Genomic DNA, 230,686 nt, shown 5'->3' on the forward strand with positions numbered 1-230,686 from the left:
GCCAGAATGGCTCGCTTCTCGCTCTTATCAAGAGCTGTGGCGAGCACGTCACGCGGGTGGTCGTAGCGCTGCTGCGTGTTGAGACGGCGCGCAGACACCGCCTCGCATGTTGATGCTTTTCGAGATCTGTTCCTTTCGATTGGCATGTTTTTGCCTCCTAAAAACCTTCAGCAAGGGAGTGAAAATCTCCAGGTGCAAATGAGATTGTTGCACCAATTTCGCCGTTCAAGGGGGGCAAGCCAGCCAGCAGAAAATTTTTCGGCTAGGGGTCTTGAATCAGAAAATCGGGCAAACCAGATCAATTTGCGTCGGCCGCCTGATGAGGGGTCGACAGGGCGGAGCCGACGGAATCGGCTCCTTCATTCCAACTCGCTTTACGGAGGTTTTGGTCATGAGAAACGAATTCGACTTCGCACCCTTGTTCCGGTCCAGCATCGGCTTTGATCGGGTCTTCAATCTTCTGGCAAACTCCCAGCGTTTGCAGTCCATCGAAACCTGGCCGCCTTACGATATCGTCAAGAGCGGTGAGGACAGCTATCGCATTCAGATGGCGGTCGCGGGCTTCGGAACGGAAGATCTCGATATCATGCAGGAGCGTAATGTCCTGGTCGTGAAAGCCCAGAAGGCGGAGGAAGCCGGTCAAGGCGAATATCTTCATCGCGGCATCGCAGGACGTTCCTTCGATCGTCGCTTCGAACTTGCCGATCATGTGCGCGTGGAAAGCGCTGGCCTCAAGAACGGCCTGCTTACCATCGAGCTGAAGCGGGAGGTTCCAGAAGCTATGAAGCCGCGAAAGATCGCGATCGGAGGCGGCGGAGACACGCAGGCGCCCCTCCAGATCGAGGGTGAAAAGAACGCAGCATGATGTTGAAGGGGCGCCAAGGCGCCCCTTCTTCCCGAGGCTCCTCAAATGTTTGTGTGCACTTCAGTGTAAGTCCCAGTGCGTTGCAATTGCCGTGCGAGTGCGTAAATCGAGCACGATTTCGGCCCTGGCGCGCGGGCCTAAAGCGAAATGTTGCGATGGATCGATCAACATCTTAAACCTTAGCTTGGCTGGACCATGCTCGTGGAGGATGTTGACACGGGGCAATGATCTCAACCTGGCGCTGCGCAACGCAAGTATTACTGGCGTGTTCTAGTGTTCCGAAAGCCATTAGGTTTATCAACGCAGCGAGCCGACCGATGATATTGTCGACCTGGGTTTGCGCAGCCATTCGTGAAAAAAAAGGCCTGCCGGGGTGGTGGCAGGCCAAGTTCTCTGATTGCGGGAACGGATCCCGCACGTGTTTGATCATGATTCTAGGCAGGCGCGGCGCTTGGTGCGCTATCGTACCGGCCTAGGCCGGCGCGGAATGGTCGTTTTCAAGAGCTTGGCGCACGCACCGCATCTGTCCACACCGAGCTTGCGCTGCGTGACAGATGGAACGTAATGACAATCTTGGAAATCCGCCGGTCCTTCCGGCGGGTTTCAGAAGAACAGCGGGTTAGTCAAGGAGCTGCTCTTCAGCAGAACGTTAAGGGCGTTTAGCAGTGGGAGATCTAAGGGACAGGCGGCGTTTTCCAGCAGCTCCGGAGGAAAATTCAGCCTAGGTAACGGCCAACAGTTCCAAATTCTCGCCCGCTCGATCGGCTAGCCCGGGCGTCAACCAGCACCAGCGACGGACAGTGGCCTGGCTCCGCTCGCGTCTATACGAAACTCGCGGACCGTTGGCGAGTGCGGAACCAGGACTGCTTGTCGAGCTTTCTGTTCCCAAGAAAGGAGAGGCACAATGGCTAATCCCTCGCAACCACTGGAATCCATGCGCGCGCATCCCGGTGCCCGTCGTCACAATAAGGAATTCCGGTACGACCTCGGCGAGAAGGGCTTTTGCGCCAATTCCACTGGCGAGCGCCGTCAGTCCCGTTCTCATCCAAGCTGCATATGTTCGCTCCGCAGCGTAGACCGTACGATCTGCCGCAAGCACGGTACGCCTGTCTGGACCTTGGGTGTCTTTTTCGCTCATGGCTCCGGCGGAGCCTCTATCCAAGGGCTACTTGCGACGCGGTTCGCGTTACGTCGCCCGGTCGGTGGCGGGCTGTTCGCGACGCGGCAGCCAGGAAATGATCGAGATCGACGCGATCGGCGCCGAAGCGGACGATATAACGGAGAGCCTGCTCCGGGCTTATCTGATACTTCTCAGCAAGCTCCTCGGTCGTGTATTCACCTTCATTCATAGCGCTTCTCCTTCGTTGAGAAAATTCCTCCCGGTTGAATGGGTTCCCTTAAACAGCCTTCCCAGCATGTGTCGTGAGCAAGCCTGTGGGCAGAGCCTCCCGTAGAGGGAACACAAAGGCGCCCTGTTTGTTTCGAAGCGACAGCCACCATCGGAATTCTCACGCATGACAATCAACGCAAAGCCCGCGCAGTTCCCGTCCCGGAAGCTGCCGGTAATCACGGCCTGGCTTCTCATTGGCTGCTCTCTTCCGGCCTGTGCAGCCGAAGGCCAGTCTTCAGGTCCCTCAGACGCTCTCTTTCTTGTCCAGATCGTCGTCCTGGTCGTCGTCGGTAGATTGTTCGGCGAGGCAATGGTGCGCATCGGTCAGCCTTCGATCATGGGACAGATCATCGGCGGCATCCTGCTCGGTCCTTCGGTATTCGGCTTTCTGCTCCCCAGCGCCCAGTCGGCAATCTTTCCTGACATCGACACGCTAAAGGCCATGACCGATGCGGTGGCACAGCTCGGCATTTTGTTTCTACTCCTGCTCGCCGGCATGGAGACCGACCTTTCGCTGGCGCTCCGGCTTCGCCGTGCTGCAGCCGGCGTTTCGCTGACCGGCATCGTCGTGCCGTTCACGCTTGGCTTCGGCCTCGGCGAATTCCTGCCCGCAAGTTTGTTGCCCGACCCGGACGCAAGACTTGTCACATCGCTTTTCCTGGGTACGGCGCTATCGATCTCCTCGGTCAAGATCGTCGCGACCGTCGTTCGAGAAATGGACTTCATGCGCCGCAATGTCGGTCAGCTGATTGTCGCCTCCGCCATCATTGACGACACAATCGGATGGGTGATTATCGCCGTGACCTTCAGCCTTGCGAAAGAAGGGGCCGTCGATTTCGCCACCTTGGCCAAGGGCGTCATCGGCACTATCCTTTTCATGGCCTTCTCCTTCACGATTGGTCGACGCCTGGTCTTCGAGATTATCCGCTGGACCAATGACAGGTTCAAAAGTGATCTTCCTGTCTTGAGCGCGATTATTGCAATCATGGGGGCAATGGCGATCGTCACCGACGCCATCGGGGTCCACACGGTGCTCGGCGCTTTCGTCGCGGGCATTCTGGTCGGCCAGTCGCCCATTCTGACCCGTCAGATCGAGGGGCAGCTCAGGGCGCTGACAACGGCTCTCTTCATGCCGGTCTTTTTTGGCCTCACTGGCCTCCACACCGATCTGAGTGTTCTTACCGATCCCTCGATAATGGTTCTGGCGGTCGGGCTGATTGTGATCGCCAGCCTAGGAAAATTTGGAGGCGCCTTTGCCGGGGCCAAATTCGGAGGCTTTTCCACTGCCGAGGCTGTCGCGCTGGGATGCGGCATGAATGCTCGCGGTTCCACCGAAGTCATCGTCGCGTCGATCGGACTTTCCGTCGGCGTGCTCGACGAGCGGCTTTTTTCCGTGATCGTCGCGATGGCAGTGGTAACGACGATGGCCATGCCGCCAACGCTGCGCTGGGCGCTCGCGCGCCTTCCGATGCGCGAGGAAGAAAAGGAGCGCCTCGAACTCGAAGCGTTCGAAGAGCGGAGCTTTGTATCGCAATTCGAGCGGATCCTGCTTGTAACCGACCACTCCGCAAGCAGCGATCTGGCGGCACGCATATCCGGGCATTTCGCGGCCCTGCGCAAAATGCCGGTGACGGTTCTCGACATCGGGGAGGAGGACGAGACTGCGGCCGATTTACAGGAACGGGAAAGAACAGACGCACCGCGTGCGCACCAGATCAGCGAGCGCGTGAAGGAAACCGCCGAGATGGCTGTCGAGACGCAGGAAAAGGGTGCAGAACTGGGTCAGGACAACCCAATCCATGTCTCTGTCCGCGACAGGGACGGCAAGCTGGCAGACGTTCTCGCCGAAAGTGCCGACAAGGGACATGACATCATGTTTGTCGGCATCCAGCCAACGAGCGGCGAAAGCGCCCACTATAGTGAAAAACTGTCGGCGATGATTGATGCCTTCAGCGGTACGACGGCGATCGTCACGTCCCGCGGCATGATCGCAAGAGAGGATCGAAACTTGCGCATACTCGTGCCGATCAGCGGCACCGAACGCTCCTTGAGGGCTGCGGAATTCGCGCTCGTCATCGCAAAGGCCACCGGCGCCGCGACGACTGCGGTTTATTTCCGCGACCCGAAGGAGGCCGTCTCGCCCTCCCGTGTCAGTGACACCGGCAATGCCCACAGAGCCGCTTTCGAACAACTGGACCGGATTGCATCCTTCTATGAGGTCGAGGTAGAGAAGGTTGCACCTCAGGCTTCCGTACCGGAACTCGCCATTCTCAGGCACGCCCGCAGCGGACGTTTCGATCTCATCATTCTCGGCGTGAGCCGTCGCGCAGGCAAGGAGCTTTCTTACGGAACTGTTGCTGATACACTGGCCGGAACCGCCGACCGCTCATTCGTCTTTGTCGAAACATAAGTCCTCGGGTTGGGCGAATCGGTTCACCCTTGGCTTGCCGGCAGGAGCATCAGCGAGCGCGCCAGGAAAGCAATCGGCCGCAACTCAGGCGTGTGCATCTTTCCCTCGGCCGCGAGATCAAAGGTGCCCGACACAGCGAGATTCAGAGGATCATCGCGGTCGCTAGGACTGGTGCTGACTCGCGCGGCAGGACCAGGTTCGAGCGACAACGATGAAACTGTCGGCGAGAAACCTGCCGAAATATCTTTTGGCTAGTCATTCGCGGCGATCTGTGCGGGGAGCCTGGCTTTGGGAGCCGGTCCAGTGGAGGTGCAAGCTCCAACTAACCGCGGCGAAGCAAGGGGCGTGTGGTGGAAAGTTTGGTGATCGCACTCCCCGTGCGGGGAACATAGTCTAAGACGTGCAGGCCCGGTGGCCCGACAACTCGGCGTTTTTTATGTGACGCATCGCGTCATCGCGATTGAGCGCGCCCAGGAACCTGCAGGCGTGTCGACGGGCGGCCAGCGACGACCAATATCACCGCAAGGGGCGGCGAGAAGAGCTCGGGCCGTCCGCCAATCGGGAGCCAAATCTGAGTTCATGTCTGCCGCCTTCCGTCACGACGAGAACAGGCGTGCCGGACAGGCTAATTTCCTTCACCATGGCGTCCGCTTCCAGCCGACCAATGAGCGAGGCCGAAAGACGCTTGTCGCCGACGATCCAGCCCTTACCGACGCGCCGCTGTCGGCGATATCTCGCAATCGCCCTAAGAGCGTCAAGTTTCGCTCTAGACAATGTCTTCGGTAGCTTATTGTGCATGGACCGTCCATTTCTGCTGACAGTCAGTTGTAAGTTGGTGATCGGGGATCGGTTCCACCAGAGGCAACACGTGAGCCATAAATTTGTCGCGCCCGGCAATAATGGTTGGTCTTGGCGACGCAGAGTATTCCGTCTGCCCCCTCTTTTCGGCCCGATCTTCCGGGATGCGCCCCCCAGGTCGACCGACCCAGGCTCGCGAGATGCAGTTTGCCTACATCACAGCAGGTGAGCCTCGGGGCCATAATTCTGCTCGTCGCGACCTCTGAACGGAGCGTCCAGGTGCGGACCGTTTAAGCAACAATGACTGCCCTGGATCATTGAAATCCCGTCGGCGCGGACCATTTTCCTCGTCAACGCGCGCCATCAGCTTAAAGCGCTGGTGACCCGCGCGAGCCTTGGCCGGATCCTCAAATGTTTTGGATTACAATATTATCAGCAGTCGCGGGCGCCTGGGCCTGCAGAAAGCACGTCACCCGGCTATTCACCAGTCCGCATGCCTGGGCAAAGGCGGACCTGAAGCGGCGGGCCAGGAAAGCTGGCGCCCGCACCGAGACCCTTCCCGAGGCGGCTTGGGACGAGCTGACCAGTCGGCTTATCGTGATCTCCCGAAGCGGGGCTTCGGAGCCGATGAGCCTTTTTGACTTTGGCTGGCGGGGCACGCTGCTAGAGCTATGCGCGGGCGCGGCGAGTGAGCTTGAGGAGGTTCTGCGGACGCAGGAAGGGCGGTCCAAGAGCGATCCCGTTTTCCAGATACTTCTGCGCCACAATGTGTTCAACCGGAAAAGTGTGGTTCTTGAACTCGAGCCTTATCGGACCGCGCTGCAGGGCAAGAGGCGGGCGAACCACCGATAGCGTGTAAGTGTTTGCTGCTGCCTGAAATTGATGTTCAGCCACGCGCAGGCCCTATTGCGCGTTCAACTGCCGTCCCTAGCAAACGCTGAAGTCGCGTACCCGAAAATGATCGGATCGGAAAAGGGAGCAGCCGACGAAATATCGGCCGCTCGCTCTTCCCCGGGCTTCGCGCCGCCGATGCGCGGGTGAAGACCACCTGAAGCTGGCAGCGCGGCCGAACCAAGGGCAGAAAAGAAGGCGCGGGAGCTGGGCTTCAAACGTTCTCGTTCGGCCGATTTGAGTTTATTTTCAACGGATTGAGCTGTGGACAAGCTGGGGACAACCTGTGCTCTAAGTTGCCCTTGACCAAGGCTCGTTCTTTTTCTGTTCTTAAGGCGACCACCGATCCACGTGCCAGACCCTGCTGTCAATCCCGCTTATGCTTGCTGGTGAAGGCCGCTATGGCCTCCCCTGGCGCAGATCGATGCCGGGTTCGCCTTCAATTCGACGGGCTCCGTTCCGCTCTTCGCGACACGACGGGACGCCTCCATCCAGCAAGGCTTGATCTTCCCCATAATGCTCGGTGCGTTGTCGAGGCCGCTTCGGCCGGACATCAGAAAATAAGCCTGGCTCATCCGGCGCAAACTTATCAAGATGCCCGGCGAAGATTTCGGGAGTTTGCTGCTTGGCGCATCGCGGCCAAAGATAGCGCGAGCCTCAAGACTTCGGTCTTTGCCAATCCCGGTCGATCGTGCCCTGCTCCGCCTTGTGAAAATATTGGGAGCAGACCAACCATCCTTTGAGCGGACGAAGCAAGAGCACGCAGGCCGCCAGGGTGATCGGCAAGGTCGTGAGGAGGTGGACCCAGACCGCCGGCTGGAATGTCGTCTGGAGCCAAAGGGCAAAGCCCAAAGCGGGAATAGCAACCGCGCTCATCGAAAAGAACGCCGGGCCGTCGGCGGGGTCGGCGAACGAATAGTCGAGCTCGCAAACCTCGCAACTCTTTGCCAGGGACAGATAGCCGCGAAACAGATGTCCGCGCTGACACCGCGGACACAATCCCCTGACGCCGGTCAGCATAGGGTTGTCGGTGGGGTTCCATTGCGTTCCTCGCCGATTGTGCTTGTTCATGTTAACGTTCCTTCCATCTCAGGCGCGCCTGCTGAGGCCCGTTCGACCTGCTGCGCGCCATCGCTTCGGCTCCAACCTTCAGCTTGCTTTTGCGCCGCCTTGATCCGCCGGCCCGAGGCATCGAGAAGGATAGAGCCGCTCATGGCGCCCGTCGAATCTGGCGGGCGGTCGTTGAACCCGCCTGTGGCGCGCCCTTGTCCTCGCTCCTTTCCGCGTACCGTGATCAACCTCGGGCCGAAGGAGGAGTTCCTGGCTTGGCGGGATTTTGCCTGGACGGCACTCAGGATACCCATTGCGACTTGTGCGATCCCTTGCTGCCCGTTTTGAGGTCCGTTGCGGAACAATTGCGGCGCGGCAAGATTTCGACAGGATAAAAGAAGGACCGAGAGATGGGCAACAACCAATTCGGCATGCAAAACCCGCTCCACCAGTATCCACAACCGGAGTTTCCCCAGCAGCCGCAGCCGGTTCCCGGTCTGGCAAGCAAGGTGCAGCCTGTTCCCGATCACGGCGAGACGTCCTATAAGGGCAGCGGTCGGCTCGCGGGGCGCAAGGCTCTGGTCACTGGGGGCGACTCCGGCATTGGTCGGGCTGCCGCCATCGCCTTTGCCCGCGAAGGCGCCGACGTCGTCATCAACTACCTACCGCAGGAGCAGAGCGACGCCGACGAGGTCATCAGTTTGATCGAAGCTGAGGGTCGCAGAGCGATCGGGATGTCCGGCGATCTCAAAAGTGAAGCCTTTTGCCAGGAGCTCGTCAAACAGGCCAGCACGGAGCTCGCCTGTCTTGATCTGTTGGCCAATGTCGCTGGCCGCCAGAAGGCGATCGCCGACATTTCGGAACTGACCACCGAGCAATTCGACGAGACGTTCAAGACGAATGTTTATGCGTTATTCTGGCTATGCAAAGCGGCTATTCCGTTCATGCCGGAGGGGTCGTCGATCATCAACACCGCGTCCATCCAGGCCTATCAGCCCTCTCCGACCCTGCTCGATTATGCCCCCACCAAATCGGCAATCGTTGCCTTCAGCAAGGCGCTGTCCAAGCAGGTGCTGCCGAAGGGCATCCGCGTCAATATCGTGGCGCCCGGCCCCTTCTGGACGCCGTTGCAGACATCGGGGGGGCAGACGCAGGACGTCATCGAGGATTTTGGCAGCGAGGTGCCGATGAAACGTCCCGGACAGCCGGCCGAATGTGCTCCGATCTACGTTTTCCTTGCATCCCAGGAATCCAGTTACATCACGGGCGAAAGCTTCGGGGTGACCGGTGGCAACACGCTGCCCTGATGCTGAGCTCCCTTACGCCCGAAAGAACGCAGGGTTTCCTGCCACTGGAACATTACGCTGCGCTGGGAGACGGCCGGTCCGTCGCACTTGTCGGTGCTGACGGCGCGATCGACTGGTGGTGCGCGCCGAACATGGATTCGCCGCCTCTGTTTAATCGACTTCATGACCGAAAAGGCGGCCATTTCACCGTCGCTCCAGTCGGCACGTTTCGCATCGAGCGCCAATATCGCAACGACAGCAATGTCCTTGAAACCCTGTTCATCACGAGCACTGGCTCTGCCAAGGTGACAGAGTCTCTCAACAGCGGCGTCGCCGGGCGCCTTCCGTGGTGCGAACTTGCCCGGCGCATCGAAGGTGTTTCGGGATCTGTCGATTTCGAAATCACGCTAGCGCCGATTTGTGCTCACGGCGGCTTGCGGCGTGTCAATCATCCGAATGCGGAGGTCCGCTACATCGGTGATTTGGCAACGACCTTCTGTCACGACGAGCAAATCAGCATTGTTGTCGATGATGATGAACGAACAACAGCGCGCTTTTTGGCTCGAGCCGGAACGAAAACCTGCCTTTTTTCTCGTGGCAGATCAGGCCCCTTTGCCCACGCCGAAGCTGAACGACATTGATCGTCGGATCGAGCTAAGCGATGAGGAATGGCGACGCTGGGCCAATGAACTGACCTATGACGGACCGTTCAAGGCCGACCTGGTGCGCTGCGCCTTGTCCTTGAAGTTTTTGGTTTATTCAAAGACCGGGACTATCGCCGCGGCCGCCACATCAGGTCTTCCCGAGCGGATCGGCGGCGACAAGAACTACGACTACCGTTACGCCTGGGTTCGTGACGCAGCCTACACGATCAAGGCACTGCTCCGGGCAGGCGCCCTCCAGGAGCCGGTGGGCGCATTTGGCTGGCTCGTGCGAACGATTGCCGGCGACGGCCCAGAACCCCAGGTCGTCTACACTTTGTCCGGTGGCGAGGTGCCGCAGGAGCGTATGGTGGACGTTCCCGGCTACAAGGGTTCGACCCCCGTGCGGATAGGCAACCGTGCCCGTGCGCAGACGCAGCTCAGCTGCTATGGAGACGTGCTCGAAACGGCGGCACTTTTCGCGCGGTCAGGTCACGTTCTCGATCCTCAGGCCGCGCGCCTCCTCGAAAATCTTGCCGAGCAGTGCGTCCGCCGCTGGCGTGAAAAGGATTGCGGCATCTGGGAACTGCAACACAAGCAGCACTACACCTTCTCTAAGATCGGCTGCTGGCTTGCGCTGACGAATGCGGCTGACCTTGCGAAGGAAGGCCATATCGGCGGCGATGCGAACCGTTGGCTCGCCGAAAGCCGCCGCATTCGCGACTGGATTGACAGCCATTGCTGGTCGCAGGAGAAGCAGGCCTACACATTCTATGCCGGCAGCGACAGGCTCGACGCGGCGCTGCTGCTGACGACCCGGTTCGGCTTTGAACATGATGGTCGGCTGAAACGGACCCGTGATGCCATCGAACGCGAGCTGGCGGTTGGCCCGCTCGTCTACCGCTACAGGGGGGTCGACAAGGAGGAAGGTGCATTTGTTGCCTGCTCCTGCTGGCTCGTCGAAGCTTATGCCTTCCTGGGCGAGGTCGATCGTGCCGAGGCGATGCTGAAGACCCTGCTGGAGCGGCTTGGCAACAATTTCGGTATTCTCAATGAGATGGTTGATCCCGCAACCGGCGCAGGTCTTGGCAATCTACCACAAGGCTTGAGCCACCTCGCCCTCCTGCATGCCATCTATTCGCTGCAGGAAAATCGGTCATGATCGATAGACTCCAATTACCGCCTCGCCATGGAAGTGCTTTGCCGACGGTGCCGTGAAATCGTCTGCGCAGCGTAGATTGATGGCCGGCGAAAGGACGCCCCGCGATCCGGACCTTCGAACCGAGCGGCGCGCGCTTTGGGCCACTCGTCGTCGTCGCCTTTTTTAGAAGCGCCTACTCCCTCTGGGTCGTAATCAGACTCAGTTGAGCGCGTTGAGACGGTCCTCGATCTCCATGCACTGAACGCCTTTTCGGCTTGTCCCCATTGTGTTGGCAGCTGATGGGCGAGCGGTTCGACAGGATCAAAAGGATCTGGCTGGCCGTCCCCGGCCCGCAGAAAAATTTGTTGTTACGGCGGGAACGATCAGGTGGCTTCAGAGTCCGGATGTCGGACCGCGCTCCTGGCTTATGTTGTCCCGTAACGCACCAGGCGCCCAAGGACGTGCGGTCCACCCTTTCCCGTTCCTAAACCGCCGTCGGCAGCTCTGAAAGCCCCGCGCTCTACGAGCGGGGCTTTCTTGATTATCCGCTGCTGGGGTCGATGTTTTGCGTTTCAATCAGGAGGACGGGAAGCCTCTACCCTGCCTCCTCGGGCGGCCGACCCGGTCGTTCTGCCGGGTCATTGTCTGCCTCAAGACGCGCTTGAGGAGCTTTCCTTATCGAAAGCCGAAGAAGCTCAGCACTGCCACGATGATGACGATAGCGCCTACAAGCCAGATGAGATTGTTCATCGCTTTTCCTTTCATTGGTCACTGCTGGGGCAGGATGACATTCTGCTCGGTCGTGCTCTTGACGGGCTTCTGGCCGGGCACGTGTGACATGGTCCGCGTCGTGCTCTGCAGCGATTGTCCGTCGGTGCTGGTCTTCGTCCTTGACTTGCTGAACGTTCCCTTGTCGACCGCTTGGGCGTTCGTCTGCGCCTTCAGCTTGTCGTCATTGTCGTTGAGTTGCGTCTTGCTCATCGCCTTGCCGTCGTCTGTTGCGGCACTGCCGCCAGATCCAATGGAGGAGGTCGTCCCATCGTCGGTCTGACACGCCCCGGCGGTTCCAACCGAGCTTGCCGAGGTGCCACCCGCCGACGCACTTCCTGCCGTCCCGATGGTTCCGGCAGCCTTACACTCCTGCGCCGGTGCGGCGGTGGTCAGAGAGAGGAGCGCGAGTGTCATCGCGCTGACCAATGTCGTGGTCTTCATGGTTTTCTCCTACTTCTTGGGCTTGGTCACCGAACAGGTGCCATCGGATCGCTTGGTGACGACAGTTCCGTCTGGCCGGGTCACGCTGGCCGTCGAGAAGCTATCGACGCTTCCCGATCCGTTCGCCGAGCCTGACGCGGATGACGAGGCCGAACTCGATGATCCGCTTCCCATCGTTGTTGATGAGGTCACCTTGCCGTTGCCGGCCGTTACCGTGGTGGACGTTCCCCCGGTATCGGGCTGTTTCTCAACCAGGGTACAGGTCGTTTGATCGTCGAGTTTGATGTCCTCGGCTCGTGCCTGAGTCGCGGCCAAAAGAGCGGCCCCGTAGATGAAAGCTTTCACTGTGTTTGACATTGTCTGGCCTCCGAAGCCAAAATGGCCGGCGTTGAAAAGCGCCGGCCATAACAAGCTAGCAGGATTGGGTGGAGCCGCTCTTCTTGGCTTGGCCGGGAGCGCAGCCCTTCTTTCCGTTGTTTTCGTGAGCGGAGCCTGCCTGGCTTGCGCCTGTACCGACGGAGCTAGCGCTGTTGCCGTCGCCTGCTGACGTTCCGCTTGCCCCGATCGAGGAAGCCGAACCGGCATCACCGGAGCCTGCAGCGGAGCCGCCGGTGCCGACGGAGCTGCCGGAGGTGCCGCCGCCAGCCGATGAACCGCCCGTTCCAAGCGTGGAAGACGAGCCCGAACCGGAGCCGGCCGAAGAACCGCCCGTGCCGACTGTGCTGCTGGAGGTACCGCCGCCAGCTGACGAGCCGCCGGTGCCCACTGTCGACGCGCTGCCCGACGGACAGTTGGTAGCACCCGCGGTGCAATCTCCGCCGGCAGAGCTTCCACCAGTTCCGACGGTGCTGCTGGAGGTTCCGCCGCCAGCCGATGAGCCGCCCGTGCCGAGCGTACTGGACGACTGGGCAAATGCGGTGCTGGCAAGAAGAGCTGCGGCGAAGGCGATGCCGGTTGCCTTGAACATGGGAACATTCCTCCATCGAATATTGAGCTATGGCCCGGTCGACACGACCTCAGGGCTGTCAGACGAACGACGGTTGATGCAGGCTGTTCCTGACCACGGACTTCAGTCGCAGCTATGCCGGACCTTGGTCCGATCCCGGCAGGTTCGAAAAGGAGTGATGCGGGTTTGGCTTCGATTTGTTGATTGGCCCATCGTCGTCGCCATCGTTTGCGGCCCCTATCGTTCCGGCTCCAACTGTCTTTCTGGTGCGAGCAAGAGAGGTCGAGAACACAGCGAACATCCTGCCTCGCTGCTTCCTAGGATTGCTTGTTTGCGTTGATCGAAATCAGAACGAGGCCACCATGCCGATCTATCTCCGGCAGGGCAGGGGGTCTTTATCAACATGATCTTTTTTGGCGGCGTTGCGGCCGCTCCCTTCACAACCGCCTATAGCGCCAGCAAGTTCGGGCTGCGCGGATTTTTGGAGGCATTGGCAGGCGGCTGAGCGCCCCGCTGCCCGCCCTTGATGCGCGCCGCGTTGCCGACGCCATCGTCCATGTGTGGCAAGATCGCCGCGACCAACCACTATGGTCGCATCCGTGACGACGGTGATGAGACTGGCCTATCTCCTTGCACCCAACTTGGCCGCGCGCCTGCTCAAGTCGGCTATGGCGACCAATCTGATGAGGGCGTCGCCGGCGAAGGCAAAAAGCGACGGCAATCTTCATACCCCTCGACAGATGCTGCTCATAGAGAAAGGGGTCAGGTCGCGCCATCAAGCATCGGTTCCGTTCGTTTTGGGACTTGCTGCAGTGTTCGCAATAGCGCTTGCTGCGAAGGCAAGATCATTGCCCGGCCGCGGCCCGGAGGTTGCCGACCAGATGCCGGCGTTCGATGTAATCGTCGGCTGGTGACCTCAGTCGTTGCGCACAGTCTTTCGCGCTGCACCTCGTGCGCCTTGCTTGAGCGTTCTCCAAGAGCTTTTCTTCGTGAACCGCCTGTCGAAAGCGCGGTGCCTGAGTTGCACCTCGCAAGAAAATCTGCCGTTCTCGAAAAGCGGGCTTTCCATTGAAAATAGCTGTGCTACCAGTTCCTGTCGGTTCCCGGAGACGTCGATTCGCATGGATCGGAAATCCTGTATTGATAAATGCTTTTTGCTTATCCTGGCTGTTGCAACGGGGAGCCTGGAAAGTTCTCCCGCACGAGCTCAAGATCAGCTCTTTGATGAGTTTCGTTTCGGCGTTTCGACATCGGTTCAAGGCGGCCGGTCGGGAGAAGACGGGGCTTTTCCGGAATTGACGGTGCTTTTTGATCCGTTCGGATACGAAGCTACCGGCAGCTGGAGGGAGCAGCTTCTGCATCCGCGAGTCCATCTTGGAACGTCGATCGGGTTGAGCGGCGAAGCAACGCAATTCTTCACAGGTTTTACCTGGACCGTTGATTTCAGCGACAAGCTCTTCGCCGAAGCGGGCTTTGGCGGTGTCATCCATACGGGCGATCTTGACGGAAACGACGGCGGCCCCAACCTCGGCTGCCGGGTTCTGTTCCACGAATATGTCGGAGGCGGCTATCGCCTCACAGAGCACTGGAACCTTTTAGCGCAGATCGCGCACTCTTCAAACGCCAACCTTTGCAGTCCGAACGACGGGATGACGCGGGCCGGCCTGCAGGTCGGTTACAAGTTCTAGATCTTTCTGCTCGATCTTATCGCCCGGCGCTCGCAAGGTGGCTACGTTTCGGTATTTTTCATGTGCCCGACGAAAGTCTCCAGGCGTTGCCGGAGGGGCAAACGATTCCGTCGAAACGTGTCTCGCCCTCGAGCGACTGCTGGCTGGTGACGAACTTCCGACAGCCGTTTGCAACTCCATTGGCAGGATCGATACGCTCAATCACACCGGCGCTGCCAGTGTCCGGGTTGGCCCATGCAAGAGCGTAAGTCCCGACCTCTCCGGTCCCCACGACAGCGGCGATCACCGCTTGGTCGCTAAAGGGTGCGGCTCGGGGCGCCGACGTCACGCTTCCTACTTCGAGCGGATCCGTATGGGAGCAACTGGTCAGCAAAGCGAGTGAGAGAACGGCCAAAACGCGGTTCATGATTTCACCTGTCTAGGTGCCGTCTTAGCGCTACGCGTTCAAGCTTGGTAGCGATTGTCTCCTGCGGCATGTTGATGATGTATTTTAGATGTTAGGAAAAGGTAAAGGAGCCGCCGCGCTTATGGCTTCTAGGAAGGCCTTCGGCATCGGCTTGTTCGCACGTCGTCGATCGGTCATTGCGCGTCATGGTCCGGCAAATCGCGAGGTGCCGACCCTTGTTCATTGGTGAGGCCCCAAGCATGCCCTCGCGTCAACGTGTGCTCTTTCCTTGGTCCTGGTTTCGCCGTGAACGAAGCCGCTTGGACCTCTCACGCGTGCCGCAACTCGCCTCCGAACACCATATCCGTCTGCCGCCTTTCGACCTGTCGAGAAACAGCCACCCGCAATTGTCGCCCTTGCATTCGCGTACGGGCCGACGCACGCTGGCATCTATAAGAAGTTCGACGACCTCCAGTGCAAACAGGTCGACAATATCGCGTCTCTCCTCAAGCGGCAGTTTCCACCGCAAGCCTTCAGGCGTCATTTTCAAAACCTCGCGAGCGCGTGCTTTGCGAGCAGCCTGCTCAAGAACCCGCAACTGCGATGTCAATGCGACACCTCCTCGGTCCTCAGCTTCGAAAACGCCATAGGCGGCTTCCCGCAAGTTGACCGCTTCGAGAAGGACGATCCCGGCATCCTGGGTATCTGCTGCCGCCACGCATTTCAGGTGTTCGCCTTCTAGAGGGTCCACAAGACCAAGTCTTTCGGCGAGGACGACAAGATCCCCGAGCGAGCCCAGCAGATCCGGGCCCCAGCGTCCCCGGCGGCTGTCGACCGTGTTGACAAAATCGAGGGCGGCATGGCCGCCACTCAGCGGCATATCAGAGGTCGTGCTGGCCATATTCCAAGGAACAAGTTCGTGTTTCGAAAGTTCGTCACGGTATAAGTACTCTTTACCCGTTGCATTCGCAAGGTTTTGATCATGACGGTATCACGACATCATCTCAAGTTCGTCGTCCTCTGTCTCGTCTGGGGGCTCACCTGGATTGCCGTAAAGACGGGGGTAGAGGCCGTGCCACCGAGCCTTTTTGCAGCAACGCGGTTCATCGCCGCGGGGTTGGTGATGCTCGCATGGGCCGGAAGAGGCAAAAGTCTCGAGTCTTTTTCTCCGGACAACCTCATACGGCTCCTAATCGTCAGCTTATTGATGATCGCCCTGTGCTATGGCCCGCTGTTCTGGGGTATGCAGTTCGTTTCCTCAGGCACGTCGGCAGTTGTCGAGATGTCGCTGACGCCCCTTGCGCTTCTGGCCTTCGGCGTTCTTGCGGGTGAAGAACGCTGGAATGCCGTCGGCGCTGGCGCCATGATGCTCGGGATTGCAGGTCTATGCATCCTCTTTATGCCGGCGCTGAGGCAGGCGGGGTCGGAAGGCCAATCTGTGCTCGGACTTCTGGCGATAGGCTGGGCGGCGATCTCCTCAGCATGGGGCTCAGTTATGGCGCGCCCGCTTGTTTCCCGTTACGGCAGCACGTTTCTATCGGGCTCGACGATGCTCATCGGCGGTTGCTTACTGCTTGCCTGGTCACTGGTATCCGAGCCAGACGCGTTATTGGCGATGACGCGGTTGGGGGCGTGGCATTCCGGCTCGCCAGTCATCGGCGCATGGCTTTTCCTCGTTATCTTCGGCTCTCTTCTCGGATACCGATATTATGTGCAGCTTTTGCGAGATATCGGGCCGGCCAAAGCGGGCAGCTTCGCCTTCGTGTCTCCCGCCATCGCGGTCGTGGTCGGAGCATTTCTGGCAGGAGAACCCGTTAGTCTCCGCAGCCTCCTCGGAATGTCCTTGATGCTAATCGCCGCGGCGACAAGTCTCTTTGCTGATACCATTGCTTCGGGCCTGAGAAAAACGTCGCGGACGCCGCCGACGTCATGACGTGCCTGCTACCGTCGGAACGACCGAAGATCTGAACCTTGAAAGTTGCAGCGCTGTCGACGTAGCAAAAGAAGAAATCTCGATATCTTCGGGTAGGCTTGAGGCGTTGGTCATACTGGACCCGAAAGGGTGCACACGAAAGGATGCGCCGCAACAGAAGGCTCCCGTCGATGCCGGGATCGAAGGTGCTTGTGGAGATCATGCTTAAGCCGAGCCGGTACGCTTGCGCACCAAGTCATTTGACGCAGGAACAACCGCCGTTCAACTTGGTTCGACCCCATCAAACCGCGATCAGGACCAGCTCAATGAGCAAGATTATCAATGTCGACTTCCATCTTATCTGGGAGCCGCCGGTGTTTGTCCGTACCGCCGACGGGCACCGCCAACGCATCGACGGATTGGAGGCAGCATTGCAGGTCCTCAACCGCACATGGTCTTCAGCGGTGCGGTCCCCTCTGCGATGCCGAAAGGCGCAGGTGCGTCGATGCAACCAGTCGGCTGGGCAACACCGACCTGGCGCGACGGACTTTCGCCGAGGCGGCCCATGCCGCGGAGGTTTATCCATGAACGCCGGCGTCGACGCGATGTCTCTTCCCGTGAATCCGACACTTTTAGAGCGAGAATATTTCCGGAGCCTACACGTGGCGCGAACATGTCTGAAAGAGGCGGGATGGGCGTCGATAGTCGCCTTCACGACCGTGGGATCATCACGGCCTTCTCCACGTCGTTGAGGGAGGGGCCATGCACGACGCGGTAACGCGCCTCGACGAGATTGTAGAGCCCGAATGCGGCTAGGCCTAGAGAAACCAAAATGTAGAGGAGCGCACCGAAGGGGAGCTGTCGCAACCATGTCAGCGCATCCGACATGCTGCCTGCCTGATCGGGGTCTACCGTAATACCCGCGTATGCGAAAAGCAGGCCTGTAAGGGCGAACACAATACCGCGAGCGACAAGGCCATAGATGCAAACGACACGCATGAACCCTTTCGCATCGGGCAAGCGGAGATATTTCTCGAATTTGCGCGTCAGCCCCTTCATCGACGTTATCACCCCGCCGATGATGAAGCCAAGCCCCACCACCATCGCTAAAGACGCACCGTAGGGTTGGGACATGATCCAACGTGCAAGACTTTGCTCGCCCGAGGACTGCCCGCCACCGCCCGCCGACAGGGCGTGACTGATGGCAAAACTCGCCAGCCCGATATAGGCCAAGGCGCTACCAAGGAGCGCGGCCCTGATGGCCAGTGCCTTGCTGCCTGATCCATGTCCATCGCTGTCTGCAAGCGACTGCGCAAGTCGCCAGGCCACGAAGCCGAGCAGACCGAGGCCAATGGTGCCAACCCAGACCCGTCCGAGGGGCTGATCAAGAAGTGTCGACAAAGCTGATTTTGTATCTGGCCTGCCGCCGGCCAAACCCGAGAAGAGGGCCATCGCAGCAACGAGCAGGAAGACGACGCCTCTCGCGGCATAGCCGGCTTTTGCCAAAGTTCGAACATTCAGTCTCGTCACCAGACACGCTCCATCGCCAATTTGTCACATCAACGCACAGGACGTGAAAAAGTTGTGCCTTATCCTCGTCTAGCCGGACGAGCACGCGGCCAAGATCGTCGGCCGGGCTTTCTTCAACGCTAGATCTTGGCTGGGTCGTTCCTCAAAAGAATAAACCTGCGGGAGCGGACAAAAGCCGACGTAAAAAAGAGGTGCCACGAAGGCGACATCAGGTCTGATGGACCGGAATGAACGCGCGAAGGAGCAATGATCAAGGTTTGATCAGATATCAGTTGGGGGCGTATCTCTTGTCAGCATTCGACGGGAACCCTTTCGGCAGCCAGAGCATCGGCAGTCGACAGTAACGAACGAGGCCCCTTGGCTGTGAGCTGTTACCAGTCAAACGCTTTGTCCTCCTGTCTTGGGGGTGAAGTTGTTCGATCAGGATCTTCAAGCTGGTGGGAACTTTCTGTCACGCCGCAGGTTTCAAAGGCGTCACTCGATTGCACGCCCCCAACCCACTATCGGGTGAACGTTTCAGAAAGACCGGAAAAGAGCCCCCGCTTATCACGGGGGCTTTTTGCTGCCGCCGAAGAACGTAATTTCGGGCCTCTGCGAGGTTGCGATGCCAATAAGGGGCAAGAGATGGCGTCGTGGCCCTGCTACGAGGACATTCTCCCACCGAGGTGGCAGGCGAGCGTTGTGTCGTCACCACCACCCCGAAGCGAGCAGGCAGGCCAAATCGCTGCTTCCTCTTGCCGGGGATCCGGAACAAGAATGAGGTCCTTTGCGTTTCCAATCCTCGTTGAACATCCGCGCTTCGATCGCTCCAACCCGACGCTTTGACCCGCTCATGCAGCCACATCAGCGCATCTTCTTCATCCAGTTCGCGGTCGCCTTCATGCTCGGAGCTTTGTTTTCACGCCTCCCCGACCTCCAGGCCCGATTTGCACTCTCCGAGGGCCAGCTCGGCATTCTGCTAGTGTCGATGTCCTCAGGGGTTCTATTCGGCCTGACCTTCTCCGTTCCGGTGATCGAAAGGTTCGGCGCCCGCACCATGGCTTTCCTGACAGTATTTGGCGCAAGCACCGGATTTGCCCTTGTTCCCTGGATGCCTTCGGCGGTCGCCGCCGCTCCGGTCCTGTTTGTGGCTGGTATCCTGACCGGCGCCTTCGAGATCAACGCGAACATCGAAACCGATCGCCACGAAGCCCGGCTTGGACGAAGGATTATGAGCCGCGCGCATGGCATGTGGAGCACCGGTTTCTTCATTACGGCTCTCGTCGGCGCGATCATGCGTCAAGCGACGATACCAGTCGAGATTCACATGGCGCTAGCGCTTGCGCTGATCCTGATCAGTGGAACGATCATCTTCACGCAGATCCAAACCGCGCCTCGCCGAGACAACACACCCAAAATCGGCAAGCACCTGATCGCGCTGCCGACCCTCGGCCTCCTACCTCTTTGCTTGATCGGCGCTGCACCCTTGCTCGCCGAAGGGGCAAGCGTGGATTGGTCGGCGATTTACATGCGCGACGTGTTCGCGGCATCTCCCTTCGTTGGGGGCCTTGGCGTCACGATATTCTCCCTCATGATTGCCATTGGCAGGCTCGTCATGGACAAGTTCGTTGACCGCTTTGATGCGCTCGCCGTCGCCAGGAGCCTGCTTCTCATCACCGCCGCGGGCCTGGTCATGGTGGCGACGGCCCCGCATGCGGTGGTTGCGCTCGCAGGCTTCGCACTGACCGGCATCGGATGTTCGGCTGTCTATCCACTGGCAATTTCCGCAGCGGCGGGGAGGGGTGATCGCGCACCGTCCGTCAATGTGGCAGCTCTGGGACAAACGACATTTCTGGTTTTTTTCGCGGGGCCGCCGCTGCTCGGCTTCGTCGCCGAGTATTTCGGCGTGCGCTGTTCTTACTGGACAGTCGTGCCGCTCGTAGCCGCCGCGCTGATATCGAGCAGGGCACTCGCGAAAACCCGGGTTCCGGTAGCCTGAGCGCTGAGGGAGAAAGCTTAGGATCTTGCCTGTTGCGCACGGTGAACTAAGTTGTCCGGTCGAATCTGCGTCGGACCGCAGGTGCGACGCAAGAGATGAGGGAAGATCTATGAGAACAGACGAACGTCAGCCTGAACAACATCCATTCGAAGCCGATGTCAGCCGCCTCCTGCACATGATGGTGCACTCGGTCTATTCGGACAAGGACGTTTTCTTACGCGAGTTGATCTCGAATGCTGCCGATGCCTGCGAGAAACTTCGCTACGAGTCGATTTCCCAGCCCAATCTCAGCGCAGACGGCGCGCAGCTGCAAATCCTCGTCAGCCTCGATGAAGACAAGCAGACACTGAGTGTGGAGGACAACGGCATTGGCATGAGCCGAGAGGAGATGATCGATGCGCTGGGCACGATCGCGCGGTCGGGCACCCGCGCCTTCATGGAACGGATCGAGGCCGCGAAAGGCGGGGAAAAGGCCGAGCTGATAGGCCAGTTCGGCGTCGGGTTCTACTCCTCCTTCATGGTTGCCGATCGCGTCGATGTCATTTCCAGGCGGGCCGGCGGTGAGGAGGCATGGAGGTGGTCGTCCGACGGCAAGGGCAGCTACGATATTGTCGGCGTCGATGGTAGTAGTGCTCCGACGAGAGGAACCCGCGTCGTGCTTCACCTGATGGGCGAGGCGAAGAAATACACTGCCCGGTGGACGGTAAAGAGCATCATCCGCGAGCAGTCCGGCCATGTCCCCGTGCCCATCCGCCTAGTCGAAAAGGAGGGAAGCGATCCGCAGCAGGTCACGGACGGCCTGGCGCTTTGGACAAAGCCCAAGACTGAAATTTCGAAACAGGAATATGACGATTTTTATCGAGGCGTGTCGGGCCAATACGACGAGCCCCTGCACACTGTGCACTTCCGCGCCGAAGGGCGCCAGGATTATACCGCGCTCGCCTTCATCCCGGGCTCGCAGCCTTTCGATCTTTTCGATCCAGACCGCCACGGTCGGATGAAGCTCTACGTCAAGCGGGTTTTCATCACGGACGAGGCCGAGTTGCTGCCGCGCTATCTGCGGTTTGTGCGGGGCATCGTCGACACGGCGGATATGCCGTTGAACATCTCACGTGAGATGATCCAGGAAAGCCCGATTCTCGCCGCGATCAGAAAGGGTGTGACCGGGCGTGTTCTCGCCGCACTGGAGAAGATGGCCGAGAATGACGCCCAGACCTTCAAGACGTTCTGGGACCTGTTCGGCGCGATCATCAAGGAGGGCATCTACGAGGATTTCGAACGGCGCGTCCAGCTGCTCAAGCTCGCGCGCTTTCGCACCACCTTTTCCGGTCAGGAGACACGCAGCCTGGCGGAGTACCTTGCCGACATGAAAGATCGACAGACCGCGATCTACTATATAAGTGGGTCCTCGATTGATCAGCTGAACGCGTCGCCCCAGCTGGAAGGTTTTCGAGCAAAAAATATTGAAGTGCTGCTTCTGACCGATTCAGTCGATAGCTTCTGGCCGACAAACGCCCCTGACTATGAAGGCAAAACCTTCAAATCGATAACTCAAGGTGCAGCCGATCTGGACGGCCTGGACGATGCGCTAAATAATCGCGACAACAGTTCCCAGTCGTCCGCGGACGTCGCCGCCTTTATCGATTTTGCGCGAGCCACTCTGGCCGAGGCTGTGGCCGATGTCCGTGTTTCCGCGCGCTTAACGCAAAGCGCGGTCTGCCTGGTTGCCCCTGAACATGGCCCCGATCGGCAGCTCGAAAAGATCCTTCAGGGTGCTGGCAGGCTGCAGACCGCTTCAAAGCCGATCCTGGAGATCAATGCTGGAAACGAACTGGTGCGAGAAATCGCGGCGATGAAGGATCAGGTATTCCGGCAGGATGCCGCATGGCTTTTGCTCGATGAGGCCCGCATCCTCGATGGCGACAGGCCAGTTGATCCCCGAGCCTTTGCCGACAGGCAGGCACGGCTGTTTTCGCTAGCGATGGGACGGCGCTCCTAACAAGGATTAGAGCTGGCCCTGGAGGTTCTGCCGCGCTGTTGATCTATACGCTAGCGCTACGTCCTGCGGCCAGTCTATCCTCTTGCTGGTTGTCGTCGTGGTCAATGCGAACCGGGACGCGCTTGCGAGGCGGATCAACGGAGAACTAGAATTTCCTTTCGGCGGCGGAGATCTCGACCTGGGTGCTGACACGTTCGTCGTTCATCAAGCTGCCTTTCAGCATGGCCTGCGTGATCTTTCCGTTCCGATAAGCCTCGATCACTTCCCGGTGGTCCTCTTCTAGCTCAGCGACCGACGCGGGCTCGACAATCCCGAGCTCCGTCATGAAGCTGCGCAACCAACCGGATTTTTCTGCTTCAATCTTCGACATCAATAGCGTCCTTTCATGATCCTGACACTAAAAGAGCTTTTTCTGCTCAAGTGTCATCAATGACATCCGTCGACGGACGATCTTCGCCGCTAACCTCCTGGGTCTGCCACGCGCCGGTTTCATCCTGAAAGGTGATTTCGGTTGATTCCCCGCTGAGGCGCTGCCGGCTCGCCGCTGCGCGCGCCGCCTGCAGAGCCTCTTCGTGAGACACGAAGGTCTCCGACCAGACGTCCTCCATCCGATAGGCAAATCCCTCATCGTGTTCTGCGACATGATAGATCACGGCCATTGCATTCTCCCTTTCTCCTAGCGACAACGATCAGAGAGAAAGGGAGTTCCCCTAAAGCCCGGACAGCCCGGCAGGAGCGAGCCAAAACACGGGATCGCGTCAAGGATGACCTTACGACCTGCCCAGCGGCGTGCGGCCACTAGCCCTACGCCCTATCTCGTCCATGACCCCCTGAAATCCGAGCAGGAGCACGCGGCATTGCCGGGCGGTAGAACCCAACCCTGCTGCCGGTAGACCTGGGCAAGCCTAGTGCCTTGTCAGGGTGACCTGTTGCGCTTCGACGTCAGTCATCGCGTTCTGATGCTCCAGCAAGAAGCGTTCGACATCTCCGCCACAAGCTTCCTTGATCTCTGCGACGCTGAAGCCTTCTTCCTTGCCCCTGTCGACCAGATGCTTCGCCTTATCCCGAAAATCCGACTTCTGGTGGTGGAAGCCCGGGGTGCCGATGATTTCCTGAACGCGATCATCCAGCCAGTCGTTTAGAATTGCCATTATCATCTCCCGTCCGATCAATTTGCCATTTAGGTCCCGTTGCGCAGGAGGCAAGAAGCCTGTGATAATCCTGTCGAAGCTCGCGCAGACCTGTTCCAGATTCGGGGAAAGTCATATCGACCTCGGGCCGCGGCCGGTCACCATCAGGTAAAACTTGCACCGCGCGCCCTTAGTCCGGTTCAGGACAAAGGCTGGTCTTGGGTCCGCTAGCGTACCGCATCCTCTGCGCCAAAAGCGCGTTCAGCCTTCTCAGGAGAAGGAGGCAACCATGCCAGACACTGAGATCGTGCGGAAGAGAAACACAATGAATGCAGAGCAGAGGATGGATGTCCTGGAGCGGACGAACCAAGCGGCACGGGAGGCACTTGAAGAAGAGCGTCGACAGCGCGACGCCAAGACCGCCAGACTTCGGCTCGCGCGCATGCAGGCTGCGGCGCAAGCCCGCCAGCTCTGAGAGCAAGCGAGCCCAGCGTTTTCGTGTTTTCGCAAGCACCCCGCAATCAGCCATTGACACGAACTCGCACCGCGCGCCACCCGCCTGTGTCGGTTCGATATTGCGCCTGGTTCAGTCGGCTGTGTCAGGAATCCTGGTGCTGGACTGTTTGGCTTGCCGTTGTCTTGCTTCCGCGCCCGGCCGTCCGTTCCGACTGTTGCTTCGCCTTGCGCGGGGTGCCGCTATCCAAAGGTGACGAGCTTAACCGCCTTTTCCGGAGCGAGTCGTGCTGCTTGTTGAGATTTACTCGCCATTGAGAAGGCGACCACCTGCCGGTACCGAAAAATTATAGTCCGAACAAGAGTGCCCACCTGGATCGCATCACCGTGGCGGGAGCGGGTTTTTAAGCCGCAGACTGGTAGGCACGGGGTGTAGTCATCAAGAAGGGCTGATCAATTCCGACCCTTGTACCGTTTTGGTTCGTGGGTACCTGGCTTCGTTGTCGATGAAGACGCGGTACCGTACCAGAACGAGAGGGGCACGCCGCGATCCGCCGTCTCACCGCGTCACGAAGAGGCTAAAACTTCGGGTGCCATTTCAAAAATTACACGTGGTCAGTCGAAGCAACCGCACCGCGGCGCGTCGTCCCTGAGGGAACCGAATCGATGGCTCCAAGTTACCGGCAGATGAACCACATCGTCACCGGCTTCGCTATCATCGGCGCGGAGGCAAAGCTTGCCTCTGGCCTCGTCTACGTCCCCGGTCTTGAAACGGGCATCACCCGGGAGAAGCGGGGGGACTTCTTCGACTATTACAGGCCGGACGGCAGGCGCATCACGGAACCGTCGGAGATCGAGCGGCTCAACGCCCTCGCGATTCCGCCCGCCTATGAGAATGTCATCATCTCGACCAACCCGTTTTCCCACCTGCAGGCTGTCGGAACCGATGCCCGCGGAAGGCGTCAGTATCGCTATCATCCCGAATGGCATGCGGAGCGGGGCAAGGCAAAGTTTGATCGCCTCGGCGAGTTTGCCCGCCGGCTTCCCGACCTGCGCGAGAGGGTTGATAGCGATCTTCGTTCACGCGGCTTTACCATGGACAAGGCATTGGCGACGGTCGTCTGGATGCTCGACAATCTTTACATTCGAATTGGCAACGCGGCCTACGCCAAGACGAACAAATCCTATGGACTGACCACGCTTCGAAGTCGTCACGTCGTCGTCGAGGGGGGTAGCGTCAGGTTCCGCTTCAAAGGCAAATCAGGCAAGGAGTGGAACCTTTCGCACAGCGACCGCCGGATCGCCAATGTGGTGCGCAAACTTCAGGAACTACCGGGGCAAAACCTGTTCCAGTATATGTGCGAGGACGGTGCATGCCGCCAGATCACGTCGCATGATGTGAACTGCTATATCAAGGACATTACGCGAGAAGATTTCAGTTCGAGACAATTCCGAACCTGGGGTGCCACATGCTTGGCGGTTGAGGCGCTTGCGTCGATCAAGGCGGCGTCCACCAAACGCGAGCTCTCCCGTCAGCTGAACCAAGCCATAGACGGGGTCGCCGCAACACTCGTCAACACGCGATCCGTCTGCCGCTCGTCCTACATTCATCCCGCGGTTTTCGAGGACTTCGAGGCCGGGTCGTTGAGCGATGTCCTCAAGCTGAGGACGCGGAGTACTCGGCTTCTGGATTGGATGGACTTGGACGAAATCAGAGTGCTGAAATGGCTAGGCAAGCGTTCAGCTGTTCCGTGCCAAACGAGCCTGCTTCCGGACATGTCCATGGTGACGGCGGAGGGTACGAACGATCCAGGATCAAGTTGACGACCACGGACTTGGGGGTTGAGCGGCATCACGGAGCGGACCGATCCGGTGGAAGAGCGCCGGCCAGGCGGATGACGTTGTTCGCAAGTGGTTCCGTGCTGCCTGTTCCCAGCGCAGGGGCGCGACCTCGAACGATGCGGAGATGCGAAGGCGCAAGCACGGCGAACGGATCGTTGAGAGTAATTCCCTCAGGTTCATTATAGCACATGATCTGGTCGGGTCCGCGAGCGACCTTAACTGGCGTCGACATGAGGGCGGCCATCGCTCCGAATCCAGGACGGGGTAGTTCCGTCCCGAACCACCCCGCCTCTTGGGCGTCGCCCCCCGGCGCTGCGCCCCTCCCTCACTGGAACACGAAGGTTGATCAATTCTCGCCTGAAATCAACAGGCAGAGGTAAGCTGGTACGCGAGCGTACCGAAACTGCCACCTCGCGGCCGGACTGGTGGCGCAGGCAACGAGCAAACGCCGCGGACTTGCAGCCGGTTTACCAGAAAACCTCAAAGGCCATATGCGACACCTGTTTGGAACAACCGGCGGCCATTTCGTCGAACACAAATCGTCCACGAGACGTGGAAGCTGACAATACGTAAGGAAGCGAGCACCTAGATTTGCCGCCCCTCCTCAGCAGCGACGCTGGTGCTCCTTCACCCCAGTTGCTGGGCGGGCCTGGTCCCCTCTGTCTTGATGCCGACGGGCTATGGCTGGAGGCCGTGATTGAATGGTAGACGGAGAAGACAAAGGCGACCACCCGCCCTGTAGCTAGGTATGGCGGGCTGAAGCCCGCCATTAACGTTACATCTGTTCGCTTTGGGCGCCGCTATTGGGGAGGGCTGGGCCGAGCGCCGGTTCAGGACCAAGCGGCTTCATCAGGGCGCTCACGAACTCGCCCTTGCCATCGACGGAAGGTCCCTGCGACCACCGGCCTGCAGCGGGTGCGCTGCCGTCTTGATGGAATCCGAGATAAGCGTAGCTGAATTCCTGGTTTTCCTGCTCCTGGGGGAAGCTGTTGGGGATTGGAAAGACGCCCGTGGATCCGCCGAGCTCCTCGAGGGCTGCCAGCCACTGGTTCTGGTGCATCGTGTCGCGGGCGATCAGGTAGGACAGCATCTCCTTCATGCCGCGGTCGTTAGTCAGGTTGTAAAGTCGCGTTGCCAGTACGCGGCCGGTCGACTCCGCAGCGACATTGGCGGTCATGTCTGCGGCGATGTTGCCGCTCGCGTAAATGTGGGACATGTTGAACGGAACACCGTCAGAGTCCACCGGCATTGCCGACAGACCGGCAGACAGCAGGTTCTTCAAATTGATGCCACCGAGGACCGCGCTTGCGACTGGATCGGCACCTACTTCGTCCTTGACCGAAACTGGAGCACCTTCAAGGTTGAGAGCAACCGCCGTCGCAAGCATCTCGATATGGCCCAGCTCTTCTGTGGCGGTGTTCATGAGAAGATCGCGAAACTTCGGATTGCCGCGCGCGCCACAGGCCTGGAAGAAATATTGCATGGCGACCCGGATTTCGCCCTCGACGCCGCCGATTGCCTGCTGCAACGCGCGGGCAAACTGCGGGTCAGGCGTTTCAACACGCACGGGAAATTGAAGCTTGTTGTCTGTATAGAACATTGACTTCTCCTTGGGTTGGCAAGGCCTGCTAACCATCCCATCACGCGATTGTTCCCGCCAGGATTGGAGCTTTCGCCGGCAATTCGGTGGCCCTTTCGCGATGGAGGCGATCTCAATAGCGAGGCACCGCCAGCGCTCCTGCCGCATGTGGAGATCTGCCCGAAGTGAAGGAACGCCGGCGAAGGACGCTTCCGGCGCAATTTGATCCGGCGTCGACCGCGTTTGCAGCGAGTATCTGCTTGGGCCGACGCTTTACCTGAAGAGCGGAGCGAAAAGCGGTCGGGACGGAGGGTCTGTCGCCCAGCGTACGCAGCAACACCGGGTGCTTGCGGCCAACGCGGTAGAGACACATTTACGGGCGTGCCCGAAAAGAAGCAGTTGGCATGGCCGCTGCAAAGTGGCGTTCTCACTCGGCTTCGTGTGTTGCGCCACGGCCGCCCCACCTTCCAATCGCAATATCTCAAGGATCCCATGACTTCGCGCGATAGTTTCGTCATTTTCTTCCATGGTATTGGTGCGTCAGGGGCTCAGATGATGCCGCTTGCCTCATCCTGGCGCTCGTCGCTTCCAAACGCGCGTTTCGTTGCTCTCGACGCGCCCTTTCCCCACCCGCGTGGCCATCAATGGTTCAACGTCGACGCTTATCAGCTCCAGCCCGAACGGATCGAGGCTGTGCGGGCCGCCTTTGATACAGTCGTTGGCGAGATCATCGACAGAGAAGGATTTCGCAACGCTCACTTTCGCGTCGCATTCGTTGGCGTGTCGCAAGGCGCGATCGTCGCCCTCGACGCGGTTGCCAGTGGCCGCTGGACCATTGGCGCGCTCGTTTCGTTCTCGGGTCTTCTGCCGCCCACGCCCGTCTCTTCCAAGAGCAACGAGACGCCGATTCTCCTGGTTCACGGAGAGGCCGACCAGACGATACCGGCTTTTGCCTCGACGATGGCTGCAGCCCGTCTCGGAGCCGCCGGATTTAAGGTCGAGCTCGAGGTAGAGGAGGGTGTCGGACATACGATTTCCACGCGGGGAGCTGCAAAAGCGTTAGGCTTTCTTCACAAGTTACTCCTCCCTGTGGGAGCTGAAAAGCGTTAGCCTCTTCCCGAGCTTTGTGAATGCCCACACGCGCAGCAATTTTTCGTCCGTGCCAAAGGCGTCTGTGGCATGGGCACCTTCTCGCTCTACCGTCGGCCCGCGCCTAATCAGCGGGCGAGATTACGCAGCCGACATGCTCTCAACGCGTAGTGCGCGGTATGACGCAGTTGGTGAGCAGCTCATGACGGGTCGCGAAGGCGCCAAACAGGCGGAGGAGGTCACGTGTTTGTTTGTCGTCGAGCTTGTGGTCGCTTGCAAAACGCTTGACGTCCAACACCTCGTTGGCCCGACCTGCGACAATGGTCCCGGGATGGAAATGGGTACTCATTTTGATATGCTCTCCGCATTGCGGCATTAGAACGCGGAAGACGACAAATCGTTCCGGCCGGAATGCCGCCAGTCTTCCTAGATCCGTGACGGCCGTCAAAGGTGAGGGTTCCTCCGGGGTCCGAGATGGGCGGACGTGACAGTGCGATTGCCCCGATTGCCATTGGCCAAACGGAGCAGCACTTGCCAGCCTGCGACGATGCGGCGAGCCTTGCCGTCGCCCGACCGCCGTGCGGTCGAATGAAAGGCAGGGATGTCCGCTGAAAGGCCGTACGATATTTGCCGGCGCCGAAGCCTCCGCTGCGCTTCCTTAGCCCATGACGCCGGTCGCACCGCCAGCCGCTTCCACTATCCTGCCGACATCATTGTCCATTGATAGCTTGCCACCGGTTTGGTCGCATTACCGCGAAGTCGATTGTAGCAAAAACCATGTGCCCGATCGACAGTCATTGCTTTTGCGCCGAAACGGCACGGCGGTAGATCGAACGGGTTTTCGGGCGGCTGCGCAAGCGGCAGACGGCCGGTAGTCGCGCTTCTTGCGCGCGCTGCCGAGCGCGCCGCCCGCCTTGCCTGTCCGTCCCGCGGATTGCGAGCTCCCGGAGACAGGCACTCTGAGGAGGTTGTCGCAAGCTCGGGCGTGATCGCAGCCGCGCGACGCCGACACGAACATTATTGGGCGTCTTGGTGGCCCGGTAACGCTCCGGGCTGTGCGGGCGCAGCAGGAAGTGCCTTGTCCGTGCCTTGACGATCAGGCGGTACGATGGGCGCGGTCGGCGCCCTGGAGACATAGAGCCCGCCAATCACGGCCAGAATCGCAATCAGGAAGGCCCCGATCATCGCGCCGACCGATCGTCGTGGATCCTGCCTGATCATGCCGAAGGCCAAGGCAAGCCCGAGCAAGGCTGCGCCTCCTGCCACGACGAAAAGCCAGATATAGTTCATGTCCACCCTCCAGTTGTTACCGGCTCAAAACCTGGTTGAGGCCGGCTTGTTCCAGAGCGTGCGTTAATCAGGATCAACGGCTGCGTCCCAACCGACCGAGAAGCGAAGTACTCGCGGCAGTAACACCCGATCGACACGGAACGAATTTGCTCGCCCGAAGTTGAACTGCGAGCCAATAACGGAGTGCCACGATGGTTGAACATCAGCTGCCGAGCCGCCAAGCGCCAGAACGGCCCGAAGGACCTCAGACGCAATATGCCGAAGGAGGCGATCCCGACTATCAAGCGGTCCCCGATGTCGCAATTGCGCAAGATCGCAGACAATCGTCACTGCCTGACTACACGCTTTTGATGAAACAAGCCCTCGAGGGGCGTGCTTAGGCGTACTGCAAACCGCCGGCCGTTCATGCTTATGCAATTCGGCCTTAACGATAGGCGCATGTACTGACGGGAGGCCCAGCATGAGAGAGGCCGTCACCTCGATCCGACGTCTGGCGAGGCAAAAAGGCATCGAGCTCGTTCGTCCCTCACCCGAGGGGCGTGTAGTGCGGGTCTCTGACGACAATCTGCGCACTATGCTTGTTGCGCTCGGCGAGACTGTCGACGGCATCCCTTCTGGGGAAGATAGCCGGTGTCATGCGCCTGCTGATCTTGTCGAACAACCGGCTTGGGGGCTCAGTCTGCAGCTTTACGAGCTGCGTTCCGGCCGCAATTGGGGCATTGGTGACTTCAAGGATCTTTGGACTGTCTGTGGCATGGCCGGCAGGCTCGGCGCGGATTTTGTTGGCCTTAATCCCCTGCATGCCGGTTTCCTTTACGATGCCGCGCGGTGCAGCCCTTATGAGCCCTCCAATCGCAGGTTTCTCAATCCCCTTTATATCGCCGTGGACGAGGTAGGCGGTTTCGTCAACGACCCTGCCATCGAGGCGCAGCTTTCAGAATTACGCGCGAGATCGCTCGTCGATTATGAAGCCGTGGCACGCCTGAAGCTCGGCGTCCTTCGCACGATTTTTGAAGCGGGTCGAAAAAGCCCTGACGTCGCATTCGAGGAGTTCGTCAGCAAGGGCAGTGAAAGCCTGCGCCTTCACGCCCTGTTCGAGACTTTGTCATCCGCTCAGTCCGCGAGAGGTTCAGGCGCCGGCTGGGGCTCTTGGCCATCGGAATATCGATCGCCCCACACCGGTGCCGTCGATGCTTTCGAAAAGGAGCATCATGCTGATATCGAGTTCCACCAATGGCTGCAGTGGCTCGCCCATGTGCAGCTATGCGAGGCCCAGGAATGCTGCCGCAAGGCCAATATGCGGATCGGCCTTTATCTTGATATCGCAGTTGGCGAAGCACTCGACGGATCGGCCACCTGGAGCGAGGAACCCTCCTATGTGGCCGGAGCAGCTGTTGGCAACCCGCCGGAGCCCTTCGCGACGCAGGGGCAGGACTGGAAACTGGCGGCTCTGCACCCCGATAGGATCACGGCCGGTGAACCCACCCCCTTTACCCGCCTGATGAGGGCTTCGATGCGGTATGCTGGCGCCATCAGGATCGATCATGCCGCCGCCTTCGCTAGACTGTATCTCGTTCCCACCAATGCCACCCCGGCAGACGGCGCCTATGTCCGTTATCCCGTCGATGACATGCTGGAACAACTGGCGAACATGTCGCGCCATTACAAATGCTTGGTCATCGGCGAAGACCTCGGCGAGATTGCAAATGGGCTTCGCGAGGACCTCGCCTTGGCCGGCGTCCTTTCCTATCGCATCCTGTCCTACGAGCAGACAGAGGAAGGCTTCGTTCTTCCGGAACACTACCCGCAGCTCGCGCTTGCCTGCGTCTCCACGCACGATCATCAGACTTTCGCCGGATGGTGGAAGGGCGCCGACATCGCTCTTCGACTGGAACATGAGCTTGTGTCGGAAGAAACAACCATTCAACATCAAGACAACCGCGTTAAAGAGCGCAAAAGGGTGCTGAAGGCTTTTTCAGCTTTGGGTCTCCTTGCCTCAGACGCTGGTCCACCGGCCAGCGAGCCGGAAGAGCTCGCCATGGCCGCGCATGAATTCATCGCCATGACGCCCTCGATGCTGGCCTCCGTTCGTCTGGCGGATCTGACGGATGAACCCGCACCGACCAATATTCCTGGCACCGACAGGACTTATCCGAACTGGAGGCCGAAGCTCTCGGTCGATCTCGAGATTCTCGAAAAACATCCGCGCGTTCGACGTGTCGCCGCAATCATGAACCGGTATCGTCCACGCCATGCCAGGAGATACAAGGGCGAGCCTACACCGATTTGATGGCCTCGTATCGTCTCGCGCTCGCCAGTCGAGGAGGGTGGATTGTTGGTGGGATTTGCGCACGCGATACCATCACCTGGCGTGATCGGCCAGCGAGATACCTGAAGGGAATATCGAAGCTTTGCTTCTGGTTGCCCTGCCGGCGCCGTAGCGACCGGACCTTGAAGGCCTCTGTTGTCGTAGGGGGCTCATCAAATGCACGCCACTGCCTTTTCTCCTGCCTCATGACCCTCGCGTTCGGTCCCGCGGGACCCAATTTCCTCGTGCGCTGGAGGCTGTCTCAGGGGGTCTGCGTCGCGATGTTGAGCCGTCCGCCGCCTCAGGCGTGGGATGTCCCGATCAAGGCGGCTCCTCCGCGACCGGCGCAATAATCGTCCGCATCCATTGGCGGGCGAACCTGTTGGTCTTGGCGGCGAGAGCCGTCGGCATTCTATTAAAGCCGTGCACCGCTTCAGGAACCAGGATACAGCGAACATCTCCTCCGGCGCGTCTCCAGCTTCGGAAGACCTCGATACTGTCATCGGCGATGGGATCGAGGCGGCCTGCGATCAGGAGGGCCTGGGGAAGTCCCTCGAAATTGCCCTCGGCCGGTCCGCCTCGCTTTTCCTCGGGCAGTGATGGCGTCAAGCGGCGCAGATTTTCAAGGGCTGAAGGTCCATCGATGAGCAGGCTTTCGGGGGTGCTTTGTCGAAGGCTGGGCGAACCCTTTAGATCGAACGCCCCGCATATAGCATAAAATCCCTTCACGACATGCCCGCAACCGACGGCACGGAGATGGAACAGGGCTTCCATTGCGAGATGAGCACCCGATGATTCACCCGAAAGCACGATATGTGGAACGCCGAAACGAGCAATGTCCGTCGCCAGCCACTGAGTGGCGGCCAGGGTGTCCTCAAGCGTTCTCGCAAGATTATCATCCGTCGCATTGCGGAAATCGATGACGGCAACGGCGGCACCACAGTCGGTGGCGATCTGGCTCGCCAACCGATCCTCCAGCCGCGCATCACCCATCACCCAGGCGCCACCATGGAAATGCACAACAAGCGCGCGCGCCCGACCAGAAGGATGGTAACACGGATGGACAGCGGGCGGTCCGGCATTGTGAGAACCGACACCTGCGAGCACAGGCGCCTGACATCAGGGGTCAGTGCATGCCAGGTTCTCGTCGCAATCTGAACGAGGCGCGCATTCCAGCGGCGGCCGGTTTTGAACCGGGGCATCCACGACAGAAGCCGGTTGAAGCGGCGCGCCTGTCGCAGATCCTCTTGCGATAGGTCGAAGGGGCAGTCCGCTCTACTCGTGGCCACATCATCAGCGACGGCCGAGCCTATGGCGTCATCACGACCTTTATGCATTTGTCCTTCTTGTCTCGGAACGTCTCATAGAGCGCCGGCCCCTCTTCAAGGGTCGCGCGATGAGTGATGATGAAACTCGGATCGATTTCGCCCTCTTCGATCCGGCGAAGCAGGTCAAGGGCGTAGCGATTGACGTGGGTCTGGCCCGTCCGGATCGTCAGTCCCTTGTTCATCGCGGCACCAAACGGGATCTTGTCAAGCAGGCCGCCGTATACGCCCGGCACCGAGACAATACCACCGGGCCGGCATGCCATGATGGCGGTTCGCAGCACATGAGGGCGGTCGGTCCCAAGTAAGGTGGCAGCCTTGACCTTGTCGATGACGGCATCGAACGACGCCGTGGCATGCGATTCTGCGCCCACTGCATCGATGCATTTGTCGGCGCCGTGGCCAGCTGTCATTTCCTTGAGAAGTTCGGGTATGGTATCGTCGATTTCGTCGAAATTGATCGTCTCGGCGCCCGCCTGCCGAGCAAGGGCGAGCCGCTCCGGCACATTGTCGATTGCGATGACCCTCGCGGCGCCCTGCATCAAAGCGCTTTTGATGCAGAACTGACCGACCGGGCCGCATCCCCAGATGGCCACGACATCGGTCGGCTCGATCTCGCAGTTGGCTGCGGCCATCCAGCCCGTGGGGAATATATCGCCAAGGAACAATGCCTGTTCATCGCTCATTCCATTGGGGATGACGATCGGAGAAACGTCAGCGTAGGGAACGCGCACGTATTCGGCTTGTCCACCCGCATAGGCGCCGGTTAGGTGCGAGTATCCGAACAGGCCTGCCGTCGGATAACCAAAGGCTTTCGTGGCATTTTCGGCATTGCGATTGGTCCGCTCACAGACCGACCAGTTGCCCTTCAGACACTGCTGGCATTCGCCGCAGCATATGGTGAAGGGCACGACGACGCGGTCGCCGACCTTCAGCTTCTTGTTGTCGGCGCCAACCGCCACGACCTCGCCCATGAATTCATGCCCGAGAACGTCACCTTTCTCCATGAAGGGAATATAGCCATCCATTAGATGAAGGTCGGATCCGCAGATGGCGCATGCTGTCATCTTGATGATCGCATCTCGTCCATCCTCTATCACCGGATCCGGCACCTCGTCGCAGCGGATGTCGCCCTTGCCGTGCCAGCACAATGCTTTCATGGTCTTGTTTCCCTATATTGAGAGTGAGTGCTCTACTCCCCCGCCGTGCCTTGAGCGCGGGTGCGGGTTGTTGCGCTCAAAAACAGCGCCAAGGCGCCGATGACATAGTAGGGCCACCGGGCCGGACCGGGCAGATCGGCGGCCACCGCCAGAAGTAACAGAATTGCCCCTGAAAGCGCGTCCAGAAACAAATGCAATCGGATGCGCAGAAAGCGGATCACGCCAAGCTCGTAGTCGGTTGCCAGACTGTAAAGAAGAACGACGAGGCCAAGAGACATCGTCAGCGCCCGAGCAGGGCCACCGATAGTGACCAGCAAGGGCAAACCAATCAAGAGTAGCCCGACGATGTAGTCGACGGTTGCATGAATGAGTGTCGGGATGAATCGCACGCGGTCTCCTGAAGCTTGGCGTCACGCTCTCGGAACCTGGAGGTCTTACGATTGTTCCTGATGCGCTGGCAAAAACCTCAGACGTGCGATTTGCCTGGACGTGCCGACCATGAGAGAGGAATCAAGAAAATCGCGAAGGCTGGCTCGACGGTTGGCGCGCAAAGGTCTGGGCCTGGCGCACGCCGTCGGCTCCGCACTGGCGTGATCGAAGTGCTGGTCGACATTATCATCGACGCTGATCGGGTGTCACAGATGACGGCAGGAGGCCATGATATCCCTCAAGCCTGGACGCTCTGGAACATCATTCGAAGGATCGCGATCACGCAGACAATGCATACCGACCAGGTAAAAAAGGAGTTGAGGAAGAGTAGCGCGAGCTTGCGCATGGGACCATGGATATAATCCTCGATGATTGCGCGCGTGCCGATATCCATATGGATCGCGCTGAGGACGATGAAGCCTGTGAGGACAGCGCGATCCAAAAACTGCCCATGGATGCGACCACGAACGCTCGGTCACGCCCGAATAGGTAAATCCCAACGCCGATCATATATGGCGTCAGAAGGCCGAGGGCGAGCCCGGACGCCTGTTTGAGTACATAGGATCGCGTCCCGCCTTTGGCAGAGCCCAGACCCCTAACCCGTCCGAGGGGTGTTGTCATCGCGTCCTCCCCTTGTGTCCCGCGCCATCTGGGACGCGGGCATGACAAACGCCTTCACCTGAGGCGTCAAGCCTTCTTTATGACCTCGCCCCTTTCGTACGGTGGCCGACAAAGCGAGAAATCTTTGGAGCATTCTCCCAGGCGGGCCGGCGGTTGAACGTCGCGCCTTCGGTCCGCGTCCAGCAATGCTCAGGAAGGCGACTGACGCCCTCTTGCAGGGATACAATATGTCCGGACGTTGCAGAGCCGGCAGCGAGTGCCTTGGCTTGAGCACATTGAACTGGCGGTCCGTCGTCTATTTGATTGCGATCTCCCTATCCTTCAGGCCTGACTTGAGCCTGTCGATCAGGTCATGGCGCGTCTCCGTCCATTCCCCGGTTGCCGCCCAATATTCAACCTTGAGCGTCGTCTTTTCGGCTGACAGGTCATCGGAATAGACGCGTGGCAACGGCTGGCGGCGAACACGAGTGTCGGAGGCGATGATGTCGAGCAGCGTTCGTTTCGCGAGATCGACATCGGCATCGTTGCTGACGGCGATAGACAGTTCCTGCCTCCTTTCCGGCTCCCGGCTGTGGTTGACGATCGGCGTGTTCCACAAGGTCGAATTGGGAGCGAGCAGATATAGACCATCGGCTGTCCGCAGCTCGGTGGCAAACAGCCCCACTTCGATGATCTTGCCCTTGATACTCGAAGTTTCGATATATTCCCCGACCCGAAAAGGACGCAGGACGAGAAGCATGATCCCGGCTGCGATGTTCTGCAGCGTGCCCTGAAGAGCAAGACCAATGGCAAGGCCGGCAGCGCCGAGAGCGGCGACGATAGAGGCGGTCTGAACGCCGAACTGTCCCAGGACCATCACGAAAACGAGGATCAGGAGGCCGTAATGCAGGACATTTTCAAAGAAGCGGGCCAAGGTCTCATCAATGCCGTGAATGCGTGAGAGGCCCTTATAGGCCCACCGGCTCACGAACCCCGAAAGTATCCATCCCCCCACGAGGAGCACCAGGGCACCCGCAAGTGATAGACCATAGTGAATGGCAAGCGTGCCCAACTGGGCGAGCGCCGTCGGCGTGGCGGCAATTGATTCCGCTGTTGTTTCCATAATCTGCCTTTCCATCGGCGCGACGCAGCCCTCGCGTGGCGGCCGGCGCCGCTAATCTGATTAGGGCCGCGCGCCCTGGTGATAAATTTCATGATAGGGCGCGGATGCCTCGCCAGAAACTTGAAGGCCCGCGGAAAAGTTCCGGCCCCGAAACCCGAGCGCCTGCGTATGCAGGTTGTCGAGCGCCAATGCCGCCGCCGCCCACCAGATGGGTTCGACGACTTCCAGATCCCCGTCGCAATGCCGGTGGCGCGTCCTAAGCAGGAGCTACTCTGCCCATAGAACCATAAAGGGATCATCCTCCCGCAGATCGACCGTAAGGGTCTTCGCGAGTTGAACCCTGGCGCTGCTCCACAGGTTGCGATAGGTGCGGTTCGCGAGGACCGGTGGCAGAGCAATCTCCGGCTGGGCCAGACGCAGCACCTGCGACGTTGCGGGTGCATGCAGGACGTTGAAGACAAGCCGGGGTGCGACGACGATCAGGGCATGATCTGAAACGGACCGCGCGAAGGCCACTATCCCTTGCGCGCCATCCCCAGTGGCAGCCAAGGGCAGGTAGTCACCTCTCCTAAAGAGACCGGGCGCCTGATGTCGAAGGCCAAGCAGGGCCGAGACGAGTTGCTGCTTGAAACCGGCTGTCTGCCAATCGGTGTTGCCGCCGTCTGATCCGAAAAATTGAGACGGGAGCTGCTCTTCTAACGCCGCGAATTCCGGCTCCCGGCGGTTATCTGGATCGACAAGGCTGAAATCGTGGCCCTCGCTTCCCTGGTAGATGTCGGCGACGCCCGGTGCCGCCAGTTTGATCAGCGTCTGGGTGAGGCTGTTTGCGAGCCCCGCGCGAATAAAGGGTTGCAGCGTTTCTACGAAATCGGTCTTGAACCCCCTGTTGTCAGGCGACAGGAGTGCGCGGGCGTAGTCGAGGACGGCTGCCTCGTAGGCGTCATTCACCTCACCCCAGTTCGTGCGCAGTTTGGCCTCCCGCAACGCCTTTTCGAGATAGGGCAGGAAGCGTTCTTGAAGAGCCTGAATGCCTTCGTCGTCATCCGCGACAAGGCCGACAGGCCAGGCCCCGGCGAGCGCCTGGTAGATCATCCATTCGACTGCCGGCTCCGGTGCCGGGCCCTCGGGTAGATGTTGGACGTTGGCCCGGCTCATGCCGCGCCAGCGGTCAACCGCCTCCACCCAGATGCCGGGAGCCTCGGTGAGGCTGTAAAGGCGCGCGCGGGCGTCTTCGCCCCGCTTGGTGTCGTGCGTCGACGTCGCGGACAGGCCATCGGGTTGGGTGGCGAGACGTTCCGACATCTCAGCATGGAAGCGTTCAACTGAGAAGCTGCGCGGCATCGGCTCCGCACCCACCTCGTTGAGCGCCAACACTGCATTGTGCCGGTAAAACAGTGTGTCTTCTAGCGATTTTGCCATCAACGGTCCGGTCAGCTGCTGGAACCGCGTGCGAAACTCCAGGGCTGCTGCCGATGCAAATCGGGCGTCATCTTCCTTCAGGATGCGTGCGATGAAGGCGACCGTCTCGAGATCGGCATCGCCGGGCTCGCGTCGAACCGCGCCCAGCACCTGGTCGAGCATGGAGCGACTTTCCGGCGGCAATCCACGGAAACTGCCATAAGTTCGATAAACGGGAAAAGCGACCAGCAGCTCGCGCAGCCCCCTCCGTAGCGCGCTGTCGGCAAGAGACGGATGGGGCGGCTCCTTCGAGCTGATTTCCAGCGCGAGAGCAAGGAGGGCGGAGAACTCGCCGGCGAAATTCTTGTCCACCATCAGCAGTTTTGCCTCGCGCAGCTCCTGCTTGACGTCAACCGACGCGCCCGTCGAACGGGCATAGGCGTCGCGCAGCTCGCTAAGGCCGGTGGCGTCGACCAGCGCCTGGCCGACGGACGAAATGAATTCATAACCGGTGGTGCCGGCGACCGGCCAGTCTCGCGGAAGGCGCTCGCCATGGCCGAGGATCTTTTCGACGGTAATATAGCAGGCCGGGCCCGTCTTCGATCGCAATCGGTGCAGATAGGGGGCTGGATCCGCCAGTCCGTCGATGTGATCGACGCGCAAGCCGTCCACCATCCCGTCACGAACCAGCTCCAGGACGAGACGATGGGCATCGTCAAAGACCATGTCGTCTTCAACCCGGAGCCCCACAAGCCCGGTGATCTCGAAAAAGCGGCGATAGGACAGGTCGCTGGCCGCATCCCGCCAGGACATCAGCCGATAGGGTTGCTGATCGTGGAGACGGGCAATGCCCGCCTTGTCCGATATCTGCAGGACGGCACTTTCGCGCCCGGCATAGCTGTCCGGCGTCATCGGATAGAAGTTGTCGAAATAGGCGAGCGCCGGCTTGCCGCTTCGAGGATCGGCTTTTACCGACACATCACCGGCCGCAAGGACCCTTTCGAAACTGTCGCCGAGAAATGGCAAGGTCAGGCGGCGCGACCAGTCAATGTCGAAGTAGCGGGCAAACCGGCTCTGTTCGCCAAACTCGATAACGTCGCGCCACCACGTATTCTCCAATGACGCTGCCATATGGTTCGGCACGATGTCGAGAATGAGCCCAAGCCCTTCTGCCCTAAGCGCCCCGATCATGCGGTCAAATCCGTCGCGGCCGCCGATCGCCGGGTCGATTTCATTGGCATCGGTCACGTCGTAACCATGCGTGGAGCCGGGCGCGGCCTTGAAGATCGGCGAGGCGTAAAGATGGCTGATGCCAAGCCGTCTGAGATAGGGCGCAAGCGCACCCGCGCGATCAAACGTCATGCCGTTGCGAAACTGAACTCGATAGGTAGCGGTCGGAATGGTCATGGAAAGCCTTCGGATGAGAATGAAGAAGGGTTGAAACCTGTCGCAGGAAACCCTCGGCGCGTGCTCTTGTTCCCGATCCAGGTGCTTCCAGGCGAAAGCCGAAACGTCGACGCGCAGCGGTGGGTCGCAGGTCGCCATCCGGCTAACGGCATGACGGGCGTTGCTTCAAGAAGAGGCTTCTGGCGTCGTCGTCGCACGGCCGAAGCTTCCTTGCGCTCGCCATAGCCTCGCCAGCCGAGTGACGCTGCGTACGCTAGCGAACGATAGCCAGCCTCCGGGAACCAGTCACGGGCACTCAGGTTCGGTGATCAGATGACAGGAGAACGACGATGCATGCGGCAGACTGGATGACGATCTTTTCATCTATCACGCTGGCGAGCTGGATGGCTGCCGGGGCGACGGCGATCTTCGGCGTTCACAAGGAGGTTAGGCATCCGGCCGCAACCCATGCGGCTGAATGGCTGATGGCGGGTTTCATGCTCATTGGCGCCACCTCCGTCACGATGATCATTCTGCTCTCGGCGCTGTCGTGACAAGTGTCAGCCCCCGTATCCCGCCGGTCTTTCCCTTCTCCGCAGGATTCTGTCTTGGTGTCGGTCTCGGCGGATATCTCGATGGCGTCGTGTTTCATCAACTCCTGCAATGGCACCATCTCTTCAGTTCCTGGTATCCGATCACGTCGGTCGAGAACCTGCAGTTCAACACATTCTGGGACGGCGTGTTCCACTCGATCGCCTACCTGTTCATCCTGGCCGGCCTTTTTCGCCTGTGGCGCGCGGCGCGTCTTGTTCACTTCAGGTGGTCGACCCGGTGTCTGACGGCCTCCATTTTGACCGGATTTGGCGCCTTCAATCTCATCGAAGGCCTTGTCGACCACCAGATGTTGGGTATCCACCACGTCAATGAGACCGTTCTGCGTACGAACTGGCTGTATTGGGATATCGCCTTCCTGGCCTGGGGCGGAGCCATGATGCTGATAGGCCTGTTGTCATGGAGGCACATCCATGCGTGAGATCGGAGCCGTCCTTTTGAAAGAGGCGCTGACAGCGTCGATCTGGTCATCCTTCGGCCTTGGGGTCCTTGCCGCCACGCGGCCGGTCTGGTCCCATTTTCTGTTCGCAGAAACCGTCTCGCTTGCCGACCAGCTTTCCCTTCGCTGTCTCGGCTTTTAAGTCGTGAATGCAGCCATTGCCCGCATCGCGAGCGTCAGCCCAGGCGCCCGGGCCATCCAACATGAGGCAGGCGGCGCCGCCGGCCGTTTGTTATCGCTCGATCGTGCCGTTTCTCCGTATCTTTCTTTGTAGAAGGAGGATGCCGTAAAGCAGTGCTTCGGCCGTGGGAGGACAGCCCGGCACGTAGATATCGACGGGCACGACGCGGTCGCAGCCGCGCACCACAGAATAGGAATAGTGGTAATAGCCGCCGCCATTGGCGCAGGATCCCATGGAGATGACGTAGCGCGGCTCAGGCATCTGGTCGTAGACCTTGCGCAGCGCCGGCGCCATCTTGTTGCAGAGCGTGCCGGCGACGATCATCAGATCCGACTGGCGCGGACTGCCGCGCGGGGCGATGCCGAACCGCTCGACATCGTAGCGCGGCATCGACATCTGCATCATCTCGATGGCGCAGCAGGCAAGACCGAATGTCATCCACATGAGCGAGCCGGTACGCGCCCAGGTGATGAGCTCGTCGGTACTGGTAACGAGAAAACCCTTATCGGCGAGCTCGGCGTTGATGATGCCCATCGTTGGATCGTCGCGCCGGCCTTCGCCCGGAAACTGGAATTTCGCGGGCGCCGGACCGGAACGATCGGGTTCATTTGACATGGTGGATCTCCTGCGTTGTCCACCAGACAAGCGTCGGTGTCGGAAGTTCCCGGATGAGGTGCCAAAGATCGGCTCGGCGCGGTGGGAACACGCGCGGGCGTTTTCAGTTGGAAGCCGTCAGATGCGACGTGCTCATGCGGTTTGTTCCTTCACTCGTGCACGGTGTTGCCGACTATGTTTCCGGCGCTGCGATATTAGCGGTACCTGTGATCGTTCAAGAGCCGGAGCCCGCGCGACACGTGATGATGATTATCGGCACCCTGATTCTTCTCAATGCTGTCCTGACCAATTACGAACTTGGCATCCTGCCCGTGATTTTGCTTCGCCTTCATCTGCGCATCGATGCTGTCTTCAGCGTCCTGATGATTGTCCTGCCGTTCATTGTCACGCTCAGCTTGTCGATGGCCGTCATGACGCGCGTGTTCGGCGTGATGTTTCTGGTGCTGGCGGCATCGACAGTGCTTTCAGGCAAATCTCTCGTCGGCCATGATCGTGCCGGGCCGCGGACGCGTCGATCAAGACAGGAATGAAGGACACGATCGTCGATCAATGCCGCTGGTCGTGACCCGACGCAGGCGAGGCGACCTCGCTCAGCGCCTTCGCGATCGCCAGGGCCAGGCTGGCGGCCGCTTGCGCGCGAGCCTCCGCGTTGGTCGAATTGGCAAGGCCATATCCGTGTCTGCGGACGATGGCGATGGCGCGCTCAAGCGCCCAGGATGGAGGAGCAGGGGCATGACCTAGCTCCGCGTCGCGTCCCGGATCACTTGCGCGCGTCATCATGGCTATGGTGGCGATCTCGTTCGCCGCCCCCGCCCGACACGCCGCTGCGTGTCCTGTTATCGGATTCGGCCGGAGGTTTTTTCACCTGAAGCGGCGCCTTGGCGTTTTCATGTGACGCGCCCGGCCCGCCTTGGCGAATGGTTGATGGGCTTCTCGATGATGTTGACATGGCTCCTCGCTCTACCGGTCCTGCTGATAGCCCTGATGGGTGGTGTTGACCTTGCTGTTACCCTGTTGTCCGATCTTGTCAGGGTTTTCCGCTGGCTTTTGCCCCGCTGATTTATTGTTCTCCCGGGGCGCCTGGCCGGAACCCTTGTCGGACCTGTTGGCAGCCGGGACGGGGGGAAGTTTGCTGTTCATGATATGCTCCTAGTCCGGATCTCGGTTGGCGGCATGATCCTGGTATTGTTCGCTCTGGACCGCCTTTCCATCGAGGCCGCGCTCGCGAGAGTGGCGCGCCTTGTCCCTGTTGGATAGGACCATGTTCTCGGGCAACACGTCCGGCTCCAGATCCGTCATTGCGCCCGATCCGTCTCTCTTGCCTTTGGCGCCGGCGCCGATGTGCTTGTGATCTGCGTTTGGCATAAAATCCTCCTATCGGGTGTTGGCTCACCTCCCAACAACCAACCCGGATTGAAGTTCCGCGACCAGTTGGCTGCAGCACGGTCAAATTGACAAAAGCCTGATGCGACGCCCAGGCAGAGCGAGGACGAGGAATATTGAAGATCCGATCTGCCGGCCTCGGTCGTGACCTCATCCCCTTGTTCTACGTTAGGAGCGAGCCCCCTGGAATGTTGGCAGGATCAAATGCTGCGGTTTGGAACATCACCTGTCGATAAATGTTATGACTTAGATGAAAGGAGATCGATCATGGGAATGAACAAGCCAAAGGATGGTGCCCCCGGCACGACGGATCAGTCGCCGCGCTGGGAAGGTCCGCAGGAAAACACCCCGAGAGGCTATCTCCCGGCCAAGGACAATCCGGACCTGGCTGAAGATGCCAATGGCGAAACCAATGCAGATCCCGAGGTGAAGAAGATCTCGGATGGATACAAGCAAAAGGGCGAATGATATGTCCGATGTCAGGAAAGATGCCCAGGGCCAGTTCGCACCGTCGCAGGCCGACCGCAAAGCAACAGGCGTTGCCAGTGCCAAGCCGACTGTGATCACCGGCTCCGAGGACGCGACCGCCCACAAGACCCCGCCGGGCGATAAGCCGGTGAAGGAGTGGGATGTCAATCACGATCCGTCGAGTTCGAATGAAGGCGACATGCGCTAGGTCGGACATCCGTTTCCGGCTCCGCGGGCCTGAGCCGCTCCGGGATCGATAGCCGTGCACCAAGGCTGGACCGATTTGCCACCAGCCCTAGGCTATCCCATTTTACTTTTGAAACCAGGCTCGGCAGGATTTTCAGGAGCATTTCATGTCAGACGGCAATCAGGGACCCGAATGGTGGTTCGCTTGGGTTGGAGCGACCAACACCAACCTTGGAATGGCACGGTTTTTGGCTCTTCCTCTTGTTTTCATCGCGATATTTGGAACGGTCATGTGGCTGGTTTTGCCCTCCACATGATCCACTGCTGCACGGAAGCGGTAGTGTAAGCGTCGATCCACCCATGGACCGCAGCTTTGTCACGGCGACCACACGTCGACGACGCCGATCGGCCGACCCCCTCAAAAGGGGAAGCGCTGTCAGGCACCGCAAATTCCATATGCGTGGGCGCGCCTGCTCACATCTGCCGCGGCGTGGTGCTGCACGCCCGATCGCAAAATGCTTTGCGACCGCACCATGGCAGGCGATCAAATCTTTGCGTTCTTTCCAGACATGCGCAAGGACAGAAATTTCTCTGTCAGCTGTGTGACATGGGCGTCGAGCCACTCGGCCATGGCTTTTTCCTCGCCAAGATTGGCTTTCAATCCAGCGACCGCGGACATGAATCCGCCCGCTTCCGCTACTGCCAGCAGAGATTTGTATGCGGCGATCTCGAAATTTTCAAAGGCGAAGTTGGCGAATGAGTCTTTCAGGATTTCATCACCCGCGACCGTATGGCCAAGTGCAGCCATCGATCCCGTGAAAGACAGAGCCATGTCCTTCAGTGTCGAATGGTCCTCATCAAGCCCCGCCAGGATTTCCTCGATGCGGCGGATCTGTCCTTGCGTCTCGGTGATGTGCTGGTCGAGCTTTCTGGCCACTTCCGGATAGTTCTCAATGCGGCCAAGCTGCGGCTTCATGATGCTGAGCGCCTGGTTTTCCATTGCATGGGCGTTGCGCAGGCCGACGATAAAAACGCTGCGGGTCTCGTTATCTGCCATTGAATGTCCCCATAAGTTTCAGCCGTCAAGGCGGGTTTCCAGCTCGAACTTGATCATGGCGCCCGTGTTCCCATGCCTGGAACAGACGACCGCGTGCGTCCGGTACCGTACCAATGGCGTCGCGGGCGCGGCGGTCTGGGGTCGAGCGGACCGGAGCGCGGGATGATGATCACGCCGAACCCCGCGCTGGAAGGCTTGGAGGAGGAGGACCAGGAACGCCTCATCGACATCGAGAAAGATGCACTCTCCACCTTGGTTTCGCGACCGCTGGAAAACCGTTCGCAGAACTTGCCGAGATGTCGGCCCGCCACACCGGTGACGGGCCAGAGGAGAACGAGATGCCACTGCCGCCGCGCAATCAGCAGGCGTTGGCGGCTCCAGATTGAGTGGAGCTGGTGGGAGCAGGGTTGCCGGTGCCGCTGTCTGTCGTGCGCTGGCAGTCGTTTGGATCGCCACCCGAAGCACCGGACGTGCTGGTATTGTCGGAGGGGTTGCCCGCATCCGCGCCGGAGCCCGTTGAGTTGGCGCCGGTGGAGTTGCCGTTCATGTTTGCGCCGCCCGTCGTGGCATTGCCCGAGCCGCCGCCGTTATTACTGGAGCCGCCGCTGTTGGTGCCGGATGCATTGCTACCCGAGGAGGAGTTGCTCCCGGACGTGGCGCCGCCGGCTCCTCCCGAGCTTCCAGAGGACTGGGCCATTGCCGAGGCGGCAAGACTGAGTGAGAGCGCGGATGTTGCAAGTATTTTCAAGATCATGAGTATCGCCTCTGGTTGTTCATCAATGCAGCGATTGATGGATGATCGTTGCATGGCACTAACCACAAGTCGGGGGCAGGGTTCCTTCGGTACAGGCGCCATCCGCCTGTATGTGCGCCAACGTACGAAACTCGGTCGGCTCGAGATCGCCGGACAGGTAGGACCCGTGACGCCCAAGCCACGAGCGCACGTGATGCGCCACATCTCTCCGGCCTTTTTCGTCGCTCTGACGATATGCGCACCACTCCAGGTCCCTAGTCGTTTCTGAAAACGTCGGGCAGGTAATGACGGTCGATGATGGCGAGGGTCCTGTCGGGGCGAATGACATAGGTCTCCTCGACCCGCCGTCCCCATTCGTCCGTAAAGTCGTGGGGAAAAGTGGACCCGACCGGCGAACGGGTCAATCTGCCGTTCGGCTGACCCCTGTAGGTGATGCTGCCGACAATAGGAGAGAGCCCCTCGCCGTTTAGGTTCGAGGTGCAGCCCGTCAGCCAACCAATGCACAGGATGGTGGTCGCGATGATTTTCATGATGACTTCCGGTGTGACTATGACTGGCTGGCGAGACGTAAGGGCACCCGTGCATCGCGGAAAGGGCAACCACCCGGTTTCGGTTCGCAGTTGGCGTTAGGACCGATGTTTTACCCCAGACACGGCGTCGTTTCGGGCCTCGACCTCTTTGGCGACAGGCGCCCCGGCCTGAGGGGAAACAAAGCCTCTAGGCCGCGGACCTTCAGATGCAGGAAGGGCCGCAGATTATCCTACCTGCGGCCTTTGTTGCTAGATCATCACTTCGCCACCCGTAACCGGGATGACGGCGCCCGTCATGTAGCTGCCGAGGTCGCTTGCCAGAAGCACGTAGGCACCCGCCAGTTCGGCGGGCTGGCCGGCGCGGCCGATCAGCGTTTGCTCACCGAACTTGGCCGCCTTTTCCGCCGGCATTGTCGAGGGGATGAGTGGCGTCCAGATTGGACCGGGCGCCACGGCATTAACCCGGATCCCCTTGTCGGCGACCATTTCAGCCAGGCCGGCGGTGAAATTCAGCACCGCGCCTTTCGTGGATGCATAGGCGAGGAGTTGCGGCGAGGGCTGGCGCGACTGGATCGAGGTCGTGTTGATGATGGCGCTTCCCGGCTGCATGTGCGGAACCGCTGCCTTCGACAGGAAGAAGGGGGCATAGATGTTGGTGCGGAAGGTTTCGTCCCATTCGGCGGCAGAAATATCGCCGATGTCCGCGTAGGTGCGCTGGAAAGCAGCGTTGTTGACAAGGATGTCGATCCTTCCCAATCCGGCGACCGCCTGTTCGATCAACGCCTTGCAATGGTCTTCCGACTTGATGTCTCCGGGCGCGAGAACCGGCCTGCGCCCCGCTTGCTCGACCCACCTGGCCGTGTCACGGGCGTCCTCCTCCTCGTCGAGGTAGGAGATGACAATATCTGCTCCCTCGCGCGCGAACGCGATCGCCACGGCTTTTCCGATACCGGAATCGGCGCCGGTGATCAGTGCGACCTTGCCCTCAAGCTTGCCGTTGCCTTTGTAGGACTGTTCACCGTGATCGGGCACAGGCTGCATCTTTGCCGTGCTGCCCGGCGGCTGTTGCTGTTGTTCCGGATAAGGGGGCTTCGATCGCCGGATTTCTTCTGACATGTCGATCTCCTCAAAGGTTGCACAGGTCAAACAGACGGGCTCTTCCAATGTTCCTTTCGCGCAAGAGCTCGCTCAACATTTACCGTCGGCTCTTGCCAGTAACGGTGTCCTTTTCGATGTGTCCCCCAACGTTCTGGGGGAGCGGCCCTATCGATCGTCTTGGGACCGACATCAAGTGCCGCGCAAACCGTGTTGGCGCCAGTCGTTTTGTTCCTTGGCTAAAACGGGACCTGCGTGATCAGCAGCAGGGCGTTAATGGCCAGCGCCGCGGCAAGCAGCATTGCAAAAAGGCGCGGATACTCTTCCATCCTGTCCGCCGATCTCTGTTGCGCGGCCGTGTCGTGATCAGGGAATGCAAATCTTTCGGGCCAGCCTTCTATGGTTGCATCTCTATCATCTTTTCCATCGGCATCATGTTCTGCGTCAGATGATCCATGATCCAGATCGAGCCGAGGACAATCAGAAAGACCACCATAACCCCGAAAACCAGGGCCAGGACATTATTGGTATTGTCCGGGCCCGTCGTGATGTGGAGGAAGAACACCAGATGGACGCCCATCTGGGCGATCGCCAGTACAATGAGAGCAACCGGCACGGCGGGCGGGTAGATGATGTCGGATCCTGCCAGGGCAAAGGCTGCCACCGTCAGCAGTACAGAAAACCCAAGCCCGAGGCTGGCGTTGCGGATCCAATGGCCGGCATCCTCGGCCGGTTCATCGCCCGGCGAATGATCATGCTCACCGTGTGACCACGAACCCTCCAGGGACTGATCGCGCTCCAGGTCGCTCATGCTACCGCTCCCATCAGATAGACGATCGTGAAGATGCCGATCCAGACAATGTCGAGTGCGTGCCAAAAAAGATTGAAGCAGATCAGCCGATGATTGATTTCGGGCCGGAAGCCCTTGACCTGGATCTGCGCCATCATGGTGGCAAGCCACAGCCCGCCCGCCGTCACATGCACTCCGTGCAGGCCGACAAGGCCGAAGAAGGACGTCAACATCGCGCTGCGTTGCGGGGTGATGCCGCGGCTGGCGAGATCGACGAACTCCTGCAGTTCGAGCAGCACGAAGACGAGCCCGAGCAGGCCGGTCAGGAGAAGCAGGATTTGGGTCCACAAAAGATTGCGAGCATTGCTGGCCGCAAAAGACAGCATGCAGGTGTAGCTCGACAGGAGGAGCACTGCTGTCTCCCATCCGACACGGGGAATATCGACGATATCGCCGACAGTTGGTCCCCCGGCCGTCGCATGGCGTTGCACCGCAAAGGCCGCGAAAAAACAGGAAAAGATCACGATATCGCTCAAAAGGTAGATCCAGAAGCCATAGCCGACCAGGATCCTCTTTGCAGCCGGGCCGGTGGCACCCTGACCCGTTCCGGGTCGCGGGTCTCTGGCACCATGAGCCCTGTGTCCAAGCCGATGCGGGTCCTGCTGGACCCGGTGTAGCGCCTCCACGCTGGCCGGCAATCCTGCATCGCTCATGACCCGACCTCCTGGCTGCTCAACCGCTCAAGAAGGGCTTCCCGGGATGCGCGCCGCGCCCTCTCGACGCGGGCCACCTCCTCGGCCGGAACCTCGAATTCGTGCACGTCACGCCAGGCAAAGACGACGAAGCCCGCAAAGGCGGCGACAAGCGCTGCAATCGCCAACCACCAGATGTACCAGATCATTGCAAAGCCGAAGACGGTCGAGAAGAACGCCGTATAGATGCCGACCGGACTGTTGATGGGCATCTCGATCGGGTGGTATTGCGGCTCGGGCGACAGCTGCTGTGTCTCGATAGCTTTCTGCTTGATGCCCCAGTAGGCCTCCTCTCCCTCGACATTGGGCATCACCGCGAAATTGAAGAAGGGCGGAGGTGAGGGCGTCGCCCATTCAAGGGACCGGCCATCCCATGGATCGCCCGTCGTGTCGCGGAGCCTGTCGCGGTTGCGGATACTGACCACCAGCTGCACGACCTGGCATATCACTCCGATGACGAGAATGACGATGCCAGCCACCGACACGTAGAGCCACGGTCGCCATTCCTCGAAATTGATGTGCTGCAAGCGGCGCGTCATGCCGTCGAGGCCAAGGACGTAAAGTGGTGTGAAGGTGACCCAGAAGCCAATGAACGCGCACCAGAAGGCAGCCTTGCCCCAGCCGGCATGAAGACGGAAGCCGAAGGCCTTTGGAAACCAGTATTCCATCCCGGCAAAGATGCCGAAGACGACGCCGCCGATGATCACATTGTGAAAATGGGCGACCAGGAACATGGAATTATGCGTCATGAAATCGGCGGGTGGCACTGCAAGCAGAACGCCCGTCAGCCCGCCGATGATGAAGGTGAAGATGAAGCCCATCGACCATAACATCGGCACTTCGAAGCGGATGCGTCCGCCATACATCGTGAAGATCCAGTTGTAGATCTTCACGCCGGTGCCGACCGCAATGATGCTCGACGAGATGCCGAAAAAAGTATTGACGGCGGCACCCGCGCCCATCGTGAAGAAGTGATGCAGCCAGACAAGCATCGAGACGACGCAGATGAACAGCGTCGCGGCGACCATCGAGCGGTAGCCGAACAGCGGCTTTCCCGAAAAGGTCGAGAAGATTTCGGAGAAGATTCCGAAGGCAGGGAGCACCAGGATGTAGACCTCCGGATGGCCCCATGCCCAGATCAGATTGACGAACATCATCGGATTGCCGCCGGCGGTGTTGGTGAAATAGTGCCAGCCGACATAGCGGTCGAGGGTGAGCATGGCGAGCGTCGCGGTCAGGATCGGGAAGGCGGCGACGATGAGCAGGCAGGAGGCAAGTGCGGTCCAGCAGAAGACCGGCATGCGCAGGTAATCCATCCCGCGGCAGCGCATTTTCAGAACGGTCGTGACGATGTTGATGCCGGTAATCAGCGTGCCGATGCCCGATATTTGAACGGCCCAGAGATAATAATCCACTCCAACGCCGGGACTATAGGTGGTCTGGCTGAGCGGCGGGTAGGGCAGCCAGCCGGTGCGGGCAAATTCGCCGATGAACAGAGACAGGTTGACGAGCAGGGCGCCGCTTGCTGTGAGCCAGAAGCCGACCTGGTTGAAGGTCGGGAATGCAACGTCGCGCACTCCGAGTTGCAGGGGCACGAGGAAATTCATGAAGCCGAGCACGAGCGGCATGGCGCCGAACAGGATCATGATCGTGCCATGCGCCGAAAAGATCTGATTATAGTGTTCGGGCGGCAGGTAGCCGGGCGCGTTGACGGCGATCGCCTGTTGCGTGCGCATCATGATCGCGTCCGCAAATCCGCGGATCAGCATCAAGACGCCAAGCAGACAGTACATGATGCCGATGCGCTTGTGATCGACGCTGGTGATCCATTCGCTCCAGAGATAAGGCCACCATCCCCTGACCGTCACCAGGGCAAGGATGCCGATCGCAATCAGAATGACGATCGCCGATGTGATCAGCGGGATAGGCTGGGACAGAGGAATTGCAGACAGGTCGAGCTTTCCGAACATGTCAATCCTTTCCGCCTGTCGAAACTTCGCGCCCGGCATGATCCGGCGCTTCGGGTTGCGGACCGGGGCCGGGCGGGATCATCTGACGGACAATGTCGTCAAACAGTCCTGGATCCTCAATCCGGTAGGTCGCTTGCTCGACACGCTGGCTCTGGTGCGTCAATGCGGTGTAGCTGTCGCGGTCGAGATTTTGTCCGCCCGACTTGATGCGATCGATCCAGGCGCCGAAATCGGCCGTTGCAAGACTGGAGACGTCGAACTGCATGTCGGAAAAGCCGTCTCCGGAAAATTGCGCGGATATGCCCCACATGGTTTCGGGCTGGTCGGCCTGCAGATGTAGCTGGGACACCATGCCTGGCATCGCATAGATCATCGATCCGAGCCGCGGGACGAAAAACGCGTTGAAGACGCTGGCAGAGGTGATGGAGAAGTGAACAGGCCGGCCCGACGGCACGACAAGCCGGTTGACGCTTGCAACGCCTTGCTCCGGGTAGATGAACAGCCACTTCCAGTCCAGGGAGACAACCTGGACTTCGAGCGGGGGGGCGTTCGAGGGAAGAGGCCGGAACGGGTCCAGCCGATGCGAACCGATCCAGATAAGCCCGCCGATGAACATGATTGTGAGGATCGGGATCGACCAGACGACCGCTTCGATACGACCTGAATAGGACCAGTAGGGCAGATACTCCGCGCTTGTGTTGGAGGCCCGATAGCGCCACGCCATCCAGAAAGCCAGGATAAGGGTCGGCACCACGATCGCCAGCATGACGACAGTCGCGTCGATGAGGATCGCCGCGTTGCCGCGACCGACCGGGCCTGCTGGATTTAGGATATTCAGTGAGCAGGAAGACAGCAATGATGAAATCACGCAAGGGGCGCAGCGTCGCGCCGCACCGCTGCCCCAAGGCCCGGGTAAAGTGAAACCGCTCATGCGCTCTCCCTCGGTTGAGGCCGGCCGAACCGGCCGAACGCGAAAAAGTTCCAGCAACCCGCGATTTTCGCTGCCGGTGCGCTTACGGCGCGCAAGAGCCGCTGGAGCCGGAGCGGCTGTCGCGAAGCGGCGCAAATGCGCAGTCGCTCAAGCCAGCAGCATCGACGCGGCTTTTTGTGTGGCTTGCACTTCTCCTGATGATGATCGCTCCTGTCCGCATTGGCGTTCTGTCGCGCCTGCGGTTTTTCAAAGGGATCGGTCCGGAACATTTTCCATCTGCGCCGGTTTGAGAAGCAGCAGGAGGAGGGCGCGCGGCTGTGGCCTATGTCGGATCGCAGGAAGGTAGCCGTCGAGACCGGCCAAGGCGCTTGGCAAGGCTGCGGTTCCGGCTTCTTTTGATCTGCACGCTTGTCGCAGTCGCCGCAGGCGCCGCAACCTGGCAGCTGACGGCGCCACGTCCGGCCTTTGAGCGTCCACCGCCAGATCTCGTCCCAGGCAATGTCGAGCGTGGCAGGACTGTTTTTTTTGCCGGCGGCTGCGCCTCCTGCCACGCTTCCCCCGGTCAACCGGACCGGTTGCGCCTGGGTGGCGGCTTCGCTTTGGCCTCGCCCTACGGCACCTTTCGGGTTCCCAATATCTCCCCTGACCGGCAAGCCGGGATCGGCGCCTGGTCGGTGACGGATCTCGCCAATGCGCTTCTGTCGGGCGTCTCGCCAGACAATGCCCATTATTATCCTGCATTCCCCTATTCAAGTTATACCGGCATGACGCTCGAGGACGTCAGGGATCTTTATGCCTTCCTGCAAAGTCTGGAGCCGGTGTCGGAGCGCTCGAAACCGCATGAGCTGGCGCTGCCTTTTCGCATCAGGCGCTTCGTCGGTTTCTGGAAACTGTTGTTTTTCAGGCCGCGCCATGTCGAAGACGCTCGCGCTGGCCAAACGGTCAGCGATCGTGGCAGATATCTGGTGGAGGTCCTTGGCCATTGCGCCGAATGCCATTCCACCCATAACGCCTTCGGAGCCGTCAAGCCGTCGACGCGCTTTGCCGGCGGAGCGAATGTCGACGGTGTCGGTTTCGTCCCCAACATCACGCCGCAGCGGCTGGCATCCTGGTCTGTCGAAGACATTGCCGAAATGCTCAAGAGCGGAAAGACGCCCGATCATGGCCAGATCGGATGGTCGATGGCGGACGTGGTCGAAAATACCGCCGAGTTGTCGCAGGACGATCGTCTCGCCATTGCGAGCTACCTGAAGTCGCTCCCGCCCAAGGATACGCCGAAGCCGTGAAAGGCAGCCTTCAGTGGGCGTAGAGATAGGCGGCAATATCACGGGCCTCGGCCGGCGTAATTCCCGTGACAGGCATGGCTGTTCTCGGGGAGTAAGCCGGCGGCGTGACAATCCAGCCAACGAGGTTGTCCGGTGTGTTGTTGAGAACGCCGGCTATATAGACCCGTTCGGATAGTCCGCCCAATGACCCGCCGACCTTGCCATCCGCGCCGGCAACGCCCGTAATAGTATGGCATCCGCTGCAGCCATATTGACGCAAGAGGGCCGGGGCCCGCCGCGGATCTCCACCTGTCATTGCGATCGCCGACGCCACCTGTTGCGAGCGTTTCTGGAAGCTGTTGACGCCGACCATGGCGCCAATGAAAACAAGGATGAGGGCGGCCGGCACGAATACGCCCAGCCGCAGGTCAATGGTGGGCTGCTTGGGTTCCATCGGGGCCTCCTTTGGCGGAATTGTGGATCCAGAGGGCCATCAGCGCCAGGGCTGCGCCAGCATAGACGATGCCAGCTGGCACCCACATGATCAGGCCGGCGATCTGCTGGTCCTCGAGCGGGGTCATGCCCCATGCCGACGCGTCGCGCGTTTCAAACTGATAGCGCACATCCGGCGCCAGCGTGATCAGCGCTCCAAGCAGGCTCATGTGCATCATGGTGACAAAAAGATGCCACACGGCCATCCCCCTGTTGGCGGTCCAGAGAACCGCCCACCAGAATATCAAGGCGCTCAGAAAGAAGCTCAGATGCTGCAGCCGGTGAAGACCAATGTTTGTGACCGCTGCGTCGAAAAGCGGCGGCGCGTGCCAGGCCCATATCGCCATGCCGTGCAGAAAGGTGGCGAGCGTACCGCTTGTCAGCCGTGACCAGGTTGAACGCAACGGCCTCGATCCGACAACCTTTGCGCATAATGCTCGGGCGGTTTGCGGCAGTCCCCAGAGCATGAGGGCGAGTGGACGCGAAAGCACCATCAAGGGGGCAGCGAGAGCCATGATGACCTCGTGTTCGATCATGTGCATGCTGAAAAGCTTCTCGCCAAGCTCGTGCAGCGGCGACACGAGGGCGAATGTGAGCACGCTCCAGCCGGACCAGAAGCTCAACGAGCTGCGAGCAAGCCTGCGCAGGCCGCGGCGGCTGCGGTGGCCGAGTTTGCGCTGCCCCTGACCATAGAGCAGTGCGATGATCACGAGCGGAGTGACGATCCACGGATCGAGCGTCAAGGACAGGGCCGGATGGGGATGACCGTCATGGGCAAACGCCGTCGCCGGGATCAGCATGTTGAATGGGACCGTCAAGGCCAAGATGACCGGACACCGTTTCATAGCCTTGGGATCCAGTAGATGCAGCCGTAGAGCGGCAGCCAGGTCGCAACCACGAAGTTCCAGTAGAGGGCGTTGTCCTCCACGTCCCCGTAGCGGCGCAGGTTGTCGCCGTGGCGCGAAAACATCAGGCAGGTCAAAACCAGCGTATCGGCGAGATCGGTCAGGATATGGGTCGTATGCAGGCCGAGCATCACCCACAGGATCGACCCGTAGGCATTGTCGTCCCAGCGTATGTTAAGGGCTGGGAACTCGAAGATGCGCGGCACGAGGGGCACGATGCCGAAGATCGACATGATCACGAGCCCGATCCTGACCTTGCGGAGGTCGCGCTGTCCGGCCCAGCGCGTGACAAGCAGGTTCGGAACAAGGCTTGCCAGAAGCAGAACCGTGAGAATGGTCCCAGGCAACAGGTCCGGCGGCGGCGCGTTCAACGGCCAGGACGGCGCGTTGGCCATGAGGTAGAGATAGACGGCGATCGCCAGGGCAAAACCGCTGCCCTCGATCAGCATGAAGGCGCTCGTACCCCAAAAGGTCAAGCTGGCCGTGCCGGTCGCATGCAGGGGAAGATGCGACAGATCGAGAACGACTTTCTCCTTCATGATTCATCCTCCGGCGTTCGCTTCGGCCAAAACCAGCAGGTCAGGGCGATTGCGATCGGAACAGCGCCCCAGACCACCGCCCAGGCGCTGAACATCGAACCGATCAGCATGACGGTCGTTGCGAGCGCCGCCACGAGCGGCCAGATCGAATCTGCCGGCGAGGATTCGCGCGCTTCAGGTTCGGCTGCAACGACGCTGCTGACGACGAGTTCGCGCCGGTCGACCCGCAGACCGGTGGCGACCGGCAGCTCCGATGATGCCTGCCAGAGGGGGTCGCGCGACTGCACGACCGGAATGCGTGCGAAGTTATAGGGCGGCGGCGGTGAGGCAGTTGCCCATTCGAGCGAAGCGCAATTCCAGGGATTGGGGCCGGCGACCTTTCCGCTGCGCAGACTGCGGATGGCATCGATGAAAAACAGGCCGAAACCAGCAGCCAGAACGAATGCGCTGACGCTGACAAAGAGGTTCATACCGGACCAGGGAAGTTCCGGCGGATAGGTATAGACCCTGCGTGGCATGCCCGCGAGGCCAAGAATATGCATCGGAAAGAAAGTCAGGTGAAAGCCCGCGAAAATCAGGCCAAAGACGATGCGCCCAAGCTTTTCGCTCATCATCCTGCCTGTCATCTTGGGAAACCAGTAATAAATGGCACCCACCAGCGGAAACACAGCGCCCCCAACGAGGACGTAATGAAAATGCGCTACGACGAAGTAGGTGTCGTGAACCTGCGTGTCGAGCGGCACGGATGCGACCATCACCCCGGTCATCCCGCCCATCACGAAGGTGATGAGAAAGCCGATGACGAACAGCATCGGCGTCTTGAAAAGCGGTCTGCCGCTCCACAAGGTCGCGAGGAAGCAGAAGATCTGGGTGCCGGCCGGGATGGCGATCGCCATGCTCGAAGCGGTAAAGAAGCTGCTTCCCGAGGGCGGCAGCCCGGCCACGAACATGTGATGCACCCAAAGGCCGAAAGACAGAAAACCTGTAGCGATCAGTGCCATGACAAGTGCCAGATATCCAAAGACAGGCCGCTGCGAAAACGGCGAGATCATCGCCGAGACCATGCCGACGGCCGGCAGGAAGATGATGTAGACTTCCGGGTGGCCGAAAAACCAGAAGAGGTGCTGCCACAAAAGCACGTCCCCCCCCTCGGCCGGATTGTAGAAATGCGTGCCGACCAGCCGGTCGAGGATAAGCGAGGAACTGGCGAACATGATCGCCGGCATCGCGATGATCACCAGGAAGGATGTTACCAGCATCGACCAGACAAAGACCGGAATGCGATCGAGGGACATGCCTGGCGCCCGCTGCTTGAACACGGTCACGACGATCTCGACGGCAACTGCAAGGGCCGACAGTTCGGTGAAGGTGATCATCTGAGCCCAGATGTCGGCGCGTTTTCCGGCACCATATTCAGGACCAGATAGTGGCACATAAGCGAACCAGCCGACATCGGGGGCCGCGTCGAGCGCCACGGCGATCCAGAGAACGAGACCGCCGGCGAGGAAGATCCAGTAGGAGAAGGCGTTGAGGCGTGGAAAGGCGATGTTGCGCGTGCCCACCATGAGTGGCACCAGATAGACACCCATCGCTTCCATGACCGGCACCGCAAACAGGAACATCATGTTCGAGCCGTGCGTCGTGAAGATCTGATTATAGCGGTCGGCGCTGAGAAAGCGTGCTTCCGGAAAGGCGAGCTGCACGCGCATGACCAGGGCCAGGACGCCGCCAAGCGCCAGAAAAACGAACGCGGTGACGATGTAACGCCGCGCGATGATCTTGTGATCGACGGTTGTCAGTGCGCCCCAGATGCCTTTTCCTGACTGCCATGTCCGGCGAAGGCGCGGTTCCAGATCTTCCCGCTCGACCTCGACATCCAGAACCTGCGCGGTGGATGAGCTGTTCATCGCAATGTCTCCAGGAAAGCCGTCACCTGTCGAAGTTCCTCGCTCGTCATGGGGACCAGCGGCATGTTGTTGCCGGGCTTGATCGTCTGCGGGTCGGCAATCCAGGCGGCAAGCGAGCCGGCGCTATTTTGCAATACGCCGGCCGCAAGCAGGCGCCTGGAGGCGACATGGGTCAGATCTGGACCCGATGTGCCCTTTGCCTCGGTGCCACGGATCGTATGGCAGGCGGCGCACGGCTTGCGCATGAAGACGTCGCGCCCGGCAATGACGGCGGCGTCCTGCGACACGACAGCGCTCCGGCGCTGGCTCTCCAGCCATTGACGATAAGCCTCCGGTTCCTGTGCGACAACTTCGAGTGCCATGTGGGCGTGCTGAAGGCCGCAGAATTCGGCGCATTGGCCCCGGTAGATGCCGGGCCTTTCAGCATGGAGCGTGATCGTATTGTCGCGGCCGGGCACAAGGTCCTGCTTGCCGGCAAGCGACGGAACCCAGAAGGAGTGGATGACGTCGGTGGCCTGCAAGCGCAGGCGCACATCCTGGCCGACGGGAATGTGCAGTTCGTTTGCCGTCTGAAATCCCGTCGACCTATCGTCGCCGTCATAGTCGAAACGCCACCACCATTGCTCGCCACGCACGAGGATGGCAGCGGAGGATGCCTCTTTATATTCCGGGAACCGGTCGGACGTGAAGCTTACGACGGTCAGCAGGACGATGATTGCCGCGGTCGAAACAACGGCCACCGTCACGACCACCGAGATCTGCCGCTCCTGCGCGCCCTCGCTGTCCTTCCGGCTTGGCTTGCGCAGAAGCGACCAGACCAGTGCCCCCATGACGAGGAGAAAGACGCTCGTGCAGACAAAGACGAAGAAGAGGATGATGCGGAGAAGGTCGGCGGCCGCCGGCCCCCTCGGATCGAGCGCCGACTGCACCCCCGTGCATCCTGCCGTAAAGACCGCAAGAAAGAGACACGATACGATCGATACCTGTTTCATTGTCGACGATCCAGTCGCCGCATGCCGACCGGCCCCTCCTGGAACAAACCCGCCGCAGGGGCCCTGTTTTCGGCCGGCCTGCTGTTCTTCTCGTCGTTGCGGGCCGGCGCGGTATATTTTGCCTGATAGGCTCCGACCGTTCTGAGATAACCGGCAAGCTGCCAGATCTCGTCGATGGTCATGCGATCTGCGAACGCCGGCATGCCATGCGGGCGGCCGTCGCGTATGGACGCCACCAATGTTTCCATCTCTGGTCCGTAGGACCACCATCCGTCGAGAAAGGACGGTCCGCTCAGTCCCCGGCCGTCGCCGTGGCAGGCCGGGCAGCCGAACCAGGTATAAAGCCGCTTGCCCTGGCTGAGATCATAGGCAGTGTTCTCATAGGGCATTCCGATTGCAAAATAGACCTCAGGGGGCGTGCCGCCAATACCATTTGCCATCAGCCGGACGTCATTCAAGGATGCAGAGACAGGGGGCGGCGCCCGATATTGACGTGATTGCCGCATCCAGCCGAGCATCGCCCCGGCACAAGCCGCGCCGAGAACGCAGGATGTCACCAGCAGCCAGCGCCGTGCGACCATTGGCATGGCTCATCTCGTTTGGCGTTGTCCCGCCGAAGCTGTCATCCGAACTGGCAACAGCTTATAGGACGGGGTCTTGGCCTTGGGATCGTGATGGTCCAGCGGAAACAGCGGATTGGCCTCCGGATAATAGGCAGCGCAGGAACCGGACGGGATCTGATAGGGAACCAGGGAAAAGCCCTCGACGCGGCGTAGCCGCTTTCCATCGACGGCAGTCGTCAGGTCGACGAGGTCGCCGGCGGCAAAGCCGAGACGCAGCATGTCGGCTTCGTTCACGAAGACCACACGCCGCGTGCCCTTGATGCCCCTGTAGCGGTCGGTAAAGCCGTAAATCGTCGTGTTGAACTGGTCGTTCGATCGCAATGTCAGTAGATTGAACGTCTCCTCGCTGCCTGGCGTCACTTCAAGCTCCGGAAAAAGCCGCTGCGGCGTGATGAAGTTTGCCTTGCCGTTCGGCGTCGTCCATTTACGTTCGCGCGCCGGAACCGATCGTGTGATGCCGCCCGGCTGGAACATCTTCAGATTGAAGTCCTTGAAGGTTTCCGGATAGGTCTGCTCGATGGCATCGCGAATGCGCGTGTAATCGCCGACCCAGCCATCCCAGTCGACGATGCCCCTGCGCAGGCTTGCCTTGGCGATGCCCGCAATGATTGCCGGCTCGGACAGGAGGTCGGGGCTTGCCGGCCTGGCACGACCGCGTGAACCGTGAAAGTGGGCCGTGGAGCTTTCCATCGACACGGCTTGCGGCCCGGACTCCTGTTCATCCACCTCGGTTCGCCCAAGACAGGGCAGGAGATAGGCGACCTCGCCGTGGATCACATGGCTGCGATTGAGCTTGGTGGCGATCTGGACGGTCAGGCGAAGCTTTCTCCAGCCCGCTTCGACGGCTTCGGTATCGGGGACGGCGCGCAGGAAGTTGCCGCCGAGGCCGATAAAGGCACGTGCCTTGCCCTCGATGATCGCCTTGCAGGTGTCGATCGTCGATCGCCCCTCCGAACGTGGCGGCTCGAACTGATAGAGCTGTGACAGCTTGTCGAGCGGCACGAGCCCTGGCTTTTCGGTGATCCCCACAGTACGTTGGCCCTGAACGTTCGAATGGCCGCGCACAGCACAGATATTGGCGCCGGGCTTGCCGATATTGCCGCGAAGAAGCGCAAGATTGGCGACCATCTGCACATTCTCGACCCCCATGACCTGCTGGGTCAGGCCCATGCCGTAGATGATGAGGACGGCCTTGGCATTGGCATAGATCTCTGCAGCCTGCCGCATCTGGGCCTGGCTGAGGCCGGACACATGTTCAAGCGCGCTCCAGTCGTGACGTCGACACGCTTGGGCGAATTCCTCAAACCCCGCCGTGTGATCGTCGATGAAAACGTGATCGAGAACATGTTTCTTGTCAGCGGCGGCCATCGAGGCGGCGAAAGCGACGTCGGCGGCATTGTCCGGATCCTTGGGAATAGCGTCTGTGCCGCTGATCCGGCTTGTCTTCGATTGCTTCAACGCGTCATCGGCCTCGACGAGAGCCTTGCAGACGCCGAAAAGCGCGGCGACGTCCCCGCCATTGCGCAGCTGATAGTAGTGAGAGGAAATCGGCGTCTTGTGCCCGGTCAACATCTGCGCCGGGTCCTGCGGGTTGATGAAATTTTCCAGCCCCGGTTCTGGCAGCGGGTTGAAGGTGACGATCTTCACGCCCCTTTCGACCGCCTCCTGCAGGTCATGCAGCATTCTCGGCGACGATGTGGCGACGTTCTGGGCAATATAGAAGATACAGTCGCAATTCTGGAAATCGGTGAGATCCGCGGTCCCGACGGTTGCTCCGATGCTCGTCGGCAGGCCGACGGACGTGCTTTCGTGGCACATGTTGGAGGAATCGGGCAGGTTGTTGGTGCCGTAAAGCCTTGCCAGCAGCTGGTACATGTAGGCCGTTTCCAGCGAGGCTCGCCCGGACGTATAGAAGTCCACTTCGTCAGCGGAAAGCGCCTGGAGCTCGGCACCGATTTCGGCGAAGGCCGCCTCCCAGGCAACCGGCTCATAGCGATCGGTCTCGGCGTTCCAGCGCATCGGCTGCGTCAGCCGGCCGCGCTCTTCCAGATCATAGTCGCTCCAGGCCTCGAGCTCCCGAAGAGTGGTCGAGGCGAAGAATTTTTGATCGGCGCGCCTGCTCGTCGCCTCCCAGGCGGTGGCCTTGGCGCCGCTTTCGCAAAATTCCAATGCGCGCGGCTTGGCGGGCTTTGCCCAGGCACAGCTTGCGCACATGTAGCCGTCAGGCTTGTTGTGGTGCGACAGCAGCGACATGCCGGAGGTTACGACATGTTCGCGCACAAGAATTTCAGTCAGCGCGCGTGCCGAGCCCCATCCTCCGGCCGTTCGGTCGTGCGGCCCCAAAAGCGGTTCATCGTCCTGGCGTACCGACATGACTTTCTCTCCCTCTGTTGCCGTTCCGGCGCATTCTGTCTCATGCCCGCAGGTGGCGTTTGCGCCACCGCGGGCTGCTTTCTCGTTCACGGGCAAACGGGGTTTGCCCGTGGCAGATCGCCGCCGTCATCGCCACCTTCCGCCCGTTTTCAAGGGGGCGGTCTCATGCCGCGTGACCGATGGCGCGATGCCGCACATCTCGCATCTCGACCTGTCCTAACCGGCCAGCCATCGAACTGTTCCGCGCAGTCAAAAAAATATCGGCGCACGATATAAAAGCGGCTCATGTTTTCGCTTCCGGCTGGTCGGGCCGCTCGTGCGGCGCCGCGCTGGCAAGCGCATCGATCTCCATTCGGATCAGAGATAGCGCTCGCTTACCAATGCCGGGTATCGCCAGGACCTCCCTGTCATCTAGTCTGGCGAGCGTGCTGAAGCGCCTGATCCCGCTTGTCCGCAACGCGCTGACGACCCAGCGGGGCAGGCTGCTTCTTGCGACGCGATCGCTTGGGGCGGCTCTTTTTGTTCCTTTCGAATGAAACTGTTCGGGCATGGGGACCTGGCGTTCTTCAATATTTAACGAAGGGCGGCGCAAGCAGGCCTGTTGGACGCTGCGCCGATCTCATCCTCAAGATCCCGCCCCATAGATGCGATCAATGGTTTCGGCGACGCTGACGATGGTCTCGCAATCCTCGTCGAAGCCCTTGTCCGCCGTCAGCTTTCTTGCCCAGGCAAGCGCTGCCCTGCCGCCCCAGTCGTCCGGCGGCGAAACGAGCGTGTGCATGTGCGTGCCGCAATAACGCTCCGCCGTCAGGTCGTAGAAGGACCCGTCGATGTTTCTAAGCCCGCACCCGCCGTTCGTTCCGAAGAATTTTGCTTCGATCACCGCGTCACGGCCGGCCTGCAGTCGCCATGAACAGGCAAGCCGCACCGTTGTGCCGTTATCAAGATCGAACGTCGCCGAGGCGAAATCCTCGACCTCCTCCGCCGCCGGCGTCAGCATCTTGCCGTCACGCAGCAGCCGGCTCGAAACATTGGAAACGGCCGGGTCAACAAGGCACCACATGACAAGATCGATCAAATGGACGCCGAGATCGATAAGGCATCCGCCTCCGGACAGGCGTCTGTCGTAGAACCAGGATTTGTCCGGCCCGTAGGCGTTGTGGAATGTCAGATCGACGAAGAAGATCTTCCCGAGTTCGCCGCTCTCGATGAGCGCACGGATGGCCTGCATGGCGCTTGTGTGGCGATAGGACAAGTCGACGCCGAGCAGCCGGTCGGCCGCTCTTGCGGCCGTCACGACGGCTTGCGCCTCGACGGCGGTGCGGCCAAGCGGTTTCTGGCAGAAGACCGCCTTCCCCGCTTTAAGGGCACGGATGGATTGGGCGGCGTGGTCGGCACTTGGCGTGGCGATGACAACGCCGTCCAGTTCGTCGGCAAGAAGATCGTCGAGCCCTTCGGCATGGCGTGCCTTGGGACTGAGCGCCATCGCCTCCTCGATCATGCGCGGCGATGGATCGACAATCGTGGTGGCCTCGGCAAGTCCGCTCTGGATCAGAGCCTGCATGCGATTGCGGCCGATCCAGCCCACTCCGACAAAACCGAGCCGCAGCGGCCTGACACGCGTGTCAGCTTGGTGCGAGAGCATCCTGTTCATCGGTAGATCACCAGCGCTTTGAGGAATTCACCTGGCCGGTCTCTCGTATCGTCGAGCGCCTTGTCGAGATTTGCGAGCTGATAAGAATGGGTATAGAGCGGGCGCGGATCGAGCTGGCCTGCCGCAATCGCCTCGATGGCTCGGCGCATGCCCTCCACATAGATTCGGGGATCGCGCTCATGAGCATTGATGACGTCGAGGCCGCGCCAGTTCCACATCTGCATGTTGACTTGGCGCGGGCCGTCCTGGTGATAGCCGGCAACGACGAGGCGCCCGCGCTCCATTGTCAGTTCCCCCGCAAGGTCGAGAGGCCATTGCTTGCCGACCGCTTCGATGACCCGGTCGCAGAAGCGCCCGCTTGTCAGCGAACGAACGTCCTCGATGATGCGCCAATGATCGTCCATGACAATCCCGTGGGTCGCCCCCATGCGCTCGGCGACGTCGAGCGATGCCTGACGTCGCGAAACGGCAATCACCCGCGCTCCGGCATTGACTGCAAGCTGGGTCAAGAGCGCACCCAGGAAGCCGATGCCGACGATGGCAACTGTCTGGCCGGCTCTGATGTCGGCGCGATTGAAAATATTCATCGCGCAGCCAAGCGGTTCTCCGGGAAACGGTTGGCCATCGAGCGAGGCAGGGAGCCGGACGACCATGTCTTCGTCGGCAAGGTCGTGGCTGGCATAGGCGTGGTAGCTGAGCGCAGCTACCCGGTCTCCGACACGGATGTCGCAGACCTCCGGCCCGATCGCGTCGACAAGGCCCCAGCCCTCGTGTCCGAGCCCGCCTGGCTCCGTCGGAAACTGCATCCAGTCGGGTCCAGACCAGGGCGTCAAGTTGGAAGCGCACACGCCGCAGCCCTCCAGCCGAATGCGGACCTGGCGCGCCGTCGGCCGCGGCAAGTCGCCTTCGACCAGCTCGATGCGGCCGGGGGCCGTCACGATCGCTGCCGTTAATACGGATGGTTTTGCTGCGCTCACGTCCATTCGTCTCTCCTGGTTTCAGTCCGGCCGTGCCGGCCGCACGAGCCGAGGTTATCGTCATGCCGAGGCAGCTCGCACTGGCGTAGACCTTTGAAGGGCTGCGGCGTGCTCGTCCCCGATGCTCACGCCCCGAACCGAGAAGTGGTCAAACTGTTCCGGAAGAAGTTGAAGTTCATGAAATAGAAGATGCTCGAGCCCAAGGGGCGGTCCGCGCACGAGTTTCTTATTGCCGCCACGCCTCATGGGCGGGCGAACTGTGCGGAGGCAAAAAATCGTCGATTTTGCTCAGCCGGGCCGGTGCCGCGGTGGTTCGCGGAGCGTTTCCGGCACGCAGGAAGGATTGATGAAGTTATAGATGACAAAGATGTCATTGATGAGGAACATTCGCAGCCAAGCGTTGTTGGGCGCCCTGTCACAGATGAGAAATGTGCAGAGGAAGCCATGACAAGAATACTCGTTACCGGCGGCTGCGGCTTTATCGGCCGGCATGTCACCGAAGAGCTTTTGAAGGCAAACTACGAGGTTCGTATCCTGGATGCCCTGATCGATCAGGTGCATGGGGATGTTGAAACTGACATGCCGCAGGCCGCCGAAATCCTGCGCGGCAATGTCTGCGACCGCGTCGCGGTCGTTGAAGCTCTTGACGATGTCGACGGCGTCATCCACCTGGCCGCGGAAGTCGGCGTTGGTCAGTCCATGTACGAGATCGCCCGATATGTGGGCGGAAACGACCTTGGCACGGCAGTTCTTCTTGAGGCCATGATCGGCAAGCCGATCAGACGGATCGTTGTCGCCTCCTCCATGAGCGTCTATGGCGAAGGCCGGTACCTGACGTCGACGGGCGAGCAGGTCGGCCTGGCCCGTCGCAGGAGCGAGCGTATCAAGGCCGGCTCGTGGAACCTGCGCGGTCCAGACGGCGAGGATCTCGTCCCCGTGGCGACCGACGAGGAAAAGCCCGTCGATCTTGCCTCGATCTATGCATTGACGAAATATGGCCAGGAGCGGCAGGTCCTGATTTTCGGGGAAGCCTATGGCGTCGACGCCGTGGCGCTGCGCCTCTTCAACGTTTTCGGAGCTGGCCAAGCGCTGTCCAATCCCTATACGGGAGTGCTGGCCAACTTTGCCTCCAGGCTCGCCAATCACCAGTCGCCGATGATTTTCGAAGATGGCGAGCAGCGACGCGATTTCGTCCATGTCCGTGACGTGGCTCGTGCCTTTCGGCTCGCCTTCGAGCAGAAGGCCGCTGCCGGCCATGTCATCAATATCGGCAGTGGCAACGCCTATACGATCACCGAGGTGGCGACGCTTCTCGCGGAGGCCATGGGTGTGCCCGAAATTGCCCCCGATATCATGAACAAGGCGCGCTCGGGGGACATCCGCAACTGTTTTGCCGACATCTCCAAGGCGCGCGATCTCCTCGGATTCGAGCCGGAGTTTCGCCTTGAACAGGCGCTCGGCCCATTCGTCGAATGGGTCAAGCTCACCGGCGCCATCGACCGTGGCGCGGAGATGAAGCGGCAGCTGGAAGCAAGGGGGCTCGTGTCATGACCGCGCAATCAACCCTTGCGGGGATCCAGCCGAGGCGGTTCGGCTTCGTAGAATGGTTCCGGCCCGGCGAATTTTCACGCACGGAGGAAATCCTGCCCGACATCCTGTCGAGTGGCGCAAGCTTCCTGCGCACGCATCTGTCCTGGGCCGAATACCTGGCGCCCGGGGGCCAGGACTGGTTTGACTGGCTGATCCCGAAGCTTGGCAGGAGCATCGATCTGCTGCCTTGCCTCCATTACACGCCGCCATCCCTGTCGCGCACCGGACGATCCTCCGGCGCACCGATCGACCTGAAGTCATACGCCGACTTCGTCGATCATGTTCTCGATCGGTATGGGCAGCACTTCACCCATGTGGAATTGTGGAACGAGCCCAACAACCTCCTCGACTGGGACTGGCGCGAAGACGGCGATTTCATGCTGTTTTGCCAGATGGTCGGTGGGGCAGCCTACTGGGCCAGAAAACGTGGCTTCAAGCCGGTGTTGGGCGGCCCCTGTCCCTTCGATCCCTACTGGCTGAACCTGATGGGCGAGCGTGGCGTGCTCAACGTCGTCGACGCGGTCGGCTTCCACGGCTTCCCAGGCACATGGGACAGCGAGGAGGGCGCCTGGGGCGGCTGGGACATGCATCTCGGCGAGATGCGAAAGATCCTCGGCCGCTTCAATCCGGCCGCCGAGATCTGGATCACCGAAACCGGCTATTCGACCTGGCGCAACGACGAGATGGAACAGGCGCGCCGCTTCATCAAGGCGTTGAGCGTACCCGCCGACCGGATGTACTGGTATTCCTGGCGTGACGTGCCGGCGGACGTGCCGGTTCAGGAAGGGTTATGGTTCGATCCTCGTCACTACCACCTCGGCGCCGTGACCGACGACAACCAGCCAAAGCTCCTGGCCCGCCTTCTGATGGAAGGGGGCGTGGCGCGCCTCGACGAAGTTAGCCGCCTTGCCAGCCCGAACCTTGCAACGGGCGCGGCGCCGATCGTCATTACCGGAGGCAGCGGCTTCATCGGATCGAACCTCGCCGATAGTTTCCTCAAGGACGGCAAGGATGTCGTCATCCTCGATAATCTTTCGAGGCCGGGCGTCGACCAGAACCTTGCCTGGCTGACGGCGCGGCATGGGCGGCGTGTCCATCCGCTGCTCGCCGACATCCGCGATCTGCGCAGCATCGAGGCGGGTTTTACCGATGCCGAAGCGGTCTTCCACTTCGCCGCCCAGACCGCCGTCACCACCAGCATCGAGCGACCGCTCGACGATTTCGAAACCAATGCGCGTGGCACGATCAACGTGCTGGAGGCGGTCCGCAAGGCCGGCCGCCAAGCGCCCGTCATCTTCGCCAGCACGAACAAGGTTTATGGAGCGCTCGATGATCTGAAAATGCTGGAGCGAGACCGTTGCTACGCCCCCGCCGTCGACGCGATAAGGCTGCGCGGCATTGGCGAGGATCGGCCTCTCGACTTCTGCACCCCGTACGGCTGCTCCAAAGGCGTCGCCGATCAATATATGCTCGATTATCTCAAATCCTTCTCCATCCCGACGGCCGTGCTGCGGATGAGCTGCATCTATGGACCGCGCCAGTTCGGCACGGAAGACCAGGGCTGGGTCGCCCATTTCCTCATCCGCGCGCTAAGCGGCGCGCCAATCTCGATCTATGGGGACGGCAGACAGGTCCGTGACATCCTCTTCGTCGACGACGCTGTCGCGGCCTATCGTGCCGTTCTCGACAATATCGACCGCGTCAGCGGGCAGGCCTTCAACCTGGGAGGGGGCCCCGGCAATGCCGTCAGTCTCCTGGACGTGCTGCAGGCAATTGAAACGCTGACCGGGCAGCGGCTCGAAACCTCCTTCGGCGATTGGCGTGCCGGTGACCAGCTTTATTTCGTTGCCGACACCAGGAAGCTCGAAACCAATGTCGGCTGGCGAGCCCGCATGGGCTGGAAAGACGGATTGCGAGCCCTCGGCAATTGGCTTGTCGACAACCGTTTCGAAGGTCAGGCTCTGATGGGTGAACGGCGCAAGGTGTCGGCATGAGGCAGGCCCTAGACATGGCTGCCCCGCCTCGCATCATGATGACCGTCGACGCGGTCGGAGGCGTCTGGCGCTACGCCATGGATCTCGCCGCGGGATTGCGCAGCGAAGGAATCGCCACCTGTTTCGTTGGACTTGGCCCGCCTCCGTCCCGACAGGAAAAAGCCGAGGCAATGGCAATCGGCGAAATAGACTGGCTCGACGAACCGCTCGACTGGATGGTTCAGGACGAGGGCGCCCTTAAGAAGGTACCACATGCGATCGCAGCGCTCGCCAAACGAAGGCAGGTTGACCTCCTGCATCTTAACCTGCCCTCGCAGGCGGCAGAGCTTGACATCGACATGCCGGTTGTCGCCGTCTCCCATTCCTGTGTCGTTACCTGGTTTGCGGCTGTGCGCCAAGCTGCGGTCCCCGACGGCTGGCGCTGGCAGCAGTCGCTGAACGCCCGCGGATTCGAACGGGCCGCGGCCGTGGTGGCGCCAAGCCATAGCCATGCCGCGATGCTGCGCGCGGCCTATGGCCCGATCCCGCATCTGACGGTGACCTACAATGCAAGTGGTGTCAGAGCCGCCGCCGACCCCCCCAAGGAAGACTTTGCTTTTGCGGCCGGACGCTGGTGGGACGAGGGCAAGAATGCTGCCGTCCTTGACGCCGCCGCCGCGCAGATGACCTGGCCGCTCCTGACCGTCGGAGCCGATCATGGACCGGACGGGCAGGGCATGACGATGTCAAAGACACGCCACCTCGGCATCCTTCCGCACGCCGAAGCGATGACGCTGATGCGTCGCGCGGCCATCTTCGTCTCGCCGTCGCTCTACGAGCCTTTCGGGCTTGCCGCCCTGGAGGCGGCGCGCTCCGGCGCTGGCCTCGTCCTCGCCGACATCGCGACCTATCGGGAACTCTGGGACGGCGCGGCGGTTTTTGCCAATCCGCATCGTCCAGTGGCCTTCGCCGACGCGGTCAATCATCTGGCAAGCGATGTCGTCTCGCGCCAGGCGCTTGCGGACAAGGCGCGGCTTCGCTCCAAACGCTTTTCGCTACAGGCGCAGGCAGCCTCCATGGCACGCGTCTATGCCAGCCTTCTCGAACATGGGCGCAAGATCAAGTTAGCGGAGTAGATCATGAAATTCGTCTTTTATACGCAGTCGCTCCTGTCCGATTGGAACCACGGCAACGCGCATTTCCTGCGTGGCCTCATGCGCGACCTCGTTCGCCGCGGCCACGACGCGCTGGCGCTCGAGCCGGAAGACTCATGGAGCCGGCGAAATCTCGTCGCCGACCAGGGGAAAGCTGCGATCGCGGGTTTTGCCGAAGCCTTTCCGGGCCTGCGCGCGCAGATCTACATGGATAGTTTCGACCATGAGGCAGCACTCGGAGATGCCGATGTGGTTATCGTCCACGAGTGGACGGATCCCGCGCTCGTAGCACGGCTCGGCAGGGCACGCGCCAATGGTGCCCGTTTCACGCTGCTCTTTCACGACACCCATCATCGCGCCGTATCGGCGCAAACCGATATTTCCGGCCTCTCGCTCGATGGCTATGACGGCGTCCTCGCCTTCGGCGAGACGCTGCGGCAGCGTTACCTCAAAGCCGGCTGGGCCAAGTCAGTGTTCACTTTCCACGAGGCGGCTGACGATGCCTTGTTCCGGCCGATGCCGAAGGTCGAAAAAACCGGCGATCTCATCTGGATCGGCAATTGGGGCGACGATGAGCGCTCCGAGGAAATCCTCGAGTATCTCGTGCGCCCTGCCAAAAGCCTTGGCCTTCGCACAAGCGTGCGTGGAGTTCGCTATCCCGCCGAGGCGCTGTCTGCGCTCAAAGATGCGGGCATCGCCTATGGCGGCTGGATCGCCAATGCTGACGCGCCGCTTGCTTTCGCCCGCAACCGGGTGACCGTTCATATTCCGCGCAGGCCCTATGTCAGCCACCTGCCGGGCATCCCGACCATCCGCGTCTTCGAGGCGCTTGCCTGCGGCATCCCCTTGATCTCGGCACCGTGGGATGATGCCGAAGGCTTGTTCAGGCCCGGCCGGGACTACCTCCTGGCCGAGGATGGATCGGCCATGCGCCGTCATCTGGGGGAGGTGCTTTCCAATCCCGAGCTTTCGGCCGAGCTCGCCGAGAGCGGGCTTCAGACGATCCAGGCGCGTCACACATGCCGTCACCGCATCGATGAACTCTTGGCCATCCTGGCCACCGTCGGCAGCCGCTCCGTCCTCGACCAGCTCGCGTCGAAGGAGGCAGCACAATGAAGATCGCTTTTTACGGGTCAAGCCTCCTATCGGCCTATTGGAATGGCGCGGCTACCTATTACCGCGGCCTGCTGCGGGCGCTTGCCGAGCGCGGCTACGATATCACCTTCTATGAGCCCGACGTCTACGAGCGCCAGAAGAACAGGGATATCGATCCCCCACGCTGGTGCAAGGTGGTCGTCTACGAGGCAACGGCCGATGACCTGCGGGCGGTCGCGGTCAAGGCGGGCGAAGCCGAGATCGTTGTCAAGGCAAGCGGCGTCGGTTTCGAGGACGATCGCCTGATGGAGGAGGTGCTTCGTCATGCGCGGCCCGAGGCCCTGAAAATCTTCTGGGATGTCGATGCACCGGCAACGCTGTCGGAGTTGCGCGACATCCCCGGCCATGCCGTGCGCCTTGCGCTCCAGAAGCTCGACCTTGTCCTGACCTATGGTGGTGGCGACCCTGTGGTTGAGGCCTATCGTGAGTTCGGCGCACGCGCGTGCATCCCCATCTATAACGCTCTCGATCCCGACACCCATCATCCGGTGGCGCCGGATGAGCGTTTCAGCGCCGATCTCGGCTTCCTCGGCAACCGGCTTCCCGACCGTGAGGCGCGCGTCGAGCATTTTTTCCTCGAGCCCGCCGCACGCCTTCCGCAGGCCCGCTTCCTCCTTGGTGGTTCCGGATGGCAGGACAAGCCCATGACCGGCAATGTCAGGCGGGTGGGACACGTTGCCACCCACGACCACAACGCCTTCAACGTCACGCCCAAGGCCGTTCTTAATATCTCTCGGGAAAGCATGGCCCGGAACGGCTTTTCACCGGCCACCCGCGTCTTTGAGGCGGCCGGCGCGGGGGCCTGTCTCGTCACCGACCACTGGGAAGGTATCGAACTCTTTCTCAAGCCGAACGAGGAGGTTCTTGTCGCGCGTGATGCACAGGACGTCATCGATCTCATGGCGGATCTGACGCCGCAACGGGCGGCAGCGATCGGTAAAAGAGCCATGGCGCGCGTCCTTGCCGACCACACCTACGCGCAGCGCGCCGAAATCGTCGATGCGCTCTTCCGTCAAAAGCTGCGGCGCCACGGGGAGGCAGCAGCATGAGGGTCCCTCTCAATCTCGTGGTCTTCGGCCTGTCACTGTCCTCGTCCTGGGGCAATGGCCACGCCACGACCTTCCGGGCACTTCTGCGGGGGCTGGCCGCATCGGGCCATAATGTCCTTTTTCTGGAAAGAGACGTGCCATGGTACGCGGGCCATCGCGATCTGCCCTCACCGGACTTCTGCACGCTTGCCTACTATGACACGATCGATGCCGTCCTTGCGACCCACGGCGCCCGCTTGAAGGAGGCCGATGCGGTAATCGTCGGTTCCTACGTCCCGGATGGGTGCGAGCTGATCGATCGGCTGGCGCATCTTGCACCCAGGCATCTGTGTTTCTACGACATCGACACGCCGGTGACGCTTGCCGCTCTCGAACGCGGCGAGGAACCCTATCTCGCCAGGCGGCAGATCCCGCTCTTCGACATTTATTTCTCGTTTTCGGGCGGTGCGGTTCTCGACATCTTGGAGCATCGCTTCCAAGCCAGGAAGGCGGCGGCGCTCTACTGCTCCGTCGATGCCGAGCGATACGTCAATACGCGCGAGCCCTTGCGGTGGGATCTTGGTTATCTTGGAACCTATAGTGCCGATCGCCAGCCGACGCTTGAAAGACTGTTGCTCGAACCGGCACGACGCCTGCCCGACCTGCGCTTCGTCGTCGCCGGGCCCCAATATCCCGGCGAAATCGAATGGCCCGAAAACGTCGAGCGGATCGACCATTTGCCGCCGCGCGAACACGCCAGCTTTTATAGCCGCCAGCGTTTCACGCTGAATGTGACGCGTGCCGACATGATCACGGCAGGCTGGTCGCCAAGCGTGCGCCTCTTCGAGGCAGCCGCCTGCTCGGCGCCGATCATCAGCGACGAGTGGCGCGGTCTTGACGAACTCCTGCCGGACGGGCAGGCGCTGGTCATTGCCCGCACCAGCGAGGATGTCGTTGCCGTGCTGACCCGCATGGACGACGCGACGCGCCGGATGATCGCAGAGGCGGCGCGAAGCGAAGTGCTCGCCAGCCACACCGGCCTCGCGCGCGCCCGACAAATGGCAGGGGCACTTGCCGCACTCGAGCAGACGCCATCCGCAACAATGACCCTTGATCCGCAGATTGACAGCGTAAGGAGATCGTAATGCTGCAGAAGAGCCGAAACGGCAAAGGAAGAAGCGTTCTTGTTGCCGGCGGTGCCGGCTTTGTCGGCTCGCATCTTTGCGATGCCTTGCTTTCGCGTGGGGACCGTGTGCTCTGCGTCGACAGTTTCATCACCGGATCCGTCACCAACGTTCAACCGCTCGCCAATCACCCCCAGTTCCGTCTCATCGAGGCGGATATCTGCGATCTACGCAGCATCGACGAGCCGCTCGACCAGATCTACAACCTGGCTTGCGCGGCCTCGCCTCCGCAATATCAAGCCGACCCGGTCCACACCATGATGACCTGCGTGGCCGGAACGGGAAACCTTCTGGCACTTGCCGAATATCATAATGCATCGTTTCTTCAGGCATCCACGAGCGAGGTCTATGGTGATCCCGCCGAACATCCGCAGCGCGAGGATTACCGTGGCAATGTCAGCTGCACCGGGCCACGCGCATGCTACGACGAAGGAAAGCGCGCCGCCGAGGCACTATGCTTCGATCTTGTCCGCGCCGGACGCGTCGATGCACGCGTCGCGCGCATCTTCAATACCTATGGACCGCGCATGCAGCCTCATGACGGCCGCATCATTTCCAATCTGCTGGTGCAGGCGATCACCGGCAAACCTCTGACGATCTACGGCAGTGGTCAGCAAACTCGCTCCTTTTGCTTCGTCAGCGATCTCGTGGCAGGTCTCATGGCCTTGATGAATGTCACTCCCAACCCGCAAGGGCCCGTCAATCTCGGCAATCCGGGAGAATTCACCATCAACCAGCTCGCCGAAATGGTTCATGCAATGGTCCCCACCGCGGCCAGGATCGTCTATCACCCCTTGCCGCAGGACGATCCGCAGCGCCGTCGGCCGGACATTTCCAAGGCGAAGGATCTCCTTGGCTGGGAGCCGCGGGTCCCTCTTGCCGAGGGCCTGCGCCAGACCGCCGCCTGGTTCATCGCAACGCTTGGCACGCAACCCGTCTCCGGCAAGAGGCGAGCGCCGCCGTCGGCACGAACAAGGCGCTCGAACGTCTCGATCGGGGTCTAGGACATGGAAGATCGCCGGCTGACTGATCAGACGGACTTGAAGGCGAAGATCGCTGAGTTGGGTCCTTGGTTCCACAATCTTGACATCAACGGCGTCAGGACCGCGCCCGACCATTTCCTCGGCGATTACCCGACCTTCAAGTGGCGGCGATTTTGCGATGTCATTCCTGAGGATCTTCAGGGTCGAAGCGTCCTCGATGTTGGCTGCAATGCCGGCTTTTACAGTCTCGAAATGAAACGGCGAAATGCCGGCCGGGTGCTCGGCATTGATGCGGATGCGCGCTATCTGAGACAGGCGCGCTTCGCCGCAGAGCAGGCAGGCCTGGACGTCCACTTCCGGCAGATGTCGGTCTATGAGGTCGGCAAGCTCGCCGAGCGCTTCGACCTCGTCATCTTCATGGGCGTGCTCTACCACCTGCGCCATCCGCTCCTGGCTCTTGACCTGCTCTACGAACACGCAGTCGGGGACAGCTTGCTCTTTCAATGCCTGCAGCGCGGCGATGAACGCCTGCCGATGCTACAGGAGGACTATCCGTTTGAGGAATGGGCAATCTTTGACCGTCCCGACTATCCCAAGCTCTTCTTCGTGGAGGAGCGCTATGCATCGGATCCGACCAACTGGTTCATTCCCAACAAGGCGGCGGTCGAGGCGATGTTGCGAAGCGCCGGTTTCGTCATCGAAGAAAACCCCGAACGAGAGGTCTACCTCTGTCGCCGAGGCGAACGTCATTACGCAGTCGAGCCTCCCGTCTGGGCTGAAGCGACATCCAGCGTCGCGGCCAGCAGAGGCAGCGACGAGACGATGAAAAGCAACGAAAGCGAAGCCGGTGCCTGGCGCTCGGATGACATCCGCCAATCCGCGGTTACACCCCCCAAGGAGGCTTAACCATGCCCGACCCCTCAGACAAGGATCCTGTGCAGGCACCGGCGACCTCCGCGTCGGGCAAGCGCCGTCGTCTCAATGCCGGGCGTGTCGGGCTGACGATTATCATCACCGTCGCCGTGATTGCCTTTTGCGTTTATGCCTTCATTGCAATCTATGGACTGACCAAGGCAGGATAGTGTTGTCTCGCGCGCCGGCGACTTCGCCGTCACGCCGCGCGCCCGACTGCACCCGCACGATCGAGTTGTCATGAGTTGTTCGAAACAACGAGGCACGTAAACCTTCGCGCTCGTTCCCAGGCTCGGGCAGCATGCGATCTTGAGACCACGCAGTGCCGTTTCTATGTTCACTTTGACGCCTGACCTGGTCGACGTTCCGAGCCATGGCAGATCGCCGTTCAGCATCGTTGCCCGACGCAGCCTTGAGGGCCCTCAGCATCAGCGATAGGTGTCATTGCCGCGTTTGCCCGGTTTCGCCGGGTCTAGTGCATAGGGTCGGCCCTCAGGGACTGCGATCTCTTTGAAATTATCCGCCAGCTGCTGCAGGCGCGCGCGCATGTTGGCACCGCGCACGGGCTGGCCGTGGCCCGTTATGACGAGCTCTGGTTTGAGCTCGGCGAGTTCAACGACGGAGCGCTGCGCCGCGTCCCAGTCGGGCGTCAGGTAGCGCGGTGGCCCGTGCATTTCGGGGCGCTGCGTCATCACCTCATAGACAGATTCCTGCCCGGTGGTGACGATTGCATCGCCGGCGATCAAGCACCTATCCGCCGCGCGCCATAAGGATACATGACCCGGCGCGTGACCGGGCGTATGCAGCCAGGTCCAACCCGGCATGAAGGGGACGCTCCGGTCCTGGGGCAGGGGCTGCAGCCGTTGCTCGACATTGACCGGCGAGCGCGGATAGAGCGGTGACAATAGCGCCATTGCGCCGCCTCCCACCAAGGGATCGGCGGGTGGATAGGATGCCTGGCCGTTCAGGTACGGGAATTCCAGCCAATGAGCGTAGACCGGCACATTCCAGTGTTGCGCAAGCGTTTCCAGCGAGCCGACGTGATCGAAATGGCCGTGGGTCAGGAGGATCGCCGATGGTGGCCTCATGACTCCGAACCTGTGTTCGGCGGCCTCGATGATAGCCTGTCGGGAGGTCGGAAGCCCGGTATCGATCAACACCCAGTCCGCGTCGGTTGCGGGGTCTCCATAAAATATGACGTTGACGATCGACATGCGACGAAAGGCAAGGTCTGGCAGGATTGCGGATATGCCCGATCCGGTCTCAGTGGTCGGGGCAAGATCGCTGTCTTCGAGCGGAAGCTGGACGGTCAAGATCAATTCCTCGTTGCTGTGGCGCCCGTGTCCCTTGTCGGTTCAAGCGCGTGTTGCTAGCGGTCGACTTCCCCGAATACGATGTCGAGCGAACCTAAAACCGCCGATATGTCTGCGAGCTGATGGCCTCTGCACAGGAAGTCCATCGCCTGGAGATGGGTGAAACCGGGCGCGCGGATCTTGCATCGATAGGGCGCGTTGGTTCCATCGGCGATCAGGTAGACGCCGAACTCCCCCTTCGGCGCCTCGACGGCCGCGTACACCTCGCCGGCAGGCACCCTGAAACCCTCTGTATAGAGCTTGAAATGATGAATGAGCGCCTCCATCGAGCGCTTCATTTCCCCGCGCTTTGGCGGCACGATCTTTCCGTCCCTTGACGAGACGGGACCGGTCGCCTGTTGCGACAACAATCGCTCCACGCATTGCGCCATGATGCGCACAGATTCCCGCATCTCCTGCATGCGGATCAGGTACCGGTCGTAACAGTCACCATTCTTGCCGATCGGAATATCGAACTCGAGGTCCGAATAACATTCGTAGGGCTGAGCGCGACGTAGGTCCCAGGCCGCGCCCGAGCCTCTTATCAGGACGCCCGTGAAGCCCCAGGCCCAAGCGTCCTGGAGACTGATGACGCCGATATCGACGTTGCGCTGCTTGAAGATGCGGTTGCCGGTCAGCAAATCGTCAATATCGTCAAGCGTAGCCGGGAAGGTCTCGCACCAGCGGCCGATATCTTCAATAAGGTCGACTGGCAGATCCTGATGAACGCCCCCTGGCCTGAAATAGGCCGCGTGCATGCGTGAGCCCGAGGCGCGCTCGTAAAAGACCATCAGCTTTTCACGTTCTTCAAATCCCCAGAGCGGCGGCGTGAGCGCTCCGACATCCATAGCCTGAGTGGTAACATTCAAGAGATGAGACAGAATTCGGCTGATCTCGGCATAAAGTACCCGGATCAGCTGCCCTCTGATCGGCACATCCAGTTCGAGGAGCCTCTCGACCGCCAGGCAATAGGCATGTTCCTGGATCATGGGCGCGACATAATCGAGCCGATCGAAATAGGGCAGGGCCTGAAGATATGTCTTCTTCTCGATCAATTTTTCCGTGCCGCGATGCAGTAGGCCGATATGCGGATCGACCCGCTCGACGATTTCGCCGTCAAGCTCGAGCACGAGCCGCAGCACGCCATGGGCGGCAGGATGTTGCGCCCGAAGTTGATGTTGAAGTTGCGAATGCTGTGTTCCCTCACCACGATCTCCGTCTGTTCGCCTTCATGCGCTGGTCTTTTCGTCGCCCGGCAACACGTAATCTGTTCCCTCCCAGGGCGAGAGGAAGTCGAAATCCCGGTATTCCTGCTTCAGCTCGACCGGTTCATAGATCACGCGTTTCGCTGCGTCGTCGTAACGGACCTCGACGAAACCGGTAAGCGGGAAATCCTTGCGAAGCGGGTGGCCTTCGAAACCGTAGTCGGTAAGGATCCGGCGCAGGTCGGGATGATCTTTAAACATGATGCCGTACAGGTCCCAGGCCTCGCGTTCGTACCAGTCCGCGCACGCAAAGACCGCGCAAGCCGATGGGACCGGCGTGTCCTCGTCGGTTGCAAGCTTGACGCGAAGCCTGAGATTGAGACTGGGTGATAGAAGATGGTAGACGACGTCGAAGCGGGCGGCCCTGGCCGGCCAGTCGACGCCGCAAATGTCGAGGAGGCAGATGAAGCGGCACTGCGGATCGTCCCGCAATGATCCAAGCAACTCGACGACATGATCGGCATCTGTGATCAGGGTCAACTCGTTCAACCGAAACTGTGTTGCGAGGACCGCTTCAGCCCGATTGGCAGAAAGGTGATCAAGCAGGGATGTAAACTGCACTTGCATTGTTTCTTGCATTGGAGCCTCCGGTTGCCGTCCAACAAGCGATGGCAGCACATGTTCCCGGCGGATCACGATTTCGATGTGGCGATGCGAACCACGCCGATGAGGCGGAGGCGACTTCCAACCAGGCAACACTGGCGGGCTGGGGTTGATCGGAATGAAGTTGACGTGTGCCGGTGAGGGTTGACGGCTTTGAGCGTCACTGTGGACGTTGAGGCATTCGCCAAAGCACGATACCCGCCCGCTCCCTCTCCTTGTCGTACGAGCACGGTAACGGCGATATGGCATTGCTGTTTTCGTGCTTGCAGCGACGAGGAGGCGGTCACCTCACTGGGCGATGTCGATGAGGCGGATGGGATCCAGCCATGCGGACTTGGCAGAGGCGAAAGATGCGCAGTGGAACAAAGAGGCCTTCGCGCGGTTCGAGCGGACAGACGAGGGCAACAATGTCCCGAAGCGGACAACGGGCCAACTGGCGGTCGCATGGCGAGCGACAGCAGGCTATGGCGCCGATCAGCTGAACTGGCTCGCCTCGCCGATATGCGAACGGCCCGACCTCCACCGGGCTGCCGAAATGACAAATGCGCAAGCACTCCCCGAACCGTAGGTGCTTGCGTTTGCACTCAGAGGCGGTAGGACGCTTGCTGTCTGTCCTCCAATGCAGAGACCAGAATGATCCTAACGCTGAAGGGCGTCACAAAGTCCTACCCGACCGCCGAGGGGCGGGTCGATATCCTCAAGGGGGTCGACCTTGACGTTGCAGCCGGAGAGGCGGTCGCGCTGACCGGCGAGTCTGGCAGCGGCAAGAGCACGCTTCTGCACCTTGCCGGCGGACTCGACCGGCCCGATGCCGGTCTTATCACCATGAACGGCGAAGATATCGGCGTCTTCGGCGATGCTGATAGGGCGAACTGCCGTCGAACCGGGGTCGGCCTTGTGTTTCAGCAGTTCAACCTCATTCCGTCGCTCAGCGTATCGGCCAATATCTCCTTTCACGCCAGACTTGCCGGCCGACATGATCGTGCCTGGGAGGAGCAACTCATTTCCGCACTTGGGCTCCAAGACTTCCTGGGGCGTTACCCCGAGCAACTGTCTGGAGGCCAGCAGCAGCGCGTCGCCATCGGCCGGACGCTTGCCGCTAGGCCGCCGCTGATCCTGGCCGACGAACCGACCGGCAATCTCGATGAAGAAACCGGCGATCGTGTTCTCGAGCTGATGCTGGCGCTGGCTCGATCCGCCGGCTCGGCGCTGCTCTTCGTCACGCACTCGACGAGGCTGGCCGATCGCCTTGACCGAAAGGTCGTTCTGCGCGGCGGAAGGATCGTATCATGATGCTCTGGGGCATCCTGGCGCTTCTGTCGCATTGGCGACGCAGACCGATCCAGTTTCTAACCCTCATCTTGGGAATCGCACTGGCGACCGCGCTCTGGTCGGGCGTTCAGGCAATCAACGCCGAGGCCCGCGCAAGCTATGCCCACGCTGCCGCGATGCTGGAGCAGGATGGGCTGTCGCAGCTCGTTTCGACGAGAGGCGAGGGGATTTCCATTGCCACATATGGCCGATTGCGACAGGCAGGGTGGAACGTCTCGCCGGTCATCGAAGGAATGGCGACGCTCGGCAAGGTGCGCCTGCGGCTTATCGGCATCGATCCCCTGACGATGCCGCAGACCGGCCTGGCGTCCTCGATCGTCGGCAAACCCGATCTGTCCGCATTTTTGTCAGGCGAGCGGCTGGTCGTCTCGCCAGCCACCGCCGAGAAGCTGCGGGGCGAGACCGAAATGATGGTCAGGATCGCAGATCAGGTTCCGGAGGGAGCGGCTTTTCTGGATATCTCGGCGGCCGACACATTGCTTGGTGCGCGAGGCGCCATCAGCTGCCTGGTGATCGCGCCCGATCAAAAACCCGATCTGGCGCCGCTTGGCGCACTCGCTCCCGATCTCAGCATTCGCCAGAGCGAACAGACAGATGTGGCGCGGCTGACCGACAGCTTTCATCTGAACCTGACGGCCTTCGGTTTCCTGTCCTTCACCGTCGGGCTATTTATCGTCTATTCGGCAACGGGCCTGGCTTTCGAACAGCGGCGGGGAACATTTCGCACGCTGGCTCGCTCGGCATTTCGCTCCGCGCGCTGACCGTCATGCTCGTGCTCGAGCTTGCAGCTTTCGCGTTGGTGTCTGGCCTGATCGGTGTCGTCTTCGGCTACTTCATCGCCTCTGCCTTGATGCCGGGCGTGGCCGCGACACTGCGAGGTCTTTACGGCGCCTCGGTCCCTGGCTCGCTTACGCTGCGCCCGGAATGGTGGCTTGCCGGCATGGTGATCGCGCTGGGAGGCACCGCCATCTCGTCGGCCCAGAGCCTGTGGCGTGTCTGGAGACTTCCCGTCCTGGCTGCCGCCCGGCCGCGAGCCTGGGCGCGCGCTTCCTCGACCGGACAGATGTACCAGGCTGGGGCCGCGGCTATTCTTCTGACTTCGGCGTTCTTTCTTGCATGGACGGGCTCGGGATTGCTAAGCGGATTTGCCGTTCTCGGCTGCCTGCTACTCGCTGCGGCTCTCATCTTTCCCCCGCTTCTGGCCCTTGCGCTCGCTTTCGCGCAGGCACAAGCGCGCGGTGCGCTCAGTGAGTGGTTTTGGGCAGATACGCGCCAGCAACTACCCGGATTGTCGCTTGCCTTGATGGCGCTGCTTCTGGCTCTCTCCGCCAATATCGGCGTCGGCACGATGGTCGCTAGCTTTCGGCTCACCTTCATCGGCTGGCTGGACCAAAGGCTTGCCGCCGAACTCTACGTGACAGCCGGCAACGAGGATGAAGCCAGGCGGCTGCGGGAGTGGCTGGCTTCCCGATCCACCGCCGTGTTGCCCATCTGGAACGTCGATGGAATGGTTGCGGGCGAGGAGATGCAGATTTTCGGCATCGCGGACGATCCAACTTACCGTGACCACTGGCCGCTCATCGCCGCGGCCAGTGACACTTGGGATAAGGTTGCAGGCGGACAAGGCGCGATCGTCAATGAACAGATGTGGCGCCGCGGCATGGCGGCGATCGGACAGACCCTTGCCTTGCCCGGCGGATGGCACGTCCCCGTCGTCGGGATCTATTCCGACTACGGCAATCCGAAAGGGCAGGTAATCGTCGGTCTGGATGCTCTGGTCGATCATTATCCGCAGGTGGCGAAACTTCGCTACGGGATCCGCGTTCCACCTGACGGGGCGATCAATCTGAAGCGCCAGCTCGTCGATGAATTCGGCCTGCCACCAGACGCGATCGTTGACCAGGCAAGCCTCAAGCAGCAGTCTAGAGCAATTTTCGAACAAACGTTCAAGGTGACCGGCGCGCTGAACGTCCTGACGCTTGCCGTGGCGGGCTTTGCGATGTTCTCAAGCCTATTGACGCTCTCCGCCATCCGGCTGCCACAGCTGGCGCCGGTATGGGCGCTCGGCTTGCGCCGGCGCGATCTCGCCCGATATGAAATTCTCAGAACGCTTGCGCTTTGGCTGGCGACCTTCGTCGCTGCCATTCCGGTCGGTCTCGCGCTGGCGTGGGTTTTGCTTGCACTCGTTAACGTCCAAGCCTTTGGCTGGCGGCTTCCCATGTCGGTCTTTCCGCTCGACTGGGCCTGGCTCGGCGCCACTGCGCTGCTTGCTGCGCTGGTCTCCGTCCTGGCGCCGGTGCGTCGGCTGGGCGTGACCGATCCGGCCGACCTGTTGAGGATATTTACCAATGAGCGCTAGAAGCTACGCCATCCTTCTTTTCGTATTGGGGGCGGGATGGCCGGCGCCGGCCGCGTGGCCGCAGGGATTTGCAGGTCTTGGATCCGACGCTCGCGGCTTTTCGGTCCCTCAGCGTGGTCATGAGCTAAGCTTTCCAGCCGACCATGGCCCGCATCCGGACTACCGCATAGAGTGGTGGTACGTGACAGCCAATCTGCAGGGCGAGGATGGGAAACAGTACGGCGCGCAATGGACCCTGTTTCGCTCGGCGCTCGCCCCCGTCGAGCGGGAAGGTTTTGCTGACCCGCAAGTCTGGATTGGCCATGCCGCGGTAACCTCGAACACGGGCCAATTCGTTGCCGAAAAAATTGCCCGTGGTGGTGTCGGACAGGCGGGTGTGACGCTCGCACCATTTCGAGCATGGATCGACGATTGGGAGATGAAAGGCACCAAGTCAGCGCTCGACGCCGATTTGCTGAGCACACTTTCGCTGAGCGCGGCCGGAAACGGCTTCAGCTTCAGCTTAGGCCTTAAGACGGATAAGGCGCCGATCCTCCAGGGCGACCACGGATATTCTGTCAAATCTGGCGAAGGTCAGGCAAGCTACTATTACTCACAGCCTTTCTTCGATGTCGATGGCGCCATTATGATTGCGGGCTCAAAGATCAACGTGACGGGCAAAGCCTGGCTGGACAGGGAATGGTCATCGCAGCCGCTTTCCGCCAGCCAGACAGGCTGGGACTGGTTTTCACTGCATCTCGACAGCGGCGAGAAGGTCATGGCCTTCCGTTTGCGCGACGGGAAAGCAGGCTTCATGTCCGCGACGTGGATTTCGCCCGACGGCCGACCTGAACCACTCCCGCCAAGCGCGATCAGATTGGATCCGATACGCCAGGCCTTTGTCCAAGGGCGGCAGGTACCGGTTGCCTGGCGCGTTCGTGTTGCCGACAAAGGCCTCGATGTCCTGACTGAGCCACTTAACGACCAGGCGTGGATGGCGACGTCCACTCCCTATTGGGAAGGTCCGATCACGGTGAAGGGCTCACGATCGGGCAGAGGGTACCTGGAAATGACAGGCTATTGAGACAAACGAGTAGAACATCCCCGGTCTTGGGTGCAGCCCGGGGATTGCCGATATGTAGTGTGGACGCGGCGACCGCTGGAGAGCGGTCAAACCCTTGCTGGAGAGCATGGCTGCCGCGCCAGCAAGAAAACACGTTGAAGGAAGGATTGTTCCGGACGGTGCAGGTTCAATGAGCGGGATCGGCTTGACGCGCAGCCATCGCAAGGCCCGCAAGGATGCTTTCGTCCGTGAAGGGCTTGGCAATGACCGCAACCGATCCGGCCAATCCGTTGCCGACTTCGGTTGGATTTGCGGTTACGAAAACGACCTTCATATGAAATCGATCGATCAAACGGCGACCAAGCGCGGCGCCGCTCGATCCGTCCGCAAGTCCAAGATCGACCAGCGCCACATCCGCTCTCGGCGCATGTGCAAGCGCCTGTTCAACCGTGGCGACCGGGCCGACCGGACGGTATCCGGCATCGGCCACGATGCGTTCGAGCTCCAGCGCAATGATGGACTCGTCTTCAACTATCAGAACCCGCATGCAACTCCTCCAAGTGAACCCGATGAGATAGAAGGCGCGAGCCGGATGTCGAGGCGCATCACGCTTGCTTGATCGCAACCGAGGTCTGGCAAAAGGGCAAACAATGGGCCGATGGTTCAACCATACCTGCTCCTGGCATGCCTGGGCTTCAGTCCAGCGCATCGGTTTATCGTGGCGCGATCGCTCAGGAACGATTTGCTGGATTGGCCGTTTCGATCGTGTTGCAGGTTATCAATGGAGATTTCGACATGGGCAGCACAGCTGACAAGGTAGGCGGCAAGGCAAACGAACTGGCCGGCAAGGTCCGCCAGGGCGTGGGCGACGCCATAAACGACAGGGATATGCAGGCCAAAGGCCTGGCGCAGGAAGCAAAAGGCGATGCCCAGCAGGCCAAGGGCAAAGCCAAGGACGCTGTCAAAAACGTCGTTGACCGGGCCTGATCTGGCCGAGCTCGTCGACCAAAAGAACCCGCCGTGCATCGGCGGGTTTATCGTTTTTGAAATCCACCGATCTCATGCCGACATGAGGATGTAATGGAAAATGAATCGAAAGCGCTTGCCGATCAGTATCGGCGTCTTGGCGGCCGCCGCATCGCGGTCATGGACGACAATCTCGCCTCGACACGAGACTGGGATGGCGACCCTTCACAAGCCGCGACTTTCTGGCGCGAGCGTATTGCGTCGCTGCCCGAACGTGACAGACGAGATGTGATCTCGTTCCTTCCTTCACTCAATGACGAAAGTGGCGAGCCGGGGCCGTCTTAGGGAAGAGTTGAAACGAGTGCTTGAAGGAGTGGTTGCGCCAAGCGGCCTGTGCCAAGCGACGCGAGGCTCGCGCCCCATCAACCTACACATAGTGGAAGGCGGGTTTCACGTTCTCTTGCAACGGAGGGATAGGATCTGGGGGAGGGCATATTCGATTGTCGACATTGCCATAACGGAGCCCATGGTCATCGGCATGGCGCGCAATTTGGCGCTGCCCCAGGCTGATGTCGTTGAAGGCGGCGAGAATCTTCCCCGGTTTTGTCAGCTACGGCCCCGCGCAAAAGGCCGCGCCCCTTATTCATCCCTCAGTCGAAACCGTCCGTCTTGCCAGTGCGGTAGATGATGACAGGATCTCCTTCCTGACCGAGGGCTGGAATACCGTCGCGGCGCGCGACGAGGACCCCGGCATAAGCGCGGGCAATTGACTTGGCCTCTTTGATGGCATCAATCTCCGAGCCGTCGCTGACTGTTTCCCAGGCCTGAACGGGTTGACCATGCTCATTCAAAACGAAGGCGAAGATACTGATTGATCTTAATGTTTCAGGCATGGCAGGCTTATGTCCGCAATCTGCTTTCACAGACGATTAATCAGGCGACTATCACGATCCCTAGTCCGATACGGCCGGCCGCGGCGGAGCGCGAAACCCGGGGCTGCTGCGGCTGGAACGATGAGCTTCGGCTTGGCCAACGCGCTTGCCGTCGGCGGGACGCGGTGAGATAGTATCGTCCGCTTGTAATTCTGCGGGCTCGGCAAAACGATCCTTGTCGTCCATGGCGTCACTTTCGGTTCGAGAACTGCGGCGCAGGCATGCGACCATTGGCGTTGGTGCGGCCCGTTTGCGGATCGGCTTGCGTGACGCCCCCATTGCTCTGCCGGCTGTTGCCCATGTTCACCGGCGGCGCGCGCTGATCATCGACATTGGTCTCGGGCAGCTCATCGTCTTGACTGTCCTCGTTCAGGGACTTGGGCGGCAACTTGGCTGAAGCGGGGATGGGGTTGTTCGACATCGCAGGTCTCCTTTGCAATTAACAACTCGGCTGGCCCGCCTCGGTTCCACTCTCGCCGATGAGAAGCAATCCGGTTTCTCGGATTAGACGGCGTCGCCCGATGCCGATGCCAACCTGCCCCGCCTACCGAAACCATTTTCGAGACGACACGTTTGCTGTTGGAGAAAATCTAGAGGTGAGCGTGTCCGATCCGCATTCGTCCCACATCAGCGGCGACCATTCCGCCGCCCCATCCCATACGGGCTTCACCGATAAGTTGGAGCTGTCGGCATTCGCCTTCCAGCGTACCCGCTTGCCGATGGTGGTGGCAGACGCCAGACAAGACGATTTACCGCTCGTTCTCGTCAATGATGCATTCCTGGAGCTTACGGGCTATGGTTCGGAGGAGGTTCTGGGACGAAATTGTCGGTTCCTCCAGGGGGAAGGAACTGCGCGCGCGGCAGTTGCCGAAATTCGCGATGCGATCATGACAGAGAGGGAAGCCATCGTCGAAATCCTCAACTACAAGAAGGATGGGACACCCTTCTGGAATGAGCTCCACCTGAGCCCGCTTCACGACGAGCAAGGGCAACTGACCTATGTCTTCGCCTCCCAGGTTGACGTCACAAATTATCGGCGCGTGCAGGCTTTTGAAGAAGCCGAACGCCGCCTCCTGCTGGAGATCGATCACCGCACGAAAAACGTTCTGGCCATTGTCGACAGCATCGTCCGGCTATCGAAGGCCGACGATGTAAAGGTCTATTCCACGGCCGTGCAGCGACGGATACAAGCGCTTTCGCGCATCCACATGCTTCTCGCCGACAATGGTTGGAAAAGGGTATCGCTCGCCGATATCGTGCACACACAGACCGAAGCCTTCGGCGCGGAAAAGATCGAAGTCCTTGGCCCCGATGTGATGGTGGCAGCAGCATCCGTCCAGCCGCTTGGGCTTGCCATTCACGAATTGGCGGTCAATGCAGCCGTTCATGGATCGCTGGCCCGCGAAAGGGGCGCGCTCCGGGTCAGTTGGAACTGCGTGGGCGAGGGCATTTCGCTGGAGTGGAGGGAAGAAGGACCACCCGTCCCGTCAAAGAGATCGGGTCGAGGCTTTGGCAATATTTTACTTGCCGCCGTCGTCGAAAACCAGCTCGGGGGCAAGATTCGACGGCAGTGGTGTCCAGACGGTCTGCGCCTGACGATTGAACTCCCGTCCTTGGAAAGGATCGCCGGCAGTCTCAGGCGTCTTCCCTGAGCAGCCAGATGACGCCCTGCCTTCGACCGCCACCTTCGTCCCGATCACTATCCGGCGGACCTGGCGGTGACAAAACAGCTAAACCCTCGGGACTTCGTGCTAATCCCAACGGTTCACTGCCACCCCGTGCATCCGCAACGTGAACCGGCAAATGGCCTATGCGATCGCAATATCAGGGTGATCGGCTTTTCGAACAAATTACGAGGTTTCCTCCCAAGCTGACGAGGAACCGTTATCTTGTTTCCTCAGTGACGATGTCTATCGCCATCGCCTCATCATCGCGAGCTGGCGCTACGAACCGTCGATCGCGGGAGGGCAACGGCGTTCTCTACAATCTGACTGTTGGCCTGGAGCTGCGAGATCCCGAGTTGCACGACCTTGATCATATCGGTCATACGTTGGCCGAAAGCGTCCTGATATTCGTCTAACGTTGGTGTCTCCTGTGCAACGTGAATGAGTGCAGAAATCCGGTTCTCTTTGATTGCTTTGGCGCCGACAGCCCAAACACGGTTGAATAAAGTTCTGTCATAATCATTAATTGACATATTGATCCATTGATTTGCGCCCTCTACGAGAAAAGCCCCGCGAGGCGGGGCAAGTCGAGTGCATATGGAAAAGCGAGAAACAGCGCATTGTTTCCCGCGTCGCTAACGCAACCCACCGGTAAAAGTTCCTTAAGACTTGCTCGATTGTCGGTCCCCCTCGACCTATCACTAGCTCTGTAGAACCGTCTAGTTTCAGCCGCCGGGGTAACTCCTTCTCGCGACCAAAGTAAGAAGCCCACCTCGTTGCGCTTCCGATAGAACAATTCCATCACTCTGTTCTTTTGAGAGCAAAGCACCGCTGCCATATCGTCCAACTGCGAACAGTGGGCGAAAAGGTGCCCGCCGAAGCGGGCTAGTTTTTTGGGGGAACAACAGGGAGCGGATCGCGCAACGCTGCTGGGACGCAGAGCCTGGGTGACTTGCCGCACGATCCAAGCCTTTAACCGGGGAGCAACAAAAATGTTCCAGACGTCTTTCAGGCAGTGGCTGCATCTCTCGCGAAATTCATCAACGAATTCCTCAAGCAAAAACATGATGTCATTTGCCGATGATCATTACGGGATCCCGCGCTATCGGTTAAGCAAATCGAGCAAGTTGAGCTGCATCTCAGGCAGCCTGTACGGGCCGGAGTTGCGAAGATCGGGGCGCCATATATTCGGAGGATCGCAAGTCCACCGACAGCCTGGCAGCTGGCGGCATAGCGAGAAAAGAAAACCCGCCGGGGTTTGCGGCGGGTTTTCAGAAGAGCAGCGTATCAGGGTCAGGCGAACGGCTGCTCTCCAGCTGATGGCTCTTCAGCAGAATGAGATTTATGGAACGAGCAGAGCTTTTCCAGCGCCCTCGGATGAAAAGTTTTGGCTAGGTTAACGCCATTCGCACCGCCTGATGATCGAGGCTCCGGCCTCGCGCACCAGCGACGGTTGGGTGTGGCGTCGACTGGTCCTAAGTTGGAGCCGGCTCCAGATTATCGTTAGCCCGAACCGCGTCGGACAAGTCGCCACCGGGCGTAACCTTTCTGCCCCAGGTACTGGAAAAGCAATGAATCACGAGGGATTTTTTGCCGGGCGCGAGGCGCGCCAGGTCGCAAGTTCCGAACGCTTCTTCTCTTGTGCGAGGTAACTGATGAATTCCTCGATGGAAAGCATGATGTCATCGCCTATGATCAACGCGGGGTTTTCTGAAATAAGCTCAGAAGCAACACGGGCAAGTTGAGCTGCATTCTCCTCGTCTTGGCAGTACACCTTTGCGATGCCGGCCAGATCTGCGGAAGCGGGAGGCGGAGAGAGATTCATGGATGAGTTATTCGAACAGGTAATTTACGAAAAAGGATCGCGCTGTCGGCACCGACCTTTTTCATCGACTTCTGCAAGTTGCGACGTTTGAGAAATGAGAAATACGCGAACTGCGGTGAAGGGATGGTGAAGCTGTCACTGTCTGGCAACAGACCATCGGCGCGTGCGCTAGCGCGTTGATGCGGCTGATACTCGAAGTCTCCATCCGCCCTATCATCAACGACGTGCGTGCGCCCTGTGACAGACGAAATCATTCACGTTGCTGAGCAATTCGTTGAACAAGAGCAAACAATACTTTCTCGAAATCCGGATCATCCAGAAGGGTCGGATCGCTTGCAACTGTTTGTAGCGCACGCTCTGCAAGACGAGCAGCATCAGCCTCTGTCTTCGCGTAGCGCCTCGCATGCCGATGCAATGTCTGGAATGCAGAGGGTAGATGTTCAGTAAGCACGAGACACCCTTCCTGTCCGGTCAGCGGGTGCACGTATGAACACTCAGTCATCAGCGCCAACGATAAGTCTGCTGGTGATAACCACATCTTATGACCGAGCGCGGCTTATGGAAAGGTCGCTGGAGGTTTGGTATGCTGGCGTACGGTTCACGGCCAGTAGTCAGCATCTTGATCAGCGCATTTTTCGGGACCTAACTCTTGTCCCATCTCGCGCCAATAAACAGGAGCAACCATCTCCCCGTACCTTTCGGGCTCCTTCCCGAACGGGTCGCGACCGCCTCGGCAATGCAGCTTCAAGCGCTCAATGAACCGCTCGCAAAATTCCTCTTCGCTCATGGTGGATAAGCTACTACACACACGAATTCCGTCAATAAATCGTGCGATATCGTACAGAATCCGGTCGTCAAGGAAGGGCACTGGCTGTGCTAACTTTGTTCTTGTTCCTCGTCCGAACTCTATTCCCGCAGATCCTTTCGGATCTTTTACACTTGCTGAAGTTGCTCGTTAGGTCTCAGCTCCTGAACTGACTGGCCTATGATTCTCAGCACCGAACTCTCTACGCGAATTACAGAAAAATTAACTTTATACGCGTGCAGTGCCGGAACATTTGATATTGCTAATAAGTTGAATTCTCGATTGGCTTTGGCAGTACCCACCTTAGGGTAATGAAAAAATGCCAGTCCTGGAGTGCGCGCCCTCCTCATTTTTGTCATCGAGGTTTTTCGGTCAAAGGTAGGAGAATTCCATGCAGAGTTACAGAAGGGCCATGGTTGCCATGGCGCTGGGTTGCGTAGGCGTAATTGCGTCAGCGCCGGCGATGGCTTTAGATATCGGCGGACGGAATGGCGTCAGTGTCGGACGCAATGGAAGTGGTGGTCTGGGCGTTTCGGTCGGCGGAAGTAGCGGCGTAAACGCTAGCGTGGGAGGCCGTTCCACAGGCGGACTCGGTGTCGACGCTTCGGTTGGCGGGGCAAGGGGAGTCAACAGCAACACAACGGTCGGCGGGGGTAGCGGGCTCGGCGTGGGGACCAGAGCCAGCGTCGGTGGCGCCAGCGGGGTCAATGCGAATGTCGGTGCCAGGGTCGGCGGTTCGAACCTTGCTACCGCAAACGCTAATGCCACGGTGGGCGGTGTTGATGGGGTTGCCGCTGACGTGGATGTCAAGGCAGGGGGATCCAGACTTGGAACTGCACGGGCCAGCATCGGCGCCGGCGGGACCACACTGGCCGACATCCTCTTAGGAAGCGCTTCGGACACTGACGCGGACAGTGCAGGCCGTGTCGGTCAAGCCCCGAATGCCGTCGGTCGATCCATCGGCTCGGTAAATCCGAGCGCGGCACGCGCCTTCAACGACATGTCACCGGGTGAACGAGCCAAGGCGAAACTTCGTTGCAAGGATGTCCTGCGTTCGGGCGGCTACGATGCAAGCTTGACTAAGCTCTGCAAGATGGTCGTTTCTATGTGATAGCCATACATTAACAGGAGAATGCTCAGGAGCATTCTCCTCTTTAACAACAATTCATCCGCTGGAAACTGTTTCATCCCTGTTTCTTGTCCGGGTTCTCTTCCCGCAGTTCCTTTCGGATCTTTTGCATTTCTTCGTCAGCATCTTTCTTGAGCTCCTCGCGGTTCGCATCGGCGACCTTTGGGTCACTTCGCTCGGAATCACTTGAAGCGTCTCTATTCTTGTCCGTCATAGACCTATTCGCTCAATAGAGGGATGGTGGGCCGCGGGGCGCGTCATGTTGTGCAAGATTGATCCGAAAGGAATCCGCGCCCCACGATCCGACATTCGAACCAAGCTAGGCAAAGATTGTTCCCATCCGTTCTTTGTGCACCTTCTGCAAGCGCTGGCCGGTCGAAACGGCATTGGAAGGGCTGGGCAAGGCAGAGGATGTCGGACGACATGAGCAACAAAATGACGCCCATAGGGTCTATCACCGCCCAGCTTGGTGAGCGGGTCACGAAACTTGGCCGCCGGCAAAACCGATCTCGAGACAGAGGGGCGATCCGGCTTCATGCGAACCAAACGCGAGCCTCGATCGCGGCCTATCGACGAACCTTGCCGAGCGCAACAAGCCGCAATGGCGGGCGCTGCAGTGGCATTGTGTTCACTCCTAGGCTCGGCGGCCTGGCGCAACTGCCGATCCGCGAGGAGACCGCCGAGCTGAGGCTTCCCTCAATATCCTGGTGACAAGATGGTTACCCAGCAGGAATTGGAGCGGCGAACCGCTCGATCGGCGGCGAATCGGGCCCGAGCCGGTCCAAATGTGAACGGCCTTCGCGATGCAGAGGCACCGCGGAAGGAGCGCGATCGCGTGTTTGACAGGTACGATCAACGGTACATAGATCAGCAGCGCCAGATGGACGAACTGGAACGCGCCCAAGGAAGCGTCTACAGCCCTCGGGATGTGGTTTGAACGATGGCGAGCGACTGGACCGGCTTGAGCGTCTGCGCTCAAACGATGGAGGCTGAACCCCGCCCGACTAGCGACTGCTCAACCTATCTTGGGCTAGTCTGTGAACGATTACGGCCAATGACTTTCTTAAGTCGCCGCCGTCGATGCACCAAGGATCTGAAGAAATCATTTCCAGGGCTTGTTCGGCTACCTGCTTCGCGTCGGCGTTGCTTTTGAAATAGCGTCGTCCGATTTTCATCAGTTCGTCGTTGATTGGGAACGGGCGTTCCTGAAGCATGGTCGCCCTCCTTTTTTAGCAAGCGAGAGCGCGTAGGAACCCTCAGCCGTCAGCGCCTGCAGATAGATGGCTGTCGGTTTTGTGACGCTATGCTCCATAGGTAGTTGTGTCTATATCAGGCCGCTAGCGAAGCCTGTTGCGTACGGTGGCGCACCAAAGGGCGAAAAGCAGAGAGCGCAGGGAACTACGCTGCTGTGGTGAGGGTGCGACACAGACCAGAGGAGCTTGCCGCCCAAGGTGGAGACCGGCGATCGCAGCCAAAGCAGCGATGATAAGCGGCGGGCCGATGTTCGATGACAGGATCTCGCTTATAAATCGAACCATGAGATGGCTCCAACTCAAGAAATCGCCAGAGGCAAGGACGGGTCGGAATGACCTGGGCGCTGCCGTGGGGCGGCGAAAGGAAACTTCGGTTTACTGCTCACCCGCCCCTTCCTATATGGCCATTCAGGCGGAGAGGGAAGTCACTTAACTGCCTGAAAAGACTGGTATTCCCGACTCGGCTGTGACCTTTGGAATCACCAACTTCTACCGCGTGGGAAATCCGCTTTGCAGACACCCTCATTATACCGGTCTGCATGTGGGCTCCAACGGCGCGGACTCGAAGCCCGATCATCCCGCGTCGTAGTCCCCCTCCGGCGATACGAAGGCTTCTCGATCCCTCGTCCGGGACGCGTTGACCTATTTCGAGGCAATAGCCTCAACGCGCGTCAGATGCATGTGAAGGTCTGGCAAGATTTTGTTCGCTGTTTTCTTGAGCTCGCCATCCGGACCGTCTTTTGAGAAGCGATCGAAGAGTTCAACCGCTTGCTGATGGGCCGTGACCTGTGTCGACAGATAGGCCTGATCCAGGTTCTCCGGATCGGCACTTTGCAGAGCTTCGATTTTCTGACGATGTTCGCTATCGAGTTCCGACGGTAGCGCAATGCCGTCCTTTCTAGCTGCCTCGGCTAACAATGGCCCGGCTTTGCCATGATCCACCAGCATGTCCTGAGCGAACTGCCTGGCGTCGGTGGCCTTGCCTTTGGCGATCTCGATCTTGGCAGCTTCGATCTCGAACTGGTTCGAAAGCGCAGCCTTCGTGGCGAAATCGGCGGCGTGCTTGGTCGCTGCGTCGTCGGCAGCCATTACCGGGATAGCCGAGATGATGATCAGTGTGGAAGCGAATAAGATCTTCATGGTGCTCTCAATCAATGGGACCTGTCGCTAACATGGGCGCGGGCCAGAAGTTCCCGACCTGTCGCATGAAGGTCGATGCGGTTGAATGGGGAACATGCAGGAGCGACGGGGGTTGGAGGAGGTCATCAAGCAAGGAGACCACGTGATGGATTTGGGCGAACGACAGAAGGACGCAGAGCAGATTACCGAAAGTGCAACGCAGGCAAGACAGGGTCATCGAGGTCGTCCGGTTCTCGTCGTGCTCGTGAGCGCGCTTGCCCTTGCGGCTGTAGCTTGGAGCGTCTCGGAGTTCTGGGGCGAAAGCATCGATAAGGATCCACAGGCGACCGCCTCGACAAAACCTGACCCTATCAATTCCCAGCCGAGTGGCCCCAACGCCTTTGACGACAACCCAGCAGCCGGCGCAGGCAGGCCACCGCAGGCCAGCGACCGCGATCCCACCCCCACGGGAAATGGCGGCGGCCCGACAATGGTGACAACACCGAGCGGGACCGAGAAGGTCCGTTGACGCGGGCTTCCTTGATAAACTAATCGCGGGACAGCAGGTTCTCCAAGGTGGCGAATTGGCAGCTTGCGCCCGCCGCCGCAGCTAACCGCTATTTCGAGTGGCCGCTGAGAACGAGGTTCCGCGCGGGCGTTTGCATGGTGGTCGGGTCATAAGGGATTAGCCACCTCCGGCCACGCGCTCGGAAGACGGCGTTCGGACTGCGTAGATCGCGAAAGCCGTTCTCCGCGTGCAGCGGAGCGGGAAACATTCAGCCTGGTCTAGACGCGAGAGCGGTTCTCTGCGGGATGGCTTTCGCCGTGTTGGTGGCGCGAAGTGCAGCGAATGGCCAAGGCGGTAGGTGAAGCAGAACGAGCCCCTGAGCATGGCTTTATCGTTGGCTAGACCTGCTCCTCTCGCAAAAGCTTGGACAGTTCGGCGGTATCGCGAACGCCGAATTCAAACCAGTTAAAGAGTGCCCTCGCTGCTGCCTGTCCACGATCACTCGACGTATCGCAATTATGTTCAGTACACCAATCTTCGAGGATGCGGTCCAGTTGCTGCAGTATCTCGTTTGTCAGCGGCTCTTTCGGCCAGTCAGTCTTACTCATAAGGTGTTCCTCATTGATCTGCTGCTTTGTGGCCGCTCCATCGCGGCCGAGGCGCCGGTGGAGGGTTGGCGCGGGCGCGCGCAAAAGGTTTCCACACAATGTGGTGTGGCGAACTGTGGCGGGGGCTGAATGCCTCTCGAGATCGGTTTGCAAAATTGCACAGCAGGCGGGTCCCCGCTGACAAGGGACCTTGCCACCCAGTCGAGATCTTTGAGGTTCTGGAGCCGCTAGACGGCCTCTTCAGCATTCCCTGAATCGGTCCGCACGGCGGCACAACATTCGTCACCGGTCCCGCGCAAACGGGAAAAGCCGGAACAATCCTGTCCGATCGAGGTTGGTAGACATCCAAACAGCAGACAAAAAGGGAGCAAGACCATGCCGGAAGATGTCAAATCTCCGCAGGATCATCCAACAACCCGTAGCACCACGGGAGACCCTGATGCGCCAGGCTCTACACAGCCGGCGCCGTCGCTCAACGATCTGAAACAGAGGGTATCTGAAGATCTGAACCAGGCAAGGGACGCCGTCTCGGAAAGCAAGGCGACCGTCATGGGCAAAGTCGAGGAGACGGTCGTCGATCAGAAAAACTTTGCAGCACGGCAGGTCGGGGGCATCGCAAGTGCGCTCGAGAAAGTTGGCGACGAGCTGGAGAGCGGCGATCAACGCGATGTCGGGCGCTTTGCCAAGCGTATCGGTCGCGACATTCAGGCAATCGCCACCGACATGGAAGGAAGGGATCTCGGTGAGATCGCCGGCATGGCGGAAGATTTCGGTCGAAGAGAACCGGTCGCCTTTCTAGGCGCTGCAGCCTTGGTCGGTCTCGTCGCAAGCCGGTTTCTAACCGCCTCGGCAAAACGGTCGAGGACGCCGACTGCATCCGATCAATCAGGAGGAAGCAACAATGGCTAAGGCAAATGAGAACACGCCGCTATCGGAATTGATTGGCGGTCTTCTCTCCGATGTCACGGGACTGCTGCGAAAGGAAATCGATCTGGCAAAGACCGAGGTTTCCGAAAAGGTCAAGAAGGCCCTGAGTGGCGTAGAGTTCCTGATGATCGGTCTCGTTCTGGCTATTGGTGCCGTCGGCGTGCTTCTCAGCGCGCTGGTAAGCGGGCTGGCAGTCGTGCTTTCGCGATACGGTATCAGTGAGGTGAGCGCCAACGCGCTTGCAGCCGTCATCGTCGGCTTGGTCATCGGTGCAATCGCCTGGCTTCTCATCGCCAGGGGCGTCACCGCCCTGCGAGGCACGGAGCTCACGCTCGACCGCACCACGGCATCTCTTCGTCGCGATGCCGAAATCGTTAAGGAGAAAGTGTAATGGCGCATTCTTCCGACAAATCTTCGGCCGACCTGCAACGCGAGATCGACACCGATCGCCAACGGATCGAAGCCCGTATCGACGCCATCCAGGAGCGCATGTCGCCCGGACAGCTCGTTGACGAGGTGATCGCCTATGCAAAGGGCAGTGGCGGCGCCGACTATATCACCAATCTTGGAAAAGCGGTTAAGGCCAATCCCTTGCCTGTCGCCTTGATGGGCGTCAGCCTGGCCTGGCTCGTCGCCAAGCAGGGAACGGCATCGCAACAGACCCCAGCAGCCGTCGACAGACAGAACCTGCCTCTCTATCCCGCCCGCGGAACGATCAGGCGGGTGGGGCCGCCGGAGGAGATTGGCGGGGTACGCTACAGCCATTTTACCGACGAGGCCGGAGAGCGGTTCAAGGCCTTGACGGATGAAACGGGCCGGCGCGCCGGCGATTTTCTCGATTCGACCGGAAAGGCTTATCGCGGCTTCTCAGATGCCGCTGGCGAACGCGTGTCGGCCATTCGCGATGAAGCCGGGTCGATACTCGATGCCTCTCTCGGCTGGGCGTCCGATACGTGGAGCACCGTCAAGGACGCCGTTGGCGGCGCCGCGCAGTCAATTGGCGACGCCGCGGGATCGATATCGAGTACCGCAACATCCACGGGAACGGCACTGCGAGAGCAATCGGGCCGATTGAACGATGCCATCCTCTCCCACTTCCGCGATCAGCCTCTCGTCGGTGGCGCTCTGGCATTTGCGGTCGGTGCCGCAATCGGAGCGGCGCTGCCACACTCACAGCAGGAGGACGAGGTTCTCGGCGAGGCGGCAGACGCAATCAAAGCGAAAGCTGCGACCCAGATTGATCAAGCCGTAGACCGAGGCAAAGAGGTTGCTTCGGATATGGTCGATAAAGCTGTATCGCTGACGGCCGACGTTCACGATGCCGCAAAGGACCGCCTTGGCGAGGAGATCAATGCTCTGAAAAACAAGGATGCCGCTCGATAGGCTGCGGCAGAGTGCTGAAGCGCGATGTTCCGGCTCGCGTGTCAGCACGCTCATCCTTGGCACGCTCTTTTTCCGCGCGGACCTGTGCAATTGCCGCACTGACACCGGGCAGTCCACGCAGCCAATTGACGAATCAGGTGCGACAGGGTCGCCAGCTGTGGGCGCCGACAAGCGTCTGCGGCCGGGTTCGCTTCAGCTTTCAACAAGCCTGCGCGACCGAGACATCGTCGCTGGTAAAGCGATGAATGGTTGCGGATAAATTCCCCAGTCAGTTTGTATGAACCCCACCCAATAACTTCGCCGAGATGGAAGGAATGGAAGACGTCTCCGCCGTCTCTTCATGAAGAGGCAGTGCCATCAGCCGCGAATATTCAACTTCCGGGATACCATAGGCTGGACCCGCAAGAACGGCGAGCTTATTGCGATCGCGGATGACGATCTGATTTCGAGTTGATCTTATCATGCCGTCACCCTCCAGGATGTGAAGGGCGTCCGTCACAGACGATCTTCTGACGCCGAGCATCGTTGCGAGGTACTCGTGGGTCAGGTTGAAACTGAAGCCGCGAACGCGATCGTGCACCATGAGCAGCCGGCGCGCCAGACGCTGGCGAAGATCAAACTTGCCATTCGCAAGTGCAGTATAGCTGACCTGGACAGCCAACGCTCGCGCGAAGCGTGAGGCCAGAAGGCGGAGGTCTGGCATCTGTGCCGCCGCCTGACGAGAATCCTCCGCCGCCATCACCACCGAATAGCCCTCAATCTGCATGAGCAATTCATAGGGCGTCTGCGGATCACCCACGGCAAGTCCGCAACCGGTCATGCCTTCATGACCGATAAGGCCGCTCTCGATCCGCGTTCCGTCCGGCGCAATAACAATAACCGAAGCGATGCAATCCAAAGGAAAATAGACACGTGAAACCGCCTGGTTCTGGAGCTCCATCAGTGATCCGCGCGGGACAAACACCTTTTGCATCAGCGGTGCCAGCGTGTTCAGTTGATCAGCGGACAAGGCGCTAAGAAGGCGATTTTCGCGCGCCTCCTTTTGACTGACCGATTCTCGATAAGTTGCATTCAGCAATGCGGATGCCAGGGCATCATCTTCAAGCGGTTTTCGAAGAAGAATCTTGTCTCCGTGCCTGGCCGGAACGACTTGAGGGTCGTAGCCGGTTGCGAAAATAAACGGCAGCGCGAGCCTCTCCAGCTCGTCCGCTACCGGAAAAACCATCTCTCCGCCAAGAGAGATATCGAGTATTGCCCCGGCAAGAAGCTTGGCATCCTGGATTTCCCTCAAGGCGCTCCTTACGTCGGCGACCGGCCCGATCACATCGATGCCCATCGTGCCAAGACGCGAAGCGAGATCGGACGCGATATAATAATCGTCCTCGACAATCAGAACACGTTTGCCGGAAAGGGTCTGTGGCTGTTCCATCTCGCACACGGTCCAAGTTAATGGTGGCGCCTGCAACGCTTGCCGACCGCCAGCCGGCGCAGCTGCTCCCGAAACAAACGGTCGCAAAGGCAAGGAAGTTCCGTAATTCTGCACGTTGATTGGGGCTCTTGGCGGCCCTTTCGTCACTGCGAGGCCCCGGTTGCCGGTTGCAAAACGATCCGCTCTCCTCCGAGTGGATCACACCGAAGCGCTTCCCGATACAATCATCGTCCACAAAGATCACAAAGCCACCGTGCTTCTCCAGTCGGCCAGGCCGGCCGCAGCCAGGACGCTTACCGAGGATTGTGGCAGCGATGTGCGGGGGGCGCCGAACTTAGGGGCACCCGTGACGGCCAGGGGAGGTGCTTTCGACCGATAGCCGGAACGGGTCTAGAGGCGCGTTGGCATTGCGCACTGCCAGACATCAAAGAGCGAGTGTTGATCGGAGATTCTTGTTTGCCGGGGGGCCTCGCTTCAAGCCTTGTTGGAAAAATCGATCGCTGTGAGGGGAACCTTGCGGGCATGGTGCTGTTTGGGGGCGGTCTATCCGGGGGGCATGGTTGCGTGTGTGAGCCCACTGGAGGTGATTAATGCGACGAGTTTTCATTGTAGGCATTCTGACCGGCCTTTCCTGTGCGACATATGCCCATCAAGCACCGTCCGGCTTTCAATACGCCCCCTACTGCTGCAATGGCGACGGCGAGAGCGGGGATTGCCAGCCGATCCCGTCGGAGGATGTCAAGATCAACGGTGCCAACTATGAGATCGCACTCAAACCAGGAGACCATCGAATGGCGACCCGCCTGCACTTATTTTCCGTTCCCCAAGCGAAGGCGATGATGTCTGTGGATGGCTTCTATCACCTCTGCCTCTTTCCCAATGAAGATGTCGTACGTTGCTTTTACGCGCCTCAAATGAACTTCTGAAACCCCCCGAGGCCCGCGGTCTGATGAAGACAAAGCGAAAGAGGATCTGCCGCTCATTCGTGTCGATGGCGTTGCGCCCGGCCCCATCTCGACCCTGCGGCAAGTCAGCGGAGGGGCAACGATGGAAAAGCTCGAGACTTTCGGCTCCGACACGCCGATGAGCCCAGCCGGCGGAGGCGGCGAGCCTTAGCCCGGCGGGCGCAGGCGCGTCGATAGAAACCATCACGTTAGCCGGATGACGTCCCGGAACCGGATCGTAGCGACGAGCCTACCGGCTTCGTCCGTGATCTCGAAGCGCATTCCGTCAATATGTTCTTCCTGCAGTATCATTTCGGCTACCATTTCTCTGGCCGAGCGACGCGCTTCCGATCGCGCGGCCTCGAGCGAGGGCAGGTCCATGCCATCTTGGTCAACATCCTCGACGTTTTTTGATCGAATATTGAAGAAAAACAGCATTTTCGGCTCCTTGCCTGCAAAACGGCAGACACCTCAACTGGTTCCCCTCCGCTCTGCAGGAACTCACCGCGTGTCGCAAACACCCTGCACCTTTTGTCTATTGGGCAGCCGAGCTGGCGCCAACGGTGAGGCGCTGATCACGATGCTGATCGGGGACTTTATTGGACGCGGGGCGAGGCGCGTCAACGCGCTACCTCCAACCCGAGTACACCAACGGGATCGACTGGCCTGGTTCGATTCCCCTGGTTCGAACATGAAGCATCAGGTGTCAGGCAACATGCCTTAGCGGTATTTGCGGGAAACGAACCGGCAAACGCCGTCATTGGCATGATCATATCATTGTGAATGTCTGTAGCTTGGGGGAACGCCCGTTCCATGGAACGGCTCACTCAATTTGGTCGATTGACCGGCAATCATGACGATAAGATTAGTCTTCCGCAGAACTCTCGGGTCCGTTCTGCGTTTTCAAGATCAAAGCGGGGTGTCAAGGATGCGCGTGCTGATCGTCGAGGATGAGCTGGAAATTGCCGTTGTGATCGAGGACGTTGCCCTTAAGCTCGGGTTCGACGTGATTGGACTTGCGAAAAATGCAGCCGAGGCCATTCAGATGGCGGGCGATGCGGATATCGCAGTCGTTGACGTCCGCCTCGCCGACGGCTTGTCAGGTCCACAAATTGCGCAGGAGCTAGTCAGCCGCTACGGTGTTGGTGTGGTCTTCCTGACTGGTAATCCGGAACTGGTTGCAACCGACCTTCGCATATCCGTCGTGACGAAATCGCCGGATCCAGGCGCTATCGCGAAAGCCTTGAGCGATGCCGCAGCGTCGCGGCGGTCGCGATCAAATCTTAGATCTTAAATAAAGATTTCTTGAGCATGTTGTCTGCTACCGTACAGAACATTCAAACGGCGAAATCCCGCAACACTTCATAATCTTTCGTCAATACTGCCATGGTCTATTTCCCCTAAATTCATGGGGAGCAACATGCCGGCAATCCTTCGTTTCTTGATCCTCGTTTTTTTTGTGCCTGTTGCAGCGATCGCGGCGGACGAGGATTGGCGTGTCTCCAGAACCTCGGGCCAAGTCAGGTACACGCTCGACCGCGCGACCTGGGTCGATCTGCATGCTGGCGACGCCGTTCCCAACGCGGCGTGGATATTGACGGGGCCTCGGGGCCGCGCGCAGCTCGTCCGTGGCGTTGAAAGCATAGCTTTCCAACCGGGCACGATGGCTTCGATCACCACGACCTCGGGCTTCTTCTCCAGGAAGACACAGGTCGTCCAGCAGGTTGGCGCGCTGGATCTGGAGATTGAAAAGCGCAGCCAGCCTCATACCACGGTGCAAACCCCCTTTCTTGCGGCCGTGGTGAAGGGCACAATATTCCATGTCAGCGTTGGCAAGACGAAGGCTTCGGTATCCGTGGATCGAGGGCTTGTGCAGGTCACGTCTTTTGCCAGCGGCCAGCGATCGAACGTCGGGCCTCGCCAGAGTGCCACAGTCGACGGAGCACGCGGTATGACGGTAGCAGGCAAGGCTTCCGCTCCATCGGTGACTTCGGTTGCACCGTCTGTCGCCCTGGTCCCGGCTGTCGGAGCTGCAAAGCTCTCCGGTAAGGCGGCAAAGGAGGCAAAAAGCGGCGTGTCCAGCTCGGATGCGACGTCCGAGGCACCCGCCGGCAATGGCAAAGGCAAAGGTGATAGTCGTGCCAGCGGAAATGACGGCCGCAGTTCCAGCAGCGGCAATGGAGGCGGCAACAGCAATAGCGGCGGCAATGGCAGCGGTCATGGCGGTGGCAGCGGCAATTCCGGCAATGGCAACGGACATAGCGGCGGCAGCGGCAGTTCCAGCAGCGGCAACGGAAATAACGGCGGCAGCGGCGGCAATTCCGGCAATGGCAATGGCGGCGGCCAAGCCAACGGCGGCAAGGGAGCGAGCGGCAACAACGGCAGCGGCAACAATGTACATGGCCAGGGCGGCGGCAACAGTGGAAAGGGAAACAACGGCAACGGAAATGGGCAGGGCAAGAACAAGTGAGAGCGATCGCGTGCTTGCGGTGGCTAAACGTCTTGCCTATCTCCGGTACGTCGGTCGTGCGGGCCGCCGTCGTGCTCATGATGCTGGCACTGCCACTGGCCGCTCCCAGCATCACGCCGCTTAAACAGATCAATGACAATCTCATTGCCGAGCGTTTTCGCTGGGCACCGCGTCACGCGAGCGGAAAGATCGTCTTCATTGCTATCGATAAGCGCAGCCTGGACGCAGTCGGCGTCTGGCCTTGGCCGCGAAGCACCTACGCAAAGCTGCTCGACAACTTGGCCGCTGCTCAGGCCAAGGACATCTTCTTGGACATCGACTTCTCGACCCCCTCGGTCGGGGAGGAGGATCAGGCCCTCGCATTGGCACTCTCCAATGCGGGCGGGGTCCTATTGCCGGTTTTCCGCCAGCAGCTCGCAGCGGGCTCAGCGCAGACGACATTCTCCAAGCCGATCCCCGATTTCCTTCAGGCCACGTGGCCCGTACTCGCCAACGTTTACCTTGATGCCGACGGCTCGGTCCGTAAGTTCGACCTTGGTGGGCAGCTGGACGGCAGTCCAACTTCATCAGGTGCTGTCGCTTTGGCGGGTCGTTCGGAAACGTCCGGAACCCTGCCGATCGATTATTCGATCGCACCTGACACCATTCCGAGCTACTCTCTTTCAGACGTGCTGAATGGCAGGGTCGCGGAAGCGCAGCTCAAAGGGCGAGCCGTCATCGTTGGCGCTTCTGCCGCCGAACTCAAGGATTTTTTCTCCGTACCGGTTTACGGGACGCTTCCCGGTCCGCTCATTCATGTTCTCGCTGCCGAAACGCTGCTGCAGAACCGGATCCTGGCCCATCCTGACGCAATGCCTTTGGAGCTTCTGCTCGCTGCGGTTTTGATCGCCGTTATCTTGGCGACGCGCTTTGTGTCCATGATCGTCATCACAGGCCTCGCCGGTATCGTGCTCATTTCAACAGAAGTCGTCGCATTCCGCCTCCAGGCCGATGCCGGCTTGCTCGTGGGGACGGCAGAGTGCTGGGTACTTGTCGGGCTGGCTTGGGTGCTGGCCCTCAACGAGCGGGTCGACCTCAGCCAGATGCTTGCCCTGCTGGCAAGCAGCGAAAGCAGGAATGCCCGATGGCTGATGCGGTCCATCATTGCCGGCAGTTCTGACGGCGTTATCGCCTTCGACAGCGCGCTTAGGGTTGTGGAAATCAACCAATCTGCGAAGTCAAGCCTCGGCATAGAAAAACACGCGTTTCTTCCCGACAGCCTCGATCCGGTCACGGCCGCCGCGCTTGGAGATTTGCTTCTGCGGCGCGACAAGGAGCCAGACAAGGTCCAATCCGCGGGCGTCGAATTTCGCCGACACACGGGCGATGGAGATGCGTTTTTCGAGGCTTCGATAACCGTTTCTCCCATCGACATGTCTCCTACGAAGCCGGCATCGTCCTTTGCCGGATGCGCAATCATTCGCGACATCACCGCCAGGAAGCGCTACGAAGATAATCTGAAGAGGCTCGCTGAGCGCGACGAGCTGACGGGTCTCCTGAACCGTCGCGAATTTCTGGCGCGCCTGACAGGTGCTGACGGAACTATTGCGGTCATCGACGTCGAACGCTTCTCGACGATCTGCGCAACCCTTGGGCGCAATGTCGGTGATTCCCTTCTGAACGCGGTTGCCTCCAGGCTTGCGTCAACTTTCCGAGAGGCTCCGCTGGCGCGGATCGATGGCGATCTCTTTGCCGTTTTTCTTGCAGGAACGGAGACACCGGCCGCGCAGGTCGAATGCGTTCTCGGAGTGTTCGAAGAAGCGATCGTACTTGACACCCTGTCCTTGACGGTTGCGGTCCGGCTCGGGCTGGCCCGATCGATCGCCGACGATCCGGTGGCGGCATTGCATGCAGCAGAATCCGCGCTGCACGCAACAAAGCAAGCAGCCGGTCGTTGGTCCGAATTTGACCCGGCAACCGCCTTGCGACAGCTGCGTTCACGTCGGTTGGAGATCGAGATGCGCGATGCGCTGAGGAAACGAGAATTTTTCCTGCTCTTCCAGTCGCAGGTCGACCTGGCAAGCGGAGACTTCGTCGGCGCAGAAGCGCTGCTTCGGTGGCAGCATCCAGAACTTGGAGCGATCTCGCCCGCGGAATTCATTCCCATTGCCGAGTCCTCTGGTTTGATCTGCGAGATCGGCCGCTGGGTTCTGATGGAAGCTTGTGCAGAGGCGGCGAGATGGCCGGCCGGAATTATTTCGGTCAACGCCTCATCGATCCAATTCGAGCGTTCAGATATGGCCGCGGAGATCGAGGCGGCACTGACGTCGAGCGGTCTACCGCCGTCGCGCCTCTGTGTGGAACTGACGGAGTCAGCCTTTATTGGCGATGGCGGGCGCTCCAGGACGAAGATGGCCGCCATCCGGCAGACCGGTGTGCGGATCGCGCTTGACGATTTCGGAACCGGCTATTCCTCCATGCGCTATCTCGCCGACCTGCCGCTCGACAAGCTGAAGATCGATCAGTCCTTTGTCCGAAGAATGACCGGGGAGGCTGGGGTCCTGGAGATCGTCAAGGCGATCATGTCGATGGCGCATGGCTTAGGTCTGGATGTCATCGCCGAAGGAATTGAAGGGAAGAACGAGCTGGATGTGCTGCGTCAGCTCGGATGTAGAACAGGGCAAGGCTATTTCTTCGCAAAACCGCAATTTCCAAATCAAATGCTGAGGCAATATGGTCTATCTCTTGCGTCACAGGTTTCAGCCTGAGCTTCTCAGGTGGTGCCAACCACGCTTCGAAAACCGCGAACTGATGAACGTGCACGTGAACTTTGGCTGGGCGTGACCAGGTGGCAGCACCGCCTGTCACAATCTCACGCCAGCCGTCACAAACGCTGATCATAAGGCCAATTTCGTCAACTGATCTAGCCGCCTAAGAGCACGCTTTTCGCGAAGTTTCGGCTGCGAGCTTGAAGGATCAGCTCAAGGCACGCGGCTACCGTTGAGCCGGTGGCAATGACAGAAGCCGAAGGCCTGGTGGATCGATCTTGCAGAAGCCAGGCTCGAAGAGCAGCAGCATATCTTCGCTCCGAGATCTATTGCTGGGGCGAGGCCGATCCGCTGTCGAGGAGGCTTACCGCGTTCGATCCTTTCAAGGCCGCTTTCGCAGTGGACCGGGACATTGTGGCCTGACATTCCTCTATGCGCGCAAGGATCGAAAATTCCTCGGGCATCTTGTGTTGGTCTGATCCGACCAATGCAAGCGTCCAATATTCGCGATCCTCGCCAAAGACGGTCGAAACCTGAACCACAACTGGTTGCGCCTCCGGTTGTCTGGCGACAGCCCAGTAATAGGCGCCGGGTTCCAACCCAATCATTTTATCGGTCCTCATTTATTGATCGGCCAAAAGCGATCCGTTGTGTGAGAGAGGCCATGATGGTTCGACCTCTGTCGAGAGGAGACCACGATTCGGGTCGCAAGCCGGCATTTGTCCGCTGGCGTACGGTGGGCGCTCCGATTGAAGAAAAAAAGCTCTTCTCGAATAGGAGCGTGCCAATTTTCATCGGTTCGTTAAATTCCTGTGACAAGCGAGCGAGGACCGAAATGACAGGGGAACCAATGACAAGGCGCTGGACCGAAAGCTGTAGCCCGATTGCCGCCACGCAGCGTGATGTCGATAAAGCGGGGGCGATCAACGCGCTTCTCGTTCGACCGATCAACGTCTTGCCGCAGAAGGCTGGTGATCCCATCCGACCCTTTGCGCGGGGTATCTTCGAGGACATCCGGCCTCTACTGAAGCCAGAGGTCGGCGTGACGAAGCTGAGACGGGCAACTGCAGTCTATGTCCGGCTGAAGCGCTACTATTTTGCGAGCGCCCAGCCCGACGCGATGCGACATGATCTGGAAGGCGCCGTCGTTGAAGCAGTGTCCGAGGCTGATCGCCTAGAAGCGCAACGCCGCTTCCTCGAAATGAAACAGGGCGGGCTTGCGGTCGAAAAAACGCCAGACTCTGAGCCCCCACAACCAACTAAGAACGAGCTCATCAGGGCCGCCCTTCTTAAGCGCCGTTCTTCGCTCTCGAAATAGACGGCTGCCAAGACGGATCGAACCTTGAGGAACAAGCGAAAGGATGCAAATCGATCCTTCACTTCGGTGGGATGACGAGCTGATCCATCGGCAATGGCGGTGCGCCTTGATCGGTCGCCAACGGCGGCTCCTCCATTAGTACGCTGGGCCACGGCGCTGCCATCTTGTCGGCAGCCGGACGAAGGTCATTCAAAACCGATGAAGCGCACCGTGCATTCTCCATAGGAATGAATGATGCGAAAGAGGCCGCTCGCCGCATTGGTATTGATGTGCTTTTGCGGCGTGTGCACGACGATGCGAAGATGTGCTTTCCTCGGCCGGTCCGTTACATAGGACATCTGCCCTTCTTCACTGACCAGCACGTCGAAGATTTCGGGCGCATCTGCCCCTTGCCTGAAAATCTCGATCAGCATAGCGCCTCGCCATTAAGGTCTCACGGAGGGGAGGTTAGCCGACTTTCGGTCAGGTTGAATCACCCTAATCCCTACCCTTTTGGGGGGGCGGGACCTACGCCCGCGGGCTGTCGGCCGTGTTATCAGCCGACGTGGCGGCATCGTCTGGGCAAATCTCAAGACGCCCGAAGGCAAAAGCCGCCCAGCAGAACGTATGTTTGAATAAGACCCACCATCAGTCACCGCCGGTTCTCGTTCGCCGAAGTCGACATTGGCAAGATAGCTCCTTTCGCCCCTCACGGCTCCTGTTCCGGTTGGCAGCGTCACCGTTCTGCGTAGGCAAGCGCAATCAAGGTCATGACAAGTGGCCTTCGCTCCTGCACCGAAAAAAGCGCTGCCTTGGCGCCGAACTCCCTCCAATGATGTTGCACTATGCGGCAACAGCATGCGGCAACATCGTCCAGCGCTTTTCAACAACTCAGAAGCGGAGGTCTTCCGTTATCGCATGGATGGAAGGCGTGCGTTTCTTCGCCGCCATCAAAAGGTCGAGTTCGATCGACGACGGGCCGAAACGCTCAAAAATGGCCTTGGCGCTCTCTCGATCGAGAGCATATTTTTGTTCGAATTCTTCGAGGGAATAGGGCTGGCCGCGCACAGGGCGCTTGCGCTCGGATGTCGTCGCCACGGTCATTCGAAACTCCACAGTTTATTGGGGGCGTAATGGAACAGCTTCTTGATTGTTCCGCCCCCGCGACGTGATCGGTCGCACGGAGAATCCCAGGTTTGCGCGGTCAGGGAGGAAGCTGCAAGAGAAGGCCACGATGATCGACGGCGCGTCTTCCAAGTCGGCAGAATAACGAGCCTTCGGTGTTCTTAAACCAACCCTAAGCCGGCCGGCCGCGCGGGAACGTACCCCGCGCGGTTTGATCGAAGTCTAGCCGTGCGCTCCGCTGACCAGAGAACGCTGGAACTTGCTTATCGGCATTCCTCCTTCAACGTGCCATCGGCCCTCTGTGCACGCCACTCTCGCGTTCCCTGCTGCGGGCATTCTGCCTTTGGGGGGCGCACGACAGTGACGCTACCTGTTTCGACGGGGTCGATCGGAATTGACATCCCACCCTGATCATAATCCTGCCGGTACCGGTCGGTGCCTGGCGGCATGCCACCGAAGCGGCCACTGGAGTCCATGTCGCCGAACGTCTGGGCGAGTGCGGGAACGGCCCCGGAGGCGGTGAGAATGATCGAGATAGCTGCGATGAACCTGCGCATAACGGTCTTCCTTTTTTGCTTGCTCGACTAGAGAAATCGCCGTCGGCCGTGCTTGTTCCAGGCGCGTGCTCTGCTGCTGCACATATTGGACCTGATAGACATACCTGGTGCCCGCGCGGGTCTTCGTCACTGTCGCCGCTTTGTCCCACGTCCGGCATTTCAAATCGCCTTCCGCAGCGGTCTTGAACGAAAGCCTATGGGTTGCTGGGGTTAGAAAAAGAGGCCGTAAGTTTGTTCAAGGTGATTGAGGGCGGACTTTATGGCGCGGCGGCACTTTATGCCGGGGCCGACCAAGTTTCAAAGCTTCGTGTGGAAGGGCAAAGGCGTTTGCAACAAGCCGATCTCGAAGGCTTCGAGGCTCGCGAACGTGTGACGGGCATTGCTATCCCCTCATCCGTGGGGTTCTTCAAACTTCAGATCGGTTTTGCAATCCATTTCTCTGTCGCAGTTGTCGCCACTACCGGCCCGATTATATGACCGACCATTATTGGCCGTCGTGCGTCAACAGGTCTGCCATCGCCTGAAAAGCCCTTGGTATCAGGCGCTTTTAGCGTTGCCGCTGACGTCGGCGGCCGTCTCGACGAGCGCGTGAGTTTCTTGTCTGTTGCTTCCTCTTCGTCAAGTTGGCTTTGCGCAGCGGAACGGCGCCCTTCAGACCGACCTGTTTGCCCAGGCATTCAGCGTGCCGTGACAGGCGATCTCGTCATGCTTGACCGAATGGGCGGAGCAGATCAGCCCTGTGGCGGAAATCAGGGCACTAAATCACCGCCGGCAGCCAAACGTGTCGGCGACCATGACAAAGTGCCCCTCTTTTTTGTGATCTGGTTTTCCTGGGCTGCGTAACATTCGCATGAACACATATCTGCGGATTGGATCCCGTCGAGCTGACTGCGCCAAGGCAATCGTGCGGCCAAAGCTGGGCAGGGAGCGAAAGGCCAGAGTTTTGGAGGATGAGAGGCTTGCTCTCGGCGCGGACCAGATGATTGGTTTGATGTCGGCGATAGCGAACTCGCGTGATGTTGGCGCATTCGAAATCCTATACGGGCATTTCTATCCGCGAGTGCGTTCTTACATGATGCGGATGACGAAGGGTGATCGCGTTCTGGCCGAGGAATTGGCTCAGGAGACTATGATGCGCGTTTGGCACAAGGCTGCGCTCTTCGATGCCGCCAAGGCGCAGGCGTCGACGTGGATCTACACGATTGCAAGAAACCAGATGATTGACTCTGTTCGTAGAGGCACGCGACCGGCGTTCGACGAGAACGATCCAGCTCTCGTGCCGGATGAGCTTGAAACGGCAGACGCGAAGATCGAGCGAGAGCAGGACGCGGCAGCATTGAACCGCGCAATGATTGCCCTGAGCGGTAAGCACATGGAGGTTTTGCGGATGTCGTTCTTCGACGGTCTCACGCATTCGATGATAGCTGACAGACTAAACCTCCCTATTGGAACAGTGAAATCGAGGATCCGACTTGCATGCGAGAAACTACGCCTAGCGCTTCAGGAACAAGCCAAATGATCGCACATCATCTGGATGGTGACATGCTGATGCAATACTGCGCGGGCACCCTTGCCGAGGGATGGAGTGTTGCCGTCGCTACCCATCTCGCCTTATGCCCCGCATGCCGATCAGAAATGCGGACGCTCGAAAGCGTGGGGGGGTACTTTCTTGAACGCGAAAATGCGGAAAGAGACGATGTCACTGAAAGCTGGCGTCGTATTAAGGACAGGATCGAGGCAGGGCACATGGAAAAAGCCGTTCGAATGAAAAAGCGTTCCTCGTCCGATCTTACCTACCCGGAACCGCTCAGAACCTATATCGACGCTGCAGGTGGCTTAAGGTGGCGCTCACTGGGCCGGGGTGCCGCGCAAATGATAATTCCGATCGGGGACAAAACGACGTCAGTTAGATTGCTTAAGATCCCCGCCGGTCAGCCGGTCCCGGAGCATTCGCACGGCGGGCTGGAACTCACGCTTGTCCTCGATGGGAGCTTTAGCGACGAAATCTCGACTTTTGGAAGAGGGGACATAGAGATCGCTGACGGCAATCTAACGCATCAGCCGAGAGCCAACCCTGGGAGAGACTGCATTTGTCTCGCCGTCACCGATGCCCCGCTCCGATTCAAGAGCAGATTGTTGCGGCTCATACAGCCATTGCTGGGGATCTGACTTCTGACCAGGAGAGACCCTCGTCGCTCCTGCTGATACAAAACCGCTAGGTTGAAATGTCTCGGCATAAATCGCGAATACCTGACCAAGTATAAATTACATCTGATCGAGACTTATAACCGGCCCTTCCTCAGTTGAGCCGTCGACCTCGCCGCCCAAAAAAATGGCGCCCACGCCCGCGATCTGGAAAGCGTCGACGGTCGCTCCTATCTCATGCTCCATAGGAACTAAGGGACGTCATCATGCCAGAACCCATCGATCGTCTGGAAGAAAGTCCTCTTGCCGAGATCCTGCCCCCGGCGAGACTCTCGAACCGCGGAACCGTCCTCTGCGATTGCTGCCGTCAAAGAAAGAGCACGTGCGACTTCGACGAGGATGGTTTCGGCATCTGTTCAGAATGTTTCTGCTCCGACGTAGCCCCGATGGATCTCATGGCTCGGTTCCGAGACGACTAGCTGATTCTTCCGAGCGCGTACCGACGCTGAGATAAGCCGTGTTCTTCATCGCAGCTGGTCATCGCTCCTGATTGAGCAATCAAGGGCTCGGTGCGCCAGCGTACTCAAATGCGTGCGACCTTCCTAAAGGCTGCGCTATCGCGTAGAAATGTCGTCATCATCAGCATACGGAGATCGTTGGCGCTGAAGGCTAAGTGTTCGTAGGTGCACCCCTCGACCCGAAAATGAACGGGTATATCGTGCTTCACTTCCGAAATCGTTCTATGTGACAGCAGACCAGGGGACGGAGCGGCTTGCCGAACGCGCGCTCCAGGTCCTCTCCGATAATCCTTCGCTCCTCGATGGGCGCGACGTTAACGGGGCAATGATTGCGCTCGTTCACGAGCTTGCTCAGGAACAGCTCCAAATAACTGGCATCCTGTCAAGATGCGCGAACGGGGACGCCACTTAAGAACCCTGAACGAACCCTCATCTACCGTGCGGGTGCAGCGGTCCAAGTTTGCGTTTGGCACGATATGAGCAAAAAAAGAGGGACGGCATGGTTGTTGCAACGACCAATTTCGAAGACACCATGTATGGCATCGAAGCGAATCTGTTGGTTCTGCGAGCTGCCTCGGCTTTAACGGCTGCAGGTATTCCGATAACGCGCCGAAGTATTGAAGAATATATGGGCCGATATTTTTCGAGGGATCTGGTAGACAAGCACCGGGTCGAGATCAATTTCATTATTGTTGACATCCTGGCGAGTGTTAAAGACCTCGACAAAGGATTCGCCTGGAATATGGATGGCTGACGCTATGAATGGTCGCTGCCCGCGTCATTCGGCGTCTCGCCTATCTGGTCAGCACATGTGACGATAGCCTATATGAGCTCGACAATCGAAGTGTCGCCGGTCTCCTCATGATAACGAGGCATCGGAGACGAGCAGCTTTGCGCGCGATCATTCCTAAGCGTGCCGCTGATCCTGGGGCTGCATGCTATTTTGCGGCCTGAGCTGACTTGTATCCGGTGCGGGTGTCCTGGATGCTTTCAGTCTTTCTCTCAGCAACAATAGCAATATCCCGGATGCAATGAAGCCCTGTAGGGACAAGTAGGCGCAGAAGATCCACCAGAACATGTTTCACCCATTTTTCAAACTCGGCGGATGTGACATCGGACAGCGGATATCGAGGAAAACAGGGACCAAAGTCTGATGCTGTCGCCCCAAACGGTCGCCGATCGCGGCGCGTGTTCAGGATGGTGAATAAAGCAGGATGGAGCGCCCTGTTAGCGCGCAGTGATGATAGGAAGCGAACAGCACGGCTTTGTTGCCTGCGGACAATGCCGACCGAAAAAGTGTAGAACGACAATGGCAATGGCTCCTGAAGCTCACCGCAAACGGTTCGGCGGGACGCTCCCGCGAGCGCCGATCCGGCCCCCACTGCGCATGACGGCGATCTCTTCGATCAGCGTTGGCTGGATCGACAGGGTATAGTGGCGCGCCGTGTTTTGCGCCTCGTCGAACGATGGGAGTAGAGCTGGTAGCAATGGGTTGTCATGCACGCAGGATCGCCAGCTTTACGCTGCGCATCCAACGACAAGTTCGAATCGATCCGGCTGCACCGATTCACGACGATGATGAATGGCGACCAAAGCCAGATCTTTTTGTCAGCTCGGGCCGGCGCGAGCTGATTGAAGGCCAGATCGGGGATCACGTCGTTTCGTTCACTATGAGCAGCAGCAAGCGGTAGTTGATGTAATGTGGCGGCCGTTCCTTCGCGTTTTCCGTTAGGCGTAACTGAAGGGAGGGGCGCTTGAGCTTGGTCGGATCCGCAGCCGAAGGGCCTGATGAGGGGAGCGATCGGATGTTCTTTGTTCAATTCACGGGTCAATTAGCTGAAGTAGCTTTTTCTCAAGACAGATTGTCGGGAGCCACTAGCTCAACATGACTTACGCCGAGTGCCTGAGCAAGCTCGTAAAGCGTGACGACGGTCGGGTTTCGCTGTCCGCGCTCTAGCCCGCTGAGGTATTGCTGGCTGTAGCCAGACCGCGCCTCGACATCTTCCTGCGTCAGGCCTTTCTCCCGACGCAGGCGAGCAAAATTGCGACCGACCAGCTTACGCATATCCATAGCCAAGAGATCGCAGTTTACACGCCTGGAGTTTATCAACTATAATATGTAAATGAGCTTGAACGACCTTCGTTGAGAGGAACAATGGAGAATGGACTTACGACAGCTAACCTACTTCGTGGCGGTGGCCCAGGAGCTGCACTTCGGTCGTGCGGCAGCGAGGGTTAACATTACCCAGTCAGGCCTGTCGGATGCGATCCTGGCCCTGGAGAAGGAACTCGGCGTGCAGTTGTTGCTGCGAACGACGCGTCGGGTGGAGCTGACGAGGGCAGGGGCCTCCTTCTACGAGCGCTCGGTCAGGATGATCAGCGAGCTGGAACTGTCGAAGGAGATCGTCCGCTCAATCGCCGGCAAGACGTCCCGCAAGATTGCGATCGGTACCGTCTATCCGGCAACGATCGGCGTGCTGCCGTCCTTCCTGGCGCGCATCGGCAGGAAGTATCCCGATATCCGCATGCATATCGAAAGCGGCACCACCGATGACATCATCCGTCATATCGAGGCGGGCCGCATCAATCTCGGCTTCATTCGGCCGGTGGAGAATATCGGCTCGCTTCGCTTCTTCTCGATTGCGCATGAGCGCTATCTCTTGGCCGTGGCTAAGGAAAGCGCGCTGTCTGCCAGAAGCGAGATCGATCTCGAGGATCTGCGCTCTGAAAAGATCATCTCCTTTTCACGCCAGAACCGCTCCTACAGCGAGCAGTATTTTGCCGAGAAGTTCGAGGAGCATGATCTGACCGACAATGTTGCCTATACCTGTGACGACACCTTCTCGCTGGTGTCACTGGTTTCGGCCGGTCTTGGCATCGGCTTCGTGCCGGAATGGACGCAGGATCTGCCGAACCGCGGCTTTGAGTTGAAGAAGGTGAGGGGGATCGATTTCAAGATCGGACTGGGTGTCGCCTGGAACCGGGAAGACCCAACCGCCGGCCGTGACGATATCATCGATATCGCACGGTCGCTGGTGCGGCCGGGCAGGTGATTCTGTAGTGGGATCGCGAGAGTTAGGATTTAAGGCCGCTAAGCGGAACTCGAGCGCGGGGCGGTCGGTGCCGTGTCGGATCATGCCGACGCCCTCCCGGCTCCTTTTTAAGCCTTCGATCGATGGCGCCCGACAGCCTCCCATGCCTTTGTATTGCCGGTGATCTGGCGCTACCAAAACCCCAAGGTTGCCTTAAGAAACGCGCGGGACAGATTCGTCTAAACACAGTCCGGTAGGGATGTCGCGAAAACCTTAAAGGGCCCGGATGCGTCCTTGTTACGTCGATACATCAACGTGGCCGGTCATTCGCCTCCTTATAAATTCGCTGATTTAATTATTAGGAATCATCCCTTTTTCGGGCTTCGGATCGATGAGACGCACTAGCGGTTCTCGATTCACTATTACCCCCTCGGCTATCCAGAATGCGATTCATCGATAGCTAGTCAAAGAAGCCTTTAAGGAGCTATAATGACGCTGGCACTGCCCACCATCCCAAAGCCAATAGGCTTTGGAGTCATTCTTAGAACGGAAATTCGAAAGCACGGCGACACGATACGTGGATTGTCCGCGGCCTTGAAAGAAGGTGGAGCATCAATTTCGACGGCGCAACTGAGTCAATGGTGCCGCGATCGAAACTTCCCCTCGAAAACGAGAAGCATACGGGCATTGTACATGATCGAGGCGCGCTACGGCTTGCCTCATGGCCACCTCGTACAGAAATTGTATTCGCTGACGGGCTATGTCTCCTGCTACGCCATCCGAGACATACCGCATCAGCGAAGGACCTTGTTCGCCTGGCACTTGCCGCACAACTTCCTCGAGCTTCCCGCTACGAAACAGGCCGAGATCAAGTCGTGGATCGCGCAAAACGTTTTTTATGGCTTGACGGAATTTCGAAAATACCAGTCTAAGGCAGTCAAACACTCCTTCAAAATGAAATTTCTAGTCCCTGATGGTCAGGGATTACGGCAGCCTCAGAAGCGACGTTCCTCTGTTTCCCCTGATCATTTGGGTCGGCCAACGCGTCAACTCGCAGAAGAGATTGATGCTCTGATTTCATTCAAAACCGCAACGCTGCCACCGGAAGGCAAAGACCGTCTAGGTCGATGGAACGCGGCGAGCGCAGAAACGGCGAGGAGAAACCTCGGATTGTTCTTTGGCGCGCTGGCTTCGTCTCCGGATGGCCGAGTTGGGGGCTTTGGGGTCCCCGTGAAAGACCTTACGATTGCTATCCTGGTCTTTCCGGCGGTGTGGGACTGGTACGTGATGTGGCGCGAAAAGCGGCGTGGTTTCTACACCGCCTATGAGCGCAGCATGATTTCCTTTGCAAAAAGCCTGGTTCGTAATGGAACGGGATGGCTTAGGCAAAACCGATGGCTTGCTTCTCGTTTGAAGCCGATTGCGGGTCTGATATCCGCTGCCGATATTCGCAAAGCGCAGTGTGCCTGGGATCAGGTATGCGATGCGATGCAATTGCACGCCTATCGTCGGGGCCGCGCACTGTTAGATGTCGAGCAGGTCCACCGTAGTTCCTTCGAAGCCATCGAAACCATCCTCGCTACCGACAACCCGATCAGAGAATACCGCAAAATCACGAAGGAAATCATCACGCATGTTGAGAAAGGGGGATTGAGCGCATATGAGGAGGCACAAGCAATCCGCGCTTTTCTCATGATGCAGTTTGGTCTCCATCTCGGATTGCGGCAGAAAAACCTTCGTGAACTCCTCGTCGGCACATCAGATCGTCCGACATCTGTCTTGTCACTTGTTCAAAAGCGTCGAGGTGAGTTGCGGTGGCGATCAGACACCGGAAAGTGGGAAGTTCTCGTGCCCGCAATCGCATTCAAGAACGGCCATTCACGGTTTTTCGATGGCGGAAAACCTTATCTTTGCGTGGTTCCCGATGTCGACAATCTCTATGCCTTGATCGCCGCTTATTTGGAAAAACATCGCCCATTGCTCGTCAGAGCACACAGCGACCCTGGCACTTTTTTTGTAAAGGGAAACATCAAGAGGAAGGGCCGTCTCGATTATGATCAGGCGTCATTCTACACTGATTGGCGCGAGGCGGTCGCAAAATATGGCATATACAACCCCTACACCGAGAGAGGTGCGATAAAAGGACTGCTGCCCCATGGGCCACATTGTATTCGAGATGTCCTGGCAACGTACGTGCTAAAGAGGACGGGATCCATCGAGCTCGCCGCGCTCGCGATCCACGACTCTGTTCCGATGATCCAAAAATACTATGGCCGCTTTCTCCCTTCAGAAAAGACAGCCCTCGTCATGAGGACGATAGGCGAGGCATGGTGCGATTAGGAAGCCGCGACGCCGTCCAGACAATTGGAACGGCAGGCTCGGTCATGGGTCTGGAAGGCCCCCGTCGGTCGGACGGGGCAGTTGAACTTGCCGAACCCGCAGCTTGCGCCGCCAGCAGTATCGCCTGCGTATCTGACCGCTTGGAATCAAGCACGAACAAGGGTAGGTCTGGTTTGACCGCCCCTTGATGATCTCAGGCGATTGCCGGAGCCGGACGGAGTACGACCTTTTCCAAGAACTTTCTGGCTCGAACTTCAAAGAGTGAGTAGCTCACCGAGGCACACGCTACCGAGAAGACCAAATAGATTAGCAGTGCTGAAAAATAGGCGGCCGGATAACCGATCTTTGTCGTAAGGAGCGGCACCAGCTTGACAAATACGGTGATCAGGAGCGAGTGGATAAGGTAGAGAGAATAGGAAACCTTTCCCAGAAAATGGGAAACAGGGTTTCCGAACAACATTTGAGAGGCCGAACTCGGAGTCGCTGTAAGGATCACAGCGGCTGCGATGAAAACGTAAAGCGCAATATCTGGCGCACCGATCGCCGCCGCCAGCCCCAGCCCGACCAATGCCACACAAAGATACGTGCCGGATTTGGTGTCGCTGACCAAACGGGAGTTGGCCCAAAGATAGAAGCCAGCAATGCCGATCGAAAAGCCGCACAGCGCCCTCAGGACCGGATAGAAAGTATTTCCAAAAACGACGTCCAACTCACCGCCCGCGCCCTCGCCGGACCGAGAAACCACAATGATCCCGATGAAGCCTATCAGCATCGTAAGGAGCGCGCTGGGGCGCGATCTTGCGATAATCATGATCAGGAGTGGGAACAAGAGGTAGCAGAATATTTCAACGCACACTGACCACGAGGGACCGATAATCGCCTTCGCGTCGATCGCCCACGTATTGAGCATGAGAAAATTCGAAAAATAGTCGGTTGTGGTGAACTTCGCTCCGGCTCCATCGCCACTTATGTTCACAGTTATTTTGGCGACATATATGAGCAATATGCAGAAATAAGCAGGATATATTCGGAAAAAGCGTTTGAGCAGGAAGCTGCGGTAGTTTTCGCCTGTAATGACCCCGGAAAATGATCTGGCATAGCTCAGAGCCAAAACAAAGCCGCTGAGTATAAAGAAGGCGTCAACGGCAAGGTAAGCGCCATCCAAAGAAATCAGATTATGGAGATTGCCAGTCTTAGTAGTTGAAAAGTGATAAGCGGCGATCAAAAGCGCTGCAATGCCTCTGATCCCCGTAAGCGGCTTTAATTCTTTGGTCACAACCGCCTCCAGCGCGAGAAACGTTCCGCACTTCATGAACGAAAACTATGAAGAGTCAATAACGGTTGGCTTCGCGAAGAAGTATTGCAAAGGGTGTGGCGAAGATATCGCGGCCTCCGCCTTGCCAAGCGGCGAGCTGCCTAAAAATCAAGCAAATCGGTTGATCTAACGCACGGGACGCATTGTCGCGTGAACATGGAAAAAACCTCGATTTTGGTGGCCTGATAGCCGAGCGATTGGGCTCAGATGAGGTTTGCATACGATGGCGTGGGACGTTGCGTTGCCGCCGGTACCCTTTCCAGATGTGACTGGCGTTCGTCTCGCATGCTGTCGTCACCAGCCGCAGCATGAAGCGAAGTTCACCGGGAATGTCCGGATAAGGAAAACTTCCAAGTGGTTTTGGAGCGCCTTCGTCCCGGCTCGATGATGAATGCGGTGGGCAGATCGGGTTGTCTTGAAGCCGAAACACCTGGCACCTTGGCGAACGATGGCGCGACAGATGGATGTCGAGATCGAAGCTTTGTGCAGAAGGACCCGCGCGGGCGTCACAGATGAGAGCTCTTCGTGCCGGTCGACGCATTCAGGATGCAGGCTCGCGCTTTTCCATCGCGCGAAACCTCCCGCGTGCGTGATTTCGTCGGCAGCAGGCTTAAGCGCTACGGCGACACGCTATCCAACCGCCCCGCGTTTTCCAGGCTGGAGCTCAGCTCCGCGTCGATCCTAGCTAGCCGCATCAGATGGCGCTCTGACCCCGCGTTCCGTTCTGGGGGGTCAACACGCGACGGGACAATCTCATCGTCGAATTTAGATCCATCCAATCTTGGCGGATCTGAACTTCCTGCAACTTTCGCTCTATAAGGACGGTAGGATCGTACTGCACGCAGTCCTTCCTGAATTGCAAGCCGAAGCATGAAGCGCGGATCGTTTCGGAGGATTTTGCAAACGGTCATGAGCGCGAGATATCGACTATCAGCCCATTTTAGCTCTCGAAGTGCGTATTTTAGAGTAGAGGCGGTCGCACTCCTGGCCGCGTATCGGGGAAGCTGCGGATTTGCGGCTAGCGATCGCCCGACCACTTCCAACGCGCCTTTGGCCATCTGGATGTGATTGGATGACATGTTGCCGGGGTAGTTCCTGTATCCAACCAAGCGCTCAGGGATGACTTCCATGCGATAGCGCGCGGCAAGCCTGAGTTCGAAATCGAGGTCCTCGCAGCCGCCAATTCCTGCCGCTGCATATGAACTATCAAACCCACCGATCTCAAGTGCCGCGTCCCGACGGACAAGAAGGGTGCTTCCGTTGCCTATATATTTGAACGTCAAATGCCGAGCGTAGATATATCCCCTCGCAACATTGGACCGGCCCGGGCAAATGATCTCATCGTCACTATCGATGACATGATGCAGTGCGTAAACTGCAGCCCATTGCAGAGGTAAGCGATCGAGGGCATTTACCTGCTTTTCGATCTTCGTCTGATGCCAGAGATCATCGGCGTCAAGGAATGCCACAAATCGGCCCGACGAAAGCTGGATGCCGGTATTTCTTGCCGAAGCAACACCGCGATTTGACGTCGTTAACAGGCGGATCCGGGGATCCGACAACGCCATCCGTTCGACCAGTCTTGCCGTGTCATCGGTGGACCCGTCATCGACAACAATGATCTCCAAAGCAGCATAGGTCTGGCGTGAAGCGGACCGAAGCGTGCGCTCAATATAGGGGGCGGCATTGAAGGCTGGAATGACCACTGAAACCAACGGCTTGGTCGAATTAACATCGTCGACTAAATCCTCACCTGAACATGAAAGCATCAGATCTCTCACGACGCCAAACGCATTGATGTCATCTTCAAAGAGGTGAGTTCGATTTTGCCGTGCTCTCACATGCAGCTGAAACGTTGGGTGACGTGGGTTCCATTCAATCAGTTGCCGTGACGCGAAGCTGTCTTTTAGCGTCCCCGCTGGTCATGCAAAACGGACTTTGGTCTGATGTGGCCTTCTTCTTACGACGTAGCTCGAAATCGAAGCCGACAATGTGCCAGTCGCAACAGACATGATTTCCGAATCGGTTCCCCGAGAAATCGAGCATTGACTCGACACCAGGCGCGGTCGCGTCGGCGCGGGTCGTCGGGCGTCCTCACCCATCGGCCGCGCAGCCAGTCCAGGTTTCATTTTGGCTTAGCGACAGAAGCTTGGCCGGTCATACGCTCAATGATTCGGGGCAATGACCGTGAGGCTTCCTCATCTGACCGATCGACGAACGTCACGAAATTGAAGGCGGCTGCGGTCCCTCTCGCAAGACCACGGACTTAGCCGACGCCCGCTCGTCAGGACCCGGCAAATCGACAAGACGTTTGCCTAAACTTCGATTCCATCCTGCGACCGCACTGAAGTTAGTTCCGGATCAAATCTGAACCAATCAGCGCCGCATAACATCGGATCGTCTCCAACGCAGCGTTTAGCAGTCGTATTGCGGACAATACAATATGGTTAACGCAATCATAACTTTGGCGGATTCTACTGTAAATCAGGCCCTACTTTTGAAGGGAATCACTATACCATCGAAGTAATGTTTTCTACTTCCAGGCGAGGAGGATGAAATGGCCCAAGCTACTAGAATTACTGACGTAATCGATTCATTCGGGATCGACACACATATCGACTACACCGACGGGAAATATTCCAATATCGCGGAAGTTGTTAAAGCCCTGGGCTACCTTGGTCTCGACACAGTTCGAGATCATGCCCCTACCCCTGTCTCTGACCCCTACGGTCAAGGCCATCTTGGGGATGCGGCCGATGCGGGTGTCAAATTCGTTTTTGTTTCCGGGCGAGATGACACTCCCGCCACCGTCGTCCAGCGGCTGCATGCCTTCGTCGAAGCGCATCCGGGTTCGATCGTCGGCATCGAAGGCCCGAACGAGGTCAACAACTGGCCGGTGGCTTATAAAGGTCTGTCGGGTGAGGCTGCGGCAGTTGCCTACCAGAAGGACCTGTTCAATGCAGTCAATGCCGATCCGCTGTTGAAGGATATTCCGGTTCTCGGCTTTACCGGTTACACGGTTGCCTCTTCCAACGATTACACGACGATCCACACCTATGCGAAGGAGGGCGACCAGCCCTTCTCCTGGCTCTCGCGTGAATCCGGCAACCAGATGCAGGCCGATCCCGGCAAGCCGCTTACCATCACCGAGATCGGCTATCACACGTCGCTGACCGCCGATACCAACGGCGGATGGGAAGGCGTCGACGAGACGACGCAGGCAAAACTGCTTCTCAACACTCTGATGGACGGCGCCTTTCTGGGATCCAAGGGAACCTTCATCTACCAGCTTCTCGATGCCTATTCGGATCCGCAGGGTTCCGATCAGGAAAAGCATTTCGGGCTGTTTCGCCTGGATTACACGCCGAAACCGGCAGCAACGGCGATCCACAATCTGACCGAAATTCTCGAAGACGACGGCGCGACCCAGACGAGCTTCAATCCGGGCACGCTCAATTACTCCATCAACGGACTGCCTTCCACGGCGCGCAGTTACCTGACGGAAAAATCCGACGGAAGCTATCAGATCATCATCTGGAACGAGCCGGATATATGGAACCAGACGACCGACAAGGCGATCCAGGCGGCTGCGACCAACGTCAGCGTCAACCTGGGCGGAGCTTTCGGGACCGTGCAGGTCTACGACCCGCTGGCGGGCGATACGCCGGTCAAAAGCTTCAGCAACATATCCTCGCTCAACCTGGACGTTGTCGACCATCCCATCATTATCAACATAGCCGCGGGGGGCGCCGCACGTCCGGACGCCAGCCACGCCCACGGCGGCACCGGAAATGACACGTATACGGTCACTTCCCCGACCGACATTGTCGATGAAAGCCGCGGCGGCGGAACCGATACCGTCATGTCATCGATCAGCTTCAGTCTGGCCGATGCAGCACATGCGATCGGTAAAATAGAGAACCTGACCCTGACCGGCAACGCCAATACCAACGCCACTGGCAATGCGCTTTCAAATGTTCTCACCGGAAACGCGGGCAACAATATCCTTGATGGCGGCACGGGCGCTGACAGTATGAAGGGCGGCGCCGGCAACGACACGTACAAAGTGGATTCGATGGGGGATACTGTCGACGAAACCAACGGGGGCGGTGTCGATACCGTGATTGCTTCCGTTTCGTTCAATCTGTCGAAAGCAGGCGGTACCGTCGAAAATGTCACACTCACGGGTTCTACGACCATTACAGCAACGGGCAACAACCAGGACAACGTCCTGACTGGCAATGACGGATATAACTGGCTCACTGGCGGGGCAGGAAATGACCGCCTGATCGGCGGAAACGGCAACGACGTCCTGAGAGGTGGCGCGGGCGCCGACCATTTTGTCTTCGACTTTAAACCCGGCGCGTATAACAATATCGACAAGATTGAGGACTTCTCGGAAAGCGCCGCTGACAAGATCGTACTCGATCAGGATATTTTCACTGCGATCGATCCGGCGAGTTTCTCTGCCGAAAACTTCGTGCTCGGCACAAAGGCTTTGGATTCGAACGACCGTTTGATCTACGATCAGACGACCGGAAAGCTTTTCTATGATGCAGACGGAAGCGGGCGTGGCACGCCCCTACAGATCGCAACGCTGACCAATCTGGCAGCGCTTCATCACGACGATTTCCTGTTCCTTTGAGTGGTGGCCGGTTCGACGAGATATTTGGATAGAGCGCTGGCAAGATATTTTCTGTTAGGAGATAGCGCCTTGCGCAGGCGATGATGCGCAGATGATTCCCGCGTATGAACGCTCGTCGTCTGGTTCGGATCCTGTCCCGCTTGCGGGACGAGATTGCTGGCCTATCGGTGGGCCTGTGGGATTCGAAAACGATCGCTAGGAGATAAAGAGCGATCATAAGTAGGGTCTCCGTTCCGCATCTGCCACCGGGCGACCCGCCCAGGCCCGTTAGCGGTTTTCCAGTCCTCCGCTTTGGGCGTGATCTCGCATAGTGCAGATGTCAGTGCTTCAAAGTCGGACAGTTGGAACACCAGATGTGTAGCTAGGAACTACTGATTGCTTAACCATACTGTGAATGCTCAACGCCTTCGCAAACTCTCGCCCTGATTTGCACATAAAGATTGATCTGCGCGCGTTTAACGGAGCTTCGATTTGAACGAACTTGGCAGCCCGCCGGCTCAGCAACGCGGGAACAACCTCGCAGCAGATGCGATTGCGCGCAGCCGTGGCGGCTTGATCGCCGCCGCTGTCGCAAGCGCACTGGTCAATCTTTTATATCTCACCAGCTCCTTTTTTATGCTGCAGGTCTACGACCGGATCATACCGAGCCGCAGCATCCCATCGTTGATCGCGCTCGCGCTGCTGGCCCTCCTGCTCTACGCTTTCCAGGGCGCCTTTGATCTGGTGCGCGGCCGCATTCTGGTTCGCATATCGGGAGTCTTCGACGAAGTTATGAGCCGCCGCATCTTCAAGGCGACTCTGAAAGCGCCCCTCAAGGGCCAGGTGGCCAGCGACGGGCTTTCCGTGCTGCGGGATTTCGATCAGGTTCGCGGCTTCCTGTCCAGCCCCGGTCCCTCGGCCTTCTTCGATTTGCCATGGGTTCCGCTTTATGTCGGCATCTGCTTCCTGTTCCACCCGGTGATCGGCATCATCACCGTCTGCGGCGCGTTGATTCTGACGATGCTGACCTATTTGACGAACCGCAGCTCACAGTCCTCAGCCAGGCAGGTCTACGAACTCGCGACTGAAAGGAACGCGCTGGCAAGCGCTGCCCAGCGCAATGCTGAGGTTGTCCAGGCCATGGGCATGGCTGACGAATTCGCCGATCGCTGGTTGGCGCGCAACGATGCATATCGCAATGTCCAGTGCAGCAATGCCGACACGGTCAACGGATATTCGATCGTCTCGAAAATCTTCCGCATGGCGTTGCAGTCGGGAGTGCTTGCCGCAGGCGCGGTTCTCGTGATCGAAAATATGGCTTCGGGCGGGATCATTATTGCCGCCTCGATCCTCACATCACGGGCATTGGCACCGGTGGAGCAGGCGATCGCAAACTGGAAGAACTTTGTTGCCGCTCAGCAATCCTGGAGCCGGCTGCGCCGGATATTGGTCCTGCTGCCCGAGAGCTTGTCTCCGCTTACGCTGCCGGCGCCTTCTCGTGAGCTTGCCGCAGAGGCGGTTTCGAGCGGCCCGCCCGGCAAGCAAGAGCTCATTGTAAAGGACATCAGTTTCACGCTGCGGGCGGGGAATGCACTCGGCATTATCGGACCGAGCGCGTCCGGCAAATCCTCGCTCGTGCGGGCAGTGGTGGGGCTTTGGCCGGTATATCGGGGATCGGTGCGCATCGACGGAGCTGCCCTCGATCAGTGGGGCGATGCCGCGCTTGGACCCCATATCGGCTATCTCCCGCAGGATGTCGAGTTGTTTGCCGGCACCGTTGCCGAGAATATCGCGCGCTTTCGCAAAGATGCGAAAGCAGACGAAATTATCTCGGCAGCCCGCAACGCGGGTGTCCATGAGTTGATCCTGCGACTATCGAAGGGGTACGACACAGAAATAGGGCCTGGCGGATCCATGCTATCGGCTGGTCAGCGTCAACGCATTGCGCTTGCCCGTGCACTCTACCGTGATCCTTTCCTCGTCGTTCTCGACGAGCCGAATTCGAATCTCGACATTGACGGGGAAACCGCGCTCGCCGGCGCGATATCAAGCGTTCGTCAGCGCAACGGCATCGTTATCGTTGTCGCCCATCGGCCGAGCACGCTTGCCAGCGTCGATCTGGTGCTCGCCATGCGCGACGGCCAGGCTATCGCCTTCGGGCCGAAGGACCTGGTACTTGCAAAGGTCATTCGCAACGACAATCCGATCGAGCAGCCGAAACAGGCGTCTTTGAAAGTTGTCGGAGACAGTTCGGAGCAGGGTCGATGATGATGCAATCGCAGCGCTCGCTGAATCGGCACATTCTCTCCGTCTGGGCGCTTTCTGTCGCGCTTATCGGCGGCATGGGCGGCTGGGCGGCTTCGACGGCGCTCTCAAATGCGGTGGTCGGGCAAGGTACGGTCATTATCGACCAGAACGTTAAGAAGGTCCAACATCTTACCGGCGGCATCGTCTCTGAGTTGATGGCGAGGGAAGGGGCTCATGTCCAGGCCGGCGATGTCCTCCTGCGTCTCGACAGTGCATCCGTAAAGGCCAATCTCGCCATCATCGACAGCAATCTCGCCCAGCTTTACGTGCGACGCGCCCGCTTGCAGGCCGAACGCAGCGGAGCCGCAGATTTCTCCGTGGATGGCGTTGCCGCAAATGGTGTCGACGTCAGTGTCAGCAAGAATCTGATAGAAGGTGAACTCCAACTCTTCAACGCACGCCGTTCGTCCTTGGTCGGTATGCGCAAACAGTTGGAAGAACGTAAGGCGCAGCTTGCCGAGGAGATACAGGGCGAAACGCTGCAGCTTGCATCGATTGATGAAGCCACCCGCCTGGTCGACCAGGAATATGACGCAGCCAGGAAACTCTACGACCAGCAGATCGTCACCATGCAGCGGGTCAACAGCCTGAAGCGACAGCGCGTCGAGCTAGACGGAAATCGCGGCGAGCGCCTGTCGTCCCGCGCGCAGGCCGAAGGCAAGATCGCCGAAATCAATTTGCAGATTCTCCAGCTCGATGAAGATCGGAGAACCGAGAATTCCAAGGACCTGACAGACATCGAGGCCAAGATTTCTGAGATGCAGGAGCGCCGCATCGCGGCCGTCGATCAGTTGAACCGCCTGGAGCTGCGCGCGCCGATGAGCGGGCGCATCTACCAGCTTGCCGTTCATACCGTCGGCGGCGTCGTAAATCCCGGTGAAGTGCTCATGCTGCTGGCGCCTGATCAGCGCGACCTCACAATCGAGGCAAAGATTGCAACACGCGATATCGACCAGCTCACGCTCGGTCAGAAGGTCGACATTCGGTTCAGTGCTTTTGACCAGAGAACGACACCGGAAGTGCAGGGTGACGTCGTGTCGATTTCACCTGATGTCGTAACCGAACAGCGAAGCGGCGCCGAATATTATCCTGTCCGCATCAAGCCAGAGCGGGCGAGCCTCGGCAATCTTACCAATATGACACTCTATCCCGGCATGCCCGCGGAAGTGTTCATCAAGGTCGCAGACCGTTCCGTTATTTCCTACATGACCAAACCGCTGATGGATCAGATCAGCCACACATTCCGCGAGCAGTGATTTCCTGCAAGCTGTCTTCAAAATGAGGCCTTCGAGACTGGCGGCAGATTTCCGCTCGTGCGGAATGATCGACGCGATACGGCCAACAGTCGCATCGCTGCGAAAGAACTTCTGGAAGCCTGCGAAAAATTTCTCGCGGCGGGGGACCATCCTAAACACTGAGGGTTGTTCAGTTATTTCAAATCGACCAGACGCTGCAGAAAAAAACATTAAATTTTAAGCTTTTTGTTTTCGGCCTCCTTAACGTTCCTTTGGGACCCTGTTGGCATTCCTCCAACAACAAAAGGCAGCGGGGAAATGGTTACCACCATTCAGCCGGAAGATTGGAACAGCTCCCTTACAGGCTATTATTCCATTGAAGTGGACGATCAACCCTTCGAATATCAAGGCGGAGGCAAGGATTATTCCTTGTCCGTGCCGCGGAACGGCGCCATCCGCTTCGAGCTGCACGACGGCGATCAAGCCCCATGGGATGCGGCCAACAACCACGCCTCCGAGCGCATAGAGATCGCTGACAGGGAACCGATCACCTACGGCACGCCGCTCCAAGTTTCCTATGATTTCATGCTCGAACCCGGCCAGCCCAATACGGCCTATTTCATGGTGCTCGGCCAGCTTCATCAGAATGTACACGAGGATGCGCTGGTCGTCCCGCCACCGTTCTCCGTCACGCTAACAGGCGAGAAGATGGGCATCAGCATCGGCTTCAGCGATGCTGACGGAAACCCGGTTCAACAGGTGATCTTCACTGACGCCTACGATATCCAGCGCGGACATAACTATGACATGGATATCAAAGCTACGTTCGATCCTGACGGAAACGGCCGACTTGTTGTAACGCGCGACGGGGTGACAATTGTCGACTATACCGGGCCGCTTGGTTACATTCAGGACCAGGGGGTCTACTGGGCCGAAGGCATTTATCGCCATTCCAACGCGACGGAATCCGTTGCGGCCGTCTACGGCGATCTGGATATCGAGACCGGCTCCACAGTTAACTTCCCCGATCCGGATGCGTATATCGGCGCCCCTTCTGTCCTGGTCGGCAATGCCGCGCACGATCCATCGGGATTCAACTCGGCAACGATCAGCGGTACCGCCAAGCTTGGTACGACCGTCGTGATCTACGAAAACGGCAAGGTGATCGCCACGGCCGAAACAGATGCCATGGGACGGTATACAACCGATATAGTCTTTACGACAACGGGCGAGCATAGCCTGAGTGCGGTCGCGGTCGACTCAACTGGTCGCTACGGTATTATAGCTGCGCCTGCGGGCATCGAGATCGGCACGGCTGCGGAGATCGTCGCACGCATGGACAGCATCATGAAGGATGTGAGTGTCCAGTCGATCATCCTCACCGACACGCATATGCTGACGGTTCCTTCTGATTATGTGATGCGCCTCTATATAAATTCGGGCGTCCTGAACAAGATCGCGGGCGACGATGTTACATTCAAGACCAGCACGCCGGTCTCCGGCGGCACCTACGACCGGCAGGTCTATATCTACAACGAGCAAGGCAAGGTGATAGAATCCGAGCGCTATCTCGGAAGCAAGCTCGTGTTTGATCAGAAAATCGGTGCCGACGGCGTTACCGTGACCCAAACATGGAAGACCGACGGTTCCTCGGATATCAATATCACCAAGAACGGCGTCCTGATCGAGTACGAGCAATATGATTCATTGAACCGACTGAAGTTCGAGCAGACCTTCAACGACGATGGTTCCCGCAAGACTGTCACCTATTTCGATCCAGCCTCCGGGGCAAAAACGATCGAAACAATCTATGACGCAGACAAGAGTTATACCCGCACCACCTACGGCATCACCGGCAAAGACTATGTCGAAGAAGCCTATAGGTACGACCCGGCGGGCAAACTGATCCTTCAGGAGCGTTTCGCGCCTGGGCACATAAAGATCATGTCCGCCAGCTGGGAACCGGATGGGACAATCGAGACACACCGTTATAACACCGCCGGTCAGGAAACGAGTTTTTCGATCGTGCACCCGGACAAGTCGCATGTCGAAGGCACGTTCGGTATCACCGGTCAGTCCTATTCAGGCCAGATCGTCACCTATAACGCCAGCAACGCGATGATCTCGAAGGATCTGCTTGACCAGAACGGCAGGCTTATCAGCACCGAGACATTCGGAACAAACCCGACGCTGAAGGTATTTGCCTATGCGAACAGCACCGGTCCGGCAACGGGCTATACGCTCTATGCCGCCGACCATTCCTATGACGTAGCCACCTATGTTGCCGGCACGACGACTGTGGCCAGGATCAGCCATTTCGATGCCACCGGCAAGCTCATCGGAACGGATATCCTTGTGCCAGATCCCTCCCTTGGCACCTACGACCCCGTAACCAACACCTATTACCAGGAGATTCGAAACAGCGACGGATCGACAGAAACCCATCGCTATGATGCCGACAGCGGCAAGGAACTCAGCTATTCGATCCGCAATGCCGACGGTAGTCGCGTGATGGCCAATTTGGCTATCATGGGCAAGGATTATGCCGAGCAGATCATCAGCTACGATTCCAAGGGTAAGGTCACCGATCTCGTACGCAAGTATGGCGACCCGGCTCATACGGTCGCCCATACTGAGCATTTCGACAGTACCGGCGCGGGAGAGATCCGCAATTTCGACATCGCAGGCCAGCTTACAACTGCGCTTTTCTACGCAGCAGGCCAGAAACTGATCAAAACGGAAACTTATGCGCCCGGCGAGCATCTCAAGGAGTTTTCAGCTTATAATGCCGATGGCTCGAAGGAGACACATTGGTATGATCCCGCCACGGGCCACGAGACCGGCTACAGCATCCGCTATGCAGACGGCGGGCGCGTCGAGGCAAGTCTTGCGATTTCCGGCAGGGACTACACACAACAAATTCAGACTTATGACGCTGCCGGCAAGCTCATCGATAGCGTCCGCAAGTACGGAGATGCTGCGCACACAATTTCTCAATCATACCATCTCAATGCGGATGGATCGCAGGAGAGCGGCAATTTCGACATCAAGGGGAGACAGACGGTCTCGGACACGACGCATACCGACCATTCCCGAGACTATATCCTGTTCACGTATGCCGGGGACGGAGCGTCACCAAGCACGGTCGAGCAGTCGCACTATGGTATCGACGGCAAGAAACAATGGACCGACAAGACGAATGTCGACGGCTCCCATACACAGACGGCCTTTGCACAAGGTGTGACCCTGACATCACATGAGGGCGTGAAAGACACGCTCGTCGGATCGAGCATTGCCAACGACACCTTCATGTTCCACGCTCAGGCTGGCCAGGATACGATCTCCGGCTTTCAGGCGCATGGCGGGACCGTTCATGACCGAATTGCCTTCGACAGTTCGCTGGTGGACGATTACGCGAGCCTGCGTGCATTGATGAGTTCTACCTCCGCAGGAACGCTCATCACCTTCGACGATCACAACAGTGTATTGGTCGCTAAGGTTGCGATGGCGAACCTGTCTTCCGAGGATTTCCTGTTCCTATAACAGATGCCGCAAGGGCGATGGCGCCCCGGAAACGCGCCCACGCAGATTGAGGTGGAGCGTGATCTGTCTGCTCGCTGAATGGGTCTCGTCCGACCCCGGGCGTACAACAACCTCACTCGTCACTTCTCGCAAGGGGAGAGGCAGACATCCGCATGCGATGACACTAGCAAGGCGACCCCCGTCAACAGTGGTCGCCTTATACTCCTGCTGTATCGTCTACACGGGCCAGGTTGGAGCCACCCATCCGGAATCCCGGTACGATCTATCACTCCTAGCGTTTTTCGGGCTTTCTGCCGATGGCAAAATAACCGAAGCCGTATTTGGCTGCTTCAGCCGCCGGATAAATGTTCCTCAGGTCGACAATGACCGGATCCTTCATGACGGTTTTGAGGCGCTTGAGGTCGAGGGCGCGGAATTCATCCCATTCGGTGACGATGACGATTGCGTCTGCATCGACGGCGATCTCATAAGGATCTTTGCCGTAGGCAATCGGACCGAGCACGTCTTTTGCTGCGTCCATGCCTTCCGGATCGTAGGCGTGGACCGTCGCACCGCCATCGAGCAGAGCCTGAACAATGGTGATCGAGGGTGCATCGCGCATGTCGTCGGTGTTCGGCTTGAACGTGAGACCGAGGACGGCAATCTTCTTGCCACGCACGTCGCCATTGCAGGCGGCGATGACCTTGCGCCCCATGGCGCGCTTGCGATTATCGTTGATCGCAACTGTCGTCTCGATGAGGCGTACCGGGCTGTCAAAGTCCTGTGCGGTCTTGACGAGGGCGAGTGTATCCTTGGGGAAACAAGAGCCGCCGTAGCCGGGTCCGGCATGCAGGAACTTGTCGCCGATGCGCTTGTCCATGCCGATCCCCTTGGCGACCTTCTGGACGTCGGCGCCGATCTTCTCGGAGAGGTCAGCAATTTCGTTGATGAAGGTGATCTTCATCGCGAGGAAGGCGTTGGCCGCGTATTTGATGAGTTCGGAAGTGCGACGTTCGCAGAAATAGAGCGGCGCTTCATTGAGGTAAAGCGGACGGTAGACTTCGCGCATGACCTCGATGGCGCGCGCATCCTCAGTGCCGATGACGATACGGTCGGGACGCTTGAAGTCGGTGATGGCCGCACCTTCCCGGAGGAATTCGGGATTGGAGACGACGGCTATATCTTTCTCCGGGAACTCCTCACGGAAGATGCGTTCGATCTCGTCGCCCGTTCCAACCGGGACGGTGGACTTTGTCACGACGACCGTGAAACCCTTGACAGCTGCAGCGATTTCGCGTGCGGCAGCATAGACATAGGTTAGGTCCGCGTGGCCGTCGCCACGTCGGGAGGGTGTGCCGACGGCGATGAAGACGACATCTGCCTCACCAACGGAAGGGGCGAGGTTTTTCGAGAAATCAAGGCGTCCGGCTTCGCGATTCTGTTCGATGATCGCGTCAAGCCCAGGTTCGAAAATCGGGACCTCGCCGGCTTCGAGCGCCGCAATTTTTGCTTCGGACTTGTCGACGCAAGTCACGTGATGACCAAAGTCGGCAAAGCAGGCACCTGAAACAAGACCGACATAGCCAGAACCAATCATAACGATACGCATGAAGCGATCTCCAAGTTAGAAAATAACTGCATCTGGGCTATATGCTGCAACGCAACAAATCAAGCCTAAATGGCTTTTGAAGAGCAATGTCAGGAGCGGCCTAACTCGTCGACAATACGAATGATGTCGTCCTCGCCAAGGTAGGAACCGGTTTGGACCTCGATGAGCTCCAGGAGGATCTTGCCGGGATTTGCGAGGCGATGGACCTCGCCGAGCGGGATATAGACCGACTCGTTTTCGCGCAGCATCTGAACATTATCGCCGATAGTTACTTCGGCTGTGCCCTTCACTACGATCCAGTGCTCGGAACGGTGATGGTGCTTCTGCAGCGACAGCTTCTTGCCAGGCGTGACAAAGATACGCTTCACCTGGAACCTATCTCCGTTGAAGATAGAGGTGTAACCACCCCACGGACGGTAGGATGTTGGATGCGTCTCGGTCAGCTTAGACGTCATCTTCTGACCCGCAAGCAGCTTGACCAGGGCGCCGACTTGCTGGCTTTCCTTGAGCGGGCCGACATAAACAGCGTCTTCGCTGGCGATGACGGCGACATCATCCATGCCTTGGACAGCGAGATGCACCCCGTGAGTCATGACGAGCGAGTTGCGGGTGTTGACAACAGTCGTGTTCGCTGCGGCAATGTTGCCATTTTCATCCTGGACGCCGGTTTTCCATATGGCGTCCCAACTACCGAGATCCGACCATTTGAAGACGGAGGGCACGACAACCGCTTTCGATGTCTTTTCCATGATTGCGTAGTCGATCGAGATGTCCGGACTTTTTGCGAAGTGTTCGGCATCGAGACGCGTGAAATCGAGATCACGCGTTGCCTTGGAGAGTGCCGTGTCCGCCGCCTTCAGCACATCTGGTGCATATTCCTGCATTTCGGAAAGCAGTTCGGCGACCGGGAACATGAAGATGCCGGAATTCCAATAAAAGGCACCGGCGGCCAGCATCTGCTCGGCCTTCTCGCGTGCCGGTTTTTCGACAAAGCGCTTGACCTCGTGCGCGCCGCCCGGAAGTTGCTTTCCGGCCTCGATATACCCATAGCCAGTCGCCGGCTCCGTTGGCGTAATGCCGAAAGTGACCAGCTTGCCTTTGAGGGCTGCATCGCGCGCCATGCGGATGGCCTCAAAATAAGCCTCGTCGGCAAGAATCTCATGATCGGAAGCCAACATCTGAATGATAGTGTCTTTGCCGAAGTGTTCGGAAGCCAGGCTCGCGGCAGCGGCCACTGCCGCTGCTGTGTTGCGAGCGACGGGCTCCAGCAAGACTGACGCGAGCCGAATATCGAGTTCGCGGGCCTGTTCCGCGACGAGGAAACGAAATTCCTCATTCGTTACGACGATGGGAGCTTCGTAAAGCGCCCGATCGGAAACGCGGACCAGGGTTTCCTGAAACAGCGTCTTGTCCCCAACGAACTGGATGAACTGTTTGGGGGCGGTTGCGCGCGAGAGTGGCCAAAGGCGCGTGCCCTTGCCGCCAGCCATGATCACGGGGACGATTTTCTGTGTCATCGGATGCTCTTCCTCGAAATGAATGGCCAAGTTTGTCGCATGCTTACAGGGCTTCTGCCCACCCCTTAATTCGGGTCAATCCCGCATTCAAGAGTTGTAAGGCGGCTGCCTCGCTTTCGGCTTCCACATAGCAACGCATTTCCGGCGCATTGCCGGACGGCCGAAAATGAATGATGCGGCCATCGCGCAACGTCACGCGCAAGCCGTCAATATCGCTTTTCAACCTGACCTCGCCAACAGGCTGCAGGAATTCTGCGAGGTTGGCGTCGGATTCACGCAGGTAAGCCATCAAGGCTACGCTGGTTTCGACCGGGAAGTTCTCGAGACGATCGGCCGCCGCAAAGGGCAGTTTGTATGAAGCCGCAACGATCGAAAGCGGCTCCTTGCGGATTGCGGCAAGCGAAAGCGTTGCCAGCATAGGCAGGAAGCAGTCGCGCGTGGGCAATGCTCGCACGCTGCGGCCGTTGATATCGAAGGTTGTTGCCGTCAGGAGCCCGCCGTTCGCTTCGAAGCCCATCACCAGATTCTTGCCTGCGGCAACGGCCTCTTCCATGCCGGCAATCACGAAGGGAGAGCCGACACGGGTACGAATGACTCTGAAGGATCCTGCGGCTTCAATTCCCGAATTGGAGGTGACCGGCGTGACGACGGTACCGGCACCGAGGAAATTGGCTGAAATCAATCCCAGAAGATCTCCGCGCAACGGCGTTCCGGTTTCATCGGCAACCAGCGGACGGTCGCCATCGCCATCCGTGGAAACAATCGCGTCAAGGCCATGTGTAGAGGCCCAGCTCCTCAGAAGGGCGATTGTCTCTTCGGAAACGGCTTCGGTGTCGACCGGGATAAACGTTTCGGACCGACCAAGAGCGACGACCTCGGCGCCATAATGGGCGAAAATATCGACCATCAAGTCGCGAGCGACCGTGCTGTGCTGATAGATGCCGATCTTCATGCCCAGAAGCGCACGTGCAGGCAAGAGACCCGCGTTGCGCTCAAAGAAGAGCTGCAGGCACGGTGCAGAGTGATCCTCGACAGCTACAGGTTCGCTAACGACCGATTCGCCGGAGGCTTCGATTTCGGCGGCAAATCGGGTAATCGCTGCTTCGTCCGCTTTGTCGATCTCGCCGTCTGGGCGGTAGAATTTGATGCCGTTGCGGTCCGCCGGGATATGCGAACCCGTTATCATCAGGCAAGCGGCCTTTCTTTCCAGGCCGTAAAGCGCGAGCGCCGGTGTCGGGACGGTGCCGCAGTCTAGAACTCTAAAGCCGAGGCTTGCGAGCGCGCCGGCGCAGTTGCCGGCAATCTCCGGGCTGGAATCCCGGAAATCACGGCCGATCAGAATGACATCGCCGCGGTCCGCTTTGTTGCTCTGCAGCAAATATCTACCGAAAGCCGTGGCATAAAGCGCCGATGCACGTCCTGTGAGATCCACCGAGAGACCACGAAGGCCGCTTGTCCCAAACTTCATGCGAAACACCCTCGCGCTGTGAACAAACCGATTTCTACTGTGCTGATTTGCTTGGGTAAACAGCAAAATCCGGACATAGTTAAGCTGGCGCACGGCATCGCCAAGTATTGCCATCATTTCCGCATCGTTGCCAGAGATTTCGCTAATATTGCTGGTTTTTCGATTTGTGACAGGTTTTCGCGTTTGCGAGGTAGACGATTTGCACGGATGCTGCGGCTCGTTGCGCGCGTAGATATTTTTGTTAGAACAGCTCCAATACCAAATGCATCGATCCGGGAGGTGCGTCGTGAACGACACGTCAGTCACTCTTGAAGAGAGTTGGAAAGCGGCGCTCGCGGGCGAGTTTGCAAGTCCCTACATGCAGCAGCTCAAGATCTTTCTCGTCGAGCAGAAGCAGCTTGGCAGACAGATTTTCCCCAAAGGCGGGGAGTATTTCCGCGCCCTGGATCTGACACCGCTTGCGAAAGTCAAAGTCGTCATCCTCGGGCAAGATCCTTATCACGGCATCGGCCAGGCTCATGGACTCTGCTTCAGCGTTCGCCCGGGCGTGCGTATTCCGCCATCACTCGTCAATATCTACAAGGAAATGGCGACCGATCTGGGGATCTCGCCGGCCCGGCACGGCTTCCTTGAACATTGGGCCCAACAGGGCGTGCTTCTCCTCAACAGTGTGCTGACCGTGGAGGAATCTCAGGCGGCCTCGCATCAGGGCAAAGGCTGGGAACGTTTCACCGATGCGGTCATCCGCAAGGTGAACGACGAATGTGAAGGCGTCGTTTTCATGCTCTGGGGCTCCTATGCCCAAAAGAAGGCGGCTTTTGTCGACGCAAGGCGGCATCTGGTGTTGAAGGCGCCGCATCCGTCGCCGCTTTCCGCCCATAACGGCTTTTTCGGATCGCGGCATTTCTCCAAGGCGAATGCGTTTCTTAAGTCGCATGGCCGTGAACCTATTGATTGGCAGCTTCCAGTCAATCCTTGAACGCTGCCGCATTGTCGTTCACAAAATGGAGACAATGCGTGTCAGCTTGCCGGACTATGAGAACCGGCTCGAAAAGCTCATCTATGACCCATCGAAAGCCCGCCTGTTGCGGGCAGAAAGAGGTCTCAAATGCTCGATCAAATCAAGGGTCTGCACCACGTTACATCGATGGCCGAGGACGCCCGGACCAACAACCAGTTCTTCACCAATGCGCTGGGCCTGCGCCGCGTCAAGAAGACCGTCAATTTCGACGCTCCCGATGTCTATCACCTGTACTACGGCGACGAAACCGGTTCGCCGGGCACGATCATGACCTATTTCCCGTTCCCGAAGATGGCGCAGGGGCGTCCGGGCACAGGTGAAGTCGGCACCACAGTCTACTCGGTTCCGCAAGGGTCGCTGGGCTTCTGGAGCGATCGCCTGACCAAGCTCAATGTCACCGGCCTGAAGACGGAAGAATCCTTTGGTGAGAAACGCCTGAGTTTTGCTGGTCCCGATGGCGACGGCTTCGCACTTGTCGAGGTCAAGGATGACGCCCGTGCTCCATGGACGCACGGTGGCGTCAGCGAGGATCATGCCATCAGAGGCTTCCACTCCGTTGCCATGCGGCTGAGAGATGATGGTGCCACGGCCGAACTTCTGAAGTTCATGGGTTATGAAGTTCAGGAAGAACGCGACGGCGTCAAGCGTCTTACCATTCCCGGCGGGAACGGTGCGCATCTCGTCGATCTCGAAACCATGCCCAATATTGCCCGTGCGCTTCCGGGCGCCGGTTCCGTCCACCATGTCGCTTTCGCCGTCGAAAACCGCGAGAAGCAACTCGAAGTGCGCAAGGCGCTGATGGACACGGGCTATCAGGTCACCCCGGTCATCGACCGCGATTACTTCTGGGCAATCTATTTCCGTACGCCCGGCGGCGTACTGTTCGAGATCGCCACCAACGAACCCGGCTTCGACCGCGACGAGGATACGGCTCACCTCGGCGAAGCATTGAAGCTGCCGCAGCAGCATGCGCATCTGCGTGCCCTTATCGAGCAGCATCTCCAGCCGCTCGAAGCCTAGGCGGAGACAGAACGATGACTGACAATGGTTATGTGCACCGGTTGCATGCCGGTGCACCTGGAAAGCCCATTCTTTTCGTGCTTCACGGGACGGGCGGTGACGAGAACCAGTTCTTCGATTTCGGCAGGCGATTGCTGCCGGAGGCGACGATCGTTTCGCCGCGCGGCGACGTATCCGAGTATGGGGCGGCACGCTTCTTTAAGCGAACCGGCGAGGGTGTCTACGACATGGCTGACCTCGCTCGGGCGACGGACAAGATTAGCGATTACGTCCAGGATCTGGCCTCGACGCATGGTGCATCCAGGATTCTCGGGCTAGGATTTTCGAATGGCGCCAACATTCTGGCGAACGTGCTTATCGAGAAGGGCCTGTTCGATGCGGCAGCTCTGCTTCATCCGCTTATCCCTTTTCGACCGCGCGCCAATCCCGATCTCGGCGGCCGCAGAATATTGATTACGGCAGGTCAGCGTGATCCGATTTCGCCTGTCGCGCTGACCGAAGCGCTTTCCGCCTATTTCGAGAGCCAGAATGCCCAGGTGCAGACGGAATGGCATTCGGGAGGCCATGACATCCGACCGAATGAGATCGAGACCATCGGGAAGTTCTTTGCGGAATCGGCGTGATACAAAAGACTATGCGGCGAAAATCGCCGCATAGTTCATTTCCGATCCTGTGGGAAAAGGACGCCTACGCTTCGTGATAATAGGCGGAGTAGCGGTTGTAATAATACTCGCCAGAACCATAGGAACGATAAAGCTTCAGCTTTTCGGTATCGACCTTGTTCAACACGACGCCGATGCACTTCTGCATGACCTCGGGTTGAACCGCGAACGTCGTGCGAACGACGCGTCGAGAGGTGCGACCCCACTCGATGACGGCCAGCGAAGCGTCGAGCATCGGGCTGATCGCACGGGCATCGACAACCGGTCCGAGCGGCGGCAAGTCGAGGACGATATAGTCGAAATGAGTCTTCAGCTCATCCAGCATGTTGACCATGATGGACGACGAGAGAAGGTCGGAAGAGTGCGGTACGCGGCGCTTGACGACGGCGGGCAGGAAAGCAAGCTTGGTCTTGTTGTCGAGTAGCAGCACATCCTTCAGAGGCCTACCTTCCAGCAGCACTTCCAGAATGCCCTGTTCCGCATGGCGGCCGATCGCGCGCGTCGCACCCGGGTTGCGAAGGTCGGCGTCGATCAACAGTGTGCGTGAACCTTGCATTGCCAGGAGCTGCGCCAGGTTGACGGCAATAGTCGACTTGCCCTCGCCAGGAAGGCAGGAGATGACGCCGATGACCTTGCAGCGTGAGCTGGCATTTTCCATGTCGACGGCGATCTTGGCGCTGCGCATCGTCTCGGCGAAGGCTGACAGCGGATGGTTGACCACGTAGTTGGTGATCCCGTTGCCGTTTTGCAGTCCGCGGACCGATTCTGGGTCCTTGTTGCCGCTGCCTGCTTCCTTCGCATCAATGGCCGGTACATGACCGATATATTCGAGCGACAAAACGTCTCGAACCTGTTCGCCCGTGCGGAAGAAGCGATCGCGGTATTCACGGAAGGCGCCGATGCCACCGCCGAAGGCTGCACCGAGAGCCATGGCCAGCGCAAGGATGAGCGGCTTCTTCGGGGCACTCGGAGCCGTTGGCACCTGGGCCCTGGTGATGATGCGCGCGTCCGTGATCGGGAAGGATTGTTGCTGTGTTGCTTCCTGGAAGCGGGCAAGGAAGGTCTGATAGAGGTTGCGATAGGTATCTGCCGTGCGTTCGAGTTCGCGCAGCTGCACCTGCGTCTCGCCGGCGGCAGCCGTAACGCTGCTCGCTTGCGTGACACTGTCCTGAAGGGACTTTTCGCGAGTCTGCGCGACCTGAAGTTCGCTTTGATAGCTTTCGGCGATTCGGTTCAATTCTTCGAACATCAGCCGCTGATATTCGGCCATCTCGCTGCGAAGGCGAACGGCCTGGACGTGATCCGGCCCGAGACGGGCAGATATTTCTGCTTCAAGCTTGGAAGCTTCAAGGTATTTCTTGCGCAGATCGTTAGAGATCGAATTATCGAGAACGTCGGTTACGATGGCGTCCGTGCGCTTATTGTCGATAATCGATTTGACGCGCTCGTATTTTGCCCGAGCTCTTGCGGTATCAGCCTGCGCGCCGATCAACTGGGTCGTCAGTTCGGAGAGCTGCTGGTCGCTAATGAGCTGATATTGACCGCCGGTGGAAAGAAGCCCGTGTGCAGTTCGGAACTTTTGGACCGAAAGGTCAGAATCGAGTGCCTTCTGCTTGAGTTCGTCGATACGCTCCTGAAGCCAATCGGATGCACGACGGGTAGCATCGTATTTCGAGTTCAGTTTATCGACAAGATAGGCCTCGGCGATAGAGGTCGCAATCTTCGATGCCAGCTCCGGAGATGTCGAGGTGTAGCTGATTGAAAGTGCGTAGGAGCGTCCGATACGATCGACGTCCATGTCGGCAACAACCTTGTCGGCTGCATTATGGCGCAAGGTGTCAATATCGTCGGCCGCGACGTCATCGCTGGCAAACCAGGTCCGAAAGTTCAAAAGTGAGCGAAGCATGCTGATTGGCGAACGCGCCGGCGAAGTAAATTCCGGAATGTCCAGGAGCTTCAGCTTGTCGACGACCGCTAGACCGATCGAGTCTGATTTGAAAAGCTCGACCTCGCTCAGCACCGACGCGTCGTCCTCAATTGGGAGAGCAGCGGCGACACTGGCCTGCATCTGGTTCGCAAGTTGACTGTTGCCGCGATCAATGAGAACGCTTGTCGATGCAGTGTATTTAGGTACCGCCGTCAGGATATAGACGAGGCCAAGGACTGCGAAGACACCCACGCAGAGCGCAACGACACGCCACTGACGGCGCACGACTGCGACGAGCCTTTCAACATCGATCGTATCGCCAGCTCCGGCGTTTTCCCAATCTTCGTCGGCATGCGCCGAGACCTTATCTGGCGACAGCAATCCGGGCCTCCGTTAGTTAACAAGCTCAACTGAATATGCGTGTGAACACATTAAAAGCGCCCAGCATGCAATGCAATTGTGTGAAGCATCAATACGCGCGATGGAATATGCCAACTTTTTACTAAGCACCAGTCTGGAGACTAACTTCTTCTTGCTTAAGGAATCGAGAATAAGCTGTAACGTATTTCTGGGCTTCGTGATCCCAATTGAAGTCGGCGTCCGCCAGGGCTTTTGCGCGGTGACCTGCTTCTGCTCGGGCCATGTCATCCCTAATGAGCGTCAAACAGGCTTTCGCGAGAGCTTCCGGGGTTGGGGCGTCAGCGTAACGCCCTGCCGATTTGAGCAGGCGTTTTGTTTCGCGCAAGTCATATGAAACGGACGGTATTCCAAGGGCGGAATATTCGAAAACCTTGTTCATGCTGATCTTGTCGTTGTATTCATTTACCGGATCCGGGATGATACCAATATCAAAGGTACTTAAAGCAGCAAGCAGCTGCTCCCCGCGCAAATATCCAGTAAACTTGACAAAGTCTTCTATCTGTAGTTCTGCAGCAAGACTTCTAACCGACTCCAGTGCCGGGCCATCCCCTACAACAACTGCCTTGATATCATGAACTGCGTGAACCTTCACGAGTTGATGCAGGCAACGGACCAGATGATCGACACCATCTTGATCTGCGATGATCCCTACATAGCCCAAAACGACGCGCGCACCGCCACGTAGCTCCAAATTCGGTGCTACACGGCGAATTCTCGATTTGTCCGGAATGCTGTAGACAGAGACGACATCGTCCGCCTTCTTTCCACCGCGCGACATAGCCAGCTCCCGATGTGTCTCGTTAGAGGAGATAACGAGGTCCGCCGTGAGGAAGGTCAACCGTTCGGCAAGTTTGAGCAGATGATAAAAGAAGCCGCGTCTCTCGTATTTTGCAACATAGAGTTCCGGGCTTACGTCGTGGTGATCAAAGACAAAGCTCTTGCCCAACAGCTTGAAAGGGAATGCCACAAGAAATATCAGATCCGGGGGATTGCAAGCCTGAATGACATCAAATCCTCTTCTCCGAAGCACTTTGAAAAGAAGAGTGAATTCGTAGAACAGTGCCACGCTGTACTCGGCAATGAAGGCAAGCTTTCCGCGTGCTTCGAGTGGAAGCGGATGACGGAAAATCTCAATATCATCAATGATCTCGAATTTCTCAGGATATTGTTCTGTTTTCGGGCATATCACAGATACCTGCCAGCCCGCATCCCGCAACGCGCATGCTTCTTGCCACACCCGTCGATCAAATGGGACAGGAAGATTTTCAACGACAATTACGCAGGAAGGCATATCTGGTCCTATCATTCGAGTTGAAGAGGGGCTGATTTGAAGCTGCAGTACTTGGCCTCCATGGCCACCCATCACATCAGGGAAAAGCCTCGGATTTTATTATCAGGAGACACGATGCAGCGTGTTCGTTTCACCAATTGACTTGCGTATCCATCTGTTCACAACGCCCAACGTCAACAATTAAACAAGTCCCACCACCGACCGGACGAACTCCGTTGCAAAAAAAGCCCTTCACACCCAACTGAGCCCGACGTTATCGTATTCTTCGCTGCAGTGCAAAAAAAATGCCATCGAAGTGAGGCTTTTTTTGGGGTGGGGGATTATGGTGCCACCGGGCCGCCTACAACAATCTCATCCCGTGGGGCCCGCTGACAGCTGTGAAAACTGGAAGGATCAAACGAGATTACTCGCAAAAAGGTGCGGAGATGACGCAGAAACGGCTCGGAATCGGCCTTTGTTTCGCGCTCGCGCTGGGTGTGATTTCTGGTCAGTCCGCCACATTCGCCAAAGCAGATGAGATGACCTATAAAATCGTGACTTTTGGAACGTCCCTGACAGAGCGAGGCGGGTGGCAGTTGCCCTTGCAGCAGGCGCTGAGTAAATGTCTTGGCCGTCCCGTCCTGGTGGATTCCGTTGCCCGCAGTGGCGCAACATCCGAATGGGCCGTGGAAAAGACTGAGGACGTCATAGCCGCCAAGCCTGATATCGTGCTCGTTGAATTCTATGCCAACGACGCAGCATTCAATCGCTTCATGACTGTCGGGCGCAGTCGCAAGAACATGGCCATAGTCCTCGCGCGGCTGAAGCGGGAGCTGCCGTCCACGCGCATCATCGTCATGGGAATGAACCCGATTTTTGGAATGCGAGGTTTCATTCGTCCGTTCATCAATAGCTATATCGATGCCCATCGCCAGCTTGCCAAGGAGATGGGTCTTGACTTCTACGACAACCAACCGGCCTGGGCTAAGCTTACCGCGGATGAACTTGCAGCAGCTATTCCTGATGGCTCGCATCCCCTGCCGCAGGCCGCATCCGCCGTCATCGTTCCTGGTTTGACCCAGGAGATCGCATCGGGCAAATGTCAAAATTAAACCAATCTGCCGTATCGAAGGGATAAGCTAATGAAGATTATGGTTTGGTGCGCCGCGCGCGGCGGCATGCGCAGCGTCGTCGAAGCCTATGAGCGTGACGGCTTCCTCGAAAAGGAAGATGTTCGTCTCGTCGCCTCTTATGTGGACGGCAATTTTCTTACAAAGCAGGCTGTGCTGTTGCGAGCACTCATCGTCTATCTATGGCTGCTGGCGACCAGACGTGTCGAACTTGTGCACGCTCATTCGGCAATGCGCGGCAGCTTTTGGCGCAAGGGGCTCTTCACGTCGATCGCCAGGGTGTTCGGCATACCGGTGGTGTTGCATCTCCATGGTTCGGAGATGAAGCCGTTTTACGAGAGCCAGCGCCCGTTTCTGCGCAGACTTATCCGGCATCACCTGGAGAAGGCAACACGGGTCATCGTGCTTTCGGAAAGTTGGCGCGAATTCGTTGGCGGGATCGCACCGGCGGCGCGTATCGTCGTCGTTCCGAACTATGTGATCGTGCCTCCTTCTGCAGATCCGCAGTTGAGGAGGCCGCATGATCTTCTCTTCCTCGGCCTGATTGGACCGCGCAAGGGAACGTTCGACCTCATACCGGCTTTCGCCAGCATAGCTCAAGACCATCCGGATGCCAGACTGGTGATCGGCGGCAATGGTCAGATCGAAGCGGCGGACAAGCTCCTGAGAGACCTCTCAATGGAAGACAGGGTTATATTGGCTGGTTGGGTCGACGGGCAAAAGAAAGAAGCGCTGCTGGAGACCAGCGGCATCTATATTCTTCCCTCCTACAACGAAGGGCTGCCGATGAGCGTGCTCGAGGCAATGGCCGCAGGTGTTGCCGTCATCACCACGCGTGTCGGGGGGATACCCGAGCTGATCACCGACGGTGTTGATGGCCTGCTGGTGGACGCCGGCGACAAGGAGGGGCTTGCCAGTGCGATCTTTGCTCTCCTCAGTGACGAAGGCCTTCGCATGCGTCTTGCCCAAGCTGGTAGAATGCGGGTTGAGAACCACTACAGCGATCGCGTCATACTGCCTCTGCTTCACCGCATCTATGAGGACGCCTCAGGCGTTAGAAAACGGAAGGGGGCCAGCCGTAGAACGCTGGAAAACCGTTCGTAGGTCGCCTTTCGAGCGAGCATTGCATCAGCCGGGCAGCGGCTGATTGACTGTCGTCTATTTTAGCCGCGGATCGGTGATCTTCCTGACGATGAAACGGGACAGCCTGACTGTGAAAGGTTCGCCGGCCTTGTCTGAAGTGATATCGAAATCGCATTTCAGGTTGTCGAAAGGCAGGTCGGGCATCAGAAAGGGGTTGGTCTTAATCCACCAGCCCTCCCTGGCCGCTCCGACCGGACGCGCGAATTCGCCGGATGAAGTCCAAAGCCCTCCAACGCTTTGAAGGATGGTTGAGCCCTGCTGCAATTTAAAGACAATCCGCGCCGTCCCCAACTGATCGCCGTCCACCTGTTCGATGAACATCGCGGCATATATCCAGTCGCCTGGCGCGAGTTTCCCTACAGTTTCGATCGGATCTGCGTTGAACTGCACATGCGTATAGGCTGCAGCATTATCGTCGGTCGGCGTCACCGCAAGGCGTGCGCCTCTGATAGCGCTCCCAAGTTCGTCAATGGTGCAGTCTACGGTCGCAGCGTTGCGCCCGATGCCGCACCTGAAACCGCTCGGAATTTGCCCGGTAATCCCCCAACCGGCTTTGGCGCCTGCAGCTCCGTCCAATCGTCCCATGCTCGCTCCCGCAAGGTTTTCAGCGGCTGGATCAAAATTGAAGGTGACTCCGGCACTGATAGCGCTCTGAAGGATTGGCAGCAGTTTCTCCTTGCCGATCTTCCGCGCCCCTTTCGGCGAAAGATGAATCTTGTCGGACTGATACAAAGTGAGATCCTGGACGCCACCGGGTGCAAGAATATCGTCGTAGCCATCGACAATACCGAGTACACCATCGCGTGCTTGCTGGCCCCTGATCCAGTTGTTTGAATCGATGATGGCCTTGTGACGGGGGTCGCCTTTGGGCCAATCGCCGCGCGGATAAATTGTCATGAGGATAACCCATGTACCGCCGGCCCGTGCTAGCTGCAGCGCCTTGTCGAGTTTTTCTACAATCTCCGATGACGCTGCGGGGCGGTTCCTTCCGGCAATATCGCCCGAGTTTATAGAATTTGTCCCTCCTTCCAGAATGATGACGGCAGGCCGTTTAGCAAGCAGGGCGGGAAGGCGGGTCAGAATGCCTGTGGGCGCATCGTTGCTCCATTCGAGATGGGCTCCGAATATGCCCTGATTTGCTCCTGATATATTGCGGCCGGTCGGATCGGCGGTGTCGTACCAGCTGTCATGGTCAAAGCGAGGATCAAGGGCGCGGGCCCATTCGATGAACCCATTTGCCATGCTGTAGCCTACAGCGAACGTGTTGCCTCGAGTTGGAACGAGAGGCGTTCCCGCATAAACACCGTAGCCTATATGGCTATCGCCAATGGCCGCCACCCGAGTTCCCGCTGGCAGGGGAAGAGCTGGCAATGGACGCTTGTCGCCGGTAGTAGCGGTGTCTGAGTGGCGGTCCACATTGGTGCCTGACAGTGGCAGGTTGGAAGATGCAGCGATCGCTGCCCCTGGACCCAGCGTCGCGCCGATCCCGATAATGGAGGCACCTGCTTGCAGGATTTCGCGGCGTGTCGCAGGTCGTCGGCTCATCTGAAAATTCCAGCCCTTGGTTTTTTGGAAGAGGCAGTTTATTCGCAGTGCAATCGTTGACGCGCAAGGAAATATCCTGTCGAATGCTGCTCGATGAAAACGACATTTATCTGTCGATTTTCCCCTATGCTGAACATGATGACTCAAATAGCGCTTTTGAGATAAGGCTTTGCATAAGCACGCAGACAATACGCCTGGCCAGTCGGCCGTCGCTCCAAAATGCGGGCACCTATTGTGCAGACCGACTTTCCGTTTTCGATCAGGAGGATATTCACATTGAAAGAGAACAAGGGTCGATGGACCATCGTCCTCTTAACCTGCCGTGATCCGGCCAAGGATTTCCGCCTGCCGCTTGCAGAAGAATTGCATCGGCTTGGACATAAGGTCTTCTACATCTTCTTAAAGCGGCGCCCGGTCGTCATCGACATGGACAAGAGCGAGGATAAGCAGGTTTTCTCGCTGCCCAAGTTCCTGCGCTTCATGAGGCATAACTTCCGCCGCCGCGAACCATTGCTTTTCGTCAATTCGACCAACCTTGTCTTTCCGGCAATAAGCCGAATGCTGCGGATGCTCTGTGGCGGCCTCTGGTGCCTGGACATGCATGACGACCTGCTTTACGGGCGCACCGGCTATTCGCGTGTAAAGGCGCAGATCGCGCAGTCTATCCTTCTTGGCGGCTCGGATCTCGTCGTTCATGCTGCTCCGACACTAAAGCAACTTTTCCCGAACTCGCGGCATCTCGGCAATGCATCGTCAGTTACGGCGATCGATCGGTCCATGCCGGATTGGAAGAAAATTCTAATCCTGGCTAGCGTGGACGAACGGCTTGATTTCGATTTTCTGGGAGCTGCTGCATCAGCAAATCCGGATCTGGTTTTCGAGATAAGGGGACACATAGCGAGCGACGACCCGAAGGTTAAGCGGAAGGTCGATCAACTGACCGCGGCCCATGCCAACATTCATTATCTTGGGCCTTATGTTAACAGCGAATTGCCCACGATCCTCGGCGCCTATGCCGTTACTCTTGCGCCTTACGTCGTAGGCTCCCCTCTGACTGACTACATCGACCCGCTCCGCTACTATCATTGCTTGAATTCCGGCATGGAAGTCATATCGACCGGGATCCCCAAGGCTCATGATTTCGGCAACGTGCTTCATTGCGTCAGAAACCCCGCTGAGGTGGGTCCGCTGGTTCGTGGGCTCTCCGGGGGTACGATCGCGCGCCGTAATAGCGGATCGACTGCCTCGGTGTATAACTGGAGAAATCGGGCGATTAAGCTGCTGGATATTGTGGGTGCAGAGAGCTCGGATGCCGAGGGGTTAGCAGCGTGATTTCAACCACCAGACCGTTCGCTGCCAGCGGACAGGTCTGTCGTTTTGATCGGCGTAAAACTCGAGGCACGTTGATCGGACATTCCCTGGCCATTTTGTTGCTTCAAGCTGAGCTACGTGTTATCTGAAAGAGAATGCTGCGTTGCACCATCGGGGCGAAGCCACCGTCCTGCGATGCTATGACTTGGCTGTTTCCTGATTTCGCCCGAACTCGCTCCTCTGCTAAAGACAAATTAACATCTGACGACACCGTTTCCGACAATATATTGGAAGGTAGAAAGAATTAGGAGAGCATCGAATTGCCTGGTTTGAACCGATTTTTGAAGCTTCGCCGGGTCGTGGTCGACGCACGGCGCTTTTATCTGAACCGTTTCTGGGGAATGCACATCCACCCGACGGCTGATTTCTCGCTCTCTGCACGCTTTGATAAGACACATCCGAAGGGCATTTATATCGGCGAGGAAAGCTATGTCGCGTTCGACGCAGCCATTCTCGCCCATGACACAACGCGGAGAATGTACCGCGACACACGCATCGGCAAGCGCTGCTTCATTGGTGCCAGAAGCATCATTTTGCCTGGCGTGACGATCGGCGATCATTGCATCGTCGGTTCCGGCAGCGTCGTAACAAAGGACATGCCACCCTATTCGATCATCGCCGGCAATCCCGCTCGTGTCATACGTTCCAACAGTGGTCTTGATCCCTACGGCCGTATTCCAAGGGTCTTGGAGCCAAGCTCCGATGAGGCTGAAGCCAACGAGCGTCAAAGCCGGCAGGCGTGAATTCGTGACGATTCGCAGGGATAGGCCAGTCGTTGGAGTCTGGCAGGATAACACCCTCAATGCTGTGAAAGCGAGAAGCATGACCGAGAACGGCGCAAAGCGGGCTTCCCTGGCCATCTATCTTCCCGATCTCTCCGGCGGTGGGGCGGAGCGTTTGCATGCGCGTCTTCTGCCGCAATTCTCTCACGCAGGCTTCAACGTCACTTTTCTCCTCGACCGCGAGGGAGGCGAATTGACCGGCCCGGTCAAGGAGCAGGGCGCGCGCATAATTGCCCTCGATGCCAAACGGCAGCTCAGCGCCTTGCCGAAACTCGTCCGATACCTCAAAGAAGAAAAGCCTGACGTTCTTATCGCGAATATGGAGCACATGAACGTCATGGCGGTGTTGGCCCGACGACTGGCCGGTGTTCACACACGCATTGTTGTTACTCAGCACAATACCTTTTCTGAGCAGGTAAAGCGCCGCTCCTGGCAATTTCGAGTGCTGCCTGCGCTATATCGTATGGCGATGCCGTTCGCAGACGTTATCGTCGCCGTGTCGGCAGGTGTTGCCGACGACCTTGCAGTTAGGGCGGGCATCAAACGTTCGAAGATCCGCGTCATCTACAATGGCGTCGTCTCAGAGGATTTCGACGAGCGTACATCGAGGGTGCCGGAACACCCATGGTTTGCTGATCCCCAGCCGGTTGTTTTGGCAATGGGACGGTTGGTGCCGCAAAAGGACTTCGCGACCCTCATCAAGGCCTTTTCTGGTGTAGCCAGGCAGAGTGGTGCAAGGCTTCTCATCCTAGGAGACGGCCCGATGCGCCGAGAGTTGGAGGCGCTCGTCAAAGATCTTGACCTCCAAGAGCGCATTTCCATGCCGGGCTTCAGCGAGAATGCGCTTGCCTATTTGAAACGCGCGAAGCTGTTTGTGCTCTCCTCTCGATTTGAAGGATTCGGTAACGTGGTTGCCGAGGCGCTCGCATGCGGCACACCGGTCGTCAGTACGGATTGTCCGCATGGTCCGTCCGAGATCCTGGATGGCGGCCGTTTTGGCTCTCTCGTTCCCGTCGGCGACGTTGCTGCCTTGGAGAAGGCGATCCTCGACAGTTTGGGGCGCCCAGTTGATGTTGCGGGACTGCAGGTGCGGGGGCAAACGTTCACCGTCGCCAGATGTGCTGAATCCTATTGTGAGGTGCTTGCATGAGCGGCGTTAGCAAGAATGCCAATCGCGACAAATTCGGCAGCATCGAAGTCGGGCGTGGTGTCGCCGCTCTGCTCGTCGTTCTTCACCACACCGGCAGCATCATGTCTGAACCGCGGTTTTTTGGTGCGGAGCCATTTAATAGCCATTTCAATAACTTCAACGTCGGCGTGGATTTCTTTTTCGTACTCAGCGGCTTCATCATCACTTGGATTCACTGGGACGACATAGGCCGTAAAGAGCAGATTCGCACTTTTGCTGCCAAGCGATTTGTCCGCATTTATCCTCCCTATTGGTTCATCCTAGCTCCGCTTGTCATCCTCTATCTGATCTTCACAGGGGCAGGGCAGCCCAGTCAACGCGACCCGATCAACATTATCCTATCTATTCTGCTCCTGCCTAACCCCGTTCAACCAGTCCTTGGTGTTGCCTGGACATTGACACATGAGATCTTCTTCTACGCCCTTTTCGCCGTGATCATATGGTGTGGCCGGAGGGCATTATGGATTTTGCCAGCGTGGGCCCTAGCGATCGTCGCAGCAAATCTGTTGGTGACGTTTCAGGCGATAGAGCCGCTGCCCTTTCCCCTCTCGTTCGTTTTCAGTCCGTTCAATATTGAATTTATCATGGGCGTGGGCGTGGCGATGATATTACGGCATGCGAAAATACCAGCTCCCTACGCATTCGCCTCGCTGGGTGTCCTCTCCTTCTTCATCTTGACATGGTTCTTTGTCACTATTCAGGACGACCCGCTGATTGGACGTCTGGCTTTCGGTACGGCGTCCATATTGTTCGTGCTTGGAGCAGTAGAAATTGAACGCCAACGTCCGTTGAACGTGCCGGGATTTCTCCTCGCCTTCGGTGCCTCTTCCTACGCCGTTTATCTCGTGCATCCTGTGGTGCTTTCTTTTTCGATAAACCTGTCGTCACGGCTCGGAATGTCGACATATTTCTCGTTGAATATTATCGCGCTGGTGATGGCGTTCATCGCCGCGGCGTTTGGAATTTCTTACCACTACCTTGTCGAACGCCGGCTGATACGAGTTGCGCGTCGTATCGTGGAGCCGCGGAGAAAAATCCAGGTTCCGGATCGCCACCCCGCGGAAAATGACCAAACAGCCGGTATTAGACCAGAGCAGAAGGCATCGAGGATCGAAGCATGAATGCTGCCCGGCAAACGCAGGCTTCTCCCTATCGTCTTTCGCCGCGAGAACTTGCACTCGTTTTCGTCATTACGTTTCCTCTGATTGGCACGCTCTTTCCGCTGGACTCGTATCTTGGCTGGAAATCGCCAGCGCTTGCAGCCATCGTAGTGAAAAGTCCGCTCAACACGACGATAATACTTACCGTCATCTTGAGCTATGTGATATGGCTCTTTAGTCGGAGCCCGCAAAAGTCCATTTCTGCGCTGAAGCGCAATTGGATATTATTTGCTTTTCTTCTATGGGCGTTTTGCACATCCCGTTGGATGCCCGAGCCGGGGCAGTCGTTCAATAGAACGGGGCGTATGCTGGTTTTCACACTCTATGCCGTTTATCTGATAGAATTTGTGCCTTATCGACGTGTGCTCCAGCTTCTGGCGATCAGCCTGGCGATTTCATGCACCATTTCACTGGTTATGATCGTCGCGGCGCCATCGCTATCATATAGCGCCGAGGATCTGCGCGGCGCTTGGCGTGGCGCGATGATTCACAAGAACGTTATGGGTGGTACGGCGTCGATGACATTCCTCGTCGCGGTTGTGTCGTGGCGCATGAAGCTGCTGAACCCGTACCATATTGTGGTTATTGCGTTCCTGGCTATCTTTTTGCTGCTCATCGCGAATTCGGCAACAGCGCTTCTGGCCGCATTCATTATCGCGAGCCTTCTCGCTTATCTAATCTATGTCGTTAATAGGGTCCCATATCCATTGGTCCTGTTGTTCTTCACGGGGCTTGTGGCTTCAGTCGCCGGCGTCATAATTATCTCAAGTGGCATCGTTTACACCCTTCTAGGGCGCGACGCCGGCCTGACCGGGCGTGCCGAAGTGTGGGAGTTTGCTTCCTTTATGATCGACCAGAACCCCTTTTGGGGATATGGCAACGGGATCTGGACAACAGATTACTTCAAACCAATCGTTTTGCAGGAGCTGCACTGGCCTGCACCTCACGCACATAATGCCTGGCTGGATTTCCGACTGCAGTTGGGATTGCCGGGCTTTTGCTTTGCTGTTGCGATTTGGGCGATCACCGGCATGAGGCTATTCTACGCTATTTCTATTCGGCGCATCCCAGAAATGGCACTTCCGACGGCCATATTTTTATTGCTGAGCATTCGTTCCTACTCTGAGACGATCATTGTCGATCCTTCATTGAACGATATGTTCTGGCTCGCCTTTTCCTACGCTGCGTTTGCATCTCTGCCGGTACGCGAGCGACTTCGGCGGCGCCAGCAGGCGCCCGCTCGCAGGCTTTGGAAAGAAGCAGCGCGGACAATGCCCAAGCAGGCGTTCACGCGTGAACGGACCGTGCCGCCGCTCAGTTGACGTCACGGGCTTCACAACGAAGTACCGGTTCCCAAAAAGCACCGCGATCGACACCATAGACTAATTGCGCTTGCGAACTTAGCGGGAGGGTGCGCGGTCGAACGCCTCAGCAATTGCGTACCACATTGGCTTCTTGGCGAAATTCTCATCCAACGGCAAGCACCTTTGCGTCAAGCGATCCTTTCTAGGCCATCCCTCGTGAAGCCAGCTAAAGCGATCCGTCATGCCCCAGGTGACAAGCCCTATGACGGCGGGTTCGTCAAAGAGTACATCGAGGTACAGTTTGGTGTGAGCCGCGACGATTGCATCTCTTAAGTCTATGTCAGGCCCGAGTCTGACGTCGCTTACGTCGAGCTCCGTAGCGCGTATCTTCAAGCCGAGATCGGCGACCTGTGAGAGAAAGCGTCGATAGACATTCTCATCAAACTCCGCGTTTGCGATCAGATGGCTCTGAATGCCGAACCCATCAATCGGCGCTCCCCTGGATTTGAGTTTTTCCAGAAAACTCAGGATCGCATCTCGCCGACGTCCTTGGCTCTGATAGTAGACGCTATAATCGTTGTAATAGAGGTTAGCCTTGGGGTCGGCCTCTCTGGCGGCGTGAAAACAATCCGCGATGAAGTCAATGCCTCCCTTATTGTAGGGTGGCCAGTTGCGGAGATTGTCTGGCATTCCATCTTCCGGTGCGATCGCCTCGTTCACCACATCCCATTCCATGACGCGCCCGCGAAAGTGTCCGATAAGTTCGCGTGCATGATCGAGTACGACCGTCTGCCCTTCATCGCTGGTGATAATGTCTTTCGTCCACACGGGTGGGTTTTGATGCCATACTGCGGTATGGCCGCGCAACAGGAGTGCATTGTCTTCGGCAAATCTCGCAATCCGATCGGCGTTGAAATAATTGGACTGGCGTTCCGTTGGCTGGGTCGGCCTCCATTTCATCTCGTTTTCGGGGACGATCATTGAGGCATCGCGCAGCACGGCGTCATGGTACGGTTTGAGGCTAAACAGTGGCCCAGAATTGACCTGAGTACCAAAAGAGAGTCCCTTCTTTTCGGCTCTCTGCGACAGAGATGTCTCGTTCGGCTCGTCGGCTCTGCTGACTTGAGCGGAAGCCAGTGCGGCGCTGGCAGCTAGCAGGAAAGTTCGCCGATAAATGCTCTTTGCAGGCCAATCGCCATAATTTTTTCGCATAAATGTCTCCGCGTAGAATTGCCTGTATAGTTCAGGTTCAATGTGTCAGGACAGGGCCGAGGCCAAAGGAATTTTGCTTTCATGGGCGCCCCTTTTGTGTAACTTCAATCCGCAGAATGGCCGTGAAATACAGGAGCGCGAGGATGTCAAAACCTGAATATCCGATTGAGGTCTCGGTGGTAATATGCACCAGGAATCGGCACGACCAACTCGAGGAGACGTTGGATTCCCTGACGAAACTGCAATCCAGTTTTCCATGGGAGGCCATCATCCTCGACAATGCCTCCACGGACCGAACGAAGGAAGTTATCAAGGCTTTCGAGGAGATTTGCCCGAATGCACACTATGCCTACGAAGCTCAACGCGGACTGGGTGCAGCGCGCGATACGGCATGGCGGTCAACTCGAGGCAAGATCGTTGCGTTTACCGACGACGATTGCATACTGCCAGCTGACTATATCGACCGCGTGGTGGAGGTTTTCCGCGAAGATCCGGAACTGGGGTTTATGGGGGGACGTATCGAGCTCTTCGATCCGGACGACGCGCCAGTTACCATCGACCTGCGGGACCATAGGGTCGAGATCCCTGCCAAGGCCTACGTCTCCGCAGGCATGCTTCAAGGTGCCAATATGGCAATCAGACGTGATGTTTTGGTCAAGATTGGTGGGTTTGATCGCCGGCTCGGTGCTGGCACACCATTCCCCTGCGAGGATATCGATGCCGTCGCTGCGGCAGTATGGGCCGGATATCGAGGTGCTTACGATCCACGCCCGGTAATTCTACATCATCATCGTCGAAAAGCGGCTGATGTACCCGATATCATGCTGAGCTACGACAAAGGTCGTGGCGCCTATTACATGAAGTATCTCTTAAAGACCGAGACGCGCGCGGCCTATATCCGAGGCTGGTGGGAGACGTCAGGCCCAGCGCACAGGCCGATCACGTGGCGACGCCTTGGGCGCGAGATTGCGAGCGCGAGGGCGTTTCTCGCGCAAACCACGAATCACTCAAAAAAGATCCTGTGGGCAGGTTTGCTCGGCCTGTCTGAGCATTTCGCGAAGTTTGCTGCCGAGCTTGTAAGGATTGTCCGTTTCCAGAAGCGCGTACTGCCGTGATCGATTCTAGAGTATAAGCTCCGGGTGATGCAAAAGTGCATGGTGAGGCTCACTACTATCCTCTCGAACGTGAGCCTCGGCATCACAATGTGGCCTAGGGAGGACAAGGGCCGGCTTCGTCCTTTCCTATTGCGACACAAAGCAATGCAGGAACATCAGCCGAGATCGCAACGCTGTCGATCCGCAACACATGATGTGCTCATTTTGACCGGACCCGGATGGCATGTCACGCCGAACTCATGGTGCCGGACAATGACACCTCGATGTTTCGGCCGCCGCCGACCCCGGAACTGGGCTCAGTTGAAGTTGCATGGCAGACGCGAGAGACAATGGGGTGTCCAGCCGTATCTTTAAGGGCTCCGACGACATCGTCGCTCAGTACCGTACCGCTTGGAACAAGCTTCTCGATCAGACCTGGAAGATCTTGTCCATCGGACCGTACGATCGAGTTCATTGGTCATGAACAGCTCACGGCGGTATAGCTTATCGTGCAGCTGAGATCGGGGCCTTTGCTCTGCGGATGATTCCCTGCATGAATTCGCTTTCACGGCACCAAAGCACGATATAACGCTCAGCAATAGAGTAAGCCCGAGCAACACACACACCACCGAACAGTGCAGCGATGACCGAAATCGCCGGTTCTTCGAAACCGATCAATTTCGTAACGACAGCCGCTACCTGGAAATGAGTGAGATAGATGAACAGCGATGCCGCAGCGATTTCGGCGACCGGGCGTCTCAAGAAAGCAGGAATCGGCAGCGACGGGACATACACAACAAGCGCGACACCGATACACATGCTGACCGTCCAACTCAGCAATGGCATGAGCGTATAGGTCGCCACACAGAAGAGGAGCACCACGATTGCCCGCGTGATTTGACTGTTTGCTTGCGAAATCATCACGCCGGACGCGACGAGCCACAGCATCATATGCGGCACGCGGTTATCTATGTCGGATGCATCCCAAACCAGGGGCAATAGCCACTGAAGCAGCATCGCTACTACAAAAAAGCCGAGACTGCTCGCAAACGGCGCCTTTCGCATAATGTTCCTGAGAGAAGGAATCGCGAGAAGTGCTGCAATGATCAGGAATAATTGGATATATACTTCCAGGAACCATTCATCGAAACCTGATTTCAAAGGCCAGTAGTTTCCTATTAGGAAGACGCCAGGCAGGAAAGGTTCACGGTGAAGCGTCTGATTCAAAACCACCCAGCCGGTCATCGGTATGACGACACGGACGATCGAGAGGAGAATGCCTTTTATCTGGTTGGTTCGCAGGACTTCCGGCATCTGAAAACGGCCAAGACTAATACCCGCGAGCACAAGTAACAGGTTCGACCCATTTGGCGTCCACCACCACAAATCCAAGTGATGCGTCACGACGCAAATGATCGCGTAGGCACGCAGGACGGTGCCGGTGTCCAGATATTTTATTATCGGCGACGGGGCTGGTTTTTCGCTTTGTGCTTGCTGGGCAAGCAAGGTCCGAAATTCCCCGACCGTCAACCGTTCCCATTCGGCCGGCAACTGCCCAAACATGGTTTCAAGTTCAATAGAAAACTGCACAAATTTCAGGGAGTCGCCTCCCAGACTTGCGAAGCTATCGCTTTCGGAAACCGATGCGCCGGGGAAGAATTCCTCAAACAACGCGGTCAAATTGGCTGGACCAGCCTTTTCCGAAACCTTTGAGGCATCCTCTTCCTCAAACCGGCGCTTTAGGGACTGGTAGTCGACTTTACCGGAGGCGCTGCGCGGAATCTTGGTAATCTGCCGCCCCAGGACACTGGAAGGCGGCAATTTCAGCCAGGCCGCCAACTCGCCAGCGAAATCGCCGACAAGCGCTGACTCACTAAAGACTGCGAGCTTGGTATCATTGCCGACAGCCGCAGCGACAATACTACGTCCAGCGAACCAGCGCTCCACCTCATCGAGGCTGATCCGCAACCCGAATGGCTTGATGAATCTGCTTCGCCTGCCGACAATCTTGAAAAGGCCGTCAGAATTCTGGATCGCGAGGTCTCCTGTTCGGAGTTCGTTCGGACCACCCCCAAGCGGCAACTCTTCATAGGTTTCGGCATAGCCCATCATCACGTTTGGCCCGGAATAAACGAGTTCGCCAGCGCCATCCGGCAAGGCATCGTCGCGGTCCAACCTGAATTCCCCGCCGGGAATGGCGACGCCGATAGCGTCAGGATATTTGAGCACCAGATCTGGCGGTACGTAGGACATGCGCGGAGATGCCTCCGTCTGGCCATACATCACATAAAAGCGCCAGCCGTCTCGCCGTGCCATCTGCCCAAAATAGCTTACCAGATCCGCAGAGAGGTGGCCGCCAGCCTGAGTGGCATATCGCAAATTGGGAAAGTCGTCTGAGCTAAAACCATTGCGCTCAAGCATCTGGTAAATATGGGGAACACCGGGAAAACTCGTGCATTCCAGCCTTTTGAAATCTTGCCAGAAGGCGCCATCCGTCACGGGGGCGTCAGCCAGCCAAATTGAAGCGCCAATGCTTAGATGAGAATTCAGTACGGAAAGCCCATATGAATAGTGCAGTGGCAGCGTAAGAGCGGCGCGCTCGTCGGGCGCAAGCTGCAAATATTCGGCGATGGAACGCGCGTTTGATACAACGTTGGTCTGCGAGAGCCGAACAGCTTTCGCAGCGCCTGTTGACCCGGAGGTCAAAAGCAGCAGCGCAAGTTCCGGATGGATATTTGTCGCCGCGTCCTCGCGTACTACAGGTGCTGCTCCTCCGGCATTCTGGACATACCTCGCCTTGAACGTTTTTGCGAGGTTCTCGATGACATCGTCACGAGCCCCATCAACGAGCATTACAGGGCAATTCGCACGTAACGCACCCAGGTAGGCGACTACGGTTGGGATGTCGTTGCGGCAGCCGAGGATCAGAAGGCCGCGCGCGTCGCGCAAGCCTGAGGCATAGGCGGAGACGAGGGCATCTACCTCACTATAGGAAAACGACTCACCGTCCGAACCGACCAGACAAGGTGAATCCCCATACAAAGACAGGTCAATCACATATATCTCCAAAGAAAATTAGCCAATTTAAGGTAAGCTTTCTCAAAAGCAGGATCCGATTTAGCAATCCAACGAACCCGTCATTGATTCAGAGTTTTTTGATTAAGCTCTCTCTGTCAGAGAGCCAATTGCGAAAATAAAAATTGTTGAGACAACCCATGCTCCCTCAATTGCTTCGACATCATTTGCATAGTCGAATTTAAATATAAACGAGATTACCGCCGTCAAAATAATAGACGCGATGATTCTCACAAACGCTAAAAATAACCCCATTCCTCTGTGCCTATTTCTCCAACCGTGGCAGTTTTGTTCTATAGAGAGATATTTCCGACATGAAAAGGCAATCTCTGTTAGTAGCGTTAATATCGTAAGTTTTGCGGCATTGATGCAATTCTGCAACATCTATCATGGATATGTACAGTTAATTTACGCACTGACTTGCGTATAGATCTACTCGGAATCGATTTAATTAGATGTGGAGCGTAATAGCTGGATCCAGGCCGTGGCCGTGGCCGTGGCCGTGGCCGAGACGACTGAAGGTTACTATCTTTAGACTGCCGTGCGGGCCATGCAATTGTGCATGTGGAACCGGCTGGACAAGTGAGCGTTTCGATGCCCTGTGAGAGGGATCGAGTCCCGGACCGTACACCGCAGGATCGGCTCTACCGGCAAGGTCCGGATGCAACAGGCAGGCCCGCCCGAGAGCGTGGTACGGGCGAGTGTTCGAGGCGATATGCTCGCCCATGAGCCGTTGCCTGCGACGATGGACGATGCGCTCGCACAAAGCGTAATCCGTCTGGCGGCCGGTGGATCGGACGAACGATCCATTGCTGCCGCTTGATGCGTCCGGCTTTCCGAAAATCGATTCGGATTTTCGGCTGACGCTGTCGGCTGGAGCAATGACTTCCGGCTGCTAGAATCCAGGCCTCGCTGAGCGCTCAAGCGGTATAACGTGCGGCTTTCACGGGAGGCCTCTCACCCGTCGGTCAAAACCGACATGACCCCATTGCGTGCAGGAGCAAGACGGGGCAAGCACCTTCACGCCAAGGCTCCCCTCGGCAGGTGAAACGCCCAAACCTCCATGGCCGGCCTGCGCTGCGATGCCATGGCCGCCTCCTTCGTCGTCGAGGGCGCCATGGACGGCTACGAGTGCGACAGTCACCTGCGCGCACAGCCCGCCCCCACCATCAAACCATGCGACATTTGTCATCTGGGACAAGGTCAACGCCGCAAAAGCCTAAGAGCGGCCGCCGCCATCGCTGTAAAGAAGGCGCGGATCTTGTTTCTGTAGCGATACTCGCCAGACCTCTTGCATTGAGTTGTCCTTACAAACTCAAGTCACTCCTGCGAAGGCAAAATGGCAAGAACCTGCGACCGGCAAAGCCGTGAGAAAATGTTCTCACGGCAGGAGTGCTGCAAAGACCTCAAGGGAGCCGGATGGGGCAAATCGATCGCCAGACCGCTTCAGATCGCCAGGTTTTGCCGTTCTTTGAGGACGGAAATTGCCTCATCGAGCGACTGAGCGAAGTAACGATTTTCACTAAACGTTCCCCACGCTTTGGCAAAGCCGCTGATTTTGCCATAGCTGTTGTCGATGACAACGTGCGGAATATCCAGAAGGGTGCAAAGAATATGCCCGTGAAGGCGGTCTGTGATAACAGTACGCCCCTTAGACAGCAGTTCAGTGCCAGTTTTCAAGCGGGTACGGGCGACCATCTCCAGCAGATTGCCTCTGCGATGATGCTTGTTACCGGGGAGCAGCAGCCACGGTTCATGCGCATTGGCCGAGAGATATGATCTGATCTTATTAAGTTTCGAATTGTCGGAAACCTCTTCCGGCCAGTCAACGACAAGAACACGATCCTTCGGATATTGATGCTTCGATGTGTCGACACCGCGCGTCTCTTTGTCCTGCCGCAAAAGCATCAATAGCTCATGCGTAGGCGCGAGCCGGTCTCGTTTCTCGATCATGAAAGCGCTGTCGGGGCACAGCCTGATATCCGCTTTGAAATTTTCTTTCGCAAAATCAAAGCTACGCTGATCGCGTACCAGCAATACGAAATTCTTATGCGCTTCGCACAACGCGGCCATGCTGGCAGCCTTCGCGGGGTCCTGGTAAAAGATGGTTTGAGGAAGCTGGATCACTCTTCTGTTCGGGTAGCGCCTCAGAATTTCTTCGTGAAAATCATTGAATTCCGGCCATAGGTCGCCAAAATTTCCTCCGCCGTGAATGAAAATGGGACCGTCACCAATGGCGTTTTCCATGTCCGTCCAATTGGTGTGATGGACTGACGAAATATAGGCAGGCCGCAACGAAAACCGCTTAAATAGATCGGACTCACCCACGTAAATAGCACTATCACCTACGTTATTGTGGTCCGGAAAGTCCACCAAAGCAAATTTCCCGTCCTTCGGGATAAGATCACTCATATTCGAGAGTATCGTTTTTTGCAAATGAGGCACGATGCTCATGTTATATTCTCCGTGGACAGGAATTATAATTCCGATTTTAGTTTGTCAGGGCGGTGGATTGCTTGCGTTTCAAGAGGATATTCTTTGTATTGCTTGCGGCGGCTCGTGCGATGTTTTCCAGTGACGGTTGCAGCGCAAAGGCTTCGGAGAGCTTGCCAAGCTTCAATAAGCGCAAAGCTGTTTTGCCTTTCAGTCGGCTTATTTCCCGCTTGTTCTGTGCGGACAAGGTTACTTGGCGGAGAGCTTCACCGATGAAGGTGCAATCCTGATGATCGGGAACATAAGGTCTATACTCCATCAATGAGAGGAGTTTTGCAGAACTGGCAGCCTTTAGGTAGCTGCGTTCATCCGCTGACAGAGATTGTCCAGCAATTTCCAGTATGTTGCTGAGTGTCTTCGCGCGCTCATAGTCCGCACGCAGCCCGGGCGAGAAATCGATATCCGGCAGCCCTTGGAGACGACGCTTATAGGAAATTGCCGCCATTTGCGAAGCAACTGCGGCCACGCGGCCGTTGACGATAGACGCGCTGGAAATGCTGCCACTATGGATGCGGTACTCCCCGTGAATATCACGCAAATTATGCAGGCGGCCGAAGTCCAACAGGCGCCAATAGAGATCCGTATCCTCCGCATGGACAACGTAGCGGTAACCTCCGGCCTTCCTTATCGCATCCAGGCGGACCATCAGAAAAGGGTGCATAAGGTAAGGCTCTTTTGACGGCAACCAATCGGGGTCCGGCCGAACATCACCGTAAAGCCTCGACTGTGTGCCGATTAAATTCCCGGATTGATCGATATGTCGAATGTTTGAACCTACCGCTACGTAGTCTTTCTCGCCCTGCAGAAACCTCAGTTGCGCTTCAAAACGATCGGGGTAGGCCAGATCGTCGGCATCATGCCGAGCAATGAACTCAGCGTTGCAAACCGCCAGTCCCGCATTCAGTGCCGATACGATACCTCCGTTGACGGTCGTCAAAACCTGAATGCGCTCATCGCTCTCCGCGATCTTGTTTAGAATTTCCCGCGTTCGGTCGGTCGAACCGTCGTTGACGATAATGATCCTGACATCGCGGATCGTCTGGGACTGGATGCTGGCAACAGCGGACTCGATTGTTGTCTCTGCGTTATACGCCGGAATGAGAACGTCTATCTGAGCCCTATGGAGCGATGTGCCATCCATCCTCGATCTCCTCTTGTTGCTTGAGCCGGTTGAACTACCGAATGCAGATTGCTGTTTACCTATCTGCGAACGGCGCTGCGAAGAAACAGTACGTTTTCGCGGCCAATATCAAAGGCGAGAAGTGCAACGGATGCCGCGTATGCGGCTGTGAAAATTGCACCAAACAGCAATAGGCTGAGTACAATATTCAATTCGCCCAGGCCCGCCCATGTGCGGGTGGCTTCGACGGCAAAAAAGGCCATCCCGCAGGCCAGCATAGGCACGCCTACAGGCCGGACCATGGCCTTCCAATTGAGCGAAAGCGCTCTGAGCGTCGCACCAAAGGAGAACGGTGTCAGACAAACAAGGCTAATGCAGTAGAGCATTGCCGTACCAGCCACGCTATCCATACGTATAAAATAAAGAGGAGGCAGCACCAATGCAGCTTTCAGAATGACTAGCCACAACAGAGCTTGAGGACGGCCGAGCGCGGTCAGGTAGGACGCATTGATAAACTGTACGCAATGAATCCCGCCCATCAGCAGCAAAGGAACCATGACGTGCTCCGCACCAGCCCACTTTTGGCCAAACATGATATGATTGACCTCTGGAGCAAGGGCAGCGAGAGCGCAGAACACGGGCGTACCGAAAAATGCTCCGATTGAAGAGCTACGAAGGTACAGACGCTGCAAGCGTGCTTTATCGTCGGAGACCTTGGACAGCATGGTCAATCCAACATTTGAAATACTGGATTGAAGAAGCTGCAACAGCAATTGGTATAGGCGCGAAGACACCGTGAAGAGCGCGAGCGACGTTGGACCGTAAACAAGCAAAATAACGAAATCGATGCTCCTCAACGTGAAGAAATCGATAAGGCGCTGTCCGACGACGTTGGCACCGAACTTGCTGAGCCCTGTCAACGTGCCCCAGCCCAGATCGCCGCTCGGCTTCCACACGGGCTTCGCCCAAAGCCAAACGACACTCGTCAGTGTCTGGGCGCCGAACTGACCGATCAATGCCCATGTTCCTAAGCCCATGAGGGCCATGGCGACACCGACAACACCACCGATGATGATCCCGGCAAGAGTGCGCATAGCCAGCGCGCGGAATTGGACATGACGCCGGTACATCGCATCCTGAAAGCTTGCGAGCGTGAGGAATGGGCAGATTGCAGCCGTCCCGATCAGATAAGGCGCCAATCCTTCAACCTTCATCAGACGCGCAATGTCCTCGGACATGAAGGCGGCAATGCCTGCAAGTGCCGTAGAAAGGATCATGGATGCATAGAACGGTATGTTTACGTCGCTGTCCTTCAGGCCCTGCTTTTGGATGAGCGCGTCGCCGTATCCAAATTCGGCAACAAGAGAGAGCATTGTCATCACGAGGAATGCAGAAGAGGCAATACCGAACTGCGCAGGTGCAAGCAGACGAGCGAGAAGGACAAATACGACCATACTGAGCGCGCGACCGCCCCAGTTCTGGAAGAGTGACCAGAAGAGAGCGCTAACCGCACGACGACGAAAGTTGCTCATATCATTCATGGCGGTCACTCTTGTCGGAACACTCCTGGTAAAGTTTTGGCGGAGAGATGCTTTTGAGGTACGATCGGACGACCAACTGGTTTTCCCGCATCAATCTTCGGCCTCTTTCCATCATAGCCCGATGTGAAAAAAGTTCGAGCGGAGGAACATCTTTCCGCGCCAACTATCGAACAACCTGTCAAACTTAGGGATCAGGCACAAACTCTTTTGCAGAGCAGCATATTTTCCGCAAAGCAATATATGGCCGTTCTCACGAGGTCAATCCGCCAGCATTCATCAATTCCACCGTGGGAAGGAGGAGTTCTCGACTATGCTACTCCTTAATCCGGCCGCCACCAAATTGTCGCCATTGGCGTTCGCGATCACCTGCTAGGTTCGGATTAATCTGCGTAAGAAGCCGTCTCACCCTCTCACCAATTACGGGTGAAATGATGCAAACGAGGCGATAAAGGGTCCAGCGGCTCAGGAAGGCTTCTTTGTAGTGCCTTGAAAAGATTATCCGGATCGCACTGCGTCGGCGACCCGCGCGCGCGGCGTCAAGCACGGCGGCCACGGCAATGCGTTCCAGAAACCCGGTCCTGGCTCTCTCGTCGTCGCGGGGAATTTTCAGACCCTCGATATACTCATACAGCGCATCCTCCCGGCGATTAAGCGTCAACGATTGGGAAATCGAGTCGGGATTGAGCCTGTATTCCGAAACAAAACGATCAACGTAAACGAAAGAGTGTTTGTTGGCGGCGAGCGCGATACGAATACCGAAGTCCGCATCGACTGCATGGCCAATCTCCTTTTCGGATCGATAGCGTGTCGTCCGGGCAAGCTCGCTTGTCACGAGGAAACCGTTGTTGGGAATCTGCTGCGAGAGAGCGGCCGAGAGGTTCGATGTCTGCCGGCCAGTAAACTCACGCGTACGAAAGTAGCGATGGTTCCAGCTGTCTGTACGATCTGGTAATATATTGCCGATATAATCGGTCAGATATTGCTTTCCGTAGAAGCATTGCGCACCAGGGTACTTTAACCACGCTTCGTAAAGGGTTTTGGTAGCGTCTGCGCAAAGCCGGTCGTCATCATGCAGGAATATCAGGTATTGCGAGTTTGCGTTGTCGATCAGCCAGTTCAGATTGGCCGCCTGGCCAATCGTTTCGGAATGTTTCCAATATTTTATCTCGACATGAGGTTGCCGTGAAAACCGGTTCACAATCGCCGCGCTTTTTTGATCCTGCGAATCATCGCCAACCAAAATCTCTGCGGGAAGCAACGGTTGTCTAAGACAGCTAGCCAGCGCCGCCTCGAGCATTTTCGGGCGATTGCAAGTTGGAATGCATACGGAAACGATGAAATCGGCCACGTGGCAATCCCAATTCTGTTGGCGGTAGTGTCCGTCCTTTTGATATTCGAACGATCGAAGATTCAACTTGGTGGTTTTGGGTGTCGTATCCAAATAACTGTGTATCCGTCAGGATTAATCCTTACGGATTTAGTAAATAACATTGAAAATACATGGCCAGGAAGATTCAATACAAGGATGGCGAAATAAAGATGAAATTATTCGTTGAATTTTCCCTCGAGCAGCAACCGTTATGATTGTAGCATCGCGTCAGACCACAACCCTTGGAGCATGGTCAGCGCGATTTGATCGCGACCATCGCCTGCAGATCTACCCAGGCCAATAAACCTTAATAAGCTAGTGACCATGAACAAAGCATCGAAAGCCGAAAGAAAGCGGACGCATAGCATTCCAAGAACCGGCGCCTATGGCTTGCTGCAAAAGCTGATGGGAAAGGAGGCCTCGCCGGCAGACAGCGTGGTCCAGCCTATGCGTTCGAGACCAAACGTTGAACCGGGCGAATTCCCTGTGATTTATGCAATCGGTGACGTGCATGGGTGCTATGACCAACTGCTCGACGCAGAACGACGCATCCGGGAAGATAGTGCGATCCATGCTGAGAAGACGCTCGTTGTGTTGCTGGGCGACTATTTGGACCGCGGACGCCGCTCGCGAGATGTGATTGAGCATTTGTGCCGCCCACCAGCCGCTGGAGATAAGCGGATTACGCTCTGCGGCAATCACGAAGAAGCATTTCGGCGGTTCCTTCAAAAGCCGGACGCTTTCCCAGAGTGGTCGCGCTTTGCAGGTCCGGAAACCTTGTCCTCCTATGGTGTCGATGGCACTTATCTGATGCGGCACGGCGGAACGCCCGCACTGGATCGCGCGTTGCGGGATGCTGTTCCGGCCCATCATCGCAACTTCATCGAGGAACTACCCTCCATGTTGACAGTTGGCGATATTGTCTTCGTCCATGCCGGCCTGAGGCCAGGAGTACCTTTGTCTCAGCAGCGAGATTCGGACTTGCTCTGGATGCGCGAGCCGTTTCTTAGTCGAGGACCGGAACTACCGATGCTGGTTGTCCATGGGCACACACCGGTTCACCGGCCGTTCTTTGGAAACGGTCGCATCGGCATAGATACTGGCGCTTTCGCGACGGGTAGGCTTACTGTGCTGAGGATTATGAACCGCCAGGCCGTCATCATTAACTAGACCCAGCATCGTAGATCGGCAAATAGCCCATATTCCTGGGCCGCCGCGAGGCTCATATCGGTCAGTGCGGTTTGTTGACCGCGCCGGACCACCGTATGAAGTCGAAGGCGCCGCATGCCCCCACAGGCGTAGCTTGATCCTCAATGTGCCCAAAAAAGGCAGATCAAACCAGTCCCTAGAAAAATTACAATCAGCGCTAGGTAGGGGGACGTCATCGACTTTCGTTCCAAAGGCCTATCGCCCCGAAACCCGAACTCGCGACGTTCTTCCACGAATCCTGCAAAGACTTCATCATATTCGATGTACACAGCCCAAATCCTCCCGACCAATACAGAGAGCAGAAGCGTTGCGGGACACTTCGCCACGCGGTCGTCAAAATCCTAAGCTGTTGACTGGCGATAGCAATTAGCTCAATGGTCGTAACCCCACTACCCTGCGATCCCGTCTCGGTCGGGTGGCTTGCGGAACTCGAAAGCGCTCGCGGCAAATCCGCTGTCGCAAGACAGAAATCGACGCAGCCTGGCAACGCTTCGAGCCAAACGAAAATAATTCGGTATTTGTTGACCCTGCTCCTGCCTCGTTGATTCATGACAGAAGCCTAACGAGCCCGACCGATGCATCCCAAAGCTGCCAGTGGGACGAACGTCACCTACGTGAGCGGCCTGTCAATCATGACCAACTCGAACGTCGGTGATCTTGTCCATCCAAACGACCTGGGCGGGGGCGAGATTGCGGCGAGTCTGGCCGCTATCGTGGCCTCACGACTTGGCTGGACTTCGGCAGCCAAACCGATGCATCGGCAATACGTGCCATCGCGTCCAGCGGATGTGCAGAAGGCATTCGGTGAAACGGGCAGGGGTCATAGCGGGCTCCAGTTCACATTGCTCGATACAACACACGCCTCGCGTACGCGTCAATCAGACAGACGCTAGCTTTGTCGCATATCACCTGTTCGCCAACTGGCCAGGGCTCAAGTCAATCTCTACCGCTCCCTCATTGCCTCGGACTGCACCTCGGCGATAGGCGAGAACAGATATTCCAGTATCCGCAGGCTTCCCGTCTTGACCTCGACCGACACGGCCATGCCGGGAGACAGCGGTTCGGAGATGCCATCGACATTGATCGCGCCAACATCAGGAACGACTGTGATCGGAAACACCACGTTCTGAACCCTCTGTGCGTTGCCGATCGGCATTGAGCTCTGCAGCTGCTTGTCCGGCTGCCCCTCTAGCTGCTGCGCATCGGGTTCCGGAATAGCATCCGTCGCGACCCGTGTGACCTTTCCTTCGATCACTCCGTAACGCGTGAACGGGAAGGCCTGAACCTTGATCACGGCCAGCTGACCGGGCGCGACGAAGCCGATGTCCTGGTTGGGTAAGTAGGCCTCGATCTCCAGCGCTGCATTTTCCGGAACGACCCGCATCAGTTCCGATCCGGCCATGACCCCCTGGCCGACGGTCGTAATGGCGGATGTCTGCACCGTCCCGTTAATCGGGCTTTTGATCGTCATGGCGTCCAGCTTCTTCTCAGCCCGGATAAGCTGCTGCTCCTGCTCGTCGATCTGCCGCTGCGCCTCAGTCTGCTTTTCGACATTCTCCGCAATGAACGCCTTAATCGCTTTCTCGCCCTCTGTAGCGGCAACCGCTAGGGCGGCTGGTGCTTCATCGGCCTAAGAATTTTATGATACGTTGCTACTTTAGGACTGGCTACTTTGCTGAGCGCCAATGCGAATACGGTGGATGATACTAGCTACCCTAACAAGCCTGTTGATGTGGGCCGGTCTAATCGAGGTCGCCTCCGTGCTCCTCCCAAGCCAAGGTGCGTCAGAACCTGGAAAATGCACCAACGGAGTGCAGGTTTTACGAAACTTCACCTAACGCCGGATCATCAACTGCCCGCACAACGGCAACATTCGCCATTGCGCTGGCCGAAACATAACATTAGGGGATTGATCGCTCTCTACCCCGAGGGCAAAAAGGGGAGTGCGGTCATCTGCGCACACTTTTGACGGCGCTCCCCACCTCCAGCTTCCGGGCCGTCGCTATTTCCGAGTTACGCCGGCCCGAGGCCGAAGCCTACGCGTGGTAACGACCCATTCTCGACGCATCGACAAAGTGCGGTGACTGGTTTTAAAAGATGGCCACGATTTGACGTGGCTTCGTCAGCCTCAACCTGCGTCATACCTCTTGCGGAAGCATGGGTTTCGAACTTGCTCACTTGCAGAGATCCGAATTTTCTGAGCATCCTTGCAGAATGAGTATTTCTGCCATCAATGCCGATGCCTTCGTCAAAGAAGTGCTGAGAGGCGCACAGGTTTGGGGCATCAGAGACAGTGACGGGTTCCCGACCTCCACCAACGCGTCCGGCGAAACCGCAATGCCGTTTTGGTCTTCTGAAAAGAGGGCATTATCGATCATCAAAAACGTTCCAGCGTACAGCGACTTCAAGCCGGAGCCTATTCCCTTGTCTGTATTCATCGACCGGTGGCTGGCGGGCTTGCAAACGGATGGCCTCTACTGCGGTCTTAACTGGTCAGGTGAGAGAGCAACGGGATACGATCTAGCTCCCATGAATTTGATGGCTCGATTGGCGGCTGCCGATCATCCGAAAAAAATCGTATCGTGAAGACTCGACGCGTTCACTTGGAGGCGGTGATGATCGCGTTTGGCATCCAGACTGGTGGACCTGAACGGAACGGGTGATCAAATACGATCTGCTGCAACAATCGCCCACCGCCCCGTCATCAAACGACGGCTTCAATTCGCGGTCGATGGCGGCTGCGGCTTCTGAGCCTCTTCGCTGCAGCTCGATAGCTGAAGCCTTTTGCAACTCTCCTGCGGGTCTTCAACCCGCGGGCCTATCGCATGACCAAGGGATATCAATAACGCCAGAACGCATTTGAATAGAATCACGGATGCTCCCTCGGCAACCGGTGAATTGTCGAGGCGTATCGAGGCTGTTGCAAGGCAGCTATTTGCAGGCGCCGACCCCTAGTTATTCCGAGTGACCATTGGGTGTGGTGTCGCCCAGTCCAAGGAGCCGGCGCCAGAATATGGTCCAGACGAGCTTTTTGGAGCAAGTCGCCAATACGGCTTAACCCACCGCCCCATCATCTTATGCCTCACGCCTTGGCAGAAAAATGCGGGCGTATTACGGTCGGCGTAATGCAGTCGGGACGCGAGCGCATCGACACAGGGGCGAGATGACACTAGAAGAAAAAGCCTTGGTAATATTCGGCCTTGGTCTTTCAGGCTACTTCATGATCTACGGATGGTATTGGTACCTCCGGTCGCTCAAGTTCTACTACCAGCGTGACTGGGATCTGACCGAGGATTTCGGTCCGACGATATACAAAGCCGACCCCGGTGATGAAGATAACGAGGCTGGCCCGAAGCTCAAATTCCTAGTGTTCCTACCGATGATTGCTGTGTTAGGCACAATATTGTTCGTAGGCCTAACCTTAGGCGTCCTCGGCGTGATCCCTCGCTATCAATAGTTCGCAGGATGATTTGTAGGCGGCAAGAAAACGCCAGCGCCTAAGTCGTAGGCACCGGCCATGCGTATCTACAAGGTGCCTCGCCTGGTATTCGCGATTTGACGCGGTTTTCGTAATCGGAACCCACCGCCCATCATCAAAAGCGTGCCGCTCGTCGATCCCACGATCAGGCCACACGCGGAGTTGTCAACCACACCTTGACGTGCAACCTTGTCGAACAATTCTTTCCGATATGGGGCAGTTCGAGATGCCAGTAAATACTGTCCCATCTCCGCCTTGGTGGAGAATAGTGATTGCGTTAATCGTGGCCCCCCTGATCGCTTCTGTCGCATTTGCGGTTTACAGGCCGGCGTACGAGGGCCTTGCGGATATGTCGGAGCGCATTATCCGAACGTATGCTTGATGCACACGAGCGTGACGCTTTTCGAGCGTAAGTATCGCTGCGTCGCAGAGCTTCACGACTTTTTCGCGGAATCCCTCGTCGCCCATCAACCGATCGGCTCTACGCACGAAATCGACGATAGAAGTAGCGAGGGACGAGGTGGGGCCGCGCGATTTATGATCCGCCAAGGACGATATGAAATACTCGTGCCCCTCTTGCGCAAACTCGAACATCGAGCCAGGGAAATACGCGTCCAGCGCTTCGATGAACGCAAGCAATGATCCTTGAAGACCGGCATTCGATAATCTTGGGTGTTCCGTAAATACTCAACCGCGGACTGTACCTGCGGATATAACTCGCTGCGAGCTTGAGCGAGTTTCCGTCGATACTCTAAAAATTCGTGAAACCTTGCTTTCGCTTCAGTGCCATTCTTCGCCAGAGCAAAGCCTGCACGGAGTTCGGCGATCCCATCGGCGTATGTCCTGAAAACCGGTTGCAGGGCTACGAACATCGGCTCGATATATGCAGTGAAGATCCTCTTTCGTTTCGTTTCTTGATTGGGAAATGCGGCTCGCCACTTACTAAGGATATCTAAAGTCTTGGTTAGACCATCTATCGCCGCTCCTATGGATGCCATTGTCAGCAGGACCATGTCTTCGCCTCCACGATCAGGCCGAAATAATGAACGAATAGTCCCTCGACCACAATGTCTGAAGCGTTCGCTGCGCTGGCGATGATCTTAGGGGCAAAAAGAAGCCCGCCGAAGCGGGCGAGTTAGGGGTCACAACAGGAAAGTGGACCGCACGGCGAGGGCCGCGGATGGGCACTGTTGGAGACAGTTTCACCACGCGATCCAGCGCTTCAACTGAGATCTATCGCAAATGTTCCCGGCCGTTCGATTAGGCCGGCTTTTCGTTATCCGCATGCCGGCACTTGCCCGGTCGAAATGGCATTGAAAGGGCAGAGCAGGGACAAGGATGGCAGATGACATGAGCAACAACAACGATGCCCACCGCGTATATACCGACGCCATCACCGCCCAGCTCGGCGAGCGGGTCACCAATCTCGGGCGCCGGCAGACAGATCTCGAAACTGAGGTTCGGTCAGGCTTCAAGAACATCGACACCGCCGTAACATCGCTTGCGAACGAAACGCGTGCCTCGATCGCCGCGCTGTCGACGAACCTTGCGGAGCGCAACAAGCCGCAATGGCAGGCCTTGGGCGTAGCTCTGACCTTCGCTGCCATGCTGGGCGGCCTGGCATACCTTCCGATCCGAGAGGCGACCAGCGACCTTAAGGCCTCGGTTAACATCCTGGCTGACAAGATGGTTACGCAGCAGGAATTGGAGTGGCGTACCGCTCGATCGGCAGAGGATCGCGCTAGGACTGACGCTGCGGTGAAGGATCTGCGCAATGCCCAAGTCCGCGGGAAGAGCTCGGTCGGGTGTTCGGCAGCTACGACCAGCGCATCACCGATCAGCAAAGACAGATCGACGAGGTGAAGACTGCACAGGGAGCGATTTACGGCGCCCGGGATGTGCTGATTGAATTGCGGGAGAACCAGCAGCGGTTGGAGCGAGAATGTCCTCGCTAAGAGCTATCTCCGGGGCTTCTTCGTCCCGTTGACAATCGAACTTACGGAGTGGTGCGTAGGATGTCCTGCATGCTCTTGTGAAACATGTAGAAACTCATGAACAGCGCGTAAAGCAGAGCCAAAAAGATTGTTGTCTCTGTCCCTGCCATAGACGAAGTCAATGATGCTTGCTGAACCGGGGCCGCCTGTGCGGCATTTGCGACGGGAAACGATGCCTCGTACGATGCGTAGAGGATATTGAAGATAATGCATGCCAACGGCACCACCGACATACCATTGGCAAACATGCCGAGAAACATGTTAATCGGCATGCTCCATTTCTTGCAGGTAAACTTGAACCACGCCCAAAAAACCACGCCAATAAATGGCCCGGCGGTAATAGTTGCGAACGTGATCTGCTGAGCTGAAAGCATGTCTATACGAGATGCGAAACCTTCGCACCGAACACGCCCAACGCACCAATGATTGCGCTAACCGTCAACTGTTCAATTGGCGTCGAAAAGAAGTTACTAGCCCACAGCTCGATTACGCCCGAGGAGAACAGGGCGAAGAGGAAAAATATCCTGATTATCGTAATGGCTCTGGTCACCTGGTTAACCTGTCGTTTCCGAGAAGGTCCCCCTAAGAATGCTTCTCTGCTCATGATGTTCCCCCCCCCGAGCGTGGAAATATGGTTAAGGAAATGGCGAAAGTTAGGGTGCCAAGCCAAATTTTCGTCAGTGGTGCGGTTGTGGACGTATATTGTAGTATCAACCTTTTGCCAAGGTTGCGTCGCGGTAAAATTCAACTGTATCAACAATAGCGACGAGTGGGGTAGCGTAAAAGCTGTCTGTTGGTATGTATCAGCAGCAACCAATGGGCATAATCCGGAGTAGTCTTCAGAATTGGAATTGACTGCTTCCCTCCGTTTTTGCGCACCGTCGTTTTTGCTTATCGGTCGTGCGCTGCCTTCGTCTGCTCGTAATGCTCCTCGGCCATCCGTGGAGCCTCGCGCAAAGTTCTACACCGTCGCTGCAGGCCTTGATTTCTTGGCTCACCACTGCCAACTCATTTACAGGGAGGGCGACGGAGACTCCAGTGCTGCAAGCGTACACTGTGACGATCGACCCATTTCATAAGAATTGGCGAGGACAGGGCGAGCCGCCTGTCTGGCACACTTGGGTAACCGCGTCATCTGTCGAAGACGCCGTCCGTATCGGTAGGCGGACGCGAGACGCGTTCGGGACTCCGTTGCCAAGAGATGCGAAGGTCACGGCGGAACTTCGGTTTATGTAGCTGGCGGATCTAGCTAGCTTCGACCGCTCCCAAGCTTTCGAAAGAACTTATCTGCTCACCCGTCGCGTTGAGTGGAGCGCGAACTCTCGCAATCTTTCCGGCGTCGCAGATTGCCTTTACCGCATCGAACGCTTCCCCATAACTATCGTAGGTCTTCGCGGTATCCGCCGCTGTTCCATCGACGGCATAGCTTTCGACGTACCAGTTCCTAGACATCTCACTCTCTCCTCAGAATCATGTCCACGCCCACGGTATGTCTGAGGGACTCCCGCGGCCTCATGGCACTGAGCAAGCGTTTCCAGCCAGGCAGCCAAGCCGGACGGCACTTCAGCATTCCCTGCTTCCAGCGCTTCCACCCACGACAGATCGCATTGCAGCGCACTGGCCAGATTAATTGGCGTCCAGCGTATGTGCAGAAGGCATTCGGTGAAACGAGCGGGGGTCATGGTGGCTCCTGTTTGCATTGCTCGATACAATACACGCCTCGCATGCGCGTCAATCCAGACTGACACTGGTTTTGTCGCAGATCACCTGTTCGTCAAATGGACAAGGCTCACACCGTCTCTACCGCTCCTTCATCGCCTCTGAAGAAACCTCGGCAATGGGTGAGAACAGGTATTCAAGAATGCGCCGGCTACCCGTCTTAACCTCGACCGACACCGCCATGCCGGGAGAGAGCGCCACGGAGGTGCCATCGACATTGATCACGCCGACATCAGGAACGACTGTGATAGGAAACACTAGGTTCTGAACTCTCTGTGCGTTACCGATGGGCATTGAGCTCTGCAGCTGCTTGTCCGGCTGCCCCTCTAGCTGCTGCGCATCGGGCTCTGGAATGGCATCCGTCGCAACTCGCGTCACTTTCCCTTCGATCACCCCGTAGCGCGTGAACGGGAAGGCCTGAACCTTGATCACCGCTTGCTGCCCCGGCGCGACGAAGCCGATGTCCTGGTTAGGCAAGTATGCTTCGATTTCCAGCGCTGCATTTTCCGGCACGATCCGCATCAGTTCCGATCCGGCCATGACCACCTGGCCGACGGTCGTAATGGCAGATGTCTGCACGGTCCCGCTGATCGGACTTTTGATCGTCATGGCGTCCAGCTTTTTCTGGGCGCGGATAAGCTGCTGCTCCTGCTCGTCGATCTGCCGCTCCGCCTCAGTCTGCTTTTCGACATTCTCCGCAATGAACGCCTTGATCGCCTTCTCGCCCTCTGTCGTGGCAACTGCTAGCGCGGCTGCTGCTTCATCGGCCTGACCGATCTGCTCGGCGAGGTCCGCCTCGACCCGCTGCTTGGCTTCCATCGCATCAATTACCCCTGCACGTGGACCAGCACTGGACTCCATGAGCTGCGATCGCATCGTCACGCGATCATCCATCGTCGCAATCAGGTTTTTCTGAGCCGCGACCATCCGGTTGAACCGGCCAAGCGTTGCAAGCTGCTGCTCTCTTTGCGAGGAGAGATTGGCAAGCGACGAAGCCAGTTGTTCCAGCGATGACTGGAACTGCGCTTCCTCACGGGTTCTGATGGACGGAGGGATATCCTCACCGAAAACAAGAGGCATCGAGATCGACGGCGTATTTGTCCAGAGACCGGCACGCTGCCAAGCCTCGACCTGCGCTCTCGCAGTCGTTCGTCGAGTGACTTCGGCCCGCAGCGACCGGAGGCTCGCGAGCAGTGCGTTGACTTCTGCCCTGATCTCCGTCGGATCGAGTTCGACGACGATATCGCCTGCCTTGACCTTCGAGCCGTTGGCGACAGGGATCGCGGCCGTCTTGCCGGTCTCCAGCGACTGAATGACCTTCACTCGCCCCGTCGGCTGTAGCTTACCTTGAGCGGTCGCAACGATGTCGAACCGGCCAAAATAGCTCCAGACGATTGCCAGGATCACGAATACCGAGATGAACCAGATGAGGGCCGCCCTGATCGGCGAAGCGGGTGTTTCGAGGATCTCAAGTGCCGCCGGCAGGAATGCGGTATGGTCGCGCGGCTTACGCGGCGGCTTCTTCGGCACCTTGGGCGGACGGACGGTCTGGTTCATGGTTGGACCGGTGCCGTCTGCAATTGCCACAGATGCGCATAAAGGCCGTTCTCGCGGGTAAGAAGCGTCTCATGCGTGCCTTCCTCGACGATGCGGCCATCCTTCATGCCAATAATGCGGTCGCAGTGGCGCACCGTCGCAAGCCGGTGAGCAATGATGATGACGGTGCGGCCGCGCACGATCTCGCGCATGTTGGCGAGGATAATTCGCTCGCTCTCGTAGTCGAGCGCGCTGGTCGCCTCGTCGAGAATGAGGATAGGCGGGTTGGTGGCCAGCGCTCTGGCGATCGCTAGCCGCTGCCGTTGGCCGCCGGAGAGATTGGCGCCGCGTTCCTCGATGATGGTGTCATAGCCGCGCGGCAGCTTCGAAATGAACTCGTCGGCACCGGACAGCCTTGCCATCTGCATGGCGGCGGCCCGCGACATTGCCGGATTGACCAGACAGATATTGTCGTGGATCGTCCTGTTGAACAGCATGTTCTCCTGCAGCACCACGCCGATGTTTGAACGCAGCCAGGCAGGATCGACCTGGGCGATATCCTGGCCGTCGACGAAAACCTGGCCGCTGTTCGGAATGTAGAAACGCTGCACGAGCTTGGTGAGCGTCGACTTGCCGGAGCCGGATGGCCCAACGATGCCGATCACTTCGCCGGGTCGGACGGCGAAATTGATGTTCTTCAGCACATCCTGTGCTTCGGGCGTATAGCGGAAGTTCACGCCCTTGAAGGCGATCGCGCCTCTCGGCTTTGGCAGACTGATGGCAACGGCAGGACGCGGTTCAGCTGGCGCATTGAGAATGTCCGACAGCCGGTCGATCGAGACCTGAACCTGCTGCACATCCTGCCAGAGCTGCGACAATCTGAGGATCGGCTGGGAAACCTGGCCGGCGATCATATTGAAGGCGACGAGCGCGCCAACCGTCAGCTCCCCGTCGATGACGGCTTGCGCCCCGAGGAAGAGAAGCGCGGCGGAGGTGATCTTGTTGACATATTGAATGGCGTTCTGGCCCTTTGCGGCAAGCATGGTTGCGGCAAACGAGGATTGAACATAGGCGGCAAGCCGCTCCTCCCATTGGGCCGCCACGACTGGCTCGACGGCGGCAGCCTTCATCGTCTGGATGCCGACCACCGTTTCGACCAGCATCTGCTGGCTAAAGGCGCCTCGCTCGAACTTCTCGTCGATGCGGTCTTTCAGAAGCGGACGTATCAGAACGCCGATGGTGATATAGACCGGGATCGATGCCACCACGATCCAGGCGAGTTTCGACGAATAGGAAAACAGAACCGCGATAAAGACGATGGTGAAGATAAGGTCGAGCCCTGAGAACAGGCCCTGGCCGGTCAAGAAGGCTCGGATCGTCTCAAGCTCGCGCACGCGTGCGATCGTCTGTCCCGTGGCTCTCGTCTCGAAATAGCTGAGCGGCAGATTGAGCAGGTGACGGAACAGGCGTCGCCCGAGTTCCACGTCGATCCTGTTTGTGGTGTGCGACAGTGCATAGGTCCTGAGGTATTGCAGCACAACGTCGAAGAGGCCGACGGCCGCCAATCCCACGACCAGCACAATCAGCGTCGAATAGCTGCGATGGGCGAGAACCTTGTCGACAACGACCTGGAAGAACAGCGGCGTGATCAGCGCAAATATCTGCACGATCAGCGAAGCGATCAGGACATGGCCGAAGGCATGGCGGTAGCGCCAGATCGCCGGCAGGAACCATCGCAGACCGAAGCTCTTGGGTGAGGCGCCCGGTCCAGAGAACCGGCGCTGGACGAGGATGAACCGACCGCCGGTTTCAGCAAGCAGTTCCTCAGCCGAAACACTGCGAGCGGAAAAGGCAACTGGATCGACGAGACGGAACGTTCCGTCGCCTATCGGGCCACCAAAGACGGCGAACGATCCGTCTGCGAGCATGGCAATGGACGGGGCGGGAAGTGTGGCGAGTTTGGCGGCATCACGAACCGGCACGACGCGCGCCTTGAACCCGAGACCCTTCGCGGCCCGTAGCAGATCGTTTGAGCCGGTAGAACCAGTGACCGCCAGATCGCGTGCAAGCGTGGCTGGCTGAGCTGCAATCCGGAAATAACCGGCAATCGCGCACAGTGCCGCAAGTCCGCTGTCGATGATCTCGGCGGCGGGTTCATGCTCTACGGTTTTGGCTGTTTCTGCGACGGCCGGATCAGCGGTGACGATCACGGACGCTGCCCTGCGCATCGATCGGAGAAACGACGCACATCAATCGAATGTGCGTCGCCATGGTGCGAGCGGTCATTGCTAAGCTCACGCAGCCACACCGTTGGTGTTCTTCTGCCAAGCAAGCGTCGCGTCTGCCACGAGGTGGGTCTGACCGTTTGTCGTCTCGTAGCTGCTCGTGCCGGTGATCGCCGAACCGTCGTCGAATGCCTGCGCACCGGCCGGGTTCGGGATCAGGTTGACGAGCTTGATGCCGGCCTCTGACATGGTCAGCAATTCGCCGGCATCGCTGACGCCGTTCTGGTTGCCATCGCGCCAGATCCGGAATTCGCTCCAGCGGGCATCATTGGCATCGAGAACATTGTCATGGTTCGAATCAAAGGCAACTCGGAGGCCGTCGAGGTCGGACAAACCTAAGCTACCATCCGGATCAGCCCAGAGGGCAAATGACAGTTCTCGCGTTTGATCGATTGAGCCATCAGGTCCTGATGCGCCATCAGCACCAAGATCGATTGTCAGGAAACCATCGCCAGGACCTGCCCAAGCGGTGTGATCGGCTATTCCGTCACGGTCCCAATCGAACATGGCGGTACCAGCAGTCAGGTCCAACGGACGCAAATCGATATGCCCGTCGCCGTCGAGATCCAGCAGAACGGGATTCTTCGGCCAATAGTCCTTTACGCCACCCTTATCGTTGTAAAGTGTCCATCCAGTCACGTTTCCGTTGCCGTCGTACCTTACGTCACGCTTGTAGTTGTTATCGTAGTAGATCATTTGGGATTGCGGTACGTTCCATTTGTATTTCGTATATATACTGCTGTAATCAAACTGCCCGAGATAATCGTATTCAGTGCTATCATACTTTGTCGCATTATCGTCGTTATATGCAATGTTGTATTTTAGGATATGTTTGTCAGTTGCTGCGTTGTAATAGTATGAATATAAAGTGTACCCGCCATTGACGTAGTCGTGCGGGTCATAGTTATAGTCATCGTATCCCCCGTTGTCTAAGTAATTCACCTGACGAGTCGTGAGCTTCGATGCATCTTGAACGACGAGGTAGTAAGACCACGCGGCCGAATTAGCAGCATCGTAGGTATAGTAGTATGTATACCCGTTATCGTAATGAACGTTGCGGGTTGTCTGCCTGCCGCCAGTGTCATACGACTCCTCGATATATGACCAATCGCTCGCGTTTGCCCGGTCATATTGCGCGGTGATCCGCGAGTTATCGTCGTTCGTCTGTTCGACCTTCGTCACTAGTCCTGCCGAGTTGATATTCTGCAGATAACGTGACCAGGTCTTAATGTTGCCCGGGTCCAGGCTGTCGCTAACCTTGGTGCCATCGTCCTGATAGGTTGTAGTGTTGGTCAAGCGATTGCTCGTGTCGTAATATTCCTCGACGCGGCTCCAGGTCTGGCTGTTGTTGGCATCGTACTTTACGGCGACGCGGGAGCCATCGTCGTTAGCCTGATCGACAGCTAGTTGCTTCCCGTTACCATCGAAGACTTGCTTGTAGGTTGACCAGCTCTGCGTATTGCCGTTGTCGATAGTGATGCGCGACGTCAGCACACCGAGTGCATTCACCTGATCGACGACCGTTTGCGTCGTCGCTCCGACAGTATTGAGATCAAGCTTTGTCAGCGTGATCGAGCCGTCGATGTGTTTGACCGAAGTCTCGATATGATCCGCAGTACCGTTGTTGTCGGCATCCTTGCTGAGCTTGGTGATCAAGCCGTCGGCACTTGTCGACAGCGTGCCCTTGCCGACGGGGGCGCCGGCCGCAGTGGTTTCGGTCACCACCGTCTCGACGGAACCGTCGATTTGCTGGGTCGACTGCATGACGACCTCGAAGACGCCATCGCCATCATAGTCATAGCGGGTCGTTTTAGTCCTGCCGTCGGCAGAGGTCGCAGTTTCCAGACGGGCTGCAATCGCTGGTTTCCAGTACACGCCGCCAGGCGACAGATAGGAGACGTCGCGCGCGGTAGCGTTGTTGGTCGTTACGCTCGTGATGTTGCCGAACAGGTCCTTCGTGACCGTCTCCGTCTGATCGACCGTATTGTCGCCGTTGACGTCTCTCGTCGTGGTGGTTTTCTGCCCATCCGCAGACCATTCGATTGTTGCGGTCGACGCCACCTTGTTGGTCGCGAGATCGGTATCGGTGCTGACCTGGGTGCGGCCGCCGTCGGCGCGGATCGCATCGTTCACGATCCGCTGGCGATCATTGGTGCCGTTGCCATCAAAATCCCAGAGGATTGTCGTCTGGCGCCCGTCGGCCGAGACCGTTGTGGTGGTCTTGTCGGCAAGAGTGCCCTCTGCCTTGAGATCGGTGATGACGGAGGTCTGGACGCCGGTATTGGCCGTCGTTACCTGCTGACGCTGATCGACGATACCGTCGCCGTTGATGTCGCGCTCGATCGTGACGCGAGCCTTGTCGGCGCTGGTCAGCGTCACGGTCCTGTCGGTTAGGACGTTGTTGGCATCCGTCCCGGTGATGGTCACGCTGGTTGCGCCATCGGCAAGCACCGTCGTTTCGCTCTTCGTCCCCTTGTCGCCGAAGCCCGGCCTGGTCTCGGCGGTGCGAACGACATTGCCGGACTTGTCGACGGTCGTTACCGACTTGGAAATGACCGAGCCATCGGCGCGAAGGTTCGTCACCGTGCGCACCTTGGTGCCGTCGGCATTGAGCGCCGTAACATCGGTGGAGATCTGCGAATAGGTACCCGAGCCGGCCGCATCCCACTCTCGGCGGACGGAAAGGCCGTTGGCACTGGTCGTCGTTAGATAGCGGCTGGTGAGTGTGGTGCCATTGAAGCTCTTCACCTCCTGGGTGCGCGAACCGTCGGCATTCAACGTCGTCGTATCGGTGCTCGATTGATCGACCCCATCGCCGCCCTTGTCGAAGTCTCGCTGGATCACGAGCCCCTTACCGTCCACCGTCGTCGTCAAACTATTGGCAAGCGCCAATCCGCTTGAGCCGGCTACGGATTCCTGGACGACGGTCGTGCGTACGCCCTTGGTGCTGATCGAGGTCGCCGATGCAATCCGCTTGTCAACCGTGCCATCGCCATTGCTGTCATAGTCGACGGTCGTGCTGAGGGCGTTGCCCGACGTTGTCACCGTAGTCGAGCTCTTGACCGCGCCGGTCGAGGTAAGATCCTCGAACTTCTGTGTCTTGAAACCGTTGTTGGCGACGGTCTCGGTGATCCGCTGGTCGATGACGCCGTTGCCGTCGATGTCTTTGGTAGTCGTTCTCAAGACGCCATGCGCATCGGTCGTCATGATCGTCCGGCTTTCCAGCGATCCGTCGGCCTTCAGATAGGACAGTGTCTCAGTTGTCGTGCCGTTCTGGGCGAGGACGATTGTATCGGTCATCGAACGCTTCGTCGTGCCGGACGCATCTGCCCAGCTCGTCGACTTTGTCTTTCCATCCGCTGAGGTGACTGTCGTCGTCTTCTCGACGAGTGCACTATTGACATCGAAGCGGGAGAATACTTCGGTGATCGCGCCATTGGCGCCGACCGAGCGCGTGCTTGAGGTCGATTCCTCGAAGGTCCCATTGCCGTCGAGGTCGGACTTGCTGGTTTTTGTGAGGCCGTTGGCCGACACGGTCGAGACCGCGCGGCTCGCGAGTGTCCCGTCCGGCTTGTAGGTCTCGACGGTATCGGTCGACAGACCGTTCGCTGCGACCGATATAGTCTCCTTGAGATCAATGACACCATCGCCGCCAATGTCATAGGTGGCCTGGCTAGTCTTGCCGTCGACGCTGACCGTCGTGATCGACTTCGCGATCAGGCTGGCGTCGCCTGCGGTGACGGTATTGGTCTGTGTGATCGAACCATCGCTATTGAGGGTCTTGGCAGACAGCATGCTACGCTCGAACGTGCCGTCACCATTTGCATCAACATCGGCCCGCACCTGGAGGCCGTTGGCACTTGTTACCGTTCTCGTCTGGCTGGAGAGCGTGGTGTCGGCGCTCTTCCTTGTCACCGTCTGGGTGCGAGAGCCGTCCGTTCCGAGAACGGTCGTATCCTGTACGACAATATCGAAAGTATTGTCGCCGTTGAGATCCTGACGGGTAAGGACGGAAAGACCGTTGCCGCTGGTCTGGACGACCTGCCGGCTCAGCAGACTGCCATCGCCGGATTGGATATAATGAGTGTCCGTTCTGCCGCCGTCGGTACCGAATGACGTCGTATTCTGGATTGCACTATCTCTGACGCCATCGCCATTCAGATCGGTGTCGATTTGCGTGGTCAGACCGGTTGCGCTGACCGAAGTCGTAACCTTGCTGATCAGGCTGCCGTCGGCGGCCAGATTGCTCGTGGTTATCCCGACGCGGCCGTCTACGTTCTTTGTGGTGCTCTCGATCTTGTCATAGACGCCGTCGCCATTGGCGTCGGTGTTGACCGTCGTGTTCTGTCGGTTGGCGTAGGTGACCGTATAGGTTTGGCTGAGCAGCGTTCCGTCGTTGCTCGTCGTCTTTACCGTCTCCGTTCGCTTGCCGTCTGCAAGCTTGGCGAGCGTATCGGTGATCTTGAGGTCGATGACGCCATCGCCATTGCCGTCGATCGTAGCCGTCTGCGTGAGGCTATCGGCAGAGGTCGTCGTCCGCGTCGAGTTCAACAGCGTTCCGTCAGCGCTTCTCGACTGGACCAGTTCGGTCTTGCTGCCATCGGCATTGGCGGTGGTCACATCGGTGGTGACAAGCTCGAAGGTACCGTCACCATCTGCATCGATGCTCGTCGTCTTCGACAGACCGTCGGCGGCGGTGAGCACTGTGACCTTGGAAACGAGCGATCCATCCGCGTTCCGAATGGCAACCGCGTTATTCCGGTAGCCGTTGCTGAGGGTGCTGATTGCAGTAATGTGGTCGGCGGCGCCGTCGCCGTCCGTATCGGCCGATTCATTGATAGTCTTACCGTCGGCGCTGCGTGTCGTCACGACCTTCGACAGCAGGCTGCCGTTGGCGGAGGTCCGCTGAACCGTCTGTGTGATCGAGCCGTCAGCAGCGACCACGCTGATATCACTCTCGACAAGGTCATAGACCCCGTCGCCCGTCACGTCAGTGGACGTCGTCTTCGATCGTCCGCTAGTCGACGAGGTCGTCAGAGACTTACCGCGCAGTGTGCCGTCACCGTTATAGACCGAGGTCGCGACCGAGATGTCGCCTCCGCTGCCAACCGTCGTCTGCGCTACCGTCTTGGTGTCCACATCGCCATCGCCGTCTTCGTCGGATGACAGCGTGCTGGTCTTGTTGTCGGCGCTGGTCACCGTGACGTCCCGGCTGAGCAGCTTTCCGCTCGAGCTCTTGTCGTCGACGGTCTTCGTGCGGGTGCCATCGCTGCCGATGACGGTCTTTTCCGTAACAATGTCTTCGACCGTGCCGTTGGCATCCACGTCAATTGATGTCGTCTTCGTCAGGCCGTCGGCGCTGGTCTGCACCGTCGTCCTGGTCAGCACCGTGCCATTGATACTTTGCTGTACCGTCGTAGTTGTGTTCGATCCGTCCGCATTGCGGACATACGTCTGTTTTTGATCGGTAGCCGTATCGCCGTCCTGGTCCACCGACGTCGTCACCGTGGCGCGATCGGCGCTCGTCACCGTCGCCGTTTTATCGGAGAGCGTTCCGTCGGCGTTAAAGTTCGAAACGGTCTTTGTGATCACGCCGCCGGCGACCGTCGTAACATTGGTCTGTGAGCGGTCGAAGGTGCCATTGCCGTCATCGTCGAACTGGGTCGAGATGCTTGTGCCATCAGCGCTGGCAGTGATCTGATTGTGGAATGCCAGGCTGCCATCGACGTTGGAGCCGTAAATATCCTTGGTCACCGAGCCATCGGCGTTCGTGACCGTTTCGGTGCGAATCTTGTACTGAGCGTCGTCTGTAGCCAGCACCGCATCGCCGACGGCGCCGGTCGTGCCATCGGCACGGGTAAAGGTTGTGGTGCCGGTAATGGCTGATCCGTCGGAGAACGTTTGGCCGCTGCCGGTCGGCGTCAGGTCGATCGACGTGATACCGAGGCTTGAAAGCGTCACCAACTGGCCGTTGACTTCGACGCGGAATTCCGACCACCGTGCGTCGCCGGCGTCCAGCTTGCCGTTGCCATTCGTGTCGAAGACGTGCCTCAGCGCCTCAAGGTCAGTAGTGGCTGACGAATCCCATTCTGTGAATGCAAACTCGCTCGAACGGCTAATCTTGCCGTCACCGTCCGCGTCCAACACCAAGACGCCGTTGCCCTGACCAGCCCAGGCAGTCTGTTGTTGGTAACCATTGCCGTCAAGATCGAGGTATTTGGAGGATTCGTTTAAAGAACTAATCGACAATCCGCTGCCCGCAATATCAAGGATGACCGGATTCGATCGTTGGCCCCAACCTCCAGACGAATTCGTCCAAACTCGGGTCACTCCTCCCTCGATTGAGATGGTCGTAACACCGGTATCAGGGTATGAATTTTTTGCAGGCCCCCAATTTCCGACACGAACGTCAATCCAGCCCCCCCGGGAGTAGGAATCCTCTTTGCTCGCGGAGCTATAGCCATTAGACCATTGGACTCCATCTCGAGAAGAGGCGTCGTTCGAATACCGTGAAAAGTCTGGCAATGAGGAAAAATCAGTCGGCTTCACCTGCGCAAGTGGCGAGACTGGTGCTATCGGCTGCGGAGCAGACAAAGTGCTCAAGGATATTGTGGGCGGCGCTACGGGAGTGATCGGTGAGGGCGCTGGAGTCCCGTACGGCAATAAACTTCCCGGAAGTCCAAGTTGCATGCCCGCGTTGATAAGGCCTAGGTTGTTCAGATGTTGTTGCCCACCATCTCCACGCGGGTTAAAATCGAATCGGGCACCGGCTTGGTTCGCATCGGCAATACGTCGATCAATCGTTTGCGAAAGGATGTCAGGCCCAATCTTGTAAAACATGACACGGGCGGCGTCTTGTTCATCTGATGTCAATCGACTCCAGGCTGCCGGGTCTTTAGAGCGGAAGAAATTGTCAGCCTTGGCAATGACAAGTCCCGCGATCGCGAAGGTTGCATCGGTGGTGACAAAGTCCTCCATATCCATTGCAAGCTTGTAGTAGTTTCTGTCATATTGCCTGAGGTTGAGCGGATCCTCGCTGAGGCCTTGGTGCGCGGCAAGATAGTCATTGAGGACATCGATAGCGGTGGCAATTTTGATATTGCCAGGCCCTACGTCCATCATGGCAGGGTTGCCAAACTTGCCGAAGGCATTAGTCACGCCTATTTTCAAATTGTTGTAATTGTCAATTATATCTTGATTATTAAAGAACCCTGCCAAAAACGCATCTGCGGACGCCTGTATGGTACCACCTCGCATGTCAAAAATGAGATCCTGGTTGAACCTCGTGTCATGCTCGTTGGCAATCGCCCCCATTAGGGCGTTGGCTGAGATCCCGAGTTTCTTGGATACGTCATCGGCCCTAAATGCATTGCGCACAATAAAGTCTGTCGTTGCGCCTGTGAACAGGGATACGGGCTCTGCCATAGTATATCCTCCTTGACGAGTTAGCTGTTAGCAATTGCGAAGATGAAAAAAGCGGTCCACGCTGAGCCAATGGTAAATATTATTATCCATGCCCAAATTAGTTTTTTCAAAGAACTTCCTGACTTCTTGAAAAAAATTATGAGGGAAATTAAAAGCAAAGCATAAGCATGGGGAGACGCGAAGACCATCATAAGCAACGGCCCCCTAAAGCTTAGAGAATCTGAGAGCTCTTCTGCTATTCCGTGATAGGATTTGGGTGTCCTGAAAATATTATAGCATAGGAGAAGATTTGAAGTCGAAAGCAACGGAAATATTATATTCACGACGCTATTTTTATTCATGGCAATGTCTCTCTGATTATAAGTTTCATTATTTATAAATCGCCATTTCCATTGTCTGTTAAGTATATGCGGTGGTGCGCAATGTTCCATTCTCGTATTGCTGCAAAATGGAAAGCCTAAAAAAGCATAAAAGCTCCAAAGGTGGCATGGCCTGCCGGGATCTTTCATTCAGTACTTACAACCTCACCTAGTGATTTATGAATGCTTAGCTTGCGAAGAGATGTCAATGCCCGCGACGGCTGTATGCGAAATAATTCGAGACTCATCTCGATCTTAAGTTTTCTCCCTTCTGACGTGTGGCTAGCAGAGACAAATATTCCGCGAACTTTGGCAAGCTCTCTGCCTCCGGCACCTTTTGTTTAGGTTGTTTGGAAAGGCGGGAAAGAGCTTGAGCTGAGCAAACTGATGCGCCTCCTCACCATCAGAACGGGTCCGTTTGTAGGTTACCTTGTGGGAGGCAATCCTGATAATTTGGCTGATGGCTGCTCCCACTATTCGCACGGCACGGAATTATAGTTCCGTTTGCCAGGCAGCGAGCAGCCGATCGCCGTGGGGGAATCTGCCGTAGCCTTTGGTGCCGGCGCGTATTGAGCCGTGTCTCGCGCTGCTGAAGTCGAAGCCGCCAAAAGGCCGGCAATGGGCCTTTGAGGTGAAGTGGGACGGATACCGGATTGCGGTTCATATCGAGCCGAAGGGAGTTCGCATCCTGACACGCACCGCTTTCCCGCCATCGCCGCCGAGGCGGCGCAGCTTGGAGCGCAACTGCGATACTCGACGGTGAGGCCGTGGTTCTCGATGAGCGGGGGCGCTCGGATTTCGGTATGCTGCAGCAGTCGCTGGGCGGCCGCGGCGGGAAACTAAACTCCGGTGCATCCGTGCTGATGTCTTTCGAACTCTTATATTACGACGGCCATGATCTGACGCAGACCGAGCTTTCCACCCGCCGGCATTTGCTCGAGGGTTTGATCGGGCCTGGCCGGGAAAGTGCGATCCGGCTTTCGGAGGAGGTCGAGGCAGACGGAGAGCAGTTGATCCGCATCGCTTGCGAGCATGGCCTCGAAGGGATCATCGCCAAGGATCGTAACAGCACATATCGCGCCGGCAGACTCGGCGACTGGCTGAAGATAAAATGCATCCAGAGTGACAGCTTCGCGATCGTCGGCTGGGAGCAGTCCATGGTGGCGCGAGGCCACATCGGCTCATTGCTGCTTGGCGCTTACGGCGGGGATGGGCTCGTCTATGTTGGCTCAGTCGGCACCGGCATCAAAGAGCGGGATTGACTGCAACTGCGCGAGATGATGGACAAGCTGAAGGCGACGAGGGCGCCCGTCGAGTACAAGGGAAGCCGGAAGAATGTCGTGTGGGTACAGCCTACTCTAATCGCCGAAATCGAATATTGCGCGTAGACGCATGACGGCAAGCTGCGGCATCCGTCTTACAAAAGGCCTGCGGGAAAAGCAGGACAATGCGGCGGTTTATCGGGTTGCGGAAAATAACCGCGCCTACGAGACGCGAACAACCTCGTTGGACACCAACAGCAGAAAAGTTCCGTCATCGAGACGCTCAGCTACGTCGCCATCTTCGGTAACGTAATCGGTCCGCGGGTTTTTCGAGAAGCGAGAACTCCGCATCTGTTCGATTACAGTATAATTTCTGCCTGCAGCGTTGGAACAGTGGAAGCGCTGTGTTTCAACGTATTTCGTCATGTCCAAGGAGCCTCAGCGAGTGTGGTAGCATCTAATACTTTGGCACTCACGCTGATGAGTCAATAACTGCGGCCGACGTTTCTCAAAGCTCGCAATGTATTCCGGACATGCCCTGTTCCAAAGCAAGGCCTGGCCGGGGATCGATCCCGCGCCGGAAGGGCCTAACCAACCCCACCGACGCATGATAATCATGGCGTTGCGCTATCCGTAAAAAGACGGGTGTCTTGGCTTTTTGTTTGGTCGCAATTTGTGGGATCATTCGCTGCTTCCAACTTTTCAATGGCCCGCCTCGCCAACTCTTCTTTACCGCCGAGATAGTGGGCATCGAGGATCTCCGCGACATCCCGCATCGAATGCCCCGTGATCGCTCCGATTTCGGCTGCTGTGCAGCCGGCGATGGCTAACCGCGTGACGGTAGTGCCGCGCAAATCATGAAATGTCAGCCCCTCGATGCGGGCCTCAGTGCAAGCTTTCCGCCAGCTGGTGCTGAAGCCGGCGGACGTCCACGCGTCACCTCTAGAATTTACTAGGATAGTGTCGGCCGCCCTTGGCGCCGCTTTGAGTGCGGTCCGCAGGGCTGTCGTCAATGGTATGACAAGTTTAGCTCCTGTCTTGCTCTGTCGAAACCGGATGACTTCGCCGTCATACGCGCTCCATTTTGCCGCCAGTAAGTCGCCCTTTCTTTGACCCGTGGCCAGTGCAAGTGTGATCGCGAGGCGAAGCGCTGGAGATGCTACTGCCACGAATTTCGCAACGTCGGCTTCGGTCCAAATCTTTTCACGGCGATCGGCCCGGTAAAGCTTACCGCCTCGTTCCGCGATGTTTGTTGACAGCAGGCCGCGGTCTTTCCCGAACGATAAAAGGCGGGCGAGGGTGGTCCACGCGTAGTCTGCAGTACGTGGGTGTTCAGCGTAGAGATCCCGCCAGGCTTTGAATTTTCCTCTGGTAGCCTTAGCTTCGAGGTGCCGGATGGTAAGAACGCCGAACTTTGCGCGCACGTCGTCAAGATAGCGATCGTATTCACGCTGGGTGCTGGCCGACTTCGATTTGAAATCAGACGAGGCGCGGAAAGCCGTTACCAGGCCCGCCAGCGTCGTAGGTACAGGGTTTCGCCGAGCCTCGCGGGCCGTGATATAAGCTGCGGACAGAGCTGCGTCATCCGGCTGTATCGGCGATCCATCTTCGTGCTTCAGAAGAGGTGCGCCTTTGCCGCGCCAAGGGTAGCAGTAGTAGAGGGTCTTTCCGTCCGCCAGCGTCTTGCGGACCTTTGTGAGGCCTTTGAGGAGAACGGTCATCGGTTTGCCACTCCCCTTGCGCGGCGAGCGCGGTGCAGGGCGGACAGCGCCTGCGCACCCGTCAGAACTGGCCGCTTCGTCTTCGTTTCTTCCTTCAACAGCAAAGGAATGTCGTCGACCGACACCAGCATCGCGCGGCCGATCTTCCTGGCAACGCCAAGGCGCCTGGCTTTCTCCCATACGGCTCTTGCCGTGATGTGCGCGCCGCTGGCCGCATTGATGCGCTCGGCGATCTGCTGGGGAGTTCGTAGGATGTCGGTCATTTATGAAGCCGCCCGTTCGCAATACGATCATCAATCCAAGCAACGACCTCCGTTCGCAAAAACGCCGCCCTCCTTGCACCCATCGTGATCGCCTTGGGGAACCGGCCTTGATCACGATACTTGTTGATCATGGTGCGCGACAAGCTGGTCATCCTGGCGGCGTCGTTGAGCGACACCAGAATCGCTTCCTCTATCTGCTTTTTCATTGTCTCTCCGTTTTTTGCGGGGGCGTTAGACACAGAAAACGCAGTGGTCAACAGCGTTGCGGAGGTTTTCTTGACAAATTTATCAACTCATTCAATGGCTTACAAATTTGTCAAGCCGGATCGCGAAGCCGGACGCCGACTCCACCTGATGTCGTTTCTCCGTCTGAAAGAAAGATGACGTCCCTCTCGAGGACGGCCCGAAGAGCATCAAGCGTCGACTGCTTCGCGTCTGCGCCATTCTCGATCCGCGTGATGGTGTTCGCGGTGACGCCAGCCAATTCAGCAAGCTCCCTCACACCAAGGCCGACTGCGGCACGAGCCATTTTTAGTTGAATAGCCTTCATATTGGTACCCTGTATAAACACATGTTGACACAGAACCAGAATCGGCTATTGTGTCGTTACAGTGTACAAACGCACTGCTACGAAAGCAACACGAGGAGCTAAATATGCTTGCCACCGCACTCGACAGAACTTCGCTGCCGCGTTCTCTCATTGGAAGAAGAAGACGGGCCATCAACCCGGCATACGTTTTTGATTTTGAGGTTGGTCAGACTGTCTTTCTGATCTGCGCTGGCGAGGAGGCCATAGTTGCCGGACGCCTGCAGGTTATCGGCTGCGAAGACGAGTACTTTATTGAGATTGTCGGCGCCCATTGCGAAGCGCTGCGTGTGTTTGCTCAGGAGATCAGCGCCGAACCCTCGCGCTGCCTTTAAGTTTTCCATCCTGCCGATCACGAAGCGGCAGGCCAGCGGTGCGCTTCGCACGTACCGCGGACGGCGGCCGTTGCGCCCTAGCGCGGTCGTCGATCTCTCCAGCCGCTGGCGGGCGGCTGCGCTGCCCGCTCCGTGCGAACACTTTCGCGGGCGGGCAGCATGAATACCGATGGCCGGCGCGGTCACCACCTGCGCCCATACCAGCAGCGCGCCGGCCGGTTCTCTCAACCATTTACAAATGAACTGCGTGTGTGCTTCCGTACGCGACGGAGGCGCAATTCATGTTTCTAAAACGCAACGTCCATCTCAAGAAAGGCGAGGCTGAAAAAGCTGAGTTTCTCAGGTGGCTCAAGAAAATGCGGCCCGACGTAATGGTGCCAAAAATCTCTGTGGTGGTGTGGGAGGATCCCAGAGTTAAACCCAAGTTGCCTAATGGCATGCGCGCCGTTTACAGCTTTCATAGCGCGGGTAGGGCACTGAAGGTCGGCATCGCAGGCGGCCCAAACGCAAGCGCGCGTTACAACTATCAGCACTATCGATGCGACCCGCAAAGCAGCACATTGGCCAACGATGTCGTTAAGACAATGCCGGATCTCAATCCCGAAAACGTCGCGGATTGGATACGGGAGAATACCATTCGGATCGACTTCATCTTACCGGCAGACACGCCCGATGAAATCACAGATGCACTCGAGAGGCAGTTAATCCACAAGTGGGATCCTAAGTTTGAGGGGCGGAGAAGATAGAGACGGCGCCGAGCCGCTGTCGACCCTATAGCCCGTAACTACGCAAGCCCTGTGCAACCTGAGCTGGTTATGCAGAAAGAATACTGCCTCCCAAGATTTTCATCAGGGTCAGCCTCGCCTTCGGGCGGGGCTTTTTAGATGGAAGCCATAGCGTGCAGCTTCGATAGCCAGCGGAGGTGGCCGCCTGCTTCACTCACCATATAAATCGCCAACTCCAATGGTGGTTGAGCCGGCTCTTCGGCGCCCGGTTCATGCCTGTAGAAGTGGGCGCCGTCGATCCAATCTTTCAGCGATGCAACTAGCTTTTGCGCCAGGTTAATCCCTGGCCTTTGCCCCGCATAAATCCTGTTGATGAGCGGTTCCAAGTGCTTCTGTACCTCGCCCCCGTTCAGCTGAGGGGCGGATGGGAACATCAGCCGGAATAAACTCTCGGTGGCGAAGAAAGCGTTCCTCAGTGCAGTCTTTCCATCAGGTGGAGTCTTATCGAGTGCACTGAAAGCTTCCTCGTAGAGTGAGCGAACGCCATTATAGCGCGCAGCGGCCAACCCCGAAATGGTGGAGATACGTACTGCTTCGAACTCTTGATCTACCGTAAAGTGAACGCCGCCTTGATCATCGATGCGGTATCTCACCTGCTCTTCCGCAAATATTCTACGGCAGTCATCGAGAAACTCTTTCCGCCTTCGAGACTGCTCTGCGTGATTGAAGCCCGAGATTGAGTTGTGAACGGTAGTAATTGAATCGAGGACGTCCCTGAGTTCCATAGCCTTCAGAATCGGAGGCCAATCGTGCGCATATGCACTACGAGTGACAAGAATTCCCTGCTCACTCTGAATGCGCTGGCCAAACCTTCGCAGGTCATCAATGCTATGTCCAGTTCCGGCGATGTGGAGCGCCAAACGATTACGCATTCGCTCGCTGTCCGGCAGCAAATCAGCACGCCTCATATAAACTTGCGAAAATCTCTGTCCCTCAGGGATATTGCTCATCAGCTTAGCTCATCCCAAAAAAATGCCGCAAGACGGGATGAACGCTATTCCAGATGGCCGCGAGTGATGCAGTCGCTTTTGCCGTGGCGTCCAATGCAGATAGTGCGGCTGCGATCATGCCGGGCCGTCTACCTTCGGCGCCTTTTACCGCCTGTTCACTCACGAATTCCACTTGGTCGAGAAGTGCTTGCTTCTGTGTGTCGTCTATATCATTTGCGCCAGCGATAAGTTCAGTCAGCTCCACGAGTGCAGAGCTTACCTCGTCACCTCCGGCCCTCTTAAGGTAAGAGATATTCACGTCGATCGAAGCTACGTTACCGGTGTTTATCGAGCCAACTACGCTGTTGTCGACTTTGATGTTGTTCAAGATCATTGGACCTCTTGGGATGTCTGGAACTTGGATTCTGGGGGAGGGCCCACCAAATGGTGCGATATGGTCCATCTCATCGGCAGCATAGTTCATTCCGATTGCCGCCATTCGAAAGTCAAGCGTCCTGGCCACCTCATATTTATGAAAACAGTCCACACATAGTGGCGAGTTGCTGACCTGCCACACTGGCGGTCTGCCGCACTGAGAACAGCGTCCCGCCTCAATAGCTGAGTTTTCTTCGCTCACCTCAACGCCCCCATGATTTTACGACCAAGCTTATCTTGATTTGCAAAATAGCCAATCCTGGGAGCCGGGTGCCGTGAGGAGCCAACAGCGGAGTCGAACCGATATCCACAGAAACAGAATTAGGAAAAAAATTAGGAGCCGGCTCATCTAAGAACCGACTCCTTCAATATAATCAGCTAGTTAGCTGAAGAAACTGGCTCCCCGGGCCGGGGCAGAGCCCTTGTTAAATCTTGCAACCCAGCAATTCAAATCATCAAGATGTTTGACCCGATCGTCATCCGCCGATCAGGCCCTTTGCTGAATAACGCCTGAAAAGATGCCGCGGGTACGATCGATGGACTCCGTACTTGAGAGCGAGAAAGTCAATACGTGCTCCGGCCAAATATTCGGCTAACAGAGCCATGCGGCGGTCGTGTGAGAGTGAGACGCGTGGCATCTGAAGTCCTACAATGTGATTTCGCCAGACTGACTGAGAGCAAGACCTAGATCAAGCCAATGACACGATCATCACACGCTGGCGGTGTTGCTGCATTTTTAAGCCGAGTGCCGTGTTGATGGCTGAGGATAAAAGCGTGGATATGCGATCATAGTTTGGGGAAAATTCAATGGCATCGCATGGTCATGGTGCCATGAGGGATAGGCTCGTGTCGTTGTTTATCAGGAACTGGCCACGAGAAAAGCATCTTTCGCCACTGGCTGATCGGACAGTACGCTCGATTGTATCGGACGTCGTCACGCGTTACCGCCGTGAATTTTTGTTCAACCGACGACTGGATTTGGTTGATGTATAGCTCTATCTCGTCGCGAATGACGCGTAATAATTTAGCGGTCATTCTGATGTGTAAAGTCCTTGTTCAGGCGATGGAGGAGGCACTTAGGGTGCGATCACACAGAACCACGTATTCTTAAGAATATCCGAACGAATAAACCTTCCCCGCCAACACATCCGACCCCGGCTAGGTAATTAGGAACTTATGGATGCTTCTTGCAGCGTGATAAAACCGTCGGAGAACGTGATGAATTCTTCTAGAATTTGGCTTGGCCGGCACAATGAGGAATTCGCAAAGAGTTTGCCCGCGGGTTCAATTGTGCTTGATGCAGGAGCCGGGAGCCAGCCCTACAGGCACCTGTTCGACCATTGCATCTATGAGTCGGCCGATTTCGAAATGGTCGACAAGGAATATGCGAGGTCCACCTATGTATGCGACCTTTCGCACATTCCCGTCGCGGCAGCCAGATTTGATGCCGTTGTGCTGAACCAGGTGTTGGAGCATCTCTCGGACCCGGTTGCCGTGCTTTGCGAAATGCACCGCATTCTCAAGAACGGCGGGACAATGATTTGCTCAGCCCCACTTTTCTACGAGGAGCATGAACAGCCCTACGACTTCTTCCGATACACTCAGTTTGCTTGGCGGCACCTCCTCAGGAACGCCGGCTTTGACATCGTCAGCCTGGATTGGATGGAGGGATATCTGGGAACGGTCGCCTATCAAATGGAAACAGCGTCGAAACATCTTCCGCGTGGCGCGAAGAATATCGCTCCAGGTGCGCTGGGAGTTGCGGCCGTTCCGCTCCTGGCATCTGTACGAATTGCTTGCAGGCATCTGGCGAGGATATTTTATCGCCTCGACGCACTGCAAAAATACACCCAGTCTGGTTTTCCGAAAAACTACATCGTCGTGGCAAAAAAGCCGTTTGCTGCTATGCAAGCGGCTTAGGGAGCGTTTCCAACTTTCTATCACGCTATTGAGCTGTGGCCCAACCATGGCCACCATTGCATCCAATTCTGCATCCAATAGTCCTGTCGGAACTATCACGAATCAGACGATCAGCTCCACCATACTCGTGACGGAAGGTTCGCATTGGACAGCACGCGTCGAAATCTGATCATCGGCCTCTCAGCGATATCCGGCAGCATTGCCGCGTCACTGACATCGGGCACCCGGGCGGCGCTCGGAACGCCGGCGTCGACCGTCGGAAACAGTGGAGCGCCGACGGCTCGTCGCGCCGTCGCCTACGGCACGAATGCGGCTTATCAGAAGGATACATCCGGCTCGCGCCAAATGGCATTCGTTCGGCGCAAGGAATATTTCCTGCCCTATGACGTCAAATCGGGCGAGTTGATCGAGTTTTCGTTTCCGCTTTGGACGCTGGAGCGTCCGGCGCGCAGTCCGGTCCTCGAGGTCGACCTCGCGGATGCTTATGATTTCATGCTGGCGATGGAGTATCCGTTCAGCGACAGTTCGACATCCACACCTGATCTTACAAATCGCTATCGGTGCCTGAACATGAGGGATAACCGGGCGATCTATTCATATGTGCCGGGTCAGGCGGAACGCATAATGGTATTTGCTGTGAAGGCCCCAGACGACATTCCGGCCTTCACGGCAATCGGCGCCATCCTGCTGCACGAATGCGTTGTCGGACGGTCCGGCGCGGTAAAGAACAAGGCGATCAACAGCGTCGTGAACGCCTCGACCTTCCTCGGCCGGCGGGACGGTTCGTTTAATTCGGCAACCCCTTTGATTGCCGCAGACCCGACGATGACTCAAGCCACGTTTCACGCCGCCAGCGGTGGTCAGACCGGCAACCCTGGGACCATGCTGGTCGGAGCTATACGGGTCGCGGTTCCTGCAGATGCCACGACGATCCTATCTATGGGCAACTCGAAGCTTCAGGGTGCCAACGAAGGCACATCTGGATCGGGCACTTTCGGTGATGGCGGTGGCGACCGCTTCGGCAACACCGGTTGGGGCACGCGTCTGGCATACAAGCTTGGCCTCGGCTGCGCTCAGATGTCCAGGGGCTCCGACAGCTATAACTATCAACTCGCCTCTGGTATTGATCGCCGCATGGAATTCGCCGCCTGGTGCAATCCGACACACCTTCTTCCGTGTGACGCACACAACGATACGACGCAAACATCGACACCGGAATGGTCGCAAAAGATCTGGGCGGTCGATGACACGTGCAGAGCGGACGGCAAGGCCTATATTGCCGACTCAGGTGGTGCCTCGGGACACATTGCACCGAGCGGCACGGGCAAGGGCATCCCCGACGGAGAGGTCCGTTGGACCTATATCGGACCTGATGACATGGGCTCGACCGCCGGCATGTCGCTTGTGGGCAAGATGCGCAAGCTTTTCCGAAAGTACCGCGCTGCAATGCCACATGTGAGCATCATTCCGCCGACCCTGACGCCTGACACGACGTCAAATGTCAAAGCTTTGGACTACATCTATGACAGCGGTTCGGGCGATCTTACCCTGACAATCCCCGACGGTTCAAAACTCTCAGTGGGAACCGATATTGGGGTAGCCGGACTGATCCCGAAGGCCTTTAACACAAGTTCGAAGAACTATGCGCCGATCACCTGCATCAACGGCAATCAGGTCACGGTAAATCTTTCCGTTGGCCTGACCTCGCCGACAGGGATTGCATCGGTCAACCTCAGCTGGAACGATCCCGTTTACCAGACACCCAGGCCCGGATATGCGGCGCACGCCAGCTTCCGCTCGTGGATCAACCGGTTCCTTCGAACAAACCCGAATCGAGCACTCGACATGGTCATCTGCGCTGATGCCGGCAAATGGGGAGAGGCCGGCAATCCCACCACGCCGGCGGCAGAAACCGGCGCCTGGGCTGCCGTTACGGCCGACCGCGCAAGACCCGAAAGCCCTCTTACCTCGGATGGCACCCACGAGACATCCTTTGGAAATGATTATATTGCAGCCAAGCTCGCGGGTGAGCCGGCTCTCGTGCAGGCATTGAAGGAGGCCGGTTAGCGACCAGAGATACGCTTCATCGGGATGCTCACAGCGTGGCGCGTGTTGTCCTTCTAACGCGAGCGCCTGAGCTGATCGGACGGACAGGTCTAAATCTCTGGATCACTCCGATGTTGAACCTGCTGGCATCGCAAGCATGGACAACAGACGATCCGGCGCAAGTTCAGGTCAAGTTTGTTGCTGCAGTGCAATAAATGACTTGTGTCCTGACACCCAAATATGGTCAAGTTCTCAGATCTCTACGAGCAGACAGTAGAATTTCGTAACCCACAGTAGAGGAATTGCACGTGACGAATGTTGGCAATGGCGGTCGTGTCGACTGCCTTGATGGACTGCGCGGCCTTGCAGCCCTCTGGGTATTGGTTGGCCACGCTCACATTCTGACCGGGTTTTCGCTTCCAGTCATCGGCGACCCCGATCTCGGTGTCGATCTCTTCATCATGCTGTCGGGCTTCCTGATGGTCTTCCACTACCAGCGCAGAAAAGAGCGCGAACCTTGGGAGGCGAGCGCTACCTGGATTACCTTCTGGATCAGGCGCTACTTCCGGATTGCGCCGCTCTATTATGTGATGCTCGTTGCCGCTCTTACGTTCGGCCCCTTCATCTTTGATTCCCGCATGATCATCGACGGCTTCAATGGTGTCGAACCGCAACTGGCCGATCGCTACCTCGACAGCAGTCTGACCAACTATCTGGTTCACCTGACATTTCTCTCCGGTTTCAGCCCTGATTATGCCTTCAGAACCGCGCTTCCGGACTGGAGCATCGGGCTTGAAATGCAATTTTACGCCGCTCTGCCGTTCGTCATGATTCTTGTTGGGCGTATCGGCTGGATCAAGGGAATTGTTGCTGTCTCCTTTGCCGGTATTGTGACTTCATATGCCCTGAACCGGATCGGTGTTTCCTTTCCTATGCCCACCTTCCTTCCACTGAAGATGCATATTTTCGCCGCCGGCATGTTGCTCGCCGGTGCCTTGTGGACGGACAGGATACGAGCCTATCAGTTTGCGGCTATAGCCACAGTCCTCGTTCTGGCTCCGCTCGGTGGCGGAAAGGATATGTTGCATCAGTCTGTGCGGGTCGCGCTTGTCCTCATCTTCTTCGCCTTCATCCATACGCATCGCCTTCCCGACGCTGTGGCAAAACTATTGAGGCCGATCGCTGGATTGCTGGGTAGCCGCTTTTTCCACAATCTTGGAGAACTGTCCTTCGGTGCCTACCTCATCCATCTGATGGTCATGCAGCCAGTCGTTGCCTATCTGATCGAGATGGCGGACGTCTCAGATCCGGTGCGCTGGGGTCTCTCGCTCCTCATCACGGTGCCGATTGTCTACGGCCTCGCATGGATCGGCTACAACCTAATCGAGATGCCGGGCCAGAACGTCGGCCGAGGCCTGACCAAGCCGCGCGCCAACGTCTAGATTGAACTTGTAACGATCCGATCCAAGTAGGGCACGAGAAGCACGGCCGCCGCAAGGTCGATTGGCGGAACGTTCAGCAAAGTCGCGATACGACAATCGAGTTGAAAGACGCGGTCTCGTCTGGATGGCCGGCCAAAGCCCACTGGCATTCTTCTATATCGACCGGTCGCTCTCGCAGCCAGGAAGCTAGCCCGGAAGCCAGATCAACGTCCGCCGGCTGGCCATCCGCGTCGGCGACCGCATGCATCTTGCACGTCGGCTGCGCCGGCCCGTTTACGGGAGCTTGTCGATGTTGAGACCGAACCATGCAAGCGAGCTTTTTCTCTCAGAGGAAAGCTGTGAGCCCTCGGTCTTCACATAGGGGAGGAGGGCGGCGCTGACCTTTGTCAACGCCGGGCCAACCTTTCGAGGGTCGCCGAGTTCGAGAAGACGTTTCACGTCGCTTTCGACGGACGCTCGAGCGTTATCAAGCGTCGTGACGTTGAGCCGGTTCCAGAAATAAAGCCGTGCCAAAAGCGCGACCTCATCTGCCGGAGCAAGCCTGGCTGACATCGTCAGCAGACCGGCAGTCGATTTGGGTTCCTGGGCAATTACGGCACGCACGACTGCGAGCCTGAGCCAAAGATTGCTATCGCCCGGCACGCACGCGACGGCGTGACGCATGTACCGTTCGGCATCGTCGGCGGCCTTGACCCAGGCCGCGTAGCCACTGATTTCGTTGGCGGCATCCAAGCGCTTGAGAACCAGCGTGGTGCCCGCCATGACGATATCCGAACGACAATAGTCGCCTGAGACGATGCCATCCGTACTCGCGGCCGTCTTGGCAAGTGTCTCCGCACTGACCTGTTCAGCTTGTTCGAGTCGCTCAGCGACGAGGAAAATATTTGCAAAACGCGCAGATTCTCTGATGTCGACTATAGCAAAAACAAGCAGGGAGACAGCGGTCAGAAGGAAAAGGACGGATAGGGGGGAGGGCAGCGACAACGCAATTGGGGCAAAAGTCTTTCGCCGCGTTTGTCCGTTTGCCTTGGAGCGCTGAGACATGTCCAACCGGTCCGACCGTGCAGAAGCGATCCGCCCCCCATTGCCAGCCATCGCGCGCAACAGGAGCTTTCCCTTAATGTTCAATGGTGAAAAAAGAGAGGCCGGGCGGCCCCCTCCCAGGACACAGTTACGCGGCGCGTCTTAAGAAAAGATCAGATGCTGCCGCTGACCGATGTGGTCCGGTTGATCGTAAAGTTGCCGGCACCCGTCGCGCCTGTCTGGAGTGAACCTGGGCCTTGAATGGCGCCGCCGTCATCTGTTCCAGTCGGCCCGCCGAGGCCTGTCGCGCCGGGGCTACCAATGTCGCCGCCGCCGGCCGGACCCGCGCCTGCGCCGCCGAGAGCGGCAACAGCCGTCTGGCCAGTCAGCGAAGCTTCGAATGCGGTGCGAAAGCTGCCGAGCGCCGGGTTGTTAAGAATCGCCGCGGCGACGGCCGCCGCAATCTCGTCAGCGAGATCGGAGTGCTGCGGACGGCAGACGTTAACAGCACGTCCAAGACCCGCACCGATCGCTGCTCTTTGAGCATCCGTCGTCGCGGGGTCGGCTGCCAGTGTCAGCATCTTTGCCGTCACGTTCGTCTCGGTCGCGGTCAGATCACGAACTGAACCGGCGACTGCATTGTCAGACGGATTGCCCGCGAGAATGCTTGCAGGCGTCGCGTTAAAGGCATCCATCTGCGAACCGCTTGCCGCACCAGGTCCCGAAAAGCAGTTGCCTGCAAAGGACGATGCGGCAAAGCAAAAGGTGCCGAATGCAAAGACGGCTGTACCTTTTAATATGTTCTTCCCTGCGCTTACCATTACCAGCCTCCAAAGATAACGGAGCTTATAACATAAACTCCGCTGAGCACCAGTCCGTTCAATATAAGGTGCCCGAAGTATTGTTCGATATAATTAATCTCCGAGGTCTCGAACCGCCTCGCGGGTATCGAGGGCGTCATTGGATACGCCCCTGACCGTGGACGTAACCGAGTTCAGAATGTCGAGGAACTTCACGAGTTCGACAGACTTCGCGTTGGAGATATACATGACATCCTTGTCGTTCATCCGGAACTCCTGAACTGCGAACAGAGTTGCGGGATCGCGCAGGTTCGCCCGAATGATGACCGGGACCTGGTCACCCTTGAAGCGGCTGGTGTCGATGTTCAGCCGCTGAAGAATGCCGCGGTCGACCTTGCGATACACGACGACTTCCCGTGGGTCAGCACGTGTGTCGATGAGACCGCCTGCCTTCGCCATGGCTTCGCCAAGGGTCAGGTTGGAATCTTCAAAGTCGATGCGATTGTTAATACCGGAGGCGCCAAGGGCGATGAAGGTACGGCGCTCGTGCTCGACCGAAACTGTATCGCCCGGCGCGAGATAGATATTTTCCGACGGGTTCTTCAGCAAGGTTTCGTAAGCGACGGTTGCCGTCTTGCCGCGCCGCTGAAGCGTCACATTGGTTTCGATATTCGGAGTTGTAAGACCGCCTGCCTCCGAAATTGCATCGAGGATGCGGTCGCCAGCCGGCGATAGGACGATCTTCAGCGGATTGTTGACGTCGCCGACAACAGCGACTTCCGAAGAGCGACTTGTCGTGGTCGTGAGAACGACCTGCGGCTCGATTGCGCGGCTCGCCAGCTTATCTTCGATGTCCTGCTCGACCTCTTCCTTCATGCGACCGGCTGCGGGAACGCGACCTGCATAAGGAATGCTGATCGTGCCAGCCTTGTCGATCGTTTGCTGCGGCAGGGTAATATAGTTACCCGGGCGACTGCCGGCGTCAGACGGGATGAAGAGACCACCAGACTGCGCTTCGAAAATTGAAACCTGCACGACATCGCCGAAACCGAGCGGGATATCCGGAGCACCGCCGCGACCACCGCCGAAGCCGCTGCGCAGGGAACTCGTGGGGATCTTGTCAAAATAGGGGAGAATGCCCTTATTCAGATCGATCAGAACATAGTCGATGCCAACCTTGCGATCGGGTGTCGTAACCTTAATTGCTGCAGCGCGGTCGATCTCCGCATGATCGGGACCAGACCTTGGGAGAGACGTGCAGCTGGAAAGCACGATCAGCATCGAGACGACGATGCCGCTACGGCGAGTTACAGGAATGCGCATCTTGACCCTACTTAGTAATAGCTGGAAACTGTCTAGCCCGTCGACAACTTAAAAGACAAGTAATTATCAGACCCCGTCAGGTACTCCATACCTAACAGAAGGTTATTGTGGCAATAGGGCAACATGGATTGTCCCATTTATGGTAAATTAGCAGGAGTTGATACGTTAAGATTCTACGGCAATTCCATTACAACCAAAACGAATATTATGCTTTTCTTTAATGGCGATTTTGTGGATCGAAAGCCTTTAAATCGTCACATTTCAAGGAGTTCGCGGCGATCGCCGATTCGTAAGCTAGCTGACGCATTCTTCCTGTTTTCGCTGACTCTTTCTTCGCGCCCGCAGCAAATCGAAACGACCGCGGCCAGAAACGCCATCATGAAAATGGCAAAGCCAGGAATTTGAATCGAAAAATCCACGGTCGCATGAGCCGCCGTCAAAATCGTGGCAGAACAACCCAGAATAGCGTAGTGCCTCAGCCGATGGCGGGCTTGATAACCCGTCCAGAAGGCACGCAGAAGCACGAAAAAAATCAGTACTACAGCGATAGGGAAAATTATCCCCAGCGTCAGAAAGCCCTCGAGATACGAATTATGGGCTCTGTCGACGATGCCACCGATCCCGCAATCCGGTGTTCGGTAGACTGAATAGACGGTGCGGAACGTACCGAAGCCGGTTCCCTGAAGCCAGTTCTGTGAAAGGGCATGGACCGTATCGGACCAAATGCAGAGGCGACCGTCCTGCGTGCCCCTCTGATCGGCACGCAGGATCGCTCGGCCACCGAAGATGGCAATAAAAACGAGCACAAGGATAATTGCGCAGCCCGTCAGCAGCCACCTTGGGAATGCCAAGCCCCCGGACTGCAATAACTGCCCGGAGCGGCTGCCTTTCCACTGGCTGGCAAGATAGGGGAGATAAAAGACGGCGCCCAAGCCTGCCACAACGAGCCCCGCGCGGGATTGGGTCAGCATCAGTGCGGTCAGGCAGGAAAGACCAAGCCCGGTGTACAGCCAGAAGCCAAGGCCTTCGTTGAAATTGCCTTTCGGAGCGGATGAAAAGCCGAAATAGGCGCGGCCATTTTCTGAAGCAAATGTCGCCGTCAGAAGAAAGCCAAGCCCTAGAAAGGTTGCCGCCGTGTTGCGGTTTACGAAAACGGCAGTGAGACTGTCGAGATAGTAGCGCTTGTTCTCAGTCAACAGCATTTTCGGAAACAGTAGAAATTGACCGAGCCCGAAAACCGAGATCAAACCCGCGCCGACAGCAAGGACCATAAGGATGCGGCGCGCCCGCCTGTCGGTATCGGCCACGATAAGTCCCGTCAAAAAAGTCATGCCGGGCAGCGCTATATAGAGAAGCGAGGCGAGGGTGTCTGCCGGCGCGACCGATATCGTGTCTCTTGACGCGCCAGCGAGCGCGTCGGCATCCTTCCAGATCGGATTGATAAGGGATGGCCAGGGGATGCGGACGGTCTGGATGACAATCCAGGCCGAGGTGATGATCAGGAGAAGCAGCGTCGAGACGAAGACCCAGCGGGCACGCCGGGGCTCACCGAAGAGCAATAGCGCCACAAGTGCGAGTGCGAACATGCAGATCGCAACGGCCGCGAAGGGCGTTGCATCAACGAGGCCGAACGGAATGACAGCCGCCAGCACCACCACGCTGTAAAGGCCGGCAACTATGCTCTTCAATCTTTCCGTCACAGCCACGGCCAAACTTCGAAAGGTCGGCCACCCCTCCGGCGCCGCTTGCGCTTGTCTGTGCAAGAATTACGCGACTTTTGCAACCCTATGCCGCGCAGGTGCGACAATTGCCCCAGAATCGGGGGCGATGCGATCGCTTTGAAAAAAGATGGTTCGCTAAAATTGTCTAGAACGATTTAAACGGATCGAGAGCCCTGCCTCCGTATGTTCCCGTCGTTGGCTGAAGCTGGATAGAGCTTCGACCAATGGAAGCCGGATTTCAACCGGCATGGACATTCGACCGCAATGCGGTCGTCGAAACGGGGTAAGAAAATGTTTAAGCACGCACTGGTTACTGCGGTGACGCTTGCATCTCTGTTTGCGGTTCAGACCGCGCAGGCCGCCGGTCCTGCCGGTATTGCCCGCGGATTGAAGGCCGCGCCGGCATTCAGCTATATTTCCGAAAAGCGCCGGACTACGGCACCTTTCGCCCATGTGATGTTCTGCGCGCAAAACCCCAGTGAATGCGAGGCACGCGGTGGAGCTTCGGAAATTTCGCTGAATGAATTCGCGAACAGGCAGCTTCGATCGGTCAATGCCTCGGTCAACCGTTCGATTCGCCCGGTCAACGACAGCCAGGATCAGGGCGATGTCTGGCAGGTGAACGTGAAATCGGGTGACTGCGAGGATTTCGCGCTGACGAAGCGTGATCATCTCATTGCCATGGGCTGGTCGCCGAAGGCGCTGCGGATTGCGGTGACCAAGACGCCTTACGGCGAAGGTCACGCGGTTCTGGTCGTCAAGACCGATCAGGGCGATCTCGTGCTCGACAACCGCACGAATGCGATCAAGGGCTGGAAGGATACGGATCTTCGCTGGCTGATGATCCAGTCGGGCGATAATCCGCGCATATGGTACGAATTGTAAGATATCACATTTGCTTCATCGGTCAGTCGGGGCGCGATACGGTTTTCCTGCGCGGCCCGCCATCTGATCGAGTTATCGCCTATACCAAAGCATGTCCTGTCAGCCACCGATCTACAAACACAGCTTCTGAGCCACTTGTGGCCTTGGCGTTTCGCTCCCTTTTGGACTCGGAGGCAAGCCGAGACGGAACGCGAGTGATGCAAGATGAGGTACACGCAGTAGTTATCGAAAAAGATGGAAGCAACAAGAACGTTAGAACCATACATTTTTAAGCAATTAAGTTCTTTTACAATGCGTTAAACGTGTGTATCAGATCTTTGGCGTCGAATTATCTCGGTCATTGGGTCAAGTACAACGTGTCTCTCGCTCGAACATGGCATGCTTTCGTTGCGGTTGCATTTGCAAGCGGCTTTATTAACCTGCTGCATTTGACGGGTTCGTTGTTCATGCTTGAGGTCTATGACCGCATATTGCCAAGCAAGAGCATCCCGTCTCTGATTGCCTTATGTGCCCTGGTTTTGTTGCTCTACGGCTTCCAGATGGGGTTCGATGTGGTCCGCGGCCAGATGTTGACCAGGGTCGCCGACATTCTGGATCAGCAAATTGAAGGGCGCATGTATAGGGCGCTCTTGAAAATGCCTTCTTCGGGTGAGGTCAGAGGTGACGGTCTGCAGGCCCTTTCCGACCTCGATCAGATTCGTGGATTTCTTTCGAGCAACGGCCCCAATGCGTTATTCGATTTTCCATGGCTGCCCTTTTACCTTCTTATTTGCTTCATGCTGCACCCTTGGATCGGTATCAGCGTCCTTGCTGGCGCGATCATTTTGGTCCTTATCACCGTACTCACGAACTGGTCCACGACCTCGTTGAGTGAGAGCGCAGCGATTGCTCGCGGTCAACGCAACGCCTTTGCGAGCGGAAGTCTTCGCAACGCCGAAGCCATTGGGGCGATGGGCATGTCCGGCACCATGTTGGCTATGTGGCGTGAGCTGCACGGCCAGTACAAACGCCAGAGCAGGCGAGGAGCCGACATCGTGGGCGCCTATGGTGCCGCGTCGAGGGTGGCGCGCATGATCATTCAGTCTGGCGTTATGGCGGTTGGCGCTGTTTTGGTCGTTAGTGGCGATGCCACCGCCGGTAGCATCATCGCCGGGTCGATCCTGTCGGCAAAAGCTCTCGCCCCCGTGGAACAGGCAATTGGTAACTGGCGCAGCTTCACGTCCGCACGGCAAGGTTGGAAGCGCCTTCAGAAATTTTTCGAGACCGTGCCGGAGGAGGAGCCCGTCCTGTCCCTGCCTCGGCCGGCATTCACTTTCTCGGTCGAAAATTTGACCGGATCCCCCCCTGGCGGCTCGGCACTTACACTGATGGATGTTTCATTCGACCTTCAGGCCGGAAGCGCGCTCGGCATCATCGGCCCGAGTGCATCGGGAAAGTCCACACTTGCCCGACTTATTGTTGGCGCCTGGCCTATCCGTCTGGGTAAGGTGCGATTTGACGGCGCAAGCTTGGACCAGTGGGACATGGACGAACTTGGCCAATACCTTGGCTATCTTCCGCAAACCGTCGAACTGATGGCCGGTACGATCGCGCAGAATATAGCTCGTTTTCGGCCGGACGCGACCGCTGCTTCCATTATAGATGCGGCCAAAGCCGCGAATGTTCATGATCTCATCCTTAACCTGCCGGATGGTTACAGGACCAAGATCGGCTCCAACGGTGAAGCGCTGTCGGCGGGTCAAAAGCAGCGTATCGCCCTTGCTCGCGCGCTCTATGGAGACCCTTTCTTGGTCGTACTGGACGAACCGAATTCCAATCTCGATGCGGAAGGCGAAAATGCGCTTAGCAGTGCGATTGCCAATGTCAGGGCAAGAGGCGGGATTGTGATCGTTATTGCCCATCGTCCAAGCGCGTTGGCCAATGTGGATCTGGTTGCCGTGATAGCTGCCGGGCGATTGCAGCGATTTGGCACGAAGGAAGAAATTTTCGGGCAGGTGCTGCGTCAGAATATTCGGCCGGTCACATCGGACCACCAGCCACGAGCAATCGAAAACGCCGGTTCGTCACCGGCGGCAAACGAAATGTGACGGTGCGCGACATGCTGCTGCGAAATCTCACAAAGTTACCGCTTGCCAAACACATCGCCGTTGTCGTTCTGCTCGCATTCGGCTTGGTCGTTGGCGTTTTTGGCTGGGCGATGACGACTGAGCTCTCAAGCGCGGTTATCGCATCCGGCCGTGTCGTCGTTGAGAGCAATACGAAGAAGATCCAGCATCTTGCGGGTGGGATAGTCAGCGAAATTGACGTCAAGGAAGGAGACCGGGTAGACGCCAACCAAGTGCTGGTGCGCCTCAACGGAACTGTCGTGCAGGCCAATCTTTCGATTGCCGAGAATACGCTTGCGCAGCTCTATGCGCGGCGTGCCAGATTGCAGGCCGAGGCGTCGCGGGCCTCTGAGGTGACGGTGCCCGAAAAGCTATCCGAGCTTGCAACGTCCAACTCTGCCACGACCCTGGTTGCAAGTGAACAAAACCTGTTCGTTAGTCGCAAGAATGCACTTGAAGGCATGAAGAGGCAGGTCGCCACGCGCAAGCAGCAATTGACAGACGAGGTGGCTGGTCTCACGGTCCAGATCAATGCGACCCGGGATCAAGTCGGCCTCGTTGAACAGGACCTCGAGAAGGTCAGCGCGCTCTATCAAAAGGGCCTGACGACGCAGCAACGACTGAATGACTACAAGCGTCGTAAGTCGGAGCTCGAAGGTCAGATGGGGCAGGGTATCGCGGCGCGCGCGCAGACTGAGGGCAAGATAGGCGAACTGGATCTTCAGCTGCTGCAGCTCGACGAAGACCGACAGTCGGAAGTCTCCAAAGATTTGACCACTGTCGAGGCCGGCATCGCCGAATATGAGGAGCGGCTGGCTGCCACGAAGGATCAGCTTGCACGCTTGGAGATTCGCGCACCGATTGCCGGCCGCATCTATCAGTTGACCATCCACAATGTTAATGCAGTCGTGCAGCCGGGGGAGGTCCTGATGCTGGTTGTGCCTGAGCACGATGAGCTGCAAGTTGAGGCAACGATCGCACCCAAGGACATCGATCAAATCTATAAGGGGCAGCCGGTCGATATCCGGTTTACGGCGTTCAACCAGACCACGACGCCCGACATTGGCGGTAAGGTTTCGCTCATCTCACCGGACCTTCAAACTGACCCCCGCACGGGTGCAGCTTTCTATATGCTGCGAATCACGCCTGACATGGCCACGCTCAAGGACCTGTCGGAAGGGTCCCTCTATCCCGGAATGCCTGCAGAAATCTTCATCAAAATCGCGGACCGCACGGTTATATCGTATTTTTCCAAACCATTCGCAGATAGGTTGCGATTGGCATTCAGGGAAGAGTGACGCGCAGCCAGATTGTCCCAAAAAGTGTTATATCAAATATCCTTTTGGGCGTTGTTACATACTTGCCAAAATTTTATGCTTATCTATTAGTAAATATAGACGTTTGTCGCTGCTGAACTTGGTGTGTCGGGCGTCACTAGTAAAAGCTTTATTCGAATAAGCAATGGAGAACACTCATGGCAGGTTTAGCAGTTACATTCGGTACCGGTGGCGCAGCCAACGTTTCCGACCTTCTGAGCATCGACGCCCAGAATTCGAACGCCCTTGACAATAGCACCCAGCAGCATGAGACGACGACCGGCAATGGATCTTCGATCGGATCCGGTCCTGTAACGGTTGGCGGCCCTGGCGTAGGCGGTGACGTTGCCCTCAGCTTTGACCAGGATGCAAATTCCTTCGTGTTTGACGTTGTCGGCAAGTGGAATTCAGTCAAAAACGTGCTCGCTCAATCTGACAGCGCGGAGAACGTTTATTTCAAGGATTTCGTTCAGGCCGACGTCCATCTCGGTGGCAACAGCGCGTCGTCCGTTGAGATCTTAAACGTAAAGCGTGCAAACGTTTCCACCGGCGCAGGCAACGACACGGTCACCATCTCGCTGTTGACGAATGACAGCAGCTGGGCAAATTCGGTCGCCGTTAACACAGGCGCTGGAAACGATACGATCACGATCAAGTCTGGCGTGGGCTTCAAGGATGCTACTGCCGCTGGAAGCGGTGGCATCGCTGGTGCCACGGCTTTCAACGGTGGCAATGGTTTGACGGATGGTCGCTATACTACAGTTGATATCAAGGCCGGCGCCGGCAACGACACGGTCGACCTTTCGGGCGTTAACCTGAAGTCTTCGACCGTTGAAGGCGGAACCGGCATCGATCACCTGATCGCAAGCAGCGGTGCCGATACATTTGTGTTCCATCTCGGCGACATGGCCAAGTCGATCATCACGGATACGATCGACGGCTTCAACGCAACCATGGATAAGCTCAAGCTCGTGGGGACGGTTGAAAGTGATTGGACGGCAACGGACTTCGGTGGCGACGCCGTTGTTAAGTATGTCGGTGCCGATCTCGCCCACAAGGGCGAAACGATAGTCCTGAGCAACGTCGACGCCAGCGGTTTCCATAACTGGTTCACCGCTTAAGGTTAGACGCTTACGGAAATGCATTAACATGCCGCCGAGAGGCGGCATGTTTCTTTGTGGATTGGGCAATGACCAGGCAGCCGGACTTATGCTCAAGCTTGTTGTGGCCGACACCGCAACAGCCGTAGCTGCTCGGCACGAACTCTTCGGCTTCGCCGGCCATGATTCCCTCGCTCTATCTTCGGGCCCAATCTTCGGGTCGATAGCGTCTAGCCCGCCTGCAGATGACTGTAGTTCCGAGGGAATCAAATACACAAGACATGTCTAATGTTCTGCCTTTTTCAGATTATATGGTCGCGAAGCTTTTTCCTGACATGTAATTTGGCTAAGGTCCGCGCATCTGTGGCTTGCAAAAGGTGAGATGTATGGCAGGTGAAACGGTACTCGTCGTCGGCGGTGCGGGATATATTGGCTCGCATACGTGTCTCGATCTGGCGAACAAGGGTTACAAGCCCGTCGTCTTCGATAATTTTTCCAACGGCCATCGCGAATTCGTCAAATGGGGACCGGCGGAAGAGGGCGACATTCGCGATAGGGCCCGTCTCGATGAGGTGCTGGCAAAGCATAAGCCGTCGGCAATCCTGCATTTCGCGGCGCTGATCGAAGTCGGCGAATCGGTCAAGGATCCGGTCTCGTTCTATGAGAATAATGTCATCGGCACGCTGACGCTGTTGTCGGCGGCGCAGGCCGCCGGCATCAATGCCTTCGTCTTCTCGTCCACCTGCGCGACCTATGGTCTGCCGCAGAGCGTGCCGCTCGATGAGACGCATCGCCAGGTGCCGATCAATCCCTACGGCCGTACCAAATATATCGTCGAGCAGGCGCTTGCCGATTACGACCAGTACAAGAGCCTTCGCTCCGTCGTGCTGCGTTATTTCAATGCCGCCGGTGCCGATTTCGAAGGCCGGATCGGCGAATGGCACCAGCCGGAAACGCATGCGATCCCACTGGCGATCGATGCAGCGCTCGGCCGTCGCCAGGGGTTCAAGGTTTTCGGCAGCGATTACGAGACGCGCGACGGCACCTGCGTGCGCGACTATATCCATGTTCTCGATCTTGCGGACGCACATGTGCGCGCCGTCCAATATCTGCTTGATGGCGGTGAATCCGTCGCGCTCAATCTTGGCACGGGCACCGGCACGACGGTGAAGGAACTGCTCGGCGCCATCGAAGACGTCTCCCGAAAACCGTTCCCGGTCGAGTATATCGGTCGTCGCGAGGGCGATTCGCATACGCTGGTTGCCAATAACGACAAGGCGCGTGACGTGCTGGGCTGGGTGCCGCAATATGATCTCTCGCAGATCATCCAGTCGGCCTGGAACTGGCATGCGCGATCAAACCACCACTGAAGTCGGGACTTGGCGCAACCAAGCAAGCTCATCCCCGTCGAGACATGAACTCGATAGCGGATAGCCGCAGATCTCGTAACCAGCCTGATTCGGCATTTAGGCATGGAGCCTGGCAATGCGACTCTTGCCAGACTCGGCAATTGAGAAAGCCCTCTGGCAATCCCGTTTGCGTCCGCTAATCATCGGAAAATCGGTTGGATTGCTGGCCCACCGGAGCCAATTGCTGATCGTTTTCTGGCTGACGTTTCGTGCATTGAGAAAGCCATAAATATCGACGTAAAGGCCCACCGAGCGTGATAGCGGATTATTATGGATGCAGCTCGTCACCGGGACACCGGTTGAAACCGTTCTCTCGTCGCAATGGGCAACGCCTCTCATCAATCGGCAAGACTATACTGGGTGACAAGCTGCTCTAGAACACAATAGAAACTAGTATTAGTTATAGAGACTAAGGTATATGGGCTGCTTGGTGAAACATGCGTATCCAATGGCTAATCATAGCTGGACTGGTCAGCGCCCTCATGTGGATAGGGATCTATAATGGATCTCGGGAAACTTTTCGTTCAGTGCAGGCTTTGGGAACGATGCCAGTTGTCAGATGATTTAAGTCCGGAAGAAGCTGCCGGCGCCTCAACCTTGTCGGGGCCGGTCGAAAGAGTGTTGCGACTTGCTCTACTCAAATGCTTATGAGCACCCCGAGTCAGTCGCCATCGAAGAGAAATGGCAGGAAGCCTCGGGACTGCGGGGGCGATTCGAAAAGCGAGCGGACGGCAACAGCTAGAGCTATCCAGACGGCCTCGGCATTTGAGGCTCAACCCGATGCAGGAACAGAACGCCCGTGCGCCGCCGCTGATAGGGAGCGCCGAATGATTGCGGGCGGTGTGTCGATCGCACATACAGTACGCATTGCGTTTATTTGACGGGGAAGGGCGTCAAAGTCGCGACCAAGCTCGTCATTAAGGCGGCAGAATACCTACCAACTGCGGTTGGCGTCAAAGTCGCCGCGCTCTTCTTCGGTCAGCTGGCGGTGTACCCATTTTCCGTTGGTGGACTTGCGCATAACGAGCCCGGTAATCGAAATCTTGGTATTGATGTCGACAACGTCGTTGAAAACACGAGCGAAAGCCCATTCGTCTTCATATCCGCCATTGCGGTAGAGAATCCAGAAGCGCTTTAGCGCTACGGACATGTAACGGGCAATGTCTTTGGCAGCTTCGCTGACGGTTGTTGTGCTCATGTAAAATCCCCCGCAACTCCGGGGATGATCTAAACCGTAGCAAAAGACAACTGTTGCAGTTCAGGCGCACGCCAGCGAGACAGACTTTTTTTGGGATTTAGTTAACCGGGCCTATTGCTCTGCAAATGATGCATTGCGGAAATCTAACGATAATTTTTGTTCTGGCCCCCTATTTCTTCGAATAACCAGGCCAGAATAGCGACACTCACGAGAGCTGCGATAAACACTACATAGACAACGATTCCGATCGCAGCAGCGAAGACAATGAAAGGGTTCGGTATACGGATAGGTGTTGGGGTTTGCGATTTCGCCATACAGATATCCTCCTAAATTAGGAAGTTATCATGTAAGGTTTAGGAAGGAGCTATTAGATCCACTAAAGTTTTAAACGCACAAGCGCCATCGAAAAGGCTTGAGGCGCTCCACGAGGCCGGTGAGCAGTCCGGTGATTCTGTGCAGGCCGCTCGTATCGCACCTTGCGTCTAGAATCTTCATCGAGGAAATGAACGAGATAGCTGCTGAGGGCTGGAGCGACGACGCGTGAAAATCGCGGCCGATTCAAATGTCCTGGCGCGGGCGGTTCTGCAGGACGACCCGCAGCAAGGCAAGGCAGCTGCAAAGCTTCTTGAGGAAGCCACACTAATCGCTGTTTCATTGCCAAGTCTTTGCGAGCTGGTCTGGATCTTGCGGCGCGGCGCGAAGCTGTCCAAAGACGATATCGCTCAGACAATTCGCGATCTTCTGGTCACGGCGAAGGTGTCGATGGACAGGCCTGCCGTCGAAGCGGGTCTGGCTGTCCTTGAAGCCGGCGGCGATTTCGCCGATGGCGTCATCGCTCATGAAGGAGCGTGGCTTGGCGGGGAGACCTTCGTGTCATTCGACCGAAAATCGATTGATCTGCTTAAGCTTCAGGGTCGGCAAACGCTTCTGCTGAGCTAGATAAAATTCGCCGCGCGGACGAGAAGCGTTGGGAACCACAACCATAAGCGGTGGATCGCATAATATGTATTATGGAACCAGCCACTTCTGAGTTCCGGAGCTATCACAGGACGAAGTTACAGGAACTAAAAAAGCACCTGCGGTCCGGTAAGATCTACCGTCGGAAGGGTCTCGCCCAATGGTCGTCGTCCGTCGATCGGCATTTACAGCAGCCGCTGGCTAAACTACCTGACGACGCTATGAACCTGATCGAGACCTTCCTGAAGGACGACCGTTATCTCGTCACCTCGCGTAATGCCATAACAGCTTTAGTCAAAATACTTGTCATGACGTACTGCGATAGATTCCTGAAACCAACGGGATCGTCATGATGCCTCTCAGGGCGTTCTGCCCGCATGGATTGTCGTTCACAAACAATTAACAAGCCAGGCGAGGTAAAAGGGTAGAAATACCCGAGCGCGTCGAGCGCGCTCAATTTGATCCGCCACAATACCTTTTCGGATAGCGGTGATATGCACAGTCGCGCGATACCAGATTGAACGCCTCCGGTTGCATTCAACTACGAATCCTCGCATCTCGTTATCGCTGCCTTCGTCCACGTCGCAACAACGGTTGATCGCAGCTTAGGGCGCTCCGACGCATGGTCGTTGAGCGCCCTTGCTTTTGTGACGCACAGCTTCAACGAAGGTTGGTTCTGCAGAAATATTCAATTTTAAATTAAATAATTCGCGCGTATGTTGCACGGAATTTAATGCCTTTGGGTTGAGGGCCATGTCCTGGGATACGTCATCGACATTTACGCCGATCGGCATTGTTCGGCACGGTACAGCAACGCGAAGGGTTGTGCGGACGCTGGGGGATGCAGCCCATCTCCTCATGAAAGATTGGCCGTCTGATGACGGCGAGGAGTATGTTGCTGCCGTGAAAGCCTGCGTCGACGCGATTACCGGAGAAATTTCCCCAGATCAATTTCGTGAAATCTTCTTGCTTGCTGCCAATGAGGCCGGAATTACCGCTCTAACGGTCGTGCATCATGAACTGGAGCGACCTCAACCTGGCCGGTCTTCCCAACAGTGCAATTGACGTCCAATTTCGAAGCTCCGATCGACCACAAGAAGTTCAGGCCGCTGGCAATCTGTCTGCCGCACTCCTTCGGTGGAGGCGGGCTCATTGGGGTTTTCGATGCCGCGACGTTGACTCCAGCCCCGACCTGGTCGAAAACGCGTGGAACAACATGAGGATCATCGATGGCCGACGAAGAACTCCTTGCACCGTCTGATAACATCACAACAAAGACTGAAGCGGAGTCCGCTCGCGGCAAGCGGTCGAGGTCTAAGAAACCAACGGCGGCAAAGGCTGACTCGACCATTCAAAAGACGGCAAAGCCCAAGGCGCGCGGATTGAGTGATGACGAGAAGCGCGGGAAAATCAATCAAGTTGAAGCTGCCATTGCCGGTGGCGAAACATTGAAGGATGCCGTGAAGGCCGTGGCGATATCCGACCAGACCTACTACACGTGGAAGAAAGCCCTTGCTGTAGCGCCTCCCGGAGCGTCCGCGAACACTGCCACGTTGGACGACGAACTCGCTGAATTTGCCCAGCTCGAGGAAGAAAATCGCAGGCTGCGGAAGTTGCTCGCCGAAAAACTTCGCGACGAAAATACCTCGCTGCGCAAGCGGCTAGGTATGAACTAGCCAAGGCTTCATGTTTGAGATGACTTCACTAACGAGGCAGTGGGCACTGCGCTCGATCAATTGATGTGAAGCTGGGGAACGATGAGAACAACACAGCGCAACTTCGTCGTCGAATACAAGAATCGGCGGCAGGCCCAAGTTCGATCTCCATCCATTTGGGGCAACCTCGATCTGCGGGCCGTTGCGCTGCAGATCGAAACTGATGGCGTCTTGCCTGATATCGACGGGGCAGACGCGGAACCTATTGCCAATGCTGTGGTTCCCGGCTTAGCGAGTACGTCCTCGATGGAGCCTTGTGTTCCGACCGGAACGATCCTGACCGAGCATAATTTAGCCCCGCAAGGACTGGACCATGAGCTTCCGGCCATCGATACGACCGCGGCGCATGACAATCCGCCAATAGCAATTAAGCCTGTTCGTTCTTCCAAGCCTGACAATCGCGCCTCTTTCCCGGAGCGCGTAGTCGGGGGACGCCTCGAAGGCTTTGTCCACGATAACGGCGAGGACGATCTTAACGCGCTCGAGGAGGAGAACCGCCGGTTGAAGAGGCTGATGATCGTCAAGTTTCGTCAGGAAAATGCCGAGCTGAGATCGATGCTGAAGCGGTTCGGTGCCGAACATGTGGAGCGTTCTCTCCGGATTTAGACGGCGGCCCGTTGGCCCAACAAGTCGTTCGCGACCTAGCTGGCAGCCGGCGGGATGGCCACCTTCATCGGGGAACTTGAGCTCCTAGACAGGCTGCGCTTCAAAGCGCTCGCGGCAAGAGCAGGCCGCGCGGCCGATAGCATTTGCGAGATGCGCCAGGGACCACTTCGCGCGTGAAACTGGGCGAGAGACTTTGAGAGGATCAGGCTATGCATTGCATATCCTGGCGGGTTCCCGTACTAGCCCGGATCATCATACGAGGGTGGACCGTACAGCCGACTTTAGTGGGGTCAGGGCTTCAGTCCCCCGGCTGCACGGCCCGCGTATGAAGCCCGGCGGCGAGGTAAAGTTCCCGCAATAAATGCGCCACGATGAATCAACGTTTCTACGTGGTTAACGTCCGCAAAGAGACGCCTGGCCTGCCTTAGGCAGTAGGTAGGAACAATTATGCGTTTCTGAAGTTGTCGGAGCGGGATCGCGCGGCGGGTGTTTGCCAACCTTCGACACCCTAACCTCAAACTGTGCGATCCCGCCCTGCCCGACCGGCTTCGAAGCGAGCATGAGCGTCAATCCTCACTTAATCCGCGCCCATTCCACGCCCTTGCACAGGAGGCCGGCAATGATGCATCCCTTCGTGACCATCTTGTCTCCATCGACCGTTACCGTCAGGCTGTAGGTTAGGTCACGCTGTGGATCAAAAGCTGTGCCGGAATAGACCCCGCTCGTGCCCCTCTTGATGGTCATGACCAGCTTGTCGCCCTGTTTTTCCTTGGGAGTCCCTGGCTTTATCCACGTGTTGATTGCGCAGAGATCGGAGCCACACGGCGCGATCCTTACGCTGGCATTCCCGTCGCCTCGCGCCCACCGACCTTCGATATCGGTGGCATTTGCCATGCCGTACAAACAAAGGTTGACAGCCATGGCCGCCGGGATCATTGGTGTCATCTTTGCTCTCCTTGGTTGCGCGACCTATGAATGCTTGATGGTATAGAGCCCAACATTGATACTGCCCTCTTCGAAACCTGCCTCGCAGTAACAGAGGTAATAGTGCCACAACCGCTTGAAGCGCTCATCGAAGCCAAGGGTTGCGATGGCGGGCCAGCGGGCATGAAACCGCTTGCGCCACTCCCGCAGCGTTCTTGCATACGATTTCCCGAAGTGGTCTACCTCTTGTAGCTTGAGCCCGGACGAGGTGATCGCAGCGACGAGCGCTGGCTCGGACGGCAGGAATCCCCCTGGGAATATATATTTCTGGATAAAGTCGATGCTGCTGCGATAGCTTCTGAAACGCTTGTCCTCAATGGAAATGATCTGCAGAACCGCACGGCCCTGCGGCGCCAGGCATCGACGAAGGGTCTCGAAGTAGCTCGGCCAATATGCTTCCCCGACTGCCTCGAACATTTCAATCGACACGATGCGATCGAACTGTCCGTCCGTGTCGCGGTAGTCCTGCAGCCGCAGATCGATTTGCTGGCCCCTGCCGCTCGCCACGGCTACCTCTTGTGCCCACCGAAGTTGCGCGGGCGAGAGCGTCAAACCGACCACCTGCGCGTTAGAATGCGTGGCGAGATCAGCGGCAAGGGCGCCCCACCCGCAGCCGATCTCGAGAACGCGTTCGCCACCTCGAAGAGCAAGTTTCTCGCGGATGCGCGAAAGCCGCATCTGCTGGGCGGCTTCCAGTGTGGGCGTCGTGTCGTCGAAAATCGCCGAGGAATAAAGCATCATGCTGTCGAGCCACTCCCGATAGAAGTCGTTGCCGAGATCGTAATGCGCTTCGATATTGCGGCGACTTCCCCTGCGCGTGTTGGCATTGAACCGATGGCCGATCCGATTGAATAGCCGCATCAGGATGTTGCCGTTGATCGCGCGCGAAAGCGCGTCGCTATTCCTCGCCGCCAGGCCGATCAACGCGGTCAGGTCCGGTGTCGTCCAGTCCTCGTCAAGGTAACCCGCCGCAAAGCCGACATCGCCGGCCGTGAGCAGATGATATAACATCCGCCATCGCCGCATGATGAGCATCGCATCCGGCCCCTGTTCAGGTCCGACTTTTTCGATGACAGTGCCATTCGGAAGCACGATCCGCAGCCGGCCAAAACTCATCTCCGAAATAAGCCGCGCTACGAGACGGCCGCCAGGGCCAAGCTTCTTTGTGTTGCCGGAAGGAGCGAGTGGAACGCCAAGGGAATCGTCAGGCTGGCTCATGGCTTGCCGTCCTCCCGCTCAAGCATGATTTGTTGGGCGTTGGGCGCAGGAACGAGCCACGCGTGATCGGCAGGCGGCGGCGGCCGGACAGGCTGCGGACGCGCGCCACCCGGATCGCCGACGTCCCCACACTGATGTCGCGAGTTAGCGCGCATGATATGTTCACGGGCCGCCGCGTCTTTGACGTCCGCTGCAATGTCAACATCTGGCCGAGGACGGCCGGCCAAGCTTTTGTCCTCATGCCAGCACCTCCAGCTCGAAGGGGCGCTCTGCCGGTCGGGTCAGGGGCTTGCGCACGATGCGCGCGCTTTCCTGCGCCACCTGCCAGGGTCGCCGCAATCCGCCGAGCTCTTCCGCCACGGCCAGCCCCGCTTGAAGGCCGTCCTCGTGGAAGCCCGCGCCGAAATGGGCTCCGCAGAACCACGTGTTGCGCTTTCCCTGCAGCGACCATAATTCCTGTTGCGCCTGCTCGGTTTCAAGGGCGAAGACGGGATGGTCGCAGACTTCGCGACGAAGGATGCTATCCGGACGTGGCTCGCGTTGCGGGTTCAAGGTGACGAATGTCGGTGGCGCGGTGCCGAGGGGCTGCAGCTTGTTCATCCAATAGGTAATCGAGGGCTTTTGCGCCTCGTCGCACCCGTCCGTTCGACGGTCGACGACATAGTTCCAGCTCGACCAGGCGGCGCGCCGTTTCGGCATCAGCCCAGTATCGCCATGAAGCACAGCCTCGTTGCGCGAATAACGGAAAGCGCCGAGGACGCGCCGCTCTTCATCGCTGGCATCGGCAAGCATGCGAAGCGCCTGATCGGCATGCGTAGCCACGACCACATCATCAAATGCCTGCTGCTGACCGGAACCATCATGAACTATAACCCGCCCCTCCTCGCGACGAATGACCGTAACCGGTGTCGAGATCCGGATCTTGTCGGAGAAGCGTTGGCTCATGCGACTGACATATTCACGGCTTCCCCCTTCCACCGTGCGCCAGGTCGGTCGGTTCCACAATCTGAGCAGGCCGTGGTTACAGCTGAATTTCACGAAACCGGCGGCGGGATAGGCCGCGACATCCATGGTCGGCGTCGACCAGATGGCGGACGCCATCGGGTAAAGGTGATCATAGCGGAATGCGCGGCCATAGCCGTTTAAGTCGAGATACTGCTCGAGCGAGATGCCGTCCATCGTCGCCAGATCGCGCGGCGCGTTGCGGTAAAAGCGTAGAAGATCGCGCATCATTGACCAGAAGCGCAGGCTAACCGCGTTGATCGGTTGCGCAAGCAGCCCCAACCCGGTCCCCCCGGAATATTCGAACGCGCCGTTGTCCATCGAGACCGCAAAAGACATGTTGGACGCGGTCGTGGGCACCTGCAGCATATGGAAGAGTGCCGTCAGGTTAGGATATGTCAGTTCGTTGTAGACAATGAAGCCGGTATCAACCACGACGGGCCCGCTCGCGCTTTCGAATTCCACCGTATTGCTGTGCCCGCCGATCCGATCGGCCGCCTCATACACAGTGACCTCGTGGCGGTGCGAAAGTAGCCATGCGGCGGAAAGCCCGGAAATCCCGCTGCCCACGACTGCGATGTTCAGGCGCCGTTCGCCCGGGATCCGCTGATAAAATGTCATCAATTCCTCTCGTCGACGCTCTCTGCTCCGGAAGGCAGGTACGAAAGCTCGCTCGGCTCGGTTCGTAATCGGCGGAAATTTTTTTCCTGTTTTTTTGAGAGATGGCGAAAACCGCTGACCCGCGCAGACCGTAGATGACGACTGCGAAGTTAAACGATAGTGGAAGGACGGACATGGAGGTTTTCCTCACCATCGCAGTCTGCCTATCGCTTGCCATGGCCGCCGCCTGGGGCGTGCAGCGCGTCACGGGCCTGAGCGGCTGGATCGACACGGTCTGGTCACTTGCGGTCGGGTCTGGCGGCATTGCTGCCGTGCTCATAGCCGACGGAGATGTTTGGCGGCGCATGACGGTGCTGGCACTGATAGGCGCCTGGGCGGCAAGGCTTGCCTGTCATATCGGCGCGCGGACCCGTGGCGGCCAAGAAGATCCGCGCTACGCCAGGTTAATCCAGGAATGGGGTGAGACCGCCGCCTGGAGGCTGTTTCTGTTTCTACAAATCCAGGCGCTCGCCGCCTTCATCCTTGTCTTGGCCGTCCATATGGCTGCAACCAATGACGCGCCCTTCGCGCGCGCGGTGGATGTCGTGGCAATCCTTATCGCCGTCGTTGCGTTGGTCGGAGAGACAATCGCCGATCGCCAGCTCGCCCAATTTCGTCGGACCCCTGCGGCCAAGACCGAGACTTGCGAAATCGGGTTGTGGCGCTACTCGCGCCATCCCAACTATTTCTTCGAATGGCTCTTCTGGTGCGCCTGGCCACTTCTATCCTTGAGCTCGTCCGTATCGACATTTGCCTCGCTGCTGGCGCCGGCGCTGATGTACTGGCTCCTGGTGCATGTTTCGGGAATCCCCCCGCTCGAAGACCACATGCTGCGAACGCGCGGAGACAAGTTCCGCATCCTTCAGAGGCGCGTCAACGCGTTCTTTCCGGGACCCCGTCGAAACGGAGAACTGCCATGAACATGTTGGCTTTTGCCATAAATACCGCTGAGCGCACGCCGTTGAGCGATGGCATGACGCTTGCCGGCATCGATTTCCTCTGCAGCCGCACCAGGCGAAAGCTCGCTGCCAGCCCGGCTTCGGATGAACAGGCTTTCGTCGACACGATGATGCATTTTCCCGTCGCGGCTCATCCCCACGAAGCCAATCGCCAGCATTATGAAGTGCCGCCGGAGTTCTTCGCCTTGGTGCTCGGGCCGCAGCGCAAATATTCCTGCTGTCTCTATCCGACGTCGACCGCGACGCTCGAGGAAGCAGAGACTTATGCCCTCTCCGAAACGGTGGAGCACGCCGCGATCGAGGACGGCATGAACATTCTTGAACTTGGTTGTGGCTGGGGTTCGCTTTCGCTTTACCTTGCCCAGCAATTCCCCAACTCCCGGATCACGTCGGTGTCCAACTCCGCGTCACAGCGCGCCTATATTCTGGATGTCGCAGCTAGATACGGTTTCACCAATCTCACAGTCATCACTGCCGATATGAACCATTTTGCCACGGATGAGCGTTTCGATCGCGTCATCTCGGTAGAAATGTTCGAGCACATGTCCAACTGGAGCGTGCTTTTGGAGCGCGTACGAGCCTGGCTAAAGTCGGACGGGAAGCTTTTTCTGCACGTCTTTACGCACAAGGATCGCTCATATCGCTTCGACCATGGCGATCCGGCCGACTGGATTGCACTTCATTTTTTTACTGGCGGCATTATGCCGGCGCATGACCTGCCCCACAAGTTCGCCAGTCTCTTCAAGGTGGAGAAGGAGTGGCGCTGGTCGGGTTCGCATTACCGCCGCACGGCGCTCGACTGGCTCAACTCCTTTGATGAAAGAATCGATCGCATCCAGCCAATCTTGCGCGAGGTCTATGGCAAGGACGCTTCGCTCTGGCAGCGCCGCTGGCGACTGTTTTTCCTCGCGACCGCGGGCCTATTCGGTCACGAGAACGGCAATGTTTGGGGGGTCGGCCACTATCTCCTGTCCCCGGCTTCGACCGAGTATTTTGCATGACGGCCAAAAACGAGCGGCGCCATCTCGACCCGCAGACACAGGCGACTGTGGCGATCGTGTGGGTTATCTTGATAAACAAACCCTTCTATCCGCTCTACGTCTGGTATCTGGTCGGCAATGGCACGACGGCAGCGCTGGCCACCCTGCTTGCCGCCCCGCTGTTCATCATCATTGCCTTCATGGCCCACCTTGCACCTCTGGCCGCCCGGATCGCGCTGCCGCTGGTCGCCACGCTCGATACGCTCTTTGAGACAAAGCTTTTTGGTACCGGCTCCGGCACGCAGCTTTTTCTGGCCCCTTGCATCATGCTGGCAGCTCTCTCATTTCGCGCCGAGGAAATATGGTGGCAACGCAGCATGGCCGTCTTCGTGTTCCTGGCCTTCGTTTTATCTCGCTATGGCCTCGGTCAGCCGCTGCATGTGTGGAGCGATCCGGATCTGACCATTCTTCTCAATCTCAACAGCTTTGCGGTCGCAAGCCTCATGGCGTTGATCGCAGTTCGCTACGCAGGGATCATGACCCAGCCCAATCACCATTAACGCATATGTTGCATCGGAAGGACGCCATCATGTCATCACCTTGTAGTTTTTCGGCCGTTTTTGCCGCCACGCTCGCCTTGACCGTCGGCTTTGCAACGCAGGCTGCTACCGCGCCGGCCGTCGTCAACGTTGGACCGGACCACTATTCCGGAACTTGGCTCGAGATCGGACGGACACCGATGTCGCTGACCGATGGCTGCGTTGCCGGTTATTCGACCTACCGGAAGGGCAAGGTGCCGGACGAGGTTCTCGTTGAGGACGGATGTCACGTTCATACGCCACAGGGGCGCCTGAAGACCATTCACGGAACCGGCAAGATCGAGGATTTTGGAACAACGAATGCGAAGATGCGTGTCCGCTACCCGTTCTTCATCACATTCAAATATTGGGTTCTCTACAAGTCGCCTGACAAGGCCTGGTTCATCAGCGCCAACCCGTCAATGACCGATCTCTGGATCTACTCGCGCACTATTCCCTCAAAGGCGAACCTTCGTCGCATGGTGCGCAAAGCCGCCGACCTCGGCTATGATGTTCGCAAGCTCGAATTCCCTTCTCAGTGATCGACGATGCTCGAGGCGCGCGCGCTCATCGCATAGTGCTGGCTTTCCTGTCTGTAACGATCGGTCCTGGTTCGCGCCGGTGCCGATGTCGGCTTCAGTGAGGAAGCGGTCGTGGACCAGCGGGTTGTCCTTGATTGATGACGCGAGCGGCGGGCATCGCATTGAAGCGGGGCTTCAGGCGATGGCTGAAAGAGCGTGCGCGTCCGGATGAAGTCTTTCCGCCGTACAATGCGTTGTATTGCCCGCAACGAAAGCGTTGTTGACGACCACTTCGAATTGGTTTCGAGGCCGATGCGTTCGACGTTCCCTCGCCCGTTCCAATGGTCGCATCACGCCGGGCTTGAGCAGATCTTGCCCGCGATTTACCTGTCTTGCCATAGACGCTCGTTGGGCCATAAATGCCGAGATGAGCCATGTACCGAAGATTTTCGTCAGTTTGAAACCGACGCGCAAGAAAGTGGGCCAGCAGCGTGAGAGCGTTGGTCCGAAATGCCAATGGGACGGCTGCGACAAGGATGGGCCGCATCGCGCGCCAGTGGGAGCCGATGCAGAGGGTCTCTATCTTCTGTTCTGCTCCACCCATTTGAGCGCCTATACCAAGGGATACAACTACATTACGAAACTTTCCGACCCGGTGACTGCTCGCTATCAGCGCGAAGCGGCGCGCGGCGCGCTGCCCACCTGGGGAACCCGTGCCACCGCTGCATTGGAGGTTCCTCTCCCCTCGTCCGTCCGTTCCGGAACGGCCAAAGCGATCAATTTGCGCAAAAAGGCCGCGACATCGCAGGAGAAGAAAGCGGATCTTCGCCTGCGAAAACTCAAGGTACTTGAAGCCAAGGCATTCGAAACGCTCGGCCTTGCCGACGACGCGGAACCTGCAGAAATTAGAAAAAAATACAAGGAACAGGTCAAAATACATCATCCCGATGCCAATCAGGGAGATCGGGCGTCGGAGGATCGTCTGAGGGCGATTATCGAGGCCCATAAGATCCTCAAGATCAACGGCTTCTGCTAGGGTCCGTGGTCGGCCCGCGCGGCCTTCATTTTTTTGATCAGCCTGCGTGGGCCGCGCCGCGATAGCCGATTTCCTCCTCAAATGCCTGAATTTCGGCCTGAGCTCGCTCGGCTGGCAATCGTCCGGAACTGATCATTCTTTCCGAGCACCATTTGAATAGCTGTAGGTACGCCTTGGCTTTGTCGCCAGGAGTCCGTTGATCGGACTGTGTCCGCTCGCTGAGGAGCGCAGCCGAAACATGCTCGGCAATCATCATATGCGCCGCGTCGCTGACAGACCATCCTCGCTTGAGGATCAAGTCCGTGGCAAAGGAGCCCTCAGTAGACAGCTGCCTGGAAAGCTCTTGAGAAACGGAATCCATCGCTTTTTCGATCGAGGTCCCCCTGCTTCGAAACCGAACCCGAAGCTTTTCTACCTCAGACCAAAGTAACTGGACCTCGGGAGAGAAAGAACTGTGTTTCTTTCGTTTGAAGAAGCCGAACATTTTACCGCTCTCCCTTTGAAAACACTGATTCCGTTGAAAAAAGTCTAAGCCAAATCCCTTGCCCGGTCTACTCGCCCGCAGGCGCGAAATGCTGGCGGAAAAAGCACATTTAATGTATTCGACGCTGCTCCTCTATTGCCTGTTTTAGGGGGCTAAGCTCCTGCAGAGGGCGTCGGGCTAGTGACCTGAAGCGGCCGCGTGCCTGCCGCCCATATCGCTCACTGAGTCGCACCTCATTGTCTCGCGCAAGAGGGCAAAACGATCGGCGGGACGGTGCAATGGGCTGGATGCCTCGATTTCGGGCTGTTATCGACTCATTTTTCAAGGCCTCGGTCGAGCGCTCATGCGCGCCTGAAGCCATTAATTTTGCTTAGGTTTTGGCAATTTTTCCGTTTGACAGGCTGCTCGCTTACCGTTCGTGTAACCCATTGTTAACCCAATGGTCTTGCCCTGTGAGGGGAATCGGGTCTTATTCCTTATCTGCGGTGTCAGCTCGTTGGTTGGCTTTTTTCCGCATGTGAGGCCCGCAGGCGATAATATGATGAACACCGCAAAGGCAAAGGAAAGCCGAAACTCTTCTCTCCGCTTCACGATTGCGGAGCACGCCTCGTCGCTTTCGACCAAGCTGCAGGAACATCAAACAAATATCTTTCCGCCCCATGCTCGTAAAGGGATCCGGGCCTTCACGCCGTCTGAGGCTGCCAAGCTGCTGGGTGTCGCTGAAGGATATTTGCGAACCGTGGCCGTCGACCTCGAAAAGAAGGCTTCCGAAGGAGGGGGCATCGAATTCAGGCCCGCCGTTGCCGGCGGTCGGCGCATGTACAGCGTCCAGGAAATCTCAGCAATTCGCGCCTATCTCGACCGCCCAGGTCGAACAAGCGGTCGCTATCTGCCTCATCGACGTGACGGAGAGGAACTGCAGATCATTTCTGTCATGAACTTCAAGGGAGGTTCGGGCAAGACAACGACCTCGGCGCACCTTGCACAATATCTCGCGCTGAGGGGATATCGGGTTCTGGCGATCGACCTCGATCCTCAAGCTAGCCTGTCGGCCTTGTTCGGAAACCAGCCGGAAGTCGACGTTGGTCCGAACGAGACGATCTATGGTGCCATCCGGTACGACGAAGAGCGCCGTCCGATTCAGGAAATTGTCCGCGGGACGTACATCCCTGATCTCCATATCATCCCGGGAAACCTCGAGCTGATGGAGTTCGAACACGATACGCCAAAGGCGCTTCTTCAACGCAAGCCGGACGACATTCTCTTCTTTGCCCGGTTACAGGCCTCCATCCGGGAAGTCGAGGACGCCTACGACGTCGTCGTGATCGATTGCCCTCCGCAGCTGGGATTTCTTACGCTATCGGCCCTCACAGCGGCGACATCGGCTCTGATCACGATTCATCCTCAGATGCTGGATGTCATGTCGATGAACCAGTTCCTTTCGATGATGAGCGCGCTGCTTGAGGAAATTGCCGAAGCTGGAGCCGAAGACCGTAACAATTGGATGCGCTACCTCATTACCCGCTTTGAGCCTACCGACGGCCCACAGAACCAGATGGTCGCGTTTCTTCGCTCGATGTTCGGCGAGGATGTGCTCGTCAACCCGATGCTGAAAAGCACGGCGGTCTCGGATGCCGGAATAACCAAGCAGACCCTGTTTGAAGTCGAGCGAACGCAGTTCACGCGCTCGACTTATGATCGCGCCATGGAATCGATGAACAACGTCAACGGCGAGATCGAGTCCCTTATCAAGGCGACGTGGGGGAGATCATGAGCCGGAAGAACCTCCTCTCCTCCCTGCACGGTGACAGCACGACGCCGCCGCCACATTCCAGACCGTTCATGGATGCCGGCAAGTCGAAGCCCATGACGGCCGTTAGCAAATCGCTTGGCGACCTCAATGACCGCAGCCGACGCGCCAATGAGATCGAACGGCGGCTGGCGGAAGGTCAAACCGTCATCGAGCTCGATCCGCAACTGATCGAGCCCTCCTTCGTGCAGGACCGCATGGGAGGAGATATTTCCGGGCTTGTCTCATCGATCAAGGAGCAGGGCCAGCACGTCCCGATCCTGGTGCGTCCTCATCCGGAAAAGCCTGGCCGATATCAGGTTGCATTTGGTCATCGGCGTCTTCGCGCAGCTTTCGAAGCTGGCCTTCCAGTCAAGGCAGTTGTCCGCGATCTGACGGATGAACAACTGGTCATCGCCCAGGGCCAGGAAAACAACGAACGCCAAGATCTTTCCTTCATCGAGAAGGCGCGGTTTGCCGCCCGTCTTAAGGAAGACTTTTCGCGGGAAGTCATCATGTCCTCTATGTCGCTGGACAAGAGTACGCTCTCGATCATGCTTCAAATAGTCGATCTGCTGCCAGCCGAGCTGGTCGAAGCCATTGGCCCTGCTCCCGGCGTTGGGCGGCCAAATTGGCAGCAACTCGCAGCCCTCATGGACAAGGTTGAGGAGCCTTCTGAGGTCTGCACCTATGCGGAGGGTTTGGGCCACCTGGCTTCGGAGGAACGTTTCAGGCAGACCCTGGCACATCTGAAACCAATCAATGTGGAAGTGGGCAGTTACAATATGCTGTCGACACCCGACGGGAGCCGGCTTGCGCAGATCAAGAACAGCCGGTCGAAACTCGAAATCACAATCGACAAGAAGTCGGCGCCGGATTTCGCTGCCTTCTTGATAGAGCAACTGCCTGCGCTCTTTGAGGCGCATCAGACGACCAAGCGCAACAAGAAGGACGTGTAACCCGCAAAAGAAAAGAGCCCCAAAACGTCGCCGTCTCGGAAGCCCTGATCTGTTTCTAGCACATCCAGATTCGCATTTCCGAGAATCATCGTCAAGAGTCTTTGGCATCGTTTTTGATGAGCGCTTTCCTTTTGCCTGCCGACAGGTGAGAAACGATGGAAACCGGAAATGTGACGACGCCTTTCGGGCGGCGGCCGATGTCGCTCGCGCTCGTGAGGCGGCAACAGGCCCTTGCCGAGATCAAGGCAGATAAAACCGTCGAAAAGTGGAAAGTGTTCCGAGACGCTTCTGCGGCCAAGGACCTGCTCGGCATTCAGTCGAACAGCCTTGCCGTCCTCGACGCACTCTTGAGTTTTTACCCCGACAATGAGCTGCGTCAGGATGGGCAACTGATCGTCTTTCCTTCGAACATTCAGCTGTCTTTGCGGGCGCACGCCATGCCAAGCTCCACGCTTCGCCGTCACCTTGCAGCGCTGGTCGACGTTGGCCTTATCGTTCGCAAAGACAGCGCGAACGGCAAGCGCTATGCCCGCAAGGACGCCGCCGGTGACATCGAAAATGCCTTTGGATTCGACCTGTCCCCTCTCCTCGCCCGCGCCGAAGAGCTTGCAATGCTGGCACAGCAGGTCATAGCTGAACGCATTGCGCTCAGGAAGGTCAAGGAGAACCTGACGATTTGCCGGCGTGATATCCGCAAGCTGATCTCGGCTGCGGTGGAAGAAGGGGCAAAAGGCGACTGGCAGTCGGTGGAAAGCATGTACGTTGCGCTAGTCAGCCGAATTCCGCGCGTCCCGACACTTGCCGTTGTGGCGGACATCCTCGATGAGATGAGGATGTTGAAGGACGAGGTTCTCAATCGCCTGGAAACACAGGCTCTCGCAGATAATATGAGCGGCAATGATGCTCAGAACGAGCGGCACTTACAGAATTCAAACACCGACCCATCCACTGAACTTGAACCTAGCTCTGAAAAAGAGCTGGGCGAAAAGGCAGAGAAAGATCGGGGGCCTCGGAGGGAGCCGCTAAAGGCATTCCCTCTCGGTGTCGTACTAAGGGCCTGCCCGCAGATCGGTCAGTACGGACAAGGTGGCGCGGGAATAGCAACTTGGCGTGATCTGATGTCGGCGGCGGTCGTGGTGCGATCGATGCTCGGGGTGAGCCCGTCTGCGTATCAGGATGCCTGCGAGATTATGGGTCCCGAAAACGCGGCCGTGGCTGTGGCCTGCATTCTGGAACGCGCGAACATGATCAACTCCGCCGGGGCCTATCTTCGAGACTTGACCAAGCGCACCGAGCGCGGCGAATTCTCCTTGGGGCCGATGTTGATGGCGTTGTTGAGATCTCAGGGACATGGGGATCTGCGGGCAAGCTGAGGTTGTTTGCAGCTGCAAACAGCTCATAGGGCTGCGATGGTCGGCGCGTCTCCAGTGCGTTGTACAACTATGATCTGCCGCATGGCCGAGTGACCTAAGAACGATGTGCGGTCATCCTTGCTTCTCATTGAGCGGTCTGCACCAGCAAACCCACAAGCCTTCAGGGATCTAGTCTGCGTGAGGACAGGTGGAGCCTCCAGAATACCCGGGCTCACTTCACTCAACCAACGCCCCCGGTCCTTATGGACCGAGAGCGTCGTGCAGGGAGACGCGACATCTCTCGTGACACTTCAAGAGGCTTGGCGTCGCGTCTAAAAACAAAACTTCCCTGTCATCGGGATGTTCCCGTGCCTTGTCAGCAACCAGATCGACAGCGATCGCGTCTGCTGCTGGGCGAGCCAAGGGCGCTGCATTTTCGTTAATGCCCTGCGTCGCGGTAGAGTCAGCACTGCAAGGACCACGATTGTGCCCCGAAGCCGCAACGGAGTCTCTCCTCCTGGTGAGGAATAGACTTCTCGGCAGTTTTGCGAACCGCTAGCGGACGACGCGTGTGTTTTGTCACGATTAGCGGCAATCGACGGCGAGGCCGGAGCTGGGATGCGCCTCATTTGCCGGCGTTATCAGCCAGGCACAAGCAGACCGGAGAGGCCGGCCGATTACGCTCCGACACCATCCAGGACTAGTGAACGCAGCGTCGAGACCAGAGCATCGCCGGTTAGTAGCTCGGGATCCAGAACGAGATCCGACTGGAAGCTGATCGAAGGACTGCCGACATAAGCCATGGACCAGTCGCCGAACGTGCGACCAATGATCGGAACACAATCCAGCAGCGCCACGTTGCCATGACGCTGATCTTGCTGAATCCTCTCGAAAGTCGCCTCTACCGCAGTTTGCGGTCCCTCCAGAACCTGTCCGAAAAAGCCTGAGCTGAAAAGGAGGGCACCGGTGACGTCGACGGCTGGATTGTTTCGTCGGCTTGCCGCAAGTATTCGATCAATCTCGTTGCGAAATAATGCCGGTTCGCGTTCAAGCCGATTGGAGCTGAGATAAGCCAACCTGTAGAGAGACATTTCCTAGCCTTTCGTTGCTTTGGCCAGAGACATGGCGTCGCTTGCCGACAACGGCCGTCCGGTCAGGTAGCCTTGCGCCTGGGTGCACCCATCGCGCGCGACCAAACGAAGCTGATTTTCAGTTTCGACCCCTTCGGCGATGGTCACCATGCCAAGGCTTGCGCCGAGCGCAGTCACGGCCCGCACAATTGCCGCACTGTCGGTGTTCGTTTCCAGCGTGGTGATGAACGAGCGGTCGATCTTGATCTTGTCGAACGGAAACTTTTGCAAGTAGCTCAGCGACGAGTAACCTGTACCGAAGTCGTCGATCGAAATCCTGACGCCCATCGCTTTTAGCTCTCGCAGAATCGAGAGGGTTAGATCCGCGTCCTCTATGAGCGCGCCCTCCGTGATTTCCAGATCCAGTCGGGAAGGAGGAAGGCCTGAAAAAGCCAATGCGGAAGCCACCGCGGAAATCAGGCCGCTGTTTCTAAACTGAACGGGCGAGAGGTTGACGGCGACGGTGAGCTCGTCCGGCCAGCCGGCCGCTTCGGTACAGGCGGTGCGCAATACCCATTCTCCGAGCTGATCGATCATGCCGACCTGTTCGGCCACGGGTATGAACTCGACTGGCGATATGGGACCGCGATCTGACGTGGTCCAGCGGACCAGGCTTTCAAAACCGACCAGGATCTTGCCTGCAATCCTGTATTGGGGCTGGTAGACGACCGAAAACTCTTTCAGCACGAGAGCCCGCCGGAGCGCCACCTCGAGCTCCCGGCGTCTCTGCGCCTCATGGTCGAGTGCGGCGGAAAACAAATGATAGGTTCCCTTGCCGTCCGACTTGGCCTTGAACAATGCAAGATCGGCCTTGCGGATCACCTCATCTGGGGCATCGTCGTTCAAAGAGATACCGACGCTGGCTCCGATTTGGACCGAATGGCCCCCGATGAGGTAGGTGCGGCTGACGATTTCGATAATTCTAGCCGCAAGCGACTGGGCCGCCTCTGGTTGGGTGCCCGAGCCCTGCACAAGCGCAAATTCATCGCCGCCGACGCGAGCCAGAAGATCGCCTGGCCCGATCATCTTGGCGATGCGGTCGCCGACACGCTTCAAAAGCAGGTCACCAACCGCATGACCAAGCGTGTCATTGACCGCCTTGAACCTGTCTAGATCGACATAGAGCACGGCCGATCCTTGACGGGAGCTGGCGCCGTCACCGAGTTCAGAAAGCCTGCGCAGCAGGGCCGCGCGGCTGGCAAGACCTGTCAGGAGGTCTCGCTGCTGGCTGACGGTCATTTCCACCACATAGGAGACATCCACGAACCGCAGACTACGGCCCGCATGACTTTCGCCGAATTCTATCAGGATGGTCCTGCCGTCCCCCATTTCGAAGAGGTGGCGATCGTCGCCGCCTGCGACCGCAGCCATGATCGATCCCGTGGAGCCGGCCTTGGTCAGACCGCTTTTCTCACAGCCTGCCAGGACGTCATTCAGCATTGCGCCGACTTGAAGTCGCCCGGCGAAGAACGGGACCGCCGGACCGCTGAAGGCTACGATCCTGCCATCCGATCGGAGCCTCAATCCGGGCGCTTCGAAGGTTCCAGAAACGTCGGCGTCGTGCCAGCATCTCTTGTCAGCAATAGCAGTCATCGGGAACACCTATGTGTAACGGCCAAAAGCCATTAGTCACAAAAGACCTTAATAAAGGCCAACGGTGGATATCACGACAGGTCGGCATAGGTGCGAACACGAAGATGGGCTCCCCAGGTGCAGGTCGCAGTCGGCAGCAACTCTGCCTGCTGCACACGGGCAGGCTGCGATTTACGGCGCCCGGCCAGGGTCTTAAACTGCTGCTGCAGGTTGCAAAGTCCGGTTACGCGGGCGGAGTGACGCCAAAAGGTTCCGCATATTTTTAGCGATGAAGCGGGTAGATTGCCCGTGCCGGCGCTTTAATTGCCTGGTGGAGCCCCGTTTTAGCTCTCTAGGCAGCTGCCAGCTTGCTGGTTCCGGGAAGGTTGCGGATGAGGCGAATTTCGCCGGTCACGCCTCGCGAGGATTTGCTATGCCATTGGAATTGTTGCCGCAGCCGTAGGATTTATCTCACCCAGTATCGCTGCCAGCGCGGATCTTGCGCGCGCGATTCGGCTCTTTGCCGTGCCCATTTCACACTCGAATGCAGCCGCGATCTGTTCGTAGGTGAGGCCGTCGAGGACCATCAGCAGCGCGTTCTTCTGGTGAAGCGGCAGGGTGGAGAGCGCCGACCAGACTTGCGTTGCGTATAGTCCGGCCTCCTGGTTACACCATCCGGTTGTTGTTGAGCTGTCGTCGACCTCGGCAACGAGCACATGACGTTTGCGGCGGTTGACGTTATTGAGGAACGTATTTCTCATAATGGTAAAACACCAGCTTTTGAGACTTGTCCCGACCGTATATTGATCGAGATGGCCCAATGCTTTCGACAATGTTTCCTGGGCTAGATCTTCGGCATCTGCGGGATCCCTCTCGAAGCGATACGCAAATCGCCGTATTGCAGGAACCAATGTCAGGACTTCCGCCTGCAGGGACTCAGTGACTGCTGTGTTCATTGCGGGATCTCCTCCGACCGACCCATCGACAATGACCATGATCAAAGGGAGTTCCGCCCCTGTCTTATAGCGTACCGAGTTATCCGATCGGTACCTCGCACTGCGCAGTATCCGGCGTCTTTTTTGCGAGCGATTCGACCAGGGTGGGGAAGAAGGAAAATCACCAACGCAGAGATCGTACCGCACCCTTGGTATCTTCGGGGAAACGTCGTTCCGCAACGTTCGCTAAGAATGGTTCCAAGTCGATGGTTGCGCCCAGGTTGCTCCGAAAGACCTGGCGTAGCCTCGCACTGACCGGCATGCCCAAACGTCCCTTTTGACGATGAAGCTGTCGGTCCACGGCGTGCGGCCTCATAGCAATGTGAGATTGGCCAGGTTGCCGTCGTCTAATCATCGCGCTCGCGTCCTCCTCTGCCTGTGGCCGATCGCGTGCTCGATTTCGTATGTGTCGGTCAGTTCCCTCGCTGACTTGCGTCCGCTCACGCCCTGCCCTCGGCCAGCAGGCGGCGGACGGCTCGGATCTGTTCATCTGCGCCGGTGTTGACCGAACCTTGCATCCGAACCTAGTTCCAAGATTCCTCAAAGTCCTATCGCGGCCACCAGATCACGATCGTCGACGTCATATACACAAAAGCCATCAACGTTGCGAGAAGTGCCCAGGCAACGAGGCTCCGCACCCGAGGAAAGCGGGTGCTCATCGTTCGATCATGACGGTTCATTTTCATTCTCCTTGCGCCTCGCGCGGGAAACGCCTTGAAGCGAGTATTGTTTCAAACGCCTGGTGCGTTGTCCTGCTCGGCCAATGAAACCGGAAATGGAACTTGAGACCGACAGAAGCGGCCATTGCATTCGCCAGCCGCGACAGCGTGCTTGGGAACGGGGAGTGGCAAACGCGCGTTCACACCAACAGCGCGACAACGCGCGTGGCGCCCTGAGGTTGTTTGCACAAGGACGTTCGCATGGTACCTTCAACGAGCCGCAACGCGTGGTGGCACACGGCGACCGTCTATCAGGTCTATCCCCGCAGCTTCGCCGACAGCAACGGAGACGGCGTAGGCGACCTGCCCGGTATCACGTCCAAGCTTGAATATCTCAAGGCACTCGGCATAGAGCTGATCTGGCTATCGCCCGTCTACGCGTCGCCGATGGACGACAACGGCTATGACATTTCCGATTACCAGGCTATCGCGCCGGAGTTCGGAACGTTGGCCGATTTTGACGACCTCGTCGCACAGGCCCGTTCGCGAGGCATCGGCGTTGTCCTCGACCTCGTGGTCAACCACACCTCCGATGCCCATCCCTGGTTCGTCCAATCGCGCGCATCAAGACGGAGCGCCTATCGCGACTATTACATATGGCGCAAGCCCGCCGCGGGCGGTGGTCCACCAAACCAACTGACGTCGTCCTTTGGGGGACCGGCCTGGACGCTGGACGAGCGGACCGGCGAATATTACCTGCATCTTTTCTCGCGCCGGCAACCGGACCTCAACTGGGCCAATCCAAACGTCCGCCACGAGATCTACCAGATGATGAACTGGTGGCTCGAACGAGGAATCGCCGGCTTCCGGATGGATGTCATCGATTATATCGGCAAGCAGGTGGATCAGAACATCGTGACGGACGGGCCGCATCTGCATGACTATCTCCAGGAGATGAACCGGGCGACCTTCGGTAGCCGGGACGTCATAACTGTCGGAGAGACCTGGAGCGCCACGCCTGGCTCCGCGCTGCTTTATTCCGGGCGCGCTCGCCAAGAACTTTCCATGGTCTTCCAGTTCGAGCACGTGACGCAGCAATGGGACGAGATCTACGGGAAATGGCGCTCCCGACCCTTCGACCTCGTCAAGCTCAAATCGATCCTCGGCAAGTGGCAGTATGCGCTGGCTGAGGATGGCTGGAACTCCTTGTTCTGGGGCAACCACGATCTTCCCCGCGCCGTTTCCAAATACGGTGACGTAAAGGGTTATCCGGTGGAGTCTGCCAAGATGCTGGCCACGGTCCTGCATCTTCTAAAAGGCACGCCTTTCGTTTATCAGGGCGAGGAGATCGGCATGACCAATGCTCCCTTCACCAAGATCGAACAATATCGCGATATCGAAACGCTTAACATGCACCGGCTTCATCTTGAGGCCGGCCTCTCGCCTGAAGATTTCATCAGGGGCGCAAATGAAAACGGTCGCGATAATGCAAGGACGCCGATGCAATGGAGCGCCGGCGCCAATGCCGGCTTCACCACCGGCATTCCCTGGATTGACGTCAATGAAAATTACATAGCGATCAATGCCGAGGTCGCGATGTCCGACCAACACTCGATCTGGAACCACTACCGAAGGCTGATCCTGCTCAGAAAATCCCATCCGATCATCGTCTACGGTCGTTTCCAATCCTATCTCGATCAGCATCCAGACATTTTTGCCTACACCCGTACGCTGGACGAGCAGCGGCTGACCGTACTGGCAAACTTTTCCGCTCGTACCATCACCCTTGATCTGCCGAACGAACTGCAGGGTTCGGGCCGCTGCCTCATCAGCAATTATGATCCGGTCCATAAGGTGGATGCGACAATGGAGTTTCGTCCATACGAAGCCTTTGGGATTCTGGCGCAGAGCAGGTCCTGACGGAACAAAAGCCTGAGACCGAGGTTCTCACGCCACCGGGCCGGAAGGACAGCCATGTCAGGATCATCACGCGAGACAGGCGATTTTCACAAGCGACGGGAACGGCGTTATGGCGCTGGTAGCGAATGCCTGGCCGATGCCGTTTCCTTTCGGGTATGGGCACCTGCACACTCGCAGGTCCGGCTTGTACTTGATCAGGCAGGCGACTGTGCGATGCAGCCCGAGGACGGCGGCTATTTTCGGCTCGATCTTGACGGGGTGCGCCCCGGGCAGCTCTATGGCTTCCGGCTTGGCAAGGCCGAGGATCTGCTGGCCGATCCTGCCTCCCGGTTCCAGCCTCATGGCCCGGATAGCTGGTCCATGGTTGTCGACGCCGCGGGCTATTCCTGGCAGGACGGCGCCTGGGCGGGAGTCGAACCCGGCGGACAGGTCCTATACGAGATGCATATCGGCACCTTCACGCCCGAAGGCACTTACAGGGCTGCTGCCAGCAAACTGCCGCTTTTGACGGAGCTCGGCATTACGTGTGTGGAGTTGATGCCGGTCAACGAGTTCTTCGGCGAATTCGGATGGGGCTATGATGGCGTTCTGCCATATGCGCCGACGAGGACCTACGGCACGCCAGACGAGCTCAAGGCTTTCGTGGACGAGGCCCACCGACAAGGTATCGCCGTCATTCTCGACGTCGTCTACAACCACTTTGGCGCCGGCGAGCGCTTCGAGCGGTTCACACCCCATTATTTTACCGACCGCTATACGAACGAATGGGGCAAATCGCTCAACTTCGACGGCGAGGAATGTGCAGGCGTTCGCGACTTCATTGCAGAAAATGCGGCCTTCTGGATCGATGAATATCATTTTGACGGCTTGAGGATCGACGCCACCCAGGCCCTCTTTGACAGCAGCGACGAGCATATCGTGGCGCATATTGCGCGAAAGGCGCGGGCAGCGGCCGAGTTGAGACCGATCTATCTCATTGCGGAAAACGAGCCTCAGGACACCCGGTTGGTCATGGCACATGCCAGCGGCGGGTGCGGGCTGGATGGGGTGTGGAACGACGACTTTCATCATTCCGCCACTGTCGCCCTCACGGGCCGAAGCGATGCCTATTATCATGACCATAGCGGAAGCGCGCAGGAATTCGTGTCGGCGGCCAAATATGGATATTTGTTCCAGGGTCAACGCTACGATTGGCAGGACGCTAGCCGAGGGCGCCCAGGCCTGGATTTGCCGGCCCGCCATTTTATTCATTTCCTGCAAAATCACGACCAGATCGCGAATTCGGGAACGGGCCAACGCGCCGGTTGGCTCGCGTCGGCCGCGCGCATGCGGACGATGACGGCGCTCCTGCTCCTCAGCCCCCAAATTCCGATGCTGTTCCAGGGACAGGAATTTGGCGCATCAACGCCGTTCTTTTTCTTTGCGGACCACCCTGACGAGTTGGGATTGCTTGTACGCAAGGGGCGGCTTGACTTCCTGCGGCAGTTTCCGAACCTCCAGGACGAGGCCTTCGGCACCACCATGCCAGACCCAGCCGAGCCGTCCACGTTTCAAGCTTGCAAGCTTGACTGGAGCGAACGCGAACGGAACCATGTTCAGCTTGCGCTTCACAGCGATCTGCTTGCTCTACGGCGACGCACACCTGCCATCGCCGCAGCATCGCGATCCTGCCCCCGCACACAAGTCGATGGAAGTGTGCTTGGCACTTCGGCCTTCCTTCTGCGCTATTTCACGCAAGACCCGGAGGAGGAGCGCCTGCTCCTTTTCAATCTCGGCAAAAGCCTACCGGTCCAAAGCGTTGCAGACCCGCTTTTTGCGCCGCCCCTCGATTGCCAGTGGTTCGTGGAATGGTCGAGCGAAGACTTTGCATATGGTGGAAGCGGCATACGACCGGCAGACCTCCAACGACGATGGGTGCTTGACGCCGATAGCGCGATAGTCTTCGCACCACGAAAATGCGAAAGGAAGTCTGCGCCCGACGGGAAGTCGTTGCGGCATTGGCAAAAATCCGTGTCTTGTCTCTAACCGCGCCTCGAAGCGGCAAGGCGGCAGAAATAGAACGTGCGGCAAGACGTCAGCGTCAGCGCAGCCGGCATTCTTTCAGTTCGACCGGCCGCCACGACACGATTTTGCCCGATCAGTTCGGCGAGCTGATGAAGACCGATCGACTTTATAAGCCAGTCCCGCACTTACGGGAGGCGTCCAGACCGGTTCGACGGCCGGACTTTTTCAGAGCGGCCATCGGGATCCATTGGTCTGTCCCGGGCAAACGAACCTGCCAGTAAGCCCATCCGTTCAGGTTCGGTGATCGTCCCATCCGGTTGACTGCCAATGCACTTGCCGCCTGCGAAAGCGTCGTAAAGTGTCGACCATTGACCACGAGTTTTCCGTTGAGGAAGCAGCCCACGAACCTCTGCCTCCCCGCCATATAAGACATCCGGGCTTCCAACCCATGCGGGACGCTGACGCCTTCCGACTGCCAGTCCATTTCCGCCTCAACTGCCCGATCGGCCGCTGCTGCCTCAGTTTTGATCACGTCTCTCACCATTCCCATTAAAACAAGTAATGTCTCCTCGTGCAGCAAGTGGACGCATTCCGGCCGCAGGATCCGTGTGCCTATCTATGTCGCGACGGTCAACTTCCAAGATCGGCGGGTGGAGCTTTGTTCGGGCCGTGGTGGGGTCTGGCCGGCCTTGTCCTGTCGGGCCTAACAACCTACGTCATCTTTCCACATAACCGGCAAGCTCTTCGGGCGATCCTTCGGGAAAGGCGGCCTTCAGGTGCTCCAGAAATGCCGACACGCGTGGATTGAGGAGCCGCCGCGTCGGATAGAGTGCCCAGAGACTGGTTCGATGTCCCTGCACCTCGCCCCACGCGACAAGGGTACCGGCCGCGATCTCGGAACTGACGAACGAGAGCGGCAGAGGCGCGGCGCCGACCCCTGCGCGAACAGCGTCGCGCACCATGAAGAATGAGGAAAGGCTGAGGATCGGCCTTGCTGCGATTTGCGACAATCCATCCGGGGTTATGACGTCCCACGTTTCGGCGCCAGCCATCGGTCCACGAACGATAGCGGGAACAGCATCGCCTGTGCGCGGCCGAGCAAGGGCCGGATTGGCGACGACGACGAGGCGATCGTGCAGGAAGATGCGCCCGACGAGGCTTTCGTCCGGCTTCGGATTGACGCGGATGACCAGGTCGTAAGCCTCTTCGACCATGTCCACCTCCCTGTCTTCCGTCGTGACCTGAAGGTGAACGGCGGGATTTTTTGTGATGAACCCGGCTGCAAGCTTTCCCATTGCGGTCTGCGAAAACAAAAGCGGCGCACTGATGCGCAAGTGCCCGCGCGGTGTCTGCGCGCCTGATGCGATCTCCTTCGCCGTTTCGTCGAGCTCAGTCAGCAGAGCGCTGGTGCGTGCAAACAGTGCCCGTCCCTCCTCCGTCAGCGTCAGTAGGCGCGCGCCACGCTCGAACAAGCGCACACCAAGCTGCGCCTCGAGATCAGTGACGCGTCGTGACAGCGTGGCCTTGGGTCGGCCGGTGGCGCGGGCAGCGCGTCCGACCCCTCCGTGCCGGGCAACCAGGTTGAAATCGGAGACTGCGACAAGGTCCATGTACGTTCCACCTGCGAGACGGTTTGTCCAGAATTGGCGTCTATCGGTGCGAATGTGGATCGTTATGCTGATCTCTGTCAACGGAAACCAAACTGGAGTCAAACCATGACCATACTTGTTACCGGTGCCACGGGTCGGGTTGGCCGCCGCGTCGTCGACCAACTCCTCGCCCGCAACGCCACCGTCCGCGTCCTCACCCGCGACCCCTTGAACGCCCGCTTGCCGGCTAGCGTGGAGATCGCCCACGGAGACCTGCTTGATATTGACGCCATGCGCAGCTCCTTGAATGGCATTGACACGCTCTTCCTGCTGAATGCCGTCACCGGCGATGAATTCGCCCAGGCGATCATCTCGCTCAACATCGCCCGCCAAGCGGGTGTGCGTCGGATCGTCTATCTGTCGGTGTTCGACGCCGATCGCGCGGTCAACGTGCCGCATTTTGCGGTCAAGTGGGGTGCCGAGCGCATGCTCCATGATATGAACTTCAGCGCCACGATCCTGCGCCCGACCTATTTTATCGATAACGAGGTCATGATCAGGGATGTTATCCTCGAGCACGGTATCTACCCGATGCCGATCGGCAGCAAGGGTATTGCCATGGTGGATACCCGAGATATCGGCGAGGTAGCCGCGATGGAACTGATCCGACGGGAGCAAGGCCCCGAGACATTGCCGATTGAAACGATCAACCTGGTGGGGCCTCACACGCTTACTGGCGCGAACGTGGCGTCGATCTGGTCCGACCTGCTTGGGCGCCAGATCGTTTATGCAGGCGATGACCCGGGTCCATTCGAGCAGAGACTTTCTGCCGGCATGCCGAGCTGGACAGCCTACGAGATGCGCCTCATGGCCGAGCGCTATGTCAGCGACGGCATGATACCAAACGAGGGTGATGTCGAGCGACTGACGCGCATGCTAGGTCGCCCGTTACATTCCTACCGCGACTTCGCAGGTGAGATCATTGCCGCAGCCTGAGACGCTGCAGGCACGATGCTGGACGATACTCTCGGCGCTGGCGGCAGACGCCAGCGTTCCGCAGGGCTCGCAGCCCCCTTTGCTGCCGTCGCTTGGGCAAGATCCCGATCCTGGCTGAGATCCACATCGCCCCAGATCGATGTTTTGTGCGTCAGCGACTTTGATTTCCTGCTCTGCCTGATCTCGACGATGAACGGTCTGGTCTGGCGCATCTATCCTCCGCGGGGCAAACCTTCGGCAACGACAGCCGTGGTATCGGCCATGGGAACGGCGCCTGCGCACAAATGTTCCATGGCGTAGCAGGGAACGGTACGGTGGATCCGCGGTGCCTGATCTGGCCGAATGATCAAGGCGGCCAGGCGAGGACTGATGTGGCGACCTTGACGCCGAGGCGTCGAGTAGCCATTTCACCGCCGCCGACCCAGAGGACAACCATGCGCGACTTTGTCAATGCCACATTCGGATCGTTGGAACTTGCGGTGATCGCCGATGCACTGGAGGAGTGGCGGGTTAAAACAGGGGTCAGTCGTCAAGCCCCTGAATACGAGATCGCCGCCGCCGCTATCATGACCCTGTTCCGTCAGGGTCACAGAACGCTCCCCGCCTTGCGGGCCGCCATGAGCGTCCATAAATGGCTTTCCGAGGATATGCGATTTCTTTCCAGCTCGCATTGTAGAGCTGATTCTGGTGACGTGCGGGGCTCTTTACCTGCCAAATCCGCCAAATCCGCAGGGACATAGGTAAACCTGCTCTCCTCAACGATCTGCAGGAATGCGCCGAAGCGTATGCCAGCGTACAGAAAAACATCTGCAAAATCATAATGCTATAGAATCGGCAGCCGTCGGGGAAAGCACAGGGCTGGGCGGTCGCAGCATTCGCTTGCGCCCGTAGTCGAGGCCATGCACATTTCTGAGAACGCTTACAATGGCAATCGCCTTCTCGCGCGCTTGCCCGACCATGAAATTCAAAATATAGCGCCAGCGCTTCACCCGGTTGATCTGCCACGCGGCACCGTCATTGTCGGCGTCGAGCGCGTCATCGATCACGTGTACTTCCTCTGTCGCGGCATCGGATCGGTCGTCGCGGTTTCAGCGGACGGGCTGAGAGGAGAAGCGGGCATGTTCGGTCGCGAAGGCTTCTCGCCGACATCAGCCGGGGTGGGCGGCACGATCAGCATTCACGAGGTCCTGATCCAGGTCTCCGGATCCGGTTTTCGAATGTCGCTTGCAGCTATGCATTCCTTGATTAATCAAAACCCGGTCTTTGCCAATCTCCTGGCGCGATTCATTCAAAGTCTCGTCTCGCAGATCTCCTTTACAGCTTTTTGTAATGCCAATTACCAGGTCGGGGAACGTTTGGCCCGCTGGTTGCTAATGTGTCACGATCGCATGGATGGAGATGAAATCACGCTCACGCATGATTTCATCTCGCTCGTTCTGTCGGTTCGAAGGCCGAGCGTAACGAACGCGATCCATGTCCTGGAGGGCAGGAAGCTTGTCCTTGCAGAGCGCGGTCGCATCACGATCCGGGATCGAAAGGGGCTCGAAGAATTTGCCGGCGGCGCCTATGGAAAGCCGGAGCAGGAATA

Annotated in this window: 205 protein-coding genes and 6 pseudogenes (2 of these 211 only partly in view); 103 read left to right on the forward strand and 108 right to left on the reverse strand. The window is 57.9% G+C overall.

Features of this window, described 5'->3' with window-relative positions; translation table 11 throughout:
• Positions 1-98, reverse strand: partial view of a hypothetical protein gene (locus FHT93_RS19250; protein WP_312866615.1) — the 5' end (the start) only. It extends 178 nt beyond the left edge of the window; the window shows 98 of its 276 coding nt (coding positions 1-98); it begins with the start codon at positions 96-98; its stop codon lies beyond the left edge, outside the window.
• A 293-nt stretch (positions 99-391) separates the two neighbouring features.
• On the opposite strand from FHT93_RS19250, the gene FHT93_RS19255 reads away from it, so the two are divergent.
• Positions 392-865, forward strand: coding sequence for an Hsp20 family protein (locus FHT93_RS19255; protein WP_112543228.1), 474 nt, complete (start codon positions 392-394; stop codon positions 863-865).
• Positions 866-1,586: 721 nt separating this feature from the next.
• Here the strand turns inward: FHT93_RS19255 and FHT93_RS19260 are convergent.
• Positions 1,587-2,003 (reverse strand): DUF202 domain-containing protein, encoded by a 417-nt coding sequence (locus FHT93_RS19260; protein WP_112543229.1) that lies wholly within the window; start codon positions 2,001-2,003, stop codon positions 1,587-1,589.
• Between the two features lie 16 nt (positions 2,004-2,019).
• Entirely contained in the window at positions 2,020-2,214 is a 195-nt protein-coding gene (locus tag FHT93_RS19265) for a hypothetical protein (RefSeq protein ID WP_112543230.1), read from the reverse strand.
• A gap of 165 nt (positions 2,215-2,379) precedes the next feature.
• Here FHT93_RS19265 and FHT93_RS19270 point away from each other — a divergent pair, with 165 nt between their 5' ends.
• Complete coding sequence (locus FHT93_RS19270) at positions 2,380-4,665, forward strand: cation:proton antiporter (protein ID WP_112543231.1); 2,286 nt, start codon at positions 2,380-2,382, stop codon at positions 4,663-4,665.
• Positions 4,666-5,181: 516 nt separating this feature from the next.
• Here the strand turns inward: FHT93_RS19270 and FHT93_RS19275 are convergent.
• From FHT93_RS19275 to FHT93_RS19290, 4 genes are all read right to left on the reverse strand, one after another.
• A complete protein-coding gene (locus tag FHT93_RS19275) occupies positions 5,182-5,463 on the reverse strand; it encodes a hypothetical protein (RefSeq protein ID WP_183848961.1) in 282 nt (93 codons plus the stop codon).
• Between the two features lie 669 nt (positions 5,464-6,132).
• Positions 6,133-6,357: a hypothetical protein gene (locus FHT93_RS19280; protein ID WP_162710040.1), complete on the reverse strand. Its 225-nt coding sequence runs from the start codon at positions 6,355-6,357 to the stop codon at positions 6,133-6,135.
• Positions 6,358-7,011: 654 nt separating this feature from the next.
• Positions 7,012-7,425: a DUF983 domain-containing protein gene (locus FHT93_RS19285; protein WP_112543234.1), complete on the reverse strand. Its 414-nt coding sequence runs from the start codon at positions 7,423-7,425 to the stop codon at positions 7,012-7,014.
• Positions 7,422-7,841, reverse strand: coding sequence for a hypothetical protein (locus FHT93_RS19290; protein ID WP_162710041.1), 420 nt, complete (start codon positions 7,839-7,841; stop codon positions 7,422-7,424). Before FHT93_RS19290 ends, FHT93_RS19285 begins: the two co-directional genes overlap by 4 nt.
• On the opposite strand from FHT93_RS19290, the gene FHT93_RS19295 reads away from it, so the two are divergent.
• The 3 genes from FHT93_RS19295 to FHT93_RS19300 are packed head-to-tail and all read left to right on the forward strand — an operon-like array spanning position 7,815 to position 10,493.
• Positions 7,815-8,711: an SDR family oxidoreductase gene (locus tag FHT93_RS19295; protein WP_112543236.1), complete on the forward strand. Its 897-nt coding sequence runs from the start codon at positions 7,815-7,817 to the stop codon at positions 8,709-8,711. The two genes, FHT93_RS19290 and FHT93_RS19295, sit on opposite strands and share 27 nt — an antisense overlap.
• Positions 8,711-9,331, forward strand: coding sequence for a trehalase-like domain-containing protein (locus FHT93_RS35570; RefSeq protein ID WP_246781649.1), 621 nt, complete (start codon positions 8,711-8,713; stop codon positions 9,329-9,331). The genes FHT93_RS19295 and FHT93_RS35570 overlap by 1 nt, the downstream gene beginning before the upstream one ends.
• Entirely contained in the window at positions 9,219-10,493 is a 1,275-nt protein-coding gene (locus tag FHT93_RS19300; protein WP_246781681.1) for a glycoside hydrolase family 15 protein, read from the forward strand. The genes FHT93_RS35570 and FHT93_RS19300 overlap by 113 nt, the downstream gene beginning before the upstream one ends.
• 747 nt (positions 10,494-11,240) lie before the next feature.
• Here the strand turns inward: FHT93_RS19300 and FHT93_RS19305 are convergent.
• Genes FHT93_RS19305 through FHT93_RS19315 form a run of 3 tightly spaced genes read right to left on the reverse strand, consistent with a single transcriptional unit; the run spans position 11,241 to position 12,651 of the window.
• A complete protein-coding gene (locus tag FHT93_RS19305; RefSeq protein ID WP_112543238.1) occupies positions 11,241-11,684 on the reverse strand; it encodes a hypothetical protein in 444 nt (147 codons plus the stop codon).
• 9 nt (positions 11,685-11,693) lie between these two features.
• On the reverse strand, positions 11,694-12,041 hold the full coding sequence (locus tag FHT93_RS35575) for a hypothetical protein (RefSeq protein WP_112543361.1): 348 nt from the start codon (positions 12,039-12,041) through the stop codon (positions 11,694-11,696).
• A 55-nt stretch (positions 12,042-12,096) separates the two neighbouring features.
• On the reverse strand, positions 12,097-12,651 hold the full coding sequence (locus FHT93_RS19315; protein ID WP_112543239.1) for a hypothetical protein: 555 nt from the start codon (positions 12,649-12,651) through the stop codon (positions 12,097-12,099).
• A 590-nt stretch (positions 12,652-13,241) separates the two neighbouring features.
• Between FHT93_RS19315 and FHT93_RS19320 the strand changes: the two genes are divergently transcribed.
• Together FHT93_RS19320 and FHT93_RS19325 are read left to right on the forward strand one after the other, a co-directional pair.
• Entirely contained in the window at positions 13,242-13,544 is a 303-nt protein-coding gene (locus FHT93_RS19320; RefSeq protein WP_183848965.1) for a hypothetical protein, read from the forward strand.
• Positions 13,545-13,751: 207 nt separating this feature from the next.
• Positions 13,752-14,318 carry an acyloxyacyl hydrolase gene (locus FHT93_RS19325; protein ID WP_112543242.1) on the forward strand — a complete coding sequence of 189 codons (567 nt, stop codon included), beginning with the start codon at positions 13,752-13,754 and terminating at the stop codon, positions 14,316-14,318.
• 58 nt (positions 14,319-14,376) lie between these two features.
• Here FHT93_RS19325 and FHT93_RS19330 read toward each other — a convergent pair whose 3' ends face one another.
• Both FHT93_RS19330 and FHT93_RS19335 read right to left on the reverse strand, forming a co-directional pair.
• Positions 14,377-14,724 (reverse strand): RT0821/Lpp0805 family surface protein, encoded by a 348-nt coding sequence (locus FHT93_RS19330; protein WP_112543243.1) that lies wholly within the window; start codon positions 14,722-14,724, stop codon positions 14,377-14,379.
• A gap of 250 nt (positions 14,725-14,974) precedes the next feature.
• On the reverse strand, positions 14,975-15,583 hold the full coding sequence (locus FHT93_RS19335) for a CGNR zinc finger domain-containing protein (RefSeq protein WP_246781650.1): 609 nt from the start codon (positions 15,581-15,583) through the stop codon (positions 14,975-14,977).
• Positions 15,584-15,685: 102 nt separating this feature from the next.
• Here FHT93_RS19335 and FHT93_RS19340 point away from each other — a divergent pair, with 102 nt between their 5' ends.
• Positions 15,686-16,636: an EamA family transporter gene (locus FHT93_RS19340; protein ID WP_183849393.1), complete on the forward strand. Its 951-nt coding sequence runs from the start codon at positions 15,686-15,688 to the stop codon at positions 16,634-16,636.
• 690 nt (positions 16,637-17,326) lie between these two features.
• Here the strand turns inward: FHT93_RS19340 and FHT93_RS19345 are convergent.
• Positions 17,327-18,121, reverse strand: coding sequence for a DUF1206 domain-containing protein (locus FHT93_RS19345; protein ID WP_183848967.1), 795 nt, complete (start codon positions 18,119-18,121; stop codon positions 17,327-17,329).
• 856 nt (positions 18,122-18,977) lie between these two features.
• On the opposite strand from FHT93_RS19345, the gene FHT93_RS19350 reads away from it, so the two are divergent.
• Together FHT93_RS19350 and htpG are read left to right on the forward strand one after the other, a co-directional pair.
• A complete protein-coding gene (locus FHT93_RS19350; RefSeq protein WP_112543363.1) occupies positions 18,978-20,123 on the forward strand; it encodes an MFS transporter in 1,146 nt (381 codons plus the stop codon).
• A 109-nt stretch (positions 20,124-20,232) separates the two neighbouring features.
• Positions 20,233-22,122, forward strand: a complete 1,890-nt coding sequence (htpG, locus tag FHT93_RS19355; protein WP_183848969.1) for a molecular chaperone HtpG — start codon at positions 20,233-20,235, stop codon at positions 22,120-22,122.
• Positions 22,123-22,267: 145 nt separating this feature from the next.
• On the opposite strand, the gene FHT93_RS19360 is transcribed toward htpG, so the two are convergent.
• The 3 genes from FHT93_RS19360 to FHT93_RS19370 form a co-directional block, all read right to left on the reverse strand.
• Positions 22,268-22,492 carry a hypothetical protein gene (locus tag FHT93_RS19360; RefSeq protein ID WP_183848971.1) on the reverse strand — a complete coding sequence of 75 codons (225 nt, stop codon included), beginning with the start codon at positions 22,490-22,492 and terminating at the stop codon, positions 22,268-22,270.
• Positions 22,493-22,538: 46 nt separating this feature from the next.
• On the reverse strand, positions 22,539-22,781 hold the full coding sequence (locus FHT93_RS19365) for a hypothetical protein (protein WP_183848973.1): 243 nt from the start codon (positions 22,779-22,781) through the stop codon (positions 22,539-22,541).
• Between the two features lie 246 nt (positions 22,782-23,027).
• Positions 23,028-23,273, reverse strand: coding sequence for a hypothetical protein (locus FHT93_RS19370; protein ID WP_183848975.1), 246 nt, complete (start codon positions 23,271-23,273; stop codon positions 23,028-23,030).
• A 268-nt stretch (positions 23,274-23,541) separates the two neighbouring features.
• Here FHT93_RS19370 and FHT93_RS19375 point away from each other — a divergent pair, with 268 nt between their 5' ends.
• Entirely contained in the window at positions 23,542-23,727 is a 186-nt protein-coding gene (locus FHT93_RS19375) for a hypothetical protein (RefSeq protein ID WP_183848977.1), read from the forward strand.
• Positions 23,728-24,392: 665 nt separating this feature from the next.
• Positions 24,393-25,529: a DNA topoisomerase IB gene (locus FHT93_RS19380; protein ID WP_183848979.1), complete on the forward strand. Its 1,137-nt coding sequence runs from the start codon at positions 24,393-24,395 to the stop codon at positions 25,527-25,529.
• Positions 25,530-26,322: 793 nt separating this feature from the next.
• Here the strand turns inward: FHT93_RS19380 and FHT93_RS19385 are convergent.
• Complete coding sequence (locus FHT93_RS19385; RefSeq protein WP_183848981.1) at positions 26,323-27,147, reverse strand: manganese catalase family protein; 825 nt, start codon at positions 27,145-27,147, stop codon at positions 26,323-26,325.
• A 471-nt stretch (positions 27,148-27,618) separates the two neighbouring features.
• On the opposite strand from FHT93_RS19385, the gene FHT93_RS19390 reads away from it, so the two are divergent.
• Positions 27,619-28,236 (forward strand): prolyl oligopeptidase family serine peptidase, encoded by a 618-nt coding sequence (locus FHT93_RS19390; RefSeq protein WP_183848983.1) that lies wholly within the window; start codon positions 27,619-27,621, stop codon positions 28,234-28,236.
• A gap of 139 nt (positions 28,237-28,375) precedes the next feature.
• Here FHT93_RS19390 and FHT93_RS19395 read toward each other — a convergent pair whose 3' ends face one another.
• Together FHT93_RS19395 and FHT93_RS19400 are read right to left on the reverse strand one after the other, a co-directional pair.
• Positions 28,376-28,564, reverse strand: a complete 189-nt coding sequence (locus tag FHT93_RS19395; RefSeq protein ID WP_183848985.1) for a hypothetical protein — start codon at positions 28,562-28,564, stop codon at positions 28,376-28,378.
• A 668-nt stretch (positions 28,565-29,232) separates the two neighbouring features.
• Positions 29,233-29,505, reverse strand: coding sequence for a hypothetical protein (locus FHT93_RS19400; RefSeq protein ID WP_183848987.1), 273 nt, complete (start codon positions 29,503-29,505; stop codon positions 29,233-29,235).
• A gap of 460 nt (positions 29,506-29,965) precedes the next feature.
• Here FHT93_RS19400 and malQ point away from each other — a divergent pair, with 460 nt between their 5' ends.
• A complete protein-coding gene (malQ, locus tag FHT93_RS19405) occupies positions 29,966-31,795 on the forward strand; it encodes a 4-alpha-glucanotransferase (RefSeq protein ID WP_183848989.1) in 1,830 nt (609 codons plus the stop codon).
• A 339-nt stretch (positions 31,796-32,134) separates the two neighbouring features.
• Here the strand turns inward: malQ and FHT93_RS19410 are convergent, their stop codons facing one another.
• The 6 genes from FHT93_RS19410 to treY form a co-directional block, all read right to left on the reverse strand.
• Positions 32,135-32,920, reverse strand: coding sequence for an alpha/beta fold hydrolase (locus FHT93_RS19410; RefSeq protein ID WP_348649783.1), 786 nt, complete (start codon positions 32,918-32,920; stop codon positions 32,135-32,137).
• A gap of 202 nt (positions 32,921-33,122) precedes the next feature.
• Entirely contained in the window at positions 33,123-34,298 is a 1,176-nt protein-coding gene (locus FHT93_RS19415; protein ID WP_183848993.1) for a zinc-dependent alcohol dehydrogenase, read from the reverse strand.
• A 32-nt stretch (positions 34,299-34,330) separates the two neighbouring features.
• Positions 34,331-34,687: a hypothetical protein gene (locus FHT93_RS19420; RefSeq protein ID WP_183848995.1), complete on the reverse strand. Its 357-nt coding sequence runs from the start codon at positions 34,685-34,687 to the stop codon at positions 34,331-34,333.
• 278 nt (positions 34,688-34,965) lie between these two features.
• A complete protein-coding gene (locus FHT93_RS35580; protein WP_246781651.1) occupies positions 34,966-35,169 on the reverse strand; it encodes a hypothetical protein in 204 nt (67 codons plus the stop codon).
• Positions 35,170-35,643: 474 nt separating this feature from the next.
• Positions 35,644-36,465, reverse strand: a complete 822-nt coding sequence (locus FHT93_RS19430) for a mechanosensitive ion channel domain-containing protein (protein WP_183848997.1) — start codon at positions 36,463-36,465, stop codon at positions 35,644-35,646.
• Between the two features lie 252 nt (positions 36,466-36,717).
• Positions 36,718-39,255: a malto-oligosyltrehalose synthase gene (treY, locus tag FHT93_RS19435; protein ID WP_183848999.1), complete on the reverse strand. Its 2,538-nt coding sequence runs from the start codon at positions 39,253-39,255 to the stop codon at positions 36,718-36,720.
• 329 nt (positions 39,256-39,584) lie between these two features.
• Between treY and FHT93_RS19440 the strand changes: the two genes are divergently transcribed.
• Genes FHT93_RS19440 through FHT93_RS19450 form a run of 3 tightly spaced genes read left to right on the forward strand, consistent with a single transcriptional unit; the run spans position 39,585 to position 40,427 of the window.
• Complete coding sequence (locus tag FHT93_RS19440) at positions 39,585-39,788, forward strand: hypothetical protein (RefSeq protein WP_183849001.1); 204 nt, start codon at positions 39,585-39,587, stop codon at positions 39,786-39,788.
• Positions 39,785-40,267: a DUF2243 domain-containing protein gene (locus FHT93_RS19445; protein WP_348649784.1), complete on the forward strand. Its 483-nt coding sequence runs from the start codon at positions 39,785-39,787 to the stop codon at positions 40,265-40,267. The genes FHT93_RS19440 and FHT93_RS19445 overlap by 4 nt, the downstream gene beginning before the upstream one ends.
• Entirely contained in the window at positions 40,260-40,427 is a 168-nt protein-coding gene (locus FHT93_RS19450) for a hypothetical protein (RefSeq protein WP_018114041.1), read from the forward strand. Before FHT93_RS19445 ends, FHT93_RS19450 begins: the two co-directional genes overlap by 8 nt.
• 90 nt (positions 40,428-40,517) lie before the next feature.
• On the opposite strand, the gene FHT93_RS19455 is transcribed toward FHT93_RS19450, so the two are convergent.
• On the reverse strand, positions 40,518-41,081 hold the full coding sequence (locus FHT93_RS19455; RefSeq protein WP_112543261.1) for an NADH-quinone oxidoreductase subunit B: 564 nt from the start codon (positions 41,079-41,081) through the stop codon (positions 40,518-40,520).
• Between the two features lie 107 nt (positions 41,082-41,188).
• Here FHT93_RS19455 and FHT93_RS19460 point away from each other — a divergent pair, with 107 nt between their 5' ends.
• Positions 41,189-41,611, forward strand: coding sequence for a hypothetical protein (locus FHT93_RS19460; RefSeq protein WP_183849005.1), 423 nt, complete (start codon positions 41,189-41,191; stop codon positions 41,609-41,611).
• 16 nt (positions 41,612-41,627) lie between these two features.
• Here the strand turns inward: FHT93_RS19460 and FHT93_RS19465 are convergent, their stop codons facing one another.
• From FHT93_RS19465 to FHT93_RS19475, 4 genes are read right to left on the reverse strand one after another with little or no spacing between them, the layout of a single operon-like run.
• On the reverse strand, positions 41,628-41,861 hold the full coding sequence (locus FHT93_RS19465) for a hypothetical protein (protein ID WP_112543263.1): 234 nt from the start codon (positions 41,859-41,861) through the stop codon (positions 41,628-41,630).
• The gene (locus tag FHT93_RS35585) at positions 41,842-42,030 is read right to left on the reverse strand and encodes a hypothetical protein (RefSeq protein WP_246781652.1); all 189 of its coding nucleotides are present in this window, start codon (positions 42,028-42,030) and stop codon (positions 41,842-41,844) included. The genes FHT93_RS19465 and FHT93_RS35585 overlap by 20 nt, the downstream gene beginning before the upstream one ends.
• Before the next feature lie 11 nt (positions 42,031-42,041).
• On the reverse strand, positions 42,042-42,221 hold the full coding sequence (locus FHT93_RS19470; RefSeq protein ID WP_113207991.1) for a hypothetical protein: 180 nt from the start codon (positions 42,219-42,221) through the stop codon (positions 42,042-42,044).
• A gap of 9 nt (positions 42,222-42,230) precedes the next feature.
• On the reverse strand, positions 42,231-42,446 hold the full coding sequence (locus FHT93_RS19475; RefSeq protein ID WP_113116058.1) for a hypothetical protein: 216 nt from the start codon (positions 42,444-42,446) through the stop codon (positions 42,231-42,233).
• A gap of 285 nt (positions 42,447-42,731) precedes the next feature.
• Between FHT93_RS19475 and FHT93_RS19480 the strand changes: the two genes are divergently transcribed.
• The 3 genes from FHT93_RS19480 (at position 42,732) to FHT93_RS19490 (ending at position 43,435) form a co-directional block, all read left to right on the forward strand.
• Complete coding sequence (locus FHT93_RS19480) at positions 42,732-42,932, forward strand: hypothetical protein (protein WP_112543264.1); 201 nt, start codon at positions 42,732-42,734, stop codon at positions 42,930-42,932.
• 1 nt (position 42,933) lies between these two features.
• Entirely contained in the window at positions 42,934-43,140 is a 207-nt protein-coding gene (locus tag FHT93_RS19485) for a hypothetical protein (RefSeq protein WP_029616197.1), read from the forward strand.
• 145 nt (positions 43,141-43,285) lie between these two features.
• Entirely contained in the window at positions 43,286-43,435 is a 150-nt protein-coding gene (locus FHT93_RS19490) for a hypothetical protein (RefSeq protein WP_183849007.1), read from the forward strand.
• A gap of 227 nt (positions 43,436-43,662) precedes the next feature.
• Here FHT93_RS19490 and FHT93_RS19495 read toward each other — a convergent pair whose 3' ends face one another.
• The 8 genes from FHT93_RS19495 to cyoA all read right to left on the reverse strand — a co-directional run bounded on the left by FHT93_RS19495 (position 43,663) and on the right by cyoA (position 50,997).
• Positions 43,663-44,175: a ferritin-like domain-containing protein gene (locus FHT93_RS19495; protein WP_112543265.1), complete on the reverse strand. Its 513-nt coding sequence runs from the start codon at positions 44,173-44,175 to the stop codon at positions 43,663-43,665.
• A gap of 358 nt (positions 44,176-44,533) precedes the next feature.
• Complete coding sequence (locus tag FHT93_RS19500; RefSeq protein ID WP_112543266.1) at positions 44,534-44,929, reverse strand: oxidoreductase; 396 nt, start codon at positions 44,927-44,929, stop codon at positions 44,534-44,536.
• A 254-nt stretch (positions 44,930-45,183) separates the two neighbouring features.
• Positions 45,184-45,459 (reverse strand): hypothetical protein, encoded by a 276-nt coding sequence (locus FHT93_RS19505; RefSeq protein ID WP_112543267.1) that lies wholly within the window; start codon positions 45,457-45,459, stop codon positions 45,184-45,186.
• A gap of 249 nt (positions 45,460-45,708) precedes the next feature.
• Positions 45,709-46,575, reverse strand: a complete 867-nt coding sequence (locus FHT93_RS19510) for an SDR family oxidoreductase (protein ID WP_183849009.1) — start codon at positions 46,573-46,575, stop codon at positions 45,709-45,711.
• Between the two features lie 376 nt (positions 46,576-46,951).
• Positions 46,952-47,365 carry a cytochrome o ubiquinol oxidase subunit IV gene (gene cyoD / locus FHT93_RS19515; RefSeq protein WP_183849011.1) on the reverse strand — a complete coding sequence of 138 codons (414 nt, stop codon included), beginning with the start codon at positions 47,363-47,365 and terminating at the stop codon, positions 46,952-46,954.
• A complete protein-coding gene (locus FHT93_RS19520) occupies positions 47,362-48,057 on the reverse strand; it encodes a cytochrome c oxidase subunit 3 (RefSeq protein WP_112543269.1) in 696 nt (231 codons plus the stop codon). Before FHT93_RS19520 ends, cyoD begins: the two co-directional genes overlap by 4 nt.
• Positions 48,054-50,066, reverse strand: a complete 2,013-nt coding sequence (locus tag FHT93_RS19525) for a cbb3-type cytochrome c oxidase subunit I (protein ID WP_183849013.1) — start codon at positions 50,064-50,066, stop codon at positions 48,054-48,056. Before FHT93_RS19525 ends, FHT93_RS19520 begins: the two co-directional genes overlap by 4 nt.
• A 1-nt stretch (position 50,067) precedes the next feature.
• Positions 50,068-50,997 carry a ubiquinol oxidase subunit II gene (gene cyoA / locus FHT93_RS19530; RefSeq protein WP_183849015.1) on the reverse strand — a complete coding sequence of 310 codons (930 nt, stop codon included), beginning with the start codon at positions 50,995-50,997 and terminating at the stop codon, positions 50,068-50,070.
• A 443-nt stretch (positions 50,998-51,440) separates the two neighbouring features.
• On the opposite strand from cyoA, the gene FHT93_RS19535 reads away from it, so the two are divergent.
• Positions 51,441-52,283: a cytochrome c gene (locus FHT93_RS19535; RefSeq protein WP_246781684.1), complete on the forward strand. Its 843-nt coding sequence runs from the start codon at positions 51,441-51,443 to the stop codon at positions 52,281-52,283.
• Positions 52,284-52,293: 10 nt separating this feature from the next.
• Here the strand turns inward: FHT93_RS19535 and FHT93_RS19540 are convergent, their stop codons facing one another.
• From FHT93_RS19540 to FHT93_RS19580, 9 genes are all read right to left on the reverse strand, one after another.
• Positions 52,294-52,635, reverse strand: a complete 342-nt coding sequence (locus FHT93_RS19540; protein WP_113208057.1) for a c-type cytochrome — start codon at positions 52,633-52,635, stop codon at positions 52,294-52,296.
• 55 nt (positions 52,636-52,690) lie between these two features.
• Positions 52,691-53,578 carry a cytochrome c oxidase assembly protein gene (locus tag FHT93_RS19545; protein ID WP_246781653.1) on the reverse strand — a complete coding sequence of 296 codons (888 nt, stop codon included), beginning with the start codon at positions 53,576-53,578 and terminating at the stop codon, positions 52,691-52,693.
• A 17-nt stretch (positions 53,579-53,595) separates the two neighbouring features.
• Positions 53,596-54,198, reverse strand: coding sequence for a cytochrome c oxidase subunit 3 (locus FHT93_RS19550; protein ID WP_112543273.1), 603 nt, complete (start codon positions 54,196-54,198; stop codon positions 53,596-53,598).
• On the reverse strand, positions 54,195-56,105 hold the full coding sequence (ctaD, locus tag FHT93_RS19555) for a cytochrome c oxidase subunit I (protein ID WP_183849019.1): 1,911 nt from the start codon (positions 56,103-56,105) through the stop codon (positions 54,195-54,197). Before ctaD ends, FHT93_RS19550 begins: the two co-directional genes overlap by 4 nt.
• Positions 56,102-57,097: a cytochrome c oxidase subunit II gene (coxB, locus tag FHT93_RS19560; protein WP_183849021.1), complete on the reverse strand. Its 996-nt coding sequence runs from the start codon at positions 57,095-57,097 to the stop codon at positions 56,102-56,104. Before coxB ends, ctaD begins: the two co-directional genes overlap by 4 nt.
• Positions 57,094-57,678, reverse strand: a complete 585-nt coding sequence (locus FHT93_RS19565; protein ID WP_246781685.1) for a cytochrome c — start codon at positions 57,676-57,678, stop codon at positions 57,094-57,096. Before FHT93_RS19565 ends, coxB begins: the two co-directional genes overlap by 4 nt.
• A gap of 9 nt (positions 57,679-57,687) precedes the next feature.
• Complete coding sequence (locus FHT93_RS19570; RefSeq protein WP_183849023.1) at positions 57,688-60,093, reverse strand: FdhF/YdeP family oxidoreductase; 2,406 nt, start codon at positions 60,091-60,093, stop codon at positions 57,688-57,690.
• 625 nt (positions 60,094-60,718) lie between these two features.
• On the reverse strand, positions 60,719-61,747 hold the full coding sequence (locus FHT93_RS19575; protein ID WP_183849024.1) for a Gfo/Idh/MocA family oxidoreductase: 1,029 nt from the start codon (positions 61,745-61,747) through the stop codon (positions 60,719-60,721).
• Entirely contained in the window at positions 61,744-62,730 is a 987-nt protein-coding gene (locus tag FHT93_RS19580; RefSeq protein ID WP_113210904.1) for a zinc-binding dehydrogenase, read from the reverse strand. The genes FHT93_RS19575 and FHT93_RS19580 overlap by 4 nt, the downstream gene beginning before the upstream one ends.
• A 438-nt stretch (positions 62,731-63,168) precedes the next feature.
• On the opposite strand from FHT93_RS19580, the gene FHT93_RS19585 reads away from it, so the two are divergent.
• From FHT93_RS19585 to FHT93_RS19625, 9 genes and pseudogenes are all read left to right on the forward strand, one after another.
• Entirely contained in the window at positions 63,169-64,275 is a 1,107-nt protein-coding gene (locus FHT93_RS19585) for an NAD-dependent epimerase/dehydratase family protein (RefSeq protein ID WP_113208008.1), read from the forward strand.
• Positions 64,272-66,308, forward strand: coding sequence for an NAD-dependent epimerase/dehydratase family protein (locus FHT93_RS19590; RefSeq protein ID WP_113210905.1), 2,037 nt, complete (start codon positions 64,272-64,274; stop codon positions 66,306-66,308). Before FHT93_RS19585 ends, FHT93_RS19590 begins: the two co-directional genes overlap by 4 nt.
• Before the next feature lie 14 nt (positions 66,309-66,322).
• On the forward strand, positions 66,323-67,423 hold the full coding sequence (locus FHT93_RS19595; protein WP_246781654.1) for a glycosyltransferase family 4 protein: 1,101 nt from the start codon (positions 66,323-66,325) through the stop codon (positions 67,421-67,423).
• Positions 67,424-67,426: 3 nt separating this feature from the next.
• A complete protein-coding gene (locus FHT93_RS19600; RefSeq protein ID WP_113208011.1) occupies positions 67,427-68,557 on the forward strand; it encodes a glycosyltransferase in 1,131 nt (376 codons plus the stop codon).
• Positions 68,554-69,645, forward strand: a complete 1,092-nt coding sequence (locus tag FHT93_RS19605) for a glycosyltransferase (protein WP_183849026.1) — start codon at positions 68,554-68,556, stop codon at positions 69,643-69,645. The genes FHT93_RS19600 and FHT93_RS19605 overlap by 4 nt, the downstream gene beginning before the upstream one ends.
• Complete coding sequence (locus FHT93_RS19610; protein ID WP_183849027.1) at positions 69,642-70,769, forward strand: glycosyltransferase; 1,128 nt, start codon at positions 69,642-69,644, stop codon at positions 70,767-70,769. Before FHT93_RS19605 ends, FHT93_RS19610 begins: the two co-directional genes overlap by 4 nt.
• Entirely contained in the window at positions 70,769-71,812 is a 1,044-nt protein-coding gene (locus tag FHT93_RS19615) for a UDP-glucuronic acid decarboxylase family protein (RefSeq protein WP_113210909.1), read from the forward strand. The genes FHT93_RS19610 and FHT93_RS19615 overlap by 1 nt, the downstream gene beginning before the upstream one ends.
• 3 nt (positions 71,813-71,815) lie before the next feature.
• Positions 71,816-72,559, forward strand: a pseudogene (locus FHT93_RS19620) (TIGR04290 family methyltransferase); the annotation flags it as partial.
• A 140-nt stretch (positions 72,560-72,699) separates the two neighbouring features.
• Positions 72,700-72,873, forward strand: a complete 174-nt coding sequence (locus FHT93_RS19625; RefSeq protein ID WP_183849029.1) for a hypothetical protein — start codon at positions 72,700-72,702, stop codon at positions 72,871-72,873.
• 258 nt (positions 72,874-73,131) lie between these two features.
• Here the strand turns inward: FHT93_RS19625 and FHT93_RS19630 are convergent, their stop codons facing one another.
• From FHT93_RS19630 to FHT93_RS19640, 3 genes and pseudogenes are all read right to left on the reverse strand, one after another.
• Entirely contained in the window at positions 73,132-74,016 is an 885-nt protein-coding gene (locus tag FHT93_RS19630; RefSeq protein ID WP_183849031.1) for an MBL fold metallo-hydrolase, read from the reverse strand.
• A gap of 56 nt (positions 74,017-74,072) precedes the next feature.
• Positions 74,073-75,262, reverse strand: a pseudogene (locus tag FHT93_RS19635) (NADH-quinone oxidoreductase subunit D).
• A gap of 22 nt (positions 75,263-75,284) precedes the next feature.
• Positions 75,285-75,887 carry an NADH-quinone oxidoreductase subunit C gene (locus FHT93_RS19640; RefSeq protein ID WP_113208061.1) on the reverse strand — a complete coding sequence of 201 codons (603 nt, stop codon included), beginning with the start codon at positions 75,885-75,887 and terminating at the stop codon, positions 75,285-75,287.
• 669 nt (positions 75,888-76,556) lie between these two features.
• Here FHT93_RS19640 and FHT93_RS19645 point away from each other — a divergent pair.
• From FHT93_RS19645 to FHT93_RS19655, 3 genes and pseudogenes are all read left to right on the forward strand, one after another.
• Positions 76,557-77,216: an ABC transporter ATP-binding protein gene (locus FHT93_RS19645; protein ID WP_183849033.1), complete on the forward strand. Its 660-nt coding sequence runs from the start codon at positions 76,557-76,559 to the stop codon at positions 77,214-77,216.
• Positions 77,213-79,614 (forward strand): annotated as a pseudogene (locus FHT93_RS19650) (ABC transporter permease). The gene FHT93_RS19645 and the pseudogene FHT93_RS19650 overlap by 4 nt, the downstream one beginning before the upstream one ends.
• Complete coding sequence (locus FHT93_RS19655) at positions 79,604-80,677, forward strand: lipocalin-like domain-containing protein (RefSeq protein ID WP_183849034.1); 1,074 nt, start codon at positions 79,604-79,606, stop codon at positions 80,675-80,677. The pseudogene FHT93_RS19650 and the gene FHT93_RS19655 overlap by 11 nt, the downstream one beginning before the upstream one ends.
• Positions 80,678-80,843: 166 nt before the next feature.
• On the opposite strand, the gene FHT93_RS19660 is transcribed toward FHT93_RS19655, so the two are convergent.
• Complete coding sequence (locus tag FHT93_RS19660; protein WP_112543283.1) at positions 80,844-81,203, reverse strand: response regulator; 360 nt, start codon at positions 81,201-81,203, stop codon at positions 80,844-80,846.
• A 248-nt stretch (positions 81,204-81,451) separates the two neighbouring features.
• On the opposite strand from FHT93_RS19660, the gene FHT93_RS19665 reads away from it, so the two are divergent.
• Positions 81,452-81,643 carry a CsbD family protein gene (locus FHT93_RS19665; RefSeq protein ID WP_112543376.1) on the forward strand — a complete coding sequence of 64 codons (192 nt, stop codon included), beginning with the start codon at positions 81,452-81,454 and terminating at the stop codon, positions 81,641-81,643.
• Positions 81,644-81,736: 93 nt separating this feature from the next.
• Positions 81,737-81,967 (forward strand): hypothetical protein, encoded by a 231-nt coding sequence (locus FHT93_RS19670; protein WP_112543284.1) that lies wholly within the window; start codon positions 81,737-81,739, stop codon positions 81,965-81,967.
• 305 nt (positions 81,968-82,272) lie between these two features.
• On the opposite strand, the gene FHT93_RS19675 is transcribed toward FHT93_RS19670, so the two are convergent.
• Together FHT93_RS19675 and FHT93_RS19680 are read right to left on the reverse strand one after the other, a co-directional pair.
• Positions 82,273-82,515, reverse strand: coding sequence for a hypothetical protein (locus tag FHT93_RS19675; RefSeq protein WP_112543285.1), 243 nt, complete (start codon positions 82,513-82,515; stop codon positions 82,273-82,275).
• A gap of 229 nt (positions 82,516-82,744) precedes the next feature.
• Complete coding sequence (locus FHT93_RS19680; RefSeq protein WP_112543286.1) at positions 82,745-82,975, reverse strand: hypothetical protein; 231 nt, start codon at positions 82,973-82,975, stop codon at positions 82,745-82,747.
• Between the two features lie 175 nt (positions 82,976-83,150).
• Here FHT93_RS19680 and FHT93_RS19685 point away from each other — a divergent pair, with 175 nt between their 5' ends.
• The gene (locus FHT93_RS19685; RefSeq protein WP_348649785.1) at positions 83,151-84,206 is read left to right on the forward strand and encodes a PAS domain-containing protein; all 1,056 of its coding nucleotides are present in this window, start codon (positions 83,151-83,153) and stop codon (positions 84,204-84,206) included.
• Positions 84,207-85,794: 1,588 nt separating this feature from the next.
• On the opposite strand, the gene FHT93_RS19690 is transcribed toward FHT93_RS19685, so the two are convergent.
• Positions 85,795-86,043, reverse strand: a complete 249-nt coding sequence (locus tag FHT93_RS19690; protein ID WP_112543289.1) for a hypothetical protein — start codon at positions 86,041-86,043, stop codon at positions 85,795-85,797.
• 250 nt (positions 86,044-86,293) lie between these two features.
• Entirely contained in the window at positions 86,294-86,494 is a 201-nt protein-coding gene (locus FHT93_RS19695) for a hypothetical protein (RefSeq protein WP_162710046.1), read from the reverse strand.
• A gap of 1,021 nt (positions 86,495-87,515) precedes the next feature.
• On the opposite strand from FHT93_RS19695, the gene FHT93_RS35590 reads away from it, so the two are divergent.
• Positions 87,516-87,959 carry a hypothetical protein gene (locus FHT93_RS35590; RefSeq protein WP_246781655.1) on the forward strand — a complete coding sequence of 148 codons (444 nt, stop codon included), beginning with the start codon at positions 87,516-87,518 and terminating at the stop codon, positions 87,957-87,959.
• Between the two features lie 73 nt (positions 87,960-88,032).
• On the opposite strand, the gene FHT93_RS19705 is transcribed toward FHT93_RS35590, so the two are convergent.
• From FHT93_RS19705 to FHT93_RS19715, 3 genes are all read right to left on the reverse strand, one after another.
• A complete protein-coding gene (locus tag FHT93_RS19705) occupies positions 88,033-88,191 on the reverse strand; it encodes a hypothetical protein (protein ID WP_183849036.1) in 159 nt (52 codons plus the stop codon).
• A 790-nt stretch (positions 88,192-88,981) separates the two neighbouring features.
• Positions 88,982-89,191 (reverse strand): hypothetical protein, encoded by a 210-nt coding sequence (locus tag FHT93_RS19710; RefSeq protein WP_183849037.1) that lies wholly within the window; start codon positions 89,189-89,191, stop codon positions 88,982-88,984.
• A 681-nt stretch (positions 89,192-89,872) separates the two neighbouring features.
• Positions 89,873-90,319, reverse strand: coding sequence for a DUF4142 domain-containing protein (locus FHT93_RS19715; RefSeq protein ID WP_348649786.1), 447 nt, complete (start codon positions 90,317-90,319; stop codon positions 89,873-89,875).
• A gap of 196 nt (positions 90,320-90,515) precedes the next feature.
• Here FHT93_RS19715 and FHT93_RS19720 point away from each other — a divergent pair, with 196 nt between their 5' ends.
• Positions 90,516-90,878, forward strand: coding sequence for a hypothetical protein (locus FHT93_RS19720; protein ID WP_112543381.1), 363 nt, complete (start codon positions 90,516-90,518; stop codon positions 90,876-90,878).
• Between the two features lie 377 nt (positions 90,879-91,255).
• Here FHT93_RS19720 and FHT93_RS19725 read toward each other — a convergent pair whose 3' ends face one another.
• Positions 91,256-91,465 carry a hypothetical protein gene (locus tag FHT93_RS19725; RefSeq protein WP_112543294.1) on the reverse strand — a complete coding sequence of 70 codons (210 nt, stop codon included), beginning with the start codon at positions 91,463-91,465 and terminating at the stop codon, positions 91,256-91,258.
• A 375-nt stretch (positions 91,466-91,840) separates the two neighbouring features.
• On the opposite strand from FHT93_RS19725, the gene FHT93_RS19730 reads away from it, so the two are divergent.
• From FHT93_RS19730 to FHT93_RS19740, 3 genes are read left to right on the forward strand one after another with little or no spacing between them, the layout of a single operon-like run.
• Positions 91,841-92,374 carry a nutrient deprivation-induced protein gene (locus FHT93_RS19730; RefSeq protein ID WP_246781656.1) on the forward strand — a complete coding sequence of 178 codons (534 nt, stop codon included), beginning with the start codon at positions 91,841-91,843 and terminating at the stop codon, positions 92,372-92,374.
• Entirely contained in the window at positions 92,367-92,783 is a 417-nt protein-coding gene (locus tag FHT93_RS19735) for a phage holin family protein (RefSeq protein ID WP_112543295.1), read from the forward strand. Before FHT93_RS19730 ends, FHT93_RS19735 begins: the two co-directional genes overlap by 8 nt.
• Complete coding sequence (locus FHT93_RS19740) at positions 92,783-93,775, forward strand: DUF3618 domain-containing protein (protein ID WP_112543296.1); 993 nt, start codon at positions 92,783-92,785, stop codon at positions 93,773-93,775. The genes FHT93_RS19735 and FHT93_RS19740 overlap by 1 nt, the downstream gene beginning before the upstream one ends.
• A 268-nt stretch (positions 93,776-94,043) precedes the next feature.
• Here FHT93_RS19740 and FHT93_RS19745 read toward each other — a convergent pair whose 3' ends face one another.
• Positions 94,044-95,204: a helix-turn-helix domain-containing protein gene (locus FHT93_RS19745; RefSeq protein ID WP_183849039.1), complete on the reverse strand. Its 1,161-nt coding sequence runs from the start codon at positions 95,202-95,204 to the stop codon at positions 94,044-94,046.
• 590 nt (positions 95,205-95,794) lie between these two features.
• On the opposite strand from FHT93_RS19745, the gene FHT93_RS19750 reads away from it, so the two are divergent.
• Positions 95,795-96,130 (forward strand): hypothetical protein, encoded by a 336-nt coding sequence (locus FHT93_RS19750; protein ID WP_183849041.1) that lies wholly within the window; start codon positions 95,795-95,797, stop codon positions 96,128-96,130.
• Positions 96,131-96,185: 55 nt separating this feature from the next.
• Positions 96,186-96,318, forward strand: a pseudogene (locus FHT93_RS35595) (NAD(P)-dependent oxidoreductase); the annotation flags it as partial.
• 34 nt (positions 96,319-96,352) lie between these two features.
• Here FHT93_RS35595 and FHT93_RS19755 read toward each other — a convergent pair.
• The gene (locus tag FHT93_RS19755) at positions 96,353-96,586 is read right to left on the reverse strand and encodes a hypothetical protein (protein WP_183849043.1); all 234 of its coding nucleotides are present in this window, start codon (positions 96,584-96,586) and stop codon (positions 96,353-96,355) included.
• A gap of 490 nt (positions 96,587-97,076) precedes the next feature.
• On the opposite strand from FHT93_RS19755, the gene FHT93_RS19760 reads away from it, so the two are divergent.
• The 4 genes from FHT93_RS19760 (at position 97,077) to FHT93_RS19775 (ending at position 102,683) form a co-directional block, all read left to right on the forward strand.
• Positions 97,077-97,442 carry a response regulator gene (locus FHT93_RS19760; RefSeq protein ID WP_183849045.1) on the forward strand — a complete coding sequence of 122 codons (366 nt, stop codon included), beginning with the start codon at positions 97,077-97,079 and terminating at the stop codon, positions 97,440-97,442.
• Positions 97,443-97,568: 126 nt separating this feature from the next.
• On the forward strand, positions 97,569-98,618 hold the full coding sequence (locus tag FHT93_RS19765) for a FecR domain-containing protein (RefSeq protein WP_183849047.1): 1,050 nt from the start codon (positions 97,569-97,571) through the stop codon (positions 98,616-98,618).
• A gap of 32 nt (positions 98,619-98,650) precedes the next feature.
• Entirely contained in the window at positions 98,651-101,365 is a 2,715-nt protein-coding gene (locus tag FHT93_RS19770; protein ID WP_348649787.1) for an EAL domain-containing protein, read from the forward strand.
• An 850-nt stretch (positions 101,366-102,215) separates the two neighbouring features.
• The gene (locus FHT93_RS19775; protein WP_113116123.1) at positions 102,216-102,683 is read left to right on the forward strand and encodes a ProQ/FINO family protein; all 468 of its coding nucleotides are present in this window, start codon (positions 102,216-102,218) and stop codon (positions 102,681-102,683) included.
• 185 nt (positions 102,684-102,868) lie between these two features.
• Here the strand turns inward: FHT93_RS19775 and FHT93_RS19780 are convergent, their stop codons facing one another.
• The 3 genes from FHT93_RS19780 to FHT93_RS19790 all read right to left on the reverse strand — a co-directional run bounded on the left by FHT93_RS19780 (position 102,869) and on the right by FHT93_RS19790 (position 104,344).
• A complete protein-coding gene (locus tag FHT93_RS19780) occupies positions 102,869-103,096 on the reverse strand; it encodes a hypothetical protein (protein ID WP_112543303.1) in 228 nt (75 codons plus the stop codon).
• Positions 103,097-103,553: 457 nt separating this feature from the next.
• Positions 103,554-103,766 carry a hypothetical protein gene (locus tag FHT93_RS19785; protein WP_112543304.1) on the reverse strand — a complete coding sequence of 71 codons (213 nt, stop codon included), beginning with the start codon at positions 103,764-103,766 and terminating at the stop codon, positions 103,554-103,556.
• A gap of 284 nt (positions 103,767-104,050) precedes the next feature.
• A complete protein-coding gene (locus tag FHT93_RS19790) occupies positions 104,051-104,344 on the reverse strand; it encodes a hypothetical protein (RefSeq protein WP_113116018.1) in 294 nt (97 codons plus the stop codon).
• A gap of 231 nt (positions 104,345-104,575) precedes the next feature.
• On the opposite strand from FHT93_RS19790, the gene FHT93_RS19795 reads away from it, so the two are divergent.
• From FHT93_RS19795 to FHT93_RS19810, 4 genes are all read left to right on the forward strand, one after another.
• Positions 104,576-104,821, forward strand: a complete 246-nt coding sequence (locus tag FHT93_RS19795; protein WP_113116017.1) for a hypothetical protein — start codon at positions 104,576-104,578, stop codon at positions 104,819-104,821.
• A gap of 373 nt (positions 104,822-105,194) precedes the next feature.
• Positions 105,195-105,863, forward strand: coding sequence for a sigma-70 family RNA polymerase sigma factor (locus FHT93_RS19800; protein WP_348649788.1), 669 nt, complete (start codon positions 105,195-105,197; stop codon positions 105,861-105,863).
• Complete coding sequence (locus FHT93_RS19805; RefSeq protein WP_113116016.1) at positions 105,860-106,513, forward strand: ChrR family anti-sigma-E factor; 654 nt, start codon at positions 105,860-105,862, stop codon at positions 106,511-106,513. The genes FHT93_RS19800 and FHT93_RS19805 overlap by 4 nt, the downstream gene beginning before the upstream one ends.
• 993 nt (positions 106,514-107,506) lie before the next feature.
• On the forward strand, positions 107,507-107,761 hold the full coding sequence (locus tag FHT93_RS19810; protein WP_183849049.1) for a hypothetical protein: 255 nt from the start codon (positions 107,507-107,509) through the stop codon (positions 107,759-107,761).
• Between the two features lie 184 nt (positions 107,762-107,945).
• Here FHT93_RS19810 and FHT93_RS19815 read toward each other — a convergent pair whose 3' ends face one another.
• A complete protein-coding gene (locus FHT93_RS19815) occupies positions 107,946-108,317 on the reverse strand; it encodes a hypothetical protein (protein ID WP_183849051.1) in 372 nt (123 codons plus the stop codon).
• A 542-nt stretch (positions 108,318-108,859) separates the two neighbouring features.
• Positions 108,860-109,078: a helix-turn-helix transcriptional regulator gene (locus FHT93_RS19820; protein WP_183849053.1), complete on the reverse strand. Its 219-nt coding sequence runs from the start codon at positions 109,076-109,078 to the stop codon at positions 108,860-108,862.
• Between the two features lie 91 nt (positions 109,079-109,169).
• Here FHT93_RS19820 and FHT93_RS19825 point away from each other — a divergent pair, with 91 nt between their 5' ends.
• On the forward strand, positions 109,170-110,060 hold the full coding sequence (locus FHT93_RS19825) for a LysR family transcriptional regulator (protein ID WP_183849055.1): 891 nt from the start codon (positions 109,170-109,172) through the stop codon (positions 110,058-110,060).
• Between the two features lie 468 nt (positions 110,061-110,528).
• Positions 110,529-112,379, forward strand: coding sequence for a site-specific integrase (locus FHT93_RS19830; protein WP_183849057.1), 1,851 nt, complete (start codon positions 110,529-110,531; stop codon positions 112,377-112,379).
• A gap of 193 nt (positions 112,380-112,572) precedes the next feature.
• Here FHT93_RS19830 and FHT93_RS19835 read toward each other — a convergent pair whose 3' ends face one another.
• Both FHT93_RS19835 and FHT93_RS19840 read right to left on the reverse strand, forming a co-directional pair.
• Complete coding sequence (locus tag FHT93_RS19835) at positions 112,573-113,655, reverse strand: acyltransferase (RefSeq protein ID WP_183849059.1); 1,083 nt, start codon at positions 113,653-113,655, stop codon at positions 112,573-112,575.
• Between the two features lie 656 nt (positions 113,656-114,311).
• Positions 114,312-115,463 carry a glycosyltransferase family A protein gene (locus tag FHT93_RS19840; protein WP_018115014.1) on the reverse strand — a complete coding sequence of 384 codons (1,152 nt, stop codon included), beginning with the start codon at positions 115,461-115,463 and terminating at the stop codon, positions 114,312-114,314.
• 788 nt (positions 115,464-116,251) lie between these two features.
• Between FHT93_RS19840 and FHT93_RS19845 the strand changes: the two genes are divergently transcribed.
• From FHT93_RS19845 to FHT93_RS19860, 4 genes are all read left to right on the forward strand, one after another.
• A complete protein-coding gene (locus FHT93_RS19845; protein WP_018115013.1) occupies positions 116,252-118,339 on the forward strand; it encodes a calcium-binding protein in 2,088 nt (695 codons plus the stop codon).
• 531 nt (positions 118,340-118,870) lie between these two features.
• Positions 118,871-120,586: a type I secretion system permease/ATPase gene (locus FHT93_RS19850; RefSeq protein ID WP_183849398.1), complete on the forward strand. Its 1,716-nt coding sequence runs from the start codon at positions 118,871-118,873 to the stop codon at positions 120,584-120,586.
• Positions 120,583-121,881 (forward strand): HlyD family type I secretion periplasmic adaptor subunit, encoded by a 1,299-nt coding sequence (locus FHT93_RS19855; RefSeq protein WP_018115011.1) that lies wholly within the window; start codon positions 120,583-120,585, stop codon positions 121,879-121,881. Before FHT93_RS19850 ends, FHT93_RS19855 begins: the two co-directional genes overlap by 4 nt.
• 297 nt (positions 121,882-122,178) lie before the next feature.
• On the forward strand, positions 122,179-125,403 hold the full coding sequence (locus FHT93_RS19860) for a heparin lyase I family protein (protein ID WP_183849061.1): 3,225 nt from the start codon (positions 122,179-122,181) through the stop codon (positions 125,401-125,403).
• Positions 125,404-125,674: 271 nt separating this feature from the next.
• Here the strand turns inward: FHT93_RS19860 and FHT93_RS19865 are convergent, their stop codons facing one another.
• The 3 genes from FHT93_RS19865 to FHT93_RS19875 form a co-directional block, all read right to left on the reverse strand.
• Entirely contained in the window at positions 125,675-126,991 is a 1,317-nt protein-coding gene (locus FHT93_RS19865) for a UDP-glucose/GDP-mannose dehydrogenase family protein (RefSeq protein ID WP_018115009.1), read from the reverse strand.
• An 89-nt stretch (positions 126,992-127,080) separates the two neighbouring features.
• Positions 127,081-128,508 (reverse strand): mannose-1-phosphate guanylyltransferase/mannose-6-phosphate isomerase, encoded by a 1,428-nt coding sequence (locus FHT93_RS19870; protein ID WP_183849063.1) that lies wholly within the window; start codon positions 128,506-128,508, stop codon positions 127,081-127,083.
• Positions 128,509-128,551: 43 nt separating this feature from the next.
• A complete protein-coding gene (locus FHT93_RS19875) occupies positions 128,552-129,976 on the reverse strand; it encodes a phosphomannomutase (RefSeq protein ID WP_183849400.1) in 1,425 nt (474 codons plus the stop codon).
• A gap of 286 nt (positions 129,977-130,262) precedes the next feature.
• Here FHT93_RS19875 and ung point away from each other — a divergent pair, with 286 nt between their 5' ends.
• From ung to FHT93_RS19890, 3 genes are all read left to right on the forward strand, one after another.
• Positions 130,263-130,955 (forward strand): uracil-DNA glycosylase, encoded by a 693-nt coding sequence (gene ung / locus FHT93_RS19880; RefSeq protein WP_029616449.1) that lies wholly within the window; start codon positions 130,263-130,265, stop codon positions 130,953-130,955.
• A gap of 129 nt (positions 130,956-131,084) precedes the next feature.
• Positions 131,085-132,017, forward strand: a complete 933-nt coding sequence (locus tag FHT93_RS19885) for a VOC family protein (protein ID WP_018115005.1) — start codon at positions 131,085-131,087, stop codon at positions 132,015-132,017.
• 14 nt (positions 132,018-132,031) lie between these two features.
• Positions 132,032-132,640: an alpha/beta hydrolase gene (locus FHT93_RS19890; protein ID WP_018115004.1), complete on the forward strand. Its 609-nt coding sequence runs from the start codon at positions 132,032-132,034 to the stop codon at positions 132,638-132,640.
• 64 nt (positions 132,641-132,704) lie between these two features.
• Here FHT93_RS19890 and FHT93_RS19895 read toward each other — a convergent pair whose 3' ends face one another.
• A complete protein-coding gene (locus FHT93_RS19895) occupies positions 132,705-134,984 on the reverse strand; it encodes a polysaccharide biosynthesis tyrosine autokinase (RefSeq protein WP_246781686.1) in 2,280 nt (759 codons plus the stop codon).
• Positions 134,985-135,108: 124 nt separating this feature from the next.
• Entirely contained in the window at positions 135,109-136,317 is a 1,209-nt protein-coding gene (locus FHT93_RS19900) for a glycosyltransferase family 4 protein (RefSeq protein WP_183849065.1), read from the reverse strand.
• 425 nt (positions 136,318-136,742) lie between these two features.
• Here FHT93_RS19900 and FHT93_RS19905 point away from each other — a divergent pair, with 425 nt between their 5' ends.
• Together FHT93_RS19905 and FHT93_RS19910 are read left to right on the forward strand one after the other, a co-directional pair.
• On the forward strand, positions 136,743-137,408 hold the full coding sequence (locus FHT93_RS19905) for an SGNH/GDSL hydrolase family protein (RefSeq protein WP_018113708.1): 666 nt from the start codon (positions 136,743-136,745) through the stop codon (positions 137,406-137,408).
• Between the two features lie 30 nt (positions 137,409-137,438).
• A complete protein-coding gene (locus tag FHT93_RS19910; protein WP_018113709.1) occupies positions 137,439-138,530 on the forward strand; it encodes a glycosyltransferase family 4 protein in 1,092 nt (363 codons plus the stop codon).
• 54 nt (positions 138,531-138,584) lie between these two features.
• Here the strand turns inward: FHT93_RS19910 and FHT93_RS19915 are convergent, their stop codons facing one another.
• Positions 138,585-140,114: an SGNH/GDSL hydrolase family protein gene (locus FHT93_RS19915; RefSeq protein WP_018113710.1), complete on the reverse strand. Its 1,530-nt coding sequence runs from the start codon at positions 140,112-140,114 to the stop codon at positions 138,585-138,587.
• Between FHT93_RS19915 and FHT93_RS19920 the strand changes: the two genes are divergently transcribed.
• The 6 genes from FHT93_RS19920 to FHT93_RS19945 all read left to right on the forward strand — a co-directional run bounded on the left by FHT93_RS19920 (position 140,093) and on the right by FHT93_RS19945 (position 145,938).
• Entirely contained in the window at positions 140,093-140,440 is a 348-nt protein-coding gene (locus FHT93_RS19920; RefSeq protein WP_183849067.1) for a hypothetical protein, read from the forward strand. The genes FHT93_RS19915 and FHT93_RS19920 overlap by 22 nt on opposite strands.
• Positions 140,391-141,446: a hypothetical protein gene (locus tag FHT93_RS19925; RefSeq protein WP_183849069.1), complete on the forward strand. Its 1,056-nt coding sequence runs from the start codon at positions 140,391-140,393 to the stop codon at positions 141,444-141,446. The genes FHT93_RS19920 and FHT93_RS19925 overlap by 50 nt, the downstream gene beginning before the upstream one ends.
• A 308-nt stretch (positions 141,447-141,754) precedes the next feature.
• Entirely contained in the window at positions 141,755-142,228 is a 474-nt protein-coding gene (locus tag FHT93_RS19930) for an acyltransferase (protein ID WP_246781687.1), read from the forward strand.
• 79 nt (positions 142,229-142,307) lie between these two features.
• Positions 142,308-143,417, forward strand: coding sequence for a glycosyltransferase (locus FHT93_RS19935; RefSeq protein WP_018113714.1), 1,110 nt, complete (start codon positions 142,308-142,310; stop codon positions 143,415-143,417).
• Positions 143,414-144,577, forward strand: coding sequence for an acyltransferase (locus tag FHT93_RS19940; RefSeq protein WP_018113715.1), 1,164 nt, complete (start codon positions 143,414-143,416; stop codon positions 144,575-144,577). The genes FHT93_RS19935 and FHT93_RS19940 overlap by 4 nt, the downstream gene beginning before the upstream one ends.
• A complete protein-coding gene (locus tag FHT93_RS19945; protein WP_018113716.1) occupies positions 144,574-145,938 on the forward strand; it encodes an O-antigen ligase in 1,365 nt (454 codons plus the stop codon). Before FHT93_RS19940 ends, FHT93_RS19945 begins: the two co-directional genes overlap by 4 nt.
• Positions 145,939-146,016: 78 nt before the next feature.
• Here FHT93_RS19945 and FHT93_RS19950 read toward each other — a convergent pair whose 3' ends face one another.
• Positions 146,017-147,132 (reverse strand): endo-1,4-beta-xylanase, encoded by a 1,116-nt coding sequence (locus FHT93_RS19950; RefSeq protein ID WP_183849071.1) that lies wholly within the window; start codon positions 147,130-147,132, stop codon positions 146,017-146,019.
• A 143-nt stretch (positions 147,133-147,275) separates the two neighbouring features.
• Between FHT93_RS19950 and FHT93_RS19955 the strand changes: the two genes are divergently transcribed.
• Entirely contained in the window at positions 147,276-148,247 is a 972-nt protein-coding gene (locus FHT93_RS19955; protein WP_018114996.1) for a glycosyltransferase, read from the forward strand.
• 483 nt (positions 148,248-148,730) lie between these two features.
• On the opposite strand, the gene FHT93_RS19960 is transcribed toward FHT93_RS19955, so the two are convergent.
• Positions 148,731-151,283 carry an AMP-binding protein gene (locus tag FHT93_RS19960; protein ID WP_183849073.1) on the reverse strand — a complete coding sequence of 851 codons (2,553 nt, stop codon included), beginning with the start codon at positions 151,281-151,283 and terminating at the stop codon, positions 148,731-148,733.
• A 1,081-nt stretch (positions 151,284-152,364) separates the two neighbouring features.
• Here FHT93_RS19960 and FHT93_RS19965 point away from each other — a divergent pair.
• Positions 152,365-152,574, forward strand: a complete 210-nt coding sequence (locus FHT93_RS19965) for a hypothetical protein (protein WP_018114992.1) — start codon at positions 152,365-152,367, stop codon at positions 152,572-152,574.
• Between the two features lie 173 nt (positions 152,575-152,747).
• Here the strand turns inward: FHT93_RS19965 and FHT93_RS19970 are convergent, their stop codons facing one another.
• From FHT93_RS19970 to FHT93_RS19985, 4 genes are all read right to left on the reverse strand, one after another.
• Positions 152,748-153,755: a polysaccharide pyruvyl transferase family protein gene (locus tag FHT93_RS19970; protein ID WP_183849075.1), complete on the reverse strand. Its 1,008-nt coding sequence runs from the start codon at positions 153,753-153,755 to the stop codon at positions 152,748-152,750.
• Between the two features lie 37 nt (positions 153,756-153,792).
• The gene (locus FHT93_RS19975) at positions 153,793-154,935 is read right to left on the reverse strand and encodes a glycosyltransferase family 2 protein (RefSeq protein ID WP_183849077.1); all 1,143 of its coding nucleotides are present in this window, start codon (positions 154,933-154,935) and stop codon (positions 153,793-153,795) included.
• A 59-nt stretch (positions 154,936-154,994) separates the two neighbouring features.
• A complete protein-coding gene (locus tag FHT93_RS19980) occupies positions 154,995-156,455 on the reverse strand; it encodes an oligosaccharide flippase family protein (RefSeq protein ID WP_183849079.1) in 1,461 nt (486 codons plus the stop codon).
• Between the two features lie 313 nt (positions 156,456-156,768).
• On the reverse strand, positions 156,769-157,803 hold the full coding sequence (locus tag FHT93_RS19985) for a glycosyltransferase family 2 protein (protein ID WP_348649789.1): 1,035 nt from the start codon (positions 157,801-157,803) through the stop codon (positions 156,769-156,771).
• Positions 157,804-158,148: 345 nt separating this feature from the next.
• Here FHT93_RS19985 and FHT93_RS19990 point away from each other — a divergent pair, with 345 nt between their 5' ends.
• Complete coding sequence (locus tag FHT93_RS19990; protein WP_183849083.1) at positions 158,149-158,994, forward strand: metallophosphoesterase family protein; 846 nt, start codon at positions 158,149-158,151, stop codon at positions 158,992-158,994.
• Between the two features lie 982 nt (positions 158,995-159,976).
• On the opposite strand, the gene FHT93_RS19995 is transcribed toward FHT93_RS19990, so the two are convergent.
• Positions 159,977-160,609, reverse strand: coding sequence for an HlyD family efflux transporter periplasmic adaptor subunit (locus FHT93_RS19995; protein ID WP_183849404.1), 633 nt, complete (start codon positions 160,607-160,609; stop codon positions 159,977-159,979).
• Between the two features lie 638 nt (positions 160,610-161,247).
• Between FHT93_RS19995 and FHT93_RS20000 the strand changes: the two genes are divergently transcribed.
• The 3 genes from FHT93_RS20000 to FHT93_RS20010 all read left to right on the forward strand — a co-directional run bounded on the left by FHT93_RS20000 (position 161,248) and on the right by FHT93_RS20010 (position 164,374).
• The gene (locus FHT93_RS20000; RefSeq protein WP_183849085.1) at positions 161,248-161,619 is read left to right on the forward strand and encodes a DUF2750 domain-containing protein; all 372 of its coding nucleotides are present in this window, start codon (positions 161,248-161,250) and stop codon (positions 161,617-161,619) included.
• A 577-nt stretch (positions 161,620-162,196) separates the two neighbouring features.
• Positions 162,197-162,490 carry a hypothetical protein gene (locus FHT93_RS20005; protein WP_183849087.1) on the forward strand — a complete coding sequence of 98 codons (294 nt, stop codon included), beginning with the start codon at positions 162,197-162,199 and terminating at the stop codon, positions 162,488-162,490.
• Between the two features lie 1,371 nt (positions 162,491-163,861).
• Complete coding sequence (locus FHT93_RS20010) at positions 163,862-164,374, forward strand: hypothetical protein (protein ID WP_246781659.1); 513 nt, start codon at positions 163,862-163,864, stop codon at positions 164,372-164,374.
• Positions 164,375-164,507: 133 nt separating this feature from the next.
• On the opposite strand, the gene FHT93_RS20015 is transcribed toward FHT93_RS20010, so the two are convergent.
• The 6 genes and pseudogenes from FHT93_RS20015 to FHT93_RS20035 all read right to left on the reverse strand — a co-directional run bounded on the left by FHT93_RS20015 (position 164,508) and on the right by FHT93_RS20035 (position 177,470).
• The gene (locus tag FHT93_RS20015; protein WP_183849089.1) at positions 164,508-164,879 is read right to left on the reverse strand and encodes a hypothetical protein; all 372 of its coding nucleotides are present in this window, start codon (positions 164,877-164,879) and stop codon (positions 164,508-164,510) included.
• Between the two features lie 871 nt (positions 164,880-165,750).
• A complete protein-coding gene (locus FHT93_RS20020) occupies positions 165,751-165,957 on the reverse strand; it encodes a hypothetical protein (RefSeq protein ID WP_183849091.1) in 207 nt (68 codons plus the stop codon).
• Positions 165,958-165,983: 26 nt separating this feature from the next.
• Positions 165,984-166,187, reverse strand: a pseudogene (locus FHT93_RS35600) (hypothetical protein); the annotation flags it as partial.
• Positions 166,188-166,305: 118 nt separating this feature from the next.
• On the reverse strand, positions 166,306-167,781 hold the full coding sequence (locus FHT93_RS20025) for an HlyD family type I secretion periplasmic adaptor subunit (protein WP_183849093.1): 1,476 nt from the start codon (positions 167,779-167,781) through the stop codon (positions 166,306-166,308).
• Positions 167,778-169,901 carry a type I secretion system permease/ATPase gene (locus FHT93_RS20030; RefSeq protein WP_348649796.1) on the reverse strand — a complete coding sequence of 708 codons (2,124 nt, stop codon included), beginning with the start codon at positions 169,899-169,901 and terminating at the stop codon, positions 167,778-167,780. The genes FHT93_RS20025 and FHT93_RS20030 overlap by 4 nt, the downstream gene beginning before the upstream one ends.
• A 153-nt stretch (positions 169,902-170,054) precedes the next feature.
• A complete protein-coding gene (locus FHT93_RS20035) occupies positions 170,055-177,470 on the reverse strand; it encodes a hypothetical protein (RefSeq protein WP_246781660.1) in 7,416 nt (2,471 codons plus the stop codon).
• A 915-nt stretch (positions 177,471-178,385) separates the two neighbouring features.
• Here FHT93_RS20035 and ligD point away from each other — a divergent pair.
• A pseudogene (gene ligD, locus FHT93_RS20040) lies at positions 178,386-179,404 on the forward strand (non-homologous end-joining DNA ligase); the annotation flags it as partial.
• A gap of 301 nt (positions 179,405-179,705) precedes the next feature.
• On the opposite strand, the gene FHT93_RS20045 reads toward ligD, so the two are convergent.
• The 4 genes from FHT93_RS20045 to FHT93_RS20060 form a co-directional block, all read right to left on the reverse strand.
• Positions 179,706-180,812, reverse strand: coding sequence for a tyrosine-type recombinase/integrase (locus FHT93_RS20045; RefSeq protein WP_183849103.1), 1,107 nt, complete (start codon positions 180,810-180,812; stop codon positions 179,706-179,708).
• Positions 180,809-181,075 (reverse strand): hypothetical protein, encoded by a 267-nt coding sequence (locus FHT93_RS20050; protein ID WP_183849105.1) that lies wholly within the window; start codon positions 181,073-181,075, stop codon positions 180,809-180,811. Before FHT93_RS20050 ends, FHT93_RS20045 begins: the two co-directional genes overlap by 4 nt.
• Complete coding sequence (locus tag FHT93_RS20055; RefSeq protein ID WP_183849107.1) at positions 181,072-181,281, reverse strand: AlpA family phage regulatory protein; 210 nt, start codon at positions 181,279-181,281, stop codon at positions 181,072-181,074. The genes FHT93_RS20050 and FHT93_RS20055 overlap by 4 nt, the downstream gene beginning before the upstream one ends.
• A 110-nt stretch (positions 181,282-181,391) precedes the next feature.
• Positions 181,392-181,625: a helix-turn-helix transcriptional regulator gene (locus tag FHT93_RS20060; RefSeq protein WP_183849109.1), complete on the reverse strand. Its 234-nt coding sequence runs from the start codon at positions 181,623-181,625 to the stop codon at positions 181,392-181,394.
• 104 nt (positions 181,626-181,729) lie between these two features.
• Between FHT93_RS20060 and FHT93_RS20065 the strand changes: the two genes are divergently transcribed.
• Complete coding sequence (locus FHT93_RS20065) at positions 181,730-181,996, forward strand: hypothetical protein (RefSeq protein WP_183849111.1); 267 nt, start codon at positions 181,730-181,732, stop codon at positions 181,994-181,996.
• Positions 181,997-182,277: 281 nt separating this feature from the next.
• Positions 182,278-182,742 (forward strand): hypothetical protein, encoded by a 465-nt coding sequence (locus FHT93_RS20070; RefSeq protein WP_183849113.1) that lies wholly within the window; start codon positions 182,278-182,280, stop codon positions 182,740-182,742.
• A 134-nt stretch (positions 182,743-182,876) separates the two neighbouring features.
• Here FHT93_RS20070 and FHT93_RS20075 read toward each other — a convergent pair whose 3' ends face one another.
• Both FHT93_RS20075 and FHT93_RS20080 read right to left on the reverse strand, forming a co-directional pair.
• Positions 182,877-183,731: a hypothetical protein gene (locus FHT93_RS20075; protein WP_183849115.1), complete on the reverse strand. Its 855-nt coding sequence runs from the start codon at positions 183,729-183,731 to the stop codon at positions 182,877-182,879.
• 4 nt (positions 183,732-183,735) lie between these two features.
• A complete protein-coding gene (locus tag FHT93_RS20080) occupies positions 183,736-184,104 on the reverse strand; it encodes a hypothetical protein (RefSeq protein ID WP_183849117.1) in 369 nt (122 codons plus the stop codon).
• A 1,259-nt stretch (positions 184,105-185,363) separates the two neighbouring features.
• On the opposite strand from FHT93_RS20080, the gene FHT93_RS20085 reads away from it, so the two are divergent.
• The 3 genes from FHT93_RS20085 to FHT93_RS20095 all read left to right on the forward strand — a co-directional run bounded on the left by FHT93_RS20085 (position 185,364) and on the right by FHT93_RS20095 (position 189,553).
• Positions 185,364-186,065, forward strand: a complete 702-nt coding sequence (locus FHT93_RS20085) for a class I SAM-dependent methyltransferase (RefSeq protein WP_183849119.1) — start codon at positions 185,364-185,366, stop codon at positions 186,063-186,065.
• Positions 186,066-186,209: 144 nt separating this feature from the next.
• Entirely contained in the window at positions 186,210-188,132 is a 1,923-nt protein-coding gene (locus FHT93_RS20090; protein WP_183849121.1) for a hypothetical protein, read from the forward strand.
• 287 nt (positions 188,133-188,419) lie between these two features.
• Positions 188,420-189,553 (forward strand): acyltransferase, encoded by a 1,134-nt coding sequence (locus FHT93_RS20095; RefSeq protein WP_183849123.1) that lies wholly within the window; start codon positions 188,420-188,422, stop codon positions 189,551-189,553.
• 273 nt (positions 189,554-189,826) lie between these two features.
• Here FHT93_RS20095 and FHT93_RS20100 read toward each other — a convergent pair whose 3' ends face one another.
• The 4 genes from FHT93_RS20100 to FHT93_RS20115 all read right to left on the reverse strand — a co-directional run bounded on the left by FHT93_RS20100 (position 189,827) and on the right by FHT93_RS20115 (position 194,267).
• The gene (locus FHT93_RS20100; RefSeq protein WP_246781690.1) at positions 189,827-190,648 is read right to left on the reverse strand and encodes a hypothetical protein; all 822 of its coding nucleotides are present in this window, start codon (positions 190,646-190,648) and stop codon (positions 189,827-189,829) included.
• Positions 190,649-190,749: 101 nt separating this feature from the next.
• Positions 190,750-191,397 carry a hypothetical protein gene (locus FHT93_RS20105; protein ID WP_183849125.1) on the reverse strand — a complete coding sequence of 216 codons (648 nt, stop codon included), beginning with the start codon at positions 191,395-191,397 and terminating at the stop codon, positions 190,750-190,752.
• Between the two features lie 93 nt (positions 191,398-191,490).
• Positions 191,491-192,699 carry a polysaccharide biosynthesis/export family protein gene (locus FHT93_RS20110; RefSeq protein WP_029616383.1) on the reverse strand — a complete coding sequence of 403 codons (1,209 nt, stop codon included), beginning with the start codon at positions 192,697-192,699 and terminating at the stop codon, positions 191,491-191,493.
• Between the two features lie 254 nt (positions 192,700-192,953).
• Positions 192,954-194,267 (reverse strand): O-antigen ligase family protein, encoded by a 1,314-nt coding sequence (locus FHT93_RS20115; protein ID WP_348649790.1) that lies wholly within the window; start codon positions 194,265-194,267, stop codon positions 192,954-192,956.
• 444 nt (positions 194,268-194,711) lie between these two features.
• Between FHT93_RS20115 and FHT93_RS20120 the strand changes: the two genes are divergently transcribed.
• The 5 genes from FHT93_RS20120 (at position 194,712) to galE (ending at position 201,196) form a co-directional block, all read left to right on the forward strand.
• Positions 194,712-195,305 (forward strand): transglutaminase-like cysteine peptidase, encoded by a 594-nt coding sequence (locus FHT93_RS20120; protein WP_183849127.1) that lies wholly within the window; start codon positions 194,712-194,714, stop codon positions 195,303-195,305.
• 356 nt (positions 195,306-195,661) lie between these two features.
• On the forward strand, positions 195,662-197,392 hold the full coding sequence (locus tag FHT93_RS20125) for a type I secretion system permease/ATPase (RefSeq protein WP_183849412.1): 1,731 nt from the start codon (positions 195,662-195,664) through the stop codon (positions 197,390-197,392).
• A gap of 11 nt (positions 197,393-197,403) precedes the next feature.
• On the forward strand, positions 197,404-198,708 hold the full coding sequence (locus FHT93_RS20130; protein ID WP_183849414.1) for an HlyD family type I secretion periplasmic adaptor subunit: 1,305 nt from the start codon (positions 197,404-197,406) through the stop codon (positions 198,706-198,708).
• 398 nt (positions 198,709-199,106) lie between these two features.
• Entirely contained in the window at positions 199,107-199,847 is a 741-nt protein-coding gene (locus FHT93_RS20135) for a rhizobiocin (protein WP_246781661.1), read from the forward strand.
• A 365-nt stretch (positions 199,848-200,212) separates the two neighbouring features.
• On the forward strand, positions 200,213-201,196 hold the full coding sequence (gene galE, locus FHT93_RS20140; RefSeq protein WP_025669545.1) for a UDP-glucose 4-epimerase GalE: 984 nt from the start codon (positions 200,213-200,215) through the stop codon (positions 201,194-201,196).
• 973 nt (positions 201,197-202,169) lie between these two features.
• Here galE and FHT93_RS20145 read toward each other — a convergent pair.
• Positions 202,170-202,433 carry a hypothetical protein gene (locus FHT93_RS20145; protein ID WP_183849129.1) on the reverse strand — a complete coding sequence of 88 codons (264 nt, stop codon included), beginning with the start codon at positions 202,431-202,433 and terminating at the stop codon, positions 202,170-202,172.
• Positions 202,434-202,973: 540 nt separating this feature from the next.
• On the opposite strand from FHT93_RS20145, the gene FHT93_RS20150 reads away from it, so the two are divergent.
• The 4 genes from FHT93_RS20150 to FHT93_RS20165 all read left to right on the forward strand — a co-directional run bounded on the left by FHT93_RS20150 (position 202,974) and on the right by FHT93_RS20165 (position 205,711).
• Positions 202,974-203,372 carry a type II toxin-antitoxin system VapC family toxin gene (locus FHT93_RS20150; RefSeq protein ID WP_183849131.1) on the forward strand — a complete coding sequence of 133 codons (399 nt, stop codon included), beginning with the start codon at positions 202,974-202,976 and terminating at the stop codon, positions 203,370-203,372.
• 771 nt (positions 203,373-204,143) lie between these two features.
• Positions 204,144-204,455, forward strand: a complete 312-nt coding sequence (locus FHT93_RS20155) for a DUF982 domain-containing protein (RefSeq protein WP_112971320.1) — start codon at positions 204,144-204,146, stop codon at positions 204,453-204,455.
• Between the two features lie 164 nt (positions 204,456-204,619).
• Positions 204,620-205,066: a transposase gene (locus FHT93_RS20160; protein WP_112971321.1), complete on the forward strand. Its 447-nt coding sequence runs from the start codon at positions 204,620-204,622 to the stop codon at positions 205,064-205,066.
• A gap of 210 nt (positions 205,067-205,276) precedes the next feature.
• On the forward strand, positions 205,277-205,711 hold the full coding sequence (locus FHT93_RS20165) for a hypothetical protein (RefSeq protein ID WP_162728622.1): 435 nt from the start codon (positions 205,277-205,279) through the stop codon (positions 205,709-205,711).
• Between the two features lie 573 nt (positions 205,712-206,284).
• Here the strand turns inward: FHT93_RS20165 and FHT93_RS20170 are convergent.
• The 3 genes from FHT93_RS20170 to FHT93_RS20180 all read right to left on the reverse strand — a co-directional run bounded on the left by FHT93_RS20170 (position 206,285) and on the right by FHT93_RS20180 (position 209,536).
• Positions 206,285-206,647 (reverse strand): DUF2147 domain-containing protein, encoded by a 363-nt coding sequence (locus tag FHT93_RS20170; protein ID WP_246715678.1) that lies wholly within the window; start codon positions 206,645-206,647, stop codon positions 206,285-206,287.
• A 33-nt stretch (positions 206,648-206,680) separates the two neighbouring features.
• Complete coding sequence (locus FHT93_RS20175) at positions 206,681-207,913, reverse strand: cyclopropane-fatty-acyl-phospholipid synthase family protein (protein ID WP_112971324.1); 1,233 nt, start codon at positions 207,911-207,913, stop codon at positions 206,681-206,683.
• Between the two features lie 237 nt (positions 207,914-208,150).
• Entirely contained in the window at positions 208,151-209,536 is a 1,386-nt protein-coding gene (locus tag FHT93_RS20180; protein ID WP_112971325.1) for an NAD(P)/FAD-dependent oxidoreductase, read from the reverse strand.
• A gap of 173 nt (positions 209,537-209,709) precedes the next feature.
• On the opposite strand from FHT93_RS20180, the gene FHT93_RS20185 reads away from it, so the two are divergent.
• The 5 genes from FHT93_RS20185 (at position 209,710) to FHT93_RS20205 (ending at position 213,649) form a co-directional block, all read left to right on the forward strand.
• Positions 209,710-210,495, forward strand: a complete 786-nt coding sequence (locus FHT93_RS20185) for a DUF1295 domain-containing protein (protein WP_112971326.1) — start codon at positions 209,710-209,712, stop codon at positions 210,493-210,495.
• A complete protein-coding gene (locus FHT93_RS20190) occupies positions 210,492-211,535 on the forward strand; it encodes a cyclopropane-fatty-acyl-phospholipid synthase family protein (RefSeq protein ID WP_113212612.1) in 1,044 nt (347 codons plus the stop codon). The genes FHT93_RS20185 and FHT93_RS20190 overlap by 4 nt, the downstream gene beginning before the upstream one ends.
• Positions 211,532-212,074, forward strand: a complete 543-nt coding sequence (locus FHT93_RS20195; RefSeq protein WP_113116006.1) for a hypothetical protein — start codon at positions 211,532-211,534, stop codon at positions 212,072-212,074. Before FHT93_RS20190 ends, FHT93_RS20195 begins: the two co-directional genes overlap by 4 nt.
• A 29-nt stretch (positions 212,075-212,103) precedes the next feature.
• Positions 212,104-212,634, forward strand: a complete 531-nt coding sequence (locus FHT93_RS20200; RefSeq protein WP_183849133.1) for a lipocalin family protein — start codon at positions 212,104-212,106, stop codon at positions 212,632-212,634.
• 406 nt (positions 212,635-213,040) lie between these two features.
• A complete protein-coding gene (locus tag FHT93_RS20205) occupies positions 213,041-213,649 on the forward strand; it encodes a DnaJ domain-containing protein (protein WP_112971329.1) in 609 nt (202 codons plus the stop codon).
• Positions 213,650-213,686: 37 nt separating this feature from the next.
• Here FHT93_RS20205 and FHT93_RS20210 read toward each other — a convergent pair whose 3' ends face one another.
• The gene (locus FHT93_RS20210; RefSeq protein WP_112971330.1) at positions 213,687-214,133 is read right to left on the reverse strand and encodes a hypothetical protein; all 447 of its coding nucleotides are present in this window, start codon (positions 214,131-214,133) and stop codon (positions 213,687-213,689) included.
• A gap of 541 nt (positions 214,134-214,674) precedes the next feature.
• On the opposite strand from FHT93_RS20210, the gene repA reads away from it, so the two are divergent.
• The 3 genes from repA (at position 214,675) to repC (ending at position 218,254) form a co-directional block, all read left to right on the forward strand.
• Positions 214,675-215,907: a plasmid partitioning protein RepA gene (gene repA / locus FHT93_RS20215; RefSeq protein WP_246781693.1), complete on the forward strand. Its 1,233-nt coding sequence runs from the start codon at positions 214,675-214,677 to the stop codon at positions 215,905-215,907.
• Complete coding sequence (gene repB, locus FHT93_RS20220) at positions 215,904-216,881, forward strand: plasmid partitioning protein RepB (RefSeq protein WP_112971332.1); 978 nt, start codon at positions 215,904-215,906, stop codon at positions 216,879-216,881. The genes repA and repB overlap by 4 nt, the downstream gene beginning before the upstream one ends.
• A gap of 155 nt (positions 216,882-217,036) precedes the next feature.
• Positions 217,037-218,254, forward strand: coding sequence for a plasmid replication protein RepC (gene repC, locus FHT93_RS20225; RefSeq protein WP_112971333.1), 1,218 nt, complete (start codon positions 217,037-217,039; stop codon positions 218,252-218,254).
• 656 nt (positions 218,255-218,910) lie between these two features.
• Here the strand turns inward: repC and FHT93_RS20230 are convergent.
• The 3 genes from FHT93_RS20230 to FHT93_RS20240 form a co-directional block, all read right to left on the reverse strand.
• Positions 218,911-219,324 (reverse strand): BLUF domain-containing protein, encoded by a 414-nt coding sequence (locus FHT93_RS20230; RefSeq protein WP_112543778.1) that lies wholly within the window; start codon positions 219,322-219,324, stop codon positions 218,911-218,913.
• Between the two features lie 3 nt (positions 219,325-219,327).
• Positions 219,328-220,956: an EAL domain-containing protein gene (locus FHT93_RS20235; protein ID WP_112971334.1), complete on the reverse strand. Its 1,629-nt coding sequence runs from the start codon at positions 220,954-220,956 to the stop codon at positions 219,328-219,330.
• Positions 220,957-221,366: 410 nt separating this feature from the next.
• Positions 221,367-221,891 (reverse strand): RNA polymerase sigma factor, encoded by a 525-nt coding sequence (locus tag FHT93_RS20240; RefSeq protein ID WP_162728621.1) that lies wholly within the window; start codon positions 221,889-221,891, stop codon positions 221,367-221,369.
• Between the two features lie 959 nt (positions 221,892-222,850).
• Here FHT93_RS20240 and FHT93_RS20245 point away from each other — a divergent pair.
• Both FHT93_RS20245 and treZ read left to right on the forward strand, forming a co-directional pair.
• Positions 222,851-224,509: an alpha-glucosidase gene (locus FHT93_RS20245; protein WP_112971336.1), complete on the forward strand. Its 1,659-nt coding sequence runs from the start codon at positions 222,851-222,853 to the stop codon at positions 224,507-224,509.
• A gap of 54 nt (positions 224,510-224,563) precedes the next feature.
• On the forward strand, positions 224,564-226,534 hold the full coding sequence (gene treZ, locus FHT93_RS20250; RefSeq protein ID WP_112971337.1) for a malto-oligosyltrehalose trehalohydrolase: 1,971 nt from the start codon (positions 224,564-224,566) through the stop codon (positions 226,532-226,534).
• 145 nt (positions 226,535-226,679) lie between these two features.
• Here treZ and FHT93_RS20255 read toward each other — a convergent pair whose 3' ends face one another.
• A complete protein-coding gene (locus FHT93_RS20255; RefSeq protein WP_162728620.1) occupies positions 226,680-227,093 on the reverse strand; it encodes a hypothetical protein in 414 nt (137 codons plus the stop codon).
• A 136-nt stretch (positions 227,094-227,229) separates the two neighbouring features.
• Positions 227,230-228,123 carry a LysR substrate-binding domain-containing protein gene (locus FHT93_RS20260; protein ID WP_112971339.1) on the reverse strand — a complete coding sequence of 298 codons (894 nt, stop codon included), beginning with the start codon at positions 228,121-228,123 and terminating at the stop codon, positions 227,230-227,232.
• Positions 228,124-228,228: 105 nt separating this feature from the next.
• On the opposite strand from FHT93_RS20260, the gene FHT93_RS20265 reads away from it, so the two are divergent.
• Positions 228,229-229,098 (forward strand): NmrA family NAD(P)-binding protein, encoded by an 870-nt coding sequence (locus tag FHT93_RS20265; protein ID WP_112971340.1) that lies wholly within the window; start codon positions 228,229-228,231, stop codon positions 229,096-229,098.
• A gap of 434 nt (positions 229,099-229,532) precedes the next feature.
• Positions 229,533-229,838, forward strand: coding sequence for a hypothetical protein (locus FHT93_RS20270; RefSeq protein WP_112971342.1), 306 nt, complete (start codon positions 229,533-229,535; stop codon positions 229,836-229,838).
• Positions 229,839-229,913: 75 nt separating this feature from the next.
• On the opposite strand, the gene FHT93_RS36025 is transcribed toward FHT93_RS20270, so the two are convergent.
• A complete protein-coding gene (locus tag FHT93_RS36025; protein WP_312866603.1) occupies positions 229,914-230,144 on the reverse strand; it encodes a hypothetical protein in 231 nt (76 codons plus the stop codon).
• Between FHT93_RS36025 and FHT93_RS20275 the strand changes: the two genes are divergently transcribed.
• Positions 230,145-230,686 carry the 5' portion of a Crp/Fnr family transcriptional regulator gene (locus FHT93_RS20275; protein WP_348649797.1) on the forward strand. 25 nt of this gene lie beyond the right edge of the window, so the window shows 542 of its 567 coding nt (coding positions 1-542); it begins with the start codon at positions 230,145-230,147; its stop codon lies off the right edge, out of view.

The sequence above is a fragment of the Rhizobium sp. BK379 genome, assembly GCF_014193955.1.
GTDB lineage: Bacteria > Pseudomonadota > Alphaproteobacteria > Rhizobiales > Rhizobiaceae > Rhizobium.

Excerpts from the sequence above, each read along its gene's own strand:
- FHT93_RS19255 (WP_112543228.1), top strand. The coding sequence starts at position 392 with ATGAGAAACGAATTCGACTTCGCACCCTTGTTCCGGTCCAGCATCGGC.
- FHT93_RS19260 (WP_112543229.1), bottom strand. The coding sequence starts at position 2,003 with ATGAGCGAAAAAGACACCCAAGGTCCAGACAGGCGTACCGTGCTTGCG.
- FHT93_RS19265 (WP_112543230.1), bottom strand. The coding sequence starts at position 2,214 with ATGAATGAAGGTGAATACACGACCGAGGAGCTTGCTGAGAAGTATCAG.
- FHT93_RS19270 (WP_112543231.1), top strand. The coding sequence starts at position 2,380 with ATGACAATCAACGCAAAGCCCGCGCAGTTCCCGTCCCGGAAGCTGCCG.
- FHT93_RS19275 (WP_183848961.1), bottom strand. The coding sequence starts at position 5,463 with ATGCACAATAAGCTACCGAAGACATTGTCTAGAGCGAAACTTGACGCT.
- FHT93_RS19285 (WP_112543234.1), bottom strand. The coding sequence starts at position 7,425 with ATGAACAAGCACAATCGGCGAGGAACGCAATGGAACCCCACCGACAAC.
- FHT93_RS19295 (WP_112543236.1), top strand. The coding sequence starts at position 7,815 with ATGGGCAACAACCAATTCGGCATGCAAAACCCGCTCCACCAGTATCCA.
- FHT93_RS35570 (WP_246781649.1), top strand. The coding sequence starts at position 8,711 with ATGCTGAGCTCCCTTACGCCCGAAAGAACGCAGGGTTTCCTGCCACTG.
- FHT93_RS19300 (WP_246781681.1), top strand. The coding sequence starts at position 9,219 with ATGATGATGAACGAACAACAGCGCGCTTTTTGGCTCGAGCCGGAACGA.
- FHT93_RS19305 (WP_112543238.1), bottom strand. The coding sequence starts at position 11,684 with ATGAAGACCACGACATTGGTCAGCGCGATGACACTCGCGCTCCTCTCT.
- FHT93_RS35575 (WP_112543361.1), bottom strand. The coding sequence starts at position 12,041 with ATGTCAAACACAGTGAAAGCTTTCATCTACGGGGCCGCTCTTTTGGCC.
- FHT93_RS19315 (WP_112543239.1), bottom strand. The coding sequence starts at position 12,651 with ATGTTCAAGGCAACCGGCATCGCCTTCGCCGCAGCTCTTCTTGCCAGC.
- FHT93_RS19320 (WP_183848965.1), top strand. The coding sequence starts at position 13,242 with ATGAGACTGGCCTATCTCCTTGCACCCAACTTGGCCGCGCGCCTGCTC.
- FHT93_RS19325 (WP_112543242.1), top strand. The coding sequence starts at position 13,752 with ATGGATCGGAAATCCTGTATTGATAAATGCTTTTTGCTTATCCTGGCT.
- FHT93_RS19330 (WP_112543243.1), bottom strand. The coding sequence starts at position 14,724 with ATGAACCGCGTTTTGGCCGTTCTCTCACTCGCTTTGCTGACCAGTTGC.
- FHT93_RS19335 (WP_246781650.1), bottom strand. The coding sequence starts at position 15,583 with ATGCCGCTGAGTGGCGGCCATGCCGCCCTCGATTTTGTCAACACGGTC.
- FHT93_RS19340 (WP_183849393.1), top strand. The coding sequence starts at position 15,686 with ATGACGGTATCACGACATCATCTCAAGTTCGTCGTCCTCTGTCTCGTC.
- FHT93_RS19350 (WP_112543363.1), top strand. The coding sequence starts at position 18,978 with ATGCAGCCACATCAGCGCATCTTCTTCATCCAGTTCGCGGTCGCCTTC.
- htpG (WP_183848969.1), top strand. The coding sequence starts at position 20,233 with ATGAGAACAGACGAACGTCAGCCTGAACAACATCCATTCGAAGCCGAT.
- FHT93_RS19360 (WP_183848971.1), bottom strand. The coding sequence starts at position 22,492 with ATGTCGAAGATTGAAGCAGAAAAATCCGGTTGGTTGCGCAGCTTCATG.
- FHT93_RS19365 (WP_183848973.1), bottom strand. The coding sequence starts at position 22,781 with ATGGCCGTGATCTATCATGTCGCAGAACACGATGAGGGATTTGCCTAT.
- FHT93_RS19370 (WP_183848975.1), bottom strand. The coding sequence starts at position 23,273 with ATGGCAATTCTAAACGACTGGCTGGATGATCGCGTTCAGGAAATCATC.
- FHT93_RS19375 (WP_183848977.1), top strand. The coding sequence starts at position 23,542 with ATGCCAGACACTGAGATCGTGCGGAAGAGAAACACAATGAATGCAGAG.
- FHT93_RS19380 (WP_183848979.1), top strand. The coding sequence starts at position 24,393 with ATGAACCACATCGTCACCGGCTTCGCTATCATCGGCGCGGAGGCAAAG.
- FHT93_RS19385 (WP_183848981.1), bottom strand. The coding sequence starts at position 27,147 with ATGTTCTATACAGACAACAAGCTTCAATTTCCCGTGCGTGTTGAAACG.
- FHT93_RS19390 (WP_183848983.1), top strand. The coding sequence starts at position 27,619 with ATGACTTCGCGCGATAGTTTCGTCATTTTCTTCCATGGTATTGGTGCG.
- FHT93_RS19395 (WP_183848985.1), bottom strand. The coding sequence starts at position 28,564 with ATGAGTACCCATTTCCATCCCGGGACCATTGTCGCAGGTCGGGCCAAC.
- FHT93_RS19400 (WP_183848987.1), bottom strand. The coding sequence starts at position 29,505 with ATGAACTATATCTGGCTTTTCGTCGTGGCAGGAGGCGCAGCCTTGCTC.
- malQ (WP_183848989.1), top strand. The coding sequence starts at position 29,966 with ATGAGAGAGGCCGTCACCTCGATCCGACGTCTGGCGAGGCAAAAAGGC.
- FHT93_RS19415 (WP_183848993.1), bottom strand. The coding sequence starts at position 34,298 with ATGAAAGCATTGTGCTGGCACGGCAAGGGCGACATCCGCTGCGACGAG.
- FHT93_RS19430 (WP_183848997.1), bottom strand. The coding sequence starts at position 36,465 with ATGGAAAGGCAGATTATGGAAACAACAGCGGAATCAATTGCCGCCACG.
- treY (WP_183848999.1), bottom strand. The coding sequence starts at position 39,255 with ATGACCATTCCGACCGCTACCTATCGAGTTCAGTTTCGCAACGGCATG.
- FHT93_RS19440 (WP_183849001.1), top strand. The coding sequence starts at position 39,585 with ATGCATGCGGCAGACTGGATGACGATCTTTTCATCTATCACGCTGGCG.
- FHT93_RS19450 (WP_018114041.1), top strand. The coding sequence starts at position 40,260 with ATGCGTGAGATCGGAGCCGTCCTTTTGAAAGAGGCGCTGACAGCGTCG.
- FHT93_RS19455 (WP_112543261.1), bottom strand. The coding sequence starts at position 41,081 with ATGTCAAATGAACCCGATCGTTCCGGTCCGGCGCCCGCGAAATTCCAG.
- FHT93_RS19465 (WP_112543263.1), bottom strand. The coding sequence starts at position 41,861 with ATGATGACGCGCGCAAGTGATCCGGGACGCGACGCGGAGCTAGGTCAT.
- FHT93_RS35585 (WP_246781652.1), bottom strand. The coding sequence starts at position 42,030 with ATGTCAACATCATCGAGAAGCCCATCAACCATTCGCCAAGGCGGGCCG.
- FHT93_RS19470 (WP_113207991.1), bottom strand. The coding sequence starts at position 42,221 with ATGAACAGCAAACTTCCCCCCGTCCCGGCTGCCAACAGGTCCGACAAG.
- FHT93_RS19475 (WP_113116058.1), bottom strand. The coding sequence starts at position 42,446 with ATGCCAAACGCAGATCACAAGCACATCGGCGCCGGCGCCAAAGGCAAG.
- FHT93_RS19480 (WP_112543264.1), top strand. The coding sequence starts at position 42,732 with ATGGGAATGAACAAGCCAAAGGATGGTGCCCCCGGCACGACGGATCAG.
- FHT93_RS19485 (WP_029616197.1), top strand. The coding sequence starts at position 42,934 with ATGTCCGATGTCAGGAAAGATGCCCAGGGCCAGTTCGCACCGTCGCAG.
- FHT93_RS19490 (WP_183849007.1), top strand. The coding sequence starts at position 43,286 with ATGTCAGACGGCAATCAGGGACCCGAATGGTGGTTCGCTTGGGTTGGA.
- FHT93_RS19495 (WP_112543265.1), bottom strand. The coding sequence starts at position 44,175 with ATGGCAGATAACGAGACCCGCAGCGTTTTTATCGTCGGCCTGCGCAAC.
- FHT93_RS19500 (WP_112543266.1), bottom strand. The coding sequence starts at position 44,929 with ATGATCTTGAAAATACTTGCAACATCCGCGCTCTCACTCAGTCTTGCC.
- FHT93_RS19505 (WP_112543267.1), bottom strand. The coding sequence starts at position 45,459 with ATGAAAATCATCGCGACCACCATCCTGTGCATTGGTTGGCTGACGGGC.
- FHT93_RS19510 (WP_183849009.1), bottom strand. The coding sequence starts at position 46,575 with ATGTCAGAAGAAATCCGGCGATCGAAGCCCCCTTATCCGGAACAACAG.
- cyoD (WP_183849011.1), bottom strand. The coding sequence starts at position 47,365 with ATGAGCGACCTGGAGCGCGATCAGTCCCTGGAGGGTTCGTGGTCACAC.
- FHT93_RS19520 (WP_112543269.1), bottom strand. The coding sequence starts at position 48,057 with ATGAGCGATGCAGGATTGCCGGCCAGCGTGGAGGCGCTACACCGGGTC.
- FHT93_RS19525 (WP_183849013.1), bottom strand. The coding sequence starts at position 50,066 with ATGTTCGGAAAGCTCGACCTGTCTGCAATTCCTCTGTCCCAGCCTATC.
- cyoA (WP_183849015.1), bottom strand. The coding sequence starts at position 50,997 with ATGAGCGGTTTCACTTTACCCGGGCCTTGGGGCAGCGGTGCGGCGCGA.
- FHT93_RS19540 (WP_113208057.1), bottom strand. The coding sequence starts at position 52,635 with ATGGTCGGCGTCAACAGCTTCCAGAAACGCTCGCAACAGGTGGCGTCG.
- FHT93_RS19550 (WP_112543273.1), bottom strand. The coding sequence starts at position 54,198 with ATGAAGGAGAAAGTCGTTCTCGATCTGTCGCATCTTCCCCTGCATGCG.
- ctaD (WP_183849019.1), bottom strand. The coding sequence starts at position 56,105 with ATGAACAGCTCATCCACCGCGCAGGTTCTGGATGTCGAGGTCGAGCGG.
- coxB (WP_183849021.1), bottom strand. The coding sequence starts at position 57,097 with ATGAAACAGGTATCGATCGTATCGTGTCTCTTTCTTGCGGTCTTTACG.
- FHT93_RS19565 (WP_246781685.1), bottom strand. The coding sequence starts at position 57,678 with ATGGTCGCACGGCGCTGGCTGCTGGTGACATCCTGCGTTCTCGGCGCG.
- FHT93_RS19570 (WP_183849023.1), bottom strand. The coding sequence starts at position 60,093 with ATGTCGGTACGCCAGGACGATGAACCGCTTTTGGGGCCGCACGACCGA.
- FHT93_RS19575 (WP_183849024.1), bottom strand. The coding sequence starts at position 61,747 with ATGAACAGGATGCTCTCGCACCAAGCTGACACGCGTGTCAGGCCGCTG.
- FHT93_RS19580 (WP_113210904.1), bottom strand. The coding sequence starts at position 62,730 with ATGGACGTGAGCGCAGCAAAACCATCCGTATTAACGGCAGCGATCGTG.
- FHT93_RS19585 (WP_113208008.1), top strand. The coding sequence starts at position 63,169 with ATGACAAGAATACTCGTTACCGGCGGCTGCGGCTTTATCGGCCGGCAT.
- FHT93_RS19590 (WP_113210905.1), top strand. The coding sequence starts at position 64,272 with ATGACCGCGCAATCAACCCTTGCGGGGATCCAGCCGAGGCGGTTCGGC.
- FHT93_RS19595 (WP_246781654.1), top strand. The coding sequence starts at position 66,323 with ATGGCTGCCCCGCCTCGCATCATGATGACCGTCGACGCGGTCGGAGGC.
- FHT93_RS19600 (WP_113208011.1), top strand. The coding sequence starts at position 67,427 with ATGAAATTCGTCTTTTATACGCAGTCGCTCCTGTCCGATTGGAACCAC.
- FHT93_RS19605 (WP_183849026.1), top strand. The coding sequence starts at position 68,554 with ATGAAGATCGCTTTTTACGGGTCAAGCCTCCTATCGGCCTATTGGAAT.
- FHT93_RS19610 (WP_183849027.1), top strand. The coding sequence starts at position 69,642 with ATGAGGGTCCCTCTCAATCTCGTGGTCTTCGGCCTGTCACTGTCCTCG.
- FHT93_RS19615 (WP_113210909.1), top strand. The coding sequence starts at position 70,769 with ATGCTGCAGAAGAGCCGAAACGGCAAAGGAAGAAGCGTTCTTGTTGCC.
- FHT93_RS19625 (WP_183849029.1), top strand. The coding sequence starts at position 72,700 with ATGCCCGACCCCTCAGACAAGGATCCTGTGCAGGCACCGGCGACCTCC.
- FHT93_RS19640 (WP_113208061.1), bottom strand. The coding sequence starts at position 75,887 with ATGCAAGTGCAGTTTACATCCCTGCTTGATCACCTTTCTGCCAATCGG.
- FHT93_RS19645 (WP_183849033.1), top strand. The coding sequence starts at position 76,557 with ATGATCCTAACGCTGAAGGGCGTCACAAAGTCCTACCCGACCGCCGAG.
- FHT93_RS19655 (WP_183849034.1), top strand. The coding sequence starts at position 79,604 with ATGAGCGCTAGAAGCTACGCCATCCTTCTTTTCGTATTGGGGGCGGGA.
- FHT93_RS19660 (WP_112543283.1), bottom strand. The coding sequence starts at position 81,203 with ATGCGGGTTCTGATAGTTGAAGACGAGTCCATCATTGCGCTGGAGCTC.
- FHT93_RS19665 (WP_112543376.1), top strand. The coding sequence starts at position 81,452 with ATGGGCAGCACAGCTGACAAGGTAGGCGGCAAGGCAAACGAACTGGCC.
- FHT93_RS19670 (WP_112543284.1), top strand. The coding sequence starts at position 81,737 with ATGGAAAATGAATCGAAAGCGCTTGCCGATCAGTATCGGCGTCTTGGC.
- FHT93_RS19675 (WP_112543285.1), bottom strand. The coding sequence starts at position 82,515 with ATGCCTGAAACATTAAGATCAATCAGTATCTTCGCCTTCGTTTTGAAT.
- FHT93_RS19680 (WP_112543286.1), bottom strand. The coding sequence starts at position 82,975 with ATGTCGAACAACCCCATCCCCGCTTCAGCCAAGTTGCCGCCCAAGTCC.
- FHT93_RS19690 (WP_112543289.1), bottom strand. The coding sequence starts at position 86,043 with ATGAATCTCTCTCCGCCTCCCGCTTCCGCAGATCTGGCCGGCATCGCA.
- FHT93_RS19705 (WP_183849036.1), bottom strand. The coding sequence starts at position 88,191 with ATGACGGACAAGAATAGAGACGCTTCAAGTGATTCCGAGCGAAGTGAC.
- FHT93_RS19710 (WP_183849037.1), bottom strand. The coding sequence starts at position 89,191 with ATGCTTCAGGAACGCCCGTTCCCAATCAACGACGAACTGATGAAAATC.
- FHT93_RS19715 (WP_348649786.1), bottom strand. The coding sequence starts at position 90,319 with ATGGCTGCCGACGACGCAGCGACCAAGCACGCCGCCGATTTCGCCACG.
- FHT93_RS19720 (WP_112543381.1), top strand. The coding sequence starts at position 90,516 with ATGGATTTGGGCGAACGACAGAAGGACGCAGAGCAGATTACCGAAAGT.
- FHT93_RS19725 (WP_112543294.1), bottom strand. The coding sequence starts at position 91,465 with ATGAGTAAGACTGACTGGCCGAAAGAGCCGCTGACAAACGAGATACTG.
- FHT93_RS19730 (WP_246781656.1), top strand. The coding sequence starts at position 91,841 with ATGCCGGAAGATGTCAAATCTCCGCAGGATCATCCAACAACCCGTAGC.
- FHT93_RS19735 (WP_112543295.1), top strand. The coding sequence starts at position 92,367 with ATGGCTAAGGCAAATGAGAACACGCCGCTATCGGAATTGATTGGCGGT.
- FHT93_RS19740 (WP_112543296.1), top strand. The coding sequence starts at position 92,783 with ATGGCGCATTCTTCCGACAAATCTTCGGCCGACCTGCAACGCGAGATC.
- FHT93_RS19745 (WP_183849039.1), bottom strand. The coding sequence starts at position 95,204 with ATGGAACAGCCACAGACCCTTTCCGGCAAACGTGTTCTGATTGTCGAG.
- FHT93_RS19750 (WP_183849041.1), top strand. The coding sequence starts at position 95,795 with ATGCGACGAGTTTTCATTGTAGGCATTCTGACCGGCCTTTCCTGTGCG.
- FHT93_RS19755 (WP_183849043.1), bottom strand. The coding sequence starts at position 96,586 with ATGCTGTTTTTCTTCAATATTCGATCAAAAAACGTCGAGGATGTTGAC.
- FHT93_RS19760 (WP_183849045.1), top strand. The coding sequence starts at position 97,077 with ATGCGCGTGCTGATCGTCGAGGATGAGCTGGAAATTGCCGTTGTGATC.
- FHT93_RS19765 (WP_183849047.1), top strand. The coding sequence starts at position 97,569 with ATGCCGGCAATCCTTCGTTTCTTGATCCTCGTTTTTTTTGTGCCTGTT.
- FHT93_RS19775 (WP_113116123.1), top strand. The coding sequence starts at position 102,216 with ATGACAAGGCGCTGGACCGAAAGCTGTAGCCCGATTGCCGCCACGCAG.
- FHT93_RS19780 (WP_112543303.1), bottom strand. The coding sequence starts at position 103,096 with ATGCTGATCGAGATTTTCAGGCAAGGGGCAGATGCGCCCGAAATCTTC.
- FHT93_RS19785 (WP_112543304.1), bottom strand. The coding sequence starts at position 103,766 with ATGACCGTGGCGACGACATCCGAGCGCAAGCGCCCTGTGCGCGGCCAG.
- FHT93_RS19790 (WP_113116018.1), bottom strand. The coding sequence starts at position 104,344 with ATGCGCAGGTTCATCGCAGCTATCTCGATCATTCTCACCGCCTCCGGG.
- FHT93_RS19800 (WP_348649788.1), top strand. The coding sequence starts at position 105,195 with ATGAACACATATCTGCGGATTGGATCCCGTCGAGCTGACTGCGCCAAG.
- FHT93_RS19805 (WP_113116016.1), top strand. The coding sequence starts at position 105,860 with ATGATCGCACATCATCTGGATGGTGACATGCTGATGCAATACTGCGCG.
- FHT93_RS19810 (WP_183849049.1), top strand. The coding sequence starts at position 107,507 with ATGGTTGTTGCAACGACCAATTTCGAAGACACCATGTATGGCATCGAA.
- FHT93_RS19820 (WP_183849053.1), bottom strand. The coding sequence starts at position 109,078 with ATGGATATGCGTAAGCTGGTCGGTCGCAATTTTGCTCGCCTGCGTCGG.
- FHT93_RS19825 (WP_183849055.1), top strand. The coding sequence starts at position 109,170 with ATGGACTTACGACAGCTAACCTACTTCGTGGCGGTGGCCCAGGAGCTG.
- FHT93_RS19830 (WP_183849057.1), top strand. The coding sequence starts at position 110,529 with ATGACGCTGGCACTGCCCACCATCCCAAAGCCAATAGGCTTTGGAGTC.
- FHT93_RS19840 (WP_018115014.1), bottom strand. The coding sequence starts at position 115,463 with ATGCTTTCATGTTCAGGTGAGGATTTAGTCGACGATGTTAATTCGACC.
- FHT93_RS19845 (WP_018115013.1), top strand. The coding sequence starts at position 116,252 with ATGGCCCAAGCTACTAGAATTACTGACGTAATCGATTCATTCGGGATC.
- FHT93_RS19855 (WP_018115011.1), top strand. The coding sequence starts at position 120,583 with ATGATGATGCAATCGCAGCGCTCGCTGAATCGGCACATTCTCTCCGTC.
- FHT93_RS19860 (WP_183849061.1), top strand. The coding sequence starts at position 122,179 with ATGGTTACCACCATTCAGCCGGAAGATTGGAACAGCTCCCTTACAGGC.
- FHT93_RS19865 (WP_018115009.1), bottom strand. The coding sequence starts at position 126,991 with ATGCGTATCGTTATGATTGGTTCTGGCTATGTCGGTCTTGTTTCAGGT.
- FHT93_RS19870 (WP_183849063.1), bottom strand. The coding sequence starts at position 128,508 with ATGACACAGAAAATCGTCCCCGTGATCATGGCTGGCGGCAAGGGCACG.
- FHT93_RS19875 (WP_183849400.1), bottom strand. The coding sequence starts at position 129,976 with ATGAAGTTTGGGACAAGCGGCCTTCGTGGTCTCTCGGTGGATCTCACA.
- FHT93_RS19885 (WP_018115005.1), top strand. The coding sequence starts at position 131,085 with ATGCTCGATCAAATCAAGGGTCTGCACCACGTTACATCGATGGCCGAG.
- FHT93_RS19890 (WP_018115004.1), top strand. The coding sequence starts at position 132,032 with ATGACTGACAATGGTTATGTGCACCGGTTGCATGCCGGTGCACCTGGA.
- FHT93_RS19900 (WP_183849065.1), bottom strand. The coding sequence starts at position 136,317 with ATGCCTTCCTGCGTAATTGTCGTTGAAAATCTTCCTGTCCCATTTGAT.
- FHT93_RS19905 (WP_018113708.1), top strand. The coding sequence starts at position 136,743 with ATGACGCAGAAACGGCTCGGAATCGGCCTTTGTTTCGCGCTCGCGCTG.
- FHT93_RS19910 (WP_018113709.1), top strand. The coding sequence starts at position 137,439 with ATGAAGATTATGGTTTGGTGCGCCGCGCGCGGCGGCATGCGCAGCGTC.
- FHT93_RS19915 (WP_018113710.1), bottom strand. The coding sequence starts at position 140,114 with ATGAGCCGACGACCTGCGACACGCCGCGAAATCCTGCAAGCAGGTGCC.
- FHT93_RS19935 (WP_018113714.1), top strand. The coding sequence starts at position 142,308 with ATGACCGAGAACGGCGCAAAGCGGGCTTCCCTGGCCATCTATCTTCCC.
- FHT93_RS19940 (WP_018113715.1), top strand. The coding sequence starts at position 143,414 with ATGAGCGGCGTTAGCAAGAATGCCAATCGCGACAAATTCGGCAGCATC.
- FHT93_RS19945 (WP_018113716.1), top strand. The coding sequence starts at position 144,574 with ATGAATGCTGCCCGGCAAACGCAGGCTTCTCCCTATCGTCTTTCGCCG.
- FHT93_RS19950 (WP_183849071.1), bottom strand. The coding sequence starts at position 147,132 with ATGCGAAAAAATTATGGCGATTGGCCTGCAAAGAGCATTTATCGGCGA.
- FHT93_RS19955 (WP_018114996.1), top strand. The coding sequence starts at position 147,276 with ATGTCAAAACCTGAATATCCGATTGAGGTCTCGGTGGTAATATGCACC.
- FHT93_RS19965 (WP_018114992.1), top strand. The coding sequence starts at position 152,365 with ATGGCCGGCCTGCGCTGCGATGCCATGGCCGCCTCCTTCGTCGTCGAG.
- FHT93_RS19970 (WP_183849075.1), bottom strand. The coding sequence starts at position 153,755 with ATGAGCATCGTGCCTCATTTGCAAAAAACGATACTCTCGAATATGAGT.
- FHT93_RS19975 (WP_183849077.1), bottom strand. The coding sequence starts at position 154,935 with ATGGATGGCACATCGCTCCATAGGGCTCAGATAGACGTTCTCATTCCG.
- FHT93_RS19980 (WP_183849079.1), bottom strand. The coding sequence starts at position 156,455 with ATGAATGATATGAGCAACTTTCGTCGTCGTGCGGTTAGCGCTCTCTTC.
- FHT93_RS19990 (WP_183849083.1), top strand. The coding sequence starts at position 158,149 with ATGAACAAAGCATCGAAAGCCGAAAGAAAGCGGACGCATAGCATTCCA.
- FHT93_RS20000 (WP_183849085.1), top strand. The coding sequence starts at position 161,248 with ATGAGTATTTCTGCCATCAATGCCGATGCCTTCGTCAAAGAAGTGCTG.
- FHT93_RS20005 (WP_183849087.1), top strand. The coding sequence starts at position 162,197 with ATGACACTAGAAGAAAAAGCCTTGGTAATATTCGGCCTTGGTCTTTCA.
- FHT93_RS20010 (WP_246781659.1), top strand. The coding sequence starts at position 163,862 with ATGAGCAACAACAACGATGCCCACCGCGTATATACCGACGCCATCACC.
- FHT93_RS20015 (WP_183849089.1), bottom strand. The coding sequence starts at position 164,879 with ATGCTTTCAGCTCAGCAGATCACGTTCGCAACTATTACCGCCGGGCCA.
- FHT93_RS20020 (WP_183849091.1), bottom strand. The coding sequence starts at position 165,957 with ATGTCTAGGAACTGGTACGTCGAAAGCTATGCCGTCGATGGAACAGCG.
- FHT93_RS20025 (WP_183849093.1), bottom strand. The coding sequence starts at position 167,781 with ATGAACCAGACCGTCCGTCCGCCCAAGGTGCCGAAGAAGCCGCCGCGT.
- FHT93_RS20035 (WP_246781660.1), bottom strand. The coding sequence starts at position 177,470 with ATGGCAGAGCCCGTATCCCTGTTCACAGGCGCAACGACAGACTTTATT.
- FHT93_RS20045 (WP_183849103.1), bottom strand. The coding sequence starts at position 180,812 with ATGACCGTTCTCCTCAAAGGCCTCACAAAGGTCCGCAAGACGCTGGCG.
- FHT93_RS20050 (WP_183849105.1), bottom strand. The coding sequence starts at position 181,075 with ATGACCGACATCCTACGAACTCCCCAGCAGATCGCCGAGCGCATCAAT.
- FHT93_RS20055 (WP_183849107.1), bottom strand. The coding sequence starts at position 181,281 with ATGAAAAAGCAGATAGAGGAAGCGATTCTGGTGTCGCTCAACGACGCC.
- FHT93_RS20060 (WP_183849109.1), bottom strand. The coding sequence starts at position 181,625 with ATGAAGGCTATTCAACTAAAAATGGCTCGTGCCGCAGTCGGCCTTGGT.
- FHT93_RS20065 (WP_183849111.1), top strand. The coding sequence starts at position 181,730 with ATGCTTGCCACCGCACTCGACAGAACTTCGCTGCCGCGTTCTCTCATT.
- FHT93_RS20070 (WP_183849113.1), top strand. The coding sequence starts at position 182,278 with ATGTTTCTAAAACGCAACGTCCATCTCAAGAAAGGCGAGGCTGAAAAA.
- FHT93_RS20075 (WP_183849115.1), bottom strand. The coding sequence starts at position 183,731 with ATGAGCAATATCCCTGAGGGACAGAGATTTTCGCAAGTTTATATGAGG.
- FHT93_RS20080 (WP_183849117.1), bottom strand. The coding sequence starts at position 184,104 with ATGATCTTGAACAACATCAAAGTCGACAACAGCGTAGTTGGCTCGATA.
- FHT93_RS20085 (WP_183849119.1), top strand. The coding sequence starts at position 185,364 with ATGAATTCTTCTAGAATTTGGCTTGGCCGGCACAATGAGGAATTCGCA.
- FHT93_RS20100 (WP_246781690.1), bottom strand. The coding sequence starts at position 190,648 with ATGGCTGGCAATGGGGGGCGGATCGCTTCTGCACGGTCGGACCGGTTG.
- FHT93_RS20105 (WP_183849125.1), bottom strand. The coding sequence starts at position 191,397 with ATGGTAAGCGCAGGGAAGAACATATTAAAAGGTACAGCCGTCTTTGCA.
- FHT93_RS20110 (WP_029616383.1), bottom strand. The coding sequence starts at position 192,699 with ATGCGCATTCCTGTAACTCGCCGTAGCGGCATCGTCGTCTCGATGCTG.
- FHT93_RS20120 (WP_183849127.1), top strand. The coding sequence starts at position 194,712 with ATGTTTAAGCACGCACTGGTTACTGCGGTGACGCTTGCATCTCTGTTT.
- FHT93_RS20130 (WP_183849414.1), top strand. The coding sequence starts at position 197,404 with ATGCTGCTGCGAAATCTCACAAAGTTACCGCTTGCCAAACACATCGCC.
- galE (WP_025669545.1), top strand. The coding sequence starts at position 200,213 with ATGGCAGGTGAAACGGTACTCGTCGTCGGCGGTGCGGGATATATTGGC.
- FHT93_RS20145 (WP_183849129.1), bottom strand. The coding sequence starts at position 202,433 with ATGAGCACAACAACCGTCAGCGAAGCTGCCAAAGACATTGCCCGTTAC.
- FHT93_RS20155 (WP_112971320.1), top strand. The coding sequence starts at position 204,144 with ATGTCCTGGGATACGTCATCGACATTTACGCCGATCGGCATTGTTCGG.
- FHT93_RS20160 (WP_112971321.1), top strand. The coding sequence starts at position 204,620 with ATGGCCGACGAAGAACTCCTTGCACCGTCTGATAACATCACAACAAAG.
- FHT93_RS20170 (WP_246715678.1), bottom strand. The coding sequence starts at position 206,647 with ATGATCCCGGCGGCCATGGCTGTCAACCTTTGTTTGTACGGCATGGCA.
- FHT93_RS20175 (WP_112971324.1), bottom strand. The coding sequence starts at position 207,913 with ATGAGCCAGCCTGACGATTCCCTTGGCGTTCCACTCGCTCCTTCCGGC.
- FHT93_RS20180 (WP_112971325.1), bottom strand. The coding sequence starts at position 209,536 with ATGACATTTTATCAGCGGATCCCGGGCGAACGGCGCCTGAACATCGCA.
- FHT93_RS20185 (WP_112971326.1), top strand. The coding sequence starts at position 209,710 with ATGGAGGTTTTCCTCACCATCGCAGTCTGCCTATCGCTTGCCATGGCC.
- FHT93_RS20190 (WP_113212612.1), top strand. The coding sequence starts at position 210,492 with ATGAACATGTTGGCTTTTGCCATAAATACCGCTGAGCGCACGCCGTTG.
- FHT93_RS20195 (WP_113116006.1), top strand. The coding sequence starts at position 211,532 with ATGACGGCCAAAAACGAGCGGCGCCATCTCGACCCGCAGACACAGGCG.
- FHT93_RS20200 (WP_183849133.1), top strand. The coding sequence starts at position 212,104 with ATGTCATCACCTTGTAGTTTTTCGGCCGTTTTTGCCGCCACGCTCGCC.
- FHT93_RS20205 (WP_112971329.1), top strand. The coding sequence starts at position 213,041 with ATGAGCCATGTACCGAAGATTTTCGTCAGTTTGAAACCGACGCGCAAG.
- FHT93_RS20210 (WP_112971330.1), bottom strand. The coding sequence starts at position 214,133 with ATGTTCGGCTTCTTCAAACGAAAGAAACACAGTTCTTTCTCTCCCGAG.
- repA (WP_246781693.1), top strand. The coding sequence starts at position 214,675 with ATGAACACCGCAAAGGCAAAGGAAAGCCGAAACTCTTCTCTCCGCTTC.
- repB (WP_112971332.1), top strand. The coding sequence starts at position 215,904 with ATGAGCCGGAAGAACCTCCTCTCCTCCCTGCACGGTGACAGCACGACG.
- repC (WP_112971333.1), top strand. The coding sequence starts at position 217,037 with ATGGAAACCGGAAATGTGACGACGCCTTTCGGGCGGCGGCCGATGTCG.
- FHT93_RS20230 (WP_112543778.1), bottom strand. The coding sequence starts at position 219,324 with ATGTCTCTCTACAGGTTGGCTTATCTCAGCTCCAATCGGCTTGAACGC.
- FHT93_RS20235 (WP_112971334.1), bottom strand. The coding sequence starts at position 220,956 with ATGACTGCTATTGCTGACAAGAGATGCTGGCACGACGCCGACGTTTCT.
- FHT93_RS20240 (WP_162728621.1), bottom strand. The coding sequence starts at position 221,891 with ATGAACACAGCAGTCACTGAGTCCCTGCAGGCGGAAGTCCTGACATTG.
- FHT93_RS20245 (WP_112971336.1), top strand. The coding sequence starts at position 222,851 with ATGGTACCTTCAACGAGCCGCAACGCGTGGTGGCACACGGCGACCGTC.
- treZ (WP_112971337.1), top strand. The coding sequence starts at position 224,564 with ATGTCAGGATCATCACGCGAGACAGGCGATTTTCACAAGCGACGGGAA.
- FHT93_RS20260 (WP_112971339.1), bottom strand. The coding sequence starts at position 228,123 with ATGGACCTTGTCGCAGTCTCCGATTTCAACCTGGTTGCCCGGCACGGA.
- FHT93_RS20265 (WP_112971340.1), top strand. The coding sequence starts at position 228,229 with ATGACCATACTTGTTACCGGTGCCACGGGTCGGGTTGGCCGCCGCGTC.
- FHT93_RS20270 (WP_112971342.1), top strand. The coding sequence starts at position 229,533 with ATGCGCGACTTTGTCAATGCCACATTCGGATCGTTGGAACTTGCGGTG.